We start from the raw sequence: 229,563 nt of genomic DNA, 5'->3' as shown, positions 1-229,563 counted from the left end.
TCCGAACCTGAAAGTCGAAGGCCTGCTGCGGACCATGTATGACCCGCGCCTGAGCCTGATGAATGACGTTTCGGCGCAGCTCAAGGAACACTTCGGCGAGCAGCTCTACGACACGGTGATCCCGCGCAACATCCGTCTGGCCGAAGCGCCGAGCTACGGCATGCCGGCGCTGGCCTACGACAAACAATCGCGTGGCGCCTTGGCTTATCTGGCCCTGGCCGGCGAGATGGTTCGCCGTCAGCGCAAAAATTCACGCATCGCCGCCGCTCAGGCAACTTAAGGAATCCCCATGGCCGTCAAGAAACGAGGTCTCGGACGTGGACTGGATGCACTGCTGAGTGGTCCGACCGTCAGCGCGCTGGAAGAACAAGCCGCGCAGGCTGACACCCGTGAGTTGCAACATCTGCCGCTGGATCTGCTGCAGCGCGGTAAATACCAGCCGCGCCGTGACATGGATCCGCAGGCGCTGGAAGAACTGGCAGCGTCGATCAAGGCGCAAGGCGTAATGCAGCCGATCGTGGTGCGCCCGATTGGCGGTGGCCGCTTCGAGATCATCGCCGGTGAACGTCGCTGGCGCGCAAGTCAGCAAGCCGGCCAGGAAACCATCCCGGCGATGGTCCGCGATGTGCCGGATGAAACCGCAATCGCCATCGCGCTGATCGAGAACATCCAGCGCGAAGACCTCAATCCGATCGAAGAAGCGGTGGCTCTGCAGCGTTTGCAGCAGGAATTCCAGCTCACTCAGCAACAAGTTGCCGAGGCTGTGGGTAAGTCCCGCGTCACTGTGGCTAACCTGTTGCGGCTTATTGCGTTGCCGGAAGTCATCAAGACCATGCTGTCCCACGGCGACCTGGAAATGGGTCACGCCCGTGCATTGCTCGGTCTGCCGGACAATCAACAGGTAGAAGGGGCGCGACATGTTGTCGCACGCGGTCTCACTGTGCGCCAAACTGAGGCACTGGTTCGTCAGTGGTTGAGTGGCAAACCGGAGCCTGTGGAGGCGACCAAACCCGACCCGGATATCGCTCGTCTCGAACAGCGTCTGGCCGAGCGCCTAGGCTCTGCGGTGCAGATTCGCCACGGCAAGAAGGGAAAGGGTCAGTTGGTGATCGGTTACAACTCCCTCGATGAGCTTCAAGGTGTGCTCGCACACATCCGCTGAAACATTTCCTCATGTAGCGCGCAGTCGGAAATCACTACCTGACAGTTGAATAGGGGCAGAACCGCCCCTATACTCTGCGCGCATTTTGTCGGCACAAATTATGCCAAGTTATTGAATTCTGGCAGCCGACCATTGGAGAGCAAACGTGATGGAAACCCGCAAGCCAAACCGCCTGCCGTTCCATCGCCTGGCGGTTTTTCCGGTGTTAATGGCTCAATTTGTCATTTTGCTCATTGCCGCTTTGGCGCTCTGGCAATGGCACGGAGTCGTTGCCGGATACTCGGGACTTTGCGGAGGCCTGATAGCCTTGCTGCCCAATGTTTATTTCGCTCACAAGGCATTTCGGTTTTCCGGCGCCCGAGCAGCCCAGTCCATCGTCCGGTCATTTTATGCCGGCGAGGCAGGCAAACTGATTTTGACGGCAGTGCTCTTTGCACTGGTGTTTGCAGGTGTGAAGCCACTGGCGCCGATAGCTGTATTCGGCGCGTTCGTGCTGACTCAGTCGGTCAGCTGGTTCGCTCCCCTGCTGATGAGAACAAGACTTTCGAGACCTTAGGGCGTTTGAGGCAACCATGGCAGAAACAACCGCTTCGGGCTATATCCAGCACCACTTGCAGAACCTGACCTTCGGTCAGCTACCTAACGGCGGCTGGGGCTTTGCCCATACCGCAGCAGAAGCCAAAGAAATGGGCTTCTGGGCTTTCCACGTCGATACTCTCGGCTGGTCGGTCGCGTTGGGTCTGATCTTCGTACTTCTTTTCCGCATGGCGGCAAAGAAAGCGACTTCGGGTCAGCCGGGTGCTTTGCAGAACTTCGTTGAAGTATTGGTCGAATTCGTCGATGGCAGCGTGAAAGACAGCTTCCATGGCCGTAGCCCGGTGATTGCACCGCTGGCACTGACCATCTTCGTCTGGGTGTTCCTGATGAACGCCGTCGACCTGGTACCGGTCGACTGGATTCCTCAGCTGGCCATCCTGATCTCCGGCGACCACCACATCCCGTTCCGCGCCGTGTCGACTACCGACCCGAACGCGACCCTGGGCATGGCGTTCTCGGTTTTCGCACTGATCATTTTCTATAGCATCAAGGTCAAGGGCTTCGGCGGCTTCATCGGCGAACTGACCCTGCACCCGTTCGGCAGCAAGAACATCTTCGTTCAAGCCCTGCTGATCCCGGTGAACTTCCTGCTGGAATTCGTGACCCTGATCGCCAAACCGATCTCTCTGGCTCTGCGTCTGTTCGGCAACATGTATGCCGGCGAGCTGGTGTTCATTCTGATCGCTGTGATGTTCGGCAGCGGTCTGCTCTGGCTGAGCGGCCTGGGCGTTGTTCTGCAGTGGGCGTGGGCTGTGTTCCACATCCTGATCATCACGCTGCAGGCGTTCATCTTCATGATGCTGACCATCGTCTACCTGTCGATGGCGCACGAAGAAAACCATTAAGACCAGTCTCGACTAGTCTGATGTCCTTCCCGGTCAAACGGGAAGGGGCTCTTCACAGGGCACCTGAAACGATTTGTTTTACCGCTTTAATCTAAAAAACCTAAACCATACGACGTAAAAGTCGGGAGGAAAGATGGAAACTGTAGTTGGTCTAACCGCTATCGCTGTTGCACTGTTGATCGGCCTGGGCGCACTGGGTACCGCAATTGGTTTCGGCCTGCTGGGCGGCAAGTTCCTGGAAGGCGCAGCGCGTCAGCCAGAAATGGTTCCAATGCTGCAAGTTAAAATGTTCATCGTTGCCGGTCTGCTCGACGCCGTAACCATGATCGGTGTTGGTATCGCTCTGTTCTTCACCTTTGCGAACCCGTTCGTTGGTCAGATCGCTGGCTAATTACCCGGATTCTTCCGAGTAATTTGATGTGATGGACAACGTAACTGCGAGGTGTTGGCGTGAACATTAATGCGACCCTGATTGGCCAGTCCGTTGCGTTCCTGATTTTTGTACTGTTCTGCATGAAGTATGTATGGCCTCCGGTCATCGCTGCTCTGCACGAACGTCAAAAGAAGATCGCTGATGGTCTGGACGCTGCCAGCCGTGCAGCTCGCGACCTGGAGTTGGCCCAAGAAAAAGCGGGTCAGCAACTGCGCGAAGCGAAAGCTCAGGCAGCTGAAATCATCGAGCAAGCCAAGAAACGCGGTAACCAGATTGTCGAAGAGGCCGTTGAAAAGGCCCGTGTCGATGCTGACCGTGTGAAGGTTCAGGCTCAAGCCGAGATCGAACAGGAACTGAACAGTGTCAAAGACAAGCTGCGTGCCCAAGTGGGCTTGCTGGCTGTCGGCGGCGCCGAGAAGATCCTGGGTGCCACAATCGATCAAAACGCGCACGCAGAGCTGGTTAACCAACTGGCTGCTGAAATCTAAGCGAGGGCGATCATGGCAGAACTGACCACGTTGGCCCGACCTTACGCTAAGGCGGCCTTCGAGCACGCTCAGGCCCACCAGCAACTGGCCAATTGGTCAGCCATGCTCGGCCTGGCTGCAGCGGTGTCACAAGATGACACCATGCAGCGCGTGCTCAAGGCCCCGCGACTGACGAGCGCAGAAAAGGCCGCCACGTTTATTGACGTGTGCGGCGACAAGTTTGATGCCAAGGCACAGAACTTCATCAATGTCGTTGCCGAAAACGACCGTCTCCCGCTTCTGCCGGAGATTGCCGCTCTTTTCGACCTGTACAAGGCCGAACAAGAGAAGTCGGTAGACGTTGAAGTGACCAGTGCTTTTGCATTGAACCAAGAACAGCAAGACAAACTCGCCAAGGTTCTCAGTGCACGACTCAACCGGGAAGTGCGCCTGCAAGTTGCGGAGGATGCTGCCCTTATAGGTGGTGTCGTTATCCGCGCCGGCGACCTGGTTATCGATGGCTCGATTCGCGGCAAAATCGCGAAACTTGCCGAAGCATTGAAATCTTGAGTTTGAAGGGGCAGCAGAGCAATGCAGCAACTCAATCCTTCCGAAATAAGTGAAATTATCAAGGGCCGCATCGACAAGCTCGATGTGACCTCCCAAGCCCGTAACGAAGGCACTGTCGTCAGCGTATCTGACGGCATCGTGCGGATTCACGGTCTGGCCGATGTTATGTACGGCGAGATGATCGAGTTTCCGGGCGGCGTCTACGGTATGGCTCTCAACCTGGAGCAAGACTCCGTAGGTGCCGTTGTATTGGGCGCTTACCAGTCTCTGGCTGAAGGCATGAGCGCCAAGTGCACCGGCCGCATCCTCGAAGTTCCGGTTGGTAAGGAACTGCTGGGTCGCGTAGTCGACGCACTGGGTAACCCTGTTGACGGCAAAGGTCCACTGGGCAACACCTTGACCGACGCGGTCGAGAAAGTTGCTCCGGGCGTGATCTGGCGTAAGTCGGTAGACCAGCCTGTACAGACTGGCTACAAGGCTGTCGATGCCATGATCCCTGTCGGCCGTGGCCAGCGTGAGCTGATCATCGGTGACCGTCAGATCGGTAAAACCGCTCTGGCGATCGACGCGATCATCAACCAGAAAGACAGCGGCATTTTCTGCGTCTACGTAGCCATCGGTCAGAAACAATCGACCATCGCCAACGTGGTTCGCAAGCTGGAAGAAAACGGCGCCCTGGCTAACACGATCATCGTGGCTGCCAGTGCTTCGGAATCTCCTGCGCTGCAATTCCTGGCACCGTACTCCGGTTGCACCATGGGTGAATTCTTCCGCGACCGCGGTGAAGACGCGCTGATCGTTTATGACGATCTGTCCAAGCAAGCAGTGGCTTACCGCCAGATTTCCCTGCTGCTGCGCCGTCCACCAGGCCGTGAAGCTTACCCAGGCGACGTGTTCTATCTCCACTCCCGTCTGCTGGAGCGCGCATCCCGCGTTTCGGAAGAGTACGTAGAGAAGTTCACCAACGGCGCAGTGACCGGCAAAACCGGTTCCCTGACCGCACTGCCGATCATCGAAACCCAGGCTGGCGACGTTTCCGCGTTCGTTCCGACCAACGTGATTTCCATCACCGACGGTCAGATCTTCCTGGAATCGGCCATGTTCAACTCGGGCATCCGCCCTGCAGTGAACGCCGGTGTTTCGGTATCCCGTGTGGGTGGTGCCGCTCAGACCAAGATCATCAAGAAGCTCTCCGGTGGTATCCGTACCGCTCTGGCTCAGTACCGTGAACTGGCGGCATTCGCCCAGTTCGCTTCTGACCTGGACGAAGCGACCCGTAAGCAACTTGAGCATGGTCAGCGCGTTACCGAGCTGATGAAGCAGAAGCAATACGCACCAATGTCGATCGCTGACATGGCGCTGTCGCTGTATGCCGCTGAGCGTGGGTTCCTGACTGACATTGAAATCGCCAAGATCGGCAGCTTCGAACAAGCGCTGATTGCTTTCTTCAACCGCGATCACGCCGATTTGATGGCCAAGATCAACGTTAAAGGTGACTTCAATGACGAAATCGACGCTGGCATGAAAGCCGGTATCGAGAAGTTCAAGGCCACCCAAACCTGGTAAGCCGCAGCGGGAGCCGCGAGGCTCCCGCTTGCTAACCTGATAGGTGTTACATGGCAGGCGCAAAAGAGATTCGCAGTAAGATTGCGAGCATCAAAAGCACGCAAAAGATTACCAGCGCCATGGAAAAAGTGGCGGTCAGCAAAATGCGCAAGGCACAAATGCGCATGGCTGCTAGCCGTCCTTATGCGGAGCGTATCCGCCAGGTAATTGGGCATCTGGCCAACGCCAACCCGGAATACCGCCACCCGTTCATGATCGACCGCGAAATCAAGCGTGTGGGTTATGTCGTTGTGAGCAGTGACCGTGGTTTGTGCGGCGGCTTGAACACCAACCTGTTCAAGGCCCTGGTCAAGGACATGGCGGTAAACCGCGAAAACGGCGTCGAGATTGATCTGTGTGTCGTTGGTAGCAAAGGTGCGGCCTTTTTCCGCAACTTCGGCGGTAACGTCGTTGCAGCTATCAGCCACCTGGGTGAAGAGCCGTCGATCAATGATCTGATCGGCAGCGTCAAGGTGATGCTGGATGCCTACCTGGACGGCCGTATTGACCGCCTGTCCGTGGTGTCCAACAAGTTCATCAACACCATGACGCAACAGCCTACCGTGGAGCAGTTGATTCCACTGGTGGCCACCCCGGATCAGGATCTCAAGCATCACTGGGACTATCTCTACGAACCGGATGCCAAAGAGCTGCTTGACGGCTTGATGGTCCGCTACGTTGAGTCGCAGGTCTACCAGGCGGTGGTCGAGAACAACGCGGCTGAACAAGCTGCGCGGATGATCGCGATGAAGAACGCTACCGACAACGCCGGTGATTTGATCAGCGATTTGCAGCTGATCTACAACAAGGCGCGTCAGGCTGCGATCACCCAAGAGATCTCGGAAATCGTCGGCGGCGCTGCCGCGGTTTAACGGTTCAAATATTCAGAGGATCCAGCTATGAGTAGCGGACGTATCGTTCAAATCATCGGCGCCGTTATCGACGTGGAATTTCCACGCGACAGCGTACCGAGCATCTACAACGCGCTGAAAGTAGTGAGCGCGGCTGAAACCACTCTGGAAGTTCAGCAACAGCTGGGCGACGGCGTGGTTCGCACCATTGCGATGGGTTCCACCGAGGGCTTGAAGCGCGGTCTGGAAGTCACCGATTCTGGCGCAGCCATCTCCGTACCGGTCGGTAAAGCGACCCTGGGCCGGATCATGGACGTCCTCGGTAACCCGATCGACGAAGCTGGCCCGATCGACACCGAAGAGCGTTGGGGCATTCACCGTCCAGCGCCTTCGTTCGCTGAACAGGCAGGCGGCAACGACCTGCTGGAAACCGGCATCAAGGTTATCGACCTGGTTTGCCCGTTTGCCAAAGGCGGTAAAGTCGGTCTGTTCGGTGGTGCCGGTGTAGGCAAAACCGTAAACATGATGGAACTGATCCGTAACATCGCCATCGAGCACAGCGGTTATTCCGTGTTCGCCGGTGTGGGTGAGCGTACTCGTGAGGGTAACGACTTCTACCACGAGATGAAGGACTCCAACGTTCTGGACAAAGTGGCACTGGTTTACGGTCAGATGAACGAGCCGCCGGGTAACCGTCTGCGCGTAGCACTGACCGGCCTGACTATGGCCGAGAAGTTCCGTGACGAAGGTAACGACGTTCTGCTGTTCGTCGACAACATCTATCGTTACACCCTGGCCGGTACTGAAGTATCCGCACTGCTGGGCCGTATGCCTTCGGCAGTAGGTTACCAGCCGACCCTGGCTGAAGAGATGGGCGTTCTGCAAGAACGTATCACTTCGACCAAGGAAGGTTCGATCACTTCGATCCAAGCGGTATACGTACCTGCGGATGACTTGACCGACCCGTCGCCAGCGACCACCTTCGCCCACTTGGACGCCACCGTCGTTCTGTCCCGTGACATCGCTTCCCTGGGTATCTACCCAGCGGTAGATCCACTGGATTCGACTTCGCGCCAGCTGGACCCGAACGTAATCGGCCAGGACCACTACGACACCGCTCGCGGCGTTCAGTACGTTCTGCAACGTTACAAAGAGCTGAAGGACATCATCGCGATCCTGGGTATGGACGAGCTGTCGGAAGCCGACAAGCAGTTGGTAAACCGTGCTCGTAAGATCCAGCGCTTCTTGTCGCAGCCGTTCTTCGTGGCTGAAGTCTTCACCGGTGCTTCGGGTAAATACGTTTCCCTGAAAGACACCATTGCTGGCTTCAAAGGCATCCTCAACGGTGACTACGACCACCTGCCAGAACAAGCGTTCTACATGGTTGGCGGCATCGAAGAAGCGATCGAGAAAGCCAAGAAACTGTAATCCCGGCGCCCGGCAACGGGCGCTAATTTAGGTTGAGGCAATCAGATGGCTATGACAGTCCATTGCGATATCGTCAGCGCGGAAGGAGAAATCTTTTCCGGCCTGGTCGAGATGGTGATTGCGCACGGTGCACTGGGTGATCTTGGTATCGCTCTGGGTCACGCGCCGCTGATCACTAATCTGAAGCCAGGTCCGATCCGCCTGATCAAGCAAGGCGGGGAACCCGAGGTGTTCTACATCTCTGGTGGTTTCCTCGAGGTTCAGCCGAACATGGTCAAAGTGCTTGCCGACACTGTGCAACGTGCCGCCGACCTGGATGAAGCTCAGGCTCAAGCCGCTCTCAAGGCTGCTGAGCATGCTCTGCATGAAAAAGGCGCTGATTTCGACTACAGCGCTGCGTCAGCACGTCTGGCCGAGGCTGCAGCTCAGCTGCGCACCGTCCAGCAGATCCGCAAGAAGTTTGGCGGTTAATCCGTCAGCCACTTGTTGTGCGATTGATAAAAAAGGGTAGCCTCGGCTACCCTTTTTTCTTTTCCGAATTCCTAAAAACCGGTCGCAGTTGCTGACCACCCAGGATTGGTAGCCAGTCATGTCTCTTGAAATCGTTATCCTCGCGGCCGGTCAAGGCACCCGTATGCGTTCAGCCCTGCCGAAGGTGCTGCATCCGATTGCCGGCAATTCCATGCTGGGTCATGTTATCCACAGCGCCCGGCAACTTGAGCCACAACGCATTCATGTCGTGATCGGCCATGGCGCCGATGTGGTGCGTGAACGCCTGGCCGCTGATGATCTGAATTTCGTCCTGCAAGACAAACAACTCGGTACCGGTCACGCCACTGCGCAAGCGGTGCCGTTCATTACTGCCGACACTGTGCTCATTCTTTACGGTGACGTACCGCTGATCGAAGTCGAAACCCTGCAACGTCTGCTCAAACACGTCGTGCCCGGGCAGATGGGTTTGCTCACTGTCGAACTGGAAGACCCAACCGGTTATGGCCGCATCGTGCGCGATGCTGACGGCAAGGTGGCCGCGATCGTTGAGCATAAAGATGCCAGCGCAGCGCAACGCGCGATCACTGAAGGCAACACCGGTATCCTCGCTGTTCCGGCCAATCGTCTGGCCGACTGGATGAGCCGTCTGTCGAACAACAACGCGCAGGGCGAGTACTACCTGACCGACGTGATCGAGATGGCAGTCAGTGACGGTCTGGTTGTCGCCACCGAGCAGCCGCACGACCCGATGGAAGTGCAGGGCGCCAACGATCGCAAGCAGTTGTCCGAGCTGGAGCGTCATTACCAGTTGCGTGCTGGCCGTCGCTTGATGGCGCAAGGCGTGACCCTGCGTGACCCGGCGCGTTTCGACGTGCGAGGCGAAGTCAGCGTGGGCCGCGATGTGCTGATCGATATCAACGTGATCCTCGAAGGCAACGTTGTCATCGAAGACGACGTGGTCATCGGCCCGAATTGCGTGATCAAGGACAGCACCCTGCGCAAAGGCGTGGTGATCAAGGCCAACAGTCATATCGAAGGCGCTGTTATGGGCGAGGGCAGCGATGCCGGCCCGTTCGCGCGTCTGCGTCCAGGCACCGTGCTTGAAGCACGCGCGCATGTGGGTAACTTCGTTGAGCTGAAAAATGCCCACATGGGCGAAGGCGCCAAGGCGGGACATCTGACTTATCTGGGCGATGCCGAGATCGGAGCGCGTACCAACATCGGCGCGGGCACCATCACCTGCAACTACGACGGTGCCAACAAGTGGAAAACCGTGTTGGGTGCTGATGTGTTCATTGGCTCCAATAATTCGTTGGTCGCGCCTGTGGATATCTCTGCCGGGGCGACCACGGCGGCCGGGTCGACCATTACGCAGAATGTGGATAACGCGCAGTTGGCCGTTGGCCGAGCGCGGCAGAGGAATATCGACGGCTGGAAGCGGCCGGAGAAGATCAAGAAGGACTGAGTTATCCACAGCGGCTTCAAGATCAAAAGATCGCAGCCTTCGGCAGCTCCTACGGGAATTGTCGGTGGTTGCGATTTTTTATGGGCGATGGGTTGACGATTTGAGGGCGATAGGTTTTGATTACTTCCGTTATCTTTCGAAACGAAACTTAAGTCCCTATGTCGAAACGCAACACGCCGCAACGCCGTCACAACATCCTCGCCTTGCTCAACGAGCAGGGCGAAGTCAGTGTGGATGAACTGGCCAAGCGCTTCGAAACCTCGGAAGTTACGATTCGCAAGGATCTGGCCGCGCTGGAAAGCCACGGCTTGTTACTGCGCCGCTACGGCGGGGCGATCACCATGCCGCAGGAACTGGTCGCGGAGACTGCGCAGAGCGTTTCCAAATACAAACAGGCGATTGCCCGCGCGGCGGTGAAACGTATCCGTGAACACGCGCGAATCATCATCGACAGCGGCAGCACCACCGCTGCAATGATTCCGGAGCTTGGCCAACAGCCCGGTCTGGTGGTGATGACCAATTCCTTGCACGTCGCCAACGCCTTGAGCGAACTCGAACACGAACCGGTGCTGTTGATGACCGGCGGTACCTGGGATCCGCATTCGGAATCCTTCCAGGGCCAGGTTGCCGAGCAGGTACTACGCTCTTACGACTTCGACCAGTTGTTCATTGGTGCCGACGGCATCGATCTGGTGCGCGGCACGACCACCTTCAACGAGCTGCTCGGTTTGAGCCGGGTCATGGCCGAGGTCGCGCGGGAAGTCATCGTCATGGTCGAGGCCGACAAGATCGGTCGCAAGATTCCCAATCTGGAACTGCCGTGGAGCAGCGTCCATACCCTAATTACCGATGATCGCCTGCCTATCGAAGCGCGCGATCAGATACAGGCCCGCGGTATCACCGTGATTTGCGCGGCTGTCAGTCAGGAGAAATAAGCATGTGTGGAATTGTCGGCGCAGTTGCTGAACGTAATATCACCGCCATCCTGCTCGAAGGCCTCAAGCGCCTTGAATACCGTGGCTATGACAGCGCCGGTGTCGCTGTCTTCACCAACGACGAAACCCTCGAGCGCATGCGGCGCCCGGGCAAAGTCAGCGAACTCGAAGCCGCGTTGGCCGAGCATCCACTGGTGGGTCGCCTCGGTATTGCCCACACCCGTTGGGCGACTCACGGCGCACCGTGCGAACGCAACGCGCACCCGCATTTCTCCGGCGACATCGCGGTGGTGCACAACGGCATCATCGAAAACCACGAAGCCTTGCGTGAACAACTGAAAGCGCTGGGCTACGTATTTACTTCGGACACTGACACCGAAGTCATCGCCCACCTGCTCAGCCACAAACTCAAGGATCAGCCAGACCTGAGCGTTGCGCTTAAAGCGACGGTCAAGGAACTGCACGGTGCTTACGGTCTTGCCGTGATCAATGCGAAACAACCGGATCGTCTGGTTGCTGCGCGCAGTGGCAGTCCGCTGGTGATTGGTCTGGGTCTGGGCGAGAATTTCCTCGCGTCTGACCAGTTGGCGCTGCGTCAGGTCACCGACCGCTTCATGTATCTGGAAGAAGGCGATATCGCCGAAATTCGCCGCGATAACGTGCAGATCTGGGACATCAACGGCGATGCGGTCGAGCGCCAGACCGTGCAGTACAGCGACGGTGCCGAAGCCGCCGACAAAGGTGAATACCGCCACTACATGCTCAAGGAAATCCACGAGCAGCCTGCGGTTGTTCAACGCACCCTCGAAGGTCGCCTGAGCAACGATCAGGTATTGGTTCAAGCCTTTGGCCCGCAAGCCGCCGAGCTGTTCGCCAAAGTCCGCAATGTACAAATCGTCGCCTGCGGCACCAGTTATCACGCCGGCATGGTCGCGCGTTACTGGCTGGAAGAGCTGGCCGGGATCCCGTGCCAGGTCGAAGTCGCCAGCGAATTCCGCTACCGCAAAGTGGTGGTACAACCGGACACCCTGTTCGTGACCATCTCGCAATCCGGTGAAACCGCCGACACCCTCGCCGCTCTGCGCAACGCCAAAGAGCTGGGCTTCTTGGCCAGTCTGGCGATCTGCAACGTCGGCATCAGCTCGCTGGTGCGCGAATCCGATCTCACTCTGCTGACCCAGGCTGGCCGCGAAATCGGCGTCGCCTCGACCAAAGCCTTCACCACGCAACTGGTCGGTCTGTTGCTGCTGACCCTGTCGCTGGGCCAAGTGCGCGGCACCCTGGCGGACGGCGTCGAAGCACGTCTGGTCGAAGAACTGCGCCGCCTGCCAACCCGTCTCGGCGAAGCCTTGGCGATGGACAGCACTGTGGAAAAGATCGCCGAGCTGTTCGCCGAGAAAAACCACACCCTGTTCCTCGGTCGTGGCGCGCAATTCCCGGTGGCGATGGAAGGTGCGCTGAAACTCAAGGAAATCTCCTACATCCACGCCGAAGCCTACCCAGCCGGCGAGCTGAAACACGGCCCGCTGGCGCTTGTGGATAACGACATGCCAGTGGTTACCGTCGCGCCGAACAACGAACTGTTGGAAAAGCTCAAATCCAACCTGCAGGAAGTTCGCGCCCGTGGCGGCGAATTGATCGTGTTCGCCGACGAGAAAGCCGGGATGACCAACGGCGAAGGCACCCACGTGGTGCAGATGCCGCATATCCACGACATCCTCTCACCGATCCTCTACACGGTTCCGCTGCAGTTGCTGTCGTACTACGTTGCGGTGCTCAAGGGCACGGACGTCGATCAGCCGCGTAACCTGGCGAAGTCGGTGACGGTGGAATAAGTTATCCACAGCTGATACTTGCGCAAAAAATCGCAGCTTCGGCTGCGATTTTTGTATCTGACTCGAGAGGCACCATGGATCGCTTCCAGGAAATGCACATCTTCACCACCGTCGCCCAAGAGCAAGGCTTCTCCTCTGCCGCGCGGCGTCTTGGTTTGTCAGCGGCCAGCGTCACGCGGGCGGTGGCGGCGCTGGAGCAGCGCATCGGCACGCAGTTGCTGATCCGCACCACGCGCAGTGTGCATTTGAGCGAAGCCGGGCAGCGTTATCTGGAGGATTGTCGGCGGATTCTCGCTGAGGTGCAGGAAGCCGAGGATTCGGCGGCGGGCAGTCATGCCGAGCCGCGTGGGCAACTGACGGTGACGGCGCCGGTGTTGTTCGGTGATTTGTTTGTGACGCCGCTGATGGCGCGTTATCTCGCGCAGTATCCGGATGTCACGATCAACGCGGTGTTGGTCGATCGGATCGTCAACATGGTCGAGGAGGGCCTTGATGTGGCGGTGCGCATCGGTGATCTGCCGGACAGCAGTCAGCATGCTGTTCGTGTGGGTGAGGTGCGTCGGGTCATTTGCGGCTCGCCCGACTACTTCGCCAAGTATGGCCGACCGGCTCATCCCCACGCGTTGGCGGGCGCGCCAGTGGTGGCGACTTCAGCGATTGGTCAGCAACGCAGTTGGCCGTTTCTCGACGCGGGTGAACCGCTTAGCGTGCGCCCTGAGCCTCGTCTGATCGTGACTGCCAATCAGGCAGCGATTACTGCAGCCTGCATGGGGCTGGGTTTGACTCGGGTTCTGTCTTACCAAGTCGCCAGCAAAATCGCGACTGGCGAGCTGGAAATCGTCCTTGCTGAATTTGAACTGCCGCCCTTGCCGATCCACGTGGTGTATCAGGGCGGGCGCAAAGCGCCAGCGCGGATTCGCAGTTTTGTCGATTTCACCGCCAAGGCTTTACGTGAGCACCCAGCGCTTAAAGATGCTGCGTTATTGCATGAGATGAAATAATCGATTGCAGTTGCTGGTGATTCTGTTGTTTTCGCGATCAGCGCAAGATGACCTCCATCGGCGCGCTCATCCCCGCAGCGGCGCCCCTGTTCAGCGGAGTCGACCATGCAAGCGATCAAACTCTACAACTTTCCACGTTCCGGCCACGCCCACCGTGTCGAGCTGATGTTGTCCCTGCTGCAATTGCCGACCGAGCTGATCTTCGTCGATCTGGCCAAAGGTGAGCATAAGCAGCCGGCGTATCTGGCGATCAACAGTTTTGGCCAGGTGCCGGCCATTGATGACGACGGTGTGGTGCTCGCCGATTCCAACGCGATTCTGGTGTATCTGGCGCAGAAATACGGCCATGGTCGTTGGCTGCCAACCGATCCGGTCGGCGCCGCGCGGGTACAGCGCTGGTTGTCGGCTGCCGCCGGGCCGATCGCTTTCGGCCCCGCCGCTGCGCGATTGGTCACGGTGTTTGGTGCCCAGTTGAATGCAGAAGAAGCGATTACCCGGGCGCACAACCTGCTCAAGGTGATGGACATCGAGTTGGGCAAAACGCTGTATCTGGCCGGCGACGAACCAAGCATTGCCGACGTTTCGGCCTACAGTTACATCGCCCACGCGCCGGAAGGCAACGTGTCGCTGGACGACTACGGCAACGTCCGCGCCTGGCTGGCCCGGGTTGAAGCATTGCCCGGCTTCGTCGGCATGCCGCGCACTGTTGCGGGTCTGCAAACCACCGCCTGATTTTCGCAATCCACACTGTGCCGACGGTGCAGGGGAGAGGTCGTGATGGAACGTTCACCGTGGCACGCTGGCGAACAGCAATTGCAGGCCCATGTCGGCGTTGCCGAACGCATGGAAGCCTTCGGACGTAAGGTGATTCGCACCTGGATGCCGGATCAGCACAGTGAGTTCTATCAGCAATTGCCTTTCATGCTGTACGGCGCAGTTGATGCAGACGGGCGGCCGTGGGCCAGTGTGCTCGAAGGCGCGCCGGGGTTTGCCCATTCGCCGGATCCAGAGCATCTGCATTTCGCCAGCCAGCCTGCTGCCGATGACCCGGCGCAACTGCGCAATGGCGAGCCGATCGGTTTGCTCGGCATCGAGTTGCACACCCGTCGGCGCAATCGCCTCAATGGCCATGTCGGCAATCTAAGCGCTCACGGTTTTGATGTGAGCGTGGATCAGGCCTTCGGCAATTGCCCGCAATACATCCAACTGCGCCAGTTTCAGCGGGTGCCGCTGACGGATCCGCAGACGCGTCCGGCTGAGCATCTGAACGGTCTCGATGATGCGGCCATTGCGCTGATCGCCGGTGCCGATACGTTTTTTGTCGCCAGTTATGTGGATGTCGACGGCCAGCGTGCGGTGGATGTTTCCCACCGGGGTGGCCAGGCCGGTTTCGTACGGGTGGAAGGCAATCGTCTGACCATCCCCGATTTCGCCGGCAATCTGCACTTCAACACCCTCGGCAATTTGTTGCTGAACCCTAAGGCTGGCTTGCTGTTCATCGACTTTTCCACAGGCGATCTGCTGCAACTCAGCGGGCGTACCGAGATTCTTCTCGAAGACCCGCAGATCGAAGCCTTTCAAGGTGCGGAACGGCTGTGGACATTTGAGGTGGAAAAACTGGTGCGGCGCCCGGCAGCCCTGGCGTTGCGCTGGCGCTTCGACGGCATGTCGCCGACCAGTCTGTTGACCGGCAATTGGGCCGAGGCGGATGCGCGTTTGCAAGCGCAGGCGCTGGGCAATCAATGGCGGCCGCTGCGGGTGGCGAAGATCGAAGCTGAAAGTCGTCATATCCGCTCGATCTATCTGGAGCCAACTGATGGCGCCGGGTTGCCGGTGTTTCTCGCGGGTCAGCATTTGCCGCTGCGTTTCACGATTGATGGCGAGGTGCATATTCGTACTTACAGCCTTTCGAGTGCGCCGTCGGATGGTTTCTACCGGATCAGCGTCAAACGCGAAGGTCTGATTTCATCGCATCTGCATGAGCAGATTCGCGTTGGCGACTTACTTGAAGCGCGGGCACCGCAAGGGCATTTCACCGTGGCGCCGCTGGAACAGCGACCATTGGTGCTGCTGGCTGCCGGTGTCGGCATCACGCCATTGCTGTCGATGCTGCGCGAGGTGGTTTACCAAGGCTTACGCACGCGGGGGATTCGTCCGACGCTGTTGTTGCAGAGTTCGCGCAGTCTGGCGGATCAGCCGTTTCGCAAGGAGCTGGATCGATTGCTCGAAACCGCAGGCGATTCTGTACGAGTCCTGCGTTTGCTCAGCCAGCCGGAAGCCGATCTGCAGGAGGGCGCGGATTTCGATGTGCGTGGGCGGATCGACGGCGCGGTGCTGAGGAACCTGCTGGATGCCGAGGATTTTGATCAGCTCGACTTTGTGCTCTGCGGCCCCGGTGGTTTTACCCAAGGGCTTTACGACACTTTGCGCGAACTGGATGTGCGCGATGCGCAGATTCATGCGGAAACCTTTGGCCCGTCGACCCTGAAACGTCAGGCCGATCCGGACGCGATCGTGATCGAGCAATCGCCTGCGGCAACCACTTCGGTGCCAGTGGTGTTCGAGCGCTCGGCCAAGGAAGCACGCTGGCAACCCGATGGCGGCAGTTTGCTGGAGCTGGCGGAAAGTCGCGGATTGCGCCCCGAGTTCAGTTGCCGCGGTGGTTCGTGCGGTACCTGCAAGACCCGGCTGGTCAGTGGTGCGGTGAATTATCCACAGGTGCCGGCGGATATTCCGGAAGCGGGGCATGTGCTGATTTGCTGCGCGGTTCCGGCGCAAAGCAATCAGCCACTGGTCTTGGACCTGTAACCCGAACCCGTGTAGGAGCTGCCGAAGGCTCGGGCCGCGATCGGACGATCTTTTGATTTTGATTTTTAAAAACAAGATCAAAAGATCGCAGCCTTCGGCAGCGCCTACAGGGGATCGGTGTACAACCCACGCTCAGGCGTAGGACAGGGATTTCTCTTCCAGCAATTCCTGATACAGCTCCGTCCACTTGCGGCCCATGTCATCGGCGGTGAATAACTGCCGGTAACGTGCTTCGGCTTTCACCCCCATGGCAGCGGCGCGGACCGGGTCTTCCCATAGCGTGCGCATCGCCTCGCGAAATGCCTGTGGATGACTGGGCGGGACCACCAGCCCGGTTTCGTTGTGAATATTGATGTAGCTGGTGCCGGTGCCAATCTCGCTGGAAATCATCGGTTTGCCGTACATCGCACCTTCCAGCAGAGAAATGCCGAACGCTTCCGAGCGCAGGTGCGACGGGAAAACAATCGCGTAGCTCAGTTGCAGCAGTGCGACTTTGTCTTCGTCACCCAGGCGCCCGAGGAAATGAATGTTACGCAGGCCCAGCGCCTGCGCCTGTGCGTGCAGTTCCAGTTCCAATGGCCCGGCGCCGACAATGACCACGGGATAGTCCACGTCTTTCAGGGCCTCCAGCAAAATGTGCAGGCCTTTGTAGTAACGCATCACGCCGACAAACAGGAAAAACTTATCCCCAAGCTGCTGGCGCCAGCGATTTATCCGTTCGGCATCAGGCTGTGGATAACCGGCCTTGTTCAAACCGTAGGGAATCACTCGGGTCTTGTCCTGGAATTGCTGCAACACGTCGCTGGTGTGCAGATAGTTCGGCGAAGCGGCAACGATACGGTCGGCGCTGGCGAGGAAGCGGTTCATCAGCGGGCGATAGAGTTTGAGAAGGTGTTTCTGGCGAATGATGTCCGAGTGGTAGGTCACCACACTCGGTTTATTCGTCGCGCTAGCGAAATGCACCAGGTCCATGAACGGCCACGGGAAGTGGTAGTTGATCACATCCGCCTCGGCCGCCAGTTCGCGAAACTGTTTGAACACGCTCCAGGAAAAACCGGTGGAGGCGAACTGGATGTCGAGTTTGGCGCGGTGCACTTCGTGCTGACCGAGTTGCACCACGGGGGGATTCGGGTCGGCGCTGAGTGTCAGCACCTGGCCGTCGATACCGTGCTGAGCGCCGCTCTCGCAGAGTTGGAAGATCACTTGCTCAATGCCGCCGACCGAGTCAGGCAGGTACGTCTTGAAAAAATGAAGAACTCGCATTCAACCTCCCATGGCCTGACGGTAGGCACCGGCCGTGGCCTGTGCACAACGCTCCCAGGAAAAAAGCCGTGACTGCTGCAACCCGGCTTCTTGGCATGCCTGCCAATGCGCTTGATCGTCGATCAGTCGGCTCAGCGCATCGCGCAGGCCTTCTGCATCGTCAGCTTCAATATAGTTGCCCGCCGCACCCGCGACTTCCGGCATCGCCGAAGAACGCGTGAGCAGCACCGGCGTGCCGCTGGCCATGGCCTCCAGTACCGGCAGACCAAAACCTTCATACAGTGACGGAAAAATCAGCGCCCGCGCGCCGGCCAGCAATTGCGCGACCTGTTCATCGGGCAAATAACCGAGCAGGCACACATGCCCGCTGGCCAGCGCCTGACGCAGGGGTTCGCTGAACTGTTCGCGCTCCCAGCCGGCCATGCCGACGATCAACAGTGGAAAGCGCTGGCGCACCGCCTCCGGCAGCAGGGCATGGGCGCGTAGGGCCAGGCCAAGGTTCTTGCGCGGCTCCAGCGTGCCCACGCAAAGAAAATATTCCCGCGCCGCCACCGCATGAGCCTTGAGCACCGCGTCAATGGCGCACGCTTCGCGCGGATGAAAGCGCTTGGCGACCCCCAGTGGTGCCACCACAAAACGCTCGGCAGGCAGGCCGAAATACGCTTGAGCTTCGTCGGCAATGGCTTGCGAGTCGGTGAGAATTACTTGGGCTTGCTGCACACCCACGGCCAATCGACGTTCGATTTCCTTGAGTCGCGCCGCAGGCTGGGTCTCAGGGAAATGCAGGTGCGTCAGGTCATGCAGGGTGATCACGGTCGGGCCGTCGAAGGCCAGTGGCCACAGGCTTGGTTCGTGATAGAGGTCGATGCCTTGCGCGCGGCCCTGATCGAAGCGTTTCTGCTCCAGCCAGCGGCGCGCCTGATAGGCCCCGGGGATCTGCCGCAGCAGCGGTGTCAGGCGCGAGTAACCGGGCATGGCCGCTTCCGGCAATGCCGAGCTCCAGCCCCAGCCGTGGAACAGCGTCACGTCAATGTCGGGCTCACTGCGCAAGGCGTTGACCAGTTCGGCAACGTAATGGCCGATGCCGGTGCGCGGTGCCTGGAGAATGCGCGCGTTAAGAGCAATGCGCATGCTGACTCTCGGGGGCAGGCATCGCTGCATTCAAGTTGCGTTCAATACGTTCGACCAATTGGGCGCTCGCTTCACGCCAGCTCAACCAGCGCCAATGTTCGAGGCTCAGCGTTGACGGAAACTCGCCGGAGCGCTCCATGCCGGTCACCAGATCAGTCAGACTCTGTGGATTCGTCAGGTCGAAATACGCCATGTAGTCGCCGCCGATCTCGCGAAACACCGGGATGTCGCTGGCCATTGCCGGTAACTGGCGTTGCATGGCTTCCACCAGTGGCAAGCCGAAACCTTCGACATGGGACGGAAACACCAGCGCCGTGGCGTGAGAGTAGGCGTGCTCAAGACTTTTGTCCGAGAGCGAGTTGTACATGAACAAGCGTCGGTTCAGCTCGGGATGCTGGCGGATTCGTTCGATCAGTGCGTCGCACTTCCAGCCGATCTTGCCGACGATGCATAACCGCGCTTTCGATCCTGTTGCCCAGGCGAGTTCAAACGCCTCGAGCAGGTACGCGTGGTTTTTGCGCGGCTCGATGGTGCTGACCATGAGAAACACCGGGTCCTTGGTCTGGAACATGTCCAGCAGGCCACGGTCGACCTTGGCATCGGCCTCACTCAAGTCCAGTTCGGAGCCGAGGTGGAAATAATCAAACCAGCGCTGCCCGACCTGTTGCGTGCCGATCCGGCGCAGCATTTCCTTGCGCACCTGATCGCGGATCGTGGTCGAGATCGCGACATAACCATCAGCGGTGCGCGCGATCCAGTCGAACCAGTCGTTGAACACTTTGACCAGTCCGGCATCGCAAAACTGCGGGTGGGTCAGGGGGATCAGGTCATAAATCACCGAAATGATGCCCACGCCCTCACGCTTGAGTTGCTCGGCGAGGGGGAAAAAGTTGGCGTGCCAGGACGAGTCGAGCAGCACCAATTGATCGCCCCCCCGGTGGACCAGCGGGATGCAGCGCTCGGGAATCTGTTGGCCCTTGAGGACGCGCTCTAGCAGGCGCATGGGCAAGCTGAAACAGGCGAATGCCGTGAGTCGGCAGCCGACGTACAGCACCCGACGGGTGAAATGCGACTGGTTGAACGGCCAGCGTCGCTCCACCGCTCGGTGACGTAGCCAGAAGGCGTTGGCCCACTGTTCCAGTTTCACCCGCAGACCCATCAGGTCGAGCTTCGGGGACTTCAGCGGCGCCAGACTTTTAACTTCATACAAACCGCCATCGATCATCACCACCGGGATGCATTCGAGGGTGTCATCGGCCGTCGGCAATTGCTGAATGACGTTGCGTACAACACGTTGAATGCCCGAGTTGGCGGAGGGATGTTCGAAAACGTAAGTGCACTCCACCAGCAATCGTGTCATCGCAAGATCTCCGTATCAGGCGTTTTTAAAAGGTTTTCACTGGAACGGGTGATTTCGGTCCGGGCTTGTAACCAGGAGCAGCCGACAAAGTCTTCCTGGCGATTGTTGATCACGTGGAAGATCAAACCATAATCGCGCCACTCGAAGTTGCGATCCAGGTGCGAATCCAGACGTGACAGGCTCAACGCCACGGAGTAGTTACCCTTGCCCAGACGCATGTCGAAAGCGAAGCGAAAGGTCACGCGTTCGCCGGCACTCAGCTCGGTAATGGCTTTGTCGAGGCGATGGGTGTTGATGCCATAAATGGCCTGGCCCAGACGATCCTTGATCATGAAGCCGAGAATCAGCCGCTCGATGTCTTCACGAATTTCGGTCTGCACTTCCAGCACCACAGGCTGACCGACCTCCGCGACTTCAAGGCTGCGTCCTTGCTCATCGAGCAGGCGCACGCTGAGAATCGCTGCTTCACCGGTGCCGGAAATGGTCTGTACCTGGCCATTGGCGAGCATCTCCTGGCGCACCGTTTGGCCTTCGCGCTGGGCCAGCATGGCGTTGTAGTAGTCCATGACTTCTTCGGGTTTGCCACGCATGGCCAGACGTCCGTTCTCCAGGAGAATCGCGGTGTCGCAGATCGATTGAATGGCCGAGCGGTCATGGGACACGATCAGCAGGGTCGTACCGGCTTTGCGGAAGCTGCGGATGCGCTCGAAACTTTTATGCTGGAAATACGCATCACCGACCGACAGCGCTTCGTCGACGATCAGGATGTCCGGACGCCGCGCGGTCGCGACACTGAACGCCAGGCGCATCTGCATGCCGCTGGAATAGGTACGCACCGGATGATCGATGGCGTCGCCGATTTCGGCAAAGCTTTCGATTTGCGGCATCAACGCTTCGATCTCTTCGACCTGCATGCCCAGCAACTGACCGGCCATGACAGCGTTCTGCCGACCGGTAAAGTCCGGGTGAAAACCCATGCCCAATTCCAGCAACGCGGCCACGCGGCCTTGCAGATGGATCTGTCCACAGGTCGGTTGGGTGGTGCCGGTGATCATTTTCAGCAGGGTACTTTTGCCCGCGCCGTTGACGCCGACGATGCCAACCGCTTCACCGGGTTTGATCTCGAAATCGACGTCTTGCAAGACCCAGTGCAGGTGATGGCGGTTCGGCGAGAACGGCACCAGCCATTCCAGCAAGCGACTCCAGCGATTCGGATATTGTTTATAGGCTTTGGCCAGGCCAGTAACGCGTATGTGTCCCATCAGAGTTCGTCCACCATTTCACCGACTCGTTGACGGAACAGGCGCAACGCCATGGTGCAGAGCAGCAGACCGATGATCAGCAGCGGTGTCAGTGACGACCACTGCGGCCATTGGTTGTAAAGGAACACGTTCTGGTAGCTGGTCATCAGCGCCGTCATCGGGTTCAGGCTGATGACGTGCTGGATGCCTGACGGCAGGATCGAAAGCGGGTAAACGATGGGCGTCAGCCAGAACCAGAACTGCAGGCAGATGCCGAACATCTGCCCGACATCGCGAAAGAACACATTGAGAATCCCGAGCAGCATCCCCAGCCCCGCGGCAAAGATCACTTGCACGATCAACAGCGGTATCAGCGCCAGCAGGGCCATGCCGGGCAGGCGGCCGCTGATCAGCAGAAAGCCGAAGAACAGCCCGAGAATGATCGCAAAATTGATACCGGCGTTGAGCAGGGTAATCACCGGCAGGCAAATGCGCGGGAAGCTGATTTTCTTCAGCAGGTTGGCGTTTTCCAGAAACATGCTCTGGCTGCGCGTGGTGATTTCCGCGAACAGACCCCACGTCAGCAGGCCGGCGCAGAGATAGACGCTGTAGGCCAAGCCATCGTCCACGCCCGGCAGACGGGCGCGCATGATCTGGGAAAAGATCACCGTGTACACAACAATCATCGACAACGGGTTGAGTACAGTCCACAGCGCGCCGAACAACGAGTTGCGATAACGTGATTGAAACTCCCGCTTGACGCTACCGAGGATGAATCCGCGATAACTGCGCATTGAGCGGTAAAGGGAAAGCAGCATTCAAACCGTCCTGCCGTATTGGTCTTCGAAGCGGACGATGTCGTCCTCTCCCAGGTATTCGCCGCTTTGTACTTCGATGATCACCAGATCGATCACCCCGGGGTTTTCCAGGCGATGGCGGTGGCCGGCAGCGATGAACGTCGATTCGTTTTTCGCCACCAAGTGGGTACCGGTACCATTGTTGGTAACCTTGGCCATGCCTTCGACGACCACCCAGTGTTCGTTACGGTGATGGTGCATTTGCAGAGACAGCTTGCCGCCGGGCTTGACCACAATGCGCTTGATCTTGAAGCGCGGGCCCTCCTCGAGCACGGTGTAGGTGCCCCATGGCCGACTCACCGTGCGGTGCAGACGGTAGGCTTCGTGGGATTTGTCCTTGAGCTGCTTGGCCACTCGTCGCACGTCCTGCGCACGATCAGCGTGAGCGACCAGTACGGCGTCGGCGGTGTCGATGACGATCAGGTTGTCCACGCCGACGGCAGCCACCAGCCGACCTTCGCTTTGAACGAAGTTATTGTGGCTGTCGATGAAAATCGCTTCGCCGCTGGCACGATTGTTATCGGCATCGGCCGGTACCAGAGCCGCGACGGCGCCCCAGGAACCGATATCGCTCCAGTCGAACCCGGCGGGTACCACGACGACTTTTTCCGAGCGCTCCATCAACGCGTAGTCGATGGAGATGTCGGTGATCTCGGCGAACAGCGCTGGCGACAGTTCCTGTTGCAGGCAGCCGACAGTTTCCAGCGGGGCGCTAGCCGCCATGCAGGCACGGGTCTGTTCCAGCAACTGCGGCGCATGCAGTTGCAACTCGGCCAGCACACTTGCGGTCGTGAAGCAGAACATCCCTGAGTTCCACAGGAAGTTGCCGCTTTCCAGATAATGCGTGGCGGTTTGCAGGTCGGGTTTCTCGACGAAACGCTGCACTTTCGCAGCGCCTCTGGCGTCGAGTGGCGCGCCAGTCTCGATGTAGCCGAAGCCGGTTTCCGGGGCGGTCGGCGTCACACCGAAGGTCACCAGATAACCGTCCTTCGCCAGATTGACCGCGTGTTCGACGGCACTTTTCAGCGCGTCCTGATTGACGATCAAATGGTCGGCCGGCATCACCACCATGATCGCGTCGTCACCGTGCAGCGCTTGCAGCGACAACGCGGCAGCAGCGATGGCCGGGGCAGTGTTGCGGCCGGTCGGCTCCAGCAGGAAATGCCCGCGATGACGCGAGACATGGGCGGCGCAATAGTGATCCTTGCTCTGGAAGTAGTACTCGCGGTTAGTCACCGTGACAATGTCGCCCCAACCGTCCAGCAACGCGGCGGCACGCTGGTAGGTCTTGCCCAGCAGCGACTGGCCGTCGGGCAGGGTCATGAACGGCTTGGGATGGCCCTCGCGGGACACCGGCCACAAACGAGTGCCGGCACCGCCGGACAGAATCACGGGAATCAGCATGGCCTACTCCTTGGCGACGCGTTTCATGTCCGCATCCATCATCATGCGGATCAAGGTATCCAGGTCGGTTTTCGGCTTCCAGCCCAGCACACGCTGAGCCTTGGCTGGATTGCCGAGCAGCACTTCAACTTCGGCCGGGCGGAAAAACGCCGGGTCGATCTTCACGTAGTCGCGGTAGTTGAGGCCGACGTGATCGAAGGCGATGCGGCACATTTCACGCACCGTGGTGGTGACGCCAGTGGCGACAACAAAATCGTCGGGTTTGTCCTGTTGCAGCATCAGCCACATGGCTTCGACGTAGTCACCGGCAAAGCCCCAATCGCGCTTGGCGTCGATGTTGCCCAGGGCCAGTTCGTGCTGTTTGCCCTGTTTGATGCGCGCCGCGGCATCGGTGACTTTGCGCGTCACGAATTCGATGCCGCGCAGCGGTGATTCGTGGTTGAAGAGGATGCCGCTGCTGGCGTGCAGGTTGAAACTTTCGCGGTAGTTGACGGTGATCCAGTGGCCATACAGTTTGGCCACGCCGTACGGGCTGCGGGGGTAGAACGGCGTGTTTTCATCCTGCTGTTCAGCCTGGATCAGACCGAACATTTCGCTGGTCGATGCCTGATAAAACCGGGTATGCGGGCTGAACTGGCGGATCGCTTCGAGCAGGTGGGTAACGCCCAGACCATCGACGATGCCAGTCGTCACCGGTTGATTCCACGACGCGGCGACAAAGCTCTGCGCGGCGAGGTTATAGACCTCGTCCGGCGCCGATTGAATGACTGCACGCTGTACCGAACAGGCATCGGCCATGTCCCCGTCCAGATAGACGATGTCGGCTTCGACCCCCATCTCGCGCAGACGCCAGCGCGAATCGCTGCTGCGCCGTGCCACGAGGCCGTAAACCTTGTAGCCCTTGCCGAGCAACAACTTGGCCAGATATGCGCCGTCCTGGCCGGTGATGCCTGTGATCAATGCACTTTTTGTCATTCTTGTCGTACTCGCGTCTCCCAGTCGGACAGGATCGCCCGCAGGGATTGTTGTGTTGTGATTTCAGGCGTCCATCCTGTGGTCTGGGTCAGCCGGTTATGGCTGCCACAAACGCGACGCTGATCGGCACGCCGCATGCGCGCAGGGTCTTGAACCAGTTGCATGTCGACTTCGGCGAGATCGCCGAGCTGCTCGATCAGGCTGCGAATGCTTTGCTCGCGGCCCGAGCAGATGTTGTAGACCTGTCCTGACGTGCCTTTTTCCAGCAGCGCGAAGTAGGCCGATATCACATCGCCGACATCGAGGAAATCTCGCGTCACATCGATGTCGCCAACCTCCAGTTGCGGCGCTTGAAGGCCCTGTTTGATGCGACTTATCTGGCGGGCGGCACTGGCGATGACAAAGCTTTCTTTCTGGCCGCTGCCGATGTGGTTGAACGGACGCGCTACCAACACCGGCCAGCCTTCACTCAGGCCCCATTGCAGGCTGAGAAACTCCGCCGAGAGTTTGCTCACCGCGTAAGGATTGCGCGGGCAGGGCGACTGTTGCTCGCTGATCGGCAGATCGCTCTCGCCGACTTGACCGTAGACATCGCCGGAGCTGACGTAGAGGAAGGTGCCGGCAAAGCCCCGCGCCTTGAGCGCCTGCAGCAGATTGAGGGTGCCGAAAAGATTGATGTCGAAGGTACGCGCCGGATCACGGAACGCTTCCGGGACGAAGGTCTGCCCGGCCAGATGAATTACCGCGTCGGGCATCTGCGGCCACAGATCACGGAGGCTGTCAGCATTCGTGAGGTCGTAGGGCGAGGCGGCAGGCAGCAGCTCCCACGGCGAATCAGGCAATGCCAGACGCGATTGAATATGTTGTCCCACGAATCCACTGAGACCCGTGACGAACAGACGCTTTTTCAAACAGCGACCCCTTGGTCTTGAACTTGCGCCACTTTCTCACAGGCTTTAAGGAGAGGTCTGTCAGACCGGAGGAAAAACCGGGTGAGAGACGGGCGAAGTCAGTTGTTGTAGTTGTTTGTTATCAATCTGTGCCAATTGCGCAGCAATTTCAACAGGCCAAACCGTGACCGGTCAGTTCTCGTCAGCGTAGTCCGATTTATTCTCGTCGGGCGGTTCCCGGATCCTTGATGGATGTGTTTAGAATGGCCCTCGTCGCCATTCCCCCAGGTCCACCGTGGGCGTGGCGCGACCAGGGTGAAACTGACCACTAAAACAAGAACGAAGACGTGCCTGAAGATGATGGACTAGCTGCGTTATTGCGGCTTGATCCAACGCCGGGTCGTCATAGCATGAGGTTGCCGGGACGGCTGCTTCATCGTGGGATGCCATGAATTTCATTCTTTACTCGGACGTCAACGACCGCTCCATCAGCCAAAGTCTCGGGCGTCCCGAATACAGCTACTACTTCGTGCTCAAGGCTTATCGCCCGGTGCTGGAAAGCCTTGGTCGCGTGCATGTGGTCACGTCGACTGACGACGTCGATCCGCTGTATCTGCAATTGCGCCAGGCCGATCAGGAATGCCTGTTTCTTTCGTTTGCACCGCCACATAAAACCCCGATCGGCCTGCAGTGCCCGATGGTCTGCGTGATTGCCTGGGAATATGACTCGATCCCCACCGAATACGCTGGCGACGATGTGCGCCAGGACTGGCGCCAGACACTGGCCCGCCATGGCCGGGTGATTACGTTGTCCACCCACACCGCGCAGGCCATCCGTCGCAGTCTGGGTGAAGATTTCCCCGTGCTGGTATTGCCCACGCCACTGTGGGAGCGTTTCGCTCAGGTGCGGCGAGATTGTCCAAGTGTCCCGGTAAACCCCGGCACCACGCTGCAGATTAAGGGCTGCATCATCGACAGCCGTGCTCTGGGGCTGTCGGCCGATGGCTTGATCGCACCGATACTCCGCGAGCCGGAACTGCAAACACCGCAAGTGATCGAGCCCGTGCCGGAGCCGATCGCGGAACCTCCTCCGGCACTGACCCTGCGCCGGCGTGCTTTCATCACCAAGCATTACCTGATCGCGGGCTACAGAGCTGTCACGGTGGCCTCCGAACATCGACCGCTGTTTCTGCTCAAGCACAACCTGTTGCAGTGGTATCGCGAAGCCGTCAGTGATTTGCTGCCGGGCTCGGTCCGTGAGGAACACTGCGAGTTGCCTGATCCCATTGTCGAGGCAATAACGCCGGCTCCAGCTGTGAGTGAAATGCCGGTGTTGGCTGAGCACCCGCAAGCTTCGCTCCCCGACACCAGTCAGCACGTACAGATCGACGTCAGCGGCGTGGTTTACGTCAGCGTGTTCAACCCCGAGGACGGGCGCAAGAACTGGCATCACCTGATCACTGCGTTCTGCTGGGCTATGCGTGATGTCGACGACGCGACGCTGGTGCTGAAAATCACCCAAAACGATCTGTCGAGCTATTACGTTCATCTCATTACGTTGCTCTCGCAGCTGTCGCCATTCGCCTGTCGCGTGGTGGTCATGCATGGCTATCTGGAAGAGGAAGAATTTGCCCGGCTGTATGGCGCTGCGAGTTTCTACGTCAATGCGTCGCGCTGCGAAGGGTTGTGCCTGCCGTTGATGGAGTTCATGTCGTGTGCCCGCCCGGTGATTGCGCCGAACCACACCGCGATGGGTGACTACATCGACGAACGCGTTGCTTTCATCGTCAAGTCCAGCCGCGAACCGACCATCTGGCCGGAGGATCCGCGCATTCTCTATCGCACGCTGCGCCATCGTCCCGACTGGGGATCGTTGAAAACCGCCTACGAGGACAGCTACGCCATGGCCAAGAACCATCCAGAGGCTTACCAGGCGATGGCCGCTGCCGCTGCTGAGCGGATGCGTGAATACTGCGGTTTTACGCCCGTGCAGCAGCGCGCGGAGGCGTTTTTCGGTCTGAGGGCCAATAGCGAAATGACTTCGTTGGCGGTCGAGACCGGAGCGGCCTCATGCTGATCATCATTCATTCGGAAACCAACAAGAGCAATATCCAGCAGAACCTCGGCCGGCCGGAGTACAGCTATTACTTCGTGCTCAAGGAGTTTCGCCCCGTTCTCGAACGAATCGGTCAGGTGATTGAAGTCAGCAACCCTGACGAGTTAGTGGATCGTTTGTATTTCGACTGCTTGAGCCGGGGCGAGGATTGCGTCTTCCTGTCGTTCTCGCCGCCGCATCGCACGCCCATCCATTACGCATGCCCGACCATCCCGGTGTTCGCCTGGGAATTCAGCACCATCCCGACTGAAAGCTGGCAGGGCGAATCCCGTCACGATTGGCGTGTGGTGTTGCAGGCGTGTGGCCGGGCGATTACGCATTCGACATTCACGGTGAACGCGGTGCGCGACGTGATGGGGGCGGATTATCCGATCTGCGCGATCCCGGCTCCGGTGTGGGATCGCTTTGCCGCTCGCGGCGAGCAATTGGCCAAGCGTCCGGTGGTTGACCTTGTGACGCTGAACCTGCGTGGATTGCTGATCGACAGTCGTCGCACGGACTTGCGGCCGTATGGCCCACCGCGATTGCGCGAAGGCACGCCGATGTCCTTCTCAGGACCGCCAGAGGATTGCCAATTGCAGCTCGAAGGCGTGGTCTACACCTCGGTGTTCAACCCTTACGACGGCCGCAAGAATTGGCAGGATATGGTCAGCGCGTTCTGCACGACGTTTCGCGACATCAGCGATGTGACCCTGGTGCTCAAACTGACCCACCATGACATCGCCGATGCGCTGACCGACATGCTGCATCACTTGTACAAGAACCAGTCGTATCAGTGCCGGATCGTGCTGATCCATGGCTATCTGGCGGATGCCGATTACGAAGCACTGGTGCAGGCCACCAGCTACGTGGTCAACAGTTCTTACGGTGAAGGACAGTGCCTGCCGTTGATGGAGTTCATGTCCTGCGGCAAACCGGCGATTGCGCCGTTGAACACCGCGATGGCCGATTATGTGAGCAGCGATAATGCATTTATCGTCGACTTCACCGAAGAGCTCACCGCCTGGCCGCATGACCCGCGTGCGGCCTATCGCACGATGCGTTACATCACCGACTGGGATTCGCTGTGTCTGGCGTATCGCGCCAGTTATGACGTGGCAAAAACCGATGAGCAGCGTTACGCCGGGATGTCCGCCGAGGCGATTCGCAGTCTGCAGCGATTCTGTAGCCAGGCCAGCACCGAGCAGAGATTGCGCGATTTTTTTGCGCAGCCACTGCAAACCCGCGGAACGTTGCCTGCGCCAGTTACGGTCGCATGATCCGGCGTCTGCTCGCACGATGGCGTCCGGCGCGTGCCGCGCAACCGCTGTCGGCACCGTTGGCCAAGGTGTCGCCTCGCGACGTCGGTTTACATGACGCCGTGCTCGACGGTTGGTTCTTGAATGACAGCGGCGAGTTGCTCAAGGGCTTTGCGATCAGCGCTGACGATACGTTGCTGGATGTCGGTTGTGGCGAAGGCGTGGCGACACTGTTTGCCGTGCGTCAGGGCGCTTCGGTGATTTTTACCGACAGCGAACACGCCAAGGTGCGTGAACTCGCACGGCAGGTCGAAGCACAAAGCGACAAAGCCCATCTTGGGCTGGTCAGCAATAGCCTGCCGTTACCACTGGCTGACGGCTGCGCCAGTAAAGTGGTGTGCATGGAGGTGCTGGAGCACATCGATCAGCCCCAACCGTTCATGGCCGAACTGGTGCGCATGGGGCGCCCAGGTGCACAGTATCTGTTCAGCGTGCCGGCACCGGTGGGCGAACACTTGCAAAAAGGCATCGCCCCGGACAGTTACTATCAGTCTCCCAATCATGTGCAGATTTTCACCCCGGAGCGCTTCGCTGCGCTGGTAGAAGAGGCTGGCCTGGTGATCGAACATCGCCAGGCCAGCGGATTCTTCTGGGTGATGGGCATGATTTTTTTCTGGGCCGGCGAACGGGCTGCAGGGCGTGATCCGGGCGGTGCGGTGCGTGACCGGATTCAGGAGCCCTTCATGCCGTTGATGGAGAACTGGGCCGAGACCTGGCAGGACCTGCTCGCTCAGCCGGGCGGGCTGGCGATCAAGCAGACGCTTGACCGCTTCATGCCCAAGAGCCAGGTGATCATCGCCCGCAAGCCATCGGGTGTGGGGGAGGCACCATGAGCAGCAAGCGGATCATGGACATTGAAGTGCTGCGCGCAATTGCCGTATTGGGCGTGTTGTTCCATCACTTGCAGGGCAGTCTGTTTACCGATGTCGTGCCGTCGCTGGAAAAGATCCATGCCTGGGCGCAGCCGTGGTGGGGCGTTGATCTGTTTTTCGCCATCTCCGGTTTTGTTATTGCCCGAAGCCTGATCCCGGCGCTGCAAGGCTGTACAACCCGCCAGGAGTATTGGCAGCAGACGCGCAATTTCTGGCTTCGCCGGGTTTTTCGGTTACTGCCGTCGGCCTGGTTATGGCTGGCGCTGATGTTGCTGGCGTGCGTGTTTCTCAATCGTTCGGGGGCGTTCGGTACGTTGTCGGCCAACCTGCAAGCAACGTTGGCCGGGGTGTTGCAGTACGCCAACTTCCGGTTTGCCGACAGCTTCTTTCGCTACGAGTACGGCAGCAGTTTCGTCTACTGGAGCCTGTCGCTGGAGGAGCAGTTCTACCTGCTGTTCCCGCTGCTGATTATGCTCTGTCGCAAACATCTGGTCTGGGCATTGCTGGCGCTGGTCGCGGTGCAGATTTTCACCCTGCGCACGCCGTTGTTGATGGTGGTGCGTACTGATGCGCTGGCCCTCGGTGTATTGCTGGCAATGTGGAGTGCGCAGCCGAGTTATCAACGTTGGCGGCCGAATTTTCTCGCTCGGCCATGGGTCGGAATTTCGGCATTGATGCTGATCGGCGCGCTGTTGAGTTTCATGGCCACCGATCGCTTCACGTTCGCCTGGTACCGTATCGGTTCAATTGCCGTACTGAGCGCAATACTGGTGTGGATCGCATCGTACAACCGCAATTACCTGATGCCCGCTGGCGCGATGCAGCGGCTGCTGGGGTGGATCGGTAGCCGGTCCTATGGCATCTACCTGATTCACATACCCGCTTATCAATTGGTGCGTGAACTGATCTTTCGCTTGCAGAGCGCCGGTCTGCCCAGCCCTGCCGGCCACCCGGTGCTGACGCTGCTGATCGCTTTCGGCCTGATCGTGTTGCTCAGCGAACTCAATTACCGCTGGGTCGAAATGCCCATGCGCAACCGTGGTGCCGCGCTCGTGCGCCGCCTCGGTACGTCCCGATCCACCGTCCCGTCCTCTGGAGCCACCTCATGCTGAGCCTACTGAAGAAACTCACGGCGGCGACGCCAGCACCGGTCCCCGCGCAGGCAGTGGAGCCGGTCGCCAGCAAGGTCGATCCGTACATGCTCGGCTTGTACGATGCCAAGCTCAGTGGCTGGTTCAACCAGGAAACCAACGAGCTGTTCAAAGGTTTCGTGGTGTCTGCCGAGGACACGCTGCTTGATGTCGGCTGCGGTGATGGCGGCAACGTGCATTTTTGCGGCATGCGCGGGGCGAAGATCATCATCGCCGACATCGACGGGGCCAAGGTCGAAGCGACTCGTCAGCGCCTGAGCGATACGCCGGCACGGGACATCGAATGTCACGTCACCGATTGCAATCCGTTGCCGATCGCCGACGGCACTGCAACGCGCGTGGTCTCCACCGAAGTCATCGAGCATGTCGACGATCCGGCACAGTTCCTCGCCGAACTGGTGCGTGTCGGCAAACCGGGCGCCTTGTACCTGCTGAGCGTGCCGCACCCGAGTTCTGAAGACCTGCAAAAAGACATCGCCGCGCCCCAGTACTTCCAGAAGCCCAATCACATTCGCATCATCAGCGAAGAGCAGTTCAAGGCACTGGTCAGCGAGGCCGGGCTGGAGATCGTCAGCCATAGTCAGTACGGCTTTTACTGGTCGATGTGGATGCTGTTGTTCTGGGAAGCCAAGGTCGATTTCAGCAACCCGGATCATCCGCTGCTCAATCACTGGGCCGAGACTTGGCAAGCGGTGCTGGACTCGCCGCGTGGTGCGCAGATCAAACAGGCGCTGGACGCGGTGGTTGCGAAAAGCCAAGTCATCATTGCCCGCAAACCCGCCGCACCCGTGTAGGAGCTGCGGCACGCTGCGATCTTTTGATTTTGATCCTGAAAAACAAGATCAAAAGATCGCAGCCTCGTTTTACTCGACAGCTCCTACAGGGGTTTTGTGTAACCTTGCAGCCTTGTGGTGTCAGGGGGCTGGAAGGTATGCGGTTTATTGTGGGTCTGTTTTTGGGCATCGTTATCGCGGGTTGCGAGCAACACGACGCGCGCCCTCTCGACCAACAACTCTACATCTGGCAACGCCAATGGACGCCGGCCCACGAGGTAGCGCTGCGTGACAGTCGCCAGGATTTCTCGACGCTGCGCGTGCTGGCGCTGCAAGCCTTTCCAAATGCCGGATGGAGCCGGGCGCGGATCGATGCGCCGTTATTGATAGCCGACGGCCGTCCTTTGATCGCAGTGATTCGTCTCGATGGGCAGTTGAAGGCGCTGGATCAGGATCAGCTCACCACGCAGATTCTGCAGGTGCTTGCCGATTGGCAGGCGCAAGGTCTTGTATTGAGCGGCGTCGAGATTGATCACGATGCCGGTAACGCACGTTTGCTGGCCTACGCTGAATTCCTCGAACATTTGCGCTCGGCATTGCCGACGTCTCTGCCTTTGAGCATCACGGCACTTCCGGCCTGGCTCGACAGTGCGCAATTGCCGACACTCCTGCAAACCGTCGACAGCAGCGTGCTGCAAGTCCACGCCGTCAGCGATCCGCGTCGGGGTCTGTTCGATCCTGATCAGGCGTTGAAGTGGGCCAAGGCCTGGGCGCGGATTACCGACAAACCTTTTTTTCTCGCGCTGCCGGCTTACGGTGTGGCGCTGTTGCCGGACGATGGCGGGGCGCCGGTGGTGGAAAGCGAAGTACAACTTGAGCGGGGCGGTGAGCGCCAGGAATTGCTCGCAGATCCGCAGCAATTGCGCCAACTTGGCAAGGCCTTGCGCGAAGACCCACCGGCGCATCTGGCCGGTCTGATCTGGTTCCGCCTGCCGCTGGCCACTGACCGCCGCGCCTGGAGTCTGACCACCCTTGCGGCGGTCGCACGGGGTGATCAACTGAACAGTCAGCTCGGCGTGACGCTGAGCGAGTTCGACGGCCTCTACGACATCAAACTCGACAATCCCGGCAACCTCGACAGTGCCTGGCCTGCGCGGATCATTCTCAAGGCGAAAAACTGTGAAGGCGCCGATGCGCTCGCCGGTTACTCGTTGCAACAAAGCCCGGATCTGCTTACCTTCACCCGCCTGCGCGACGGCCGCTTGCCGGCGGGTGGGCAGCGCGTCATCGGTTGGGCGCGTTGCGCCAATATTGATCAAGGAGGTTCGCATGTTGACCCGTAACTGGCCCCGCCATCTGCTCTGCCTGAGCCTCTGCCTGCCGCTGGGTTCGGCGTTCGCCTGCGGGCCGGATTTCCCCATGCGCCTGCTCGACAATCGTGGGCAGACCCTGGCGGATCTGCCTGAGGGCAACTTCAACTTCGAACTCAGTCGGCTCGGCAAAGCCATCGCCGGGCTGAAGAACGTCACCGCTGCAACGCACAATCCGAACGATATGTACGGTGAGGAAAACGCGGCCGCCGAGGCACGGGAGAAAGCCGAGCAGGCCGGACTGAGCCCCGAGCAGCAAGCGTTGGTCAAACAACTGCGCGGCCTGACCGATGCGCGTCAGGTCGAGGCGCAGGGCGCCGGCCTGCCGGCGGAAATCCGCTTGTACGTGGCTGGTGCAGTGGCGTTTGCCACGGGCGATCATCAACTCGCGGTCGAGTATTTCAACAAGCTGCTGACGCTGCCGGCAGATCAGCGTCCGTTGCGCAGCACGTGGGCGGCGTATTCGCTGGGCCGTACCTGGTTTGCCATGAGCAGCGAAGGCGGGGATGCGGTCGAGGCGCTGGAGCAATCGCGTGATGCGTTCCGCCAAGCCCGGCAACTGAGCATCGACGGTTTCAGCGATCCGCTGGAGTTGGGTGTTGCCAGCCTCGGTGAAGAGGCGCGAGTGTTACGCTCGGCGGGCGACTGGAACGGCGCCATCGAATTGTATGAAGCACAAAATCTGCACGGTTCTGCCGTGGGTTACACCTCGCTCAAGCAATTGATGAATGAACTGGCGGAGTTGCCCGAGGCCGAACTCGCCGATTTGCTGCAGCACAAAGCCGTGCAGCAACTGGTCACGGCATCGCTGGTGAGCCGTCAAGGCTGGTCGTTTGGCGATGAGCCGCCGAACGAGAAAAAACTGGTGAAACTGCTGCAAACCAGCACCCGCGGCAGCCTCGAAAACGCGGATCGTCTGGCGGCGATGAGTTATCAACAGGGTGATTACGCCGGTGCCAAGGCCTTTCTCGAGAACGCCGGCGACGGCGGCCTGGCGTGGTGGCTGCGGGCCAAACTGGCGGTGCGTGACGGTGACAAAAACGCCGCAGCCGCAGCCTATTCGAAAGCCGCGCAAGCCTTCCCGCAGAGCGAAGACTGGGGTTATCGCCGTACGCCGGACTGGGCGTTTGAAGCGGTTCAGCCGAAATGCCGGGTCGAGGGCGAAAGCGCGATTCTCGCGTTGCAACGTGGCGAGTACCTGCAGGCTTTCGTGCAGTTGTATCGCAGCAACAGTGTCTATTGGTTCGATGCCGCGACCGTGGCCGAGCGCGTACTGACCGTCGATGAGCTGAAAAAGTACGTCGACGATAACGTCCCGGCTCCGCCCGCGCTGACTCAACAGCAGCGTGATAACTACGTGCCGCTGCCGCTCGCCGCCAGCCTGCGCAACCTGCTCGGCCGGCGTTTGCTGCGCGAAGGGCATTACGCCGACGCGGTCGCTTATTTCGACAATCCCGACCTGCAAAACAAGGCTCGCCTCTACGGCGAACAACGGCTGAAGGCCGATGCGTCGTGGTGGCCGACCAAGCGCGCCAGTGCGCTGTATAACGCCGCGTGGACAGCGCGTGAATGGGGCATGGATATTCTCGGTTATGAGATGGCGCCGGACTACGCCACGTTCGGTGGCAACTACAGTCTGGAAAGCACGGAGCTGAAAGTCGGCCCGCTGGTGAGCGAGGCCGAAGTGCAACGTCAGGCCGCCAGCGAAGCAAAACCGGATCAGCGCTACCACTACCGTTTCGTCGCCACCGAACTGGCCGGGCGCGCCGCTGACAACCTGCCGCACACCAGTCAGGCATTCGCCGCCGTGCTGTGCAACGCGGCCGGCTGGAACAGCAGCCTGGAAGATCAGAGCGCGCTGTATCAGCGTTACATCAAGGAAGGTCCGTTCGTCCCGTGGGCGGTCGACTTCGGCAATCAGTGCCCGTACCCGGATTTCGAAAACGCTGACAAGCGTTACGTCACTCAGGTCACGGATGCCGTGCGTTCATCGCTGCGGCCGTACAAGTGGCCGGTGCAGATCGGCGTGGTTGTGCTGGTCAGCGCTGCGGCATTGCTGCTGATCACCCGTCGCCAGCGCAAGGTCCGCAAAAGCTAAGCCTGCTGGACGAACGTCAGGCGTATGGCGAAACCGATCAGCAGGCTGCCGAACAGCCATTGTTGTACGCGTTGGGCGGTTGGACTGTGTTGCAGCCAACGACCCAATGCGGCGCCGGTGAGGGCGTAGGCGCTGTCGAACAGCAGACCGACGCCAACCAGCAACATGCCGAGCACGGCGAACTGGCTCAGTACCGGTGCGCCGTCATTGACGATGAACTGCGGCAGCAGCACCGAGCAGAACAGCAGCGCTTTTGGGTTGAGCAGGTTGGTCAGCAAACCGCGTCGAACGGCTTCGCGCCATTGCCCGTGTACGTCACCAGCCTCACCCGCATTCAGGTTCGGCAGCAGAGTGCTGCGCAGGCATTGAATGCCGATCCACAACAGATACGCCGCCCCCGCCAAACGCACGACCTCGAATGTCCACGGTGCAGCCTTGAACAGCGCGGCCAGCCCCAACGCCGCCAGCGCCACGTGGCAACCGCGAGCAACGCCCAGGCCGATAGCGGTGGCCAGTGCCGCGCCGCGTCCCTGTCGCGCACCGGTTTGCAGAAGCAGGATCATGTCCGGGCCGGGTAACAGATAGATCACCGCCAATGCCAGGAAAAACAGCCAAAGACTCGCCATGTTGCCGCCCTTTCGTTGTCGATTCGGTGCGCCAAGTCTAGAGCTGAAGGGTGGGGCAGGTGCTTGCGAAGTCAGCTTCAAAAACCTTCTTGATTGGCATAATCTGCTGGTTTTCCATTGTATGACTATCGGGATCTGCCAAACATGAAACTCGACGCCTTCGATCGCAAGATTCTCGCGGCGCTGCAACGCAACGGACGCCTGAGCAATGTCGAGCTGGCGGATGAAATAGGCTTGTCGGCCTCACCGTGTCTGCGCCGGGTGCGGATGCTCGAGGAGGCCGGGGTGATTCGCGGTTATCAGGCCAATCTTGATCGCGATGAAGTCGGGCTGGGGCTGACGGTGTTTGTCGGGGTCAAGGTCGAGCGCCACAACGATGAGCAGGCCGAGGCGTTCTACCGCGCGGTGACAGCGTTGCCGGAAGTGATTTCCGCGTTTCTGGTGTCGGGGGAATCGGACTTTTTGCTGCAAGTGGTGGTGCCGGATTTACGCGCGTATGACCGCTTTCTCAGTGGTTGCCTGTTGAAGCTGCCGGGGGTGAGCGACATTCGCAGCAACTTTGCCATTCACACGGTGAAGACGCCGGGGGCGTTGCCGCTGGGGCATCTTCCCGCTTAAGACCGGGTGGGCCCCATTCGCGAGCAGCTCGCTCCCACATTCGACCGCAGTCCTTCAGAAGGTACACGGTCAATTGTGGGAGCGAGCCTGCTCGCGAAAGCGGTGTTTCAGCCACCTGGATTTCAGAACCCTACATCTGCGTCGCCATCCTCTCGACATTCATCGCCGCCTGACGCAACGCCTCTGACCGCGTTGGATGCGGATGGCACGTCAACGCAATGTCTTCCGCCGAGGCACTGAACTCCATCGCCACACAAAACTCGCCAATCATTTCACTGACGCTCGGGCCGACCAGGTGCACGCCGAGGACTTCATCGGTGCGTTCATCCGCGAGGACTTTGGCGAAACCCTCGGTCTCATGGTTGATCTTCGCCCGGCTGTTGGCGGTGAAGGGAAACTTGCCGACCTTATAGGCACGGCCCTCGGCCTTGAGTTGTTCTTCAGTCTTGCCGACGCTGGCCAGTTCCGGTCGGGTGTAGATCACGTTGGGGATCAGGTCGTAATTGACCTCGCCAGCCTTGCCATGGATCTGCTCGACACACGCCATCGCTTCATCTTCAGCCTTGTGCGCGAGCATCGGCCCGGAGGTCACGTCGCCGATCACCCAGACCCCGGCGGCTTCGGTACGTTGCTGTTTGTTGGCGAGCATGCCGCGCTTGTCAGTGCTCAGGCCGACGTTCTCCAGTCCGAGGCCTTGGGTATACGGACGACGACCGATAGCGACCAGCACGTAATCGGCTTCAAGCAACTCGGCCGTACCGCCAGCGGCCGGCTCGACGCTGAGTTGCACGCTGTTGGCGGAAGAGGTGGCGCTGGTGACTTTCGAACTCAGCTTGAACGCGATGCCCTGTTTGCTCAGTGAGCGTTGCAGGGTTTTGCCGGCCTCGCCATCGACGCCGGGGCAGATGCGATCGAGGTATTCGACCACGGTGACCTGCGCACCCAAGCGTCGCCAAACTGAACCCAGTTCCAGGCCGATCACCCCGGCACCAATCACCACCAAATGCTTGGGCACTTCACTCAGAGACAGCGCGCCGGTTGAGTCGAGGATGCGTTTGTTATCGATCTTGACGCCGGGCAGGGGAGTGGGCTCGGAGCCGGTGGCGATGATGATGTCCTTGGCGGTCAGCTCGACTTTATTGCCTTGAGCGTCGGTCACCGTGACTTTGCCCGGGCCGTCGATGTGGCCCCAGCCCTTGATCCACTCGACTTTGTTTTTGCGAAAGAGAAACTCGATGCCTTTGGTCAGGCCCGCCACGCTCTCGTCTTTCTGTTTCATCATCTGCGCGAGATTCAACGTCGGTTTGACCTCGATGCCGAGGTTGGCGAATTCCGCACCTATCGCCGCTTCGTACAGCTCCGAGGCATGCAACAGGGCTTTGGACGGCATGCAACCGACGTTCAGGCAAGTGCCGCCCAGCGTCGCACGACCTTCCACGCAAGCGGCCTTGAGGCCCAACTGGCCGGCGCGGATCGCTGCGTTATAACCCCCGGGGCCGCCGCCCAGAATCACTACGTCATAGTTGCTCATGCGCTTGCTCCTGTTGGATGGATGCGGATCGCTAAAAGTAGTTCTGAATAAAAATTACGAACGTAATATGTGCGTTTCGAGGCTTTTCGGTCAAGGCTTCAGGCAAGCGACAGGTTGGGCGTCTTTGAATACGCGTAATTGTGTACGAATATTTCACGCTTTTCGTTATATCGTAACGATATGAACCGCGAGCCAATGATATTGGGGTGATATGCAAGTTGATCTGGAGGTGGATGGCACGCAAGTGACCGGACTGCCGCGTTTTCAGCAGGCGGCCACGCAGGGCAGGCGACTGCGGCGTTGGGCGTTTGCCCTCGGTGGATTGGCCGGGGCGGGCTGGGTGTTGGCGTTTTTCGTCGGGCTGTTTGCACCGCAGTCATTGTGGCTGCCGCTGCTGGTCAATCAGAGCGCGGCGCTGCTGGTGTTGGTCGCCGGGCTGCAATCTGCGTGGTGGGTGACGCAATGGCGCGCGCGGGTGATCAATCCTGTTGTGCTGACGCCTATTGCCGAAGATGAACGCTCTGCGCCGCAAGGGTGGTACGAGCGCCTGCTGGATCACCTCAGCCAGCGGGGTTTGCATGCACTTGGCCTGATCGGTGCTGCGACGCTGTGGTTGGCTGGCTGGGCGTTGCTGGTGGCGCTGAGTATCGAACAGGTGTGGAACCTGGCGCTGCCCGCCGCAGCCGTTGGATTGTCCGCCACTGTGGGCGCAGCGCTGTCATTACTGCTGGCGTTCGGCTTGTTGGTGCTTGAGCGACAACTGGCTCAGGAGAATCCTGCGCAATGGCCGGAAGCAGGTTCATTGGCGCAACTGACGCGCGTGGCGATCATCACTCTGGTGCTCGGCGCGCTGTGTTTGTTGTTCGCTGGCGAGTATGCCGTGTGGCCAGTTCGCGTGTCTGTACTGATAGGTATCTTGCCAGGATTGGTCGCGATCGAGTGGCTATTGCGCGCCGTTCTTTCAGTTTTTAGCCCTCGTCGCGAACAGCTTGAGCCAAGGTTGCTGGCGCGCAGTTTTGTTACCGACATGCTGCGTTGGCCACCCCAGCCTTTTCTCGCGTTGCAGCACGAATTGCACAACCGTTTTGGCATCGATCTGCGCCAGATCTGGGCGTTCAGTTTCATGCGCCGAGCGTTTCTGCCAGTGCTGGCGCTCGTCGCAGCGGTGGGTTGGCTGCTCACCGGCATTCATGAAATCCCGCTGCAGGGCCGTGGCATCTATGAGCGCTTCGGCAAACCGGTGCAGGTGTTCGGCCCAGGATTGCACACGGGTTTGCCGTGGCCGCTGGGGCGCGTGCTGATCGTCGAGAACGGTGTGGTGCACGAATTGGCCACCAGCGTTGGCGAGAATCAGGCGCCGCTGCAAGCCGATCCTGCCGAAGGCCCTGCGCCGATGACAGCCAACCGCTTGTGGGACGCCAGCCACGTCAATGACAAGTCGCAAGTCATCGCCAGCAGCCGTGGCGCTCAACAGAGCTTTCAGATCGTCAACATGGACGTGCGCTTCGTTTATCGCATAGGCCTGACTGATCAGGCGGCGCTGGCCGCGACCTACAACAGTGCCGATGTGCCGACGCTGATTCGCAGCACGGCCAGCCGGATTCTGGTGCATGACTTTGCCTCGCGCACACTCGACGGTTTGCTCGGTGAAGATCGGGTCGGACTGGGCGAGGAGATCGGTCGCGCGGTGCAAAGTGATCTGCAGCAACTCAACAGCGGCGTGGAGATTCTCGCCACAGTCGTCGAAGCCATTCACCCGCCGGCCGGTGCCGCCAATGCCTACCACAGCGTGCAAGCGGCGCAGATCGGCGCGCAGGCGTTGATCTCCCGCGAGCGTGGCGCTGCGGCCGAAGCGAGCAATCAGGCGCAATTGCAGGCCAGCCTCGCTCGCGATCAGGCCAGCGCCAACGCGCGCGAAACCCGTGCTACGGCGCAGGCGGCGGATCTGAAATTCAGCGCCGAACAAAAAGCCTATGCCAGTGCTGGTCAGGCTTTCGTGCTTGAGCAATATCTCGGTCAGCTCAGCCAAGGCCTGAGTAAAGCCAAATTGCTGGTAATCGACCATCGTCTGGGTGGCAGCAGCAATCCGCCGACCATCGATCTGCGTACTTTCACGCTGCCGGCTGACCCGTCGCCCGCGCGCAACACCGCTCAACCAGGAGTCGCCCATTGAGCCAGTCGCACACTCACGAACCGCATGATCACAGCGGCCACGATCATGGCCACGGTGGACATCACCATCATCACGGACATCATCACCATCATCACGGTGCGCCGGAAGAGGCGGGGCCTTTCCCGTGGCGACGCATGAGCTGGGCGGTGTTGCTGGTTGCGTTCGCCATCGCAGCAGCGAGCCTGGTGCAAGTGCGCTCGGGTGAAGCCACGGTGATTACCCGCTTCGGCAATCCATCGCGGGTGCTGCTTGATCCGGGTTTGAGCTGGCGTTGGCCGGCGCCGTTCGAAGCGGCGATCCCGGTGGATCTGCGTCTGCGCACCACCTCCAGCGGCTTGCAGGATGTTGGTACCCGCGACGGTTTGCGCATCATCGTGCAGGCCTACGTGGCGTGGCAGGTGCAGGGTGATCCGGACAATGTGCAGCGCTTCATGCGCGCGGTACAGAACCAGCCGGATGAGGCGGCGCGGCAGATTCGCACCTTCGTGGGCTCGGCGCTGGAAACCACAGCCAGCAGTTTCGATCTGGCGAACCTGGTGAACACTGATGCCAGTCAGGTGCATATCGCTGAATTCGAAGCGCAATTGCGTCAGCAGATCGATCAGCAATTGCTCGCCACCTATGGCGTGCGCGTTGTGCAAGTCGGCATCGAGCGTTTGACTTTGCCTTCTGTGACCCTTACCGCAACTGTCGATCGCATGCGCGCCGAGCGTGAAACAATCGCTACCGAACGTACCGCGATCGGCAAGCGTGAGGCTGCGCAAATCCGCTCTGCTGCCGAACGCGATGCGCGAATTGTGCAGGCCGACGCCACCGTGAAAGCTGCAGAAATCGAAGCACAATCTCGCGTTGAAGCCGCGCAGATTTACGGCCGTGCGTACGCCAGTTCGCCGCAGCTGTACAACTTGCTGCGCTCGCTGGACACCCTTGGCACCATCGTTACGCCAGACACCAAACTGATCTTGCGCACTGACGCGGCGCCATTTCGCGTGCTGATCGATGGCCCGCCAACACTCGACAGTAAATCCGGATCGCAGCCATGAGCGAAGAAGTTCCACGTGGAACACATTCGCTGAACAGCCCGTGGATTCAGGCTGGTCGTTTGGCATTTCTCGCCCTGTATGCGGTGACGGTGTTGGCCGCATTGGCTTGGGCGTTTTCCAATGTGCGACAGATCGATCCGCAGAATCGTGCGGTGGTTTTGCACTTTGGTGCACTGGATCGCGTGCAGAACGCGGGGCTGTTGTTGGCTTGGCCGCAGCCGTTCGAACAGGTGGTTTTGTTGCCGGCCGCGGATCGGGTGATCGAGCGTCGGGTGGAAAACCTGTTGCGCAGCGATGAGGCACTCAAGGCTGATCGAGTCGCTTCCTTCGCTACACCACTCAGCGATGCTCTGGCCGGCTCTGGTTATTTATTGACCGGTGACGCCGGCGTGGTGCAGCTGGATGTGCGGGTGTTCTACAAAGTCACCGACCCTTACGACTTTGTCTTGCAGGCCGATCATGTGTTGCCGGCGCTGGATCGATTGGTCACTCGCAGTGCCGTGGCACTGACTGCCGCCAGGGATCTGGACACCATTCTGGTCGCGCGTCCGGAATTGATCGGCGCTGACAATCAGGCTGCCGAACGACGTGAGCGATTGCGCGGTGATTTGGTCCAAGGCATCAACAAGCGTCTGGCCGAGTTGAAGGCGAGCGGGCAGGGTATCGGGATCGAAGTGGCGCGGGTCGATGTGCAGTCGAGTCTGCCGGATCCGGCGGTCAGTGCATTCAACGCGGTGCTGACGGCCAGTCAGCAAGCCGACAAAGCTGTGGCCAACGCACGTACCGATGCCGAAAAGCTCACCCAGACCTCCAACGAACAAGCCGATCGGGCGCTACAAGTGGCTCACGCGCAGGCCGGTGAACGCTTGGCCAAAGCCACGGCTGACACTGCCACGGTGTCGAGTCTGGCCAGCAGCACCGACCCGCAAATGCTTCTGCGCCTGTACCGCGAGCGCATGCCGAAGATTCTCGGTCAGGCCGGATCGGTCACCACGGTCGACCCGAAAGACGATTCCCGTCTGATCATTCAGGGAGCCAGTAAATGACTGCGACGACCGCTGCACCGAGCCTGTTGTCCTCGGCCGAACAACGCCGCGCCGCACGCCAACTGACATTGGCGATGCTGGCGTTGGGTCTTCTGGGGCTGGGTTTGATCTGGCGTTGGCTGGTGCCGGAGCAAACCGGCGTCAGTCAGTTGTTGCTTGGTTTTGCTTCTTTATTAGTCGCCGTCCCGGTGATGCGTTCGGCGTGGTACAGCCTGCGCTATCCAAGCTTGCACGGCATCACCGATCAACTGATTGCCCTGGCCATGCTCGGTGCATGGGCCACCGGCGATCTGCTGACAGCGGCGCTGCTGCCGATCATCATGATCTTCGGCCATGTGCTGGAGGAGCGCAGCGTGATCGGTTCGCAGGAAGCGATTCATGCGCTTGGCCAACTGACGCGCAGTCACGCACGCAAGCTTCTGGCCGATGGTTCGATCATCGAAGTGGACAACGGCACGCTGAAATCCGGCGACACCGTTGAGGTGCGCGCCGGTGATCGGGTGCCGGCGGACGGTCGGGTTTTGTCCGGCCAGGCCAGTCTGGATACGGCTTCGATTACCGGCGAATCAGTGCCCGTCGAGGCGGCTGTCGGCATGACGGTGTTCGGCGGCGCGATCAATCTCGATGGCCTGCTGCGCATTGAAGTGACCCGCACTGGCGACGAGTCGACCCTCGGCAAAGTCATCGCGCTGATGCAGAACGCCGAGCGCTCGAAACCACCGATCACCCGTTTGCTCGAACGTTACGCCGGCAGCTATATGGTGCTGGTGTTGTTGCTGGCAGCGGTGACCTGGTTCGTCACCAACGATGCGCAAGCGATGCTCGCAGTGTTGGTGGCAGCGTGTCCGTGCGCGTTGGTGTTGTCCGCTCCGGCGACGGCGATTGCCGGTGTCGCGGTGGCAGCGCGTCACGGGATTTTGATTCGCAGTTCGGCGTTCCTCGAAGAACTGGCTGACCTGACATCGCTGGTCGTCGATAAAACCGGGACACTGACTTACGGCACATTACGCTTGCAGTCGATCAACAGCCCGCAAGCAGAGTCGTCTGTGGTCCTGGCGCTTGCCGCCAGCCTCGGCGCGGCGAGCAGTCACCCGGTCAGCCGTGCGCTCGCCGGGTTGGTCAGTCAGGATCAATGTCTAACGCTGAGTGATATTCACGAGCGTCAGGGCCTTGGTGTAGTCGCCATGACCGGGCAGGGCGAAGCGGCGCTCGGTCGGCCAGAATTGTTCGCGCAACTGGGCATCACCACGACAACGGTCCCCGATCACGATGGCCCCATCGCCGGGCTGGCATTGAACGGGGAATTCCTCGCTTGGCTGTTGCTCGCCGACACGGTTAAACCGGAGGCCCGTTTCGCCCTCGACGAATTGCGTGAATTGGGGCTCGGACGGCAATTGCTGCTGACCGGCGATCGTCAAAGCGTGGCCCAGTCGCTCGCCAAGGAGGTCGGTTTGCATGAGGTCCAAGCCCAGGCCTTGCCCGAGGACAAACTCAATCGCGTGCTCAAGGAAATCGACAATGGTTTCCGGCCGATGGTGGTCGGTGACGGAATTAATGACTCCCTCGCGCTCAAGGCAGGCGTGGTCGGTGTGGCAATGGGCGCGGGTGGCGCCGACATCGCGCTGGCCTCGGCGGATATTGTCTTGATCGGCAGCGACCTGCGCCGACTCGGCACCTGCGTGCGCCTCAGCCGCCAGTGCCGCCGGACGTTGCAGGTCAACGTGATCATCGGTCTGGGTTGGACGCTGGCCATCGTCGTGTTCGCTGCATTCGGCTGGCTGGGTGCCGCCGGGGCGATGATTGCCGCGCTGCTGCACAACCTCAGCACGCTGCTGGTCCTCGGTAATGCCGGGCGTTTGCTGCGCTTTCAGGAGCCGTTGCTCAAGCTCCAGAAAGACCTTTAAAAAATTTTTCGATTCTCTGTAACGCCGTCGGGGGCGCTCTCTCTAGTGCTATGTCGGGACTGAACAACCTTCCAGCCGACACCCCTGACGATTACCGAGGATAAGAAAAATGACCATCAAGACCGCTGCTGCTGGTGCCGCTCTCGCTTTGGCCGCCGCCACAATGTTCGCCGGTGTTGCCTCCAACGCGATGGCCGCCGATGCCAACGTTCACTGCTACGGCGTGAACGGCTGCAAAGGCCAGAACGACTGCAAAACCAAAGACCACGCCTGCAAAGGCATGGGTGCCTGTAAAGGCCAGGGCTTTAAGGCAATGACTCAGGCGGCGTGTGAAAAAGCCGGTGGCAAGGTCGGCGAATAACTGACCGGCAAGTGTTGCCGCAGTGGTTGGCGCCACTGCGGCCACTTTTTATCAGGAGTTCGCCCCATGTCTGTTTCCCTTCCCTTCCTGGGCTACGGCTTGGGTTTACGTAGCACTTACTACCAGCAGATCCTTGAGCAGTCGCCGGATGTCGACTGGTTTGAAGTGGTTTCGGAAAATTTCATGGTGCAGGGCGGTAAGGCCCTGTATTACCTCGACGCTATCGCCGAGCGCTATCCGCTGGTGATGCACGGTGTTTCTCTGTCCATCGGCGGGCCGCATGCCCTCGATCCGGACTATCTCAACCAACTCAAGCAATTGGCCGAACGGGTCAGACCGGCATGGATCTCCGACCATTTGTGCTGGAGCCGTGGCAATGCCCATCAGTTACATGATCTGCTGCCGCTGCCTTACACCGAAGAAAGCTTGGATTACATCGCTGCTCGCGTGATGCAGGTTCAGGACATTCTGCAGCGTCCGTTGGTGCTGGAGAACGTTTCCAGTTATGTCCGTGTTGCCTCGGATGATTTCACCGAGTGGGAGTTTCTCGCAGCGCTGAGCCGCGAAAGCGGCTGCGAATTGCTGCTGGACGTGAACAATGTTTACGTCAGTTCACGTAATCATGGCTTCGATCCGTGGGCCTTCATCCGTAGCCTGCCCATCGACAAAGTCCGCCAACTGCATCTGGCGGGGCACAGTGACTACGGCGATTACGTGATCGACACTCACGACCATCCGGTGAGCGATCCGGTCTGGGCACTCTATCAACGCACACTGGAACACTTCGGCCCTGTGGCCACGTTGCTGGAGCGTGACGATCATTTTCCGCCTTTCGATGAATTGCTCGATGAACTGCAAAAGGCCCGTGAGCTGGGGAACAAGGTTCTGGCCGGGAGGCAGCAATGCGCCTGAAGGAGTGGCAACTGGCGTTCGAGACGTTCCTTCTCGATGAAGACCGCAGTGCAAATCTGTCCTTGGGCAAGAGCCTGATCGGTGGCCCGACACTGGATGTCGGCACGGGACTGGCGATCTATCACAACGCTTACAAAGCGCGGTTGCTGGAAGTCTTGCGCAATGACTTTCCGACGATCCTGCACTGGCTGGGTGATGAAGAGTTCGATGACCTCGCCATGGCGTACATCCGTCGGTATCCATCAGCGCATTACAGCCTGCGCTGGTTGGGCAAAGGCTTTGAAGGTTTTGTCCGCGAGCATCTGGTGCCGGAGCAGAGTGCGCCGCTGGCCGAGCTGATCGCGCTCGAATGGGCTTTCACACTGGCCTTTGATGCACCCGCCGATGAGCCGCTGACGATTGACGCTGTGGCGGCCCTGGCCCCGGAGGAGTGGCCCGAATTGCGCGTCAAAGCGGTGCCATCCTTGCAGTGGCTGGGGTGCCGCTTCAACAGCCTTGCACTGTGGCGCTCGGTGAAGGAAAAAGCAGACTTCCCTGAAAGCATGGCGTTGGATATTCCACAGGCCTGTCTGATTTGGCGCAACCAGCTGATCTGCAGTTACCGCAGCCTCGATTCGGCGCAGGCGACGGCCCTCGATGGTTTGCTCAACCAAGGATGGAGTTTCGCCGAACTGTGCGCCGAGTTAGCAGTCACTTATGGTGAGGGCGCGCCACTTCAAGCCGTGACCTGGTTGAAACAGTGGATTCAGGAAGGTTTGCTGGTGCGTCTGCAGCGATAGATCAGGCTAATCAAATCGATAGCCTGCTATTTTTCCGGGATGGTCTACCCTCAGATCTGACGTCTGAAACAAGGGGGATTTTCCATGCTCGCGCAACTTCCACCGGCCTTACAGAATCTGCAGCTTCCGCTTCGCCTGCGACTCTGGGATGGCCATGAGTTCAATCTGGGGCCGGCGCCCAGCGTCACCATCGTGGTCAAGGACCCGCAGATGGTCACCCAGTTCACCCATCCAAGCCTGGATGCGCTCGGAGCGGCATTCGTTGAAGGCAAACTTGAGCTGGAGGGCTCGATCAGCGAGGTCATCCGGGTCTGCGACGAATTAAGCAACGCTTTGCTCGGCGAAGATGAAGACAGTCAGCCGGTGCGTTCGGTGCACGACAAGGAAACTGACGCCAAAGCCATTTCCTATCACTACGACCTGTCCAATGCGTTCTACCAGCTCTGGCTGGACAGCGACATGGCGTATTCCTGCGCGTATTTCGAAACGGGCAGCGAAACTCTGGAACAGGCGCAACAAGCCAAATTTCGACACTTATGCCGCAAGCTGCGCTTGCAGCCAGGCGAGTACCTGCTGGATGTCGGCTGCGGTTGGGGTGGTCTGGCACGCTTTGCCGCGCGCGAATTCGGTGCGAAAGTCTTCGGTATTACCCTGAGCAAGGAACAGCTGGAACTGGCACGCGAACGGGTCAAGGCCGAAGGCCTGGAAGACCAGATCGAACTGCAGTTGCTCGACTACCGCGATCTGCCTCAGGACGGGCGTTTCGACAAGGTAGTCAGCGTCGGGATGTTCGAGCACGTTGGCCACGCCAATCTCGCCGAGTACTGCAAAACCCTGTTCGGCGCGGTGAAGGAGGGCGGTCTGGTAATGAACCATGGCATCACCGCCAAACACACCGATGGTCGTCCGGTGGGACGCGGTGCCGGGGAATTCATCGAGAAATACGTATTCCCCAACGGTGAGTTGCCGCACCTGGCGATGATCTCGGCCGAGATCAGCGAAGCGGGGTTGGAGATTGTCGACGTCGAAAGCCTGCGCCTGCATTACGCGCGCACGCTGGATCACTGGAGCGAGCGACTGGAGGATAACCTTGAAACCGCAGGCAAACTGGTGCCGGATCAGGCGTTGCGCATCTGGCGTCTGTACCTGGCCGGCTGCGCTTATGCGTTTGCGCGCGGCTGGATCAATCTGCACCAGATCCTTGCGGTGAAAGCGCATCCGGATGGCAGCCATGAACTGCCATGGACGCGCGACGATATCTATAACCCTTAACACTGAATATTCCCCTCTGCCTCTGGGAGAGGGTCAGGGTGAGGGTTTTTAGAGAATCGGTGAAATCAGCCGGGCGATCCGCATGCCGACTTGTTGCAGTCGGTGGATTTCCCGGCTTTCTTCTTTGGCAATTTCGTAGGCTTGCTCGAAATCGGCGATAAGCATGTTTTCCACGCTGGCGGCGAAGTCGCTGTCGACGGTCAGCAGCATCACTTCGAAATTCAATCGGAACGAACGGTTGTCCAGATTGGCGCTGCCGATGGCGCTGATCTCACTGTCGATCAACACCACTTTCTGATGCAGGAAACCGGGCTCATAGCGGAACACTCGCACGCCGGCACGCACAGCTTCAAACGCGTAGAGACTGGAAGCGGCGTAAACGATGCGATGATCGGGACGCGATGGCAGCAGTAGTCGCACATCGACACCGCGTAAGACCGCCAACCTTAATGCGGCAAATACAGCCTCGTCGGGAATGAAGTAAGGGCTGGTGATCCACACGCGTTCGGTGGCCGCATGGATGGCTTCGACAAAGAACAGCGAGCAGGTTTCGTAAGCATCGGCCGGGCCGCTGGCGAGCAGTTGGCAGAGCACGCCGTCGTCCGGATATTCGTCCGGCAGTATCAGCGGAGGCAATGTTCGCGCGGCCCAGAACCAGTCCTCGGCAAAGGATTCCTGCATGCACGCGACCACCGGGCCGCGTACTTTTACATGGGTATCGCGCCACGGCGCCAGCGGTGGTTTTTCGCCCATGTATTCATCGCCGACGTTATGCCCGCCAACAAATCCCACCACGCCGTCGACCACGACGATCTTGCGATGGTTACGAAAGTTGACCTGAAAGCGATTGAGCCAGCCGCTGCGCGTGGCGAAGGCTTTGACCTCAACGCCGCCATCACGTAACGCCTGCACATAACTGTGGGGCAGGGCATGGCTACCAATACGGTCGTAGAGCAGATGAATCGCCACGCCTTCGGCGGCTTTCTTCAGCAGCAGATCACGCAGGCGCTGACCGAGGCGATCATCGTGGATGATGAAAAACTGGATCAGCACCGCTTCCTTCGCCTGATCAATAGCCTGGAAGATCGCCTCAAAGGTGGCTGCACCGTTGATCAACAATTGCACTTCGTTGTTCGCCAGACACGGCATGCGCCCCAATTTTGGCATTGCGCGTAACGAGGCGTAGGCATTCGAGGCGCGCGCGGTCAGCGCTTCTTCCACCCACGGGCGCCAGTTCAGTTCGGAGATGGCCTGACGCATCTGTTCGTTGGCCTGACGTCGCGCGTTGATGTAGCCATCAAAGGTACTGCGGCCAAACACCAGGTACGGAATAAGCGTGAGATAGGGAATGAAGATCAGCGACAATGCCCAGGCGATCGAGCCTTGAGCCGTGCGCACGGTGAGCACCGCGTGAACGGCGGCGATCAAGCCGAGAGTGTGTATCAGGGCGATCAGATAACCGAAAATGTGCGGTCCAAAATAATCCATGGGGCAGCCTTGCTCCGGAAGATTCAATGCTTAACAGACCATGTTCTGTCGCGAATGTCGCTATTTAATTGGTGCATGAACCGAAGCAATCGGCCGACGTCTAACGGCCACTACTGATCAGGAGTTTTTCGATGAACGTTCGTCTGCTGGGTTTGGCGCTGGGCCTGGGTTTGGCATTGCCGGTGGTTGCGCAGGCGCAGATGCTGCAGCCGGGGCTGTGGGAAATGACATCGAGCAACGTCAAGGTCGATGACCAGCCGATGGATGTGCAATCGATCCTCGGCCAACTGCAAGGGCAGATGACCCCGCAGCAGCGTGCGGCACTGGAAAAAAACGGCATCAATATCGGCGGCAAGGGTATTCGCGCCTGTCTGACGCCGGAGCAAGTGGCGACCAACGATATTCCGTTGGCTGACCCGCAATCGGGCTGCAAACAACAGATCACCGAGCGCACTGGCAATCAGTGGAAATTCCGTTTCAGCTGCCCGAAAGCGCAAGGCACCGGGGTGGCGACGTTCCTCAGTGATCGTGAGTTCACCACCGTGGCCAACGGCACGTTCAATGCGATCGGGATCAACCAGAAGGGCAGTCTGGAAACTCGCGCGGTTTGGTTGGGTCAGGATTGCGGCGCTGTGAAACCCCGCGCCTAAATGTATCTCCTGCAGGAGCTGCGGCACGCTGCGATCTTTTGATCTTGATTGTAAAAAACAAGATCAAAAGATCGCAGCCTCGTTTCACTCGTCAGCTCCTACTGGGTTTTTTCAATCAGCGCATAAATCGTAGCGCCAACCCGCGACATCCCTCATTCACCCGACCCTCCCGCCAGGCAATCTGCCCCGACACCATCGTTGCATTCACCCGATGCCGAAAGCTACGCCCGGCAAACGGTGTCCATCCGCACTGCGACAGAATGGGTTGCCGATCAACCTCCAGTGTCTGCGCTTCAACCAACACCAGATCCGCCCAATACCCCTCACGCAAATAACCACGATCCGGAATTGCAAACAGATCCGCGACGCGATGGCTGGTCTTTGCTACCAACGTGGTGATTGGCAGTACATCGTCCGCAACCAACTCCATCAGTGCCGGCAACGCGTGCTGTACCAGCGGTAATCCAGAAGGTGCCTGCGCATAAGCTCGCTGCTTTTCTTCCCAGGTATGCGGTGCATGGTCACTGCCAATCACGTCCAGCAGATTGCTGCTCAGGGCCGCGCGCAACGCATCGCGATCCGCTTGGGTCTTGATCGCCGGATTGCATTTGATCAGGTTGCCGAGGGCAGCATAGTCGCGATCATCAAATAGCAAATGATGCAGACAGACTTCAGCGCTGATGCGTTTTTGCGCCAGCGCTTTGTCCTCGAACAACGTCAGTTCACGCGCCGTTGTCAGGTGCAAGACATGGAGCCGCGTGCAGTGACGTTTGGCTAACTCGACCGCCAGTGAAGAGGAGCGATAACACGCCTCGGCATTGCGGATGAGCGGGTGAGCAGCGGGCGGGATTCGTTCGCCGAACAGCTCACGCAGATTGGCCGCATTCGCGTCGATACTCGGGGTGTGTTCGCAGTGGGCCAACAGGATCGTTGGCACCTCGGCGAACAGTCGCTCAAGGATTTGCGGATCATCCACCAGCATGTTGCCGGTCGAGGCGCCCATGAACACTTTCACGCCGGCCACTTCACACGGATTGAGCGCGGCAACCGTATCTAGATTGTCCCGGCTCACGCCAAAGTGAAAGCCGTAGTTAGCCACCGAGTTGATCGCCGCCCGGCGCTTTTTATCCGCCAAGGCTTCGAGGGTGAGGGTGGCCGGATTTGTGTTGGGCATGTCCATGAAGCTGGTGATGCCACCGGCCACCGCTGCGCGTGACTCGGTGTGGATGCTGCCCTTGGCCGGCGCGCCCGGTTCACCGAAATGCACTTGGTCATCGATCATCCCCGGCAGCAACCATTGGCCGTTCGCGTCGATTTCTAGCGTGGCGTTTTCGCCTTCAATGCTTCGCGCAATCTTGACGATGCGTCCGTTGCTGACCAACAGATCGCCGTCGAACTCGCGCCCTTCATTGACCAGTCTTGCGTTGCGAATCAGCACGCTGCTCATGATTCAGAACTCGTTCTGCAAGGCTTTGTAGCCGCGCACCAGATCGACATTGGTGCGTGCCACGTCTTCGGAAAACTCCGAAGCGCTGACGCTCACCGGTGGGAACAATGAGAGGTCGGTGTTCGGTCCGATGCGAGTGGTGGAGGGCACGTAGAACGCGGCCGGCAAATCCCGACCATCGACCACCGAGTTGTGCCGCACGACACAACCATTGCCGACAACGCAGTTGAACAGCACGCTGTTGAAACCGATGAACACGCGGTCGCCGACGACGCAGGGGCCATGCACGATCGAGCGGTGGGCGATGGAGCTGAATTCGCCAATAGTCACTGCAGCACCGGATTTGGAGTGGATGACCACGCCGTCCTGGATGTTCGAATTGGCGCCGATGGTGATCGGTTCCATCTCGCCCGAGGCGTCCACTTCGTCGGCGCGGATCACCGCGTAGGGGCCGACGAACACGTTCTCGCCGATCACCACTTTGCCGCAAATGATTGCGGTCTTGTCGACGTAGGCTGACTCGGCAATTTGCGGTAAATCACCTGATGGGTTCTTGCGGATCATGGTTGGCTCAGCGCGTTGTAAAGGGTGTTGAGGTTGTATTCGAACAGACCGGTGAAGGTGCTGGCGGGGCCATTGGCGGCGAGGGCGTCGGAGTACAAAGTGCCGCCAATGTGCGCGCCACTTTCGTCAGCAATCTGTTTGAGCAGGCGCGCGTCTTTGATGTTTTCCATGAACACCGCTTTGACGTGAGCTTGGCGAATCTGCGTAATCAGTGCCGCGACTTCGGCAGCCGAGGGTTCGCGTTCAGTGGACAAGCCTTGCGGCGCCATGAAGTCGATGCCGTACGCTTGGCCGAGATAACCGAAAGCATCGTGGCTGGTGACGATTTTGCGGTTGCCCGGAGGTAGTGCACCGAGTTTGGCTTTGGCCTCGGCGAGCAGGGCGTAGATCTGCTTCAGGTAGGTTTTGCTGTTGCGTTCGTAGTCCGCTTTATTCGCGGGATCCGCAGCGATCAGTGCCTTGGTGATATTGGCGACATACAACTCGGCGTTCGCCAGATTGTGCCAGGCGTGCGGGTCGGGAACGGTTTCGCCGTCCTCATCCAGTGATCGCGGAATCACGCCATGACTGGCACTGACCACTGTGGCTTTGGTCTCGGTGCTGGTCACCAGTCGGTCCAGCCAAGGCTCGAAACCGAGACCGTTCTTGATGATCAGTCTGGCGCTGAGCAATGCCTTGGCATCGTCCGGTGTCGGCTCGTAGGTGTGTGCGTCAGTGTCAGGGCCGACCATGTTGGTGATCTGCACATGCTCGCCGCCGACCTGATGGACCATGTCGGCGAGGATGCTGAAGCTGGTGACCACCGGTAATTTTTCCGCCGCCGACAATGACATCGACAGCATCAGGCTGAGCAACACGAGTAGAGCGCGCATCGGGAAACACCTCATTGGGATGTGAGCAAAGGCGGGCGGCGCAACAGACCGTGAACCGGCCCGAACACCACGGACAGCAGATAGCCGAGGCCGGCGACCAGCACGATGGCCGGGCCGCTGGGTAGCGAGTAGTAGAACGACAACAGCAAGCCGAACCACACTGAGAGACATCCAATGACGGCTGCGATGGCAATCAGGGTCGGCAGACGACGGCTCCAGAATCGTGAGGCGGCGGCGGGGAGCATCATCAGCCCGACGACCATCAGGGCGCCGATGGCCTGGAAGCCGATCACCAGATTGAGTACGACCAGCGTCAGAAAGACGCCGTGGGCGAGTGGGCCGAGGCGGCTCACGGTTCTCAAGAACAACGGGTCGAGGGTGTCGAGCAACAGTGGTTTGTAGATCAGCGCCATGGCGATCAGGCTGAATCCCGAGACCCACAACATGCCGGTGAGGGTCGGGCCGTCGACGGCCAATGCCGAGCCAAACAGCAAGTGAAGCAGGTCGAGGCGTTTGCCGGCGATGCCGAGAATCAGCACGCCGCTGGCGAGGGAAATGGGATAAATCGCGGCGAGGCTGGCGTCTTCACGCAGACCTGTGCGACGGGTGATCCAGGCGGCGAGGCCGGCCATACTCAGTCCGGCCCCGAGACCGCCGAGCGTCAATGCCGGCAGGCTGAGTCCGGCGAACCAGAAACCCAACGCAGCGCCGGGAAGGATGCCATGTGCCACTGCATCACCGATCAGGCTCATCCGTCGCAGGATCAAGAACACGCCGAGCGGTGCGGTACTGCAAGCGAGTACCAGGCCGCCGAGCAGGGCCCGGCGCATGAACACGAACTCGTTGAACGGCTGCCAGAAGTGGGCGACGGCGAGCATCAGGCCACCTGCGTGCGAGGTGTTTGCTGGATCAGCTCGACGCTCGCGCCGAACACGCACTGGCGGTTTTTGATCAGCAAGGTTTGCGGTATGTGTTGGCGCACGGCGACGAGGTCGTGGCACACGACGACCAGTGTTCGACCTTCGCCATGCCAGGTATGGATGTGCTGCCAGAGCAATTGTTGGCCGAGTTCATCGAGTGCGGCGTGGGGTTCATCGAGCAGCAGCACCGCAGCGTCAGTCAGACTCAGACGAGCGAGCAGGGCGCGTTGCAGTTCACCGCCGGACAGGGCCATGAGTGGACGCTGTTCGAGTCCGCTGAGGTGCCAGTTTGCCAGTGCATCTTTCAGGCGCTGGTTTCGTAGTTGGGTCGATAGTCTTCGTCCCCAAAAACCAGCGGCGACCAGTTCTTCGAGGCTGATGGGGAATTGGCGATCCAGATGCTGTTGCTGGGGCAGGAAGGACAATCCGCTTTGACGTGGAACACTCAGGCCGACATTGCCTGCCAATGGTTTTTGCAGCCCGGCGATCACCTTCAGCAGGCTGCTTTTGCCACAGCCGTTGGCGCCGATGATCGCCGTCAGGCTGCCGCTGTCGAACTCGAGGCTCAGGGGCGCAGTCAGTGGTTGGCCGGGTGCCCCCCAACTCAGGGATTGGCAGCGGATCATGCTTGTTCACGCTGCCAGTGGCTTTCGGCGACGGCATCGTGGGCGTGCAGACTTTCGGCGTGGATCACTCGCAAATGAAATGCACTGACGCCTGGAGTCCGACGCAGGGCCAGATTCAGACGGCGTGCCGCGTCTTCGCAGAACATCAGGTTCTGGCCGTTGGCGAGGGCGAAGGCTTGTTCGTCTGCGCGTTTCACGGCGGTTTGTACGGCGGTGCCGAGGGCTGCCTCGGCGTCATTGATGATCACGCTCAACGGCAGCTCATCGATGAATTCGTCGAGATGTAGATGCAGTTGCGCGGTGCTGCGTTGGCTGTGAGGCGTGGCGACGATGCCGTGGGTCGAGCCTAGCCAGGCCAGAACGTCGGCGTGCTGAAGGCCTTTGTTGGCGAAGTCGTCGATAAATTGTTGCTGGATCAACTGCCGCGCCAAAGCCGCTGAGCAAGGGCAAGTCGAAGAGTAGGGCAATTCAATTTTGAGTTCCACGTGGAACATGTTGTCTTTCAGGCTTGCCGAAATACTCGCTGGATAGGATTTCCAGCCAGCCAATGGACTGATCAACGCAGGCCTTTTCATCAACAGATCGGTGTGAATATTCAAGTAAGCACGGCTGGATAAACCTTCGTGGCTCTCCAGAAAACGCTTGAGCACCTGCTGCAGAAGAGCGGGTGTCAGGCGCTCCTGTTCGAGCGCTTCCAGAGCCAAATACAGTCGCGACATATGAATGCCGCGTGCCTCGCCATCATCAAGACTCACTCCAGCGTCAGCCTTGGCATTCAGGTGTTGGCCTTCCAACAAGATAGGTAATGCGATGCCCTGCATGCCCACCCATTCAAGTGGCAATGCTTGGCGAGTAACTTGCGCGGCGATATCCGGGAGTGAAAGCGAATTCATGTTCGGGACCATCATGGTGATTCAATTCGATGTTACATTATAACAATACTTATCACGATGTCTTTTTCATGAACAGGTTTTCATATGCACAGACGTCAGGTGCTTAATCTGATTTTGGCCAGCGCCGCTTTTGCTTATCCATTCAGTGTGTCTGCTACACAAATTCGCCAGGCACGACTTTGGCGATCTGAGGACAAAGTGCGGTTGGTGTTCGATTTGAGCGGGCCAGTGCGCTACAAGACCTTCACACTCAATGCGCCTGAACGGCTGATCATTGATGTGAGTGGGGCTAGCTTGAGCGGCGATTTCAGTCGGTTGGCGCTGGATGGCTCGGTTATACGGTCGATTCGATCCGGGCCTTTTGGTCTGGGTGATACGCGGATTGTTCTCGATCTAAGCAATCCCGTGCTGCTGAACAGTTTCCTTTTGGCGCCGCAGGATGGGCAAAGTCATCGCTTGGTATTGGATTTGGTCAGCACAAAACCGATGCCAACAAGCCCAAAGGTTCCACGTGAAACACCGCAGATTGGCGCTCATCCGAAGCGCGACATCATCGTAGTCGTCGATCCTGGACACGGCGGCAAGGATCCCGGCGCGGTCGGCGCCAAGGGCGAACGGGAAAAAGATGTAGTGCTTTCCATTGCGCAGTTACTCGCTAAACGCCTGAAAAAAGAGAAAGGCTTTGACGTAAAACTGGTACGCAATGACGACTTTTTTGTTCCGTTGCGCAAGCGTGTGGAGATTGCCAGGCAGCACAAGGCTGACATTTTTATCTCGGTACATGCTGATGCGGCGCCGCGTCTTACTGCCTCTGGCGCATCTGTTTATTGCCTTTCTGAGGGTGGCGCAACGTCGGCGACTGCTCGCTTCATGGCGCAGCGAGAGAACGGCGCAGACCTGCTCGGTGCGACAAGCCTGCTCAATTTGAAAGATAAGGATCCGATGCTCGCCGGGGTAATTCTCGACATGTCGATGAACGCGACGATTGCCGCGAGTTTGCAGCTCGGCAGCACGGTGCTGGGCAGTCTGGCCGACATTACCACGCTGCACCAGAAACGCGTGGAACAAGCCGGATTCGCAGTGCTGAAATCGCCAGATGTGCCTTCAATTCTGGTGGAAACCGGCTTTATTTCCAATGTGCGGGACAGCCAGCGATTGGTCACCGCTCGGCATCAGCAAGCCGTGGCAGACGGTTTGTTTAAAGGATTGCAGCGTTACTTTGAAAAGAATCCCCCCGTCGACAGTTACCTGGCTTGGCAGCAGGCGCAGCAAGAGGCTCAGGTTTAACAGCCGGTAATCCGGCTGCAAGTGAACTTCGTGCTGCTACCGCCCGAGCTGGAGAACCGATTGATCGTCGTCCAGCCGACACGTCGGGTGTAGCCCACCCAGGCTTCGCCGTCAGAGGCGATGCCGGTGAAGAACGTCAGTTGGCCGAAACGGCTATTGGTTTGCGCCCAATAACGCTGGCCAGCCTTTTCAAACCCACGCAGATAAAGCGTGTTGCCGACGGTGTTGACGCTATAGGCGTTACCGTCGGCATCGACGCAGGCCAACAGATTTGCGCTGCGTGTGCAGGTCGCAAGCGCCGGCACCTGCGCCGATGCATTGCCGATCATCAACAATCCAAGGCTCAACAACGAGCATTTCAGCGCAGTTTTCATTACGAACCCCGGAGTGGTATCGGCTCAGCTTCCTGCGGTTTATTGCTCAGGACAAGAGGAGGGCTGGTTTATTCATGTTGTTATACTATAACATAAAAGATAACCAAGCCTGAGCGGGCCGATTTCAAGCGTTTGCTTTTAGCGAAATCCTTCGCATGAAGCACAGACACGCCAAGCGCAAGCAAAGCGCTAATCGGTTGCCATTTTAAGAGGATTATCCAATGTCAGCCGAATTGCCCGTTACCGTACTTTCAGGATTTCTTGGCGCCGGAAAAAGTACACTTTTGAATTACGTACTACGTAATCGCAAAGGGTTGCGTGTAGCCGTCATCGTCAATGATATGAGCGAGATCAATATCGATGGCAGCGAAGTTCAGCGCGATGTCAGCCTTAACCGCGCTGAAGAGAAAATTGTCGAAATGAGTAACGGCTGTATCTGCTGTACGTTACGCGAAGACCTGCTAGACGAAGTCAGCAAACTCGCCCGTGAGGGCCGCTTCGATTATTTATTGATCGAATCCACTGGAATCTCCGAACCACTGCCCGTGGCCGAAACCTTTACCTTCCGCGATGAACACGGCCAGAGTCTCTCCGACATCGCGCGTCTCGACACCATGGTCACTGTAGTCGACGGCTTGAATTTCCTGCCGGACTACCATGCGGCAGAGAGTCTCGCCTCCCGTGGCGAAATTCTCGGCGAAGAAGACGAACGCTCGATCACCGACCTGTTGATTGAGCAAATCGAATTCGCCGACGTGCTGTTGATCAGCAAGATCGACCTGATCAGCCAAAGCCAGCGCGAGGAACTGATGGCTATCCTCAAGCGCCTCAACGCTCAGGCCGAAATTATCCCGATGGTGATGGGCGAGGTGCCGCTGGAAAAGATCCTCAATACCAATCGTTTTGACTTCGAGAGAGCCGCGCAAGCGCCGGGTTGGCTGCAAGAGTTGCGCGGCGAGCATGTGCCGGAAACAGACGAGTACGGCATCGCTTCAACTGCCTACCGCGCACGCCGCCCGTTTCACCCGCAACGCTTCTTCAGCTTCATTGACCGTCCGTGGTTGAACGGCAAACTGCTGCGCTCCAAAGGCTTCTTCTGGCTCGCAAGCAAACCCACCGACGCCGGTAGCTGGTCGCAGGCCGGTGGATTGATGCGCCACGGTTTTGCCGGGCGCTGGTGGCGCTTCGTGCCGAAGGATCAATGGCCACAAGATCAGGAAAGCACCGCAGCTATCATGGAAAACTGGACGCCAAGCGTTGGCGACTGTCGCCAGGAGTTGGTGTTCATTGGTCAGAACATCGATTTCCTGCAGCTTTCTGCCGAACTCGATGCCTGCCTGCTCACCGATGAAGAAATGGCCCTTGGCGTGGAGGGATGGCGATTGCTGCCAGATCCGTTCGGTCCTTGGCACGAAGAGGCCGCCTGATGCTCGCGCTTAAACTGCTGCAGAACCGTACGCGCCATCAGCATCAAGGCCCGACACCGAAGGCGTTGACGCGAATTCTCGAAGACGACACCAATCTTGCCGTCTGGCAACGCCAACTGCCGTTGCACATCAGCGATTTCGCCCAGTTACTCCTGTCGCTCAACGAACCGCTGGCGGAGTCGTTGTGCCTGGAGTTGCCGAGCGAGGACGCGGAGCCTGATCTCACCGGGCTGGCTTCAGGATTCCGCGATCTGGAAGGGTATGAGGGCTTCATCGCCGACCTGAAATGGTTAGTCAGCGCCTTCGCCTGCTTGCTCGGTGCGCGGCGAATCGGCTTGCGCCTGCGGGTGCTGGATAAAGCCATGTGCCCGCGCTTCCACGTCGATCATGTGCCGGTGCGGCTGATCACCACGTACGCCGGCGTCGGCAGCCAATGGCTCAAGGAAGGCGCGATGGATCGCCAGCAGCTGGGGCAGGCCAACGCCGAACCCCAAGCGCAAATACAGCAACTCAAGAGCGGCGAAGTCGCCTTACTGAAAGGCGAGAAATGGCACGGCAATGAAGGCTTCGGTCTGATTCACCGCTCGCCGCAACCGGCCGCAGGCGAGCGTCGTCTGATACTGACCCTCGACTGGCTCGGCTGACGCCTCAAGGCTTGAGCCACGACCCCTGGCTCTGGCCTTCGCAGTACGGCTTCAAATACGCGGCATCGGTGGCGACGCCGTAATAGTGGATGTCCTGGCGATAAGGCATATTGGCGACTTGCGCGTTGCTGCACACGCCAAACGCGCCGCTCGGGCATTGATCGACGTATTGCACCTCGACTTTCTGCCCGGCCAGCGCTGGCTGGCAGAAACCGTCGTTGAACAGTTTTTCCGGAATATTGCGGTTCTGCTGACAGACTTTGACGTCGAGCCGCTCGCCCTGACTGTGCACTACGCAGGCCTGAGCCCACGCTTCGCTCGACAGCAGCGTCAACAGCAACGACCATCCCATCCAACGCATCTTTTGAATCTCCCAAGAAAGCTCCCGGCCATGTTGCAGAACATTCCTACCCATGTCATTGCTGGCCCTTTGGGCGCCGGCAAGACCAGCCTGATTCGCCAGCTCATGGCGCAGCGGCCAGCCGGCGAGCGCTGGGCGGTGCTGATCAATGAGTTCGGCCAGATCGGCCTCGATGCCGCGCTGCTGACGAGTGATGCCGATGGTATCGCACTGGGCGAAGTGGCCGGAGGCTGCTTGTGCTGTGTCAATGGCGCGCCGTTTCAGATTGGCCTCGGGCGTTTGTTGCGCAAGGCGAAGCCGGACCGGTTGTTCATCGAACCTTCCGGGCTGGGGCATCCGGCGCAGTTGCTCAAGCAATTGAATGAGGCGCCGTGGTTGGGTGTCCTGGCGGTGCAGCCGTGTGTTCTTGTTCTCGACGCTCAATCGCTTCAGGCCGGGAAAGCATTGCCGGTAGCGCAGCAGGAAGCGTTGGCCAGCGCTGGGCTGTTGCTGCTGAACAAGGCGGAAAACCTTGATGAAAATAAACGGCAGAAAATAGCCAGCCAGTTGCCGTCAGTCAGGCTGATATGGACGCAACGGGCGCAACTGCCCCTGAGCGAACTGCCGGGCCTGGCTGCGCAAGCGGTCAATGGTTTGGACAATCTGATCGTGCCCAAGGGGTTAGGGCAAATGCCGGCTGTCTGGAGCGATCCGACGCTGCCGATCTGCTTGAGTCAGGCCCAGGAGGGTGGCTGGAGTGTCGGTTGGCGTTGGCATCCGGGACAAAAGTTCGACAAGGCACGTATCGCCGATTGGCTAAACGGGCTTCATTGGAAAAGAGCGAAACTGGTTATCCACAGTGCAGATGGCTGGATTTCGGCGAACGCGCTAGAGAATGCGCAGTTGGTTTGGCTGGCCAGTGAATGGCGGAAAGATTCGCGCATCGAGCTGATCTTCAGTGATGCGCAGGATGTTGAGGTGCTGCAGAGAGGGTTGTCGGGGTGCCGGGCGGATTAAGATCAAAAGATCGCAGCCTCCGGCAGCTCCTACTTGGTCTTCAGGGCTTCCATTTGGTGTGTTCCTGGCGCCACTGGCTTAGCTCGATGACTTCCGCTCGAGGCTTGTGCACTTCAACCACCGGCGGTGTGTCGTCAAACGGCGCCGGGTAGGGCGCTAGTTCGATCTGCGCACTGTGCGCGCCAAACTGGGTGATGGTGCCGTTATGGCGGCTTTCGCCGGTCACGGTGAACTCAAAGTTATACACCCGCGCCAGTCGTCGGCGACCGTTGGCGTCCTTGATGAAACCGATCTTCTTCAGAGCGACGTTGCCGTCGAGCAACTCGACCCGCACGTTCAGGCAATGCTGTTTGACCCGCTCCAGCGCGCGTTCGCGCAAGCCGTGGTTATGCCACAGCCAGGCGCCGGCAGCGGCGAACAGTATCAGCACGAAGATGTTTTCCAGGGTCAGCATCAACATCGAACTCCAAAAGATAGCGTCAGCTTAACTGCGTCGCCGGTCTGTCGTACAGGCTGCGTTTCGTCGCATACTGCGCGGCTTGAATTTCAATCGTTTTACGGAATGACCCGAATGAAACGTACGCCTCATCTGCTCGCCATTCAGTCCCATGTGGTGTTCGGCCACGCCGGCAACAGCGCCGCGGTTTTTCCGATGCAGCGGGTCGGGGTCAATGTCTGGCCGCTCAACACCGTGCAGTTTTCCAACCACACTCAGTACGGTCAGTGGGCCGGCGAAGTGCTGGCGCCGCAACAGATTCCCGAGCTGGTCGAAGGCATCGCTGCGATTGGCGAGCTGGGTAATTGCGATGCGGTGCTGTCCGGGTACCTCGGTAGCGCGGCGCAAGGCCGGGCGATTCTCAGCGGTGTCGAACGCATCAAGTCGGTCAATCCGAAAGCGCTCTATCTATGTGATCCGGTGATGGGCCATCCGGAGAAGGGTTGCAGCGTGCCGACCGAGGTCAGCGATTTCCTGCTGGAAGAGGCGGCGGCCGTGGCGGACATCATGTGTCCGAACCAGTTGGAGCTCGACAGCTTCTCCGGGCGCAAGCCGCAGTCGCTGTTCGATTGCCTGGCGATGGCGCGGGCACTGTTGGCGCGCGGGCCGAAAGCGGTGCTGGTCAAGCATCTGGATTATCCGGGCAAACCAGCCGATGGCTTTGAAATGTTGCTGGTGACAGCCGAAGGCAGCTGGCATCTGCGCCGTCCGCTGTTGGCGTTTCCGCGTCAGCCAGTGGGCGTGGGTGATCTGACGTCGGGCTTGTTTTTGGCGCGGGTGCTGTTGGGCGATAGCCTGGTGGCAGCGTTCGAATTCACTGCGGCGGCGGTGCATGAGGTGCTGCTGGAGACTCAGGCGTGCGCCAGTTATGAGTTGCAACTGGTGCGGGCGCAGGATCGGATTGCGCATCCACGGGTGAAGTTCGAGGCGACGGCGATCAGTCTGTAATCGCGTAATCGTTCAAAAAGATCGCAGCCTGCGGCAGCTCCTACATGGGAATGCAAAACCCTGTAGGAGCTGCCGAAGGTTGCGATCTTTTGTTTTTGATCTCAGGCGTCGCCCTTGATCTCCTGATAGCGCTTTTCCAGCTCCTGACGAATCTGCCGACGCTGCTGCGCCTGCATATAACGACGCTTGTCTTCACTGTTCTGCGGTTGCAGCGGCGGCACGGCGGCCGGTTTACGCTGGTCATCCACGGCGACCATGGTGAAGAAGCAGCTGTTGGTGTGGCGCACCGAGCGTTCGCGGATGTTTTCGGTCACCACTTTGATGCCGACTTCCATCGACGTGTTGCCGGTGTAGTTGACCGACGCGAGGAAGGTCACCAGTTCGCCGACATGGATCGGCTCGCGGAAAATCACCTGATCCACCGACAGCGTCACCACGTAGCGGCCGGCATAGCGGCTCGCGCAGGCGTAGGCCACTTCGTCGAGGTATTTGAGCAGGGTGCCGCCGTGGACATTGCCAGAGAAGTTGGCCATGTCGGGGGTCATCAGTACCGTCATCGACAGCTGGGCGTTTCCGGGTTCCATAACGTTCTCACGGATCAAGGCTGGTTGCTGGAAGCACCTCTGCGGGTGCCTGGTCGCTTTTCTAAAGCACCGTTATCGGGACGCCGGGCGACTCGCCGCCGTCACGCCGGAATCGATCTGTTTCCATATATTGCACCGCCTTCCAGCCGCAAGTCGCGGTGTTAACCTGCAAAAGCCCCTTACAAAGGCAATTCCCACACGAAAAGCGGATTTTTACTTCGCTCGCCCAGACATTTCTGACGTCTGCTGGCGAGCCTCGTCATTCAAGGAGCCCACGCCATGCATGCCATCAGCTTTATTCAGGATCTGGCAGTGATCATGTTGGTCGCAGGCGTGGTGACCGTGTTGTTCCACCGTTTCAAGCAACCGGTGGTGCTCGGCTATATCGTCGCCGGCTTCATCATCGGCCCGCACACGCCGCCGTTCGGCCTGATCCACGATGAAGAAACCATCAAGACCCTCGCCGAACTCGGGGTGATCTTCCTGATGTTCTGCCTGGGGCTGGAGTTCAGCCTGCGCAAGTTGTTCAAGGTCGGTGCCACGGCGTTTATTGCGGCGTTCCTCGAAATCGTCCTGATGATCTGGATCGGCTACGAAATCGGCCGCTGGTTCGACTGGAACACCATGGACTCGCTGTTCCTCGGCGCGATTCTGGCGATCTCCTCGACCACCATCATCGTCAAAGCGCTCAACGATCTGAAGATGAAAAACGAGCGCTTTGCGCAGTTGATCTTCGGCGTGCTGATCGTCGAAGACATCCTCGGCATCGGCATCATCGCGCTACTGTCGAGCATCGCAGTGAGCGGCACCGTCAGCTCCGGAGAAGTGTTCTCCACAGTCGGCAAGCTGTCGCTGTTCATGATCGTCGCTTTGGTCATCGGCATTCTGCTGGTGCCGCGTTTGCTGGCTTACGTGGCCAAATTCGAAAGCAATGAGATGCTGCTGATTACGGTGCTGGGCCTGTGTTTCGGCTTTTGCCTGCTGGTGGTCAAGCTTGAATACAGCATGGTCCTCGGTGCGTTCCTGATCGGCGCGATCATGGCCGAGTCGCGGCAATTGCTGAAGATCGAGCGGCTGATCGAGCCGGTTCGCGATCTGTTCAGCGCGATCTTCTTCGTTGCCATCGGCCTGATGCTCGACCCGATGATCCTTCTCGAATATGCGTGGCCGATTGCGGTGATCACCGTGGCCGTTGTGCTCGGCAAGATGTTGTCCTGCGGCCTCGGGGCCTTTATCGCCGGCAACGACGGACGCACCTCACTGCGGGTGGGGATGGGGCTGTCACAGATTGGCGAATTTTCCTTCATCATCGCCGCGCTGGGTATGACCTTGCAGGTCACCAGCAACTTCCTTTATCCGGTCGCCGTGGCTGTGTCGGTGATCACTACGCTGCTGACACCGTATCTGATCCGTGCAGCCGATCCGCTGTCGATCAAGCTGTCTGCGGCGGTGCCCAAGCCTCTCGGCCGTGTGCTGGGCATGTACGGCGAATGGCTGCGCAGCATCCAGCCGCAAGGCGAGGGCGCGATGCTGGCGTCGATTATCCGCAAGATTTTGCTCCAGGTCGGGGTCAATCTGGCGCTGGTCATCGCGATCTTCTTCGCCGGCGCGTATTTCGCCGAACGCATCTCGCTGTCGCTGCAAGACTGGATCAGTGATCCGAGCTGGCAGAAGGCGTTGATCTGGGGCGGGGCGTTGCTGGTCTCGCTGCCGTTTTTGATTGCGGCGTATCGCAAGCTCAAGGCGTTGTCGATGCTGCTGGCTGAGATGGGCGTGAAGCCGGAGATGGCCGGGCGGCACACGCAGCGAGTGCGTCGGGTGATCTCCGAAGTGATCCCGATTCTCTCGCTGCTGGTGATTTTCCTGCTGTTGGCAGCCTTGTCGGCCAGTATTCTGCCGACCAACAAGTTACTGGTGCTGATCGCCGTAGTCGCCGCTGCGGTAGCGGCGCTGCTCTGGCGCTGGTTCATCCGCGTGCACACGCGGATGCAGGTGGCGCTGCTGGAAACCCTCGACAACCACAAGGAGTCGTCGGGGCATTGACCACCCGGGGCGGCTGGCCGATCAGCTTTCCAGCCAGACGTCCCGCGCCCAGTGCCACACCGATTCCCAGGATTCTTCGGTGATCAGCTCTTCTTCGCCGGACCACAGCACCACGGTGCCGTCGTCTTCGACGCAGTAGTAGTTGTCGCCGTCTTGGCAGATCGGGATCAGATCACGCGGTACACCGATGTCCCAGGCATTGGCTGCGACGTCCGGCAGATAGGTGTGCGATTGCGGGTCGGTGACGGTCACCGGTTCCAGACTGCCGTACACCACGTCGCTGACGGTCAGCAAAAATTCTTTGAAGACGAACGGAATGTTGATGAACAGTTCTTCTTCGACTTCGACCAGTTGGTCTTCGTCAGGCAATTCCAAAGGAACCGGCACGCGTTCGTTGGCTTCACGCAGTTGTTCGATGATTTCTTCCACGTCCGGGATCCTCTTGCTTGAATGGCGCGGTTTATATGGGCCGGTTTATACAGTAGCTCGCTATAGATGCAACCGCGAAATAGAAAACCCCAGCCGAGGCTGGGGTTTTTATTACAGCAAGTGAAGCGTGCGAGGGATCAGCCGTTCTGGCGGATACCGGCAACCAGCCAAGGCTGGTTCTCGCCCTGCGGACGTTCCATGTTCCAGCTTTCGCTGAACACTTCGCCCTGGTCGAAGCGCGAGGACTTCGACACACCGCTGAAGGTCAGGGTGGCGATGGTCTTGTCGGCACGGTCATCCACGCCGTCCAGTTGCACCTGAAGGTTGTCGATGTAGGTCGACTGGAACGCGTCACCCAGATCTGCACGCTCACGCTTGAGGAACTCAAGCATTTGCGGGGTCACGAACTCGGCGATCTTGTCCATTTCGTTGGCGTCCCAGTGCTGCTGCAGCGACTGGAAGTGGCTGCTTGCAGCTTCAAGGAAGTTCTGCTCGTTAAACCAGGCTGGTGCGTTGATCACCGGACGAGCGGCAACAGGTGCAGCCGAACCACCGAAGATCGAACCCATGGCGGCAGGTCTCTGCTCGAACACTTCACGCTGCATCGGCGCGCCGGCCGGAGCGAATTGCTCCTGCTGCTTGCGGCGACGCGCGGCGATGAAGCGGAAGATCACGAACGCGATCACGGCCATGATCAGGATGTCGAAGATCTGCATGCCCTGGAAGCCACCGCCCATGAACATGGACGCCAGCAGGCCACCGGCGGCGATACCGGCCAGAGGGCCGAGCCATTTCGAAGCACCGCCGGCCTTGGCGGCAGCGCCTGCGGCACCAGCAGCACCTGCGGTCGCAGCAGCGCCGCCGACACCTGGAGAAGAAGGAGCCATCTGGCTGGTCTGGTGCGTCGGCGCAGCGCCGGCGCTTTTGCCACCACCAAAGCGCTTGGCGTTGGCGTCGAGGCTCATCGTCAGGCCGATGCACAACGCCATGGCGATGCTAAGAAAACGTTTCATAAAGGGAATTCCCGTTTGTGGAGACACGCGCGCCATGTTGCACAGCTGAAGTGTTACTGGCTAGCGAGAGAGTGTTTCGGGCTTTTGCCTGACAGGTCGCGTTCAGCTTCGCGAGGCAATCAGCCTATGTACTTTTGTCTGTAGGAAAAGGCGATAGGTTCAGCGGGATTGATGCACTGTGCGCCGTATTACCTGTGGGAGCGAGCCTGCTCGCGAAGGCGCCGTGTCAGACATATGAGTGCTCAATGACACACCGCTTTCGCGAGCAGGCTCGCTCCCACATTTGTTCAGTGCAGGTCGTCAGATCGCTTCCAGCTTGGCGTAACCGAGCATCAGCCACTTGCTGCCTTCGCTGAAGTTGACCTGCACCCGCGCCTGCGCGCCGGCACCTTCGAAGTTGAGGATCACGCCGTCACCAAAGATCGAATGGCGTACCGCCTGACCGAGGCTGAACCCCGTTTCCGGGATTTCGCTGCCACTGAACAGGTTGCTGCCGCTCATCGACTGGTTGCCGCCGAACGGACGGCTGACGCTGTTCGACAAACGCACTTCCTGAATCAGGCCTTTCGGCACTTCGCGGACGAAACGCGAAACCTTGTTATAGGTTTCACTGCCGTACAGGCGTCGGGTTTCCGCATAGGTCATCACCAGATTCTGCATCGCCCGGGTGATACCGACGTAGGCCAGACGCCGTTCCTCTTCAAGACGACCGGGTTCTTCCAGGCTCATCTTGTGCGGGAACAGGCCTTCCTCCATACCGACGAGGAACACGTAAGGGAATTCCAGTCCCTTGGCGCTGTGCAGCGTCATCAACTGAATACTGTCTTCGTGCTCGTCGGCCTGAGTGTCACCCGCCTCCAGCGAAGCGTGGCCGAGGAATGCCGCCAGCGGCGTCAGCTCTTCGTCTTCTTCGGTGTTTTCGAAGTTGCGTGCGGCGCTGACCAGTTCCTCAAGGTTTTCTACCCGGGCCTGGCCTTTCTCACCTTTTTCCGCTTCGTGGTAGGCAATCAGGCCGGACTGTTCGATGACGGTTTGCGTCATCAGGTGCAACGGCATTTCCATGCACTTGGCGGCGAGGTTCTCGATCAACTCGATAAACGCACCCAGCGCACCGGCAGCGCGACCGGTCAGGCCTTTGTTGGCGACCAATTGGCGCATGGCTTCCCACATCGACACATCGCTGTGCCGTGCATGGTCGCGGATCGCTTCGACGGTTTTTTCACCGATACCACGGGCTGGAACGTTGATTACCCGTTCCAGCGCCGCATCGTTGCCGCGACCTTCGAGCAAACGCAGGTACGCCATCGCGTTCTTGATTTCCGCACGCTCGAAGAAGCGCTGACCGCCATAGATGCGATACGGAATGCGTTCACGCAGTAAAGCTTCTTCCAAAACGCGTGATTGGGCGTTGGAGCGATACAGAATCGCAATATCACTACGGGCCAAGCCGGTTTTCAGCGCGCTTTCGATGGTTTCGACAACGTAGCGTGCTTCGTCGTGTTCGTTGAACGCAGCGTACAGATTGATCGCTTCGCCATCGCCGCCGTCGGTCCACAGTTCTTTGCCGAGGCGCCCGGTGTTATTGGCAATCAGGGCGTTGGCAGCCTTGAGGATGCCGGCGGTGGAGCGATAATTCTGCTCCAGACGAATGGTCACCGAATCGGCGAAGTCGGAAGAATACTGATGAATGTTTTCGATCTTCGCGCCACGCCAGCCGTAAATCGACTGGTCGTCGTCGCCCACCACCATCAGGCTGTCGCCGCCCTTGCCGAGCAGGCGCAACCAGGCGTATTGCACGGCGTTGGTGTCCTGGAACTCGTCCACCAGAATATGTCGGAAGCGCTTTTGGTAATGCGCCAGCAGGCCCGGATGATCGCGCCAGAGGTCGAGGGCGCGCAGCAGCAGTTCGGAGAAATCGATAACGCCGGCACGCTGGCACGCCGCCTCGTAGGCTTCGTAAATGCCGCGCATGGTCGCCAGGTACAAATCGCCGCTGGCCTGAATGTGTTGCGGGCGCAGGCCTTCGTCTTTCTGGCCGTTGATGAACCACTGCGCCTGACGTGCCGGCCAGCGTTGCTCATCGAGACCGAGCTCGCGGATCACCCGCTTGACCAGCCGTTGCTGGTCGTCGCTGTCGAGAATCTGGAAGGTCTGGCTCAGGCCCGCTTCCTGCCAGTGCGCCCGCAGCAAGCGGTGCGCCAGGCCGTGGAAGGTGCCGACCCACATGCCGGCCGGGTTGATGCCCAGCAACTGCTCGATGCGGTGACGCATCTCGGCAGCGGCCTTGTTGGTGAAGGTCACCGACAGGATGGAGTGGGGCGAGGCGTTTTCGACCTGGATCAACCAGGCGATACGGTGCACCAGCACTCGGGTTTTACCGGAGCCAGCACCGGCCAGGACCAACTGACGGCCAACGGGGGCTGCTACGGCCTGGCGTTGGGCATCGTTGAGGGAGTTCAGCAGAAGGGAGAGATCATCGCGCATCGGGGCATTCTAGGGTGCGCCGCAGGCCCGGGCAAACCGAGCTTTGCATTAGCCGATGAAAGTCCTGTCGATGACGACCGGTCGGTCACTGCCTGCAGGCATCGGCCCGCCGCGCTTCAAGGGTTTGGCCGGTGGCAAAGGGCGGAACAGTTTCGGTGAAATTATGATCTGGAGCAGTTTGGCAACGGGATCGGCTTGTGTATGCTCGGTCCACGTTTCGGGCGCACGCCCTCCTTATAAGAACAAGAACGTTGCCCATGACCCTCAGCTCCGAACTGTCGGGCCCCTCCGTGGAACCCCGGGTTATCCGCAAGCACTATGCCGTCGAAATGGCGGTCGAGCGCACGCGTCTGCTGTATCAGGGCTCGTTGTTGCCCACGCTGTTCATGTTGATCAATGGTCTGGTCTGCGCCGGCCTGCTCTGGAGCCCGCAGCGCTACTTCGTGGTCAGCGTCTGGCTGGTATGGTTGCTGTCATTGGTCGCGCTGCGGGTGATTCAGGTGGCGGCATTCGATTCGGCGATCCCTGATCGTCAGGCGCAACCGATCTGGCGGCGGATGTTTCTGCTTGGCTCGACCATGACCGGCCTGACCCTGGCCGGTGCCGGCATCGCCTTGGTGCCCGCCGACAACTTCATCCAACAGGCTTGGGTGTTCGGCCTGATTGGCGCAGCAACCCTGTCGGCCAGCGTTGCCTACGCGGTGAGTCTGCCAGCGTTTCTCTCCTTTACCTTGCCCTGTCTGTTGCCGGCGATCGGTTATCTGTTCTGGGGCGGTGACGAGCAGGCGCGCGGTTGGGGCTGGCTCGGCCTGATCCTGCTCGGCTCGCTGAGCGTGGTGGCATGGCAGGTCAATCGGCTGATCGATCGCGGCTTGCTACGGCGCTTCCAGAATCAGCACTTGATCGAACACCTGCAACAGACGCAGGCGCGCAGCGAACAGCTCAATCAAGAGTTGGCCAAAGAAATCGACCAGCGCCGCTGCGCCGAGGGCAAGTTGCGTGAAGCGCAGGTCGAACTCGAAGACCGCGTGGTCCAGCGCAGCCTTGAACTGGACGCCGCCAATCAGGCCCTGAGCAAAAGCGAGGCGCGGCTGGCGCTGGCGTTGAAGGCCAGTGAGTTGGGGTTGTGGGACTGGAACCTGCAAACCGACGAAGTTCACCACACGCAGATTCAGGAGCTGTTCGGCCTCGCTCCGGAATACGTCACGGCGCTGTTGCGCGACCTCAAGCCACGTCTGCATCCAGACGATGTGCCGACGCTGAAATACGCGTTGATCGAGCACTTGAAGGGTCGTACCGAGGACTATCAGATCGAATACCGCGTACGCCACGGCGATGGCCATTGGGTCTGGATCGAAGACCGTGGCCGCGCGGTAGAACGCAGCGACGGCGGTCGGGTGATCCGCATGGTCGGCACCCGCCGCGACATCAGTGCCAGCAAAAGCCTCGAAGAGCAGCAGCGCCTGGCGGCGACCGTATTCGAAGCGGCCAGTGAAGGCATCGTGATTCTGGACCCGAACTATGCGCTGATCGCGATCAATCAGGCGTTCAGCCGCGTCACCGGCTACGACATCGAAGACATGCTCGGGCGCAATGTCGTCGAATTACCGTGCAGCCGCGATGCCCGCCGTCATTACGTGGCGATCCGCCATGCGCTTGAGCAGCATGGCAGTTGGCAGGGCGAACTGGTGGAGACGCGCAAAAACGGCGAGCTGTATCCGCAGTGGCTGCAACTTAATGCGGTACGTGATGGTCGGGGAAATGTCAGTCATATCGTCGGCTTCTTCGCCGATCTGTCGGCGCGACGCGAATCTGAAGAGCGCCTGCGCTATCTGACCCATTACGACGAACTCACCGGGCTGGCCAACCGCTCACTGTTTCGCGAGCGTTTGCATGAAGCGCATCAGCGCTCGCGTCAAGGCCGGCGCAGTCTGGCGTTGCTGCACATCAATCTGGATCGCTTCAAATTGCTCAACGACAGCCTCGGCCATGAGATTGCCGACCAGTTGCTGCAGAAAATGGCGCGCCGTCTGGTCAACGCCTTGCCGGAAGCGGACACCATCGCGCGGTTGTCCGGCGACGAATTCGCCGTGCTGTTCGATGCCTACGGCAACCTGTCGAGTCTGGCCCGGGTTGCCACGCGCCTGTCGAGCAAGTTGCGACTGCCACTGACGGTCGAGGGGCATGAGCTGGTGGTCAGCGCCTCGATGGGCATCAGCATGCTGCCAGACAACGCTCGGGAGATTTCTGCGCTGGTCAGCCAGTCGAACATGGCTATGCAACACGCCAAGCATTTGGGCGGCAACAACTTCCAGTTCTACACCGACAGCCTGCAAGCCAGCACCCTTGAGCGCTTGCAGCTGGAAAATCAGTTGCGCAAAGCCATCGAAGAAAAGCAGCTCAAAGTGTTCTATCAACCGAAGTTGTGCCTTGAAACCGGGCGGTTGAATGCCGCGGAAGCACTGGTGCGTTGGGATCATCCGACCATGGGCCGGGTGCCGCCGGGGGATTTCATCGGACTGGCCGAGGAAACCGGTCTGATCGGGCCAATCGGCGAATTCGTCTTGCGTCAGGCATGCTGGCAGGCTTGCGAATGGCAGCGCCAGGGGCTGGAACCGATCCGCGTTTCGGTGAACCTGTCGGTGCATCAATTGCGCCAGGGCAAACTGGTCAGTCTGGTGCGGCAGGTGCTGGAGGAAACCGGTCTGGCGCCGCACTACCTCGAACTGGAATTGACCGAAAGCCAGTTGCTCGACAGCGTCGAACACATCATCGCGACCTTCCAGCAGCTACGTGATCTGGGCGTGAAACTGGCCATTGACGATTTCGGCACAGGCTATTCGTCGTTGAGTTACCTCAAGCGCATTCCGGTGGATTACGTGAAGATCGATCAGGCGTTCATTCGCGGGTTGGGTGAGGGCAGCGAAGACGCGGCGATCACTCGCGCGATCATCGCCATGGCGCATGGACTATCGCTGAAGGTGGTAGCTGAAGGTGTCGAGCGCCTGGAGCAGCTGGAATTTTTACGCGTTGAGCGCTGCGATGAGGTGCAGGGTTATCTGATCAGTCGGCCTGTGGAGGCTGCCAGTCTGGCCGGGCTTTTGCGCGCGCAGGATAATCCGTTTTAAGGGCTACATGCTCCTCATCGCGCCTGATATGGGGACATGGAGTTACGCATTGAGCAGGCAAAAAGCCAATTCATGTAGTATAACTACAAGCGTGCTACATCCTTGCCCATAAGAAGAGTCCAGCCCCTTGAATCTGCTGCAACACATCGCCCAGTCACGTCACCTGTTACGCAAGTCGGAGCTCAAGGTCGCCGACCACGTGCTGCTTGACCCTGCGGCGGTGATGCACAGTTCCATGGCCGACCTGGCCCACAGCGTCGGCATCAGTGAGCCGACTATCGTGCGCTTCTGTCGCGCCATCGGTTGTTCCGGTTTTCAGGATCTCAAACTCAAACTGGCGCAAAGCCTGGCCGCCGGTGCCAGCTTCGGCCAGTTCGCGATCCATGAAGACGACTCGGTTGCCGATTACAGCCTGAAGATTTTCGACACCACGTTGCACACCTTGATGGAGGTTCGCGAGAAGCTCGATCCGGTCGAGTTGCAGCGCGCAGTGACGTTGATGTCGCAGGCGCAGCGCGTCGAGTTCTATGGCTTCGGTGCCTCGGGTGCAGTGGCGGCGGATGCGCAGCACAAGTTCTTTCGTTTGCTGCTGACGGCGGCGGCGTATTCCGATCCGCACATGCAGGCAATGTCGGCGGTAACGTTGAAGCCGACCGATGTGGCGATCTGCATTTCGCAGTCGGGGCGTTCCAAGGATTTGCTGATCACTGCCAATCTGGTGCGCGAGAGCGGGGCATCGCTGATTACCCTGTGTCCGAGCCAGACGCCGTTGGCCGAATTGTCGACGGTCAATCTGGCGATCGATGTGCATGAAGACACGGAGATTTATACGCCGCTGACGTCGCGTATCGCGCACCTGGTGGTGATCGATGTGCTGGCGATGGGCGTAGCGATGGCGCGCGGGCCAAGCCTGGTCAATCACCTCAAGAGCGTGAAGCGCAGTCTGCGCAGCTTGCGCTTATCGCCCAAGGCCGCCAAAGCCCTGGATGATTAAGATCAAAAGATCGCAGCCTTCGGCAGCTCCTACACGGATCAATGTAGGAGCTGCCGAAGGCTGCGATCTTTTGCTTTTTGGGCGGCAACTTTCATCAAACCGTCATCCCTCCCGCCTATCGTGAAACTCCCGTAATCGCCTTGGGAGACTCGAAATGGCTCAGCCCTACGAAGAACGCAACAGCGCCGCGAAAACCCGTCGTCAGCAGGAAGACCAGCGCCGCATGGAATTTCGCCGCGCTATCGAAGATCGCTTCGAACTCCGTCAGCTTCAGGCCGAAATCGGCGACTTTCCCGAGATCAATCACTGGCAGGCAACGCCCGCAGCTTCCCGTCGAAACGCTCAACCAGCGCGCTGATCTGCACGCGTTCGCTGCGGATAAACGCCAGGAAGGCGTGCGCCACCGGTGACAGGCGTTTGGCTTTGGCTTGCACCAGGCACCAGCTGCGCAGCAGCGGCAATTCCTCGACCGGCAGCTCGACGAGTCCGCCGGTCGCCAGCTCCAGGTTCAGGGCGTGGCGCGTCAACAGCGCCAGGCCCAGACCCGCCTGCACGCATTCACGCTGAGCTTCGGCCGAGGCCACTTCCTGCGTCTGGGTGAAGTGCACGCGCTTCTCTTTGAAATACTCTTCGCAGGCCAGTCGCGTGCCCGAACCCGGTTCACGGATCAGCAATGTATAGGGTTCAAGATCCTGCAAACGCAACGGGCCCATGTGCGCCAACGGATGATCCGGACGCGCCACGGCAACGATCGGATTGTTGAGGAACGGCAAGAACTCCAGGCCCATGTCCTGCGGCACCATCGACATAATCACCAGATCATCGCGGTTGTCCGACAGCCGCCGGATCACTTGACCACGGTTGACTACCGTCAATTGCAGATTCACTTCCGGGTGCTGGCGCTTGAACGCGGCGAACAGGTGCGGGACGAAGTATTTGGCGCTCGATTCGACCGCCAGTTTCAGCTGACCCTGCAACGAGCCCTGCATGTCCGACAGTTGCATATCGAGGTTTTCCAGGCGTCCGAAGATGTCCCGGCTTGCGCGCTGGAGGGCCTCGGCAGCCTCGGTCATGTAGAGCTTTTTACCGACATAATCGAATAATGGCTGGCCGATCAGCTCCTCGAGCTGACGAATCTGTAGGCTGACGGCCGGTTGCGTGAGGGACATTTCCTCGGCTGCGCGGCTGTAAGAGCGTAAATCACACACTTCGTTGAAGATCTGCAATTGGCGTAATGTCATACGCATCAAGGACTTACGCATTTTTTATAGGCTCTGACGGCGGGCTGATGTTTCAACTATAAGTCTTTGCTTATGCCTGACCCAATTTTTATTCATTTTTGTTAATCCCTCATGAGCGCTAGTGTGGACCTGCGACTAAATTGAAACATTTGGTCACGCGTCGACCTGGGTCTAGCAGGTCGTGGTGCCACCGGCTCAAGGGAACCTCCAAGTGATAACAAAGATCCTGATCGCCAACCGTGGTGAGATTGCCGTACGAATCGTGCGAGCCTGCGCCGAAATGGGCATTCGCTCGGTTGCGATTTTTTCCGACGCCGACCGTCATGCGTTGCATGTGAAGCGTGCGGACGAGGCCCATAGCATCGGTGCCGAGCCACTGGCCGGTTACCTGAACCCGCGCAAGCTGGTGAACCTGGCGGTTGAAACCGGCTGCGATGCGTTGCACCCCGGTTACGGTTTCCTCTCGGAAAACGCCGAGCTGGCAGACATATGCGCTGAACGCGGCATCAAATTCATTGGCCCGTCGGCGGAAGTCATTCGCCGCATGGGCGACAAGACCGAAGCGCGGCGCAGCATGATCAAGGCCGGTGTGCCGGTTACGCCGGGTACCGAAGGCAATGTTGCCGACATCGAAGAAGCCTTGGCCGAGGGCGACCGCATCGGTTACCCGGTGATGCTCAAAGCCACTTCCGGTGGTGGCGGGCGCGGTATCCGTCGCTGCAATAGCCGCGAAGAACTCGAACAGAATTTCCCTCGGGTGATTTCCGAAGCGACCAAGGCGTTCGGTTCTGCCGAAGTGTTCCTGGAAAAATGCATCGTCAATCCCAAGCACATCGAAGCGCAGATTCTCGGCGACAGCTTTGGCAACGTCGTGCACCTGTTCGAGCGTGATTGCTCGATCCAGCGTCGCAACCAGAAGCTCATCGAAATCGCCCCGAGCCCGCAACTGACTCCGGAACAGCGCGCCTACATCGGCGACCTGTCGGTGCGTGCAGCCAAGGCTGTAGGTTACGAGAACGCCGGTACTGTGGAGTTCCTGCTCGCCGAGGGCGAGGTGTACTTCATGGAGATGAACACCCGGGTGCAGGTGGAACACACCATCACCGAAGAGATCACCGGGATCGATATCGTTCGCGAGCAGATTCGCATCGCCTCCGGCCTGCCGTTGTCGGTCAAGCAGGAAGACATCCAGCACCGTGGTTTCGCGTTGCAGTTCCGTATCAACGCTGAGGACCCGAAGAACAACTTCCTGCCGAGTTTCGGCAAGATCACCCGTTACTACGCCCCCGGCGGTCCGGGCGTGCGCACCGACACAGCGATCTACACCGGCTACACCATTCCGCCGTTCTACGATTCGATGTGCCTGAAGCTGGTGGTCTGGGCGCTGACCTGGGAAGAGGCGATGGACCGTGGTCTGCGCGCCCTCGACGACATGCGTCTGCAGGGGGTGAAGACCACCGCGGCGTACTATCAGGAAATCCTGCGCAACCCGGAATTCCGTAGCGGCCAGTTCAATACCAGCTTTGTTGAAAGCCACCCGGAACTGACCAACTACTCGATCAAGCGCAAACCCGAAGAGCTGGCCCTGGCCATCGCCGCCGCCATCGCCGCCCACGCAGGCCTGTGAGGAATACAACAATGTCCAAGAAGATCTTTGTCACCGATACCATCCTGCGCGACGCTCACCAATCGCTGCTCGCCACCCGCATGCGCACCGAAGACATGCTGCCGATCTGCGACAAGCTCGACAAAGTCGGCTACTGGTCGCTGGAATGCTGGGGCGGTGCGACGTTCGACGCCTGCGTCCGCTTCCTCAAAGAAGACCCGTGGGAGCGTCTGCGCCAACTGCGTGCGGCGCTGCCTAACACGCGTCTGCAAATGCTTTTGCGCGGCCAGAACCTGCTGGGCTACCGCCATTACAGCGATGACGTGGTCAAAGCGTTCGTCGCCAAGGCTGCGGTAAATGGCATCGACGTGTTCCGCATTTTCGACGCGATGAACGACGTGCGTAACCTGCGCGTGGCCATCGAAGCGGTGAAGGCGGCCGGCAAACATGCGCAAGGCACCATCGCTTACACCACCAGTCCGGTTCACACCATCGATGCGTTCGTGGCCCAAGCCAAGCAGATGGAAGCCATGGGTTGCGACTCGGTGGCGATCAAGGACATGGCTGGCTTGTTGACCCCGTACGCCACCGGTGAACTGGTGCGTGCGTTGAAAGCCGAGCAATCGCTGCCGGTGTTTATCCACTCGCACGACACCGCCGGTCTGGCGACCATGTGCCAACTCAAGGCGATCGAAAACGGCGCCGATCATATCGACACCGCAATCTCCAGCTTCGCCTCGGGCACCAGCCATCCAGGCACTGAGTCGATGGTTGCTGCACTCAAAGGCACCGAGTTCGACACCGGCCTGAACCTCGAGCTGCTGCAAGAGATCGGCCTTTACTTCTACGCCGTGCGTAAGAAGTACCACCAGTTCGAAAGCGAATTCACCGCGGTCGACACTCGCGTGCAAGTCAACCAGGTGCCGGGCGGGATGATCTCCAACCTTGCCAACCAGTTGAAAGAGCAGGGCGCACTCAACCGCATGGCTGAAGTCCTCGCGGAAATCCCGCGTGTACGTGAAGACCTTGGCTTCCCGCCGCTGGTGACGCCGACCTCGCAGATCGTCGGCACCCAGGCGTTCTTCAACGTGCTGGCCGGCGAGCGCTACAAGACTATCACCAACGAAGTGAAGCTTTACCTGCAAGGCGGCTATGGCAAAGCACCGGGCGTAGTGAACGAAAAACTGCGTCGTCAGGCGATCGGCAGTGAAGAAGTCATCGATGTGCGTCCGGCCGATCTGCTCAAGCCGGAAATGACCAAGCTGCGTGCCGACATCGGCGCACTGGCCAAGTCGGAAGAAGACGTGCTGACCTTCGCCATGTTCCCGGACATCGGTCGCAAGTTCCTCGAAGAGCGCGCCGCCGGAACCCTCACGCCGGAAGTGCTGCTGCCGATTCCAGAGGCTGGCGGTGTGACCAAGGCTGGCGGCGAAGGCGTGCCGACCGAGTTCGTTATCGACGTCCACGGCGAAACCTACCGCGTCGACATCACCGGTGTCGGCGTCAAGGCTGAAGGCAAGCGTCACTTCTACCTGTCCATCGACGGCATGCCGGAAGAAGTGGTGTTTGAGCCGCTCAACGAGTTCGTCAGCGGTGGCAGCAGCAAGCGCAAGCAAGCCTCGGCGCCGGGCCACGTCAGCACCACCATGCCGGGCAACATCGTCGATGTGCTGGTCAAGGAGGGTGACACCGTCAAGGCGGGTCAGGCTGTGCTGATCACCGAAGCGATGAAGATGGAAACCGAAGTCCAGGCTGCGGTTGCCGGCAAGGTCACCGCCATTCATGTGGCCAAGGGTGATCGGGTCAATCCGGGTGAAATTCTGATCGAGATCGAAGGCTGAGATAACGGCCGCGATCCAACGCTTTAAACCTCGGGGGGGCATGTGCTCCCCTTTTTTTTGCCTGAATTTTTCACCTGTAGGAGCTGCCGAAGGCTGCGATCTTTTGATGTTGTTTTGGGTTAATAAAAACAAAGATCAAAAGATCGCAGCCTTCGGCAGCTCCTACAGAAAATGTTGTGTCAGTTAAAACGCCATGCGCCATTGGCCCATCACGCCGTGAGTGCGGCTGTCAGTGGCCATTTCACCGGTAAGACCAACGCCGACGGAGTGATTGGCTGACAGCCCAAGATCGAGGCCGGCATCCACCGACAGGCTGTTGCGATCCAGCGCGGCACCGGCAACCTCAAACCGCTTGCCACCCTTGACCAGTTGTTGGCGGGTGTCGCTTTCGATCTCGCCAAAGGTGTGTTTCCAACCGGCACTGAATCGCGGCGTCAGCGTCATGCCGTTATCCAGCCGAGTGATTTTTGCCGTGCGCAGGCCGAAGGTGCTGCTGAGGTTGTCGCGGGTTTGCCCAAAGACTTTCAGCGCTGCATCCCCACCTTTTTCGCTGTAGCTGTCGCGCTGATAGCGCTGATAGCCGAGGCTGGCGAACGGTTCGAGCGTCGCGTTGTGCCGGCCAACATTGACCGCCAGTTCGGCAAAGGCTTGCTGGGTGTTGGCGTCATAGTTGCCCTTGAGACGATCGCTGAAGCCGTTGAAGGCCACTCGCCGCTTGCTGTCGCCGTCATGGCTGGCATAGGTCGCCCCGAGACGCAGTGAGAACGGTCCGTCCTGGCGCACGGCGTAGGCGCCGAGGTGCCAGCTGTCGAGGTCGCCATCGTATTGCCGAGCGTCGAGTCTGGTTTGCGATTTACCACCGACCAGGCCGATATGCCATTGCTCATCGAGCCGCCAGTCGGCGCCCATGACCAGGCCTTGGGTCGCGTGTTTCAGGGTGCTGTCGAACTCGCGGTCAACCTTGCCGCCATGGCCGAGCGCCTGAATCCACACCCGCCCGGAATCGGCGCCGCCGGCGGCCTGACGCGGTGAGTTGCCGGAACCGTAGGCAGAACCGTAACGGCTATTCAGTTGCTGCATGGCCGAGAGCATGCTCGCGCTCACCGGAGTGATACTGCTTAGCGTGGCTTTGGCGAGATTGGCGTTGCTGCCGGCGGCGAGTTGTTCGATGGCGACGGGGGCGGTGGTTTTGTCGCTGGTCAGTAGTGCGGCGACTGCTGCATTTGTGGGTTTTAGTGGCGCAGGGGCGGGCTGTTCGGCGGTCTCGTTAACTTGCGCAGTAAGAGGTTCGTCCTGCATTGGCGATGGGACGGACTCTGCAACGAGCGTCGACGCCGATGGCGGAACTGGAACTGGAACTGGAACTGGAACTGATGCGGAAGCCGTCAATGGCGTTGGCGTTGGCGTCGCGAATGGCGCAGGCGTTTGTGGTTCGACAATGCTGTCGGCAACTGCACGACCGTTGTCTGTCGTGGCAAAGCTCGCAAGCGGCTCACCGTTACGGGCATAAGTCAGCCCGACGGATTTTTTGTTGTACTGAGGTGTGGCGGTCATAAAGGCGAGGTTGTTAAGGACCTTGCCGAATTCGCCTTCTACCTTGCCGGCTTCGATGATTTTGTACTGGCGACTTTGCGGATACTCCCCTGGAACGGCAACGACGTTCAGGGTTGCACCTTCCAGCCTGGCAGTGCCATCGACCTTGATCGTTTGACTGCCACTGGGCGTGACCTCATAAGCCAGCTCGGCGGTTGGGGACAAGCGCAAGTCGCCTTTCACGCGCGGACTGCCGAGTGCCCCATTGACGGAGAGCAGGCCGGCGACCTCCAGGCTGCCCACAGCGCCTTTACCTGCAAAGCTGCCACCTCTTTCGACATAGACATCGCCCTTGATGCCCCCCAGGTTGGTCAAAGCGGTACCGCTGTTGACCAGCACGCCGTCCTTGAAGTCACCCTTGGAACTCAGAGTCCAGTCGCCCCGGCTGAGGAGCAGGCCGTTGAAATTACGCGTGTCTTTCAGCTCGCCGCCTGCCGCTGCATCCAGGAACAGGACGTTATCTCCTGCGCCACCATCCAGCAGGCCGGTAAAGCTTGCGCCGTCCGTGAGTGTGATCAGATCGTTTACAGCGGTACCTTTAAACGTTTCTTCAGGGGTTTTAAAAGCGATGGGTACCGTACTTGGGTCGGTGAGAAATCCCTTGAGTCGTTCAAGCGCCATTTCTTTAGCGCTGGTTTTGGGCAATTCATTGGCATTCACGACTGCGGTTGAATCAGCGACTTCAGAGGATTGCTGAGCGTTGGCAAGCTCTACACAAGCCAGCGCCAGCGAAATGGCCAAAGCCAAGTGTTTTGGTTTGAAAGTGTGTTGACGGGGCATTAGGTTAGGCCTTTTCTGAAAGGAGACCCAACTCTATTGATGCCCCAGAAAATCCGATGTCGGCTGCTTCCCGCACGCTTGCAGGCGACATCGCATCGTTTTGTAGAAAATGACCGTGTGATCTGGAACCCGGAGTTTTGCTCGGCTGCAGCGGCTCTTTTTCCTACAACCAATCAAGACCGCGCCGCCTGTTCAACCTCAAAAACTCATCTGCCACTGCCCGATCAACCCGTGATTGCGGCTGTTGCTGCCGATCTCACCGCTGTATCCCACACCCAGCGTGTGCCGCGCAGAAATCCCCACATCCAGCCCGGCTTCCAGCACCAGGCTGTCGCGATCCAGCGAGCTACCATCGACACTGAACGCCGTGCCGCCAGTCACAAACGCCTGACGCGTCGAGCCGCCGACATCGCCGTAAGTGTGTTTCCAGCCAGCAGCCATGCGCGGGGTCACGCTCATGCCGTTGTCGAGGCTGCTCAAGTGCGCCAGGCGCAGGCCGAAGGTGCTGCTGAAGTTGTCCTGGGTCTGGCTGTCGACTTGCAGCGCGGCGGCGCCGCCTTTTTCCTTATAGCTGTCGCGGTGGTAGCGCTGATAACCGAGGCTGGCGAAGGGCTCGGCGCTGAGGCGGCCGCTGCCCATGGCATAGCCGAGTTCGGCGAAGGCTTGCTGGCTATCGGCGTCGTAATCGCCTTTCGGGCGGTCGCTGAAACCATTGAAGGCGATGGTGCGTTTGCTTTCGCCCTGATGGCCGCTGTACGCCGCGCCGAGGCGCAAAGCGATCGGGCCGTTCTGGTGCAGCGCGTAGACGCCGGCGTGCCAGCTCTCGACGTTGCCGTCGACGCCGGTCGCGTCCAGATCGGTTTTCGAATAACCGCCCAGTACGCCCAGGCGCCACGCTGGATTCAGTGACCAGTCGGCGCCCAGCACGCTGCCCTTGGTGCGTTGTTCCAGACCACTGCTGCCGTGTTCGCCATCGAGCTTGCCGTAGCCGCCGATGCCTTGCAGCCAGAGCCGGCCGCGAGCGTTCGGATCATTCAGGTTGCGCGCCTCGATCGGCACGCCGTTGGCCGCCAGCACGGGCGTGTCGCGTTGATCGAGGCCGACCAGCAGTCCCGGGCTGCCGCCCATTTGCTGCATCGCCGAGAGCATGCTGCTGCCGACCTGACTGCTGGCGCTGAGGGTGGCGTTGGTCAGGTTGGCGTTGCTGGCACCGGCCAGTTGCTCGATTGCTGCGCCGGCGCTGCTTTGGCTGGTATTGAGCAAGGCGTTGTACAGCGCACTGTTTTTGCCGATTGAGGCGAGGCTGTTGGCGGCGTTTGTGCCGTTGCCGGTCGTGGCAAACTCATTGAAAGCCACGTCGTTTCGAGTGTAGGTCAGGTCAACTTGGGTAGGCGTGTAGGCAAGGGTCGGCGTCAGGAATGCATAGTCGCTGCTGACCTTGCCGAAGGTGCCGTTGACCTGCGCCGCTTGCAGCACGGTGTAGTGGCTCTGCCAGGGATACGTGCCGCTACCGGGATTGACCGCGAGCGTTGCGCCATTGAGATTGGCGATGCCGCCGACTTGTACCGGTGCGCTGCTGCCATCGGCGTTGACGCCGTAGGCGAGGGTGGCTGCGCTGCCCATGTTCAAATCGCGAACGATGGTTGCGCGACCGAGTCCGGTGTCGGTGCGCAATGTGCCGTTGACAGTGAGGCTGCCCACCGAACCGCCACCGGCATACACACCGCCGGCATCCACGGTCAGGTTACCGGCGATGCTGCCCTGATTGATCAGTGTTGCGCCGTTGCGCACTGCACCGCCGTCGCTGAAGTCGCCGCTGCCTGTGAGTGTCCACGCACCTTGTTCGACCTCCAGCCATTCGAAGTTACGACTGGCGCCGAAGCTGCCACCGGCCGCATCGTCCATCACCACCCGGTCGTAACCGCTGCCGCCATCCACCACGCCGACAAAGCGACTGCCGTTGCGCAGGGTCAGACTGTCGTTACCGCCGCCCAGATCCAGCGCCAGGCCATTGCTGCCACTGATCGTGCCGCCGTTGATGACGTTGTCGGCGAACTCGCCGACGAGCTTCACGCCGAAACCGTTGAGGCCTTGAATGGTGCCGAAGTTTTCCAGAGTGGTCGCCGCCAGCCCCGAGCCGCCGCTGCCATCGTCGACCAGAATGGCGCTGTCGGCGCCGCTGATCAAAGCGTTGCTGGCGTTGAGAATGTAACCGCCACCCAGCGCGATACCTTCGCTGCCATTGGCGAAACCGCCCTTGTCGACACCGCCGGCACCGACGCCTTGAATGGTCCCGTAGTTTTCGATGTGGGCGATCTTGTCGATGTCCACGCCGTCGCCGTCACCGTTAGCTTGCAAGCCTGAGTAAGCGCCAGTGATGGTGCCGTGGTTAATCACCGTGCCATCGCCGTCGGAACCGAAGCCGGAACCATTGCGGCCGGTGATCTGCCCGTAGTTGATCAGCGTCGCGCCAAGATCGGTGGTGATGCCATGGCGGCCACCGGAAATCACCCCGTAGTTGGTCACACTGACGCCGCTCGCGGAATCGATATCGATGCCGTCGAATTTCCCGTCGGCATTGTGCGAATCGCCGGACGAAATCTCGCCATAGTTGCTGATCGTCGCATTCGCGCCGGTCTTCATGCCGTCGCTGGCGTCGCCGCGAATCAGCCCGCCGACGCGGTTGATAATGGTGGTCTTCACGCCGTCACTGCGCAGCGCATCGAGATCCAGTCCCTGGCCGGTGGTGGAGCGAATCACGCCGCTGTTGTCGATCAACAGGCTGCCGCTGACAAAGTTGCTGTCGATACGCAACGCGTCGTTGGCACCGCGAATCTGCCCGCCGCTGCGGTTGTAAATCGTGTAGTTGCGCGCCTGGGTCAGGTCGCCACTGCTGTCGATGGCCCGGCCACCGCTGGAAACGATTTTGCCGGCGTTGTCGATCACCACACCGGCACCGCTGGTCTTGTCTTTCAGGCTCACGGCCTTGCCGCTGTTGGTGATGCTGCCCGGCGCGGAAATCGTCAACGTGTCGCTGCCACCCAGCGTTTGTGCTGCCGTGGTGGCGGTGTCGATCTGCACGGTTTTGCCGTGGGCTGCCGTGGCAGCGATCAACAGAGCAATGGCAAGGGACAGACGCTGGGGCGGGAACGGCATGGTCGGACGGCCTTTTTGTTATAAGCGGGCCGTCCTGTATAGCGAAGGGTTTTTACAGAATGATGTCGGTGGTTGATTTGCATTGTTTTGCATCTTCAGCGCTGAAATATATTAATTTCTGCATTTTGTTGCAGTTTTTTTGCCTGCTTCTCTCATTAGGTGCGGTAAGTTTTGATTCAAACGCCGAAGCACTCACATCAATGAATCCCCGCGCCATTAATGTTTATTGAGCCTTATGCGGCGCTCGAAGATTGGAGAGGAAAATGGTAATGACAGTTCTCGAACGCATGGCGCTCATCGAAAGCATTCAAGAGGCGCTGGCCGACGGGACATTGGAAATCAGCGAAGCCGTCCGCCGTTTACGAGTTGAGGTGACAGGGCTGCATCAAATCCAATTCGCTAAGATGTGCAAAATTTCGGTCCGCACGTTGATACACATAGAGCACGCTGAGGGTAATCAGACGTTGAGGTCGTTGGACTCAATATTCCGATTGTTTGGCCTGAAAATGGGCGTTGTGCGGGTACGCCGAGAGCCCCATTAAAACCCGACGCAACCCGCAAGGTGCCGATCCCCCTAGCTCCGTCGCACGTAAGCCTTGCCGTAATGCCGCTCCATTCGTGCCTGAATCAACTCCAGTCCAATGGACATCAGCCAGTAGATGATCGCCGCCGTCGTCAGCATTTCGATGTAGCGGTAGCTTGAGCGTCCATAGGACTGGGCGAGAAACATCACTTCCCAGACGCCCATCACCGAGATCAGTGACGAGTCCTTGAGCATCGAGATGAACTGGTTGGTGGTGGGCGGGATGATCGTGCGCATGGCTTGCGGCAGGGTGATGCGCCAGAAAATCACCGTCTCGCGCATACCCAGTGCCAGCGAAGCTTCGCGCTGGCCGTGGTCGACACCGAGGATGCCGGCGCGGAAGATTTCGCTGAGATAGGCGCCGTAGTTCAGCGACAAGGCAATGATGCCCGCGACGATGGCGCCAGGCACGATGCCCAGTTGCGGCAAGCCGAGGTAGATCAGCAGAATCTGGATGAGCAGTGGCGTGCCGCGAAAGAACGAGGTGTAAAAACTGGCGATGCCGAACGCCACGGCACTTTTCGACAGGCGTGCCAATGCCGTGATGAAGCCCAGCAGGGACGAGGCGACAATCGAGCACACGCAGAGGAACAGCGTCAGCGCTGCACCCTGCAAGAAGCCGTTGGGCGCCAGGTGCAGGCCGACCAGATTGGGCAGTTTGTCGAGGATGATCGAGAACTTCAGGTCGAAGCTCAGGAAGAACCCGGCGAACAGGCAGAACAGCGTTGCCCAGGTCAGGTACAGCCGCGTACGAAAACCGAACATCCGTTGCAGGCGTGATTCAGCCACCGGTTGCGGTGGCTGTGGCGGTGTCGGGAAAGAAGTCATTGGCTGATATCAGCGCCGATCCATTTTTGCGACAGCTTGCTCAGGGTGCCGTCCTGCTTCAGTTGCGCGAAGACTTCACGCACCTTGGCGTCCCATTGCGCATCACCCTTTTCGATGGCCACCGAGTTCGGCTCCGAGTACAGCGGTGCGCCGGCCAGTTTGAAGCGTTTGTCCTGGTTCAGGCGTGGCTGTGCGGTGACAAGGTTGGTGAGGATTGCATCCAGGCGCACGCCGGCGCCCAGGCCCAAGTCCTGGAAGGCGACGTTATCGGTATCGTACGGCGCGATCTGCACATCTTCGAACGGGTACTGCAGCTGCGTATCTTCGGCACCTTCGATGACCAGGTTCTTGTTCAGATAGCTTTCGTAACTGGACGCGCTGGTGAGGCCGACTTTTTTGCCGCTCAGATCCTTGGCGTCGTGGATCCGCTCATCCTTGGCATTGACCACGATCACCGCCGGCGAAGCGTAGTACTCGACCGGGAAATCGAATACCTCGGCGCGGGCCTTGCTCGGCGTCATCGAGCAGATGCAGATATCGTAGCGCCCGCTCCAGCGGCCGGCGGCAATGACGTCCCACGACGGCGTTTCCAGTCGTAACTTGACGCCTAACTTGTCCGCCACGGCTTTGGCGACATCAACGTCGAAGCCATCAAGCTGATTCTGGTCGTTGAGAAACGAGAACGGTGGATAGCTTTCCATCAGCACGCCGACCAGCTCTTTCTTTTGCTCGATACGGTCCAGCGTCGTGCCAGCAAAGGCTTGCGTGGAGGCGGCCAGAATCGTCAGGCCCAGGGCCAGTAGCGGTTGAAATTTCACAGTCGATCCCTGGGTAAAAAAGAGGTTGTTTTTAACGGAATGGTGCGTATTAAATAGTTATAAGAACGACTCTGATAGTGAGTTATTTTCATAAGCATATGAGTGAAAAGCATATGGGCGCAGGCAGCACGATTATTCTCGATGGCGGCATGGGCCGTGAGTTGCAGCGCGCCGGTGCGCCATTTCGCCAGCCGGAGTGGTCGGCGCTGGCGTTGAGCGAGGCGCCGCAAGCGGTTGAGGCGGTACATGCTGCTTATATCGCCAGTGGCGCCAATGTGATTACCACCAACAGTTATGCCGTGGTGCCGTTCCATATTGGTGAGGAACGCTTCGCCGCTGAAGGGCAGGCACTGGCGGCGTTGGCCGGTGAACTGGCGCGACGTGCGGTGCAAGCCTCGGGGAAATACGTGCGGGTGGCCGGCTCATTGCCGCCGCTGTTCGGCTCCTATCGTCCGGATCTGTTCGAGGCCGCACGAGTAACCGAGTTGCTGACGCCCTTGGTCAATGGCCTGACACCGCACGTTGATCTGTGGCTGGCGGAAACCCAAAGCTCGATCATCGAGGCGCGAGCCATTCACGCGGGATTGCCGAAGGATGGCAAACCGTTCTGGTTGTCGTTCACCTTGAAGGACGAAGACACTGATGAAGTGCCGCGCCTGCGCTCTGGTGAGCCAGTCGCCGAAGCCGCTGCGGTCGCGGCTGAATTGGGCGTCGAGACGTTGTTGTTCAATTGCAGTCAGCCAGAAGTGATCGGTGCCGCGATTGATGCCGCGCGTGAAACCTTCGAGCGTCTGGGGGTGACGATTCACATTGGTGCTTACGCCAACGCGTTTCCGCCGCAGCCAAAAGAAGCTACGGCCAATGACGGACTTGATCCGCTGCGCGAGGATCTGGATCCGCCGGGGTACTTGCACTGGGCGATTGACTGGCAGCAGCGCGGTGCCAGCCATTTGGGCGGTTGCTGCGGGATCGGGCCAGAACACATCGCGGTGCTGGCGCAGAAACTGGGCTGAAAACAGATCAAAAGATCGCAATCTGGGGCAGCTCCTACATGGGATTGACGTTCACCCTGTAGGAGCTGCCGCAGGCTGCGATCTTTTGCTTTTCAGGTAATCACGATCGGCATTCAACCAAGCCTTTGACCTGCCCGTCGGGCGTCTGATTTTCATCCGACAGCCACCTTTCGAAACCTGCCGCAATCGCCGGCCACTCGCCATCCAGAATCGAGTACCACGCAGTGTCGCGGTTTTGTCCCTTGACCACCATGTGCTGGCGGAACACGCCTTCGAAGCTGAAACCCAAACGCTCGGCGGCGTACTTGGAGCGGGCGTTGCCGTTGTTGCATTTCCATTCGAGGCGGCGGTAGCCGAGGTCGAAGGAATATTTGGCCAGCAGGTATACCGCTTCGGTGCTTCTCGGCGAGCGCTGCATCGGCGCACCAAAGGTGACGTGACCGATTTCAATGCGACCCTGGGCCGGGACGATCGACATCAGGCTGAGGATGCCTTGCACTTGGCCGCTGGCGCGGTCAACGACGCTGAAGAAATACGGGTCGCTGGCGGCCGCATGGTTGTTCAGCCAGGCGTCGAAAGTGCTGCGCTCCGGAAAAGGTCCATAGGGCAAGTAATCCCAGAGTTTCGGGTCGGCGCCGGGGCCCTCGAGGGCGGCGAACAGTTCGTCGCCATGGCGCGCCGGGTCGAGTCTTTCCAGGCGAATGAAACGCCCTTCAAGCAATGTGGCGGTGGGGGCGGGGACGCCTTTCCAGTCTGCGAGTGATGCGGTCATGCGTGCGTCTCCTTAAAGGGCCTTGCGAAACTGGATGAAGCCCGGGCGTTCAGCGATGCGCTCGTAGAGCTGGATCGCAGTGGCGTTGGTTTCGTGGGTCAGCCAGTGCACTTTGCAGCAGCCGTCAGCCTTGGCCGTGGCGTAAACGTGTTCGATCAACAGACGACCGACACCGCTGCCACGGGTTTCCGGCACCACCAGCAGATCCTGCAGGTAGCAGGAGTTTTCGATGCTCCAGTTCGAGCGATGGTAGATGTAATGCACCATGCCCACGGCTTTACCGTCGGCCCACGCCAATGCTGCGTGGGTTGGTTCACTCGGGTCGAGAAAACGCTGCCAGGTACTTTCCGTCACGGCTTGCGGCAGTTCGCTGTTGTAGAAACGCAGGTAGGCCTGCCACAGCGGCAGCCACGCGGCGCGGTCGGCGGCGCTGACCTGGCGAATGTCGATCTGACTCATGGTGATTTCCTTAGCGCATCAATCGGGCGAGGGTTTGATCATTGATTTCCGGGCTGGCCGCCAGGCCTTCGCGCACGCCGGCAATGTCTTCGGCGCTGCGGTTCTGGCTGAGTTTGCGTTTGCCTTCGAGGCGGTCGATGGGAATGGCAAAACCGACGATGGCCTTGAGCATGCCGTCGATGTAATCGGCGGGCGCGTCGGCGACGGACCACGGTTGCGCGCGGCCGGCTTCATGACGGTCGGTGAGGGTGCTGACGATGTCGAGCAGACGTCCGCCATCGCTGAAGGTTTCGGCGTGACCATAGGCGTGCACGGCGATGTAGTTCCAGGTCGGCACGACTTTGCCGTGCTCGGCTTTGCTCGGGTAAAAGCCCGGGCTGACGTAGGCATCGGCGCCGGCGAAGATCAGCATGGCCTCGGCGCCGTCGCGCAGGTCTTTCCACTGCGGGTTGGCGCGGGCCAGGTGTCCGTACAGCGTGCCGTACTCGCCTTGTTCGCAATGCAGCAACACCGGCACATGGCTGGCCTGCAAGCCACTTTCGCCGTGGGTCACCAGAATGGCGAGGCGGGTGGCGAGGATCAGCTCGTGCAGTTGGGACAGGTCTTCGATGGCAAAGGCGCGCGGTGTGTACATGGACAAATTTTCCTTGGCGAATGCCTGCATCGTAGGCAGGCTATTGGTCTGTTGTAAGAGCCATTGATGACCAATTTCATAGGTCCATTGCCATGCCCGATTCGCCAACGTTGTCCATGCCATTCAACCCTGCCGGTATCGAGCTTGATCGGCGCCAGGGCTTGAGTCGCCAGCTCTATCAGGCGTTGCGCCTGCGTGTGCTGGATGGACGGCTGGCGAGTGGTACACGGTTACCGGCCAGTCGCGATCTGGCGGCGGCGTTGGGGATCTCCCGCAACAGCGTGGTGCGCGCCTACGATCAACTGTATGCCGAAGGCTTTATTGAGGGGCGGGTAGGGGATGGCACCTACGTCGCCCAATTGATGCCCGTGACGACCCCAACGAAAAAACTATCCACAAAAGTATCCACAGGGTTTTCAACAGGCTTACCCACAGCCTTATCCACAAATTGGCTGGATTTACCTGTGATTCCATCCAGTAAAGTTATCCACAGTGATAATTTTTCGCGCATTGAAAAGAACCATTTGGCCCGACCCCCGAGTGGTCCGCCGCGAGCATTCAGGGTGGGTGTTCCGGCGTTTGATCTATTCCCCTTTGAGGTGTGGGCCAAGCTGAATGCGGCTTTCTGGCGTAAACCGGATCTGGAGCAACTGTGTTACGGCGATCCGTCCGGCGATGCGCGCCTGCGTGCAATGATCGCTGCCTATCTGCGCAGTTCGCGTGGCATGCAGTGTTCACCTGAGCAAATTGTGATCACCAGCGGCGCACAGCAAGGCATTAGTCTTTGTGCACAGTTGCTGGTGGCGCCGGGCGACGGTGTCGCGATCGAAAATCCTGGCTACCGCGCGGCCGGTCATGCGTTCGCTGTGGCGGGCGCTCGTTTGCACGGTATTGCCGTAGACGAAGAGGGCATGGATTGCTCGGCGCTGTCGGCCACCGGGGATTGTCGCGTGGCGTATGTCACGCCCTCTCATCAGTACCCGACCGGCGTGGTGATGAGCCTGGCGCGACGCCTCGAACTGCTCGCCTGGGCCGAGCGCTGCCAAGGCTGGATCGTCGAGGACGATTACGATGGCGAATACCGTTACACCGGCGCGCCGCTGGCACCGTTGGCGGCACTCGATCGACAGGGCCGCGTGCTGTATGTCGGCACTTTCGGCAAGGTCGCGTTTCCGGCGCTGCGCCTTGGGTATTTGGTTTTGCCGCCGGGGCTGGTGGATGCGTTCTCGCAACGCCGGGCGGTGGATGTCCGGCATTCCGAGGTGAGTACGCAGGCGGTGATGGCTGAGTTCATGGCGGCCGGGCATTTCCAGCGGCATATCCGGCGCATGCGCCGTGCCGCGCTGAGCCGGCGCAACACCTTGCTCGACGGTTGGCCAACCGCCATCGCCGGGGTGGGTGATTTGCCCGCCGTCTCTGCCGGGCTGCACCTGACCGTGGCCGTGGACAGCATCGAGCGCGAGCAGCAGTTGATTGCGCAAGCTGCTGGCGTCGACGTCGAGATCAACGGCTTGAGCAGTTACTGGCTGCCGGACTCGACGACGCCGCTGGACCAGCGTGCCGGGCTGGTCCTGGGCTTTGCCGCCGTCCCTGAGCCGGCAATCAACGCAGCGTTGGTCCGGTTACGGCAGGCGTGGAAGGCGTGAGAAACAGTGCCTTCGCCGATTTGTCGGAAATGCCGCTGCGATGGATGTCGATCAGCGCCTGATTGTTCAGAAAGCGCGGCTCATAGGCACCTCCCATACGCCGCTGCGCCACGGTTTTCATATGGCCGACGGGGAAGGGCGCGACGGGCGCCTCTGCACTGCTGTAATGGAAATGTGCGTAACACAACACCTTGTTGGTGTGGGCGTCGCGTACTTCGTACTCGTCGAGGAAATCCCTGGCCTGACCTTTGAGCCTGCGTCGCGTCACGGTTTGTGCAATCCGGACTTCGCCCTTGTCCTTGAGCCACTGCACTCCTGCGGCAGTCGGTAGCTGTTGCTTGACCATGCCGATACGGGTGCTGGTACCTTTTTCTTCAAGTTTATTGGCAGCGTCGTCAAGCTTGTGGCCGAGTTCTTCGGTCGGCTTCTTGAGGTCGGCTGTCAGGTTGCTCGCAGTCAATGCTTCATCGATTGCCGCGTTGGCTTCCCGCAGGACGGCCGCATGCTTGTGGTATTGCTCCTCGACCTCGACAGGGATCCGCCGTCCACGTTTGAGCTGTGCTTCGATACGTCGGTGAAAGCGGGCCAAACCGTCGATCAGGGCCTGACCTTCACGAACACTGCTGCTCAGGGAGGGGCGGGCCTTGGGCGGCTGGGGTTTCGCCGTGCGCTGTTCGACCCAGACACCAGGCGATTCCTCCTTGAACGTGGCGATGACCCCTGTCAACGTGGTTCGGACTTCGACCAGGTCGGTATCCGGGCCTTCGAGGCTCTTTTTCCGTTCGCCGACCACCGTGCCCCTGGATTTGGTTTTGATGATCCGTCGCGTCGATGAAGAGGCTGATCTCGGTCTGGAAGGCCCCGGCCCCGGTTCCAGCAAGTGCTTGTAGCGCAGCAGTTCGACCAGTTTGCTTTCGGTGCGGGCCTGGAACGCGCTCACCCGGCTGCGTACATGCTCCAGGCGTGCGGTATTGATCTGCTCGGGGTAGTCGATCAGCAGATCGCCAAAGCGTTGATTGATGGCAGAAAATTGTTCGGCCACATTGTTCAGGGCATCCGTGCGTTCGCGCAGATTTTCGAGGCTTTCATCCGCGGTCAGATTCAACGTGCTCTGGATACTCAGCGCGGCGTCTTCGATGAGACTGCCCAGCGTTTTATAGGCATTGGCGGTGTCCGCCGTGGCAGCGGCCTTGATGCAGATTTCCTGGCCGAGACTGATCTGCAACAGTTTGAGGTCGTTCAGTTCATATTTCGGTAACGCCTCGCGATAGGTTTGCAGCACCTCGACAGCTTTTTTCCCCAACAACTTCAGTTCGTCAAAACGGCTCTGGGCCATCTCCATTTTTTCAATGATCGCCTGGGTCTGATCGGTCATCTTTTCGAAGGTCTGAACAAACGCCTGTACGGCGAAATCACCTTCATTGGCCAGCATTGTCTGCATTGTCTTGAGGTTGGCCTGGAACTCTGTGGAGTGCAGTTCGAGCCATTCCTGGCCGAGAAAAAGCTGCATCTCCAGGCGCTGGATCATGACGATGCGGTAGTTGGGAATGGGCTCCTTCAGATGCAACGCCTTGATTTGTTCAATGTTCGCGCCGTACGCCTTGTGCTGTGCGTCGAGTGTCGCCAGATACTGCTCGCGCGCCGGTGCCCGGGCTTCCCCGAGCGCATTGCTCAAGGCGTTATGGTCGGCGTCACGCTGAACCTGCTTGGTTTGCATCGTTGCATCGAATGCGCTGATTTCGGCGGTCAGTTGCCCGGAATCCATTTTGTTGACGTCTTGAACAGCCTCAAGGGCGCTGTCGAGTCCGCCGCCGCGCAGGCGCAATCGAAGGTCTACCACCCATTGACCGTTGGCGGTGCGAGTCAGCTGCGGCCCGTTACGCGGCGGTTGCTGACGTGAGTCGATGATCTGCACCTCGGCGTGCTCATTGAACATGACTTCGAACCAGCGCTTGCCGACGGGGGCGAACCATTGTTTCTGGCGGGGATAAAGGTGCCTGTGCGTACCCTCCCTGGCGGCGTCGCCGATGCCTCTGGGTTTGGCGATCTGTAAACTGTCGAGCAGCGCTGCCAGTGCGACCGGGGATCGTTTCAGAGCAGTGAAGGGGTTCACCACCATCTCATGCGCGATGGGCAGTGCAGTGCTGGAAACGTCCGGCAGCTGCAAAGGTTTGCTGACGACGAGGTCGGTGGTGACGGTGGGGGGCGGTTCTTCCTGCGGGATCGACTCGCTGATTGGCTTGTCGCCCATTGCTGCGCGATGGGCGAGGACCATGCCCAAGGCCAGAAGAATGTCGGTGAGGGCCGTCCAGGCAATCTTGCCGGATTGCTCATTGGCCACATCGCTGATTTCTTGCAGGTCGTCCATGATCTGCCAGATCCACGCCGCCGTGCCGACGCTGCGCCCGAGGAACGGCAAGGCGGCGTTGAACAGCATCCAGCCGCCGTGTTTAAGCGTGACCCAGCGTGCTTCTGCGTCAGAGACCGATTGGCGGTCGGCCTGGGTGATGACTGCCTGCACGTTGCTGTTATGCAGGGTCGCGAGTACATCGTGGTTAATCGTTGTTGTCGCCAGTGCAACGGGGCCGGACATGTCGAGGGCGGTCAAAGGGTTCACCAGCAATTGCGGGATCGTCCAGGCAGAAGGCAATCGGGCGGTGAAGACGAACTGGCTGTAGTCGAAGCGCACGTCGTCCGGCAACCAGGCCAGGACCGACTCGCGCAGATCCCGTGAATGCTGGATTTCGTACAGCAGGTTGGCGTGCGAGGGAAATTGCATCAGTGCCTTTTCGAACAGCGGTCGATAGAGCAGACACGGCCCCTTGTCCGTCTCGCGCGGGCCGATGACGAACATGTTATTGACGGTGTCCGCCTGTGAGCGGCTGCGATGGGCAACGAACCCCAGCGGGCGAATGACGATTTCATCGCGATCGACATAACGCTCATCGCTGGTGTTTGCCAGCGCGGCAACCACATAGCGATAACCCTGCTCAGTGATGCCGGCCTTGCCTTGTATTTTGTGCTGCAACGCCAGCAGCGGCAGTTCGATGGGCAACTGGCTGGTGTAGAGCGCTTGCAGTGCCGACGCCTGCTCTGTGTCGTCAATCAGCAGGTTTTGCAGGTACGCCGGGTAGGTCTGGCCGATATCGACGCTGCTGACCAGTTGTTCCAGGTAGCTTGCAGTCATCCACTCAGGCGCCGCGCCGCCATCCTTGTAACCAACGGTCTTATTGCCTGCTGGCTGCCCTGCGAGGTTTTGCAGGGCCAGCTCGATGAGCGACAGCGTCTGGGTCTGCGTGTTACCCGGCAAGACGAATGTGCCCCAGACCACCAGGCTGGTGATGCTGATTTCGATGTCATCGATCCTCACCTCGCCGGCCTGCGGATGATCCTTGGCGATCTGTTGTTTCAAGGCATCACGGGTGAACGCTTGCAGGCTGATGACTTCGCTCTGAAATGATTTTCCCTTGTTCGTGTGCTGCACCATGGTCAGATCCAGCAGGTGCCGGCTGTAACGGGTTTGATCGGCGGGAGAGGCGTTGTCGAGCCAGGCTGGCAGCATCGGACGCAAGAGATCGATGTGAGGCTTAAGGCGCGGTGTCGGCTCGCGGGGATTGCCGACAGTCCCGGCGTGCGGATAAAGCTCGCTGGAACTCGAGCCCTGGAAATAATTGATCGCACCCAGCGCTTCTGCTTCCAGGGCAACCAGTGTGCAGGCCTGATAGTCGAAGAAATCGCCCTGCGGTTCGACCAGTCGCCATTTCAACCCGGTCCCGGAGGCACCTTTCCAGTAACGACGCGGCAGGGCTTCTCCGAGCTTTGCCAACGATTCAAAACACTCGAATCCTTTAAGCACCGAGTGGGTCATGATCAACGTACGTTTGTCGTGGGTGCCGATCAGTACAGCCGTATCGAGCAGGCTCACGTGGTTCTGCTCGTCGCCCTCGCCGCGGTCAAGATCAATCAGGCAGGCGCGGGTCTTGTATCGGTCGGTGGGCTGTCGTTGGTGTTTATCCGGGAACGTGTAAAGCGCTTCGGCCATGGCGCGCTGGTCGGCGTCCCAGTCCGGGTTCGCGTCGATCTTCCACAAATTGCGCAAGGCTTGTGACAACTGCTGCCAGCGCGGCTGCCCCGGATAGGTGAAATCGTCCCAGTAATTGACCTGCTGTTCCTTGTAGGCGATGAACAGCAACGGTGCCAGTTCATTGAGCAGCTTGCCGATTGCGCTGATTTTTACCGGCAGCTGGATGGCGGACGGCAGGTCCGGTTGCAAGGTCAGATAATGCTCACCGTCGAGATACGCCACCGTGGTGCCGGAGAGGCCCAGACGTACCAGAGTGTCGGTCAGCGATTCGATCAGATGGCGACCGGGGACCACTTGATCATTCTCAATGACCCAGGTCGGTCTTACGACCATGGCCAGTTGCGGGTCGAGATCGAGGTCGGGATACAACGTCCTGAGCGCCGGGCGCAGCGTTTTCGACGCGACTTCTCGCAGCGAAGGGCCGGTCACCAGTTGGGTCACGACATCGACGGCGCTGGGCGAAGGGATTTCGGGCATGGGCAACTCCTGCTCTGATGGCCGCGCCGAAAGGGCGACGGTTCCGGGCAAGGTAGAAGCGGGCTGCGGCGCGCGTGCGGTACATACATATTGCGGGCGAAAAAAGACCCGCCTGGGCGGGTCTGGTTTTTACGGTTGCGACGGGACTGTGGTTATTGTTCGAAGCCTTCCAGCACGTTCACTGCGTTGATGCCGATTTCCTCTACAGCGTAACCGCCCTCCATGACGAACAATGTCGGTTTGCCGAGTGCAGCGATGCGTTTGCCCATTGCCAGATAATCCGGGCTGTCGAGTTTGAACTGCGAGATCGGGTCATCTTTGAAAGTGTCGACACCCAGCGACACGACAATCACGTCGGCGCCATACCGCTCGATCTCGTTGCAGGCCTGATCCAGCGCCGCACTCCATACCTCCCAGCCAGAGCCGGCGGGCAGCGGATAGTTGAAGTTGAAGCCTTCACCGGCGCCTTCGCCACGTTCATCGTCGTAGCCGAGGAAGAACGGGAATTCCGCCTCCGGATGGCCGTGGATCGAGGTGAACAGCACGTCGCTGCGCGTATAGAAAATCGACTGCGTGCCGTTGCCGTGGTGATAGTCGACATCGAGGATCGCGACTTTTTTGTGGCCTTGATCGAGGAAAGCCTGCGCGGCGATGGCGGCATTGTTGAGGTAGCAATAACCGCCCATCAAATCGCTGGCGGCGTGGTGTCCCGGTGGGCGGCACAGGGCGAAGGCACTGCGCGCGCCACGCTGGATTTGCGCTTGTGCAGTCAGGGCAACCTGCGCCGCGCTGTAGGCCGCTTGCCATGTACCGGCGGTGATCGGTGCGCCGCCGTCGAAGCTGTAATAACCGAGCTGACCATGCAGGCTGGTCGGTTTGATTGCACGCAGGGTGCGCGCCGGCCAGGTGTAGGGCAGCAGATCACCGTCGGTGTTGAATTCAGTCCAGCGATCCCACGCGCCTTTGAAGAAGTCGAGGTAGTCGCGACTGTGGATACGGGCGAGGGGTTCCAGGCCGAAATCTTTCGGTGCCTCGACCGGGCCGAGATTCTGGTTTTTAACGCGCTGCAGCACATGGTCGGCGCGCGACGGCATCTCGAAGCACGGCTTGAGCTGGCCATCGATGAGCTCGCAGCGGCCATGGTGCAGGTGGTGATCGTCCGAGTAGATCGTCAGCATTTGTTGTTCTCCGCAGGGCTGATTCGGTTGCCACCAGTGTTGCGGCGTGAGGCGAATCGGAAAACGGCAGGAAAGGCCAAAAGGGGATGGATATGGCCAAAAACACTGACCGAAATTGCCCCTTTAGGATCAAAAGATCGCAGCCTTCGGCAGCTCCTACGCCGATCCCTTGTAGGAGTTGCCGAAGGCTGCGATCTTTTGATCTTCAGGCCCGGAATTGGCTCGGCGCCACGCCGCTCCAGCGCACAAAGGCATGGCGGAAACTGGCGGTCTCGCTGAACCCGAGCGTTTCGGCAATGCGATAGATCGGCAACTGATCCTCACACAACATCTGCTTGGCCCGCTCGAAACGCAGCTCATCGAGCAGTTCCTGATAGCTGCTGCCCATATCTTTCAAATGCCGGCGCAAGGTGCGTGGCGAACACTTCATCTGCTGCGCCAGACCTTCCAGTCCCGGTGCTGCATTCAGTTGCGCGCTGAGTAACTGTCGAATCCGCCCCAGCCACGCCTGACGCCCGGTGAACTCAAGATTCTGCTTTCGGCAACGTTCGGCCATGGCTTGGTGGGTGATGGCATCCGCCAACGGCAGCGGCTGGTCGAGCCAGTGCCGATCGAAGGCAAAGGCGTTGTCCTTCGCCGCGAAGTGCAACGGTGAGTTGAAGTGTTCGGCATAGCTGTCGCGATAGTCCGGCGCGGCGTGTTCGAAGCGCGTGGCGAGCAAAGGCAGCGGATGCCCGAGCAGGTCATCGCAAATGACTTTCAGCGACACCAGGCAGAACTCGGCGTTGAACACCGCCATCGCCGGGCTCTCGCGATAATCGGCAGCGACGAACCAGACGCGCTCGCCGTCGTCTTCCAGACTCAGTTCGAAAAGTGTTCCCAGCAGCGCCGGATAACGGATCGCCAGGCGCAAAGCGTCACCGAAGGTGGCACAGGTCAGCAGCGCGTAACCGAGGATTCCATAGCAGGACACGTGCATGCGCCGGCCCAGTTCTAGGCCGATATCGCGCTTGAGCGCGACGGCGTTGGCGCAGACCTGCATCTCCTGATTGGTGGTGATGCGCGTGTCGGTACGGCTGAGATCCGCCGCACTGATGCCGCTGCCGGCCAGCAATGCCTCGCTCGACAGGCCTTCGGCCTTGAAGGTGTTGAGGATCAGCGACACGGCGTTGAGGGTGGTGAGGTGGGAGTGGAGCATGGGATCTTCCAGCCTTGAGATGGCTGGATCGCAGCAAGTTGCATGCCGCAGCAGCCCCTCACCCCAGCCCTCTCCCAAAGGTAGAGGGGGCCGATTGGGGGATATTGACCAGATACGCCGACCTGAAAAAACGCTGCCGAATCCATAATCGACTGTTTTTTTCAGGTCGGCGTATAGCGCAAGACACTAAGGTTAGTTCCCTCTCCCTCCGGGAGAGGGCTAGGGTGAGGGCCGATCCAGAGCCATGCTCAGAGTAGCTCACCACACAGATCCAGTTCGATCAGCCGACGCACTTCTTGAGTTTCAAGGCCTGCACCGAGCAGGCCGTGCAACTTGCCGAACGCGGCCTCGCGAGTCATGCCACCACCGGACAATACGCCGACACCGCGCAAGCGACTGCCAGCCTCGTAAACATCCAGCTCGACGCCACCCTCATGGCACTGCGTCACTGCAACCACCACCACACCGTTATCCCGTGCGCGGCCAAGGCTTGCCAGAAACTCAGGGTTGTCGCTCGGCCCGGTACCGCTGCCGTAGCACTCCAGCACCAGGCCTTGAATGCCGCTGTCGAGGAGGCCGTCGAGCACTTCGGCGCTGATGCCCGGGAACAGCGGCAGCACGGCAACTTTGGCCAGCTGTTTCGGCTGGTTGTAATTCAACGACGCTGGAATCGAAGAGGCTTTGACACCGCCGCCCTGACGCTCAAGTCGTTTGAAAGGATGACGGCCGAAGCTGCGCACCTTCGCGCAACGGGTTGGCGCCAGCAGTTCACCGTGGAAGTACAGATGCACACCGGGCGCCAGGCCTTGGCCGAGGGCAACCAGTGCGCCACTGAGATTCTCCCAGGCATCGCTGTCAGTAACGCCAGCCGGCAACATTGAACCGGTGAAGCACACACGGGCATTCAGCCCCAGCAGCTGGAAGCTCATCGCTGCCGCGCTGTAGGCCAGCGTGTCGGTGCCGTGCAGGATCAGCACGCTGTCGCAGCCTTGCACGTCAACGGCATCGACCACCGCTTCACGCAGTTGCTGCCAGTAGGCCGGGGTCATGTTGGCGCTGTCGATCAGCGGCGACATCTCGCGAAAGCGCCACTGCGGTACGACGAGTTCAGGCTGGCTGTGCAGATAGTCGCGCATCCGCGCTTCGAAACCGGACGCCGGGGCCAGGCCATTGGCGCTGGCCTGCATGCCGATGGTGCCACCGGTGTAGAGCACCATGACGTGTTGGGCGGCGGGGTAGGTCGACGAATTCATGGGGATTCTCCGAAAGGATGAGGTCCTTGTGGGAGCGAGCCTGCTGGCGATGGCGGTACATCATTCAGCGTTGATGTTGGCTGAAAGACAGCTATCGCGAGCAGGCAAACTCCGACAAGTTATTGCACCACAATAACTGACGGGCGCAGGGGATGCGCCCGTCATTCACCTGTCAGCGTTGCGCTGCAGGCACGCCTTGCGGCTCGGCTTCAGTCTTGCCGACAGCGGCAGACGGATTGGTCGGCCAGGCTTTCAGGTCGAGGTCCAGATCAGCAAATTTGCTCGAGTCGAACACCGGCTGTTTGACGCCGGCGCGGCGTTGCGCATCGTAGTCGCGCATCACACGCATGCCGACCTTGAACAGCATGGCCAGGGCCACGAGGTTGACGAAGGCCAGGCAGGTCATGGTGATGTCGGCGAAGGCGAACACGGTCGACAGGTCCTGCATCGAACCCCATACCACCAGCGCCAGCACCAGGCCACGGAAAATCATCAGCGCGGCGCGGTTGCGGGTGAGGAACTGCAGGCTGTTTTCGCCCAGGTAGTAGTTGTAGAGGATGCAGGTGAAGACGAACAGCGACAGCGCGACGCTGACGAACATGCGACCCCAGTCACCGACCACGGCGGCCAGCGAGTTCTGGGTCAGGACGATACCGTCACCTTCGAAGCCCGGGGTGTAGAAGCCCGACAGCAGGATCAGCAGCGCAGTACAGGTGCAGATCACGAAAGTGTCGAGGAACACACTGAAGGCCTGAACCACGCCCTGCGCGCCCGGGTGTTTCACCGCAGCCACGGCAGCGACGTTAGGCGCACTGCCCAGGCCCGCTTCGTTGGCGAACACGCCACGCTTCACGCCCATGACGATGGCGCTGCCGAGCAGACCACCAAAGGCCGGATCGAGGCCGAAGGCGCTCTTGAAGATGGTTTCCAGCATGGCTGGTACGTGTTCGATCTGAGTACCGATCACGTACAGGGTCACGCCGATATAGGCGAGGGTCTTGATCGGTACCAGCAGGTCGGACACCGAAGCGATACGCTTGATGCCGCCGATGAAGGTAATGGCCAGCAGCACTGCCAGGACGATACCGGTGTGTTGTGGGTTGAATTCGAAGGCGTTCTGCAGCGAGTGGGTCACGGTGTAGGACTGCAGGCCAATGAAGGCGAAGCCGTAGGTGACCAGCAGCAGGACCGAGAACACTACCGCCATGCCTTTGAGCTTCAAGCCGTGCTGGATGTAGTAGGCCGGGCCACCACGGTACAGACCGTCGCCATCGGCGCGCTTGTAGACCTGGGCCAGGGTGCACTCGAAGAAGCTGCTGGACATGCCGACCAGTGCGGTCACCCACATCCAGAACACCGCACCTGGACCACCGAGTGTCACGGCGATGCCGACACCGGCGATGTTGCCCGCACCAACGCGGCCGGCAAGGCTGAGCATCAGGGCCTGGAACGAGCTGAGTTGCCCGGCGCTGCCCTTGAGGCTGTCGCGGAACACCGCGAACATGTGGAAGAAGTGACGCAATTGAACGAAACGCGAGCGAATCGTGAAGTAGCTACCGAGCCCGACAATGAGCACGATCAGTACTTTCCCTGAGAGGAAGTCGTTAATGACTTCGAGCATGGATTTTTCCTCGCTGTTTTTTGTGTGAGCAAATGCTGGAAGGTCGGAAACATCGCGTTACACCGGTTTGCGCGCGGCACAACAGGTGAGGCGAGGGTTTCGTCCCGGATCCATTTCGCGGGTTTGTTATTAGTTCGGGTTTCACATGGGTTATGGCCTCGTTACCGACGACCGCTCATGCGAAGAGGGGCGGCACTATACCGATCAGTGGCGCGCCCGTCTGCACAGTCGTGGTGCAAGCGACGAAACGAGGCTTTGAAACACCCGGCGTTACCGGCGCCGGGCTTGTGCAGGAATTGCTCTTCTGTCAGAGCGAGCAATCCCCAGACATACGGGTCTCAGGGTCAGAAAGTTAAAAAAAAGGGCTTGGGGACTAAATCCCCAAGCCCTCAAAAGGTGAGAGGTGTCTAGTCCCTCGACCTGGTGAGCGGTGCTACAAGTAACGTGTCGGCTCAGGCTTTCAGCGGAACCAGACGCGGAGCAATCATGTTTTCCGGGCGCAGGATGTCGGCGAGCATGGCTTCGTCGAGCAGGCCTTCTTCGCGCACCAGTTCCAGCACGCCGCGGCCGCTTTCAAGAGCAAGACCGGCGATACGGGTGGCGTTTTTGTAGCCGATGTACGGGTTCAGAGCGGTAACCAGACCGATCGAGTGCTCGACCAGTTCACGGCAGCGCGCTTCGTTGGCGGTGATGCCGACGATGCAGTGCTCGCGCAGCATGTCCATGGCGCGTTGCAGCAGGCGGATCGAGTCGAAGATCTTGAAAGCGATCAGCGGCTCCATCACGTTAAGTTGCAGTTGGCCGCCTTCGGCTGCCATGGTCAGCGCCAGATCGTTACCAATTACTTGGAACGCCACCTGGTTAACCGCTTCCGGAATAACCGGGTTGACCTTGCCAGGCATGATCGAGCTGCCTGGCTGACGCGCTGGCAGGTTGATTTCGTTGATGCCGGTGCGTGGGCCGCTGGACAGCAGGCGCAGGTCGTTGCAGATCTTCGACAGCTTCACCGCGGTGCGCTTGAGCATGCCGGAGAACAGCACGAAGGCGCCCATGTCGGAAGTCGCTTCGATCAGGTCGGCCGCCGGAACCAGCGGTTGACCGCTGATCAGGGCCAGACGCTGTACCGCCAGCGCTTGATAACGCGGGTCGGCGTTGATGCCGGTACCGATCGCGGTGCCGCCCAGGTTTACTTCAGTCAGCAGTTCCGGGGCCAGCGTCTTCAGACGGGCCAGGTCTTCGCCCATGGTGGTGGCGAAGGCACGGAATTCTTGACCCAAGGTCATCGGCACGGCGTCTTGCAGCTGGGTACGGCCCATTTTCAGGACGTGATCGAATTCCTTGCCCTTGGCCGCGAATGCCTGAATCAGGCTGTCGAGGCTGGCCAGCAAGGTGTCGTGACCGAGCAGTAAGCCCAGGCGGATCGCCGTCGGGTAAGCGTCGTTGGTCGACTGCGCCATGTTCACGTCGTCGTTCGGGTGCAGGTACTGGTACTCGCCTTTCTGGTGACCCATTGCTTCCAGCGCAATGTTGGCGATCACTTCGTTGGCGTTCATGTTGGTGGAGGTACCGGCGCCACCTTGAATCATGTCGACCACGAACTCTTCGTGGTAATCACCGCGGATCAATCGGGCACAGGCTTCGCTGATGGCAGCGTGCTTGGCTTCGCTCAGATGACCCAACTCGCGGTTGGCGTCAGCAGCGGCCTGTTTGACCATTGCCAGGCCGACAACCAGTTTCGGGTAATGCGAAATCGGAACGCCGGAGAGACGGAAGTTATTCACCGCTCGCAGGGTCTGGATGCCGTAATACGCTTGAGCCGGTACTTCGAGGGCGCCAAGCAGGTCGTTTTCTGTGCGGAAAGATGCAGCGGAGGACATGATAGAAATCATCTCGATATGGACCCGGTCTGTGCCGGAACGCTGCGAATGCTAGGCTTGTAGGAAATTTTGGGCCAATGCTGTTCAGCACTGCCCTATGCACATTCGGCATAATGCCCGTGTGACGCCGCGTGCGCGGCAGACGTGTGACCTGTTTTGGTGCGTGTCCGGGAGGACGTGATGAATCTGGAAAGCAAATGGCTCGAGGACTTCAGTGCTCTGGCCGCCACCCGTAGCTTTTCGCAGGCGGCCGAGCGACGCTTCGTGACCCAGCCGGCCTTCAGTCGGCGGATCCGCAGTCTGGAGGCTGCGCTGGGGCTGACCCTGGTCAATCGCTCGCGCACGCCGGTTGAACTGACGGCGGCGGGGCAGTTGTTTCTAGTGACCGCACGCACCGTGGTCGAACAGCTCGGTGAAGTGCTGCGTCATCTGCATCATCTGGAAGGCGGGCAGGGCGAAGTGATGCAGGTCGCGGCGGCGCACTCGCTGGCGCTGGGTTTCTTTCCGCGCTGGATCGCACAACTACGTAATGAAGGTTTGAACATCGCCACGCGCTTGGTCGCCACCAACGTCGGTGATGCGGTGCATGCGTTGCGTGAAGGTGGTTGCGATCTGATGCTGGCGTTCTACGACCCGGACGCGGCGATGCAGATGGACCCGGAGATTTTCCCTTCATTGCATTTGGGCCAGACGGAAATGCTCCCTGTGTGTGCGGCGGATGCCGAGGGCAAGCCCCTGTTCGATCTCGAAGGTGATGCGAGCGTGCCGTTGCTGGCGTATAGCGCCGGTGCGTTTCTCGGACGTTCGGTGAATGGTTTGCTGCGTCAGCGTCAGCTGCGTTTCACCACTATTTACGAAACGGCGATGGCGGACAGCCTGAAAAGCATGGCGCTGGAAGGCCTGGGTATCGCCTGGGTACCGCAATTGAGCGTGCGTGCTGAGCTGGCTCGTGGCGAGCTGGTGGTCTGCGGCGGCCCGCAATGGCATGTGCCGCTGGAAATTCGCCTGTATCGCTGCGCACTGGTGCGCAAAGCCAACGTGCGCCTGCTGTGGCGCAAGCTCGAAGGCGGCGCCGCACAAGGTACGACCGTAACCTGAGGTTGATGAAAAACCCTGTGGGAGCTGGCTTGCCAGCGATGGCGGTGGGTCAGACACCGACTCTGTTTGCTGATGCGACGCCATCGCTGGCAAGCCAGCTCCCACAGGGATCGTGTGATGTCTATGCTCTGACCTTCAGGTCAATAAAACCGGGCCTTTCGCTCATTTGACAGATGGTCGTTTCGGGGGCTGTTTATTGCTTTCTTTGCGGTATACTGCGCGGCCTTCGGCCGGCACGTCCGGCCATTTTTCGTACAATCAAGCCACGCAACCTGCGTGGCTTGTTGTTTTATGACGCGCCTGCGGGCGCTCCAGAGAGAAGAGGCGCGACGATGAGTGCACTGGTTGGCGTGATCATGGGCTCCAAGTCCGATTGGTCCACCCTTAGCCACACCGCCGATATGCTGGAAAAGCTCGGCATCCCGTACGAGGTCAAAGTGGTCTCTGCCCACCGCACCCCGGATCTGCTGTTCCAGTACGCCGAAGAGGCTGAAAGCCGCGGCATCGAGGTGATTATCGCCGGTGCCGGTGGCGCAGCCCACTTGCCAGGCATGTGTGCGGCCAAGACCCACCTGCCGGTGCTGGGGGTGCCAGTGCAGTCGGCCATGCTCTCGGGCGTCGACTCGCTGCTGTCGATCGTGCAGATGCCAGCGGGCATTCCGGTCGCCACCCTGGCCATCGGAAAGGCCGGCGCGATCAACGCAGCCCTGCTCTCGGCGAGCATCCTCGGCGCCAAGCATCCGCAGTTCCACGCGGTACTGAAAACCTTCCGTGCCGAGCAGACAGACAGCGTCCTGGACAATCCAGACCCACGTATTGCCTGAGGTTGTTGAGATGAAGATCGGTGTAATCGGTGGCGGCCAGTTGGGTCGCATGTTGGCCTTGGCGGGCACTCCGCTGGGCATGAACTTCGCTTTCCTCGACCCTGCGCCGGACGCTTGTGCGGCCGCTTTGGGCGAACACCTGCGGGCCGATTACGGCGATCAGGATCATCTGCGCCAACTGGCCGATGAAGTCGATCTGGTGACCTTCGAGTTCGAAAGTGTCCCGGCCGAAACCGTGGCATTTCTGTCGCAATTCGTCCCGGTCTACCCGAGCGCCGAAGCCCTGCGCATCGCTCGCGATCGCTGGTTCGAAAAGAGCATGTTCAAGGACCTGGGCATCCCGACTCCGGCCTTCGCTGACATTCAGTCGCAAGCCGATCTGGACGCTGCGGTGGCTTCGATCGGCCTGCCGGCCGTACTGAAAACCCGCACCCTGGGTTACGACGGCAAGGGCCAGAAAGTCCTGCGCAAACCGGAAGACGTGGTCGGCACCTTTGCCGAGTTGGGCAGCGTGTCCTGCCTGCTGGAAGGCTTCGTGCCGTTCACCGGTGAAGTCTCGCTGATCGCCGTACGTGCTCGCGATGGTGAAACCAAGTTCTATCCGCTGGTGCACAACACCCACGACAGCGGCATCCTCAAGTTGTCGGTTGCCAGTACCGATCACCCGTTGCAGGCGCTGGCCGAAGACTACTCGAGCCGTGTGCTCAAGCAACTCGACTACGTCGGCGTCATGGCGTTCGAGTTCTTTGAAGTCGACGGTGGCCTGAAAGCCAACGAAATCGCCCCGCGCGTGCACAACTCCGGGCACTGGACCACCGAAGGCGCCGAGTGCAGCCAGTTCGAAAACCACCTGCGCGCCGTTGCCGGCCTGCCGCTGGGTTCGACCGCCAAGGTTGGCGAGAGCGCGATGCTCAACTTCATCGGTGTGGTTCCGCCGGTTGAGAAAGTCATCGCCATCGAAGACTGCCATCTGCATCACTACGGCAAGGCCTTCAAGGCCGGGCGCAAGGTCGGCCACGCCAACCTGCGCTGCGCCGACATGGCCACGCTGCAAGCGCAGATCGTCAAGGTCGAAGCGCTGATCGCCGAGTAACGACAGTTTCATGTGGCAGCGGCGGAACCATTCAGGGGCCGCTGTTCTCTCATGGCAGGATGCCAAAGTCTGACTAGGCTTCGCATATCTATCTTTGAGAGGGAATTGCCATGGGAATTATCGGAACCATCTTTATCGGCTTGATCGTCGGCCTGCTGGCGCGGTTCCTGAAACCGGGCGATGACAGCATGGGCTGGATCATGACCATCCTGCTCGGTATCGGCGGTTCGCTGGCAGCCACTTACGGCGGCCAGGCTCTGGGCATCTATCACGCGGGCGAGGGCGCAGGTTTCATTGGTGCACTGGTCGGCGCAATCGTGTTGCTGGTGATCTACGGCCTGATCAAAAAGAACTGATCCAAAGCGACAAAGCCCTCTCGGCCAAAGTGGCCGGGAGGGCTAGAATGCTCGGCGATTCACTGTTCCTTCCTTTCTATACCGAGCACTTTCATGCGCCGTCTTCTGTTGACTCTCCTCTTCCTGGGCAGCGGTTTGGCCCACGCCGGCGAACTGCCGGAAACCGACTGGCTCGAACTGATGCCCAAGTCGGACCAAAAGGCCCTCGAGGCCATGCCTGAAATCGACCACAACTCCCCGGAAGCCACCGGCACCTTCACCGAGAAGGGCGGGATGAAGCAGGCCAAAGGTCTGCCGGCGGTGATGTATTCGACCAAAACCGTGGCGTCGATGAACGACAAGCACATTCGCATCGGTGGTTATCCGGTGCCGCTGGAGTCCGACGCCAAGGGTCGCAGCACGCTGTTCTTCCTCGTGCCGTATCCGGGCGCTTGCATCCACGTGCCGCCACCGCCACCGAATCAACTGGTGCTGGTGCGTTATCCGAAAGGTTTGAAGCTGGACGATATCTACACGCCGTTGTGGGTGACCGGCACGCTGAAGGTTGAAAAGGTCAGCAATGACCTGGCTGACGCAGCGTATGCGTTGGAAGCGGACAAAGTGCGGGTGGTGCAGGAGTCTGATCTCTGAAGCAAAAGATCGCAGCCTGCGGCAGCTCCTCCAGGGATATGCATTCCAATGTAGGAGCTGCCGAAGGCTGCGATCTTTTGATCTTAAAGCGGTTTGCTGGCGACACTGACGCCCATGGTATGGCTCGCACCCGGTGCCAGATCCACAACGTCATCCATCACATTAGCCGTCTCGATGCACAGCATGCGCTGCCAGCCATCGTTATCCATGTCAGCAAGCGCCGCCGCGCGATCGATCCACGGGTTCCAGATCACTGCTGTGCGCGAGCCGGTGGCGGTCAGCACAATGCGCCGCTCCCAGGTCGGGTCGACGATGCTCAGCTGTGGCGGCGCATTGAGATAGATACGGTCGGTCTCACCGGCAAACTGCAGGTCACCTTGCTGGCTGTTGGTTTTCCAGTCATCCAGCGTCTCGATGTAATTCAAGCCATCGACACCGTTGACATGCACATTGCGCACGTCACTCACTGCGAAATACGTGTGCAGCGCCTGACTCAGGCTGACGGTGTCACTGCCACGGTTATGGCTGGTCAGGCTGAAGCTCAATTGGTCGGACAAATGCAGGGTCAGGCTCAGATCAACCTGATGCGGCCAGCCCGGCAGGCCACCTTCGGGGTAAGGCAGCTTGAATTCGACCTTGACGCCGTCAGCCTCTGATTCGATGCCGCCCAGCTCCCAATCCATCGCCCGCACCAGACCGTGCGCGGGTGCCGGTTGCTCACCGGTGTACATGGCCTGCACGCTCTGCGGGTTGCGTTCGAACTTGCCGAACCACGGCCAGCACACCGGCACGCCGGCGCGAATGCTTTTACCTGTCTTGAACTCGGCCTTGTCGTTGAGCCAGATGATCGGCGGCTGGCCATCGATCTGATAACTGAGGATGTGCGCGCCTTGCTGGGTCACCAGCACTTCGGCCTGACCGTGGCGGATGCGCCAGCAGTTCAGTTCATCCAGTTTCACCGCTTCAACGTTGGGCGTGTTCATGGGACAGCTCTCGATCAGACACTTGGGACGGTTATCGACCGCAAAACGGCCGCGAGGTTTAACGCGCGCGCGGTGGAACCGAGCGGGTGCGACCGCTGCCGTCGATAGCGACGAAGACGAATACGGCTTCGGTGACTTTACGCCACTCGCTGGACAGCGGGTCGTCGCTCCACACTTCGACCATCATCTGGATCGAGCTGCGGCCGATCTCCAGGGTCTGGGTATAAAAGGACAATTGCGCACCCACTGCCACTGGCACGAGAAACGCCATGCGATCAATGGCTACGGTCGCTACACGACCACCAGCCACGCGGCTGGCCATTGCGGTGCCGGCCAAATCCATCTGCGCTACCAGCCAACCGCCGAAAATATCGCCAAAGCCGTTGGTTTCGCGTGGAAGTGCGGTGATTTGCAGGGCCAGGTCGCCTTGCGGGATCGGATCTTCTTGTTCGAGCTCTATCATGCCGTGGGGCCTCTGACCCGTGACTCTTCGTGGGTATTGCTGGTGGTAGCCGTCTTCAAGAAAAACGATTCAACACCGAACACACTGCGTTCGTCACGTTTTCCATCAGGCGCCTAAAGGGAAACTCTGCGAAAAAGGCTAAATCCCGAGCAAAGGACGGGCCAACAACGTTTTCGCACAGTAACCTCTTACAAATCCTGCGCAGGTGGCGAGTATATCGGTCGGTAGACTCCGCGACGACCATCCGGTTCTGATTTTGACCGTCAATTACGCGCCTCTATGTGCTTTTTCGAACAATTTGCTATGGTGCCGAACCTGCCCGAGCCACTGCCAGCGTTGTTGTGGCGGCAGATCCGACTATAAGAGAAGCCCTTGCCATGACCACAGCGCCTTCGAGCCTCGCGCAGCCCGAGCAACCCGCACGACCATTGACCCGCAATGACTACAAGACTCTGTCGCTGTCCGCTCTCGGCGGCGCGCTGGAATTCTACGACTTCATCATCTTCGTCTTCTTCGCCACCGTGGTCGGCAAGCTGTTCTTCCCGGCCGATATGCCCGAGTGGCTGCGCCTGATGCAGACCTTCGGCATCTTCGCCGCCGGCTACCTCGCGCGGCCGCTGGGCGGCATCGTCATGGCGCACTTCGGCGACCTGCTGGGGCGCAAGAAGATGTTCACCCTGAGCATTTTCATGATGGCCGTGCCGACCTTGATCATGGGTCTACTGCCAACGTATGCGCAGATCGGCATGTGGGCGCCGATCCTGCTTCTATTGATGCGGGTGATTCAGGGCGCGGCGATTGGCGGTGAAGTGCCGGGGGCATGGGTCTTCGTTTCCGAACACGTACCGCAAAAGCACATGGGTTACGCCTGCGGCACGCTCACCAGCGGCCTGACCGCCGGTATTCTGCTCGGTTCGCTGGTCGCCACCGCGATCAACAGCATCTATACGCCTGCCGAGGTGTCCGATTACGCCTGGCGAATCCCCTTCCTGCTCGGCGGTGTGTTCGGCCTTTTCTCGGTCTACCTGCGCCGCTGGCTGCACGAGACCCCAGTGTTCGCCGAGCTGCAACTGCGCAAAGCCTTGGCTGAAGAAGTGCCGCTGCGCGCGGTGCTGCGTGACCATCGCGGCGCGATTGCAATCTCGATGCTGCTGACCTGGTTGCTCTCCGCTGGCATCGTCGTGGTCATTCTGATGACGCCGACCGTGCTGCAAACGGTCTATCACTTCACGCCGACCGAGTCGCTGCAGTCGAACAGTCTGGCGATCGTGTTCCTGAGCATCGGCTGCATCATTTCCGGCGCACTGGCGGATCGCTTTGGCGCAGGCCGGGTGTTCGTATTTGGTTGCCTGGGTCTGCTGATCAGCTCCTGGACCTTCTATCACAGCCTCGCCGATCACCCGAACTGGCTGTTCCCGCTCTATGCGCTGACCGGTTTTCTGGTCGGCACCATTGGTGCGGTGCCGTACGTGATGGTCAAAGCGTTCCCGCCGGTGGTGCGCTTCAGCGGGTTGTCGTTCTCGTACAACGTGGCTTACGCGATCTTTGGTGGCCTGACGCCGATGGTGGTGAGTCTGCTGCTGAAAGAAAGCGCGATGGGGCCTGCCTACTATGTGGCGGTGCTGTGTGCGATGGGGATTCTGGTCGGGGCGTGGCTGTGGAAGAAAGGGCGCTGATTTTCTCTCCCGCCTGATCGTTCCCACGCTCCGCGTGGGAATGCATCCTGTGACGCTCCGCGTCACCTCTCAAATGCGGACGCAGAGCGTCCATGGCGGCGTTCCCACGCAGAGCGTGGGAACGATCTGTCGCGACATGCTGGCCTTTCATCCAATTGTCATATTTCAGCCATAGAGTGTTCACACGGCCTGCTGATACTTGGCCCCGACTTAACACACCCTATCTGCTAGGAGTAAGGCATGAAACTGAAGCGTTTGATGGCGGCAATGACTTTTGTCGCTGCTGGCGTTGCGACTGCCAACGCGGTTGCCGCTGTTGACCCTGCTATCCCGAGCTACACCAAGACCACTGGTGTGTCGGGCAACCTGTCCAGCGTCGGCTCCGATACCCTGGCCAACCTCATGACCCTGTGGGCTGAGAACTACAAAAAAGAATACCCGAACGTCAACATCCAGATTCAGGCCGCTGGCTCCGCCACTGCGCCACCTGCACTGACTGAAGGCACCTCCAACCTGGGCCCGATGAGCCGAAAGATGAAGGACACCGAACTGGCGGCCTTCGAGCAGAAGTACGGCTACAAGCCAACCGCTATCCCGGTGGCCGTTGATGCCCTGGCTGTGTTCGTGCACAAGGACAACCCGATCCAGCACCTGACCATGGAACAGGTTGATGCGATCTTCTCGTCGACCCGTCTGTGTGGCGCCAAAGCCGACGTGAAAACCTGGGGCGAACTGGGTGTGACCGGCGACCTGGCCAACAAGCCAGTGCAGCTGTTCGGCCGTAACTCGGTATCCGGCACCTACGGCTACTTCAAGGAAGAAGCCCTGTGCAAAGGCGACTACAAGCCAAACGTCAACGAACAACCAGGCTCGGCTTCGGTCGTGCAGTCGATCAGCTCCTCGCTGAACGGCATCGGTTACTCGGGTATCGGTTACAAGACCGCCAGCGTGAAAACCGTGCCATTGGCCAAGAAAGGCAGCACCGACTTCATCGAAGACACCGAAGAAAACGCCCTGAACGGCAAATACCCGCTGTCGCGTTTCCTCTACGTTTACGTCAACAAAGCCCCGAACAAGCCTCTGGCTCCGCTGGAAGCCGAGTTCGTGAAACTGGTGCTGTCGAAACAGGGCCAGGAAGTGGTAGTGAAAGACGGTTACATCCCGTTGCCAGCCAAGGTCGCTGCTAAAGCACTGGCTGACCTGGGTCTGCAGGAAGGCGGCGCTGTCGCAAAGAAGTAACAAATTGAGTCCAGGGTGAACCCCACCGGACTCAGGTAAAAGGCCGGATCTGCGCGCAGGCCGGCCTTTTCCACACCTCAAATTTTTGATCCTCTGCCAGTCCCGCTGGCGGCGGATTTGCTGCGTCACTGCATTGTCATCTTTCTGTCATACAGGATCGCTAGGGTGAGCGCATGAATGATCTGGCCAATTCCCACATGACTACTAATCCTCCCAAGCGCATTGATTTCAATACGCCTGAGCTGCAACGCAAGCGCCGCATTCGCGCGCTCAAGGATCGCTTCACCCGCTGGTACGTCCTCGTTGGCGGTCTCGCGGTGCTGGCAGCCATCACCCTGATCTTCTTCTTCCTCGCCTACGTGGTTGCGCCGCTGTTCCAGGGTGCCGACCTGACCGCGAAAGACTCGATCACTCCAGCCTGGATGCAGGACGCCGGCAAGCCGCTGATGATTTCGCTCGAAGAGCAGAATCAGGTGGCCATGCGCGTTTCCGATAAGGGTCAGGCATTGTTCTTTGATATCGACAGTGGCGCTGAACTGAAGCGCGTCGATCTGCCGGTGCCTGCTGGCGCCACCGTGACCTCGATTGGTGAAGATCAGCCGGGCCACCCGCTGGTAGCCGTGGGCTTGTCCAACGGCCAGGCGCTGGTGTTCCGTCACACCTATAAAGTCAGCTACCCCGATGGCAAGAAAACCATCACCCCGGCGATTGAATATCCGTACGGCGAGACGCCGATCGCGTTGAACGAAGCCGGCGGTGCGCTTGAACATGTCAGCCTGAACGCCACCGACACGACGCTGATGCTGGTTGGTTCGACCGGTTCTCAACTCAATGTGTTGTCGCTGACCAGCGAAGAAAACATGATGACCGGCGAAGTCACCAACGAGCAGAAGCGTATCGATCTGCCGCAGATGACTGAACCGGTGAAAAACATCTTCGTCGACCCGCGCCAGCAGTGGCTGTACGTGGTCAACGGTCGTGCTCAGGCCGATGTGTTCAGCCTGCGCGACAAGAGCCTCAACGGTCGCTACAAACTGCTGGAAAACGCTGACGCCGAAGTCACCGCGACCACGCAGTTGGTTGGTGGTATCTCGCTGATCATCGGTGACTCCAAGGGTGGTCTGGCCCAATGGTTCATGGCCCGCGACACCGATGGCGAGCTGCGCCTGAAGCAGATCCGCACCTTCCAGATGGGCACCACGCCGATCGTTGAAATCAGCGCTGAAGAACGTCGCAAAGGCTTCCTCGCGCTGGATGCCAGCGGCAAGCTCGGCGTGTTCCACAGCACCGCGCACCGCACTTTGCTGGTCGATCAAGTGGTGGAAGGCCAAGGCCTGTTCGGTCTGTCGCCGCGTGCCAACCGTGTGATCGTCGAAGCCGGCGGCAAGCTGCAACCGCTGCTGCTCGATAACCCGCACCCGGAAGTCTCCTGGAGCGCGTTGTGGAGCAAGGTCTGGTACGAGAACTACGACGAGCCTAAATACGTCTGGCAATCGACCGCGGCCAACACCGATTTTGAACCGAAACTGAGCCTCTCACCGCTGACCTTCGGCACCCTGAAAGCTGCGTTCTACGCGATGCTGCTGGCCGCGCCGCTGGCTGTGGCTGCGGCGATCTACACCGCGTACTTCATGGCCCCGGGCATGCGCCGCAAGGTCAAACCGGTGATCGAGTTGATGGAAGCGATGCCGACGGTGATCCTCGGTTTCTTCGCCGGCCTGTTCCTCGCGCCGTATGTCGAAGGGCATCTGCCAGGCATCTTCAGCCTGTTGATGTTGCTGCCGATCGGCATTCTGGTCGCCGGTTTCACCTTCAGCCGCTTGCCTGAATCGATCCGCCTGAAAGTCCCGGACGGTTGGGAAAGTGCGCTGCTGATTCCAGTAATTCTGTTTGTGGGCTGGCTGTCGCTGTACATGAGCCCGTTCATGGAGAACTGGTTCTTCGGCGGTGACATGCGCATGTGGATCTCCCACGACCTCGGCATCACCTACGACCAGCGCAACGCCCTGGTGGTCGGTCTGGCCATGGGCTTTGCGGTGATCCCGAACATCTACTCGATCGCTGAAGACGCCGTGTTCAGCGTGCCGCGCGGCCTGACCCTCGGCTCGCTGGCTCTGGGTGCCACGCCTTGGCAGACCATGACTCGCGTGGTGATCCTGACTGCCAGTCCGGGGATCTTCTCGGCGCTGATGATCGGCATGGGCCGTGCAGTCGGTGAAACCATGATCGTGCTGATGGCCACCGGTAACACCCCGGTCATGGAAATGAACCTGTTCGAAGGCCTGCGCACCCTGGCCGCCAACGTCGCGGTGGAAATGCCCGAGTCGGAAGTCGGCGGCAGCCACTACCGCGTGCTGTTCCTCTCGGCGCTGGTGCTGCTGTTGTTCACCTTCGTCATGAACACCCTGGCAGAACTGATTCGTCAGCGTCTGCGCAAGAAATACTCGTCGCTTTAAGCAAAGGTAGAAGTCTGTGAAACAGAACTCCCTGAAAGGATGGTTCAAGAGCGGCGCCCCGGGCGTCTGGATCAGCGGTGGCGCGGTGTCCATCGCGGTCATCATGACCATTGGCCTGCTGGCGGTAATTGCCGTGCGTGGTCTGGGTCACTTCTGGCCGGCGGACCTGGTCCACGCCCATTACGACGTACCGGGCCAGGCCAATCACCTGGTCATCGGTGAAGTGGTACAGAAAGAAGAAGTGCCCCGTGCCCGTCTGAAGAGCGCCGGTTTGCCGGTGCCTGATGAGGGTCCGGAATTCATGACCCGCGAGCTGATCAAGGTCGGCAACCGTGACCTGAACGGCAACGACTTCACCTGGATCGTCGGCGAGTGGCTGACCAACCAGACTACGCCGCCAGAACTGATGGCGATCGAGCGTCGCGAGTGGGGCAACTTCTACGGCTACCTGGTCAACGTCAAACAGGACGGCAAGGTCATCGCCGAGGGCGAGGCTGCATGGCCAGAGCTGCAGGCGCGGATCAACCGTGTCAACGGTTTGGCTGCACAGCTGAAGTCGCTGGAAAAGACTGACATCGGTGCAATCAACGCAGGTCTGGAGCGCATCCGTCTGCACGGTCGCAAACTGGAACTGGAAGGCAAGCTCGACGCCACCGCACAAGCGGACATGGAGTCCGAGCGCGCCGAACTGAATGCGCGTTATCAGGACATCGAAGCACGCCTGGCCGATCTGCATGCGCAGTTCAACCGCGATGCCCTGACCGCTCGCGATGCCAACGGCAAAGAGATCGAAATCGGTCTGGGCAAAGTGGTTCACGCCTACCAGCCGAACGCGATGAGCACCTTTACCAAGGTCGGTTTCTACTTCAGCAAGATCTGGGAATTCCTTTCGGATGACCCGCGTGAAGCCAACACCGAAGGCGGGATCTTCCCGGCGATCTTCGGCACCGTGATGATGACCCTGATCATGGCGATGATCGTTACCCCGTTCGGCGTACTGGCGGCGGTGTACCTGCGTGAATACGCCAAGCAGAACACTCTGACGCGGATTATCCGCATCGCGGTGAACAACCTCGCTGGCGTTCCGGCGATCGTTTATGGCGTGTTCGGTCTGGGCTTCTTCGTTTACGTACTCGGTGGTTCGGTTGACCGCTTGTTCTTCCCCGAAGCATTGCCGGCACCGACCTTTGGTACCCCGGGTCTGCTCTGGGCCTCGCTGACTTTGGCGCTGCTGGCGGTGCCGGTGGTGATCGTCGCGACCGAGGAAGGTCTGGCGCGTATCCCGCGTACTGTGCGTGAAGGCTCGTTGGCCCTCGGCGCGACCAAGGCTGAAACGTTGTGGAAGATTGTGATCCCGATGGCCAGCCCGGCGATGATGACCGGCATGATTCTCGCCGTGGCTCGCGCCGCCGGTGAAGTGGCGCCGCTGATGCTGGTGGGTGTGGTGAAACTGGCGCCGTCGCTGCCGGTGGACGGCAACTACCCGTACCTGCACCTGGATCAGAAGATCATGCACTTGGGCTTCCACATCTATGACGTCGGCTTCCAGAGCCCGAACGTCGAAGCGGCCCGCCCGCTGGTGTACGCCACGGCGCTGCTGCTGGTACTGGTGATCGCGACGTTGAACCTGTCGGCGGTGTATATCCGCAACCACCTGCGTGAAAAATACAAAGCTTTGGACAGTTAACACAAATCCTGTGGGAGCTGGCTTGCCAGCGATGCAGGCGACTCGGTCAGCCAGTAACACCGCGCTGATGCCATCGCTGGCAAGCCAGCTCCCACAAGGATCGGCGCAAGCCACAGATTTTCAGTAACCCATTGGCAAGGCCAGTGGTTCAACGAACCGAATTTGTTAGCACAGGGAGCCTCCCATGCAGCACGAAACACATAGCCACGGCATCAACATGTCTGCCCTGGGTCGCGACAAGCAAAGCCTGAATCTGGCGCAGGAAACCGTGGCCATCGAAGTGCCGGGCCTGAGCCTGTACTACGGCGAGAAGCAGGCATTGTTCGACGTCAGCATGAACATCCCGAAGCAGCGCGTGACCGCGTTCATCGGCCCGTCCGGCTGCGGTAAATCGACGTTGCTGCGCACCTTCAACCGCATGAACGATCTGGTTGACGGCTGCCGCGTCGAAGGCGCGATCAACCTCTACGGCAACAACATCTATCGCAAAGGCGAAGACGTTGCCGAGCTGCGTCGTCGCGTCGGCATGGTGTTCCAGAAGCCCAACCCGTTCCCGAAGACCATCTACGAAAACGTGGTCTACGGCTTGCGCATCCAGGGCATCAACAAGAAGCGCGTCCTCGACGAAGCGGTCGAATGGGCGTTGAAAGGCGCGGCACTGTGGGACGAAGTCAAAGACCGTCTGCACGAATCGGCACTCGGCCTGTCTGGCGGTCAGCAACAACGTCTGGTGATCGCCCGCACTATCGCGGTTGAGCCGGAAGTGCTGCTGCTCGACGAACCGTGCTCGGCCCTCGACCCGATCTCGACCCTGAAGGTTGAAGAGCTGATCTACGAGCTGAAATCCAAGTTCACCATCGTCATCGTGACCCACAACATGCAGCAGGCTGCGCGGGTTTCGGACTACACCGCGTTCATGTACATGGGCAAACTGGTCGAATTCGGCGACACCGACACCCTGTTCACCAATCCGGCGAAGAAGCAGACCGAAGACTACATCACCGGTCGTTATGGCTGACAGTTGCGGGTTATTCACAGAATTGACGCTGCGGCCCACCGCACCTTACCGGACGCTCCAAGGACGCCAACATGATTAGTAAAGAAGGCCTTACCCACCACATCTCCGCGCAGTTCAACGCTGAGCTTGAGGAAGTGCGCAGCCACCTCCTGGCCATGGGCGGGCTGGTCGAGAAGCAGGTCAACGACGCGGTGACCGCGCTGATCGAGGCCGATTCCGGCCTGGCTCAGCAGGTGCGCGAGATTGATGACCAGATCAACCAGATGGAACGCAACATCGACGAAGAATGCCTGCGCATTCTTGCCCGTCGTCAACCGGCGGCGTCCGACCTGCGTTTGATCATCAGTATTTCCAAGTCGGTGATCGACCTTGAGCGCATCGGTGACGAAGCGACCAAGATCGCTCGCCGCGCGATTCAGCTGTGCGAAGAAGGTGAAGCGCCGCGCGGTTACGTCGAGGTTCGCCATATCGGCGACCAAGTGCGCAACATGGTCCGCGATGCGCTGGATGCGTTTGCCCGTTTCGACGCTGATCTGGCGTTGTCGGTGGCGCAGTACGACAAGATCATCGACCGCGAATACAAAACCGCCCTGCGTGAGTTGGCGACCTACATGATGGAAGATCCGCGCTCTATCTCGCGGGTCTTGAGCATCATCTGGGTGCTGCGTTCGCTGGAGCGCATCGGCGATCACGCACGTAACATCTCTGAATTGGTCATCTACCTGGTGCGCGGTACCGACGTACGCCACATGGGCCTCAAGCGCATGAAAGAAGAAGTTGAAGGGACAAGCGGCGAAACCGCTAATGTTCCGGGCGATGTTGACGATAAGTAAGATTGCCTGAGAAAAGCGCCCGGCCCTTTGGCCGGGCGTTTTTGTTTGTGCTTTTCACAAGGCAGATCGAATTAAAAAGCAGCACCCGCGAACGAAAAGTCCCGGCGTGACTGAAGAGTTTTGGCAATGTGCCATCAGCCAGCGTTATGCTTGCCGGGATTTTAATAGGGGTGTTGGATGAGCAAGATCAGTGTGTTGGTCGTGGACGATGCTTCGTTCATTCGTGACCTGGTGAAAAAGTGCCTGCGTAATTATTTCCCGGGGATCCGTACCGAGGACGCCGTCAACGGTAAGAAGGCTCAGGCCATGCTGGCCAAGGAAGCGTTCGACCTGGTGCTCTGCGACTGGGAAATGCCGGAAATGTCCGGTCTCGAACTGCTGACCTGGTGCCGCGAACAAGACAACCTCAAGACCATGCCATTCGTCATGGTCACCAGCCGTGGCGACAAGGAAAACGTCGTGCAGGCGATTCAGGCCGGTGTTTCCGGTTACGTCAGCAAGCCGTTCACCAACGAGCAACTGCTGACCAAGGTCAAACAGGCGCTGAACAAGGTCGGCAAGCTCGATACCCTGATGAACAGCGCGCCGACCAAGATGAACTCGGCGTTCGGTAACGATTCTCTGAGCGCCTTGACCGGTGGCAAGCCTGCCGTGGTCGGCGGTGCCCCGGCAGCGGCTGCGGTCAACCCGTTCGCCAAACCGGCAGCTGCCGCGCCAGCGCCCGCCGCCGCGCCATCGCGTGGTTTGCTTAACAGCCCACCGGTCAAGGCGCCAGTCGCCGCGTCGGCTCCGGCCAGCGGTCGTGGCCAGGGCCAATTGCGCCTGCCAAGCGGCACTCAGCAATGCGTGATCAAGGCTTTGAGCATCAAAGAAGCATTGTTGGTGGTGAAACGCACCGACACCCTGCCGCAGATCCTCGACAGCGCCGTGCTCGATCTGGAGCAGGGCGACAACGCCGAAATCGCCCGCCTCAACGGCTACCTGCACGCCGTCGTTGCGTTTGAGCCGAAACCGGACAGCGACTGGCTGCAACTGACGTTCCGCTTTGTCGACCAGGATGCGCAGAAGCTCGACTACATCTCTCGCCTGATCGCTCGCGGCACGGCGCAGAAGCACTTCGTTCCAGGCGCTTGATCACAGCTTTACACTGATCGTTCCCACGCTCTGCGTGGGAATGCCTCAACCGGACGCTCCGCGTCCTCTCGCATGGGACGCAGAGCGTCCCGGGCTGCATCCCCACGCAGAGCGTGGGGACGATCATTTGAAACATCTGTCGACTAGCCTGGTCTGCTTCACCTGCTAGGCTCTTTTCCAGGCCTTACTTCGACAGACTCTTGCCCATGCTCGCGCGCCTGCTGTTTTTCTGTGGTCTCTTCATGGCCTCCACCTCGGCTGTGGCCATGACCATTTACAAATCCACCGATGCCAACGGCGTGGTCTCGTACAGCGACCGGCCGAGCAAAGGCTCGCAGGTGTTCGTCTTTCAGGACCGCATGGTCGAGCGCCTGGAGCGGCAGGTCTATCTCGATATCAAGAAGCAGAAGGGCGTTGACGTGGTGTTCGTACGCAACGATCTGTATGCACCGGTCGAGGTGGCACTGGCGTTTACCGGCATGAGCAATGTACGCGGCGCGCCAGCCAAAGCCATCCGCCGGGTGCTGCCGGCGCGCAGCAACACGCGTCTGGCGCTGCTGACGGCGATTACCAGCGGCAAGCCGCTGGTCTATTCGCCGCAGTTCCAATATTCACTGGGTGACCCTTCTGGTGCTGCGCAGAGCTATCGCTACCCGTTGCCGTGGCGCGGTGGGCCGTTTCGTCTGAGTCAGGGCGCCAACGGTCAGTACAGCCACTATGGGCCGAAGAATCGCTATGCGATGGACATCGCCATGCCGGTGGGTACGCCGATCATTGCCGCGCGGGCCGGGGTGGTGGTGAAGACTGAAAACTCGCAGAGTGGGCGCGGCAATGATGCGTCGGGCAATTTCGTGCGGGTGCTGCACGACGACGGCACCATGGGCGTGTACCTGCACCTCAAGCAAGGTTCGGTGAGCGTGCGCGAAGGGCAGCGGGTGACGGTGGGCAGTCCGTTGGCGCTGTCAGGCAATACCGGCAACAGCAGCGGCCCGCATTTGCACTTTGTCGTACAGCGCAATACCGGCGAGGGGCTGGTGTCGATTCCGTATCAGTTCAACCAACCGCTGGGGGCGTTGCCCAACTTTGCGTTGGGCAAGCAGTAAGCTTCTAAAAGCAAAAGATCGCAGCCTGCGGCAGCTCCTGCATGGGAATGCGATCCCTGTAGGAGCTGCCGCAGGCTGCGATCTTTTAGCAGGCAACGCGGTTTCCCGCATTGCACTCAATCCAGCATCAACACCTTGGCCAGCACAATCTTCGGCCCTTTCATCTTCTTGATGATGATCCGCAGGCCTTCGACCTCCAGCACTTCTTCCTCTTCAGGTACGCGCTTCAAAGTCTCGTAGACCAGCCCGGCAAGGGTTTCCGCTTCGATGTGATCAAGGTCGATGCCCAATAGGCGTTCCACCTTGAACAGCGGCGTGTCACCCCGCACCAAGAGTTTGCCCGGCTGATAGGCGAGGATCCCGCGCTCAGCCTTGCGATGTTCGTCCTGAATGTCGCCGACCAGCACTTCCAGCACGTCTTCCATGGTCAGGTAGCCGATGATGTTGCCGTCAGCCTCCTCGACCACGGCGAAGTGCGAGCCGCCCTTGCGGAACTGCTCCAGCAACTGCGACAGCGGCATGTGCCGTGATACGCGTTCCAGCGGGCGGGTCAGTTCGGCGAGGTTGAACGACTCGGGAATGTGATCCAGTGCTGCCAGTTCCAGCAGCAGATCCTTGATGTGCAGCAGGCCGACGAACTCCTGGCGCTCGCTGTCGTACACCGGATAACGGCTGAACTTGTGGCGACGGAACATCGCCAGGATTTCTTTCAGCGGCGCGTTGAATTCGAGGGTGATCAGGTCTTCGCGGGAGTTGGCCCAGTCGACCACTTCCAGTTCGCCCATTTCCACCGCAGACGCCAGAACACGCATGCCCTGATCGCTCGGATCCTGGCCACGGCTGGAGTGCAGGATCAGTTTCAGTTCTTCACGGCTGTAATGGTGTTCGTGGTGCGGGCCGGGTTCGCCTTGGCCGGCGATACGCAGGATCGCGTTGGCGCTGGCGTTGAGCAGGTAGATCGCCGGGTACATCGCCCAGTAGAACAGGTACAGCGGCACGGCCGTCCACAGCGACAGCAGCTCGGGTTTGCGGATCGCCCAGGATTTCGGGGCCAGTTCACCGACGACGATGTGCAGGTACGAAATGATGAAGAACGCGGTGAAGAACGACACGCCTTTGACGATTTCCGGCGACTGCACGCCGACCGCGCTCAGCAGCGGTTCGAGAATGTGCGCAAAGGCCGGCTCACCGACCCAGCCGAGGCCGAGGGAGGCGAGGGTGATACCCAGCTGACACGCCGAGAGGTACGCATCGAGCTGACTGTGCACGGTGCGCAGGATGTGTCCGCGCCAGCCGTTCTGATCAGCGATGGCCTCGACCCGGGTCGAGCGCAGTTTGACCATGGCGAATTCCGCCGCAACGAAAAAGCCGTTGAGCAAAACCAGGATCAGAGCAAAAAGGATCATGCCGAAATCGGCGAATATTGTTGCGAGGGACAAGCCAGGGGAAGGGTCCATGATGGAGTTTTGCGGGTTCCGTGTGATTCAAGAGGGAGAAAAATCGCGCCTGAAAGGCAGGCACAAGTCAGCCAATGTAGCGGCTGACATGGCGATTGCCTAGTGGCGAGTGCCGGTCGGTCTTACTCGGCGGCGCTGATGGCCCGCACATGGGCCACCTGAGCCGGGGCAAAATGGCAGGTGAACGTGCTGCCGTGACCGGGCACGCTGCTGATCTCCATGCGTGCGCGGTGGCGCAGCAATACGTGCTTGACGATGGCCAGACCCAGACCGGTGCCGCCGGTGTTGGAGTTGCGACTGGAATCGACGCGATAGAAGCGTTCGGTCAGGCGCGGCAGGTGTTTGCTGTCGATCCCGATCCCGGAATCCTGCACGCTCAGGTGCGCGCCCTGATCGTCGCCCCACCAGCGAATGCGGATGTTGCCCTCGGCCGGGGTGTACTTCACCGCGTTGAACACCAGATTGGAGAACGCGCTGCGCAATTCCGCCTCGCTGCCCTTGAGCAACAGGCCGGCGTCGGCTTCGAGGCTGATGCGCTGGTTCTTCGCGCCGGACAATTGCTGCGCATCGCTCTTGATCGATTGCAGCAGGCTGTCGATCTGCACCGGCTGGTTGTCCGACGGGTAATCGGTGGCTTCGAGTTTCGCCAGCAGCAACAAATCGTTGAGCAGCGTCTGCATGCGTCCGCCCTGTTGCTGCATCTGCTGCAGAGCGCGGCTCCAGCGCGGATTCACTTCTTCGACGTTGTCGAGCAGGGTTTCCAGATAGCCGCAGATCACTGTCAGCGGTGTGCGCAACTCGTGAGAGACGTTGGCGATGAAGTCTTTGCGCATCTGTTCCAGCTGATGGATGCGCGTGACATCGCGCACCAGCATCAAGTGTTCGTTGTTGCCGTAGCGGGTCAGGTACAACTGAATGCGCACGCGATCGTTGGTTGGCGAGGGGATTTCCAGCGGCTCGGCGTAGCTGTCCTGCTCGAAGTACTCCTTGAAGCGCGGATGGCGCACCAGGTTGGTCACCGGTTGGCCGCTGTCCTGCGGGGTCTTGAGGCCGAGCAAGGTTTCGGCAGCGCGGTTCCACCATTCCAGGTTGCCGTCGCTGTCGAGCATGATCACCGCGTCTTTCAGCGCGGCGGTGGATTCCTGCACCCGGTCAATCACCGCTTGCAGGCGCCCGCGCACACGTTGGTCGCGGCGTTGCAGGTGGTAGATGCTGTCGAACACTTCGCCCCACAGACCATAGCCATCGGGCGGTGCTTCGTCGGGTTGATGCTGGCGCAGCCATTCGTGCAGACGCAGCAATTGCTTCAGCGTCCAGGCCAGATAGATCCCCAGGCCCGCCGCGAGGCTCCAGCCGTAATAGCCGGTGATCAGGCCGATCACCAGGCAGACGGTGACCAGCAGCAGCATGTGGCGAATCAGGGTGCCATGCCAGTTTTGATTCACGGGAAATACGGTCCTTGTCTGCGAGTCTGGCGGTCGGCTCAGGCCTTGGTGGAAAACCGGTAGCCGGTGCCGCGCACGGTTTGTACCAGATTTTCGTAAGCGTCACCGAGGGCCTTGCGCAGGCGGCGGATGTGCACGTCGACGGTGCGCTCTTCAACATAGACGTTGCCGCCCCAGACCTGATCCAGCAACTGGCCACGGGTGTAGGCGCGTTCCTGGTGGGTCATGAAGAATTGCAGCAGACGGTATTCGGTCGGGCCCATCTCGGCCGGTTTGCCGTCGATGGTTACGCGGTGGCTGATCGGGTCGAGCAGCAGGCCACCGACTTCGATCGGCGCTTCGCCGTCGGTCGGACCGGCGCGGCGCAGCACGGCTTTGAGGCGTGCGACCAGTTCGCGCGGGGAAAACGGTTTGGTGATGTAGTCGTCGGCGCCGACTTCCAGACCCTGGATCTTGTTGTCCTCTTCACCCTTGGCGGTGAGCATGATGATCGGGATGTCCCCGGTCAGTTCATCACGTTTCAGACGACGGGCCAGCTCGATGCCGGAGGTGCCGGGCAGCATCCAGTCGAGCAGGATCAGGTCCGGCTTGCGGTCGACGATGATGGCGTGCGCCTGCTGCGAGTTCTCTGCCTCAAGGCAGTCATAGCCGGCCATTTCCAACGCAACGGCGATCATTTCGCGAATGGGCGCTTCGTCGTCGACGATCAGAATGCTCCTGCCAACCATGCCTTAATCCTCTTGTCATTTAACTGTCTTGCGCCGCATTAGATAACGGAATTATTGCAGTCGTGTGACAGTATTTTAGTCCGGCAGCGATTGTGCAAATCCTCAACTAAGCTCTAAGTCCGAATCCTGACAACCACAAAAGAAGGTTTCCATGACTCAAATGACTGTTTCTTTCAAAGCCCTGCTGATGGCTGCGGCCCTGACATTGCCTGGATTTGCACTGGCTGCGGATCCGGCGATGGAGAAGGACGGCATGTACACCGACCACAAGGGCATGACCCTGTATACCTTCGCCAAGGACTCGGGCGGCAAGTCGATGTGCAACGACAAATGCGCAACGAACTGGCCGCCGTTGATGGCGACCGCGGGTGACAAGTCGATGGGTGACTGGACTGTCATCAAACGCGACGACGGCACGATGCAATGGGCCTACCAAGGCATGCCGCTGTACACCTTCGTGATGGACAAGAAAGCCGGTGACATGACCGGTGACGGCAAAATGGACGGCGCGTGGAAAGTCGCCAAAGCCAAGTAAACGCGGTCCCTTGTAGGAGTGAGCCTGCTCGCGATAGCGGTGTATCAGTCGGCACTTTCGTTAACTGACACACCGCTTTCGCGAGCAGGCTCACTCCTACATTGATTTGCGTTTAGCGCAACGCGTAATCCAGCACAATCCCGACGAAAATCGCCAACCCGGCCCAATGATTGTGCAAAAACGCCTTGAAGCAGCGCATGCGGTCACGATCGCGGGTGTACCAGAATTCCCACGCATAACACCCGGCAGCCACCAGCAAGCCGAGATGGAACCAGATCCCCAACTCGAACTTCGACCCCGCCAGCAGCAGGCAGCCCAGCGACAACGCCTGCAGGCTCAGGATGATCACCCGGTCCGCCTCGCCGAACAGAATTGCCGTGGATTTCACGCCAATCTTCAAATCGTCATCGCGATCGGTCATCGCGTAATAGGTGTCGTAACCCACCGTCCACAGCAGATTGGCGATCCACAGCAGCCACGCCGCCGCCGGCAACTCACCGGTCTCGGCAGTAAACGCCATCGGCATCCCCCACGAAAACGCCGCGCCCAGTACCACTTGCGGGTAATAGGTGTAGCGCTTCATGAACGGATAAGTGAACGCCAGTGCCAGACCGCCCAGCGACAGCCAGATGGTCGGCGCATTGGTGCACAGCACCAGCAGGAAACTCACGCCCATCAGCAGCGCGAAGAACACCAGCGCCTCTTTCGAACTGATCTTGCCGCTGGCCAGCGGCCGTTGCGCGGTGCGTTTGACGTGGCCGTCGACCTTGCGATCGGCCCAGTCGTTGATCACGCAGCCGCCGGCGCGGGTCAGTACCACGCCGAGAACAAAAATCACCACGTTGGCCAGCGATGGCGAGCCTTTGCCGGCAATCCATAACGCCCACAGCGTCGGCCAGAGCAGCAGGTAAATGCCGATCGGCTTGTCCATCCGGGTCAACTGAATGAAATCCCAGGCGCGCGGGTTCAAGCGGTTCAGGGACTTGAGCAGACTCTGATACATCAGCAGTTCTCCGGATGGGCGCGGGCGGCGCTCCACAGACTCGGCAGAAAGATTTCCGCGACCAGCACGCTCAACGCGCCACGGTCGAAGCGCGACCGCCGGCCCCACAACTCTGGCGCTTTGGCGGCTGGCGGCAACCATTGTTCAGGGTAGTGGCAGACTTCGATGGCGCGGCGCTGGAACGCCTGATCGCAAAACAGCAATTCGCCCAGCGAGCGGCTGCCCAGTTCGTCCATGTGCAAGCCGTCACCCTGTAAGGCGGCGCGCGAAGCGACGCTGCGGGCAAACACCCAGGCCTCGCCGTGACCGCGCAAATACACCTCGCGCACCCAGCCTTCGCTGCCCTCGGCCAGATCCAGTGCGGCGCATTCATCGGCACGCAAGGTGTCCCAGCCTTCAAACAGTGGCGTGACGCTGAAGCCGTCATTGGACAGCCGGGTCAGTCGGCGGGTGAGGGAGCCTTCGTCGAACAGCCAGTCGAGGGTCAACGAATCGGGGAGGGGCGTCAGTCGGCTTTGAGTCAGCCAGAGCGGGGCCGGGCAGGCATTTGAATGTTGCACAATGAGTCATTATTGGCCGCAAATGAGGCGGCGAGCTTAACATGGTGGCCGCCGATATTGATTGATCCGGGTCGCCGTTGCGCCGAACAGGCTTGCATCTGCCCGGCTCCATCAGTACAAAACGCCCTGAGCCGGATGGCAGCGCAACACCCATCGACCGTCCGCGCCGGCAATAAGCCTGAACCCTGAGGAAGTACTTGAATGAAAAAGTGGCAATGTGTGGTCTGCGGCCTGATCTACAACGAAGCCGAGGGTTGGCCGGATGACGGCATTGCGCCGGGCACTCTGTGGCAGGACGTGCCGGAAGACTGGCTGTGCCCCGACTGCGGCGTCGGCAAGCTGGACTTCGAAATGATCGAAATCAACTAAGCAAAACAAAGGAGTAAGGCATGAGCGCACCTGTCGTCATCGTTGGCACTGGGCTGGCGGGCTATAACCTGGCCCGCGAGTTTCGCAAGCTCGACAGCGAAACCCCGCTGCTGCTGATCACCGCCGATGACGGGCGCTCTTACTCCAAGCCGATGCTCTCCACCGGTTTCGGCAAGAACAAAGACGCCGATGGCCTGAGCATGGCTGAACCGGGGGCCATGGCTGAGCAGTTGAAAGCCGAAGTGCGCACTCATACGCGCATCAGCGGCATCGACGCCGGCCATAAACGCCTGTGGATCGGCGAAGAAGCGGTTTATTACCGTGACCTGATCCTCGCCTGGGGCGCAGAAACCGTGCGCGTACCGGTCGAGGGCGATGGCGCCGATCTGGTGTTCCCGATCAATGATCTCGAAGACTACGCGCGCTTTCGCGCAGCGGCGGCCGGCAAGCGCCGGGTGCTGTTGCTCGGCGCCGGCCTGATTGGCTGCGAATTCGCCAACGACCTGATTCTCGGTGGCTACGAAGTGCAACTGGTGGCGCCGTGCGAACAGGTCATGCCGATGTTGTTGCACCCGGCCGCAGCGGCAGCCGTGCAGGCCGGGCTGGAAAGCCTCGGTGCGAAATTTCATCTCGGCCCGGTACTGACCCGATTGCAGAAAGTCGCCGACGGCCTGGAAGCGCATCTGTCCGACGGCCAGGTCATTCCTTGCGACGTGGTGGTCTCGGCCATTGGCCTGCGTCCGCGCATCGATCTGGCGGCGGCCGCTGGCGTACAGGTCAATCGCGGTGTCGTAGTGGATCGCCATCTGAAAACCTCCCACGCCAATATTTACGCCTTGGGCGACTGCGCTGAGGTCGACGGGCTGAATCTGCTGTACGTGATGCCCCTGATGAGTTGTGCGCGAGCACTGGCACAAACCCTCGCCGGAAACCCGACCGCCGTGAGCTACGGCCCGATGCCGATCACCGTGAAAACCCCGGTGTGTCCGCTGGTCGTATCGCCGCCGCCACGGGGCAGCGAAGGCGTCTGGACTGTCGAAGGGCAGGGCGCCGACATCAAAGCCCTGTGCCACAGCGCCGACGGCCAATTGCTCGGCTACGCGCTAACCGGCGCCGCGGTGATGGAAAAACTTGCCCTGAACAAACAGCTTCCAGCCCTGCTGGCGTAAATACCGGTCGTTCTGTCGGAATCACCCCGCTTTTGCCCCTACAAAGGTCGCGGGGAGACTGGCGCCGCCGGTATCCGCGTGCCATTCTCACTCCCGTCTGCCGCAGAGTAGAGCCTGCGGCGCCTTGGGCGCTGTTCCAACGAGAACAGCACGGACATAACAACAAAAAACCGTCAAAGGGGCTTCACTAATGCGTAAACCAGAACTCGCCGCTGCAATCGCTGAAAAAGCAGATCTGACCAAAGAACAGGCCAACCGCGTACTCAACGCCGTTCTCGAAGAAATCACCGGCGCTCTGCACCGCAAGGACAGCGTCACGCTGGTAGGCTTCGGCACCTTCCTGCAACGCCACCGCGGCGCCCGTACCGGCAAAAACCCGCAGACCGGTGAGCCGGTGAAGATCAAGGCCAGCAACACCGTTGCGTTCAAGCCAGGTAAATCGTTGAAAGACAGCGTCAATCCTTAATTGCGGCGAACTCCTCGAATAACGGGGAGAACCGTGTAGAAAAATGGGCACACCGATTGCGGTCGGGTGCCCATTTTTTATGCCTGCCGATTTATTCTGGCCTGCAGCCTTAATAAAGGCCGAGTAACTGATTGCATTTGTTGGCTATCGATCAGCCTCACAGTTAAATAAATCCTCTATATATAAAAGCCATCATATTGATGGCACTTTCTGAGTTGTCGGTTGTCTCGCGGTGACTTGTTGAAACAACACCGAAGTCTTTCGGAATCATCCTACATCCGAATTTTTCAAAACCCGTCATGCTCCGCGCCACTCTCGCCAGCCCCGGCTTCCGGTGATCGACGGCAGTTGGAACGATCGCTCTAAATCAAGCTTTCCCGGTGTTTTGTAAGGGTATGCGAATATAAACAGAGCATCGGGGATTCCCTGACTGAATATAGGGAAACCTCCTACAACAAACAAAGAACAGTTCGTCTTGTTGTTTAATCAGATGCTTGCTAGTGGCCATCATAGTGATTACGATGCGCCCACTTGAAAGAGCACATCTCAATTGGATGAGTCGCGTCACCGCTCTTCGATACTGTCCCGCGCCGCGGTAACTCCAATAGGCGCCTGACTGTAATCCTTAATAAAGGCCATGGATGTCCTACTCAAGCAAACTTTCCGCCCATTACCTCGAACTCGCAAAAGTCTCTGTTTCCAAAGAGAATTTCGCGGGCGAAGACGTTCGTTTTTCGAGCGAATTCGAGGCCCTGGAAAGTGAGCTGGCCAAAGCCTCGTCGATGCACGAAAGCGGGCAGATCGACTGGCTGAAAATTCGCGAAAACAGCGAAAATCTGCTGCGTACCCAATCCAAGGATTTGCGTGTCGGCGCCTGGCTGACCTGGTCGCTGTACCAGCGCGAATCCTTCCCCGGTCTGCTGGCCGGCCTCGGTCTGCTGCACCATCTGTCGGAAAACAACTGGGCCGACGTTCACCCGCTCAAACCCCGTACCCGTGCCGCCGCCATCGGCTGGCTGGTGCCGCGTCTCGAGCAGGTCATTACCGAAAACATTGCGATCAAAGAGCAGTTGCCGATGTTCCGGCAGCTCTCCGAGCACCTGTCCGGCCTTGAAGCGGCGTGTGCTGAGCATCTGGGCGATGACTCGCCGCTGTTGCTGCCGATCTCCCGTCGCCTGAAAACCATGATCCAGCGCGCGGCCGACAACCAGCCGGCTCCCGGTGTGGTCGGTGCGGCGGTGGCGCAGGTCAAACAGGCCGCGAGCCAGTTGCTTACTCCCGGCGCACCGATCGACAACGAACGAGATGCGCACAAAGCCCTGCGCGCCCAGCAGGAAAGCGCCCGTCCGCTGTGCGCCTGGTGGCTCAAGCAGAAAGCCACCGACCTGCGCGCCCTGCGCCTCAATCGCACACTGCTGTGGATGACCATCGACGCAGTGCCGGAGCGCAACGCCGAGCAGATCACCGTGTTGCGCGGTCTGCCACTGGAAAAGCTCAAGCTCTATCAGGACCGTTTCGATCAGGGCAAATACGCCGATCTGCTGGTGGAACTGGAGGCGAGCCTGGCGAAGGCGCCGTTCTGGTTCGATGGCCAGAGGATGGTCTGGGAATGTCTCCAGAACCTCAACGCCGAGTTGGCAATGCGCGAAGTGGAAATCCACTTCGCGCTTTTGGTTCAACGGCTGCCCGGGATTGTCGAGTTGCGTTTCCATGACGGTGCGCCGTTTGCCGATCCGTCCACCCGGGCGTGGATCGCCGCCAACGTCATGCCGCACCTGCAAAGCGCCAGTGCGCCGCGCAAGGTTGAAAGCGAAAACGTCGAAACCCAGCCAGCCTGGGAAAAAGCCCTCGAAGAAGTCCTGCCGCTGCTGCGCAAGGAAGGCCTGAAGCCTGCCGTGCAGACGCTCAAGCAGGGTTTGCAATCGGCCCACGGTGGCCGCGAGCGCTTCTTCTGGCAGTTCGCCCTCGCGCGCCTGTGCTTCATGGCCAAGAAATACGAACTGGCCAAGAACCAGCTGGAAACCCTCGATCAGACATTACAGGACTCAGGCCTGCACGCCTGGGAGCCCGATCTTGCATTGGAAGTGCTGCATCTACTGCATAGCTGCTGCGAGTTGTTGCCGCAGAACCATGCCGTACGTGAACGCAAGGAAGAGATTTATCGCAGGCTGTGCCACCTCGACCTCGAAGTGGTACTCGAATAGGCCCCAGGGCCACAACCGCAAGGAGAAAAGCCATGGCCAAAGAAGGCTCGGTAGCCCCCAAGGAACGCATCAACGTCACCTTCAAACCCGCCACCGGCGGTGCTCAGGAAGAGATTGAACTGCCGCTGAAGCTGCTGGCAATCGGTGACTACACCCACCGCAAGGACGATCGCAAAATCGAAGATCGCAAGCCGATCAGCATCGACAAGATGACCTTCGACGAAGTGTTGGCCAAGCAAGAACTGGGTCTGACGCTGAGCGTGCCGAACCGTCTGCAGGAAGATGGCGAGGCCGACGAGCTGGCTGTGCAACTGCGCGTCAATTCGATGAAGGACTTCAACCCGGCCAGCCTGGTCGAGCAAGTGCCTGAGCTGAAAAAACTGATGGAACTGCGCGATGCGCTGGTGGCCCTCAAAGGCCCGCTGGGTAACGCACCTGCGTTCCGTAAAGCGATCGAAGGCGTGCTCGCCGACGACGAATCCCGCGGTCGCGTACTCGGTGAGCTGGGCCTGAACGCCGCAGCCCCGGACGCCTGAGACTCCAGCCAAGGAAGCCAACACAATGAGCACTAGCGCAGCACAAGAGAAGAGCGCCGGCAACGGCGAGTACAGCATTCTCGACAGCATCATCGCCGAAACCCGTCTGACTCCGGACGACGAAGCCTACGACATCGCCAAGCGCGGTGTGTCGGCGTTCATCGAAGAACTGCTCAAGCCGCAGAACAACGGTGAGCCGGTCAAGAAGGCCATGGTTGACCGCATGATCGCCGAGATCGATGCCAAGCTCAGCCGTCAGATGGACGAAATCCTGCACCACCCGGACTTCCAGGCGCTGGAATCGTCGTGGCGTGGTCTGCAGTTGCTGGTCGATCGCACCAACTTCCGCGAAAACATCAAGATCGAAATCCTCAACGTCTCCAAAGAAGACCTGCTGGACGATTTCGAAGATTCGCCGGAAGTCATGCAGTCGGGCCTGTACAAGCACATCTACACCGCTGAATACGGCCAGTTCGGTGGTCAGCCTGTGGGCGCGATCATCGCCAACTACTACATGTCGCCAAGCTCGCCAGACGTCAAGCTGATGCAGTACGTGGCGAGCGTTTCGTGCATGTCGCACGCGCCGTTCATCGCTGCGGCCGGCCCGAAATTCTTCGGTCTGGAAAGCTTCACCGGCCTGCCGGATCTGAAAGATCTGAAAGACCACTTCGAAGGCCCGCAATTCGCCAAATGGCAGAGCTTCCGTACTTCGGAAGACTCCCGTTATGTTGGCCTGACCGTGCCGCGTTTCCTGCTGCGTAACCCGTACGATCCGGAAGAAAACCCGGTGAAATCGTTCGTGTACAAGGAAACCGTTGCCAACAGCCACGAGCACTACCTGTGGGGCAACACCGCTTACGCGTTCGGCACCAAGCTGACCGACAGCTTCGCCAAATTCCGCTGGTGCCCGAACATCATCGGCCCGCAGAGCGGTGGCGCGGTTGAAGACCTGCCGTTGCACCATTTCGAAAGCATGGGCGAAATCGAAACCAAGATTCCTACCGAGGTTCTGGTTTCCGATCGTCGTGAATACGAACTGGCCGAGGAAGGCTTCATCTCCCTGACCATGCGTAAAGGCTCCGACAACGCGGCGTTCTTCTCCGCCAGCTCGGTGCAGAAGCCGAAGTTCTTCGGCATCAGCGCAGAAGGCAAGGCGGCAGAGCTGAACTACAAGCTCGGCACCCAACTGCCGTACATGATGATCGTCAACCGCCTGGCTCACTACTTGAAAGTGCTGCAGCGCGAGCAACTCGGTTCGTGGAAAGAGCGCACCGACCTCGAGCTGGAACTGAACAAGTGGATCCGTCAGTACGTTGCCGACCAGGAAAACCCGAGCGCCGAAGTGCGTGGCCGTCGTCCGCTGCGCGCTGCGCAAGTGATCGTCAGCGACGTTGAAGGCGAGCCGGGCTGGTACCGCGTGAGCTTGAACGTGCGTCCGCACTTCAAGTACATGGGTGCCGATTTCACCCTGTCGCTGGTTGGCAAGCTGGACAAAGAGTAAGAGCGACTCATGGACGGATACGGCAGCCTGTTCGAACGCCTCAACGGCGACGCGCAACTACGCAAGGGCAACAGCCTTGAGGCTTGTGCCATGGCGTCAGTGGCTGCCCATCTGGCCAAAATGCTCAGCACCCGGGCCGGCAGCGTGCAAACGCTGGCCGACTACGGGTTGCCCGATCTCAATGACATGCGTCTGAGCCTGCACGACTCCCTGAGTCAGGCCCGTCTGGCCATCGAAAACTTCATCGAAGCCTACGAGCCGCGCCTGAGCAATGTGCGTGTCATTTCCCTGCCGCGTGACCACGATCAACTGCGCCTGGCCTTCAGCATCGAAGGCCTGCTGGAAGTTGAAGGGTTCAAGCGTCAGGTCAGTTTTTCCGCGCGCCTGGATGGCAGCGGTCAAGTGAAGGTCACCTAAGGAGATCCCCGATGTCTGGCAAACCAGCAGCACGCGTATCCGACCCCACCGCTTGCCCACTCCCAGGCCACGGTACCAACCCGATCGCCGCCGGTTCCGGCGACGTGTTCTTCGACGGCCTCGCGGCCGCCCGCCAAGGCGATGCCTCGGCGTGTGGTGGTGCGATGGCCGGCGATCTGGCGACCACGGTTTTGATCAATGGCAAACCGGCCGCCACGGTCGGCTCCGTTGGATCTCACGGCAACAAGGTTACGGCAGGTTCCGGGACGGTGATCATCGGGAATTCGCATTCGCCAGTGCCATTTTCGGGGCTTGCCGCCATAGCGGTTATCGCGGCGCTGGATTACCGACTGGGTTTAAAGTCCGGTGGCAACTCGGTACTGACGCCACTGGAAATTCCAGACTTCGACGAGCTGAAATCAGGAACATCGAAAAACCGTGAGTTGGTCGATTTCGTCGTCGAGAACCGCATGGACGCTGCTGACAGTGTGAAGTTGGAGGTGCTGGACGGCGAGAAGCTGGTATACGCCGAAGCCAATACCGCGCCGTTCCTCCCGCCAGGCAAGCATCCATGGCAATGGGACGGCTACGACACAGCCGGCGTCCTCGATACCAAAGTCCTGAAAAGCCCGAACCTGAAAGTGCGCCTCACTGCGACCGGGGCGGGAAAACAGCAAGTGACTGAAGTGAAGCTTGATTGCTCGGCTAAAAAGGTGAAATGGGTCGATGTGCGTGTTGACCGCAACGCCAAGACCGTTGAAGTCACGTTACGCCCGAGCTTTTCGGATGGCGGTAGCAGTGGTTCCACACCCGGACTGGTACCCACGCCTTTCAGCACGTTGCTTGGCTGGGCCAAGGAAGGTATCGAGTTGTACTGGTCGCGTAATGGCGCGCGCGGCGGCGGTATCGCCGAGGGCATCACGACCAGCAAAGGCCTTTACAAAGTCACGGTCAAAACCGAGATCAACGTCGAGCCCAAAGCCGGGAATTTCCCTCTGATTGATTCGCTGTCGGCGGACTTCGGTCGTTCCACCAGTCTTGCGATTGCAAGAAAGGTTTATCACAACGCCGGTTATGCCTATGAAAGCTACGTTGTTCAACGACGTCGAACTCCAGAGTTCGCTAGAGACATTGCCAGAGAAGAGTTCAAAGAAACGTCGGCTCATGAGTTTGGTCATTTGATTCTCAATGAGTACGGCGGGGGAATCATCCCCGGTTACTCCTGGACTCACAAAGAAACATCGACATTGATGCAAAACCCTAAGGACAACCACCCGACGCCGAACGCCGGCGAGGTGGATGTCATGCATTACTTCAGCAGTTACACGCAGTCCTCCGCTGATCTGCAAAAGAGAATGGCGGCGTCTGAACAGGACGTCAAAAGCCTGCTTTGGCTGGCAAGGGTCGAGTTCGATGACTAGGTTGACCGGTCTCATCTTGCCGTTCGTTTCCCTTTATGGCTGTGCTGCTCAGCAGGTGTACCAGCGCGAGTGGACAATCAGCGAGGCATCGGTTTGTCCATGAAACGGCCAAGGACGATTTTGATGATGAGATGGGTAAGCTTCTTCGCGTGCTTCGTTTCGCTGATTGCATGCGCTGCGCAGCAGGTCTATCGCAATGATGTTTACCTGCTGAATACTTGTGGAGTACCGCTGGAACTGACGCTGGCAAACGACTCCAACTATGACGATCAGCCACGCAGTTTCACGTTAAACCCGAACCAGCGCAGTTCCATCGGCAACTACCAGTCATTCGGTGAAGACGTATCGGGTCAGATCAGCGACCAGTACAGCCTGTCGATCAAAAGCCAGAACGCGACTAAGTCCATCGACGCGCAGACCTTGCGAAAGGCAGTAGCGAGCATCAAAAAAACTGAAGAAAAAGCTGTCCGTTCGTGGACGGTCGATACCGGGGCTTTCTGCCCATGAAGCACTTGTTCGGGTTGGCTCGATGAAACTCAGAGCCTGGCAATGTCTCATCGCTTTTCTCAGCTCGGTCGGTTTGCTGGCGATTCTGGTCGGCTTGACGCTGCTGGTGCGAATGGAAAGCTCGACCGAACCAAAGCTGTTCGCGCATCCCAACGCGTTGTGGGTTGGCGCCGAGGATGGCGGGGTATTCGTCGAGATTACCAAGCACGAAGCGCCGGACTATTACGTGGAAATTCGTCACGAAAATGGTGGGATGTGGACTGAAGGCTGGGTTCGATATGGCACCAGGGACAGCCATCCACTCAACGCTGCGGCAATTGGTGGCTACGGCGGTGAAGAGCTCTATGTCTATACGGGTGTCGCGATCACGCCGCAAAAACAGGGAGTTGCGCAGCGATGAATCAATACGTGCCAGCGACCCCGGGGCAGGAGACGGACGCATGACCGACTCAGGTCGCTTCGCAATGATTTGGCTGCAGCGCTTGCTACTCGTGGTGGGAGCGTTCGCTTGCATGCTCTATTTTGCTGCGCACGCGCTTTCCAACGCTTTTATGTTGCTGATGGACCGCGAAAATTTTATCCCTGCGCAGTCGTCCATCTGGACATTCGAACCTTACGAAATCAATCAAGGTTCTTCGTCTTACTGGCTCTACGGTGAGGACAGGGACAACTATTACTTTTTTGCGTACGTCCCTGAACATTCATATCGCGTGATCGCGAAAGACAATGGGTGCGCAGGCTTCGACAAGCGCGATGTCCGCACATGGTGCATGGATCACGCTGTGGAGGTTCGCCGATGACCGACTCATCAAGCGAGATGCTCATGCTCAGTCGCGCGCAACTCAGCTTCTTCATGGCTGCATTGTGGTGGCCATTGCTGGCGGTGTTGGCGATCAGTTCCTATGACCTGTGGAGTGGCGAGTATTCAACACCCGAGTCGTCCGGGATTTATTGGCAGTACCTGTTGTGGTGGGGAATTCCCGGGCTTCTGGGCTTTTCGCTGTGGATGTCCCGATCGGCGCAGAGCCGCAACGAGCAACAGGCACTGCGGATGGTTTGGTGGGCGCCGGTGAAGTTCATCCCGTTCTACGCCGTGCCATGGATGCTGTATGGCCTGCTCAGTCTGGTCGTCGGTCAGCTCAGTGATGCCTACATGGCGTACGGCTGGATCTCGATTGTGCCGTTCCTGCTAATTGGCGGTTATGTCTGTGCCGGCGTGACGGTCGCGCTCTACAGGATATTTTTTTGATGCGTTTCACTACCAGGCAGGTAACCCGTGTCGTTTAACCACTACTACCAAAGCGAACTCACCGCACTGCGCCAACTCGGTCGCCGTTTCGCCGAGCGTAGTCCGGCGTTGGCGCCGTATCTGGGCCAGGCCGGGCGGGATCCGGATGTGGAGCGGTTGCTCGAAGGCTTTGCGTTTCTGACCGGGCGGCTGCGCCAGAAGCTCGATGACGAGCTGCCGGAGCTCAGCCATTCGTTGATGCAATTGCTGTGGCCGAACTACATGCGTCCGCTGCCGGCGTTCAGCATTTTGCAGTTCGATCCGCTCAAGCGTTCCGGGCCGGCATTACGCGTCGAGCGCGATACGCCGATCGAAAGCAAGCCGATCGAAGACGTGCGTTGCCGCTTCCGTACTTGCTACCCGACTGACGTGCTGCCGCTGGATCTGGCCGCGTTGAATTACTCGGTGAAGGGCGACGGCTCGCTGCTCAGCCTGCGTCTGGAAATGAGCGCCGACGGTCACCTCGGTGAACTGGAACTGAGCAAGCTGCGTCTGCACTTTGCCGGCGAGCGCTATATCAGCCAGATGCTCTACCTGAGCCTGCTGCGCAACCTTGAAGGCATCGAACTGATCCCGCTCGACGGCGCCGGCAAACCGATTGATGGCGTCAGCGGTAAGCCGATGGCGTTCAAGATTCCCGGTGATCGGGTCAAACCGGTGGGCTTTGCCGAAGAAGAAGCGTTGATCCCGTATCCGCTAAACACCTTCCGCGGCTATCGCTACCTGCAGGAATACTTCGCCTTCCAGGACAAATTCCTGTTCGTCGACGTCAACGGTCTGGACATCATCAACGCGCTGCCGGAAGACACCCTCAAGCAGATGCGTGGCCTCGAATTGCGCTTCGATATTCGCAAGAGCGGCATCATGCGCATGCGGCCGACGCTGGATAACGTGAAGCTGTTCTGCACGCCAATTGCCAACCTGTTCGCCCACGACGCGCTGCCGATCCGCCTCGACGGCAAGCAGGACGAATACCTGCTGCTGCCAGCGGAATACGATCTGGAAAACTGCGGCGTGTTCTCGGTGGAAACCGTGACCGGCTGGAAGCCCGGCGGTCTTGGTTATCAGGAATATGTGCCGTTCGAATCCTTCGAGCACGACCCGAGTTTCGACGTGCCCAACAGCCGTCCGCACTACAGCATTCGCCAGCGTTCTTCGCTGTTGCACGATGGCCTCGACACCTACCTGAGCTTCGGCATCCGCCATACCGAAGCCCACGAAACCCTGTCGATCGAGCTGATCTGCACCAACCAGAACCTGCCGCGCAAGCTCAAGCTTGGCGACATCTGCATGGCCTGCGAAGAGACGCCCGAGTTCTTGAGTTTCCGCAACATCACCCCGGCCACTTCCAGCTTCGCGCCACCGCTGAACCGAGACTTCCTGTGGAAGCTGATCAGCAACATGTCGCTTAACTATCTGTCGCTGGCCGACGTCAATGCGTTGAAGGTGATTCTCGAAACCTACGACTTGCCGCGCTACTACGACCAGCACGCGGAGAAGGTCAGCAAACGTCTGCTCGGCGGCCTCAAGCACATCAAGCATCACCACGTTGATCGCTTGCACCGTGGGTTGCCGGTGCGCGGTTTGCGCACCGAACTGACCATCGACCCGGAAGGGTACATCGGCGAAGGCGACCTGTTCGTTTTCGCTTCGGTTCTTAACGAGTTTTTCGCGCTTTACGCCAGTCTCAATTCATTCCATGAGCTGCGCGTAAAAAGCACACAGGGAGAGGTGTACCAATGGACACCACGTATGGGCCTGCAGCCCCTGCTTTAAGCGGGCTGACCAAGGTAATACGCGAGTACTCGCTGTTTCAGGCCGTGCTGCTGGTGATCGACCGGCTGCGCGAGGCACACCCGCACCTGAGCGAAGACGATCTGTACGACCACGTGGAGTTCCAGGCCAACCCGAGCCTGGGCTTTCCGCGCAGCGACGTCGATCGCGTGGAGTTTTTCGAAGAACACGGGCAGATGCGCGCGCGCATGCGTTTCAACCTGATCGGCCTGGTCGGTTCCGGTTCGCCGCTGCCGGCGTTCTATGGCGAACAAGCCCTGGGCGACAGCGAAGACGGCAACCCGACACGCAACTTCCTCGACCTGTTCCACCATCGCCTGCAACGGCTGATGCTGCCGATCTGGCGCAAGTACCGCTATCGCGCGAGCTTCCAGAGCGGCGCGATCGACCCGTTCTCGTCGCAGTTGTTCGCCCTGATCGGTCTGGGCGGCGACGAGATCCGCAAGGCCAAGGAGCTCAACTGGAAACGCCTGCTGCCGTACCTCGGTCTGCTCAGCTTGCGGGCGCACTCGGCGGCGTTGATCGAAGCCGTGCTGCGTTACTACTTCAAGCACGAAGATCTGGTCATCGAGCAGTGCATCGAGCGCCGCGTGGAAATTCTCGAAGAGCAGCGCAATCGTTTGGGCCGCGCCAACAGCCTGCTCGGTGAAGACCTGGTGCTCGGCGAACACGTGCGCGACCGCAGCGGCAAATTCCGCATTCACATCACCGAACTCGACTGGCAGCGATTCCATGAATTCCTGCCGATCGGTTTCGGTTACCAGCCGCTCTGCGCGCTGGTGCGGTTCACTTTGCGTGACCCGCTCGATTACGACATCCGCCTGGTCTTGCGCCAGGAAGAAATCCGCGAACTGCGCATCGGTGAGCAGAACGCCTGTCGCCTCGGTTGGACCAGTTGGCTGGGCCGCGAAAAAGCGGACGGCGTGGTGACCCTGGGCAGCAAAATTCATTAAGGACGTGAGCCATGATCAACGTAGACCTGCAACAACTCATCCAGGCGCTGGACGCCGAAACCCGTCGTGATCTGGAACGTTCCGCCGAGCGTTGCGTGGCCCGTGGCGGTAGCAAGATCCTCGTCGAAGATTTGATGCTCGGCCTGCTCGAGCGTCCGAACGGCTTGCTGTCGCGCGCACTGCAGGATGCAGACGTCGACGCCGGTGAACTCAGCGCCGCGCTGCAATCGCGCGTCGAACACAGCGCTTCGCGCAATCCGGTGTTCGCCCCGGAACTGGTGCAGTGGCTGCAAGATGCGCTGCTGGTGGCCAACCTCGAACTGGGCCAGACCCAAGTCGAAGACGCCGCGCTGATCCTTGCGCTGCTGCGCAACCCGATGCGCTACGCCGGCAGCCGTTATCAGCCGCTGCTCGCCAAGCTGAACATCGATCGCCTGAAGGAATTTGCCCTGTCGCAGCAGGAGCAACCGGCAGCCAATGGCAAACCGGCCGCGCAGGGCGAATCGCTGTTGCAGCGCTTCACCCACAACCTGACCCAACAGGCCCGCGACGGCAAACTCGACCCGGTGCTGTGCCGTGACGGCGCGATCCGCCAGATGGTCGACATCCTCGCCCGTCGCCGCAAAAACAACCCGATCGTCGTCGGTGAAGCTGGCGTGGGTAAGACGGCTATCGTCGAAGGCCTGGCGTCGCGCATCGCCGCCGGTGAAGTGCCGCAAGTGCTCAAAGGCGTTGAACTGCTGTCGCTGGACATGGGCTTGCTGCAGGCCGGCGCCAGCGTCAAAGGTGAATTCGAACGTCGTCTCAAAGGCGTGATCGACGAAGTCAAAGCCTCGCCGAAACCGATCATTCTGTTCATCGACGAAGCCCACACCTTGATCGGCGCGGGCGGCAACGCGGGCGGTTCCGACGCGGCCAACCTGCTGAAGCCGGCACTGGCCCGTGGCGAACTGCGCACCATCGCTGCGACCACTTGGGCCGAGTACAAGAAATACTTCGAGAAAGACCCGGCGCTGGCCCGTCGTTTCCAACCGGTGCAACTGCACGAACCGACCGTCAGCGAAGCGGTGACCATCCTCCGTGGTCTGGCCCAAGTTTACGAGAAGAGCCACGGCATCTACCTGCGTGATGACGCGGTGGTCTCGGCGGCTGAACTGTCCGCACGTTATCTGGCCGGTCGGCAACTGCCGGACAAAGCCGTCGACGTCCTCGATACCGCTTGCGCCCGCGTACGCATCAGCCTCGCCGCAGCCCCGGAAAGCCTTGAACGCCTGCGTGGCGAACTGGCTGAAGGTGGCCGTCAGCGTCAGGCGCTGCGCCGCGATGCCGAAGCCGGTCTGCTGATCGACCACGAAGCGCTCGATGCTCTGGAAGCGCGTCTCGACGATGCCGAAGACGAAATGGTCGCGCTGGAAACCCTGTGGACTGAGCAGAAGCAACTGGCCGAGCGCCTGTTGGAATTGCGTCAGCAACTGGCCAAGGCTCGTGAAGCCGCCGCTGTCGAGCCGACCGTCACCGTTGAAGAAGACGCCGAAGGCACCGTGATCGAAACCGTCGCTGCCGAAGTCGAAGAAGGCCAAAGCGTCGAAACGCTGGAAGCCCAACTCAACGAAACCCACAGCGCCTTGACCGCCGCTCAAGTCAAAGAGCGTCTGGTCAGCTTCGAAGTGTGCCCGCGTCTGGTCGCCGAAGTGATCAGCGCCTGGACCGGCGTGCCATTGGCGCAACTGGCCCGCGAACACAACGCCAAAGTCGCCAGTTTCGCCACCGACCTGCGCACGCGCATCCGTGGTCAGGAACAAGCCGTGCACGCACTGGATCGCTCGATGCGTGCGACCGCTGCCGGCCTGAACAAGCCTGACGCTCCGGTCGGCGTATTCCTGCTGGTCGGCCCGAGCGGCGTCGGTAAAACCGAAACCGCGCTGGCCCTGGCTGACTTGCTGTACGGCGGTGATCGTTTCATCACCACCATCAACATGTCCGAGTTCCAGGAGAAGCACACCGTTTCCCGCCTGATCGGCGCGCCACCGGGCTACGTCGGTTACGGCGAGGGCGGCATGCTCACCGAAGCCGTACGCCAGAAACCGTACTCGGTGGTGTTGCTCGATGAAGTCGAAAAGGCTGACCCGGACGTGCTCAACCTGTTCTATCAAATCTTCGACAAAGGCGTGGCCAACGACGGCGAAGGTCGCGAGATCGACTTCCGCAACACGTTGATCCTGATGACCTCGAACCTCGGCAGCGACAAGATCAGCGACCTCTGCGAAAACGGCGCACGGCCGACCGCTGAAGTCCTCGAAGAAACCATTCGCCCAGTGCTGAGCAAACACTTCAAACCGGCGCTGCTGGCGCGGATGAAAGTGGTGCCGTACTACCCGGTCGGCGGCCCAGTATTGCGCGAGCTGATCGAGATCAAACTCGGTCGTCTCGGCGAGCGCCTCAACCGTCGTCAGCTGGATTTCAGCTGGTGCCAGAACCTCGTCGATCACTTGTCCGAGCGTTGCACGCAAAGCGACAGCGGCGCGCGCCTGATCGACCATCTGCTCGATCAGCATGTGCTGCCACTGGTGGCGGATCGTCTGCTCGACGCCATGGCCACCGGTGAAAGCCTCAAGCGTGTGCATGCCACGCTCGACGGTGAAGCCAGCGTGACGTGCGAGTTCGCCTGAGGTGGGCGTGATGTTCACTCAGGTGCCGCAGCCACTGGTCTATGCCGAAGCGTTGCTGGCGCAGTTCGCCAGTCTGTCGCGGGCGGCGGACGGTGCTGCGTTGCTGGGTGACTTCGTGCGCGGGTTGGCCGAGCTGAGCGGTTGCGAATTGACGCAGCTGTATCTGCTCGACGCCACCCACACGTGCCTGGGGATGAACGCCGAATGCCTCGACGGCGCTCTGCAACCGCGTGAAGCGGCGAGCCTGCCGGCGGATTACAACGGTGAGCAACTGCTGCAATTCGCCCTGTGCCAGAACCGCGTGGTGTGCCTCGACGACTTGAGCGGCAGCCTGCACGAAACCAGTTTCCTGCCAGCGGCGACCTCGCCGTGGCAGTCGCTGTTGTGCGTGCCACTGGTCAATCAGCACAAAGCTGTTGAAGGTTTGCTGTTGTGCGCCAGCCGTCGTCGTACCAACCTGCAAGGCTTCGCCGATTCCCTCGGCCAGCTCGGCTCGTTCGTGCTTGGCCAGTTGCATTTGCTGCAACGCCTGCGCCAGCCACTGGCGGAGTCGGCCACGGTAGCGCGCAGCGTGCCGAGCATCAGTGGCTATGGCTTGATCGGCAAAAGCGCGGCGATGCGCCAGACCCATTCGCTGATCAGCAAAGTCCTGCACAGTCCGTACACCGTGTTGTTGCGCGGCGAAACCGGCACCGGCAAGGAAGTTGTCGCCCGGGCGATTCACGATTGCGGCCCGCGTCGGTCGCAGGCGTTTATCGTGCAGAACTGCGCGGCGGTTCCGGAAAATCTGCTGGAAAGCGAGCTGTTCGGCTATCGCAAAGGCGCGTTCACCGGTGCCGATCGCGACCGCGCCGGGCTGTTCGATGCGGCCAATGGCGGCACGTTGTTGCTCGACGAGATCGGCGACATGCCGTTGTCGTTGCAGGCGAAGATCTTGCGCGTGTTGCAGGAAGGTGAGATCCGTCCGCTGGGCTCCAACGACACGCACAAAATCGATGTACGCATCATCGCCGCAACGCACCGCGATCTATCGACGCTGGTCAGCGAAGGCAAATTCCGCGAGGACTTGTACTACCGCCTCGCGCAATTCCCGATCGAGCTGCCGGCGCTGCGTCAGCGTGAAGGCGACATCCTCGAACTGGCCCAGCACTTCGCCGAGAAGACCTGCACGTATTTGCAACGCGATCCGGTGCGCTGGTCGAGCGCGGCGCTGGAACACCTGTCCGGCTACAACTTCCCCGGCAACGTGCGTGAACTCAAGGCCTTGGTCGAGCGTGCGGTGCTGTTGTGCGAGGGTGGCGAGTTGCTCGCCGAGCATTTCTCCCTGCGCATGGAGGCAATGCCGGAAGACAACAGCCACCTGAATTTGCGCGAACGTCTGGAGCAGGTCGAACGCACGTTATTGCTCGACTGCCTGCGCAAGAACGACGGCAACCAGACCCTCGCCGCCCGCGAGCTCGGCCTTCCGAGGCGCACGCTGCTGTATCGGCTCGGCCGTCTGAACATCAATCTGGGAGATTTCGATGGGTAGGCAAAAAGTCATCGAAATCCTCGCAAAAACCAATTTCAGCGCCGCCCGCAAGGGTCGGCGCTTTGTGCTTTGTCTACCCCTGGAGACCCTCTGATGTCTGTTCGTCACTGGCAAGCTGTCCTGCTGACCCTCGTCGTTCTATGCGGCCTGGGCGGCTGTAGCGGCAATTACAAATTCAACGACAACGACTATCGCCCGTTGGGTGATCCGCAAGCGGTCAATCGCGGCAAGTGACCGCAAGGAGCATCAAACATGGAATTGGTTTTCGAAATGCTGAACACCAAGCAGTTCGTGCCCACCGAGTTGTGCCAGAAGACCTTTAAACAGGCCGGCGGCGTGATCGGGCGGGGCGAGGACTGCGACTGGATCATCCCTGACCGCAAGCGTCACCTGTCCAATCACCACGCGATTGTCAGCTACCGCGAAGGCACGTTCTTCCTCACCGACACCAGCAGCAACGGTGTCCAGGACGGCGAGAGCGGCGCGCGTCTGCACAAAGGCGAACCGGTGCGCATCGAGCACGGCAGCACCTACGTGCTGGGTGACTTCGAAATTCGCGCGCGACTGGTGCGCGACCCGGCGACCTTCGACGGTGAAGTCGGCCGTCCACGCGCCGCTGGCAGCATCATTCCCGACGACGCGTTCCTCGATCTCGACCCGCTCAATGCTCTCGAGCAGCAAGAGCGTGTGTACTCGGAAATCGACGAGTTGCTGGCGCCGAACACCAAACCTGAGGATTCCCGTCAACGCGCCGACTACGCGCGCATCGACATGGAAAGCCTGATGGTGCCGGAGCTGATCGCCGCCCCGGTCGAACCTGAGCCCGCTCCGGCACCGAAAGCCGTTGAGCGTCAAAGCGAAGGTTTCTGGGATCATTTCGGTGCGGCGCTGGGTGTCGACGTCAAAGGCCTCAGCCACGACGAACGCGAAGCCCTGGCGCTGAACGCTGCGCGCTTGTTGCGCCAAAGCATCGGCGGTCTGCAGCAAAGCCTGCGCACCCGTTCGGAGCTGAAAAACGAGCTGCGTCTGGCCCAGACCACCGTGCAAGGCACCAACAAGAACCCGCTGAAATTCGCCGTCGATCCGAGCGAAGCCCTGCAGATTCTGTTGCAGCCAAGCAAGCCCGGCCATCTGCCGGCCGAGCAAGCCATTTCCCGCGCGTTCCGCGACCTGCAGGCGCATCAAGTGGCACTGCTGACCGCCAGCCGCGCCGCCGTACGCGGCACGCTGGAGCATTTCTCGCCGGAGCAACTGACCCTGCGTTTCGAGCGCGACAACAAGCCGTTGATCGCCACCTCGGGCGGGCGCTGGAGAGCGTTCGGCCGATATCACCAGGCGCTGCGTCAGGACGATGACTGGAGCGAGCGTCTGCTGGCCCGCGACTTTGCCCAGGCTTACGAAGAACAGATCCGCCTGATCTCCACCCTCCACACCGACCACCAAGGATGATGCGCATGTCTCGCCGCTCGACCGCTTTTTTCAAGACGCTGACTGCGCTCACCGTGCTGGTGCTGCTCGCCGGTTGCTCGTCGCTGTCGCCGTACTCGAAAGTGACCAAGATCAACCTCAAGCTGACCGGCAGCGATCAGCTCAACCCGGACCTCAACGGTCGGCCGTCGCCGATCGTCGTGCGCCTGTTCGAACTCAAGCACCCGGTGACCTTCGAAAACGCTGATTTCTTCAGCCTCTACGAGCGCGCCAAGGAATCCCTCAATCCGGATCTGGTGGCCAGCGAAGAGCTTGAGCTGCGCCCGGGTGAAACCGTGGAGATGAAGCTCAAGGTGGAGGAGGGCAGCCTTTATGTTGGCGTTCTCGCCGCTTACCGCGACTTGCCGGACACCCAATGGCGCCACACCGTTCAGATCACTCCGCTGGAGGTCACTGAAGTCGATCTGACTCTGGACCAGACCGGCATCCGCAACACCAATCAAGTGCTCGCCAAGGCGGATGACTGATCATGAATACCCATAAAGTCATTTGGCAGGAAGGCATGCTGCTGCGTCCGCAGCACTTCCAGCACAACGATCGTTATTACGATCACCAGATGAAAACCCGCACCCAATTGCTGGGTGGCTACACCTGGGGTTTCCTCAATCTGGAGATCGACTTGCAGTTCCTCAACATGGGCAAACTGGTGATCAGTGAAGCCTCGGGGATTCTGCCGGACGGCAGCCTGTTCGAACTCGGTGGCAACACTGAGCCGCTGGCGCTGGACGTGCCGCCGAATACCGGCAATACGCCGATCTACCTGGCGCTGCCGCTGGTCACCGGTAACCACATCGAATCGCGCCGTCCGGAGCAGTCCGACGTGCTTGCGCGTTACACCGCGTACGACGCCGAAGTGGCCGACTCCAACGCCGGCGACGATTCCGCCAGCCAGGTCAGCTGCGGTCGCCCGGACTTCAAACTGTTGCTCGGCGAGCAGCAGAGCGATCAGGCTTACGTGAAGCTGAAGATCTGCGACGTGCTCGACACCACGCCGGACGGCGTGATCAGCCTCGACCCGGATTTCGTGCCGACCTACATTCAGGCCCACGCCTCCAGTTATCTGCTGTCGTGCCTGAAAGAAGTCATCAGCATGCTCAACCACCGTGGCGACACGATTGCCGAGCGGATTCGCTCCAACGGCAAGGTCGGCGGCGCGGAGGTCGGCGACTTCATGATGCTGCAACTGATCAACCGCACCGAGCTGCTGCTGCGCCACTACCTCGGCCTGGAGCAAGTGCACCCGGAAGAGTTGTACCGCACGCTGCTGACCATGCTCGGCGATCTGGCGACCTTCTCCGGCGAAAGCAAACGCCCACGTCTGGACAGTCGCTACTCCCACGCTGACCAGGGTGGGAGCTTCCGCAAACTGATGGAAGCGATTCGTCAGGTGCTGTCGATGGTGCTCGAACAGCACGCCATCGAACTGATCCTGCAAGCGCGTCAGTACGGCATCATCGTCTCGCCGTTGCACGACCACAAACTGCTTGGCTCGGCGTCGTTCGTGCTGGCGGCCAGTGCCAACTGCGACTCCGAAGAACTGCGCCACCGCTTGCCGGCGCACCTCAAGGTCGGACCGGTGGAGCGTATCCGCCAACTGGTCAACCTGCACTTGCCGGGGATCAAGGTCAAACCGTTGCCGGTGGCCCCACGGCAGATCGCGTTCCATTCGAACAAAACCTATTTCATCCTCGAACTCAGTTCCGAAGACCTGGCACAACTCGAGCGCTCCGGCGGTTTCGCGTTCCATGTGTCCGGCGAATTCGCCGAGCTTGAACTGAAATTCTGGGCCATCAGGAACTGACCGACATGATCAAGGAAACGGATTACAACCAGGACGACAAAACCGTCCTGCTCGATCGTCAAGGCCACGGACCGGCATCGAGTCCGCTGACCGACTTCGCCGCGCCGCCGCGTTTCGAGCAACTGGAAGAACGCATGATCTACGCCGCGCGCCTGCGCCCGGCAGAAGCGTTCAACATCAGTCTCAATTCGCTGGTGGCGGCGTCGTCCGAGCTGCTTTCGGAAGTGGTGCGCCTCAAGCACAGCGAAACCCGCGAAGACTTGTACGCACTCAACGAGCTTCTGACTGCCGGGCTGAAATTGTTTGAAGTACGCGCCCTGCACAACGGCGCCGAAAGCAGCCAGGTGATGGCCGCGCGTTACGTGCTCTGCACCGTGGTCGACGAAGCTGTCGTGACCACACCGTGGGGCAACGAAAGCGAGTGGTCGCAGATGAGTCTGCTGAGTAGCTTCCACAACGAAACCTTCGGTGGCGAGAAGTTCTTCCAGTTGCTCGATCGCCTGTCGAAAAACCCGGTCAAGCACTTGCCGATGCTCGAGCTGATGTACCTGTGCCTGTCCCTCGGTTTCGAGGGCAAGTACCGCGTACAGGCACGCGGCATGCTCGAGCTTGAAGGCATCCGTGACGCCTTGTACCGGCAGATCCGTCAGTTGCGTGGCGACGTGCCGCGCGAGTTGTCGCCGCACTGGGAAGGTCTCAACGATCAGCGTCGCAACCTGGTGCGCATCGTGCCGGCGTGGATGGTGGTGTTGTTCACTTTGGTCTGTCTGGTGGTGATGTATTCGGGCTTCGCCTGGGTCTTGGGCGAGCAGCGCGACACCGTTCTGCAACCTTATCAGCCGCTTGATCCGGCCGCGGTGCAACCGCAGTCGCAGCCGTAAACAGGGACGTGTGATGAAAAAGTTTTTCAAGAAAGTCGGCGCCTTCCTGCGCCAGACCTGGGTCTGGACTTTGCTGTTGGTGCTGTTCGTGGCGCTGCTGGTGTGGTTCGTCGGCCCGTTGTTGGCGGTTGATGATTACAAGTTCTGGGAAAGCGCGACCGCGCGCCTGCTGACCATCGCTGTGCTGTTCCTGATCTGGGGCCTGACCATGGTCTTCGTCAGCTGGCGCGCGGGTATCCGCAAGAAAGCCGAGGAAGAAAGCGAAGACGGCCAGGACCGCATTCGCCGCGAAGAGCTGATCGACGAAGAACAGAAGGAGTTGAAGGCGCGCTTCAAAGACGCGCTGAAAACCCTGAAGACGTCGAGCCTGTATCGCGGCCGCAGCGAGCGCTGGCGCAGTGACTTGCCGTGGTACCTGTTGATCGGCCCGCAGGCCTCGGGTAAGACCAGTCTGCTGGACTTTTCCGGTCTGGAATTCCCGATCAACAAGATCGACCGCAAGCTGACCCGCGACACCCTCGGCACCCGTCATTGCGACTGGTACTTCGCCGACCACGGGGTGTTGATCGACACCGCCGGGCGTTACACCACGCAACCGGATGTGGAAGTCGACGGCGGCGCCTGGACGACATTGCTGGAGCTACTGCGCAAGCGTCGTCGCGGGCGTCCGTTGAACGGCGTGCTGGTGACCATTCCGGTGGAAACCCTGCTCGGTGGCAGTGAGCAGGACATCGATACCCTCGCGCGCCAGATTCGCGGCCGTCTGCAAGACGTGCATCAGAAACTGCATGTCGACGTGCCGGTCTATCTGGTCCTGAGCAAGGCTGACAAGCTGCTCGGCTTCGACGAGTTCTTCGATCAACTGACCCGCGAAGAAAGCGATCAGGTGCTCGGCACCAGTTTCCGCAAGGATCAGATCGGCACTGACGTTGCTGTGCTGCGCAACGAATTCGAAGAACTGCTGCGTCGCCTCAACAGCCAAGTGATCATGCGCATGCACTCCGAGCGCGATACCCAGCGCCGTGGCCGCATCCTCGACTTCCCGCATCAACTAGGGCAGATCGGCGAGCGCCTGTGCCTGTTCGTCGACATGGCGTTCACCGGCAACCGTTATCAGCGTGCCACGCAACTGCGTGGTTTCTACCTGACCAGCGCGCCGCACCTGACCCAAGAGATGGATGCGACCACTGCCGGCATCGGCGCCAGCCTCGGCATGAGCGCCGGTGTGCTGCCGACCCTGCGCAGCGGTCGTTCGCGGTTCATTCATCACTTGTTCAGCCAGGTGATTTTCCCGGAATCCGACCTAGCCGGTCTGGACAAGCGCGAACGCAGCCGTATTCATTGGGGCCAACGTGCGTTGTACGTCGGCGCACTGGCTGCGCTGGCACTGTTCGGCATGCTCTGGGCGGGCGGTTTCTCGGCCAACTACGAGCGTCTGGAAAACTTGCGCAATCTGGCGCAGAACTGGACGCAACAACGCACGGCATTGTCGCCGCGTGATGACGCCATGGGCGTACTGAAAACCCTCGACAGCAGCTACGCCGCGACGCAGGTGTTCCCGAAGAAGGGCGACGTTTCGTATCACGAACGTGGCGGTCTGTATCAGGGCGAAGACGTCAATCCAGTGGTCAAAGAGGCTTACGAGCGCGAGCTTGAAAAGCAACTGCTGCCACGGGTAGCGACGATGCTCGAAGGGCAGATCCGCGCCAACATGAAGGACCGCGACCGCCTGCTCAACAGCCTGCGCGCGTACCTGATGTTGAACATGAAGGATCGTCGCGATGCCGCGTGGCTCAAGGACTGGGTCGCCACTGACTGGTCGACGCGCTACACCGGCAACACCGCGGTGCAGAACGGTTTGAGCGCGCATCTAGAGCGTTTGCTGAAGCAGCCGTTTATCTACCCGCTGAACGATCAGTTGGTCACTCAGGCGCGTCAGGTCTTGCGCAGCGAATCGCTGGCCACGGTGGTTTACCGCATGCTTCGTGAGCAGGCGCGCAACCTGCCGGACTACCGCTTCAGTCAACACCTCGGTCCACAAGGCTCGCTGTTTATCGGTACCGAATACGTGATCCCGGGCTTCTACACGCAAACCGGTTATCAGCAGTACTTCTCGGTACAGGGTTCGGCGCTGGTGACCGACATCCTGCGTGACAACTGGGTGCTGGGCGAAGGTGCGGGCATCAGCGACATGGACTTGCGTCGTCTGATGGTCGAGCTGGAGCAACTGTACTTCCGCGACTACGCCAACTATTGGAGCGAAGCGGTTGGCCAGGTTGCCCTGCCGCCGATCAGCGACGCCGGTGAAGGCGCCGAACAACTGGCGGGCCTGACCTCGGCCAACTCGCCGGTGCTGGCATTGCTCACTGAAGTGCGTGAGAACACCCGCTTCCAGGCCGCTGCAGATCCTGTCGAAGAAGCTGGCGACGCTGCTGATGCGATGGCTGGGCAGAAAGGCAAACTGGGTAAGGTTGGCAAACTTGCCGCCGCCGCAGCAGACAAGGCTTCGGCCCTGAACGTGGCGAAGACCCTGCCGGACACCGCGAAGAAGTCGCTGCAACGCCGCTTCGAACCGCTGCATCGTTTGCTCGATGACAACAACGGCCCGGCGGCGGACCTGACGCCAGCGCTGAACGCGCTCAACGACCTGCAACTGCAACTGGCCGGCCTGGCCCGTTCCAGCACGCCGGAACAAGCCGCGTTCGAAATGGCGAAAACCCGCATGAGCGGCCAGCGTGATGCGCTGACCAACCTGCGCAATGCCTCCGGCCGTCTGCCGCGTCCACTGAGCGTGTGGTTCAACGTGCTGGCCGAAGACTCGTGGCGTCTGGTGCTTAACGATGCTTACCAATACCTGAACGGCCGTTATCAGAACGAGCTGTACAGCGTGTATGGCAAAACCATCAGCAAGCGTTATCCGTTCAGCGCCAGCAGCACCAGCGACGTAGCGATCAGCGATTTCCGCGAGTTCTTCCGCGCTCAAGGTACCGTCGACCGTTTCTTCGACAGCTACATGCGTCCGTTTGTCAGCGGCGATCCGGGCAACTACCGCATGCGCAGCGTCGACGGTCACAGCCTGCCGGTATCGAAAATGTATCTGGACCAGATGGCGGCGGCGCTGACGATTCGTCAGAGCTTCTTCTCGATCAACCCGGCCGAGCCGACCGTGCAGTTCAAACTGGAGCCGTACACCCTCGATCCGGCGGTCAGCCGTTCCGAGTTCAAGTTCGGCGACAAGACCATGGAATACCGCCACGGTCCGATCCTGCCAATGTCGTTCAAATGGCCGACCGATGCTGAAGACGGTCGCACCAGTCTGGTCATGGACAAAATGGCCGGGCGCCCGATCGGCATCGAGAAGAACTCCGGCCCATGGTCGCTGTTCCGTCTGTTCGACCTGATGCAGACCGAGTACCTGAGCGGTCGCGACGTGCTGGTGCTGAAAGCCGACGTAGGTGGCCTGCGCGCCAACTACCTGCTGACCAGCCAGCGCACGCCGAACCCGTTCGACATGGGCGTGCTGCGCACCTTCCGTATGCCGGTGCAGCTCTGATGCTGGTGGCCAGTGCCTGGCGCAGCGCGGCGCGTACCGACCCGGGCAAGGTGCGGGCGCGCAACGAAGATGCCTTCCTCGACTCGCCACAGCAGGGGCTGTGGGTGGTCGCGGACGGCATGGGCGGTCATCAGGGTGGCGACATCGCCAGCCAGTTGATCGTCGCCAGCCTGGCTGAACTGCCGCAACACGAGGACTTCGACGAACGCCTCAAAGCCATCCGCCAGTGCCTGCACTGGCTGAACCGGCGTTTGGGGCAGGAGTTGACGGTCACCGCCGGACGCCACGACAGCATCATGGGCAGCACCGTCGTCGCGCTGCTGGTGGAAGGCAATCGCGCGGCCTGCATTTGGGCCGGCGACAGCCGTTGCTACATGTGGCGCGGGCAGCGTTTGTATCAGCTGTCCAAGGACCATTCGCTGCAACAGCAATTGATCGACGAGCAACAAATGAGCGTCGAACAAGCGGCAGCACACCCGGCGGCTCAGGCCTTGACCCGAGCCGTCGGCGCGGCCGAAACACTGACCCTGGATGTACTGGAACTCGAGGTCTATCCGGGCGATGCGTTTTTGCTCTGCAGCGATGGTTTGTATCAGGGCCTGAGCAGCGATGCCCTCGGCAACGCCCTCAGCCTCAGCGCGCCGCACGTGGCGCTGGAACGTTTGTTCGACGGCGCCCTGCGTGGCGCCGCGCGCGACAACCTGACAGCCGTGGTGATCCGCCAATGACTGAAATCGAATCCTCAGTCGATGACTTGCTGATGAGCGAAGAACAGGCCAACAACCTGACCTACTTCGCCTTCGCCAAGGAAAACAAAGCAGCACCTTTGCTGGCGCCAACCAAGGCCAGCATCGGTGTTCTGCCGGACGTACTCGCCGGTCGCTACCACATCGAGCGCCTGCTCGGGGCCGGTGGCATGGGCGCCGTTTACCGGGCGCGGGATCTGCTGCACGAACAGTTCGGTGATCCCGATCCTTACATCGCGCTGAAAATCCTCAGCGAAGAATTTGCCGAATCGCCGGACGCCAGTGCCTTGCTCTACAGCGAGTTCGCCCTGACCCGGCGCCTGCGCCACGACAACGTCGTGCGTGCACACACTTTTGAAGTCGACACCGATTGCCAGCGGGCCTTCATCACCATGGAATACATGCGTGGCCTGACCCTGGACAAATTGCTCTGCGAGCGGCCCCTCGGCCTGCCGTGGCAAGAGCTGCGCGACATCGTCCTGCCGCTGCTCGACACGCTGGCCTACGCCCACGGTCGCGGCGTGCTGCACGGTGACATGAAACCGAGCAACGTCATGCTCAGCGAAGACGGCTTGCGCCTCTTTGACTTCGGCCTCGGTCAGGCAGAGGAGGGCGTGATGCCCGGCCTGCCGCACCTGAGCCGCGAGCGTTTCAACGCCTGGACCCCGGGCTACGCCGCCCCCGAACTGCTTGAGGGCCAACCGTTGTCGGCCAGCGCGGACGTGTACGGCGTGGCCTGTGTGATCTATGAACTGGCGGGCGGCAAACACCCGTTCTGCCGCTTGCCCTCGACCCAGGCCCGCGACGAGCACCTGGAGCGCGAACTGCAAGCACCGGCGAATTTACCGAAACACGGCTGGCCAGCGCTGCGAACCGCGCTGAGCTTCGACCCGGCAGAACGCACCATCACTGCCCAACAATTGCGTGACGCCTTGGGCGCCACTTCGTCCTGGCTGCAACGGTTGCGACTTCGGGCCTAACGGATGACATTCGAACAGGGAGCACTTTATGTTCAACCCAGCTAACGAAACCCACTTCAGCCTCAAGGTCGAAGACTACGTCGGCGACCTGCAAGTGCTGTCGTTCACCGGCACCGAAGGCATCAGCCAGCCGTATCGTTTCGACTTGGAATTGGTCAGCGAAAACCCGGATCTGGACCTCGAACAGCTCCTGCATAAGCAGGCGTTCCTGGCGTTCGATCCACAAGGCTCGGGCATCCACGGCCAGATCTACCGCGTCGCTCAGGGCGATGCCGGCAAGCGCCTGACCCGCTACAAAGTGTCGATGGTGCCGCAACTGCAATACCTGCATCACCGCACCAACCAGCGCATCTACCAGCAGATGTCGGCGCCGAAAATCATCGCGCTGATCCTCGAAGAACACGGCATCAAGGGCAACGCCTACAGCTTCCAACTCAGCCAGCCGTGCCCGGATCGCGACTACTGCGTGCAGTACGACGAAACCGACCTGCACTTCGTCCAGCGCCTGTGCGAAGAGGAAGGCATTCACTACCACTTCCAGCACAGCGACAAAGGCCACCTGCTGGTGTTCGGCGACGACCAGACCGTGTTCCCCGATCTCGGCCAGCCGACCGCGTACGTGCAGGGCAGCGGCATGGTCGCCGAAGAACCGGTGATCAAAGGCTTCAAGCTGCGCCTGGAAACCCGCACCAGCCGCACCACGCGCCGCGACTACGACTTCGAAAAACCGCGCCTGCAAATGGAAGCCGCCTACAAACCCGAAGGCGAGAGCACTGAGCCGGATCTGGAAGACTACGACTACCCAGGCCGCTTCATCGACCGCGCGCGCGGCAAGTTCCTCAGCCAACGCGCCCTCGAACGCCATCGCGCCGACTACCGCCAGGCCGAAGGTCGCGGCGACCAGACCAAACTGGTCAGCGGCCACTTCATGGCCATGTCCGACCACCCGCGCAGCGAGTGGAACGACCTGTGGCTGCTCACCGAAATCGTCCACGAAGGCAAGCAGCCGCAAGTCCTCGAAGAAGGCGTGACCAGCGACACCACCGACAACAAGGACGACTTCCACCAGGGCTACCGCAACACCTTCCTCGCCACCCCGTGGGACGTGTTCTACCGCCCGGCCCTCGAACACCCGAAACCACGCGTCCTCGGCAGCCAGACCGCCATGGTCACCGGCCCCAAAGGCGAAGAAATCCACTGCGACCAATACGGCCGCATCAAAGTCCAGTTCCACTGGGACCGCGAAGGCCTCGCCGACGACAAAACCAGCTGCTGGCTGCGCGTCTCCAGCTCCTGGGCCGGCGACCGCTACGGTGCAATCAGCATCCCGCGCATCGGAATGGAAGTCCTCGTCACCTTCCTTGAAGGCGACCCCGACCAACCGCTGGTGACCGGCTGCCTGTATCACAAGGAAAACCCGGTGCCGTACGCACTGCCGGCGAACAAGACTCGCAGCGTGTTCAAAACGCTCAGCTCACCGGGTGGCGGTGGGTACAACGAACTGCGCATCGAAGACAAGAAAGGTGCGGAGCAGATCTACATCCACGCCCAGCGCGATTGGGATGAGAACGTTGAGCATGACCAGAAGATTCGGGTCGGGAATGAACGCCATGACACGGTGGTGAAGAACACCTACACCGAGCTGAAGGCTGAAGAGCACCGCACCACGATCTCTGACCGCAAGATTGAAGCGAAGCTGGATGATCACCTCACGATTGGGCAGAACCAGCATGTGAAGCTGGGGACTGCGCAACTGACCAGCGTGGGGAAAGAAATTCACCTCAAGGCTGGGGACAAGATTGTTATTGAGGCGGGGACAGAGCTGACCATTCTTGGGGGTGGGAGCTTTATCAAGCTCGATGGCGGTGGGGTGACGGTGGTTGGGCCGGTGATCAAGATCAATGCGGGTGGTTCGGCTGGTTCCGGCACGGGCATTGGGATTAAGCCGCCGGTGCTGCCGGGGGCGGCGGATAAGGATAAGGCGGGGAGTTTGATGGATCAGGCGTTGGGGAATGCGGTGCCTGAGAAGGTTAAGCCGAAGGCCTTTTTTGTGTTTTCTGAGTAAAAGACATGAATCGTGCTTTTAAGAAAAAATTGATTATGGGAATGCCAACTGCATCTGTCCCGGTTAGCATGTTTTTTGGTCGAGCTAAAGTGCTATTGAAAATGACAACTTTAACTGCGAAGTCATCAAGTCCGATGGTCGCCAAACAGGAATGGGTTGAGTCAAAGAGCTCGACTGTAAGCTTGCAGGAAGCAAAGAATGACTGACTCCTCGACCCAAAGCACAACTCCGGAAATAATCGTTCCGACGATTAAGTTTGAGTTTCCCATAAGAAAGTCCGATGGGAAGCAGTTTAAAGATGCCGAAGAGATTTATCAGGCTATCGGAACTGAGACGTCAGGGCACTATTTACTGGGAAATAACAGATTCTGGCATGGTGGAATCCATATTAGTGACCTAAGTGCGCCTCAATGTGTACTACAGGAACCTGTGCGTTGTATTGCTGATGGTGAAGTTGTCGCTTATCGCTTGAGCAAGGATTACTTGACATCAACCTTCGGTGAGGGCGAGGGCTCTAAGTCTCTGAAGTATACTAATTCTTTCTGTTTGGTGCGTCACGAATATCATTCACCACCAAATACCGAAGAAGGCGCGAATAAAGGTAAACAGAACAAGCTGACATTTTACAGCTTGTACATGCATTTATTACCGTTTGATCGGTATCCATTGTCACCAGAAGAAGCGCCTAATCAAAGAATCAAAATGATCGCCGGTGGTTTTACTGCGCGTAGCGACGCTAAGGGTGAACCTGGTTGCCATACTTATGGAGCAATCGCTGCAGGCACAGAGTTTGAGATTCTCGAAAAAAAGGGAACAGTTGAGGTTTATGCCAAGGGCAAAATTCTTAAGGGAAGTGTGGCAGGCCGCTCTGTGGGTCAGGAGGCTTGGTTTGCCTACAAAAAAAATGGTGAGGTATATCCTCGAACAACAACTGGTGGCGCCATTGCAGGACCAAGTTGGTTCGAAGTTTTACCTCCGCAGCGAGAAAAACCGAATTATTGGCACGGCAAAGTAAAGGCGACAGTAGGGCCACAACCTTTACCGATATACAGCGCTCCGGCAATACAAGCCAACGGGCAAAATGCGGGGCCACCAGTTGGCTCTATAGCATTGGTAGCTACAAGTGTTGTTACTTTCGACAGCGAAAAAGTTGTCAACCTGAATATCGCTGGAGAGACTAGGCGCATGGCCGAATGCACGCTAATTAGCGGCGGCCCCGGAGGGGGCGGAGCGGTGCCGCCAACGTTTTGGGCTTGCGTCGAAAATGAGCTTCCATCGCCAGCGATGCGGTGGGATACAGTGACTCCCGTTGATGAGGCTTTTGAGAAAGTCGTCATTACCAGTATCGGTATCAAGGCAGGAAATCCTATTGGTTACTTAGGCCTGATGGAAAATCTTCTTGATGAGAGCGGTGAGGCAACTCGCAAGCACCAGGTTCATATCGAGGTCTTTACAACAGATCAAAAATTGGAAGAGTTTTTACAAAATCCAGCTGGGTTGGCCACTGGGAAGAAATTTTTGCGATTGTCCGCAAATAAAACTTTGTTAAAAAAGCCTCCCCAGACGGGAGTTGTGGAGTTGGTTTCGGACCATGCCATTGAACTGAGTAAAGTTCCAATATTCAAAAATCCAGATGAATGGTATGAGCCAAAGGTTGAAGAGGATGGCCAAAGTAAAACAGGCCTAATCGCAAAAGGCGAAGCGGAGATAATCTCTCAGCACGATTGGGAAAAGCTTGGCTTTCGGATTGTAAAGGAGTCGAGTGCTGTCGCAGATGGCTTCCTTGATCCAGATGATATGCCAGAATTTTTTAAAGGCCTATACAGTGACCTAGATAGGCTTGGAAACGCAGACGGGAAAGTTACACCAGAGGATTTTCCTAAGGCATTGCAAAATGCTGAGCTTAGGTCTCATTGGTCAAAGCTTATTGCCTATCATCCAACTGAGTGGAAGGACACGTCCAGCGAAGCGAAGTGGGGTAGATTGCCGCAGATTTTGGAAGGCTCACCAAAGACGCTCGCCCATGAGAAGACACGTATCGATAAATTGGTGTTCTGGAGTGAACTGTCTGGTAAGGCAGAGGTTCCTGCTGATGGACTTGTTTGGCATTTTCATCCGATAGAGTTTATTGAATATATCAAGGTGAAGCCAAAGTTTGAGTTTACTTTGGATATGATGAAAAAGATCTACCCCGGACTTGGCCCGTCGAAATATGTAGACCTTCAGGCGATAGCTGACGAACTCAACGCTAATATTGATTTCTTTAAGCTTGATACACCACTGCGCAGGAGTCATTTTTTTGCACAGGTAATGCAAGAGACAGGACCCACACTAAGTGTGGAAGAAAGCTTCTTGTGGAAGGCTACTTCTCTAATAGCTACGTTCTCGTACTTTTCGAATAACCCTAGTGCGGCACATGCCCTCGGTTATCAGACTGTTAAACCGATAAAGGCCGATGGGACTTCGGTGACGCAAGCGGATTATGTAGAAGTCGCTAATCGAGCATATGGCGGCCGAGCGCAGTTAGGGAATGGAGATTATGCAACTGGTGATGGTTGGAAATTTCGCGGGCGGGGACTGAAGCAGTTAACGGGAAGAGTAAACTATAGAGACTTTACAACATGGTATCGAAGTAATTTAAGCAGGTGGCCAAATGAGGATCACGATTTTATAGAGACCCCAGATTTGTTAGTTCAAATGAAGTATGCGGTTCGTTCGGCAGGCTATTTTTGGGTAGACCATAACTTGCACATAAGGGCAGATGCAGGGCCAACGGAAGCGGCGGTGGATTCAATTACAGATATTGTAAACTATAATACAAATAGTCGCGTAGCAAGAAAGGAGAATTTTAAAAAAATATGGGAAGGAGAATATTTCAAATGAACAAATTCTTGCATGTTGATGTGCAGATAAGAAAGTTTTTAAGAGTTTTTCTTGTGGTTTATGTGTTTGGTTGTTTTGTATCTGCAGCATTTGCAGAAGAAGAGCAGGACGCGGAGGATGTTACTCTTTGTAGTGCTCAGGAAGATATCTATTTCAGCTGCCCGCTTCCGGCTGGGAAAATTGTTTCCGTATGTGCATCAGGTAATGTTAATCCGAACTCCGGTTATGTGCAGTATAGGTATGGTGTACCTGGAAAAATAGAGCTTCTATATCCACAAAGTAAAGTTCCTCCCAAAGGCCGTTTTTATGTAGTTAATGCCTCTGAAGGTAGCGTGAGTTTGAATATAATAAAATTTTATAATGGAAGGTATACATATCTTGTTTCGCAGGCATATAGAAGTTTTTTAACTGTTCTAAAAGATGGAGAGCTTATTTCTAGAAAGTCTTGTGAGAGAGGAAGCTACTCATTCATAAATCGAAAGGCGTTAAAGGGTGTTGAGTCGCTCCCGAAAAGTGCTGAAGATTTTAAGTGAGATTTCGTGACGGGATAAAGTGAGAGAAACGAATAAAAGGGACGGATCTATTTATTAAGGAAAAGGGACGCAAGGAAAAGGGACGCAAGGAAAAGGGACGGATTTATTTTTTAGTCCGTCCCACAGGTACCTCTTACGTATTCACTGTCTGCCTCACCGCTATCAATTCTTCCAAATGGTCCAAAGCGCGTTCCACCATAATTTGTGCACCATCGGCAATTCGGACAAGGGCCACCGCTACGGAGCGGTTCGAGCCTTCGATGTCGTCCGCTAGTTTTGCGGCGATGGCGCTGATGGACAGCATGTCTTGACTGTGAGAGGGGACGGATTTATTTGTTGCGCCAAAATTCTTTGATTTTGAGGCGGAGCGTAAACGTATCCGTTTCGATGGTGGGAAAATTTCTTCGATGGCTGATTCAATGAAAAATATATATTTGCTCCCTTGCTTTTTATCGTTAACCTTTTTGCTATTCAGTTCGGTCGCATTTTCTGCGAGTTTCGACTGTGGCAAAGCTTCGACGGAAGTAGAGAGGAAAATTTGTAGTTCTCCTTCTTTGTCCGCAATGGACGAAAAGCTCAGTGAGGTCTTCAAACCGATAAAAAATCGGCGAGCTTTACAAATAATCGAAAGTGAATGGCTTGAGTCAGAGCGTAACTCTTGTGAGTCAGTGGAGTGTTTAGAGGACTCTTATGTTCGGCAGATACGCTTTCTGTTGCCGGTTCCTATTGCGCCTAGGCCAAATCAGAAAGATATTAAGTTAATGTTGGGTGATAAGCCGTACACACAGTTTGAGCGCTCATGGAAGGTCATTGATTTAGCATGGCTTCCCAATGAAAAAGGGGCTGTCGAACGATTTGTGATCTCCGCAGAAACAATTTCAGGCATGTTGCATGTCATCGTGTTTGAAGGGCATTTTGATGCGGCGATGATTGCGTACCGGGGTAATTTATATGAGTACGTTGATCGCAACGACAGGCCGGTATTGCACACGATTGCGAAAGATATCGGTTTTGACGGTGCTTTGAGTTTGGGTTCAAACGACGAAGGGAAAAGATTCGCGGGAATCTTGGATGGGGCGTTTTACTATCGACAGCAGCTCTCCAAGAATCAGCTGCGGGGGATGGTCTATAAGCTCGGTTCAAAATCTCCGCCGTTGGAAAGCAGTTTGCTGTTCCAGCAGTGGCCAAATACTGATGAAAATGCTGTTAGTGGTTTGACATTCGGTTGGGGTGGTGAGTATGGAAAATTGCAAGCGTACTACTCGCACACCTCAGGGTATGAAACGATAGCGCAGGCTGGTCGGCCCGAGGCTGGTTGGAATATATATGCTCCGATTTGGAGCAAGTCACGGCCGACGTTTTATTTCAAGAATGGTGATGAAACTATTTGGCGTGCCAATGTTGCGGATAAGACGTTAACAAAAATTGCGAAGGCTAGTGATGAAGGAATAATCCAAAATCCTACCCCTGTCGATATTAATGGGCGCGAAGCAGTCGTTTATCTGAATGGATCTACTCTGAAAATGGCTATCTCCCTTGAAGAATAAGCACGACTTAAAAATACACTTTCGCAAGATATTGTTGGAATTTACCTTGAGTAAATATCTTATTCCGGTGCTGCCCGCCGTGCTGATTGGTGGTTTATCTGTGTTGGGGGGACATGCATTTGCTGACGATGCATGTGTCGATATCACTACGAACTCTCAGAGGGAAAGATGTTCTGTGAGTGCCAAGGTTGCTGCAGATAAGCAGTTGAATACCAGTTATCAAGAACTGATGGTTCGGCTCGAAGGTGGATATCAGACCGATCCAGTTCTTGCGGCGAGCCAAAAGGCAACGGTTCAGGAGGCTCAGCGCGCCTGGATCAAACTGCGCGATACCGATTGCCAGGTCGATGCGTTGGAGACGGAACCGGACTCTTCGGCGCATGTGGCAGCGGTGAACAATTGCATCGCCAGTATGAGTCGTGACCGTTCAGTGTTTTTGGACAATATCGCGTCCGATACCGGGAGTGGCCCGACATTTGGACGTGGCTCGTGCCCTACGCAAGACTTTGGACAGTTTCTTCCAGCATTCTCCGCTAATGCCGAATCGCAGAAGCGACTAACTGCGCAGGCCGTGAAGCTGCTGGTATTAAAGGGGACGTCGGATATAGGGCGGATTGTGACCTACGTTACTGCGGAGGTGGGACGCGATATGGCGTTTCCCTTAATGGTGGCCGTGCCCGATGGGAAAGTGGAAGGAATAGAGATCGAGAAGGTGGATGACCGCCACGTTAACGTTGTGGATAAACGCGCCGGCAACAGCAATATCAAGATTTTCAACTTTTCGCGGAAGTCATGCTGGACGCTTGATGGGGTTGAGGACTGGTCGATTCCTGATAAAGAGCTTTCTGTAGCCAGTACGCGGAAAATGAGTCGTGCGGAGAATTTCTGTTGGCAGCGCGGACAAGGATTTGCTGGCTTGGGCGGCCTTGAGCAATACCGACTGACAGGAGAACTTTTTGAGGCGACTTTGGAAAATTACCTGTGCGCGGCCGCTTCAGGCGATCCTATATCTAGTTCGGCTGCGGCCGGGCTAAGTCTGTCGGGTATGGCCCCGCAATTGGAATACGGCAAAGTTGAGGCTCTTTTCAAGGCAGCAGCCGTTGATTCGCCGAGCGGTGCTGAGTCGTTGGCTGGCTTCTATTGTTTTGGCAATGAATTGGCCGGTTCAGGACCCTGCCAGCGCCCGCTGGACGTTGAAAAAGAGTTGATTCGTGCTACCACCATGGGATCAACGCATGCATTCGTTTCGTTAGGCGATTATTGGAAAAGCGGCGATCTAGGAAAGAAAGATACTCCTCGCGCCTTGGCCTGTTATCAGCTTGCTGCCGACAAAGGTAACGACTCGGGCATCAATGCGATTAAGCGACTTCAGTCCGAAGTGGCCGAACCGATAGTGGCCAGCAGCTGCTTTTAGTGCGGTTAAGTGAAGACGGGCGTTTACAGCGCCCGGCGCCTTTTCACCTCGATGTGATCAAACGCGTTCCGCCATCATGGCTAACGCGTTTTCATATGCGCTGAGCCAGAATCCGCAGCGCTTAAACGTTTAATACTTGAGCATCTGACGACCGCGATTTTCCTTTAAACTCCCCACCCCCAAGGAATGCGCTCAGGACACGGAATGCCAGCCCCCTCGAACTCCCTTCGCCCAGCGTTAGTGCTCTGGCTATACGCCGCCGCAGTCGTGCACATACTCGCCGGCCTCACCCTGACCTGGGCCGGTCACTCCGGATTACTCGACGGCTACCTGCACAATCTCGAACTCGCATTCTGGGGCGCTGATGCGGTTCCCACCGCCGGCCACGAACAACAAGTCTGGTGGCTCGCGCTGTTCGGCGCGACGCTGCAAAGTTATTCGCTGTACATGCTCGCGCTGGTGCACTTGGGTAATCGCTTGAAAACCCCGGCAGTCTGGGGCTGGTTGAGCGCCGGCATCCTGTTATGGGCGCCGCAGGACATGTGGCTTTCAGCGCAACAACAGGTCTGGTCGCACCTGTGGCTCGACGGTTTTGCGTTGCTGGTGTTGGTGCCGCCGTTATTCTGGCTGTATCGGCATGACCGCCGCAAATCCCCTTCAGAAAAGACTCCGAGCCAATCCAACCCGTTTGCCGGCGGCACTTTCAAGCGTGTGCTAATCACCGGCGGCACCGGGTTCATCGGTGAAACCTTGGTCAATCAATTACTCGACGCGGGCCACTCGGTCAGCGTACTGACGCGCGATCCATTGAGCGCAGCCAATCTATTCAACGGCCGCGTCCGCTGCGTGCATTCGCTCAGCGAACTCAGCCACGACGAAGCCTTCGACGTAGTGATCAATCTCGCCGGTGCCCCCGTCGCCGGCCCGCGCTGGACTCCCAAACGTCAGGCGCAATTGCTCGCCAGCCGAGTCGGCACCACCGAAGCGCTGATGACCTGGCTGAAGAACACCAAGCACAAACCCGCGCTATGGATTCAAGCCTCGGCCATCGGTTTCTACGGCGTGCGCGATGCCAGCGAAAGCCTCGACGAACACGCCAGCAAAGGCGATGGGTTCATGGCCGAACTCTGCGGACGTTGGGAAGCCGCCGCGCAACCGGCTACGGAATTTGGCGTGCGTCAGGTGGTGCTGCGCCTCGGCGTGGTCTTCGGCCCGGGCGGTGCGTTGACACCGTTGCTGCTGCCGTTCCGCCTGGGTTTCGGCGGGCGCATGGGCGATGGTCGGCAGATCATGAGTTGGGTGCATCGTGACGATGTGCTTCAGGTGATCGCGCGGGCGTTCAACGACGACACTCTGCGTGGCACCTACAACATGGTCGCGCCCGAGACGGTCAGTCAGGCAGCGTTCGCCGAGCAGGCCGGCAAGGTCCTCAAGCGTCCGGTGTGGTTGCACATTCCCGCCGCGCCAGTGCGTGCAATGGCGGGGGAGATGGCGCAGTTGTTCTTCGATGGTCAGCGCGTGGTGCCGCAGCGTTTGACCGAGGCCGGCTACACATTCCGCTACCCAACCCTCGACGCCGCTCTGCGCGATCTGACCTGAGGATCGCTCATGAGCAAGCCGTTGATGTACCTGCTGGCCGGCAACGGCAGCGCTGCCGATTGGTGGGATGACGCGCTGCCGCACTTTCAGCGCTACGACGTGGTGCCGCTGGAGTTGCCGGGCTTCGGCACGAATCCACAACCGCCCTGCGAGGATCTGGCGGACTACGCGCAGACCTTGTTGGCGATGACGCAGAAGGGCAGCGCGATCATGGCAGTCGGGGTTAATGCCTTGCTTGTATTGCATGCGTTGCAGCGTCGGCCCGGGCACTTTTCCCGCAGCGTTTTGTTGGCGCCGGTCGGTGCGTTTTTGTGGCAGCGTCGCTTGCCGGCGCTGATGTCACCGCTGCCGATCCGCAAGACCATCCACTGGCTGCTGTCGAACAAACCCACGCTGTTCGCCCGCAAGTTTTCCAACCAGACTTGGACGCCCGCGCAGTACCAGCGCATGGGCGCCGGCTATGCGCGCTGCCGTGCGTTTGTGCCGCACTGGGATTTGATTCGTGCCGACACTGCGCTGCCGCTGCTGGAGTGGATCACCGATCCGGTCGAGCTGGTTTGGGGCGATCAGGACGCGGTGCTCGGCATCGAGCAAGCGGCGGCGTGGTCGGCGATTCTCGCCCGCGCTGATCTGACCATCAGCCTCAAATCTGGTTGGGGTCATTACCCGTGGATCGACTCGCCCGCCGAATTCGCCGAGTGGCTGGAGTCGGGCGAGCGCGGGTTTGTCGCCCACACCAAGGGCGGGCGTTTGCGCCTGGCTGAACTGGCGCGGCAACCGGTGCCGGCGGCACTGACGCTCAACGATTGCAGCGATCCGCGTCTGCCGACGTTCCTCGCCGCCCAACCCCACGTGACCTGGGCGGTGCGCTCCTCCAGTTATGGCGAGGATCAGGCCGATTCGGCGAATGCCGGTTTGAGCACCACCTATCTGCGCGAGCCGTCCGCCAATGTGCCGAAACGCATTGCCGAACTGACGGCCGAAGGTGTCGAGGAAGTGGTGGTGCAGCGCTTCATCACCCCGGTCGTTTCCGGCATCGCTTTCGTGCGCCATCTCTCGGTAGAACTTGAGTGGGTGGAAGGCCATCTCGAATCGCTCGCCGACGGTCATGTCAGCCCCTCTCGGGCAACGCTTTCGCAGCTCGGCGATGCCTGGCGCAGCGGCACGTTCACGCCGTCCCACGGTTTGACCGAAGACCTGCTCTGGCGCTTTCTGCAAGACGTGCTGCGCGTGTTCCACTACGTGCCCGGCGACGTCGAATGGGCCTGGGACGGCTCACAACTGTGGCTGCTGCAATACCGGCCGATCAGCGATTACGGCTGGCGCCGCCACCTGACCGCCGCCAACATCGCCGAGATCCTGCCGCCGCAACCGAGCGTGTTGGTGGAATACGCCCAGCGCCGAGCCGCCGCGAGTATCCCGGCGATCATGGCGCGTTGGGATGCGCGGGTGCTGCAGGACAACGAGCCGTTCACCGCGGTGTTCGGCGGCGCGTCCTACATCAACAATGATCTGTTTCTCGCCCGGCTGGCCGACTGGGGCATCAGCGCGAGTAACTACGCTGGTGAAGTCGGTGGCGCGACTCCGCATCTGCCGTGGCAACCGCTGAAGATGCTGCGTTCGTTGCTGCTGTTTTTGCGTATGCAACGCAAGGCTCGCGGGCATTTGCTGAATCTTGAAAACGGCTTGCAGCGCTTCGATCGGGAACTGGCCGAACTCGTCGCCCAAGCTGCCGATGGCCAACAACTAGCGGACTGGTTCACCCGGTTTTACGTGTTCGTGGTGCAAGGCAATCTGTGCATCGCTACAGCGCTGGCCAGCAGCGGCGGTGACTGGCTGGGCCGCCCGCCAACCGCTTACGACAACCTTGAAAACAGTCCGCATCGATTGCCGTGGGAAACCGATCCCGCTACGCCTAGACCCGCGTCGAGTGAGCTGCCATTACAGCCATTCCCGCAATGGCCAGGGCTGATCCGTCTCGCGCATTCGAGCGGCCTGCCGGGCTTGCGCGGCTACTACCTGCAAGTACGCGAGTGGTATCGCGACAACCTGATGCGCATCTTCTTCCGTCTGCACCACGCCATGCCGCTGGCGGATCGCGAACACTGGTTTGCGCCGCATCCCGAGGTGCGCACCCGAGACGGCAGCTTCTGGCAGGACGGTCGCGAAGGTGCGGAGCAGGCGACCGGGTTCATGATTTATCCGGGACAGGTGCAAGGCATCCTCGGCGCCGACATCCTGCTCGAAGACACCCTCGATCCGGGGCGGCACGCGCATTACCAAACCGCGCGGGCGGTGATTGCGCGGATGGGTGGGCGCTTGTCGCATGGCTCGACTCTGTTGCGTGAGTTGCGCAAGCCGTCGGCGGTGATACCGCAGGTGGATCCGGCGTGGGTGGGGTGTGAGGTGGTGTATCGGGATGGGGATTTGGAATTGATCAATTCGAAGGATGCGAAGTGAAACTACGATGCCTCCGCGAATTGATCTTTGGTCTGTTCGCGTTTTTACAGGTGGATTATGTGACTGCCGCAGGTCCTGTATTGGTCGGTAACGAGCCCGGCCAGTCGCCGGTTGCGCAAGGCCCGACCGAGACAGTTGTAGACATGGGGTCGTGTCGGTTCTCCATGCCGCTGCTGCAGAACCAATGGCTGAAGTTCGACGATTTCTATTCGGTATTTATCGCAGCCAAACAACTGCCCAAACCTTCCAGCGCCCCCAGCTTGTGGCAAGCGCAGACGTCGAGTGGTGCCGACTGGCACTTCGAGAAACATGGCGACCTGAGCCAGCCGTGGTTTGGTTTGATGTGTGAAAACTCGGAGTACTTTTCGCTTCTCACCGACTGGAAACCCCCAGCAGACGATGCGTTTGCGGTGCAAATCCTGCGTGACGACAACGACCGCAGGTGCCCGGCGACGCTTACCTATCAGGGCTGGGTGCCCAATTCGCTCGCGGGTCGTGCGAACACCTACACCTTCGAGCAATGGGGCGGGGAGAGTTCTTCGGGTTTCATCTTCGGTTTCCACGACAAGTCACGACGGCACATTACCCGCATCGCTTTTTGCCTGCTGAGGGGCAAAGACGTGCTGATCGGCTCGGCGGAATCAGGTTCATCCGCCCCGCTGGCGATCAGCAACGAAGGGTTCGAGCAAATCAGGAAAGCGGTGCGCGGCATTGCCTTCGAATGAACACACCCAAAATGAATTGCGTCGATGGAGTTACAGCGTGAAAGGATTTTCGGTTCTTCTCGGCAGCTTGATATTGGCTGCCGCGTCCATGGCATTCGCTGCTGATCCAACCTTCAAGGATTACACCGTCACGCCAGTTTTCACCGGCCCCAACCATAAGCTGGTGCCGCAAGAAAACAGCAGCCCAATGATGGATCAGGCACGGGTGCAAGCCCTGAAAGGCAAGGTCAACTTCGCCGGCCATTACATCCTGCACAGGCTCGGCTGTGGCGGCAGCGCCATTTGCGGCGAAGTGCTGGACGCTCAGACTGGGGAAGTCGTTGGCGGTCTGCCGAATGCTTACGACGGCAGCAACTTCGGCATGGTTTACCAGCCCGACAGCCGCTTGATCATCGTCTCCGGCATCACGCTCGACGGCGAAGAAGATGCGCAGGGGAATGCTTTGGAAAGTGGTAATCGGGATCGTTACTACGAGTTTGTGAACAATGAATTTCGACTGCTGAGCATGACCGACGTGGAATCGTCGCCGATGGATGAGGAGTGAGTGGATGCATCGTCTTCTCGCGGGCAGCCTTTCGCTGCTGCTCTCTCTGCCAGCCTTCGCCGCGCCTTCGGACGCCTTTACCCAGCGCGATGTCATGCAGTGCGGCGGTGTTGAAGTGGTGTTGGTGTCGTCCTGCCGATCGGTGACGGTGGATGGTGCGCAAACCCACGTCATCCCGGTTTGCTCCGACCAGACCATCAACATCGGTAGTAAGGTGCTTCGACGCGATATCAGCAAAGTTTCACAACTCACTTCCGACGGTGCGAAGACGAAAATGTTGAGCAATGTTGTTGTGGCGATGGATTGCGTGGAAGGCACCAAGGGCAGTCTTGTTTCGATAGGCGGATATGGCGGTTGTGGTGCCTGCGCGGAGTGGCATGGGTATTACTCGACAGCAGGGCGATTGGAGCAATACAGCTTCGATAATAACCAACGCTCTTTTGGCTCGAAGGGATCTCGGGAAGAGTTGATCAAGGCCTATGGTGTTACGAAGAGACAGTTAATGTCAGAAAGCCCGGCGGTGAAGAGGATCGTCTATGGTCAGCCTTAAGTGGGTAGTGATGATCAGCTGCCTTTTTGCCGCCACAAGCGCTCTTGCCGAGGACCCGCCCATAGTCGGTATCGACGGACACACCGTGACGTTTCGAGCGACCAAATGGACGATGCCCGGTGTGGAATCACTGACCGCATGGTTCACCGCCAACGGCAAAACCTTCCCGGTCTTCAGCGCCGACGTTGGCGCCGATGGACACTCCGATTGGCTCAGCCCTGACAAGAAAACCTTGTTACTCGACCCAGTGATCTTCGGCATGTTGTCGCTCGAAAATGGCGAAGAAAAACTTGAATCGCAACAGCATTGCGTTGTGATCTCCATGGAGACCGGTTGCGTGCTGGCTGATCGTTGGGCGACTTTTTGTGTCGGTCAGTGGAAGGGCAATCAATGGGTTTCCGAAGACGGCGATGTGCTCACTCCCACCCTAGAGACGACGTCCCCAAAGGACTTGCTGAAATATGCCTCAAGTATCGGGCCGGCACAGTCCCGCGCAGAGTCCATCGAATCGAGCCTGAACTTTCTAAGTCCAGAGTCCTACATGGCGTGCCATCCCCCAGCGCAGAATATTCGGGTCTACAACGACCTCGGTTTGTATCTGGCCGAGGGCGGTAGAGATGAGCTGGCGCTGAAGTTTTATCGCGGCGTTGAGGCCGTTGGTAAACGCACGGTACTGATGTTGAACATCGCCGATTCACTCTGGCGTCTCGATCGCAAAGACGAAGCGCAGCGCTATTACAGCCAGTACCGCGACGCGATGAGCGCCGACGGCAAGACGCAGAAAATACCTCAACGTGTCGTTGAGCGATCCGCCATTCAGGGAATGAAAAATTGAACATGTTTGCGCGTTTTATCGCGTTGTCCTTTGGATGCCTGTTTGCCTCCTGCGCGATGGCCGAGGACAACTGCAAAGAAATCACCGTGAGCGCCCAGGTCGATCGGTGTGTGGAGGCAACTCGCAAAGAAGCCGACACGCAACTCAATGCCAGCTACAAGAAACTGCTGGGACGGTTTGAGACTCAACAACGGCGTGACCCTGAGCAGGGTAAGGCGCTGGTCGCCATGGCCAGAGAATCCCAGCGCGCCTGGATCAAGCTACGCGACACCACATGCCCGCTTGAAGCCACGGAAATCGAGCCTGGGGTGTCAGCGCATGTCACGACGATCAACAACTGCATGGCAAGACTGAGTCTGGAGCGTGCGGCTTACCTGGACACAATCGTCGCTGATGAGCCGGGTAATGTAGTTGATTTTAACAAGGTGTACCTCTCCGGCTCCCAACGCTTCGGCGATGTCGTGGCACGTTATGTCAGCACCTTTGGCAGCCCATGTCTGACGTTGCAGATTCTGGCGCCCAACGGCGGTTGGAGAGTGCTGTCCTCCAAGCGGTTTTGCAGTTTTGACGGCAAATCGTTTTGGAATGGTTATGCCAGTGCATTGTTTGAGGATCATGCATTTGCTGCCGATGGTTTACACCTGACGCTCAGCTTGTTCGAGCTTCGTGGGGAAGGAGAGAAGCGGCTCGCTTGTGTGATACCGATCCAGAATGAGCGAATTAAAGAACTGAAGTGCGGCGCGCCTGAACCCGGTGCCTAATCGGACGAGCTCTATTGGGGTGTATTCGGACATCATTTGATTGAATCAAGGATTGAAGAAAGTGAAACGCGTATTGCAGGGCGTTCTCTGCGCTCTAACTTGTTGTGTCACTGTACCGGGTTCTCCCGCGCTCGCTGCGCCCCAAGTCCTGAAGGAAATTCCGGCTAGCTTGCTGGGTGATGCATCACGGCAAAAGGTGTTTGTGCTGGCGGGTGATGCGGACGAAGTTTCTAACCGATTGTTGATTGCGCCGGAACAAGCGCGTGACGAGGACATCTTGCTCGATACGTCGAAGGCGCTGCCTCTGATCAAGAGTCAGTACTCGTCTGCGCTTCAGGGGGTCTTCAGCGTCCATGTACTCAAAGGTCGCCCTGGCGTCATGACTGTCATTGATCCGCAGGCTGAGGAAGCTGTGGTCAAGCAGCCGTTCGTTGAGGCAGGGGATTACATCGCGCTGGTAACCAGCGAAGAAGATAACGCGGTTTACAACTTCAACCTGTTGTTCGCCTTCAATAGAAGTTCAAGGCAGTTTGAGCTAAAGCAAATATTGCAGTTGGTTAACAACGAGTATTGCGATCGCTCGCTCATCAGCGTGGCGGAGTTGCCGGTGCGGACATTGGGCTCTATCACTCTGGCGTCCTTCGATGGGTTCGAGGCTCTTCAAAAGCTGCGGGCTGCGAACATTAGCGGACCTCAGGGCGGTTATAAAAAACTCATGACTGTCTATTCGGCGGACCTGCTGGATACGGCGCTGGCGGCGTATCGGAAGGGTGACAGCAGCTCTTTCAAAAGAGTGATGAGTGAGGCACTGATGGGCGATGATTCACATGGCGCGTGTTCTCCTGAGAGTTATATCACCGGAAAATACTACTTCCGACAGCATCCTGGCTGGTCCAACGACCTCGGTTTTCTGCTCGGCGAAGCGGGTTACTACGTAGAGTCCATTGAACTGTTGAATGCGGTAATTGCACACAACCCAGAGCGGGCGGTGGCTTACCTGAATCTTGCAGATAGCTATTGGGCTATGAACGATAAAGAGCGAGCAGTGCCGGCGTACAAGCAATACGCATCGCGTATGTCGGAAGCGGGAAAGGCTTCGAAGATCCCGGCGAGGGTGGTTGAGCGCAGCGCTGTGGCGCCCGAGGCGTGACCAGCGCTCGGTGAGTTGCTGAAAGCATGTTTTTTATTACCCATGAACCGCTAAAGGAATGTTCGGTTTGAAATTTTCGTCTGCATTGTTTTCCGCGGTGCTCGTTTTTGTTCCTCTGTCGGCTTATAGCGAGGTCACGACCGAGGTTTTTTGCTTCCGCTCCTACGAAGGCAAACCCATAAATTTTGAATTCCGAACCTATTACGACTCTGTCGCCAAATGGAGCGGTGCTGGCGTCAAGTACAGCAAGTCAAAAAAGGCTATTGGGCTGGTTCATCGCAGTACTGAACAAGAAGAACTCGTGTATGGCCGGCCCTACCAGTACACGACCACTTGGGTTGAAGTAGTTGATGGCGCACTGACAGGTGAGTATCAGATGGTCACTCAGGGTGGCCGGGTTGATGCGATGTCGTATACGAATTACAAATCCGCAAAGAAGTATTCGTTTGAAAACGATTACAACGTGGATTCGAAACCTGAAACAGGTTGCCAGTGGTGAAGCAGGGAATATTCAGAAAGGGGACTTAACGTCCCCTTTTTTCATCCACAAACTTCGCTACGGCTTGGCCGCCACGCTTCGCACTTCGATCTGGTCGAGCGTCCCTTCCACCATCAGTCGCACACCGTCCGCCATTCTGCTCAGGGCCAGCGCCACCGAGCGGCGGGAGCCGTGGAGATCGTCGGCGAGGTCACAGGCGATGACGCTGATGGACAGCAGGTCTTCGGAGGCGTTGGCCATGAGGGCTTCGGCGTCGGTGCCGGGGGAGAGTTTGAAGAGGCCGTTTTCACGTTTGGGATGTGGTTCGACGGATGGTTTGAAATGGTGGTCGAGGGCGCGCTCGGCGGCTTCGTGGAATTTCTTTGATTCCAGGGTTTCGTAGGGCGAAACGTCTGGGTTTTCGGGGGGATTGGGTGTTGGTTTGATCATAGGTATTTTCCGAGTTATGGAGCCAACACCGTTTCGCTTGCTTCGAAAGGGTGGCAGCTGTGTATAGGTGTGCAAGACCGGACTCGGAAACCGGCAGACCCGAAGGCCTCCCATACACAGCCGCCATAACAGTTCGCGAGCATAGGAAAACACTCGGCGAATAGCCATAACTGAATGCATGACGAGTCTGGACTTGCACGTCCGTATCACCGATTTTGCGGCGACCCACAAAGCCTATCCCCACCGCACCAACTCGCCTAGTTCACGCACAGCCCCGCACTTTGCAGGAAATTTCCCATAAATTCGCGGGCCGGAAGATCAAAAGATCGCAGGCTTCGCCGGCTCCTACAGGGATGTGTTTCAACAGGTGTAGGAAAGGTGAGTGGTGAGACGCCGAGCGTCTCGGGATGCATTCCCACGCGGAGCGGGGGAACGATCAGTGGGCGAGCGCTGAATCGTGACTTGGCAGTCATCGTGCGGGGAATAGTCAGCATCCTCTTCCAACAGCGTCAGATACTGGCGTTATCGTCCGAATCCCTTACACTGCCCCGGCCGTTCATTTTCCTTTTGAGGCTGTGCGCATGAAATTTCGTTTTCTTCTGTGGATGATGGGTTTGTTGATGGGTAAGGCCAGCCGGACAAATCCTGCGTTCCAGCAGCAGTTGGGTGACAAGGATTTGGTGTTTCAGTTGCAGACGCTGGACGGGAAAGTGGCGCGGCATTTCGTGGTCAAGGATCAGCGCATCACCAGCAAGTCTGGCGTGGTGGCAGAGCCGGCGTTTGCGATTGCGTTTAAAGATGCCGGTTATGGCTTCGCGACGATGCAGGCGAAGAACAAGCAGTTGGCGTTTATGCAGGGGATTCAGGACAAGTCGATCCAGCTCAAGGGCAACCCGGCGCTGGTGATGTGGTTTCAGGGGTTGATGAAGTATTTGAAGCCAAGAAAGGCTAAGGCTTAAGAAGGTGCTGGCTTGAACAGATCCATGCGCGCGCACTGAATAACGGTGCGCTTGTCTTGTAAGGCCATCATTGCGGCTCGTAAAGACAGCCGGACTGTCATTTCTATCAGGTGTTTTGTGCGTCATGGCGATGCTCTACTCAAGTTCCAGTTCCAGCGTTAAGGGACTCACCAACTTGATGGAACAAGCTCATGACGCAGACACACAGTATTTCGACCCCTAGGTCACTCGATCCGACATTTGCTCGCAATGGCGTGTTGACGTTACCGATACCCGGCATCGCGGGCGACGAAGCGGCGGCGGTCTTGGCGCTCCCCGATTCAAAATTTCTCGTGGCGATACCCTTAACGGGAGCGAATGCCCCGGTTGCCATTGCAAGGCTGAATGACGACGGTTCGCTGGACGAGACCTTCGGTCCGGCGCGCAGAGGTTTCGTTGAAATAGCGCTGGAAGGGGCTCGGATCAGCTATGTCTCCGGTCTCGATGCGCTCGAGGACGATGGTTGGCTGATACGCCTTCAGTATTTCTCGACTACCTCCGATGACGTTGGCCTCGCACTGGTCCGCCTGAAAAAGACCGGTGAACTGAACGAAACGTTCGGCACCAACGGCGTGCGGTTCATCTCCCATTATGGCAACCCCGACCCCGCTAGCGTGCCGCGCAAGACCAGTCGCCCGACCGGCAGATCTTCTCAGATTGCGCACGCTTCATTACGGTCAACGGCCTTGAAGGTGGGCGGCAAAATCGTCCTGCTCCATTTCGTGTTTTTTGCTGATGCGCCATTGCCAGTGGGTGTTGTGATACGTCTGCAAGCGGATGGCTCCCTCGATCGATCATTCAACGGTTCGGGCTATGTGGTTGTGAATGTCGCCACATCGAATAACGTCTCCGGTATCGCCGTTCAAGCCGATGGCAAGGTGCTGGTCTGCGGTGCATACCAGGACGAATCGGGAGGCCGTGGAGTTTTTCTGGCGCGTCTGGACACAAATGGCGCACTGGACAGTCAGTTCAACGGCGGCGTGGCCGTGTTGATTCCCGACGACGAAGGCGAGAGTTTTCTGCAATCGATTTCGGTACGTGAAGGCGATGGCAGGATTATCGTCGCGGGCCGAGCCTTGCGTAGTGGCCTCGAAGGTGGGTTGATCGCTGCCTTCACGACCAGCGGCGTGCCCAACCTTGTGTTCAATGGCGGCAAGCCGCTGTTTTCGCCGTTACTGAAAGGGTTGGCGTGGACGCATGCCTCGCAGGTGGGTGGTTCGATCGTTGTTGTCGGTCACGGTGAATCAGCCATGGTGACGGCGCGTTTTCTTGCTAATGGAAAACCGGATACGGCTTTCAACGGTACGGGGCATGCGTTGTTTGAAGACAGCGCAGGGGCAGCCTTTGCGCGAGGTGTGACCGTCATGGGGGACAGCCGGATCGTGGTGTGCATCGAACTATCCGTCCATTCTGATCTTCCCAAAGTCCCAGGGCGTTTCGTGCGCTATCTGGCGGGCACGTCACTTTTGAATAACGATCCGACTTTTGGCGACGCCGGCATCCTCAGATTTCCATTCCCGGGATTCTCGGGATATGACGTCAGGGCGCTGCTGGCGCTGCCGCAAAACAAATTGCTGGTCGCCGTTCGCCTTTCAACGCTCGGTGCGCCTACGCGGATCGTTCGCCTGCTTGAAAACGGTGCTCTCGACTCGGCTTTCGGTGGAGAAGACTCCGGCTATGTCGAGATCAGGCTGAAAGAAATTTTTTACATGAGCCGGATCCTCGGGTTTACACCGCTGAGCGATGGCGGTTGGCTGGTTGGTGCTCAGTACTCGGAAGAGGGCGCGACTAACTCGACGGGCCTGGTGCTGGTCAGGCAGCGCGAGGACGGGCAACTGCAAACGTCTTTCGGGGAACAAGGTGTGCTTTATCTTCCCTACGATAAGATGGGAGGAGGCGCATATTCCGAGGTGGTGCACGAGTCTGCCAGCGATGCCGCAAGGGCTGGCGCAGCAGGGATGGCTGCTCAGCAACTGGACGAAAAAATCGTCGTAGTCAGTACCATTGCAGATGCTGCCGGAAGGGCAAAAGGTATCGTTCTGAGGTTCGAGCCGGATGGCTCGCCCGATAAGACCTTCAACGGCACAGGCATTGCGTTCATAGAACTTGCAGAGATTTCGCCTTCGGACATCGTTGCGCAAGCGGTCGCGACCCAGGCTGACGGCGCCGTGGTGATCTGCGGCAATTATTTCGCGGTGAGTAAGCCTGGCGCCTACGTGACTCGTTTCGATGCCACGGGCAAGGTTGACACGGGATTTGGAAGCAAAGGAGCGGTGTATGTGCCCCACGATGAATGGATCAGTCTGGACGTTGCGGCAGTAGTCGATGACAAAATCGTTGTGGCCGGCGGTGCGGCGGTGGAGGGCGTTTCTCATGGCTTGATTGCGGTGCTCAATCTCAGCGGCTCCTACAATCGGGTGTTCAATGGTGGTCAACCGCTAATATCTTCGCCTGTCTCTCAAGGCGTCAGATGGTTGCATTGCGTGCCGCGTGCGGACGGTTCAGTCATCGTTTGTGGTAGCAGTGGCACTGGCGCGCTTGATGAGAGTCTCAGCGCGGTCACCGCACGCTTTCTGGCCGATGGTTCTCCGGATCCTTCTTTCTTTGGTACGGGATTTACCGTTTTCAATGAAAGCGCGGGTTTCGAATATCCACACGGCATGGCCGTAATGGATGATGGCCGCATCGTGGTGGGCGGAGTGTATTTCACCGACTTCGGGTACGAAAAAGGCTGGGTGATCCGTTACCTTAACAAGTCGGATTAAGCCGGGGCGTTGGGTACATCGCGGGCAAGCGTCGCTCCAACTGGAGGTCGCTTGCCCGTTTTGCTTTCAGCCCTGACTGAACTGCGAAGCCAGTTCGCGCAGCAGGACTTCGGCCTCAAGCACTTTGCTGACCACGTCGTTGGCTTTGTCGCGAGTCAACCCCACGCGCTCCAGCAACGCATCCGGAATGTCTTCATCCGGCCCGGAGCCAATCCCGCGGCTGCGCAGCAGGCGCACGGCCAGGCAGACGAGGTTCGGGTATTCGGCGTAGGCGCCGTCGTAGCTTGGGTCGTGCTGGAAGCGCAGGGCGGTGGCCAGTTCGTCCGGCATGTCCCAGTAGCGCATCAGCCACGAGCCGATCTGTTCGCGGCTGATACCGAGCAGGTGTTGCTCGATGTAGCTGTGGCACAGGTGCGGGTTGACCTCCAGGTGGCGGCAGATCAGCGAGAAGTGCGGCGGGAACACGTGGGCCAGCAACAGGTAACCGAAGTTGTGCAGCAGACCGGCCAGATACGTCAGGCCAGCTTCCGGACGCTGGGCGCGCGGCATGGCGCGGGTCAGGCCTTCGATGACGGCGGCGGTGTAGATCGACTGCTGCCAGTACGGCGTGGTGTGTTGCGGGTGGTCTTTGGGCAGGCTCAGGGTCTTGCCGAGGGCCAGGCCCAGCGCGAGGTTGATCACCAGATCGAAACCGAGCACGCGAACGATCGCGTCTTCCACCGAACGAATCTTGCCTGGCGAGGCGTAGTACGGCGACGCTGCCCAGCTCACCACTTGCGCGGCCAGCGCCGGGTCGGTTTCAACCACGCCGGTGATGTCATCGATGGTGGCGTTGGGGTCAACACGCAACTTGATGATTTTTTGCGCGGTTTCGGCCAGCGGCGGAATCTCGATGGTCGCTTCCAGACGCTGCTGAATGCGCCGCGCGGTGAACGCCTGCACGGCCTGGGTGATTTCCTCGCGGTCATCGTCCGGGCGATCAAGGTTCGGGCGGATGCTGCTCAGGGCTTCGCCGAAATTGGCGGCGCTGGCCTTGGTCAGCATGGTTTTGAAGTCTTCGCTGGCGATTTCCAGCAGCAGGCCCGGCTCGCCGGAGTTGATCAGCAACTTCGGTTCACGCAGCAGGCTTTCTTCGTAGAGGCACGGCGAGCTGGTCAGCGCTGGCAGGCCCGGCAGCAGGCTCAGGCTGTGTTTGCCGAGCATCTTTTCCAGGCGCTCGGTGGACACGGCGGTCAGGCGCCGGCCCGTGAGTTCGGCGAGGCGATTGAGATCCAGCAGCTGGCTCTGTGGAAACAGCACCATCAACGCGCCGACGGCGTCGTCGAGCAACACGGCTTGTACCTTGCGCGAGGCATTGAGGCCGTGGTGATCGAGCACTTCTTCGTAGGCAACGCCCAGCTTGTTGAGCAGCAGCCGAATAACAGACGGAGCGTGCGGAGATTCGGGGGCGAGAGCAGCTTCGGTCATGGTCTGTATCCGTTTTTGAAACAATGGCAGGAGTATAACCAGCTCTGTCGGAACGATCCTTCAGAAACTGCGACGGTGCTCACACTTGGCCGTATTGCTGCCCATGGCGCAGCCAGCGGTCGAGCAATGGGCTGACGTGGGTCGGCCAGCGTTCCAGCAGAGCTTGCGCGGCGTCGCGGACGGCGGGCAGCAGGTCGGCGTCGCGCATCAGGTCGGCGACCTTGAATTGCAGCAGGCCGGTCTGGCGAGTGCCGAGCATTTCCCCGGGGCCGCGCAGTTCGAGGTCTTTTTCGGCGATGACGAAGCCGTCGTTGGTCTCGCGCATGATGCCCAGGCGCTGGCGACCGATCTGCGACAGCGGCGGATGGTAGAGCAGCACGCAATGGCTGGCGGCGCTGCCCCGGCCAACGCGGCCGCGCAATTGGTGCAGTTGTGCGAGGCCAAGACGCTCGGGGTTTTCGATGATCATCAGACTGGCGTTGGGCACGTCGACGCCGACTTCGATCACCGTGGTCGCGACCAGCAGTTGCAGGTTGCCAGCCTTGAATTCGGCCATGACGGCGGCCTTCTCGACGGGTTTCATGCGCCCGTGAATCAGCCCGACTTTCAGCTCGCCGAGGGCCAGAGTGAGGTCTTCAAACGTGGTTTCGGCGGCCTGACAGGTCAGCTCTTCCGATTCTTCAATCAGCGTGCACACCCAATAGGCCTGACGGCCCTCGGCGCAGGCGCTGCGCACCCGTTCGATGACTTCGACGCGGCGGGTGTCGGTGACCAGCACAGTGTTGACCGGGGTGCGGCCGGGCGGCAGTTCGTCGAGGATCGAGGTGTCGAGGTCGGCGTAGGCACTCATCGCCAATGTCCTAGGAATCGGTGTGGCGGTCATGATCAGTTGATGCGGGCACATGCGCCCGCCGACGCCTTTCTGCCGCAACGCCAGACGCTGCTGCACGCCAAAGCGGTGCTGTTCGTCGATGATCACCAGGGCCAGATTCTTGAACTGCACTTCGTCCTGAAACAGCGCGTGAGTGCCGACCACCATTGGCGTGCCGCTGGCAATCTGCTCCAGCGCGGCGACGCGGTTCTTGCCCTTGAGCTTGCCGGCCAGCCACGCGACTTCGATGCCCAGCGGTTCGAGCCAGCGCTTGAAGGTGATGAAATGCTGTTCGGCGAGAATCTCGGTCGGCGCCATCAGTGCGACTTGGTAACCGGCCTCCAGCGCCTGTAATGCAGCGAGAGCCGCGACCACGGTTTTACCCGCGCCGACGTCCCCCTGAATCAGTCGCAGCATCGGTTCGTGCTGGCTGAGGTCGTAGGCGATTTCGTTGCCGACACGCTGTTGTGCGCCGGTCGGGTTGAAGCCGAGGTTGGCCAGATACTTCGGCGGCAGTTTTTTCGCTTTCGGCATCGCTGGCGCGCGCAGCGAACGCATGCTTTCGCGCAGACGCTGTTGCGACAGTTGATGGGTCAGCAGTTCTTCGAAGGCGAGGCGATGCTGGGCCCAGTGATGACCGAGGGCGAGTTCGTCGACGTCGGCATCGGCGGGCGGGTTGTGCAGGTAGCGGATCGCATCGGCCAGCGGCGCGAGTTGATAGTCGCGGGCCAGTTCGGTGGGCAGCCAGTCGGGCAGGGTGTCTGGCTTAAGCATTGTCAGCGTCTGCAGACACAACTGGCGCAGACGCGCTTGGGTCAGGCCTTCGGTGAGCGGGTAGACCGGGGTCAGGGTTTCATCCACGGGCGGCGGTTCGTCGCCGGTAATGGCGCGGTATTCCGGGTGGTAGATTTCCAGTCCTGACGCACCGGGCCGGGCTTCGCCGTAGCAGCGAACGCGGGTGCCGCGCTTGAGGCCTTCTTTCTGCGCGTTGCTGAAATGGTAGAAGCGCAGACTGAGGCCGCCGGTGCCGTCCTGCAAACGCACAACGAGGCTGCGCCGGCGGCCCATGACCACGTCGGCGCCGCTGACGGTGCCTTCGACCACGGCGTCTTGCCCCGGCCGCAGCGCGCCGATTGGCACCACGCGGGTGCGATCCTGATAACGCAGCGGCAGGTGAAACAGCACGTCTTGCAGATTCTCCAGGCCGACCTTGGCCAATTTCTCGGCCATGGCTTCGCCGACACCCTTGAGTGCCGTCACCGACACTTGCGACAGCTCCGTCATGACGCTCGCTTAACCGGCTGTAACCGGTGCCGCTGGCTTGGCCACCGAACACAGGCGAATGGAGTCGGCGAGGATCTCGATGGCTTTCGGCCGTGGGAAGCTCGCGCGCCAGGCAATGGCCACGGTGCGGAACGGCACCGGCGGCGACAGCGGACGCACTTCGATCACGCCGGGGGCGTAGTGATGGCTGTCGACGGCCGACAACGGCAGGATCGAGATGCCCAGACCGGACGCAACCATGTGCCGAATGGTTTCCAGCGAGCTGGATTCGACCGTAGTGTGCTTGGCGCCGTCGTTGCCCTTGGTCAGGGTCGGGCAGGCTTCCAGCACTTGATCGCGGAAGCAGTGGCCTTCACCGAGCAGCAGCAGGCTCTTGTCGTTGAGCAGGCCGGCGTCGATGGTTTCTTTCTGTGTCCACGGGTGTTGGGCCGGCATCAAGACGTAGAACGGCTCGTCGTAGAGCGGTAGGGTCAGCACGTCGGCTTCGTTGAACGGCAGGGCGATGATGATCGCGTCGAGCTCGCCGTTGCGCAGTTTGTCGCGCAGCACGTGGGTGAAGTTTTCTTCGATGTACAACGGCATCTGCGGGGCGACCCGGTGCAGTTGCGGAATCAGGTGCGGGAACAGGTATGGGCCGACGGTGTAGATCGCGCCGACTTTCAGCGGCGCGGTCAGCTGGTTCTTGCCGGCCTGGGCCAGTTCGCGAATGCCTTGAGCCTGCTCGAGGACTTTCTGCGCCTGGGCGACGATGCCTTCGCCGACCGGGGTCAGGCGCACGGCGCTTTTGCTGCGCTCGAAAATCAGCACACCGAGTTCGTCTTCAAGTTTCTTCACGCCCACCGACAGGGTCGGCTGGCTGACGTGGCAACGTTCGGCGGCGTGGCCGAAATGCTGCTCTTGGGCGAGGGTAACGATGTAGCGTAATTCTGTGAGGGTCATAGCAAGCGTCCATGAAGATGCGGGCCAAGCATACCGGCTGCAATCGATAGACGCACGTTATCAGACTGAGCGCTCAATGCGACTACGGCATAAAGCAAAAGATCGCAGCCTTCGGCAGCTCCTACATTGGAATGCATTTCCCTGTAGGAGCTGCCGAAGGCTGCGATCTTTTGATCTTGCTACTTAACGGCGGCGTTCGAGGGAGTAAACAAACGGCGCAACAATTTCGATCGAGCCGTTGTTGAGCATGTCGGCCGGTGGCTTGGGCAGCGGCTGCGCACGACGGATCATTTCCAGGGTAGCCCGGTCCAGATCAGCGTTGCCCGAGCGGCCCACCAGTTCGAACGACAGCACATTACCTTCGGCATCGACCACGAAGCGCAGACGGTTCAAGCCTTCCTTGCCCCGCGCCTGTGCACTTTGCGGGTACTTCTTGTACTTGGCCAAATGCGCAAGCAGAGTGCCTTGCCAACTGGCCTTGGCTGCCAACTGTGCCGGCGACGGGCCGGGCGCCGGTGCAGCGGATTTCTCCGTCGGTGCCGGGGTCGGCGGTGTATCGGCCGGCTTCTCCTCGGAAGGTTTTTCCTTCGGTGGATCAGGCAGCTTCTTCTCGACCGGCTTCGGCGGTTTAGGCTTGGGCTTCGGCTTGGGTTTCTGCACCGCGATTTCCGCTTTCGGTGCTTCGGCCAGCTTCGGAATCGGCAACTCTTCAACCGGAGCCGGTGGCTGCGGCGGTGTGACGACTTTCGGCGGAGCAGGCGGTGGCGGGGCCGGAACCGGCGCCAGCTCGACCATCATTGCCTGCGGTGGCAACTCGATGGGCGGGCGGGCGGTCCAGTTCAGCGCCAGCGCGATGGCCAGCGCATGAACGCCCAGCACCACGGCCAGGCTACCGCTGTAACGCGTCAGCTTATGGCGCGTCGTGATCATTTCTTGGCTGCCGTCTCAAGTCCGACCAGACCGACCTTCAGGTAACCGGCAGAGCGCAGTTTGTCCATCACGCTCATCAGGTCGCCGTAATCCACGCCTTTATCGGCCTGGAAGAAGATGGTGGTGTCTTTCTTGCCCTGGGTCTTGGCGTCGAGAACGGCGCCAAGGGTTTCGGCTTTGACTTCATCGTCGCCGATGTACAGGCGCTGGTCAGCCTTGACGCTGAGGAACACCGGTTTCTCTGGCCGCGGTGCCGGTTTGGCGGTCGAGGCAGGCAGGTCGACTTTGATGTCCACGGTAGCCAATGGAGCGGCCACCATGAAGATGATCAACAGCACCAGCATCACGTCGATGAACGGCGTGACGTTGATTTCGTGGTTCTCGGCCAGATCGTCGTCTGCGCCTTCTTTCAAATGCAGGCCCATGGCCGATTACCCCACTTTGACCATGTGCGGCTGCGAGCTGCGCTCAGGCTGGTGATCAAGGTCACGGCTGACCAGCAGCAGCACTTCTGCCGAGGCGTCGGAAACCTGCGCCTTGTAACCGGCGATGGAGCGGGCGAAGACGTTGTAGATCACTACGGCCGGGATCGCGGCAACCAGACCCAGTGCGGTGGCCAGCAGCGCTTCAGCGATACCTGGCGCCACGACGGCAAGGTTGGTGGTCTGGGTTTTGGCGATGCCGATGAAGGAGTTCATGATGCCCCAAACGGTACCGAACAGGCCGACAAACGGTGCGGTGGAACCGATGGTGGCGAGGACGCCGGTGCCGCTGCTCATGTTGCGACCGCAGGCGGCAACCAGGCGCTCGAGACGGAAACTGACGCGCTCCTTGATGCCTTCTTTCTCGCGGCTGTTGACCGACAGGCGCATTTCTTCGAGCGCGTCGTGCACCAGCAGGTTGGCGAGGGTGCCTTCCTTGCCGGCGGTGGCGCTGGCTTCTTTGAGGGTGGTGGCTTTCTTCAGGGCGGCAATTTCGCCACGCAGACGACGCTTGGCGCCCATCAGCTCGAAGCCTTTGGCGATCCAGATGGTCCAGGTGATGATGGAAGCGATGGCCAGACCGATCATCACGATTTTCACGATGATGTCGGCGTTCTGGTACATGCCCCACGGCGACAGGTCGTGGGCCATGCCCAGGCTGTTGTCGGCTTCGAGAACTTCAGGAACGTCGGCAGCGTCAACCGTTTGCACCGGATCGGTAGCGGCCGGGGCAGCCGGAGCGGCGGCTGGTGCGCTTTGCTCGGTGGCGGCTGGCGTTGCAGGTGCCTGGGCGTCGGCGAAAGCGGCGGTCGGTGCCAGCATCAGGCTGAGCAGCAGCGCTGCCACCGCGCTCCAGGCGCGAGGTCGATTGGTTGGCGAAGCGGAGGTTTGATTACGTGTCATGCTGGCCGGACCTGAGATAGAAAAACGGTGATGCTCTACCAGGCCTCGTAAGGCCGAGAACAAAAGTGGCGTGCATTATTGCAAGTAATTCTTGTTAACAAAAGTAATAGAGTATCTTTTTTTCCTGCATTGCTAGCCGTTCGTCCTTTGCCAGCGCTAGTCTGTGCCTTTGCGATAGGAGTTTTTTGATGTCCGCGCCTTCTGTTTTGATTGCCGGTTGTGGTGATGTCGGCAGTCGTCTGGCCAAGCAATTGCTGGCGGCTGGCTGGGAAGTTCATGGCCTGCGCCGGGATGTTTCGAAGCTGCCTGCTGGGGTGATCGGCGTTGCCGGCGACCTGTTCAACGAAGACTGCCCGGCCACCTGGCCGGTGGGGGCAGTGGACTATCTGGTGTATTGCGCCGCGGCTACTGATCACGATGAGGCCGGTTATCGTGCGGCTTATGTGCAGGGTTTGCAGAATGTGCTGAGCTGGCTGGATGACTATGGTCAGGTGCCTGAGCAACTGATCTTCGTGTCCAGTAGCAGTGTTTATGGCCAGCAGGAGGGTGAGTGGGTTGACGAAGCATCCGAGACGATCGCTGCCGGTTATTCCGGGCGGCTGATGCTCGAAGCGGAGCAGGTTGCGCTGAACAGTGGCATTCCTGCGAGCATCCTGCGCCTGACCGGGATCTATGGCCCGGGTCGGGAATGGCTGCTGACTCAGGTGCGTCGCGGTTATCGCGTAGCCGTCGAGCCGCCGCTGTATGGCAATCGCATTCACGCCGATGACGCGGCGGGACTGTTGGCGTTTCTGCTGGAAAAGTCACGGCAGGGCGTGCAATTGGAGAAGATCTACATCGGTGTCGACGATGCACCGGCACCTTTAGCTGAGGTCGTGGGCTGGTTGCGCGAGTATCTGGGCGTTACCGAATGGGCCGACGACGCCAGCGTTCGCCGTACCGGCAGCAAACGCTGCAGCAATGCGCGGGTGAAGGCGCTGGGCTGGACGCCTGAGTACCCAAGCTATCGCGAAGGTTACGCTGCGATCCTCGAAGGTAAATGCTGACTTCCTGACACCCCAAAAACAAATGTAGGAGTGAGCCTGCTCGCGATAGCGGTCTAACATTCAACACTTATGCTGGCTGTTACACCGCTATCGCGAGCAGGCTCACTCCTACAGGGGATCTCAGCGGATTGTGGTCCGGGTTACTGCTTCTCCAGCAACCACTTGCGCTCGCCCGGCGTGTATTGCGGCATTTCGTCTGCCAGTGCCGTGTTCACAGCCTGGAATATTTCCAGTTCCTTGCCCTTGCGCGCAAAGATGTAGGCATTGCCCTGACCGTTGAGCTGCAACCACATGTTGTCGTTGGTGCTGCTCATCGACGCGCAGTCACCCGCCAGACACAGGGCATAACGATCAGCCCCCGGCAGCCCGGAGACCTGGCCATCAGCCTGGAACTGCACAGTGCCGCCTTCGCCCTGACCGCTGGCGATTGTCCAGTTGCCGCCCATGTAGGCGGAATACAGTGCGCGTTCGAAACTGGCACCGATCGGTGCACCTTCCGGCACCGGAATCTGTGCACGGTCGAAAACCTGCTCCGGTTCGTTATCGCTGGCGGCTTGCTGCAGCTGCCCGCCGTCGCGTTTCAACTCACTGGCGGAGCTGCCATAGAAGTCGACTTTCCAGGCGCCGGATTTTTCACCCAGCAGCCGTCCTTCGACGTTCTCAAAACCGTTGGTGTAGCGGGCCTGACCGGCCTTGGTGTTGACGTCCCACTCAAGGTTCGGGCCGTAAGCCTGAAGCGCTTCGCGCAGGGGTCCGCCCTTGGCTGCAGCATCAATCGCCACCTGGTTGATCCAGGTGCCGCTGATATCACGGTCGGCAGGGTTGCTGGCGCAGCCGCCGAGGAAAATGGCGAGCAGCGGGAGAGCTAGCGCTTTGCGCATGGTGGAATCCTTTCAAAACCTTTTCTTGCAGCAGTCGGCGCGGCGGTTGAAGGCCGCGCCGTGCGCATCACTCGATGACCAGAATGGCATCCATTTCAACCTGCGAACCCTTTGGCAGGGCGGCAACGCCAATGGCGGCGCGGGCCGGGTATGGCTGGTCGAAGTACTTGCCCATGATCTCGTTGACCTTGGCGAAGTGACTCAGGTCGGTGAGGAAGATGTTCAGTTTGACGATGTCCTTGAACGAACCGCCGGCCGCTTCGGCCACGGCTTTGAGGTTCTCGAACACCTGGACGGTCTGGGCTTCGAAGCCTTCAACCAGTTCCATGGTTTTTGGGTCCAGCGGAATCTGACCCGACATGTAAACGGTGTTGCCGGCCTTGATCGCCTGGGAGTAAGTGCCGATGGCGGCCGGGGCCTTGTCGCTGGTGATAACGGTCTTGGTCATGTATGACTCCTTGTAATGGTTGAGTTATGCACGCATGCGGGTGATGCGGATCACCCCGGTCAAGGCGCGCAGCTTCTTGATCACGCGGGCCAGGTGCACACGGTCGTGGACGCTGACCACCAACTGGACAACGCTGATGCGACCATCGCGTTCGTCCATGCTGATTTTCTCGATATTGCCGTCGGCCGCGTTGACGCTGCTGGCCAGCAGGGCGATCAGGCCGCGCTGGTGTTCCAGCTCGACGCGCAGTTCGACGTTGAATTCGCCGGTGACATCCTTGGCCCACGAGAGCTGGATGCATTTTTCCGGGTTGTGCCGGATTTCGCTGATGTTGCGGCAGTTGTCCAGGTGCACGACCATGCCTTTGCCCGCCGACAGGTGCCCGACAATCGGGTCGCCCGGGATCGGCGTGCAGCATTTGGCGTAGCTCAGCACCAAGCCTTCGGTGCCGCGAATCGCCAGCGGGCCTTCCGGGCTTGGCAACTGTTCGCCTTCGCCGAGCAGGCGGCGGGCGACTACATAGGCCATGCGGTTGCCCAGGCCGATGTCTTCGAGCAGGTCTTCGATCAGTTCGAGGCGGTACTCGGTGAGCATGGCTTTGACGCGTTCGGCCGGGATCTTCTCCAGCGAACTGTCGAAACCGTTAAGCACCTTGTTCAGCAGGCGTTCGCCGAGGCTGATGGACTCGGAGCGACGTTGCAATTTCAGCGCATGGCGGATGTGCGTGCGGGCCTTGCCGGTGACGACGAAATTGAGCCACGCCGGATTCGGCCGGGCGCCGGGGGCGCTGACGATCTCGACCGTGGAGCCGCTTTGCAGCGGTTCGGACAGCGGTGCGAGACGACGGTTGATGCGGCAGGCAATGCAGCTGTTGCCGACGTCGGTGTGGACCGCGTAGGCAAAGTCGACCGCCGTGGAGCCTTTGGGCAGCTCCATGATCCGGCCTTTGGGCGTGAACACGTAGACCTCGTCCGGGAACAGGTCGATCTTCACGCTTTCGATGAATTCCAGCGAGTTGCCGGCACGTTGCTGCATTTCCAGCACGCCTTTGACCCACTGGCGGGCGCGGGCGTGAGTGCCTTTCGGCTGCTCGTCGCCGCTGGATTTGTACAGCCAATGCGCGGCGATGCCGTTGTTGGCCATCTCTTCCATTTCACGGGTACGGATCTGGATCTCGATCGGTACACCGTGCATGCCGAACAGCGTGGTGTGCAGCGACTGATAGCCGTTGGCCTTGGGGATCGCGATGTAATCCTTGAAGCGCCCCGGCAACGGTTTGTACAAATTATGTACAGCGCCGAGTACGCGGTAGCAGGTATCGACCTTGTCGACGATGATCCGGAACGCGTAGACGTCCATGATCTCGTTGAAGGCCCGACGCTTGCCGCGCATTTTCTTGTAGATGCCGTAGAGGTGTTTCTGGCGACCGCTGACTTCGCCCTGGATACCGTCGATGGCGAGGCAATGGCCAAGGGATTCTTCGATCTTGTTGACGATTTCCTTGCGGTTGCCCCGGGCGCGTTTGACCGCCTGGTAGATCCGCGCGGAACGCATCGGGTGCATGGCCTTGAAACCAAGGTCTTCGAATTCGATGCGGATCGCGTGCATGCCCAGCCGGTTGGCGATGGGCGCGTAGATTTCGAGGGTTTCCTTGGCGATCCGGCGGCGTTTTTCGCCGGACAGCACTTCCAACGTGCGCATGTTATGCAGGCGGTCGGCGAGCTTGACCAGGATCACGCGAATGTCGCGTGCCATGGCCATGGCCATTTTCTGGAAGTTTTCGGCTTGGGCTTCGGCCTTGGTCTCGAAATTCATCTGAGTCAGTTTGCTGACCCCGTCGACCAGTTCGGCCACGGTTTCACCGAACTGCGCTTGCAGCGCTTCTTTGGCAATACCGGTGTCTTCGATCACGTCATGCAGCATCGCGGCCATCAGGCTCTGATGGTCCATGTGCATGTCGGCAAGAATATTCGCCACGGCAAGAGGATGCGTGACGTACGCCTCGCCGCTGCGACGGCGTTGGCCGTCATGGGCTTGTTCGGCGTAGAAATACGCTCGGCGGACCAGGTTGACCTGGTCGTTGCCGAGGTAGGTCGATAAGCGATCGGCGAGGGCGTCTATGCTCGGCATGATAATTCCTGCCGTAGGCTGTGACCCCGCGCCGTGCTACGTCGACCAGGCATAGGCTTAGACGGCCTCGTTGGACTCGTCCTCGAACGCTGCAAACAGCGGTTCGTCTTCGACGATCTCAGCGTTGGCGATGAACTCGTAGCTCATCAGGCCTTCAGCGATTTCACGCAGGGCAACAACGGTAGGCTTGTCGTTTTCCCACTGAACCAGTGGCTCTTTGCCGCCGGTGGCCAGTTGACGGGCACGTTTGGTAGAGAGCATGACCAGCTCAAAACGGTTTTCCACGTGGTTCAGGCAGTCTTCAACGGTTACGCGGGCCATGGTATTCCTCGGAGCGAATGCAATATGCGCGCTGCCCGGTTGGGCGAGCGGACTCAACAGTTTAAAAAATCACCAGCGATTAGGGAAGCGCTGATTTTTTGACCAAGCCCTTCAACGCGCTGCAAGCACCAATGTAAAGCGCTTGCAGGCGTTTTGGGAAGTGCTGATTAACCGAGCAATTCGGCAAGCAATTTGCCGAAACGCACCTGCTGGCGTTTCTGTTGGAGTTGATTGGCGCGGAAAATCGCCTTCAGATCGTCCAGTGCGTGAGCAAAATCGTCGTTGATGATCAGGTAGTCGTACTCGACATAGTGACTCATCTCGTTGACCGCTTCGCGCATCCGGCCGTCAATGATTTCGTCGCTGTCCTGACCACGATTGGTCAGGCGCTGGTGCAGGGCTTGAAGCGACGGCGGCAAGATAAAGATCGAGCGTGCTTGCGGCATCAGCTTGCGCACTTGCTCGGCGCCTTGCCAGTCGATTTCCAGAATCAGGTCGTGACCTTCGTCCAGCGTCTGCTGCAGGCGGCTTTGCGAGGTGCCGTAGAAGTTGCCGAAGACTTCGGCGCGTTCGAGGAAGTCGCCATGCTCGCCCATCTTCACAAACTCTTCGCGGGTCACGAAGTGATAGTTCACACCGTCCACTTCACCCGGACGCATGGCGCGGGTGGTGTGCGAAACCGAAACGCGAATTTCCGGTATGGCGTCGGTCAAAGCCTTGACCAGGCTGCTTTTGCCCGCGCCCGATGGCGCGGAAATGATGTACAGGGTGCCGGTGCTGTGGGTCATGTCGGGGTTGCCTTACTCAATATTCTGCACTTGTTCACGCATCTGCTCGATCAACACCTTGAGGTTGACGGCGGCCTGGGTGCTGCGCGGGTCGAAGGCCTTGGAGCCCAATGTGTTGGCTTCGCGGTTGAGTTCCTGCATCAGGAAATCAAGGCGGCGTCCGGCCGCACCGCCGGACTTCAGTACCCGGCGCACTTCGATGATATGGGTGCTCAGGCGATCCAGTTCTTCGGCCACATCGCTCTTTTGCGCGAGCATGACCATTTCCTGTTCGAGGCGTTGCGGATCAAGCTCGGCCTTCATGTCGGTGAAGCGGTCGAGGACTTTCTGGCGTTGGGTGGCGAGCATCTGCGGTACCAGTTCGCGCAGGGTCACGACGTCTTCTTCGATAGAGGTCAGGCGCTCGTTGATCAAGCGTGCCAGCTCGGCGCCTTCGCGCTCGCGGCCGGCCTTCAACTCTTTCAGGCCTTGATTGAACAGGGCCAGCGCGTCGGCGTTCAATGCCTGCGGGTCAGTCGCATCGCCCACCAATACGCCGGGCCAGGCGAGCACTTCCAGCGGATTGAGTGCGGCGGGATTGTTGATCAGGCCGGCAATGGTTTCGGCCGCAGCGACCAGCTGCGCGGCGCGCTCGCGATCGATTTGCAGGGTTTTGCCGGTACTTTCTTCGGTGAAACGCAGGGTGCATTCGAGTTTGCCCCGCGACAGGCCCTGGCGCAGCGCTTCACGCACCGCGCCTTCGAGGTCGCGAAACGTCTCCGGCAAACGCAGGTGGGGTTCCAGATAGCGGCTGTTGACCGAGCGCAGTTCCCAGCTCAGGGTGCCCTGGGCGCCGGCTTTTTCGACGCGGGCGAAGGCGGTCATGCTGTGCACCATGGCGGTGACCTCGCAATGCAGATCGGCGCAGCAGATGTTCCGCAGGCTCGATATCAATGAATTTAAGCCGACTGGCAGCAAAGGCGCAGGATTGTAGCGCAGTGCGGCGAATGCGCCCAAACACACGGTGTGACAAAGGGCTGCAGCCCGTCGGTAATGGGTGTTTCAGGGCCTTCGATCGTCGCCCGGATTTTTTAACGAGTGCCCAGGCGCGGTGCAGCGCTCTATAATGCTCGGCAGTTTTCCGTCCCCAGTACAGGTATTCCCTATGAAACGTCCAAGTGGTCGCGCTGCCGATCAGCTCCGCTCGATCCGCATTACCCGCAACTACACCAAACACGCCGAGGGATCTGTACTGGTCGAATTCGGTGATACCAAAGTCATCTGCACCGTCAGCGTCGAAAACGGCGTGCCGCGCTTCCTCAAAGGTCAGGGCCAGGGTTGGTTGACTGCCGAGTACGGCATGCTGCCGCGCGCCACTGGCGAGCGTAACCAGCGTGAAGCGAGCCGTGGCAAGCAGGGCGGCCGCACTCTGGAAATCCAGCGTCTGATCGGTCGTTCCCTGCGCGCTGCGCTGGACATGTCCAAGCTGGGCGACGTGACCCTGTACGTCGACTGCGACGTGATCCAGGCTGACGGTGGCACGCGCACCGCTTCCATCACTGGCGCCATGGTTGCCCTGGTTGATGCGCTGAAAGTGATCAAGAAGCGCGGCGGCCTGAAGGGCGGCGATCCGCTCAAGCAAATGATCGGTGCGGTATCGGTCGGCATGTATCAGGGCGAGGCCGTGCTGGATCTGGACTATCTTGAAGATTCCGCCGCCGAGACTGACCTCAACGTGGTGATGACCAGCACCGGTGGTTTCATCGAAGTGCAGGGCACTGCCGAAGGCGCGCCGTTCCAGCCTGAAGATCTCAATGCCATGCTGGAACTGGCCAAGCAAGGCATGAACGAAATCTTCGAACTGCAAAAGGCTGCACTGGCCGACTGAGCAGATTGATAACTGCAAGGAGGACGCGATGAGTGACGAGCAAGAGCTGCTGCCCAAGCCGAGCCAGGAGGTTCGCCAGTGGGCGATGTTTTGTCACTTGTCCGCCTTGTTGGGGATCTGGATACCGTTCGGCAATTTGATCGGGCCGTTGATCCTGTGGCAAATGAAGCGCGAGACAGACCCGTTCATTGATGCTCAAGGCAAGGAGGCGCTGAATTTTCAGATCACCGTCGCCATTGCTTCATTGATCTGCTTCTTGCTGATGGTGCTGATCATCGGGTTCTTCCTGTTGGGGATACTGGCGATTGGCGCACTGGTTTTGACGATCATCGCCGGTGTGAAAGCCAATGAAGGTTTTCCTTACCGATATCCGTTTACCTGGCGGCTGATCAAATAAGAAGCTCGCAAAGTTCTAATACCAATGCCCTGACCCGTCAGGGCATTTTTATTTATGCAGCATAATTAATCGCTATTGTATGTAGGAATAATCTGGTTGCGATGACGGGTCCTATTGTTTGCGCATATACACTTTTAGTCACAACTGCATCGGCTTAGTTAGGATTCATGTCCTTGGAATCAAGTCCGACGATTGTTAAAGTTGCTCGGCTAATATTTCTTCTGAAATATTAAGATATGTTCAAGCCAACGAAGGCTCTTGAATTTCCGAGTAATCAGTGTTGAGACAATCAGCCTGTTCAGGGGCGGACGAAGGTAAAAAATTCGCCTCTGAATAAATAGCCAAGAATAATCCCAATGATTCAGCTCGATTTTTACGGAACGCTTGTGGCCGCTTCCTTAGTACTTCTACTGGGCCGCGGGCTCGTTATGCGTGTTGGCTTCATGCGCAGTTACAATATTCCTGAACCTGTCGCAGGTGGCTTGGTAGTTGCCTTGGTTTTGTTATTGCTGCGAACGTTCGATATTGAAATTCGTTTTGATACTTCCCTGCAAACACCTTTAATGCTGGCCTTTTTTGCCACTATCGGTCTGAGCGCCGATTTCGCCAGCCTGAAGAAGGGCGGGCGCATCGTGGGGATCTTCCTGCTGGCCGTTACCGGGTTGTTGGTGGTGCAGAACGCGATGGGAATCGGGCTGGCAAAAATGCTCGGGCTCGACCCATTGATGGGGTTGCTGACCGGCTCGATCACCCTGGCGGGCGGTCACGGTACCGGTGCTGCGTGGGGCACGGTATTCAGTGAGAAGTATGGTCTGGCCTCTGCCTCCGAACTGGCGATGGCCTCTGCGACGTTTGGTCTGGTACTGGGTGGTTTGATTGGTGGACCGGTCGCGCGTTTGCTCATCAAGCGTGTGGAAGTGCCCGGTTGCAATCAACAGGAAGCACCACGATTGCCAAAGGGTTTTGAGCAGCCGAACAAAGAGCGCTCGATCACGCCATTTTCGTTTGTCGAAACCCTGGCTCTGATTGCCGTGAGCTTGCTGGCGGGCAATCTGTTGAATGGCCTGTTGCACGGGACTGCGTTCGAGTTACCGACGTTTGTTTGTGTGTTGTTTGTCGGCGTGGTGCTGCGCAACGGTCTTTCAGCACTGGGCTTGTATCAGGTGTTTGAGCGTGAAGTCTCGGTACTGGGCAATGTCAGCCTGTCGTTGTTTCTGGCGATCGCCCTGATGTCGCTCAAGTTGTGGGATCTGGCCGCGCTTGCGCTGCCGATCTTCATCATTCTGGCGATGCAGGCCATGGTCATGGCGCTGTTCGCGATTTTCGTGACATTCCGGGTGATGGGTCGCAACTATGATGCTGCCGTGCTGGCGGCGGGGCATTGCGGTTTTGGCCTGGGCGCCACGCCGACTGCCATTGCCAACATGCAGGCCGTAACGCAGCGCTACGGCCCCTCACAGATCGCGTTTCTGGTGGTGCCGATGGTCGGAGCGTTCTTCATCGACATTATCAATGTCATCGTGATCAAGCTGTATTTGGCCTTACCGTTCTTCGCGGCAGTCTGAATTCGATCCTGTCTGGAAGTGACGCATAAAAAATGCCCGTATCTTGCGATATGGGCATTTTTTGTACTGCGAAACGACGCTTAGATGGTCAGCGTCCAGTCGTAGTCGACGATCAGCGGCGCATGCTGCGAGAACCGCGGTTGACGTGGCAGGCGTGCGCTGCGTACGAAGCGTCGCAGGCCTGGAGTCAGGATCTGGTAATCGAAGCGCCAGCCCAGATTGAGCATCTCGGCCTGTTCGTTGTCCGGCCACCAGCTGTACTGGTCGCCTTCACGGCTGACTTCGCGCAGGGCATCGACATAGCCCATGTTGCCGACAATCTCGTCCATCCAGGCGCGTTCTGGCGCCAGGAAGCCCGGGGATTGCTGGCTGTCGCGCCAGTTCTTGATGTCGAGCTTCTGCTGCGCCACGTACAGCGAGCCACAATAAATGTACTCGCGACGTTTGCGTCGCTGTTTGTCCAGGTACTTGCCGAAGTCGTCCATGAGCTTGAACTTCTGGTTCAAGTCCTCATCGCCGTTCATCCCCGAAGGGAGCAGCAAGGTGGCAATACTGACTTTGTCGAAATCTGCTTGCAGGTAGCGCCCGTAGCGGTCGGCCGTCTCGAAACCGAGACCGCTGATGACAGCCTTCGGTTGCAACCGCGAGTACAAAGCCACGCCACCTTGGGCAGGGACTTCAGCATCGCAGGCATAAAGGAAGTAGCCATCCAGTTGGAAGGCTGGGTCATCCAGTTCAAAGGCGGAGGCACGGGTGTCCTGCAGGCAGATGACGTCGGCATTCTGTGCTTGCAGCCAACTGAGCAAACCACGCTCGACTGCAGCCTGAATACCATTGACGTTCACACTGATGATCCGCATAAATGGCCCCAAAAATCGCGTGCGTGTATGATACACGGCGTCAAGCTAATTAGCTAAATCCGTGGTATTTGGGGTTTTTTTCATGCAAGCGTATCAGCGCGATTTCATTCGTTTTGCCATCGATCGCGGCGTTTTGCGCTTCGGTGAGTTCACCCTGAAGTCCGGGCGCACCAGTCCTTACTTCTTCAACGCCGGCCTGTTCAACTCGGGTTCGGCCCTGGCCCAGCTGGGGCGTTTCTACGCTGCAGCCATTGCCGAAAGCGGCATTCCTTTCGACGTCCTGTTCGGCCCGGCCTACAAAGGCATCCCGTTGGCGGCGACCACTGCCGTCGCGCTGGCCGAGCATCACGACCGTGACCTGCCATGGTGCTTCAACCGCAAGGAAGCCAAGGCTCACGGCGAAGGCGGCAGTCTGGTCGGCGCGCCGTTGACCGGTGACGTGCTGATCATCGATGACGTGATTACCGCCGGTACGGCAATCCGCGAAGTGATGCAGATCATCGCTTCCCAGGAGGGTGCCAAGGCCGCTGGCGTGCTGATCGCCTTGAACCGTCAGGAGCGTGGCAACGGTGAGTTGTCGGCGATTCAGGAAGTCGAGCGCGACTTCGGCATCCCGGTGATCAGCATTGTTTCGCTGAATCAGGTGCTGGAATTCCTCGCTGACGATCCGCAACTCAAACAGCACCTGCCAGCCGTAGAAGCCTACCGCGCCCAATTCGGTGTCTGACGACGAGAAGCCCTGTGAAGACAGGGCTTTTTTGTCACTGTCAAAAGCATTAATCACGCAGGCGCAGTGCGCGCAGTAACGCATCAACCTGGCCAAAAGCATCTTGCTGCCACTGTTCCGGTGTTCGGTCTTCCAGGATCTGGCTATCTTCTACGAATCGTCTTACTGACACGGGTCCGTAACCACCAACGACATCAAATTTGTCGATATTTCACTAAAATATAGTATTTCAGCGTTTGTTGAAAAAGCCTGAAACAGTGAAGCCGCCGCTGTTTCAGCGGAGGCTGCTCCATTTAAGAGCGATTTTTGCCGCAATCAGCCCGTTGAACAGTGCCAAAACCAGGAGCGCCCACACGACCATCACGTAAAGGGCACTGCTCACGTCGAAGTTCCAAAGATCCAGTGTGCTAGTACTCAAGATGCGAATGGCCGAGGGTAGGTGGACGTAAAACAGCCCAACAAACGCGCACGTCAACGGCAGCGCCCGCGAATAAAACGCCTTCCCTACTTTCTCTCGACTTCGCCTTCGGCTCTGTGGGCCAGACTGGTATTCATCCAGCGCCAACGCTTCACTGAGCGCCGGCCACGCCAGATTGAACATGAACGTGGTCAGGGTCAGCAGCAAGCCACTGACCGCGACGATGTCACTGAACGGCATTGAGCCCCAACGTCGCGCAGAGCAAGGCGTGAGAATCCTCGCTGATCTCGAACTGCCCGGCGCTGCCCTTGCGCTTGGTAATGGGTTTGAAGGTCGGCTCGTTCTGGGTGATCAGCATGTTCAGCTCATCGCGTATCACGTCCGAACTGATCACCACCAGAAACACGGTTTGCGCGTGCTCTGCGGTCTCGATCACGGCACGCATGCTGTGCTGGAGGATGTCATCGAGCTGATTGCGAAAGCGCGATACCGTGTTCTTCAGCAAGGTTTTGCTTTGGCTTTGGGTCAGCTGAAAGATCGTCGAGATCTGCGATTCCGTCGGCAGCGTTTGTCCGAAGTAGCTTTGAATCAGGTAGAGCAGGCGATCCTGTTTGGCCTCGTCGGCCCGGCTGGGCATGCCGCCCTCGACCAGCATTTTCAGGTATTCGGTCAGGCTGGCCTTGGCGATACGCTGCAGGGCGTGGGCGATTTCCGCGTCGCCAATGCGCAAGGTCTTTTTGACCGGTTCCTTTTGTTCCAGCTCGAAAGCGTCGGCGTCGATCGTGAACGAGATCTGCATGGCTCAGGCGCTCCGGAGTTATTTTTTGTCCGAGGGCGTGATGACCTCGGCGCTTTTGATGTTGGCAGGCTGTTCTGGATAAGGGTCTTTGATCGCATCACCTTGCCCGGTGAGGATTTTCCAGCCATTCAACGCGTGCGCCGTTTTGCGAAACTGTGGGCACGGTGGCATCGAGGTTTTGGCTTGATTGGAATACTGATGGCCGCAATCAACGCACTCGTAAGTGCCTGGGGAAACATCGCTGCCGTAAGGGACGTAGTCTTTTTGCATGAGTCAATCTCCGGTGGGTGAAGGGAAGATCCTAGGGAGATTTGTTCGGAGGGAGTGTCGGACGTTTCGCTGAGTTGTATCGGATGTTTCTTGCGCGCATAAAAAAGATCGCAGACTTCGTCAGCTCCTACAGAGACTTCGTACAAAACGACGTTTCTGTAGGAGCTGACGAATGCTGCGATCTTTTGCTGTTCAGCGATTACCGATCAAGGACGCTTGCGATTGCTGATCAGCGTACCCACACCGGTGTCGGTGAAGATTTCCAGCAGGATCGCATTCGGTACCCGGCCGTCGATGATCAGCGAGCTGCCAACGCCGCCCTGAACCGCTTCCAGCGCGCAACGGATCTTCGGCAGCATGCCGCCGTAGATGGTGCCATCGGCAATCAGATCGTCGACCTGCTGAGTGCTCAGGCCGGTCAATACGGTGCCCGACTTGTCCATCAGGCCGGCGATGTTGGTGAGCAGCATCAGCTTCTCGGCTTTCAGGGCCTCGGCGACTTTACCGGCGACCAGGTCAGCGTTGATGTTGTACGACTCGCCATTCTCACCGACGCCGATCGGCGCAATCACCGGGATGAAGTTGCCTTTGACCAGCAGGTTCAGCAGTTCGGTGTTGATCCCGACCACTTCACCTACCTGACCGATGTCGATGATTTCCGGCTGGGTCATCTCCGGTGTCTGGCGGGTCACGGTGAGCTTCTTCGCGCGAATCAGCCCGGCGTCTTTACCGGTCAGGCCGATGGCGCTGCCGCCGTGACGGTTGATCAGGTTGACGATGCTTTTGTTGACCTGCCCGCCCAAGACCATTTCGACCACGTCCATGGTCGCGGCGTCGGTGACGCGCATGCCGTCGACGAAGTGGCTTTCGATCGACAGGCGCTTGAGCAGATCACCGATCTGCGGGCCGCCACCGTGCACGACCACCGGGTTGATGCCCACGGCTTTCATCAAGACGATGTCGCGGGCGAAGCCGGTTTTCAGCTCCTCGCTTTCCATCGCGTTGCCGCCGTATTTGATCACCAGAGTCTTGCCGACATAGCGTCGGATGTAAGGCAACGCTTCGGACAGGACCTGGGCGGTATGGGCGGCGGCTTCGCGTTCGAGGGTCATTCAGGGCTCCGGGTGGATCAGAACGGTAGTTGGAGATCAGGTGCAACGCGCTTCAATTGGGCGTGGAACACGTCCTTGATGCGCTGTAATTCAGCCTCGTCATCGGCCTCGAAGCGCAGCACCAGCACCGGTGTGGTGTTGGACGCGCGCACCAGGCCCCAGCCTTTGGCGTAGTCGACTCGCACGCCGTCAATGGTGGTCAGGTCAGCGCCTGGGCCCCACTGTGCGTCGTGCAGTGCATCAATGATGCTGAATTTGCTCTCTTCGGTCACATGGATATTGATTTCCGGCGTAGAAATATCGTTCGGGAAGGTCGCAAACAGCTCCTCCGCGGTGGATTTTTCCTTGCTGAGGATCTCCAGCAGCCGTGCGGCGCTGTAGATGCCGTCGTCGAAACCGAACCAGCGCTCCTTGAAGAAGATGTGCCCGCTCATTTCACCGGCCAATAGCGCACCGGACTGTTTCATTTTCTTTTTGATCAACGAATGACCAGTCTTCCACATTAGCGGACGACCACCGTACTCCTTGATCAGCGGCACCAGGCGACGGGTGCATTTGACGTCGAAAATGATCTCGGCGTCCGGGTTGCGTGCGACTACGTCGCGGGCGAACAGCATCAGCAGGCGATCCGGGTAGACGATGCTCCCGGTGTTGGTCACCACGCCGACACGGTCACCGTCGCCGTCGAAGGCCAGGCCGATGTCGGCGTTGCTTTCCTTGACCTTGGCGATCAGGTCGACGAGGTTTTCCGGCTTGCCCGGATCCGGGTGATGGTTCGGGAAGTTGCCGTCGACTTCGCAGAACAGCGGGATGACTTCGCAGTTCAGCGCCTCGATCAGTTGCGGGGCGATCACGCCTGCCGCGCCGTTGCCGCAGTCGACCACGACCTTCATGCGCCGCGCCAGTTTGATGTCCTGGACGATTTCGGTGTTGTAGCGATCGAGGATTTCGACCTGAGTAACGCTGCCGGTGCCGCTGCTCAGATTGTTGGTTTTGATGCGCTCATGCAGCACCTGAATCTGTTCGTTGGCGAGGGTGTCGCCGGCGATGACGATCTTGAAACCGTTGTAGTTCGACGGGTTGTGGCTGCCGGTGAGCATCACGCCCGACTTGCCGGCCAGCACATTGGCGGCGTAATACAGCGCCGGCGTCGGCACCAGGCCAACGTCGCTGACGTGGCAGCCGCTTTCGGCGATACCGCGGATCAGCTCGGCAACCAGTTCGGGGCCGGACAGGCGGCCATCGCGACCGACGGAAACGTTCGGCTCACCCTGGGCCAGGCTCTGCGAGCCGATGGCGCGACCGATCCAGTAAGCGGTTTCGGCATTGAGGAATTCCGGCACGGTGCCGCGAATGTCATAGGCGCGGAAAATGCTGTCGGGCAGCTTCGGGGCAATCTTGGCTGGGGTGCTCATCTACGGAAATGCTCCATCTCGAAAGTGGCGGGACAGACCGACGAATCGTTCGACGGCAGGCTCAAACTGAAGGGTATGACGGCGTTTTCCACAGAGAGTTCGTGGTATGAAAGGGCCATGACGCCTCGGCTAGCGTGGCTTTCGGCCGGCAAAACCTTGATTTTCGGTGTTAAACCTTTCAGTTGATCTGCCTGAAACTTCCCCCTGTAGGAGCTGCCGCAGGCTGCGATCTATTGATCTTGATCTTAAAAATCAAAAGATCGCAGCCTGCGGCAGCTCCTACAGAAGATGACTCCGGTTATTTAGTGCCGGTGTGGCCAAACCCGCCGGTGCCGCGTTCGGTTTCGACGAACTCTTCAACCATTTCAAAGTGCGCCTGTACCACCGGTACCAGCACCAATTGCGCCAGGCGTTCGCCGACGGTCATGGTGAAATCGGTCTGGCCACGGTTCCAGCACGACACCATCAACGGGCCCTGGTAATCGGAGTCGATCAGGCCGACGAGGTTGCCCAGCACAATGCCGTGCTTATGGCCCATGCCCGAGCGCGGCAGGATCAGCGCGGCGAGGTTCGGGTCGCCGATGTAAACCGACAGACCGGTGGGGATCAGCACGGTTTCACCCGGCTTGATCACGATGTCCTGATCCAGCATGGCGCGCAGGTCGAGGCCAGCGGAGCCTGGTGTGGCGTATTGCGGCAGCGGGAATTCGCTGCCGATGCGTGGGTCGAGGATCTTGGCTTGCAAAGCGTGCATGTAAATTAAACCTGGTTCAGACGTTCGGCGATAAAAGTGACCAGCTGGCGAGCGATCTTGCTTTTGCTGGTCTGGGAGAAAACCGTGGCGTGCAGCGCACGGTCAATCACGCTGCAGGCGTTTTCTTCACTGTTGAAACCGATGCTCGGGTTGGCAACGTCGTTGGCGACGATTAAATCGAGATTCTTGTCCTTCAGCTTGCGTGCAGCGTAGTCGAGCAGGTGTTCGGTCTCGGCGGCAAAGCCGACACTGAACGGACGGTCGGGACGGGTCGCAATGGTGGCCAGGATGTCCGGGTTACGCACCATTTGCAGGACGAAGCCGTCACCGCTCGTAGGATCTTTCTTGAGTTTTTGCGGGGCGACGACTTCCGGGCGGTAGTCCGCAACGGCTGCCGAGGCGATGAACACGTCGCACGGGATCGCCGATTCGCAGGCCGCGAGCATGTCGCGAGCGCTGACCACATCGATGCGCGTGACGCGATCCGGGGTCGGCAGGTGCACCGGGCCGCTGATCAAGGTGACGCGGGCGCCGGCTTCAACTGCTGCTTCGGCGAGGGCAAAGCCCATTTTGCCGGAGCTGTGGTTGGTGATGTAGCGCACCGGGTCGATGTTTTCCTGGGTCGGGCCGGCGGTAATCACCACGTGCTTGCCGGTCAGAGCCTGACGCTGGAAGCAGTCCGCCGCGCATTGCGCCAGATCGGTGGCTTCCATCATGCGGCCCATGCCGACATCGCCGCAGGCCTGACTGCCCGAGGCTGGGCCGAAGGTCTTCAGGCCACGGCTTTCCAGGAGTTGCAGGTTGGCCTGGGTCGCCGGGTCGCGCCACATCGCCTGATTCATGGCCGGAGCAACGGCGACGACGGCGTCGGTGGCCAGTACCAGAGTGGTCAGCAAATCATTGGCGATGCCTTGGGCAAGGCGGGCGATCAGGTCGGCGGTGGCCGGGGCGATCAGCACCAGATCGGCCCACTTGGCCAACTCGATGTGGCCCATCGCGGCTTCGGCAGCCGGGTCGAGCAAGTCGAGGTGCACCGGGTGGCCGGACAGCGCTTGCATGGTCAGCGGGGTGATGAACTCGGCGCCGCCATGGGTCATCACCACGCGCACTTCAGCGCCCTGATCGATCAGGCGACGAACCAGATCGGCGCTCTTGTAGGCCGCAATGCCGCCGCCGACGCCCAGAACGATGCGTTTCCGATACAGCCGCTGCATAGGTCTGCCTTTCATTTCGTGGGTGACATACGTGGCGAACCCCCCTCCCCAGGGTGAATTCGCCCGCAAAAAAGATGGGCTAAGATATCACAGCGACCGCTACGGAACAGCGGCGCCCACAGACAGGGAATGTGTATGAGTATTCGCGATTGGCCTGCGGCGGAACGGCCGCGGGAAAGGTTATTGGAGCACGGGGCAGCGAGCCTTTCGGACGCTGAGTTATTGGCGATTTTTCTGCGCACCGGATTGCCCGGAATAAGCGCTGTGGACCTGGCGCGCAATCTGTTGACTCAATTCGGCAGCCTGCGTTTGCTGCTTGAGGCCGACCAGCACGCCTTCAGCAAACAATTGGGACTCGGGCCGGCGAAGTTTGCGCAACTGCAAGCTGCTCAGGAAATGAACAGGCGGCATCTGGCTGAGAAATCACGGCAGAAACCAGCCCTGGAAAACCCTCAGGTCGTTCGCGATTATCTGAAATCGATGCTGCGTCACGAACCGCATGAGGTGTTTGGTTGCCTGTTTCTCGACTCCAAACATCAAGTACTGAATTTCGAGATCCTCTTTCGCGGCTCGATCGACAACACCAGCGTGCATCCACGCGAAGTTGTGAAGCGATGTTTGGCCAATAACGCGGCGGCGTTGATCCTGTGCCACAACCATCCATCGGGGAACACTGACCCCAGTCAGGCTGATCGATTGCTGACCAAGCGCCTGCAGAAGACGCTGGAGCTGATTGATGTGCGAGTGCTGGATCACTTCATCGTCGGCGATGGTGAGCCGCTGTCGATGGCGGAGTGTGGCTGGATGTAGTTCTAGGGACAAAACGCAAGTCCATGTAGGAGTGAGCCTGCTCGCGATGGCTTCATTTCAGTCAACATGTTTGGTGGCTGGAAGATTGCTATCGCGAGCAGGCTCACTCCTACAGGTTATGTGTAAGGCAGGTTATTTGAGGTTGACCTTGGAATAGTCCTGCCGGCCGAACGGGCTTACCGAGTAACCCTGCACGTCTTTACGCGTCAGTGCGTAGGCCGTCGGGTGCGCCAGCGGCAGCCACAACGCCTGCTGCTGAATCTGCGTCTGCGCCTGTTCGTACAGCTTGGTACGCACGCCTTGTTCGCTGGTGGTCTTGCCGGCGCTGATCAACCTGTCCAGATCGGCATTGCAGTACCGCGCGAAATTGGTGCCCGATTTGACCGCGGCGCAGGAAAACTGCGGCGTAAGGAAGTTGTCCGGGTCGCCATTGTCACCGGCCCAGCCCATGAACAGCAGGTCATGCTCGCCGGCCTTCGCGCGACGAATCAATTCGCCCCATTCGATCACGCGGATTTCTGCCTGAATGCCGATTTCCGCCAGATCCGATTGCAGCAATTGCGCACCGAGGCTTGGATTCGGGTTTAGCAGGCTGCCTGACGGGCGTGTCCAGATGGTGGTCTGAAACCCGTCCTTCAATCCTGCCTTGGCCATCAGTGCCTTGGCTTTGGCAACATCGTGCGGGTAACCCGGCAGACTCTTCGCGTAACTCCAGGTGTTCGGCGGATAAGGGCCATTGGCCGCTTCTGCGGTGTCTTCAAACACAGCCTTGATGTAGTTGGCCTTGTCGAAGGCAAGGTTGATTGCCTGACGCACCTCCGGCTTGTCCAGTGGCGGATGCTGACTGTTGATGCCGACGAATGCGGTCATGAACGCGTCAGTCTTTTCGACTTTCAGTGTCGGCTCTTTCAGCGCGGCCTGTACGTCCAACGGTTTTGGCGACAGGGCGATCTGGCATTCATTGCGCCGCAGTTTCTGCAGGCGCACGTTGGCGTCCGGGGTAATGGCGAAGATCAACGGATCCACCGCAGGCTTGCCGCCGAAGTAATCCGGGTTGGCCTTGTAGCGGATCGCCGCGTCTTTCTGGAAACGGTTGAAGACGAACGGGCCGGTGCCAATCGGCTGGCTGTTGAGCTTGTCGGTCGCGCCGGCCTTCATCAGCTTGTCGGCGTATTCGGCGGAGTAGATCGAAGCGAAGCCCATGCTCAGAGTCGCCAGGAGCGTCGAATCCGGGTGATCAAGGGTGAAGCGCACGGTGAGCGGGTCAAGTGCGTCGATTTTCTTGATCAGTGCCGGCAACTGCATCGACTGCGCATGCGGGAAGCCGCTCTGGGCGACCTTGTGCCACGGATTGGCCGGGTCGAGCATGCGGTCGAAGCTGAATTTGACGTCTTCGGCGGTCAGTTCACGGCTTGGCTTGAAGTAGTCAGTCGTATGAAACTTCACCTGCGGGTGCAGTTTGAACACGTAAGTCAGGCCATCGGTGCTGACTTCCCAGCTGTCGGCCAGGCTCGGCACGACTTTGCCGCTGGCGGTGTCGAAATCCACCAGACGGTTCATCAGCACGTCGGCCGAGGCGTTGGTGGTGGTCAGCGAGTTGTATTGCACCACATCGAACCCTTCAGGGCTGGCCTCGGTGCAGACGCTCAGCGCGGCGGCCTGGGCCAGGGGGCTCAGCAGGAGCGGGGCGAGCAACAGGGGTAGGGCAGCGAGGCGCATGGTCGGTTTCCTTTTACAGATCGAAGGCCCATCTGCAAGTGCAGTCTGGAAAAGGCCTACCCTAGAGGTCTGGATTACAAATGACTATCCCCTTTTTGCATTTTCGGGGCACAGTGATGGCGGTTTTTCAGACTGCGGCGCGCGGTAAAAAGTCTGGATCGGCCGTGAGGACGATTTTCTGCGACGAGTGGTAAAAATCGATGCCAGCCTTTATCCAAGGCGTTCGCAGGCTGAAAAAGCGTCTTTTTATGGATTGATTGCACACCGAATGTTGTTGCACCCGGGTCTTTCTGGTATAAAGCAGCGCTCTTTTCTAGGGGCCCGGTTCCTTCACTGTAGGTGTAGCCGGTAAGACCTCTAAAGAAACGCGGCGCCTGGCGCCAAATGACTGAGAGATTAAGCGGCCAACCCATGCCGGGTTGGGCATGTGGTTTTAGAGGGCTGAGGCATGTCGAGAGTATGTCAAGTTACCGGTAAGGGTCCGGTGACTGGGAATAACATTTCCCACGCAAACAACAAAACCCGTCGTCGTTTCCTGCCGAACCTGCAGCATCACCGCTTCTGGGTTGAAGAAGAGAAACGTTTTGTGCGTCTGCGCGTATCTGCCAAAGGCATGCGTATCATCGACAAGCGTGGCATCACTGTCGTGCTCGCCGAACTTCGCCGCGATGGCAAGATTTAAGGGAGCTAATCATGCGTGAATTGATTCGTTTGATCTCGAGCGCCGGTACTGGTCACTTCTACACTACCGACAAGAACAAGCGTACTACCCCGGACAAAATCGAGATCAAGAAATATGATCCGGTTGTTCGCAAGCACGTGATCTACAAGGAAGGCAAAATCAAGTAATTGATTTTTCCGGACTTACGAAAAAGGCCCGTATCTCACGATACGGGCCTTTTTTGTTGCCTTGAAGCCTGATCGATCAACCACAGATCAGTTCAATGATCTGGTTTTTCTCGTTGACCAGGACTCTGATGCGGTCCGCATCAGTGCGCAGGTTGTACATGCCATCCGGCACTTCGAGGCGATGCTTTGTTACTCCGGCTGCGTTGCGCACAGCGAGCAGGTTGTCAGTAGTAGCAACATCGCCGAGGAAAAATTGCGCGTTGTAGAGATTGCATTGGCTGGACATTGTGCCTCCTTGCTTTGGTTTGAGTTGAGGCCCCTATTCATCGAATCAGACTAACCTCTTGGTTTGACTGATCTTTTCTCGATTCCTAAGCGGCCAGCCGAAGTTTCACTCAAACCTGCTGGACATGCCTTACCCTGCTCGTCACCGTGTGTGTCGGATCAGCTTTTCTGTTCAAAGATCACATAGACCTTGCGGCAAGCCTCCAGCACTTCCCAAGTGCCACGAAACCCCGCTGGAATCACAAACCGGTCACCAACACGCAAGGTCTTGGCATTGCCATCGCCATCACGCAGCACCGAAACGCCCTGCAAGATCTCGCAGTATTCATGCTCGGTGTAGTTCACTGTCCACTGACCCACCGCGCCTTCCCACACACCAACGCCCATCTGCCCACAAGGGCTTTCGTATTGGTGGAACACCGCTTGCTCAGGATCACCCTTGAGCACTTTCGCCGGGTCCGGACGATAGCGTTCGGCTTCGCTGCTGGTCAGGCTGATGTCGACGACGTTCTGGATGTTCATTGTTGTTTTCTCCCGTAATGACGACGTGATGGTTGGAATGGGCGAAAGTCTATGTTTATTAAAATGAACACCGCAAGGCCGTATAGCCGGCTTATGTCAAATATATTGAAACAACCCCGGCCGCTGGTTTAGGGTGGCGGGTGCCTTGGGCCGAAATGCAGGCTGGCCGGGCAGAATTTTTGAGGACGCTGGCGACGATCGCGCGGCGCTCGTATTGAACAAGAGGAGGACACTTAAATGACCACCCTGACTCGTGCCGACTGGGAACAACGCGCCCACGACCTGAAGATTGAAGGCCGCGCCTACCTCAATGGCGAATACACCGACGCCGTCTCCGGCGAGACCTTCGAGTGCATCAGCCCGGTCGATGGCCGTCTGCTCGGCAAGATTGCCAGCTGTGACGCCGCCGACGCTCAGCGCGCCGTGGAAAACGCCCGCGCCACCTTCAATTCCGGCGTCTGGTCGCGCTTGGCGCCGACCAAACGCAAAGCCACCATGATCCGTTTTGCCGGCCTGCTCAAGCAGCATGCCGAGGAACTGGCCCTGCTCGAAACCCTCGACATGGGCAAGCCGATCAGTGATTCGCTGTACATCGACGTTCCGGGCGCGGCGCAAGCGCTGAGCTGGAGCGGTGAAGCGATCGACAAGATTTACGACGAAGTCGCCGCTACGCCGCACGATCAACTGGGTCTGGTGACTCGCGAGCCAGTGGGGGTGGTCGGCGCCATCGTACCGTGGAACTTCCCATTGATGATGGCCTGCTGGAAACTCGGCCCGGCATTGTCGACCGGTAACTCGGTGATCCTCAAGCCGTCGGAAAAATCCCCGCTGACCGCCATCCGCATCGCTGCGCTGGCTGTTGAAGCCGGTATTCCGAAAGGCGTGCTCAACGTGCTGCCGGGCTACGGCCACACCGTCGGCAAGGCGCTGGCCCTGCACAACGACGTCGATACGCTGGTATTTACCGGTTCGACCAAGATCGCCAAGCAATTGATGATCTACTCCGGCGAATCAAACATGAAACGCGTCTGGCTGGAAGCCGGCGGCAAGAGCCCGAACATCGTCTTTGCCGATGCGCCGGATCTGCAAGCCGCCGCTGAATCCGCCGCCAGCGCCATCGCCTTCAACCAGGGTGAAGTCTGCACCGCCGGTTCGCGTCTGCTGGTCGAGCGTTCGATCAAGGACACATTCCTGCCGATGGTGATTGAGGCGCTGAAGGCCTGGAAGCCGGGCAATCCGCTGGACCCGGCGACCAATGTCGGTGCACTGGTGGATACGCAGCAGATGAATACCGTGCTGTCGTACATCGAATCCGGCCACAGCGATGGCGCCAAACTGGTCGCTGGCGGCAAGCGCATCCTGCAGGAAACCGGTGGCACCTACGTCGAGCCAACGATTTTCGACGGCGTGAGCAACGCGATGAAAATCGCTCAGGAAGAGATTTTCGGGCCGGTACTGTCGGTTATCGCCTTCGATACTGCCGAGGAAGCTATCCAGATCGCCAACGACACGCCTTACGGCTTGGCCGCTGCGGTCTGGACCCAGGACATCTCCAAGGCACACCTGACCGCCAAGGCTCTGCGTGCCGGCAGTGTGTGGGTCAACCAGTACGACGGCGGCGACATGACCGCACCGTTTGGCGGCTTCAAGCAGTCGGGCAACGGCCGCGACAAGTCGCTGCACGCGTTCGACAAATACACTGAGCTGAAAGCGACGTGGATCAAGCTGTAAGCCGTTAGGAGGGGCTGTTCGCGAGAGCAGATCCTCCAGACGAGGCAGATCCCTGTGGGAGCGAGCCTGCTCGCGAAAGCGGTGTATCAGTCAGCCCTTGTGCTGAATGTGAAACCGCTTTCGCGAGCAGGCTCGCTCCCACATTTGCTTGATGTGGCCTCTAAAAATAATTATCCACAGGAGCGTGGAACATGCGGTGGGCGACGTATTTCGCCGTGTTGGCGTCTGTCTTGAGTGTCGGCCTGGCCCTGGGGGTCAGCATGCCGTTGGTGTCGTTGCGCCTGGAGGGTTGGGGTTACGGCTCTTTCGCCATCGGTGTGATGGCGGCGATGCCGGCGATTGGCGTGTTGTTGGGCGCGAAAATTTCCAGCCATCTGGCGGCACGCTTCGGTACGGCCAACCTGATGCGCCTGTGTCTGTGGGCTGGAGCGCTGTCCATCGGCCTGCTGGCGCTGTTGCCGAGCTACCCGATCTGGCTGGTATTGCGCCTGATGATCGGCGTGATCCTGACCATCGTGTTCATCCTCGGCGAGAGCTGGATCAATCAACTGGTGGTCGAGAACTGGCGCGGACGATTGGTGGCGCTGTATGGCAGCAGCTATGCGTTGAGCCAGCTCTCCGGCCCGTTACTGCTGGGCGCGCTGGGTACCGAGCATGATTACGGTTTCTGGGTCGGCGTCGGCCTGCTGCTGGTTTCGCCCTTGTTGCTGCTGGGCCGCAGCGGTGCACCCAGCAGCGAAGCGAGCAGCGTAACGTTCCGTGACCTGTGGGGATTCGCTCGTGAGCTGCCAGCGATTGCCTGGGCGGTTTCATTGTTCGCCGCGTTCGAGGCGATGATCTTGACGCTGCTGCCGGTGTATTGCCTGCAGCAGGGTTTTACCGCCGAGATTGCACTGGCGATGGTCAGCACGGTGGTGGTGGGCGATGCGCTGCTGCAATTGCCGATTGGCGCGTTGGCCGACTACCTGTCGCGGCGCACGTTGTTCGCCGGTTGTGCGCTGGTGTTGATGCTGTCGAGTCTGGCGATCCCGCTGTTGCTCGATACGCTGCTCATCTGGCCGCTGTGGGTATTGTTCGGGGCGAGTGCCGGCGGGTTGTTCACCCTGTCGTTGATTTTGATTGGCGAGCGTTATCGCGACGATGCACTGGTGCGGGCGAATGCGCATATTGCACAGCTGTGGGGCGTGGGATGTCTGGTCGGGCCGCTCGCGGCCGGGGCGGGCAGTCAGTGGATCAGTGGGCATGCGTTGCCGTTGTTGATGGCGATTGGGGCGTTTGGGTTGGTGATTCTGCTCTTGCGCCAAGGGGCATTCGGACCCATAACCGAGCCTGCCTAAGATCAAAAGATCGCAGCCTTCGGCAGCTCCTACAGTTGCAATGCATTCGTTCTGTAGGAGCTGCCGAAGGCTGCGATCTTTTGCTTTTTAAAGCATTCGCTCAAGGCCGACAGTGGTGCTGAACCACGCGTTGAATCGTCGCCACCAACTCCCCGGCTCTTTGCTCAGTGTATGCATTTGGCCGTTGTCCTCAGTCACCCAGACGATCTGCCCGTTCTCAAGCTTCGCCTCATAGCTCAACGCTGGCGCCATGCCTTGCAAGGCCAGTTCGCGAACATGTTCGGCCAGCTCGGGGCTGTCGACCAAGACCCCGACTTCGGTGTTCCACAGCACCGAGCGCGGGTCGAAGTTGAACGAGCCGATAAACGACTTTTGCCGATCAAAAATCATCGCTTTGCTGTGCAGGCTTGAATCCGAGCCACGAAACGACTTGCTGTAAAACACATGCGGACCGCTGCCGTAGTTATCCCCAGGCTGGCGCCGTAGTTCATACAACTTCACGCCATGCTCCAGCAGAGCTTTGCGATACGGCGCATACCCGCCGTGCACCGCCGGCACGTCGGTGGCCTCCAGCGAGTTGGTCAACAGGCTCACGGAAACCCCAGCGTCGGCGCGACCGGTCAGGTAAACCAGCCCCGGCTGTCCCGGCACAAAGTACGCCGAAATCATGATCAGCTCTTTGCTCACGCCTCTGAGCTCGGGTGCCAGTTGCGTGGTCAGCAGCAATTGCGGATCCGGCTCGCCCTTGGCCAAGACCTTGCTCGGCGCGTCCCACAGCGCCTGATTCCATGCCCAGATCAGCTCTTTGCGCCAGATGTCCATGCGCGGCTCAGTCTTGAAGGTCATCAATTGCTGATACAGCGCGTGATTCTGTTTGCGGGTTTCTTCCAGCGACTCTTCCAGGCGCGTGCGGGTGTTCTGCAGATCCTTGGCGGTTGGTTGGCTGGTGAGGAACTCGTCGATCGGTTTGCTCAGGGCGCTGTTCCAGTACTGGTCGAAACTGTGCCCGAGTTGCTCGGCGACCGGCCCGACACTGAGCATGTCGATGTCGGTGAAATTCAGGTTCGGCTCGGCGTCGAAGTACTCGTCGCCCAGATTGCGCCCGCCGACGATGGCCACGCTGTTGTCCGCCAGCCACAGCTTGTTGTGCATGCGCCGATGTTGCAGCGACAGATTGAACAAGCGCCCCGCCGCGCGGGTGACACCGGTGCTGCGGCCCAGATGCAGCGGGTTGAACAGGCGAATCTGAATCTGTGGATGCGCCGCCAGTGTCGCGATGATCTGGTCGAGGCCATCGCTGGTGGTGTCGTCGAGGAGAATGCGCACACGTACACCACGATCGGCAGCCTTGAGCAGTTCCTCCACCAGCATCCGCGTGCTGATGCCGTCGTGGACGATGTAGTACTGCAGATCCAGACTGCTCTGGGCGTTGCGGATCAGTTCGGCGCGCGCGGTGAACGCCTCGCTGCTGTTGGACAGCAGGCGAAAACCCGAGCGGCCTTGATAGGGCGCCGCTTGTGCCTGAATCGAACGACCGAAGCTGGAATCGGAAGCCGGCAACGCCTGACTGGATTCGCGCGGAACATCGAGACTGGCACAGCCGCTCAGGAACGAGGCGAGTAACAGCAAAGCGAGAAGGGGCTGTCTGAAGCTCACGTAGGGTCATTCCGGTTGGCGGCTAGGGTCGGCATATGGACGCGGTTCTCTGGAAAAAAGTCAGTCGGCTTCTGCCAGCAATCTGACAGCGGTCTCGCCGACCTTGCGCACCGCTTCTTCGATCTGCGCTGTCGGTTTGGCAGCGTAGTTCATCCGCAGGCAATTGCGGTATTTGCCCGAGGCGGAAAAGATGCTGCCGACGGCAATCTGTACGCCTTGGTCGTGCAACTCACGATTCAGTTTCAAGGTGTCGAAACCTTCCGGCAATTCGACCCACAACATGAAGCTGCCTTGCGGCCGACTGGCGCGGGTGCCTGCCGGGAAATAGCGGGTCACCCAGTCGATCATCAGGTCGCGGCTGCGCTGGTATTGCGTGCGCATCCGCCGCAAGTGCGGTTCGAAATGACCGGCCTTGAGGAATTCGGCGATGGCGATCTGCGGCTGCGGTGCGGTCGATCCGGTGCTGATGTATTTCATGTGCAGCACGCGTTCGAGGTATCGGCCCGGCGCGACCCAGCCAATACGCAGCCCTGGCGCCAGGGTCTTGGAAAACGAGCTGCACAGCAATACGCGGCCGTCTTCGTCGAAAGATTTGATCGTGCGTGGGCGCGGGTAGGTGTAGGCCAGTTCGCCATACACATCGTCTTCGATGATCGCCACGTCGAAGCGCTGCGCGAGGTTGAGCAGAGCGCGTTTGCGCGACTCCGGCATGATGTAGCCGAGCGGGTTGTTACAGTTCGGGGTGAGCTGGATGACCTTGATCGGCCATTGTTCCAGCGCCAGTTCCAGGGCTTCGAGGCTGATGCCGGTGAGGGGATCGGTGGGGATTTCCAAGGCTTTCATGCCCAGGCCCTTGAGGGTCTGCATAGCGCCGTGAAAGCTTGGCGAGTCCACCGCGACAATGTCGCCCGGCTCGCAGATCGCGTGGATGCTGGTGGACAGCGCTTCATGGCAACCGGTGGTGACGACCAGGTCGCTGGCGCTCAACTGGCAGCCGGAATCAAGCATCAGTCTGGCGATCTGCTCGCGCAATTCGAGGGTGCCGTGGATGTTGTCGTAATACAGACCGGGCATGTCCTGGCGGCGGCTGATCCGCGCCAGCCCGCGCAGCAGCGGTTTCATCGTTGGCGAGCTGATGTCGGGCATGCCGCGACCCAGTTGCACGACATCCTTGCGCGGCACTGCGCGAATCAACTCCAGCACCTGATCCCATTGCGAAATCTCCACTGGCCGTTGCGCCGGGCGGCCAACGGCGGGCAGCTCCGGCAGTTCGCGGCCAACCGGCACAAAGTAGCCGGACTTGGGCTTTGGCGTAGCCAGACCGCTGTCTTCCAGCATGCGATAAGCCTGTTGCACCGTGCTCAGGCTGACCCCGTGTTCGACGCTCAAGGCACGTACAGACGGCAACCGATCGCCGGGTCGATAGAAGCCGTTTTCGATGCGCGTGCCGAGCAATTCGGCAAGGTTTACATAAAGGGTCATGGCTCTGCCTCGGTGCGGTGATTCGATAAACCAGTACAGATGCGGCAGAAATCGACAATTCAGTCTTCAGGGCGGCAAATCTGTATGGAGTTAATACAGTTGCTTTGAATCTGTAACGGTTTTGCTCGCCCGCGCATCATGGAATCTCTGGCTACCCAAGTAAACAGGAGCAACGAAAATGAACGGCTTGAGCGATGTGCGGCTGACGTTACACAGTCAGGAACTGGCGGCAGGGCAGAAGGACAACGCGCGCAATCTCATGCGTAACGCGCCATCCGGCCTGAGTCGCTGGAATCTGTTCTGGCATCGTCTGCACACGCGAAAGGCGTTGCTGGCGCTGACGGCGGATCAGCTCAAGGACATCGGGCTGACGCGTGAACAGGCGCAGGAGGAGGGGTTGAAGCCGTTCTGGCGGATCTGATAACCACTGATCGTTCCCACGCTCTGCGTGGGAACGCCGCCCCGGACGCTCCGCGTCCGCTGTGACGCAGAGCGTCACTGGATGCATTCCCACGCAGAGCGTGGGAACGATCAATCAGACCAACTCTTTCATCCGATGCCACAACATCCCCAACGCCAACAGCGGCGAGCGCAAATGCTTGCCGCCCGGGAAAGTGATGTGCGGCACCTTGGCAAACAGATCAAAGCCACCGCTGTGCTGGCCGCTGATCGCCTCGGCGAGCAACTTGCCCGCCAGGTGCGTGGCATTCACCCCGTGCCCGGAGTACGCCTGGGCGTAATACACATTTGGCTGATCCGCGAGCCGGCCAATCTGCGGCAAACGGTTTGCGCCGATACCGATCATCCCGCCCCACTGATAATCGATCTTCACCCCGGCCAATTGCGGGAATACTTCGAGCATCTTCGGCTGCATGTAGGCGCCGATATCCTTCGGATCCCGCCCCGAATAATGACAGGCACCGCCGAACAGCAAACGATGATCGGCCGAGAGCCGGTAGTAATCCAGCGCGACACGTTGGTCGCAGACCGCCATGTTCTGCGGCAGCAGGCTGTGCGCCTGTTCTTCGCTCAACGGTTCGGTGGCGATGATGTAGCTGCCGGCGGGCAGGACTTTGCCGCTGAGTTGCGGGTTCAGATCATTGAGATAGGCATTGCAGCCGAGCACCAGCGTTTTCGCGCGTACCAAACCGTGGGCTGTATGGACTTTGACTTCGGGGCCGTAATCGATACGCGTCACTGCGGAGTGTTCAAACAGTTTGACGCCCAATTGCTGCGCCGCTGCCGCTTCACCCAGCGCCAGATTCAGCGGATGCAGATGTCCTGAACCCATGTCGATCAATCCGCCGACATAGCGCTTGGAGCCGACCACCGTGTGCATATCGTTGGCTTGCAGCAAGCGGGTTTCGTAGCGATAGCCAAGGCCACGCAATTCTTCGGCGTCTTCGGCAAAGCCTTCGAGGTCGGACGGTTTGTTGGCGAGGTCGCAGTAGCCCCAGGTCAGGTCACAGGCAATCTGAAAACGCTCGACGCGCTGACGAACGATTTCCACCGCTTCCAGGCCCATGAGTTTCATCTCGCGCACGCCGTCGGCGCCGATGACGTTGGTGAACTGATCGAGGCCGTGGCCGACGCCGCGAATCAACTGCCCGCCGTTGCGGCCACTGGCGCCCCAGCCGATCTTGTGTGCTTCCAGTAGCACCACGCTGAGGCCGCGTTCAGCCAGTTCCAGTGCCGTGTTCAACCCGGAAAAACCGCCACCAACCACGCAGACATCAGCCACCATTTCACCTTGCAGCGCAGGATGATCCGGCTGCGGCAAGCTGCTGGCGGCGTAATAAGAGGCAACGTGGGGTTGGCTCGCGGGGGATTGGGCGCGGGCAGTCATGGGCGTCATCCAACGGCTAAGGTGTCGAGAAAATTTGACGGAGCATAAGCCGCACGCCCGAACGTGGGCAACACTGGTCGGCCGGCGGTGTCTGGATCAGGGCTTTTGCGGCACAATTGGCGCCTATTCCACCTTGGTTACCGTTTCGATGAGCTGCAACAGCCAGACAGTCCGCACCTTGCGTCAGCAGATCCCCTCGTTCGAGTGCGTGCCCGGCTGCCACGACTGCTGCGGGCCAGTGACCACTTCGCCGGAAGAAATGTCCCGCCTGCCGCGCAAGACCCGCGCCGAGCAGGATGCGGCGATGGAGGAGTTGAACTGTGTGCATCTGGGGCCGAATGGCTGCACGGTGTATGAGGAGCGGCCGTTGATTTGCCGCTTGTTTGGCACGACCAAAACCTTGCCATGCCCGAATGAGCGGCGGCCGGTGGAGCTGATTCATCCGCGCGTGGAGAAGCAGATATTCGAGTACATGGCGGCGAATCGGCAGGTGCTGGTTTAACGCGTTCACTCGGGACCGAGTCGACGCTTTCGCGAGCAGGCTCGCTCCCACATTTGGAATGCATTTCCCTGTGGGAGCGAGCCTGCTCGCGAATGGAGCGCCACCGATCTTCAATCCGGAATAGGTAAGCTCAAGCTCTCTTTAACCTCTTCCATCACGATATAACTCTTCGACTCCCGCACATGCGGCAGCTTCAGCAGAATGTCGCCCAGCAGTTTGCGGTACGAAGCCATCTCGGAAATCCGCGCCTTCACCAGATAGTCGAAATCCCCTGACACCAAATGACATTCCAGCACGTGCGGCAATTTCAGCACCGCGCGGCGGAACTCTTCGAAAGTGTCGCCGGATTTGTAGTCGAGGCTGATCTCGACAAACACCAGCAAGCTACCCTTCAAGTGCTGCGGATTCAGCCGGGCGTTGTAGCCCATGATGATTCCTTCGCGCTCCAGACGTCGCACCCGCTCGGTGCACGGCGTGGTGGAGAGGCCGACCTTTTCCCCGAGTTCGGTAAAGGAAATCCGCCCGTCCGCCTGCAGGATCCGCAAGATGTTGCGGTCGATCTTGTCCAGCTCACGTTTGGTCTGAGTGTTGGTACGCATAGGGGATGCGCCTCCGTGAAAAGGGTTTTTGCCGAGAATTGTCGCCAAATATAGGCGCTTATATAGTGAAAAGCACTGGCATTTCTTTTTTACACTGCGCGCATCATTGCTCTAACAACACAGCTCGGCGAAAAGCCGCGATGAGGGATACAAAATGCGCGTTATGGTCTTGGGTAGCGGCGTCATCGGTACCGCCAGTGCTTACTATCTGGCCCGTGCCGGGTTTGAAGTGGTGGTGGTCGACCGGCAGCCCGCTGCGGCCATGGAGACCAGTTTCGCCAACGCCGGCCAGGTCTCGCCGGGCTACGCCTCGCCGTGGGCCGCGCCGGGCGTGCCGCTGAAGGCGATCAAGTGGCTGCTGCAACGCCACGCCCCTCTCGCGATCAAGGCCACTGCCGACATCGACCAGTACCTGTGGATGGCGCAGATGCTGCGCAACTGCACCGCCAGCCGTTACGCGGTGAACAAGGAGCGCATGGTGCGTCTGTCCGAGTACAGCCGCGACTGCCTCGATGAATTGCGCGCCGAAACCGGCATCGCCTACGAAGGCCGCAGCCTCGGCACCACTCAATTGTTCCGCACCCAGGCGCAACTGGATAACGCCGCCAAAGACATCGCCGTGCTGAAAGAATCCGGCGTGCCGTTTGAAGTCCTTGATCGCGCCGGCATTGCCCGCGTCGAGCCAGCGCTGGCAGGTGTCACTGACATCCTCGCCGGCGCCCTGCGCCTGCCGAATGACCAGACTGGCGACTGCCAGATCTTCACCACGCGTCTCGCCGAAATGGCAGTGAAACTCGGTGTCGAATTCCGCTTCGGCCAGGACATCCAGAAACTCGACTACGCCGGTGATCGCATCAACGGCGTGTGGATCGACGGCAAACTGGAAACCGCCGACCGCTACGTGCTGGCCCTCGGCAGCTATTCGCCGCAATTGCTCAAGCCGCTGGGCATCAAGGCCCCGGTGTATCCGCTCAAGGGTTACTCGCTGACCGTGCCGATCACCAACCCGGCGATGGCTCCGACCTCGACTATTCTCGACGAGACCTACAAAGTCGCGATCACCCGTTTCGACAACCGCATCCGCGTTGGCGGCATGGCCGAGATCGCCGGTTTTGACCTGTCGCTGAACCCGCGCCGCCGCGAAACCCTGGAGATGATCGTCAACGACCTTTATCCTCAGGGCGGTAATCTGGCCGAGGCGAGTTTCTGGACCGGTCTGCGTCCGACCACCCCGGACGGCACGCCGATCGTTGGCGCCACGCCGTTCAAGAACCTGTTCCTCAATACCGGTCACGGCACGCTCGGTTGGACCATGGCGTGCGGTTCCGGCCGTTTGCTGGCCGACCTGATGGCGAAGAAAAAACCACAGATCAGCGCCGAAGGCCTCGATATTTCCCGTTACGGCAACAAAATTCAGGAGTCCGCAAAACATGGCAATCCAGCGCCAGCTCACCAATGAGCGCATGAGTCAGATCGTCAGCCACAACGGCACCGTGTATCTGGCCGGGCAGGTCGGCGACGACTTCGACGCCGGGATTGAACAGCAGACTCGCGAAGTCCTTGCCAATATCGAGCGTTTGCTTGATCTGGCCGGCACTGACAAACAACACCTGCTGTCGGCGACGATTTACCTGAACGACATCGAGGCGCACTTTGCCGGGATGAACTCGGTGTGGGACCAGTGGCTGCCAAAAGGTGCTGCCCCGGCCCGTGCCACCGTCGAAGCGAAAATGGCCAAGCCGAGCATCCTGGTAGAAATCTCTATCGTCGCCGCGCTGCCGTAAGCCGTTGTAAAGATCCCTCTCCCGGCGCTGTTGGCGGTTCACGTCGTCAGTCGGCGCCGGTTTTTCTTCCCATGACCGCCTAGAAGTCTGCCGCCATGCGTCCTGCCCGTGCCCTGATCGACCTAGAAGCCCTGCGCCACAACTACCGAATTGCCCGCGAAGTCACCGGCGCCAAGGCGCTTGCGGTGATCAAGGCCGATGCCTATGGCCATGGCGCGGTGCGTTGCGCGCAGGCGCTGGAAGCCGAGGCCGACGGTTTTGCCGTCGCTTGCATCGAAGAAGCGCTGGAGTTGCGCGCGGCCGGCATCAAGGCCCCGGTGTTGTTGCTCGAAGGCATCTTCGAAGCCGATGAGCTGGCGTTGATCGTCGAGCATGATTTCTGGACCGTGGTGCATTCGCTGTGGCAGCTCGAAGCAATTGAGCAGGCGACGCTGAGCAAGCCGATTACCGTGTGGCTGAAGCTTGATTCGGGCATGCACCGCGTCGGTCTGCATCCCAAGGATTACCCGGCAGCCTATCAACGGCTGCTGGCCAGCGGCAAAGTGGCGAAAATCGTCTTGATGAGCCACTTCGCCCGCGCCGATGAACTGCACGCGCAGAGCAGCACCGAGCAGGTTGCGGTGTTTGAAGCGGCGCGTCAGGGCCTGGCGGCGGAAGTCAGCTTGCGCAACTCGCCGGCTGTGCTCGGTTGGCCGCAGATTCACAGCGATTGGGTGCGCCCGGGCATCATGCTTTATGGTGCGACACCGTTTGAAGAAGCCAACGCTGTGGCCGAGCGCCTGCAACCGGTGATGACCCTGGAGTCGAAAGTCATCTGTGTGCGTGAACTGCCCGCCGGCGAGCCGATCGGCTATGGCGCCAAATTCATCACCGACAAGCCGATGCGCATCGGCGTGGTCGCCATGGGTTACGCCGATGGCTACCCGCGTCAGGCGCCGACCGGCACGCCGGTTTTGGTGGCTGGCAAGCGCAGCCGCATTCTCGGTCGCGTGTCGATGGACATGCTCTGCATCGATCTGACCGATGTGCCGCAAGCCGACCTCGGTTCGAGCGTCGAATTGTGGGGCAAAAATATCCTCGCCAGTGAAGTGGCGCAGTGGGCCGACACCATTCCGTACCAGATCTTTTGCAATCTGCGCCGAGTGCCAAGGCTCTATTCCGAGGGTTAACGCCGCTGCGGGGGCCAAGTGTTGTAAATACTGAACGCTGTCGCCATGATAACGCTCAATATTCTTACAACATCAGGAGGCTCCCGCCTTGGACGTCGGTGAACGACTGCAATCGATCCGCAAGCTCAAAGGGCTTTCCCAGCGTGAACTCGCCAAACGCGCGGGCGTCACCAACAGCACCATTTCGATGATCGAAAAGAACAGCGTCAGTCCTTCGATCAGTTCGCTGAGGAAGGTACTGGGCGGCATCCCCATGTCCATGGTCGAGTTCTTTTCCGAAGAAATCCTGCAGGAAGTCCCGACCCAGATCGTCTACAAGGCCAACGAGCTGATCGACATTTCCGACGGCGCCGTGACCATGAAACTGGTCGGCCGCGCGCACCCCAGCCGCGCCATCGCCTTCCTCAATGAAATCTACCCGCCGGGCGCCGATACCGGCGAAGAAATGCTCACCCATGAAGGCGAGGAAACCGGGATTCTGGTGGAAGGTCGTCTGGAACTGGTGGTGGGTCTGGAAACTTTTATTCTCGAAGCCGGCGACAGCTACTACTTTGAAAGTACCAAGCCGCATCGTTTCCGTAATCCGTTCGACGCGCCTGCGCGACTAATCAGCGCAGCCACGCCGGCGAATTTTTAACAAAGAGGTGCCAAGCCATGATGGCAAAGGCATCCGGACCGTTTTTCTACCGTGCGGTATAACCCCTTCGACTATGGGGTTGTTTCAGTGTGACGGGCTACCCGCTATACTTCCGCCCGCCTGCGAACCGTGGCCGCAGGCGTGAATAGCCACCATTGAGGGTGAACGCGTGAACCTAATTATGAAAATGCTGGCTGCACCAGCAACCGTACTGGCCCTCTGGGCTGTCAGCGCTCAAGCTGCGACGAATGACGACATTGCCAAACGCCTCGAGCCTGTCGGCCAGGTGTGTGTTCAAGGGCAGGAATGCAAAGGGATGGAAGTTGCCGCTTCCGCAGGTGGTGGTGGCGGGGCGAAGTCCCCTGATGATGTGATTGCCAAGCACTGCAATGCTTGCCACGGCACAGGCCTGCTGGGCGCACCAAAAATCGGTGACAAGGCGGCTTGGCAAGAGCGCGCTGATCATCAAGGCGGCCTCGACGGCATCCTGGCCAAGGCCATCACCGGTATTAACTCGATGCCACCGAAAGGCACCTGCGCCGATTGCTCGGATGAAGAGTTGAAAGGTGCAATCCAGAAGATGTCCGGCCTGAAATAAGCCGCGCTTCTGACGAAAAAAACCGTCTTCGGACGGTTTTTTTGTGCCTGCGATTTAGTAGCCCTCACCCCAGCCCTCTCCCGGAGGGAGAGGGAGCCGACCGAGGTGTCTTTCGCTATCCATCGACCTGAAAGACCTTAGCGATTATGGATTCGGTACAGCTCTTTCAGGTCGATGTAGATGCCGAGCATCCCCGAATCAGTCCCCTCTCCCTCCGGGAGAGGGCTAGGGTGAGGGCAACAATTTCAAGTCGGAAAAACATTTCAAGAACAGCGCACGTTCACTCTGAAGCTGTTCATTGCAGCAAACTCAAGGCAATCTCGGTCTACCCCTATTCACGGAACGGGCAGGAGGCTTCAGATGGTGCAGTTGTGTTCGATCGAACAGGCAGTGGACGACGTGCTGGCGCGCTTGCCGGCGCACATCCACATGGGCATGCCGCTAGGCCTGGGCAAACCCAATCACTTCGTCAACGCGCTGTACCGGCGAATCAAAGAGCTGCCCGAGCGGCAGCTGACGATTTACACCGCGCTGTGCCTCGGCCGCCCGGCGCTGGGTGATGGATTGCAGAAGCGCTTCATCGAACCCTTCGTCGAGCGCGTCTTCGGTGATTACCCGGAATTCGATTTCCTCGCCGACCTGCATCGCGACAGCCTGCCGGCCAACATCCGTATCGAACAGTTCTTCATGCAGCCCGGCAGCCTGCTCAACAGCGCGCCGGCCCAGCAGGATTACGTCAGCAGCAACTACAGCCACGCCGCTCGCGACATCAACGCCGCCGGGCTGAATCTGGTAGCGCAGTTATTAGCCAGCAGCAGCGAACACCCCGACCGTCTGAGCCTGAGCTGCAACCCCGATATCACCCTCGACCTGTTGCCGATGATCGCCAAGCGTCGCGAAGCTGGGGAGACGATCCTGCTGGTCGGCCAGGTGCACACCGATCTGCCGTACATGCCCGGCGATGCCGAAGTCGACATCGATACGTTCGACCTGCTGATCGACGCCAAGGACAACAGCACGCTGTTTTCCACGCCGAACATGCCGGTGGGGTTTCAAGATCATTTCATTGGCTTGCACGCCAGTACGCTAGTGCGCGACGGCGGTACGTTGCAGATCGGCATCGGCTCAATGGGTGATGCGCTGACTGCTGCGCTGCTTGCACGTCAGGCGGATAACGCCGGTTACAAGGCGTTGCTCGACGACATCAACCTCAGCCAATGGGCGCAGTTGATCGACCGCGAGGGCGGCACCGGGCCATTCGCCAAAGGTTTGTACGGTTGCAGCGAAATGTTCGTCAACGGCTTGCTGGTGCTGGCAGATGCCGGGATCATCCGGCGCAAGGTCTATCCCGATGTGCAGACTCAGGAACAGGCCAACGCCGGCACCCTCGACGAGGCGGCGCAGACTGACGGCATCTCGGTGCACGGCGGCTTCTTCCTCGGCCCGCGCAGTTTCTACGAGCGCTTGCGCGAGTTACCGCAGAGCAAACGCCTCGAATTCAACATGACCCGCATCAGCTACATCAACGAGCTCTATGGGCAGGAAGAACTCAAGCGTTTGCAGCGCCTGGATGCGCGATTCATCAACACCGTGTTCACCATGACCCTGCTTGGGGCTGGCGTGGCAGATCAACTGGAGGATGGACGAGTGCTCAGCGGTGTTGGCGGGCAATACAACTTTGTGGCGCAGGGCCACGCGCTGCACGATGCGCGCTCGATTCTGATCCTGCGCAGCTGGCGTGAATCCGGTGGCGACGTCAGTTCGAATATCGTCTGGGAATACGGCCACTGCACGATTCCACGGCATCTGCGCGATATCGTCGTCACCGAGTACGGCATTGCCGATCTGCGTGGTAAATCCGACGCGGTCGTCATTGAATCGCTGTTGAACATCAGCGACTCGCGCTTCCAGCAGGGCTTGATCGAGCAAGCGCAAAAAGTCGGCAAGCTGCCAAAGGATTTCCGCCTCGACCCACGCTTTGCCGACAACACGCCACAGCGTTTGCAGGCAATCGCCGCGCAGCATCCGAACCTGTTTCCAGAATATCCACTGGGCTGTGATTTCACCGCGATCGAGCGGGATTTGCTGCGTGCGCTGAACTGGCTGAAGAGCAAATTCAAACTCACCGAAATCCTCGAACTCGGCAAAGCCGCCCTCGACGCCCCCGAGGCATCGCTATACCCAGAACACCTCGAACGCATGCAGCTCACCAACCCGGAAGGCCTGAAAGAAGACCTCTTCCAACGCCTGCTGCTCACCGGCCTCAAAGCCACCGCACAATAACTGCCGGACCCAAAACAACTGTAGGAGTGAGCCTGCTCGCGATGGCGGTGCATCAGTCAACCAAGATGTCGACTGACCCTAGGCATTCGCAATCAGGCTTACTCCTACATATTAAGCGCACTCTAACGAGTGAATCGGATGGACGCTCACGGATGGGCTAAGAAAGTCTATGTGGTAGCCAGAGGAACCATCACCAATAGCTAAATGAACACCGCTGACTCCCTCATTCATTTGAGAGTTGATTTTGTAATCAATTTTGGTCGAGATGGATTCGTTAACACCGATGGCAAATTCCGTAAGTTTAAGTCCGCGTTTGCCCGCAGCCAGATCCAGAAGCTTAATATGTTCTTCGTTATTTATTCTTAATGAGGTTATGTTGTTTTCTTCTATTGTGAGCAAGGTCTCTTCGTTTGATATCCGATCGCTTAGCCATTTTAGAGATGTTCTTACACCGGCAGGTAACTCGGGGTTAGGCTTTCTGAGTACAGTCAGTATTCCGGAAACATTCAATGTGCCTGAGAATATAAAAGGGCAGGGCTCTAATGGGTTCATATGTGCGTAATGAACCTCAAAAAATTCTGCGACGGACTGCACGAAGTTTTCGGTCACATCTTCGCCAAGCAATGCATAAGGCTGTGCATGGGGAAGAATAGATACGGTTGCATTGGATTCGTTGCCAGATAACGAAAAGGTCTGGTGGGAGTTAAGCATATTCAACACAGCTCGCTGCGAGCAGAGCGATTGCTGAAAATCGCTGCCCATCAGAAGCTTTAGGCTGTAAAGCGCGGCGGCCAAGGATGGTTCAAATACTTGGGTCGCGCAAAAGATGATTTTTTTTCGCTCCGTCTTTTTTGCGATCTCAAATGTCATTTTTGCAGCTTCGTTGCTGAATGAAAAAACGATGCTGTTTTTTGGAAACGTCTCTAACTGAGCAATATTGACCGTCGCGAATCCCCAAAGCTCGCATTCTCTAAGGAATTCATTCGAGTCGGCGATAATCGAAAATTCTTCATGATTGAAGAGCGCCGACGCTATATTTGGCGGTGACATAAAACCCTCCTTATTCTGAAGTGCGCGGCAAGGGCGGTTGCCGCGCGGTGCTTTCAATTAATCTTCAGTATGCGCCCAGGCTAACGGTGCCCACCCGAAATTGCCCGGGCCAGAAGTGATTCGATTGAGATTTTCTTTTATAGTTTTTTCAGTTTGCATTTTATTTTCCTTTTTCTGATTTTGTTGTGATCCCCCAAGTTGCATGGGGGTGAGCGGATTAATGCATAAGTTTGTGGTCGTGTTAAATAAATATTCTTGCTTTTTAAGAATGATTTCATCTGTCTTGTTTTGTGAGGTGGGTGGTTCGGTTATTTAAGTGGACTGCGTCTGTAGGCCTAATCTGAAAGTTGTAAATTCAAGGTTTTTAAATTGTGGTGGGAGGTCTTGTCTGGTTAGGTTTTATTTATGGGTCTTGTTTTCTGGGGCTCATGCCAATCATAAATACAGGGGCACAAAGTGCATATATCAAAGAAATACCTGACAGATGTTTCTGTCCATCAAGCCTTACTTCTGACTGACTTGACCGAAAAGAACCACCCCGATCACGCTGTCCGACTAATACTGAATGAAGTCCTTCAGGGACTCGAAGAAAAGGGCTGGCCCCGAGCCCAGTTGCAGGTTGGACCAAGGATCGTATCCGCCGAAGAAAACTACGGTTTGCTGGGTTACGACCCGGCAGAAATCACCCTCGGCAGTGAGCACACCCGTTGGGTCGATGAGCATTCGCTTTTGCGAACACAGACCACTAGCCAGATTCCTGCGGCGCTTCAGCAGGTCGCGGAGGTTCGTCAGCCGGGACAAACCATTTTGCTGGCAGCACCGGGCATTACCTTCAGGCGTGATAGCCGAGATCGTTGGCATTGCGCCGAGCCGCACCAAATGGACATTTGGGTATTGGGCGATCCAGAGCTGGCATCCCATGAGCATTTGCTGCGTCTTGTCGGCGATATTTTGCAGTTGGCCGTTCCTGAAAAATCATGGGTTTATAGCGATAGTCCACATCACTACACCGAGGGTGGGATTGAAGTGAATGTGTTGAATGGTGGCGTGCCGGTCGAGGTTCTTGAGTGCGGGCGTATTGCGGAGTCGCTATTGCAGCGTTTGCAGATTGATCCTCTGCGCCATGGCGGGCTCGCTCTTGGGATGGGGCTGGATCGCCTGACGATGTTGCGCAAAGGCATTCCTGATATTCGTTTGTTGCGTGATCAGAACGTGCGCGTGCAGGCGCAGATGCATGATCTGGATCCTTGGACTGCGGTATCTCGTTTGCCGTCGATTGCCCGCGATATCTCGTTGGCGGTAACGCCGGGATTGAGTGAAGAGGTATTGACCGAGAGGATGTTGCAGGCGGCAGGGGATTGTTCTGGATGGATTGAGGAGATGCGAATCAAGGGGCGTTGGCAACATTCGGATTTACCTGCGCAAGCCATTGAGCGACTCGGAATGCTGCCGGGTCAGGAGAACGTGCTTTTGCATGTGGTGCTGCGTGATTGTTCGCGTTCGATTACCACCGGCGAGGCGAATGCCTTGTACGCGGATATTCAAGCTGCGATGCATGAAGGGGTGCCGGGGGCGGGGTACAGAATGGATTTGTCGAAGGCTTGAGAGTTGCCTGTTGGAGTGAGCCTGCTCGCGATGGCGGTGTTTCAGCCGACGAATATATCGACTGACACTACGCTATCGCGAGCAGGCTCACTCCTACAGGGGGCTGCGGTGTGGCTTTATTCGATGAAAGTGACGACGCCATCCTTCAGCGATTTCACGCGGGCCAGCGATTCAACGCGGTAGCCCTGCGAGTCCAGCTCGGCGCGGCCGCCCTGGAACGACTTTTCGATGACGATGCCCAGGCCAGCAACGGTCGCGCCGGCCTGTTTGATGATCGAGATCAGCGCTTGCGACGCCTTACCGTTGGCCAGGAAGTCGTCGATGATCAGCACGCGGTCGCTGCTGGTCAGGTGACGCGGGGAGATGGCCACGGTGCTTTCGGTCTTTTTGGTGAACGAGTAAACGGTCGCCGACAGCAGGTTTTCCGTCAGGGTCAGGGACTGTTGCTTGCGGGCGAAGATCACCGGCACGCCGAGGTTCAGACCGGTCATGATCGCCGGGGCTATCCCTGAGGCTTCGATGGTGACGATCTTGGTGATGCCCGAATCCTTGAACAGCGAGGCGAATTCGTCGCCGATCAGCTTCATCAAGGCCGGGTCGATCTGGTGGTTCAGGAAGGCGTCGACCTTCAGGACCTGGTCGGAAAGCACAATGCCTTGTTCGCGGATTTTCTGGTGCAATGCTTCCATGAAGCTGTCCTCTTTTGGCGCTTTGTGCGCCGAAGGTCTAGTAAAAAAGTGGTCAATTCTAGCGCTTTAACATCGCGCGTATATCAGCCAATGCGCTGTTGCCACGCACGACTTTGACTTCGGTCGGTGTGTCGTCGTTGCCTTCCCACGCCAGATCGTCCGGCGGCAGCTCATCGAGAAAGCGGCTCGGCGCGCAGTCGATGATCTCGCCGTACTGCTTGCGCTTGGCGGCAAAGGTGAAGGCCAGGGTCTGGCGCGCGCGGGTGATGCCCACGTAGGCCAGGCGACGTTCTTCTTCGATGGTGTCGGCTTCGATGCTGGAACGGTGCGGGAGGATTTCCTCTTCCATGCCCATGATGAACACGTAAGGGAATTCCAGACCCTTGGACGCATGCAGGGTCATCATCTGCACGCCTTCGGCGCCGTCTTCCTCTTCCTGCTGACGTTCGAGCATGTCGCGCAGGACCAGTTTGCCGATGGCGTCCTCGACGGTCATTTCGCCTTCTTCGTCCTTTTCGAGGGTGTTTTTCAACGCCTCGATCAGGAACCAGACGTTGCTCATCCGGTAATCGGCCGCCTTGTCGCTGGAGCTGTTGGTGCGTAGCCAGTTCTCATAGTCGATGTCCATGACCATGCTGCGCAGCGCCGAGATCGGGTCTTCGCCGGCGCACTGCTCGCGCACTTTGTCCATGAAGCGCTTGAAGCGCGACAGGCGATCGGTGAAACGGCTGTCCAGATGCTCGCCCAGACCGATTTCGTCGGTGGCGGCGTACATCGATATCTTGCGTTCGGTGGCGTAGTTGCCGAGTTTTTCCAGAGTGGTCGAGCCGATTTCCCGGCGCGGTACGTTGATCACGCGCAGGAAGGCGTTGTCGTCATCCGGGTTGACGATCAGGCGGAAGTAGGCCATCAGGTCTTTCACTTCCTGACGGCCGAAGAAGCTGTTGCCGCCGCTCAGGCGATACGGCACCTGGTGGTGCTGCAACTTCAGCTCGATCAGCTTGGCCTGATAGTTACCGCGATAAAGGATCGCGAAGTCGCTGTACGGACGGTCGGTGCGCAAGTGCAGGCTGAGGATTTCCATGGCCACGCGCTCGGCTTCGGCGTCCTCGTTGCGGCAGCGGATTACGCGGATCTCGTCGCCGTGGCCCATCTCACTCCACAGCTGCTTTTCGAATTCGTGCGGGTTGTTCGAGATCAGCACGTTGGCGCAGCGCAGGATGCGACTCGTCGAGCGATAGTTCTGCTCGAGCATCACCACTTTCAAGGACGGATAGTCGTCCTTGAGCAGCATCAGGTTTTCCGGCCGCGCGCCGCGCCAGGCATAGATCGACTGGTCGTCGTCGCCTACCACGGTGAACTGGTTGCGCTTGCCGATGAGCATTTTTACCAGCAGGTATTGGCTGGCGTTGGTGTCCTGATATTCGTCGACCAGCAGGTAGCGCACCTTGTTCTGCCACTTTTCGAGAATGTCGGCGTGTTCTTCGAAAAGCTTTACCGGCAACAGGATCAGGTCGTCGAAGTCCACCGCGTTGAACGCTTTCAGCGTGCGCTGATAGTGGGTGTAGACGATCGCGGCAGTCTGTTCCTTGGGATTACGCGCGTTCTCCAGCGCCTGAGGCGGCAGGATCAGGTCGTTTTTCCAGGCGCCGATCATGTTCTTGATCTCGTCGACGCCGTCGTCGCCCGCGTATTCCTTCTGCATGATGTCGGTCATCAGGGCTTTCACATCGGTCTCGTCGAAAATCGAGAAACCGGGTTTATAGCCCAGCCGCGCGTGTTCCTTGCGGATGATGTTGAGACCGAGGTTGTGGAAGGTGCAGACGGTCAGGCCACGCCCTTCGCCGGCCCGCAGCAAGGTGCCGACCCGCTCTTTCATCTCGCGCGCGGCCTTGTTGGTAAAGGTCATGGCGACGATGTACTGGGCGCGGATGCCGCAGTTCTGGATCAGGTGCGCGATTTTGCGCGTGATCACGCTGGTCTTGCCGGAGCCAGCACCGGCGAGCACCAATAGAGGGCCGCCGACGTAGTTCACGGCTTCTTGCTGCCGGGGATTGAGTCGGGACATACGAAAATTCGGGAGTCGTTGACGAAATGGGCCGGCATTTTAACAGGCTCAGAGAATTGTGCTGCTCTCTCCGACTTGTGACGTACCACGCGATTCAAATTTGCCGGTTTTGTTACTTTCGCGGAGGATGCGCGGTGATTTTGCGGCTAATGTACTCATTCGTGACACAAAATAACGTTTTGATAACCGTTGTCATTTGGTCATTGAACATCGCAACGGCATAATGCCCCGCCCACATCTTTGCAGAGTCTAGGGAGCTAGCTTGTCTACGCCTGTCGAACCCTTGCGTTTGCTGCTACTGGCCGAAGAGCCAGCGTGGACAGCGTTATTGCGTGAGTGTCTGGCTCCGATGGGGAGCGCGGCGGTGCTGATCAGCGCGCCGAGCTGGGACTCGGTCAGCAGTCTGTTCGAAGACAACCGCAATGCGGTGTTGTTGACCCTTCCGGCATTACAACCGGCACCGGGCCGTTGCAGCCTGCCGACGGTATTGCTGCTGGAACACGAACCGGACACCGCACCGGTTGGCGTCAGCGACTGGCTGGTGTTCGACGCCCTCGACGCCGGCATGCTGCGCCGTTGCCTGCGCCATGTGCGCGAACGCGGCGTTCTCGAAAACACCCTGCAACGCCTGGCCGAACAGGATCCGCTGACCGGTATCGCCAACCGTCAGGGTTTCCAGACCTTGCTCGCCGCGCGCCTCGCGGAAAACGACGGTCGCGGCCTGGCCCTCGGGCATCTCGATCTCGACAACTTCCGCCACGCCAACGACGCGCTGGGTCATCAGGCGGGCGATCGCTTGATCCTGCAGGTTGTCGCACGGCTGAAAAGTCAGCTGGAGGCGGGTGATCAACTGGCGCGATTGGGCAGCGACGAATTCGCTCTGCTGATCGACACCCGTCGTGCGCCACAACGCGCCGAATGGATGGCTGAACGCATCACCGAAGCGCTCGCCGAACCGTATTGGGTCGATGGCGAAAGCCTGCTGATCGGCTCCAGTCTTGGCATCGCCCATGCCCGTGCGCAGGGCGGTGCCGATCCGCTGATGTGGCACGCGCACATCGCCATGCAGCAGGCCAAAAGCACGCAGGGCTGCACTTTTCATATCTTCAACGAACGCATCAACCGCAACGCGCGGAGCATGGCCGACCTCGAAAGCGAGCTGCGCCGGGCCTTGCGTCGCGATGAACTGGAGCTGCATTACCAGCCAAGGCTGAATCTTGAAGACGGCCAGATTGTCGGCCTCGAAGCCTTGGTGCGCTGGCGCCATGGCGAACGTGGTTTGCTGCCGCCGAGCGAATTCGTGCCGCTGGCTGAGCAAAGCGGGTTGATCGTGCCGTTGGGTTATTGGGTGATTTCCCGGGCTCTGCGCGATATGCAGGCGTTGCGCGAACGTGGTCTGCCGGCGCTGCACATGGCCATCAACTTGTCGTTCCGCCAGTTTCAGGACAGTCAGTTGTTGCCGACGCTCAGCCGCTTGATCGCTGAGCGCGGTGTTGAAGCGCAGTGGCTGGAATTCGAACTGACGGAGACGGCGGTGATGCGCCGCAGCGATCTGGTCAAGCAGACCATGGACGCCCTTGGCCGCCTCGGTGTGCGCTTCTCACTGGACGACTTCGGCACCGGGTTTTCCTCGTTCGTGCACCTCAACAGCCTGCCGATCACTTTGCTGAAGATCGACAAGAGCTTTGTCGGTGGCATGGAGCAGCGCGAAGAGAACCGCAAACTGGTGCACGCGATGATCAATCTTGCGCACAACCTGCATCTGGAAGTGGTCGCGGAGGGGGTGGAAACTCCGGAGCAACTGGAATTGCTGCGCGGCTTTGGCTGCGATCAGGTGCAGGGGTATCTGATCAGCCGGCCGTTGCCGTTAGCGGAACTGGTTGAATATCTCACCTACGGCTCAAGCCAACAGCCAGCCCTCGAAATCGTCAGTTAAACGCATAAGTAGGCCTTCGCCTGCTCGCGATAGCGGAGTGTCAGACAACTCATCATTATCTGACACACCGCTATCGCGAGCAGGCTCACTCCTACAAGGGATCTCAGTCAGTCTGAGGAATTGTGAATGGCCTGGATGACGCAGGCTCCAGCCGAATCATCCGCTTCATCTTCCATTCAAACGCCAGCGTCAGACTCACCGCCGCGCAGGCCAGGCCCAACGCCAAGCCCCACCAGACGCCCGTCGGCCCCCAGTTCAAGTGGAACGCCATCCACCACGCCGCCGGCGCGCCGATCAGCCAATAGCAGCCGAGCCCGACCAGAAACGTGGTCTTCGCATCCTTGAGCCCGCGAATGCAGCCCATGGCAATCGTCTGCGTGCCGTCGAACAGTTCAAACCACGCCGCCACTGCCAGCAGGCTCACCGCCAAGCGAATCACCTCGGCAAACGCCGGATCATTGTGATCGAGGAACAGCCCCACCAACTGGTTCGGCAACAGCCAGAACACCATGGCGAAACCCAGCATCACCACGGCGCCAAAGACGATCCCGACCCGTCCGGACATCCGCGCATCGCTCAATTGCCCGGCACCGTAATGCTGACCGACGCGCATGGTGATCGCGTACGACATGCCCGCCGGCACCATGAACGCCACCGAGACGATTTGCAGAGCAATCTGGTGCGCACCCAACTGCGTGCTGCCCATCGTGCCCATGCACAGTGCGGCGAAGGCAAATAATCCAACTTCCACCGCATACGTGCCGCCGATTGGCAGGCCAAGGCGCCACAACTCTTTCAGGTACTGTCGATTCGGCCGCGACAGACCCGCGCGCAGCGGATAAGCGTCATACGCTGGATGCCGACGGATGTGCCAGGCCAGCGCCAGCGCCATGCAGTTGGCGACAATCGCCGTGACCAGGCCGATGCCCGTCAGGCCCATTTTCGGCAGGCCGAACATGCCGGTGATCAGCGCGTAATTGAGCAGGAAATTCGCCACCGTGCCGGCCAGGCTGATGACCATCACCGGTGTCGCCCGGCCGATGGCACTGGTGAAACCGCGCAGGGCCATGAAGCTCAGGTAGCCGGGCAGAGCGAAGGGCAGGGCGATCAGGAATTGTCCGGCGGCATTGACGTTGGTTTCGGTCTGGCCGAACAGCAGCAACACCGGTTTCAGGTTCCACAGCAGCAACCCGGCGCCCAGCGCCATCAGCCACGCCAGCCACAACCCGGCCTGAGTCAGCCGTGCTGCACCAATGATGTCGCCGGCGCCCTTGCGGATCGCCACCAGCGTGCCGACTGCCGCAATCACGCCGATGCAGAAAATCGACACGAACGAGTAAGTCGCTGCACCGAGACCGCCGCCCGCGAGCGCTTCCGGACTCAGGCGCGCCATCATCAATGTGTCAGTCAGCACCATCAACATGTGCGCCAACTGTGAAGCAATCAACGGCCCTGCCAGCCGCAGAATGGCCCAGAGTTCGGTACGCACAGGATGCTGCATGGTCATCACCACTCGATTTTCAGAGGGAACAGGAGAGCGTCGATTCTCGGCGCTTGGCAGGCGTTGCACAAAGGGATAAAAAGGATGGGTGGCATGAGTAAAACTCATCCTGATGTGATTCTGTCCGTTTTACTGCATCCCGCTGCTGGAGCCTTGTGTATGTCCCGTCGACTTCCTCCGTTGTATGCCCTGCGCGCATTCGAAGCTGCAGCACGGCACAGCTCGTTCACGCGTGCGGCCGAGGAGTTGTCGATCACCCAGAGTGCGGTGAGCCGGCACATTCGCACGCTCGAAGATCACTTTGCCTGCAAGTTGTTTCACCGCAGCGGTCGCCATCTGCAGCTGACCGAGTCGGCGCGTTTGCTGTTGCCTGGCATCCGTGAAGGTTTCGCGGCATTGGAACGTGCCTGTAATACCTTGCGCGCCGAAGACGACATCCTGCGTATGAAAGCCCCGTCGACCCTGACCATGCGCTGGTTGCTCGCGCGCCTGAGTCGCTTCCGCCATTTGCAGCCTGGCAACGAAGTGCAACTGACCAGTGCGTGGATGGACGTCGATTCGGTTGATTTCAACGATGAGCCGTTCGACTGCGCGGTGCTGTTGAGTGACGGGCATTTTCCGCCGGATTGGGAGGCGAGTTTATTGTTTCCCGAAGAGCTGATTCCGGTGGGGGCGCCAAACCTGCTGAATGATCAGCCGTGGGATCTGGCTCGACTGGCTTGCACCGAATTACTTCACCCGACACCGGACCGTCGCGATTGGCGCAGTTGGCTGGAACACATGGGGCTGTCCGATCAGGTGTCACTCAAGGGTGGGCAAGTGTTCGATACCCTCGAATTGGGCATGATCGCGGCGGCGCGCGGGTACGGTGTGTCGATGGGCGACCTGTTAATGGTCGCCGAAGATGTGGCGCAGGGAAGGCTGAGCCTGCCGTGGCCAACCGCGGTCGCCAGCGGCTTGAATTACTACCTTGTGTGGCCAAAGACCCGCCCGGGAGGTGAACGTTTGCGCCGTCTCAGCGACTTTCTGCAAAGCGAAGTCCGCGCCATGGAGTTGCCGGCGGTCGCGCGCTTGAGCTGAAACGTTAGAGCCGCCACAATGCCGGCCTTGTGCCATAACCTTGTTTTCCGCTCAAGTATTTGGATCCACCGCCGAATACGTGCTTGTGGAACCGTCGTGCCGGTATCCACGATTCACCCCCACAACCAGAAAAATTTCCGAGTCGAGATCAAGGAGGATCCCGTGGCTCGGCCAGGAGCTGTCCATGTCTCAACCTCGCGCTCGGATCGCCTCGCAGCTGGGCCTCGCGCTCGCTGTAATACTGGCGATAGTTATCAGTGGCAGTACGGTGTTCGCCTTGCGTTCGCTGGACTCCGCCAACCTCGCCACTCGTGAAGAGCATCTGGCCAGTGAGGCGCGGCTGCTGGCCGACCAACTGAGCACCTTCCACGGCACGCTGCGTGAAAGCACCCAGCGCCTGAGCGGGCTGTTCGAGAAGCGTTTCAGCGCAGGTCTGAGCATTCACCCGAGTGAGCCGGTGAATGTTGCCGGCACCCAGACCCCGGGTCTGCATCTGGGCAGCGAAGTGTTGAACAACAACTTCAAGGAAGTCGACGAGTTCAAGCAGATGACCGCCGGCGTCGCCACCCTGTTCGTGCGCAGCGGCGAAGACTTCATCCGCGTCAGCACTTCGCTGACCAAACAGGATGGCACCCGTGCCATCGGCACCTTGCTTGATCACGCGCACCCGGCCTACGCGAAGTTGATGGCGGGGCAGGGTTACGTCGGTCGCGCCTTGCTGTTCGATCGCTCCTACATGACCCAATACACCCCGGTGCGTGATGGCAGCGGCAAGGTGATTGCGGTGCTGTTCGTCGGCTTCGATTACACCGACGCGCAGAACATCCAGTTCGATAACCTCAAGCGCTTCCGCATTGGCCAGAGCGGTTCGCTGGCGTTGCTCGACGAGCAAAACAAATGGCTGGTCGCGCCAGCGGGGGTGCAGGCGCTGGATCAAGCCGTTCCGGTGATCAAAGGTTTGGCTGCAAAGCCGGGCAAGGGTGAGTTCTGGAGCGACACCTCGGAAGATTTCTACAGCATTGCCGTGCCGTTCGATGGCGGACCATGGTCGGTCGTGGCGAGCATGCCGAAAGCTGAGATCCGCGCGGTGACCTGGAGCGTGGGTACGCAACTGGCCATTGGCAGTCTGTTGGCGATGCTGCTGGCGGTCGGATCTGTGGTCTGGCTGCTGCGCAGCAAACTGGCGCCTCTGGGGGATCTGGTGCGTCAGGCCGAGGCCTTGGGCGCCGGTGATCTGAGCGTGCGCCTGAACGTATCGAGCAACGACGAAATCGGTCAGCTGTCCCGCGCGTTCAACCAGATGAGCCAGGCGCTGTCGACCATGGTCGAGCACATCCGCCGCTCTTCGGAAGAGGTCAACAGCCGTGCCCAGGCCCTGTCCGGTTTGTCCGGCGGTGCCTATGAAGGCATGGAGCAACAATCTGGCGAAATCACCAGCATGGCCGGCGCGGTGGAAGAGTTCAGTGCGACGTCGTTGAACATCGCCGACAACATGGGCGCGACCCAGCGTCTGGCGCAGGAAAATGCCCAGCAAACGCAGATTGGCCGCAGCTCGATGGAAGAAGCGTCGTCCTCGCTGGAGCAAATCGCTGGCGCCCTGAACAGCACCGCCACCGTGATCAACACCCTCGGTCAGCGTTCGCAGGAAATTGGCGGCATTGTAGGTGTGATCACCTCGATCGCTGAGCAGACCAACCTTCTGGCACTTAACGCAGCAATCGAAGCTGCCCGTGCTGGTGAGCAGGGTCGTGGCTTTGCTGTGGTGGCCGATGAGGTGCGCAGCCTGGCCTCGCGCACCCGTCAGGCGACGGATGAAATTTCCAGCATGATCCACAGCATCCAGCAGGAAACCGGTAACGCGATCAGCACCATGGAGCAGGGCAATGTGCTGATGCAGGAAGGCTTGTCGCGCAACGCCAACGTGGCGTCGGCGCTGGCGCGAATCGATGAACAGAGCCGTTCGGCGGGGCAACAGTTTGCCGCGATTACCACGGCGACTCAGGAGCAGAGCAGCACAGCGACGTTGTTGAGCAGCAATTTGCAGAGCATTGCGCTGGCCAACAGTGAGCAGCGTGAGGTTGTGTCGAACCTGGCTGTTACCGCCAAAGAGCTTGAGAAGCTGGCGGCGGATTTGCGTTCCGAGGTTGATCGCTTCCGTTGATGGGTGGCTGAAATCGCTATCGCGAGCAGGCTCACTCCTACAGGTATATCGGTTGGTCGCAATTTTTGTGGTCACTGAAGATCCCTGTAGGAGTGAGCCTGCTCGCGATCGCCTCACTGCCAATCCTGGGTAAAACACTCGAGCTCTTTCTCTTTCATACTTGCTGAAACGTTTCCGCAGCGCTATAAAAATGGCACAACTCCAATAAAGGCTGCTGCCATGACCCCGCTCAAACTCGCCGTCGCTCTCGGCGCATTCTCTGCTGCTTCCCACGCCATGGCTTGGGATTACGTCCTTCTCGATGTCAACAAGCCCGCACAAAACTGGACCATCACCAGTGCGCAGCTCGGCGTGAAAACCGACAAACCCTTCTCCGTAAGCCTGCGTACCTTGCACGGTGGCCGGCAGGAAGGTGTCAGCATCGTCGATATCGATAACGGCACAATGAAACTCTCGGTGGTGCCGACCCGCGGCATGAATGTCTTGCAGGCCTCTGTCGGCAACGTGCGCATGGGTTGGGATTCGCCGGTCAAGGAAGTGGTCAACCCGGCCTTCATCGAACTTAACGGACGCGGTGGGCTTGGCTGGCTGGAAGGTTTCAACGAGCTGGTGACCCGCTGCGGTTACGAGTGGGTTGGCCATCCCGGTATGGACAATGGTGAATTGCTGACCTTGCACGGACGCGCCGCCAACATCCCGGCCAGTACCGTCACGCTGCACATTGAAGAAAAGCCACCCTATGCCATCAGCCTGCGTGGCGAGCTGAAAGAACAGGCCTTCAAGAAAGTCGACTTCTCGGTGGTCACGGAACTGGTCACCGAGCCCGGCAGCGTGCGCTTCGCACTCAACGATACGCTGACCAACAACGGCGATTATCCGAAGGAATACCAGGCGCTGTATCACAGCAATTTCAGTACGCCGTTCCTCGAGCAAGGCGCCCGTTTTGCTGCGCCGGTAAAACAGGTTTCGCCGTTCAACGAAAAGGCCAAGGGCGACCTGGCCGACTGGCAGACCTATCGCGCGCCGACCAGGGACTACGACGAAACCGTCTACAACGTCGTGCCCTATGCTGATGCCAAAGGCGAAACCCTGACGGTTTTGCACAATAAGGTCGGCAGCCTCGGTGTTTCTGTTGGCTTCAATACCCAGCAGTTGCCGGTGTTTTCCCTGTGGAAAAACACTGATACCCAAGGGCAGGGCTATGTCACCGGGCTGGAGCCGGGCACCAGTTTTTCCTACAACCGTCGCTATCAGCGTCCGCTGAATCTGGTGCCGACCATTGCACCCAAGGAACACAAACAGTTCCAGATCAGCTACAGCCTGCTCGCGGACAAAGGTGCTGTGGATAACGCCTTGAAGCGCGTGACCGAGATTCAGGCCGGGCGCGAAACCGAAGTGCGGCAGACGCCGCTGGTTGATCTGACCGAGCATTAAGGTGTCGCCGGCCGGTATTGCAGTGCCTCGGCCAAGTGTTCACGTTTGATTGCATCGACTTGCTCGAGGTCTGCCAGAGTGCGGGCGACCTTGAGCAGGCGATGGGCCGAGCGCAGCGAAAGCGTCAGCCGTTCACAGGCTGATTCCAGCCACTTCTCATCGGCTGTGGATAACTTGCAGTGCCGCTTCAATCCCGGCAGATCGAGAAACGCATTGGCACAGCCCTGACGCTTCTGCTGTCGTTCGCGAGCCTCGGCCACCAACGCCGCAGCGCTGGCGCTGTCTTCTCCCGGCTTTACCTGCGGGTTCAACGCCGTCGCTTCCCGCGCCACCGTCAGGTGCAGATCAATCCGATCGAGCAACGGCCCCGATAGCTTGTTGCGATAGCGCTGGACCATGTCCGGTGTACACGAGCACTTGCCGCTGGGCTCGCCAAGATATCCACAGGGGCAGGGATTCATCGCCGCCACCAACTGGAAGCGTGCCGGAAAACGTACGCGATCCTTGGCTCGGGAAATCACGATATGACCCGACTCCAAAGGCTCGCGTAAAACCTCCAACACCTTGCGATCAAATTCCGGCAACTCATCGAGAAACAGCACGCCATGGTGGGCGAGCGTAATCTCGCCGGGTTGCGGTTTCGAACTGCCGCCGACCAGAGCCGGCCCGGACGCCGAGTGGTGCGGTTGACGGAAGGGGCGCTGCGGCCAATGGGTCAGCGGCGCGCCACTGGCGACTGACTGAATCGCCGCGACCTCCAGTGCTTCACTCTCGGCCAGCGGCGGCAACAGCCCCGGTAATCGGCTGGCCAGCAACGTCTTACCCGTCCCCGGCGGCCCGCTGAACAGCAAGTTATGGGCACCCGCAGCAGCAATCAGCAACGCTCGTTTCGCCGCCACTTGCCCCTGCACTTCATTCAAGTCGGGATAAGGCTTGCTGGCGTGCATCAATCCATCGGAGACATAGGGCTCAACCGGCGTATGCCCATTGAAATGCGCCACCGCCTCCAGCAAATGATCCACCGCAAACACCTTCAACCCCGAGGCCAGACACGCCTCCTCGGCATTCGCCCGCGGCACCACCAACGCACGACCCGCCTTGCGCGC

202 protein-coding genes and 2 pseudogenes (2 of these 204 only partly in view) are annotated in these 229,563 nt (G+C 59.2%); 125 read left to right on the top strand and 79 right to left on the bottom strand.

The genetic code is table 11. From position 1 onward, the window contains the following. The 17 genes from AC3IUF_RS29925 to AC3IUF_RS29845 form a co-directional block, all read left to right on the top strand. Positions 1-280, top strand: the 3' end of a protein-coding gene (locus AC3IUF_RS29925; RefSeq protein WP_007911909.1) for a ParA family protein. It extends 518 nt beyond the left edge of the window; 280 of the gene's 798 nt are visible here — the last part of the coding sequence; its start codon lies beyond the left edge, outside the window; the stop codon is at positions 278-280. Between the two features lie 9 nt (positions 281-289). Beyond that, entirely contained in the window at positions 290-1,162 is an 873-nt protein-coding gene (locus AC3IUF_RS29920) for a ParB/RepB/Spo0J family partition protein (protein ID WP_034152184.1), read from the top strand. 148 nt (positions 1,163-1,310) lie between these two features. After that, positions 1,311-1,718: a F0F1 ATP synthase subunit I gene (locus tag AC3IUF_RS29915; RefSeq protein ID WP_003229783.1), complete on the top strand. Its 408-nt coding sequence runs from the start codon at positions 1,311-1,313 to the stop codon at positions 1,716-1,718. Between the two features lie 16 nt (positions 1,719-1,734). Then, a complete protein-coding gene (gene atpB / locus AC3IUF_RS29910) occupies positions 1,735-2,604 on the top strand; it encodes a F0F1 ATP synthase subunit A (RefSeq protein ID WP_007911917.1) in 870 nt (289 codons plus the stop codon). Positions 2,605-2,737: 133 nt separating this feature from the next. Beyond that, positions 2,738-2,995, top strand: a complete 258-nt coding sequence (atpE, locus tag AC3IUF_RS29905) for a F0F1 ATP synthase subunit C (RefSeq protein WP_003097235.1) — start codon at positions 2,738-2,740, stop codon at positions 2,993-2,995. Positions 2,996-3,054: 59 nt separating this feature from the next. Continuing rightward, the gene (locus AC3IUF_RS29900; protein WP_003229781.1) at positions 3,055-3,525 is read left to right on the top strand and encodes a F0F1 ATP synthase subunit B; all 471 of its coding nucleotides are present in this window, start codon (positions 3,055-3,057) and stop codon (positions 3,523-3,525) included. A 12-nt stretch (positions 3,526-3,537) separates the two neighbouring features. Then, positions 3,538-4,074 carry a F0F1 ATP synthase subunit delta gene (locus AC3IUF_RS29895; protein ID WP_007911956.1) on the top strand — a complete coding sequence of 179 codons (537 nt, stop codon included), beginning with the start codon at positions 3,538-3,540 and terminating at the stop codon, positions 4,072-4,074. A gap of 21 nt (positions 4,075-4,095) precedes the next feature. After that, positions 4,096-5,640, top strand: a complete 1,545-nt coding sequence (atpA, locus tag AC3IUF_RS29890) for a F0F1 ATP synthase subunit alpha (RefSeq protein ID WP_007911958.1) — start codon at positions 4,096-4,098, stop codon at positions 5,638-5,640. A gap of 50 nt (positions 5,641-5,690) precedes the next feature. Continuing rightward, positions 5,691-6,551 carry a F0F1 ATP synthase subunit gamma gene (gene atpG / locus AC3IUF_RS29885; RefSeq protein ID WP_007911960.1) on the top strand — a complete coding sequence of 287 codons (861 nt, stop codon included), beginning with the start codon at positions 5,691-5,693 and terminating at the stop codon, positions 6,549-6,551. Positions 6,552-6,578: 27 nt separating this feature from the next. Next, on the top strand, positions 6,579-7,958 hold the full coding sequence (atpD, locus tag AC3IUF_RS29880) for a F0F1 ATP synthase subunit beta (RefSeq protein ID WP_007911961.1): 1,380 nt from the start codon (positions 6,579-6,581) through the stop codon (positions 7,956-7,958). A 45-nt stretch (positions 7,959-8,003) separates the two neighbouring features. Continuing rightward, positions 8,004-8,429, top strand: a complete 426-nt coding sequence (locus AC3IUF_RS29875) for a F0F1 ATP synthase subunit epsilon (protein ID WP_007911962.1) — start codon at positions 8,004-8,006, stop codon at positions 8,427-8,429. A 118-nt stretch (positions 8,430-8,547) separates the two neighbouring features. Beyond that, positions 8,548-9,915 carry a bifunctional UDP-N-acetylglucosamine diphosphorylase/glucosamine-1-phosphate N-acetyltransferase GlmU gene (gene glmU / locus AC3IUF_RS29870; RefSeq protein ID WP_489280023.1) on the top strand — a complete coding sequence of 456 codons (1,368 nt, stop codon included), beginning with the start codon at positions 8,548-8,550 and terminating at the stop codon, positions 9,913-9,915. 158 nt (positions 9,916-10,073) lie between these two features. Further along, positions 10,074-10,850, top strand: a complete 777-nt coding sequence (locus tag AC3IUF_RS29865; RefSeq protein ID WP_007911964.1) for a DeoR/GlpR family DNA-binding transcription regulator — start codon at positions 10,074-10,076, stop codon at positions 10,848-10,850. Between the two features lie 2 nt (positions 10,851-10,852). After that, complete coding sequence (gene glmS, locus AC3IUF_RS29860) at positions 10,853-12,685, top strand: glutamine--fructose-6-phosphate transaminase (isomerizing) (RefSeq protein WP_007911965.1); 1,833 nt, start codon at positions 10,853-10,855, stop codon at positions 12,683-12,685. Positions 12,686-12,759: 74 nt separating this feature from the next. Then, entirely contained in the window at positions 12,760-13,686 is a 927-nt protein-coding gene (locus tag AC3IUF_RS29855; protein ID WP_489280020.1) for a LysR family transcriptional regulator, read from the top strand. A gap of 105 nt (positions 13,687-13,791) precedes the next feature. After that, positions 13,792-14,418, top strand: coding sequence for a glutathione S-transferase family protein (locus tag AC3IUF_RS29850; protein ID WP_095113147.1), 627 nt, complete (start codon positions 13,792-13,794; stop codon positions 14,416-14,418). A gap of 45 nt (positions 14,419-14,463) precedes the next feature. Next, positions 14,464-16,494 (top strand): pyridoxamine 5'-phosphate oxidase family protein, encoded by a 2,031-nt coding sequence (locus AC3IUF_RS29845; protein WP_489280018.1) that lies wholly within the window; start codon positions 14,464-14,466, stop codon positions 16,492-16,494. Positions 16,495-16,626: 132 nt separating this feature from the next. Here the strand turns inward: AC3IUF_RS29845 and AC3IUF_RS29840 are convergent, their stop codons facing one another. The 8 genes from AC3IUF_RS29840 to AC3IUF_RS29805 are packed head-to-tail and all read right to left on the bottom strand — an operon-like array spanning position 16,627 to position 25,636. Next, the gene (locus tag AC3IUF_RS29840; RefSeq protein ID WP_123376043.1) at positions 16,627-17,757 is read right to left on the bottom strand and encodes a glycosyltransferase family 4 protein; all 1,131 of its coding nucleotides are present in this window, start codon (positions 17,755-17,757) and stop codon (positions 16,627-16,629) included. Continuing rightward, positions 17,758-18,888 (bottom strand): glycosyltransferase family 4 protein, encoded by a 1,131-nt coding sequence (locus AC3IUF_RS29835; protein ID WP_007911970.1) that lies wholly within the window; start codon positions 18,886-18,888, stop codon positions 17,758-17,760. It abuts the gene before it with no gap. Then, on the bottom strand, positions 18,872-20,248 hold the full coding sequence (locus AC3IUF_RS29830; RefSeq protein WP_489280016.1) for a glycosyltransferase family 4 protein: 1,377 nt from the start codon (positions 20,246-20,248) through the stop codon (positions 18,872-18,874). Before AC3IUF_RS29830 ends, AC3IUF_RS29835 begins: the two co-directional genes overlap by 17 nt. Beyond that, positions 20,245-21,510 carry an ABC transporter ATP-binding protein gene (locus tag AC3IUF_RS29825; RefSeq protein ID WP_007911975.1) on the bottom strand — a complete coding sequence of 422 codons (1,266 nt, stop codon included), beginning with the start codon at positions 21,508-21,510 and terminating at the stop codon, positions 20,245-20,247. Before AC3IUF_RS29825 ends, AC3IUF_RS29830 begins: the two co-directional genes overlap by 4 nt. Then, the gene (locus AC3IUF_RS29820) at positions 21,510-22,307 is read right to left on the bottom strand and encodes an ABC transporter permease (protein WP_007911978.1); all 798 of its coding nucleotides are present in this window, start codon (positions 22,305-22,307) and stop codon (positions 21,510-21,512) included. Before AC3IUF_RS29820 ends, AC3IUF_RS29825 begins: the two co-directional genes overlap by 1 nt. Continuing rightward, on the bottom strand, positions 22,308-23,750 hold the full coding sequence (locus AC3IUF_RS29815) for a mannose-1-phosphate guanylyltransferase/mannose-6-phosphate isomerase (RefSeq protein WP_007911980.1): 1,443 nt from the start codon (positions 23,748-23,750) through the stop codon (positions 22,308-22,310). It lies immediately after the preceding gene. A 3-nt stretch (positions 23,751-23,753) separates the two neighbouring features. Next, positions 23,754-24,725: a GDP-mannose 4,6-dehydratase gene (gene gmd, locus AC3IUF_RS29810; protein ID WP_095113151.1), complete on the bottom strand. Its 972-nt coding sequence runs from the start codon at positions 24,723-24,725 to the stop codon at positions 23,754-23,756. Further along, the gene (locus AC3IUF_RS29805) at positions 24,722-25,636 is read right to left on the bottom strand and encodes a GDP-mannose 4,6-dehydratase (protein ID WP_007911984.1); all 915 of its coding nucleotides are present in this window, start codon (positions 25,634-25,636) and stop codon (positions 24,722-24,724) included. The genes gmd and AC3IUF_RS29805 overlap by 4 nt, the downstream gene beginning before the upstream one ends. 427 nt (positions 25,637-26,063) lie before the next feature. On the opposite strand from AC3IUF_RS29805, the gene AC3IUF_RS29800 reads away from it, so the two are divergent. The 7 genes from AC3IUF_RS29800 to AC3IUF_RS29770 all read left to right on the top strand — a co-directional run bounded on the left by AC3IUF_RS29800 (position 26,064) and on the right by AC3IUF_RS29770 (position 35,293). Then, a complete protein-coding gene (locus tag AC3IUF_RS29800; protein WP_489280014.1) occupies positions 26,064-27,692 on the top strand; it encodes a glycosyltransferase in 1,629 nt (542 codons plus the stop codon). Further along, entirely contained in the window at positions 27,686-28,990 is a 1,305-nt protein-coding gene (locus AC3IUF_RS29795; protein ID WP_489280013.1) for a glycosyltransferase, read from the top strand. Before AC3IUF_RS29800 ends, AC3IUF_RS29795 begins: the two co-directional genes overlap by 7 nt. Next, positions 28,987-29,862 (top strand): class I SAM-dependent methyltransferase, encoded by an 876-nt coding sequence (locus AC3IUF_RS29790; protein ID WP_489280011.1) that lies wholly within the window; start codon positions 28,987-28,989, stop codon positions 29,860-29,862. The genes AC3IUF_RS29795 and AC3IUF_RS29790 overlap by 4 nt, the downstream gene beginning before the upstream one ends. Continuing rightward, positions 29,859-31,013, top strand: a complete 1,155-nt coding sequence (locus AC3IUF_RS29785) for an acyltransferase family protein (RefSeq protein WP_007912006.1) — start codon at positions 29,859-29,861, stop codon at positions 31,011-31,013. Before AC3IUF_RS29790 ends, AC3IUF_RS29785 begins: the two co-directional genes overlap by 4 nt. Continuing rightward, positions 31,007-31,846, top strand: coding sequence for a class I SAM-dependent methyltransferase (locus AC3IUF_RS29780; RefSeq protein ID WP_007912007.1), 840 nt, complete (start codon positions 31,007-31,009; stop codon positions 31,844-31,846). Before AC3IUF_RS29785 ends, AC3IUF_RS29780 begins: the two co-directional genes overlap by 7 nt. A gap of 137 nt (positions 31,847-31,983) precedes the next feature. Continuing rightward, positions 31,984-33,168, top strand: a complete 1,185-nt coding sequence (locus AC3IUF_RS29775) for a DUF3142 domain-containing protein (protein ID WP_489280010.1) — start codon at positions 31,984-31,986, stop codon at positions 33,166-33,168. Next, the gene (locus AC3IUF_RS29770; protein ID WP_489280009.1) at positions 33,155-35,293 is read left to right on the top strand and encodes a hypothetical protein; all 2,139 of its coding nucleotides are present in this window, start codon (positions 33,155-33,157) and stop codon (positions 35,291-35,293) included. The genes AC3IUF_RS29775 and AC3IUF_RS29770 overlap by 14 nt, the downstream gene beginning before the upstream one ends. Here AC3IUF_RS29770 and AC3IUF_RS29765 read toward each other — a convergent pair. Beyond that, complete coding sequence (locus tag AC3IUF_RS29765) at positions 35,290-35,919, bottom strand: LysE family translocator (protein ID WP_007912011.1); 630 nt, start codon at positions 35,917-35,919, stop codon at positions 35,290-35,292. The genes AC3IUF_RS29770 and AC3IUF_RS29765 overlap by 4 nt on opposite strands. A gap of 144 nt (positions 35,920-36,063) precedes the next feature. Here AC3IUF_RS29765 and AC3IUF_RS29760 point away from each other — a divergent pair, with 144 nt between their 5' ends. After that, positions 36,064-36,537, top strand: a complete 474-nt coding sequence (locus AC3IUF_RS29760) for an Lrp/AsnC family transcriptional regulator (RefSeq protein WP_007912013.1) — start codon at positions 36,064-36,066, stop codon at positions 36,535-36,537. 130 nt (positions 36,538-36,667) lie between these two features. Here the strand turns inward: AC3IUF_RS29760 and lpdA are convergent, their stop codons facing one another. Next, complete coding sequence (gene lpdA, locus AC3IUF_RS29755; RefSeq protein ID WP_489280007.1) at positions 36,668-38,068, bottom strand: dihydrolipoyl dehydrogenase; 1,401 nt, start codon at positions 38,066-38,068, stop codon at positions 36,668-36,670. 211 nt (positions 38,069-38,279) lie between these two features. Between lpdA and hflK (AC3IUF_RS29750) the strand changes: the two genes are divergently transcribed. The 8 genes from hflK (AC3IUF_RS29750) to cfaB all read left to right on the top strand — a co-directional run bounded on the left by hflK (AC3IUF_RS29750) (position 38,280) and on the right by cfaB (position 47,558). Continuing rightward, positions 38,280-40,241 (top strand): protease modulator HflK, encoded by a 1,962-nt coding sequence (gene hflK / locus AC3IUF_RS29750; RefSeq protein ID WP_489280006.1) that lies wholly within the window; start codon positions 38,280-38,282, stop codon positions 40,239-40,241. Further along, positions 40,238-41,284, top strand: coding sequence for a protease modulator HflC (hflC, locus tag AC3IUF_RS29745; RefSeq protein ID WP_489280005.1), 1,047 nt, complete (start codon positions 40,238-40,240; stop codon positions 41,282-41,284). The genes hflK (AC3IUF_RS29750) and hflC overlap by 4 nt, the downstream gene beginning before the upstream one ends. Continuing rightward, positions 41,281-42,330, top strand: coding sequence for a protease modulator HflK (gene hflK, locus AC3IUF_RS29740; protein WP_007912025.1), 1,050 nt, complete (start codon positions 41,281-41,283; stop codon positions 42,328-42,330). Before hflC ends, hflK (AC3IUF_RS29740) begins: the two co-directional genes overlap by 4 nt. Continuing rightward, positions 42,327-44,234, top strand: coding sequence for a heavy metal translocating P-type ATPase (locus AC3IUF_RS29735; RefSeq protein WP_447787489.1), 1,908 nt, complete (start codon positions 42,327-42,329; stop codon positions 44,232-44,234). The genes hflK (AC3IUF_RS29740) and AC3IUF_RS29735 overlap by 4 nt, the downstream gene beginning before the upstream one ends. A gap of 109 nt (positions 44,235-44,343) precedes the next feature. After that, the gene (bufA2, locus tag AC3IUF_RS29730) at positions 44,344-44,595 is read left to right on the top strand and encodes a BufA2 family periplasmic bufferin-type metallophore (protein WP_007912027.1); all 252 of its coding nucleotides are present in this window, start codon (positions 44,344-44,346) and stop codon (positions 44,593-44,595) included. A 66-nt stretch (positions 44,596-44,661) separates the two neighbouring features. Beyond that, positions 44,662-45,507 carry an MNIO family bufferin maturase gene (bufB, locus tag AC3IUF_RS29725; RefSeq protein WP_489280002.1) on the top strand — a complete coding sequence of 282 codons (846 nt, stop codon included), beginning with the start codon at positions 44,662-44,664 and terminating at the stop codon, positions 45,505-45,507. Continuing rightward, the gene (locus AC3IUF_RS29720; RefSeq protein ID WP_007912030.1) at positions 45,498-46,286 is read left to right on the top strand and encodes an HvfC/BufC N-terminal domain-containing protein; all 789 of its coding nucleotides are present in this window, start codon (positions 45,498-45,500) and stop codon (positions 46,284-46,286) included. Before bufB ends, AC3IUF_RS29720 begins: the two co-directional genes overlap by 10 nt. Positions 46,287-46,370: 84 nt before the next feature. Beyond that, positions 46,371-47,558, top strand: a complete 1,188-nt coding sequence (cfaB, locus tag AC3IUF_RS29715) for a C17 cyclopropane fatty acid synthase CfaB (protein ID WP_095113165.1) — start codon at positions 46,371-46,373, stop codon at positions 47,556-47,558. A gap of 48 nt (positions 47,559-47,606) precedes the next feature. Here cfaB and cls read toward each other — a convergent pair whose 3' ends face one another. Further along, on the bottom strand, positions 47,607-49,046 hold the full coding sequence (gene cls / locus AC3IUF_RS29710; protein ID WP_007912032.1) for a cardiolipin synthase: 1,440 nt from the start codon (positions 49,044-49,046) through the stop codon (positions 47,607-47,609). Between the two features lie 131 nt (positions 49,047-49,177). Here cls and AC3IUF_RS29705 point away from each other — a divergent pair, with 131 nt between their 5' ends. Next, a complete protein-coding gene (locus AC3IUF_RS29705) occupies positions 49,178-49,696 on the top strand; it encodes a DUF3617 domain-containing protein (RefSeq protein ID WP_007912033.1) in 519 nt (172 codons plus the stop codon). A gap of 115 nt (positions 49,697-49,811) precedes the next feature. Here AC3IUF_RS29705 and AC3IUF_RS29700 read toward each other — a convergent pair whose 3' ends face one another. From AC3IUF_RS29700 to folE2, 6 genes are read right to left on the bottom strand one after another with little or no spacing between them, the layout of a single operon-like run. Next, positions 49,812-51,143: a dihydroorotase gene (locus AC3IUF_RS29700; RefSeq protein WP_489280000.1), complete on the bottom strand. Its 1,332-nt coding sequence runs from the start codon at positions 51,141-51,143 to the stop codon at positions 49,812-49,814. Positions 51,144-51,146: 3 nt separating this feature from the next. Further along, positions 51,147-51,707, bottom strand: coding sequence for a gamma carbonic anhydrase family protein (locus tag AC3IUF_RS29695; RefSeq protein WP_414916361.1), 561 nt, complete (start codon positions 51,705-51,707; stop codon positions 51,147-51,149). Beyond that, complete coding sequence (locus AC3IUF_RS29690) at positions 51,704-52,579, bottom strand: metal ABC transporter substrate-binding protein (RefSeq protein ID WP_489279999.1); 876 nt, start codon at positions 52,577-52,579, stop codon at positions 51,704-51,706. Before AC3IUF_RS29690 ends, AC3IUF_RS29695 begins: the two co-directional genes overlap by 4 nt. An 11-nt stretch (positions 52,580-52,590) precedes the next feature. Next, positions 52,591-53,457 (bottom strand): metal ABC transporter permease, encoded by an 867-nt coding sequence (locus AC3IUF_RS29685; protein WP_095113169.1) that lies wholly within the window; start codon positions 53,455-53,457, stop codon positions 52,591-52,593. Further along, complete coding sequence (locus tag AC3IUF_RS29680; RefSeq protein WP_489279997.1) at positions 53,457-54,125, bottom strand: metal ABC transporter ATP-binding protein; 669 nt, start codon at positions 54,123-54,125, stop codon at positions 53,457-53,459. The genes AC3IUF_RS29685 and AC3IUF_RS29680 overlap by 1 nt, the downstream gene beginning before the upstream one ends. Beyond that, positions 54,122-55,018 carry a GTP cyclohydrolase FolE2 gene (folE2, locus tag AC3IUF_RS29675; RefSeq protein WP_042704911.1) on the bottom strand — a complete coding sequence of 299 codons (897 nt, stop codon included), beginning with the start codon at positions 55,016-55,018 and terminating at the stop codon, positions 54,122-54,124. The genes AC3IUF_RS29680 and folE2 overlap by 4 nt, the downstream gene beginning before the upstream one ends. 84 nt (positions 55,019-55,102) lie before the next feature. Between folE2 and AC3IUF_RS29670 the strand changes: the two genes are divergently transcribed. Then, entirely contained in the window at positions 55,103-56,305 is a 1,203-nt protein-coding gene (locus tag AC3IUF_RS29670) for an N-acetylmuramoyl-L-alanine amidase (RefSeq protein ID WP_489279996.1), read from the top strand. Here AC3IUF_RS29670 and AC3IUF_RS29665 read toward each other — a convergent pair. Then, a complete protein-coding gene (locus tag AC3IUF_RS29665) occupies positions 56,302-56,679 on the bottom strand; it encodes a glutamine synthetase (RefSeq protein ID WP_123376063.1) in 378 nt (125 codons plus the stop codon). The genes AC3IUF_RS29670 and AC3IUF_RS29665 overlap by 4 nt on opposite strands. Before the next feature lie 221 nt (positions 56,680-56,900). Here AC3IUF_RS29665 and zigA point away from each other — a divergent pair, with 221 nt between their 5' ends. Continuing rightward, positions 56,901-58,106: a zinc metallochaperone GTPase ZigA gene (zigA, locus tag AC3IUF_RS29660; RefSeq protein ID WP_095113172.1), complete on the top strand. Its 1,206-nt coding sequence runs from the start codon at positions 56,901-56,903 to the stop codon at positions 58,104-58,106. Then, positions 58,106-58,750, top strand: a complete 645-nt coding sequence (locus AC3IUF_RS29655) for a DUF1826 domain-containing protein (RefSeq protein WP_007912053.1) — start codon at positions 58,106-58,108, stop codon at positions 58,748-58,750. The genes zigA and AC3IUF_RS29655 overlap by 1 nt, the downstream gene beginning before the upstream one ends. Positions 58,751-58,754: 4 nt before the next feature. Here the strand turns inward: AC3IUF_RS29655 and AC3IUF_RS29650 are convergent, their stop codons facing one another. After that, entirely contained in the window at positions 58,755-59,111 is a 357-nt protein-coding gene (locus AC3IUF_RS29650; RefSeq protein WP_489279994.1) for an NADH:ubiquinone oxidoreductase, read from the bottom strand. Between the two features lie 30 nt (positions 59,112-59,141). On the opposite strand from AC3IUF_RS29650, the gene AC3IUF_RS29645 reads away from it, so the two are divergent. After that, positions 59,142-60,107 carry a CobW family GTP-binding protein gene (locus tag AC3IUF_RS29645; protein ID WP_007912058.1) on the top strand — a complete coding sequence of 322 codons (966 nt, stop codon included), beginning with the start codon at positions 59,142-59,144 and terminating at the stop codon, positions 60,105-60,107. Positions 60,108-60,147: 40 nt separating this feature from the next. On the opposite strand, the gene AC3IUF_RS29640 is transcribed toward AC3IUF_RS29645, so the two are convergent. Then, positions 60,148-60,561 carry a DUF3301 domain-containing protein gene (locus tag AC3IUF_RS29640; RefSeq protein WP_007912059.1) on the bottom strand — a complete coding sequence of 138 codons (414 nt, stop codon included), beginning with the start codon at positions 60,559-60,561 and terminating at the stop codon, positions 60,148-60,150. Positions 60,562-60,678: 117 nt separating this feature from the next. Between AC3IUF_RS29640 and pdxY the strand changes: the two genes are divergently transcribed. Beyond that, positions 60,679-61,551 carry a pyridoxal kinase PdxY gene (pdxY, locus tag AC3IUF_RS29635; protein WP_007912061.1) on the top strand — a complete coding sequence of 291 codons (873 nt, stop codon included), beginning with the start codon at positions 60,679-60,681 and terminating at the stop codon, positions 61,549-61,551. A 101-nt stretch (positions 61,552-61,652) separates the two neighbouring features. Here pdxY and AC3IUF_RS29630 read toward each other — a convergent pair whose 3' ends face one another. Next, entirely contained in the window at positions 61,653-62,135 is a 483-nt protein-coding gene (locus tag AC3IUF_RS29630; RefSeq protein WP_003229693.1) for an acyl-CoA thioesterase, read from the bottom strand. Positions 62,136-62,414: 279 nt separating this feature from the next. Here AC3IUF_RS29630 and AC3IUF_RS29625 point away from each other — a divergent pair, with 279 nt between their 5' ends. After that, positions 62,415-64,178, top strand: a complete 1,764-nt coding sequence (locus tag AC3IUF_RS29625; protein WP_038359446.1) for a cation:proton antiporter — start codon at positions 62,415-62,417, stop codon at positions 64,176-64,178. Between the two features lie 21 nt (positions 64,179-64,199). Here AC3IUF_RS29625 and AC3IUF_RS29620 read toward each other — a convergent pair whose 3' ends face one another. The 3 genes from AC3IUF_RS29620 to uvrD form a co-directional block, all read right to left on the bottom strand. Then, positions 64,200-64,607, bottom strand: a complete 408-nt coding sequence (locus AC3IUF_RS29620; protein ID WP_489279992.1) for an SMI1/KNR4 family protein — start codon at positions 64,605-64,607, stop codon at positions 64,200-64,202. A 137-nt stretch (positions 64,608-64,744) separates the two neighbouring features. Continuing rightward, positions 64,745-65,620, bottom strand: a complete 876-nt coding sequence (locus AC3IUF_RS29615; protein ID WP_489279990.1) for a Tim44 domain-containing protein — start codon at positions 65,618-65,620, stop codon at positions 64,745-64,747. A gap of 300 nt (positions 65,621-65,920) precedes the next feature. Further along, a complete protein-coding gene (gene uvrD, locus AC3IUF_RS29610) occupies positions 65,921-68,104 on the bottom strand; it encodes a DNA helicase II (protein WP_007912069.1) in 2,184 nt (727 codons plus the stop codon). Positions 68,105-68,361: 257 nt separating this feature from the next. Here uvrD and AC3IUF_RS29605 point away from each other — a divergent pair, with 257 nt between their 5' ends. The 3 genes from AC3IUF_RS29605 to AC3IUF_RS29595 all read left to right on the top strand — a co-directional run bounded on the left by AC3IUF_RS29605 (position 68,362) and on the right by AC3IUF_RS29595 (position 72,584). Beyond that, complete coding sequence (locus AC3IUF_RS29605; RefSeq protein ID WP_489279988.1) at positions 68,362-71,232, top strand: putative bifunctional diguanylate cyclase/phosphodiesterase; 2,871 nt, start codon at positions 68,362-68,364, stop codon at positions 71,230-71,232. A 127-nt stretch (positions 71,233-71,359) separates the two neighbouring features. Next, positions 71,360-72,226, top strand: a complete 867-nt coding sequence (gene hexR, locus AC3IUF_RS29600) for a transcriptional regulator HexR (protein WP_007912071.1) — start codon at positions 71,360-71,362, stop codon at positions 72,224-72,226. A gap of 154 nt (positions 72,227-72,380) precedes the next feature. Next, complete coding sequence (locus AC3IUF_RS29595) at positions 72,381-72,584, top strand: PA3496 family putative envelope integrity protein (protein WP_007912072.1); 204 nt, start codon at positions 72,381-72,383, stop codon at positions 72,582-72,584. On the opposite strand, the gene AC3IUF_RS29590 is transcribed toward AC3IUF_RS29595, so the two are convergent. Further along, positions 72,526-73,488, bottom strand: coding sequence for a LysR family transcriptional regulator (locus tag AC3IUF_RS29590; RefSeq protein ID WP_007912073.1), 963 nt, complete (start codon positions 73,486-73,488; stop codon positions 72,526-72,528). The genes AC3IUF_RS29595 and AC3IUF_RS29590 overlap by 59 nt on opposite strands. 190 nt (positions 73,489-73,678) lie before the next feature. On the opposite strand from AC3IUF_RS29590, the gene AC3IUF_RS29585 reads away from it, so the two are divergent. Together AC3IUF_RS29585 and oadA are read left to right on the top strand one after the other, a co-directional pair. Continuing rightward, positions 73,679-75,094 (top strand): acetyl-CoA carboxylase biotin carboxylase subunit, encoded by a 1,416-nt coding sequence (locus tag AC3IUF_RS29585; RefSeq protein WP_025112637.1) that lies wholly within the window; start codon positions 73,679-73,681, stop codon positions 75,092-75,094. Positions 75,095-75,105: 11 nt separating this feature from the next. Further along, positions 75,106-76,914, top strand: coding sequence for a sodium-extruding oxaloacetate decarboxylase subunit alpha (oadA, locus tag AC3IUF_RS29580; RefSeq protein WP_007912076.1), 1,809 nt, complete (start codon positions 75,106-75,108; stop codon positions 76,912-76,914). Positions 76,915-77,097: 183 nt separating this feature from the next. Here the strand turns inward: oadA and AC3IUF_RS29575 are convergent, their stop codons facing one another. Together AC3IUF_RS29575 and AC3IUF_RS29570 are read right to left on the bottom strand one after the other, a co-directional pair. After that, positions 77,098-79,287, bottom strand: coding sequence for an autotransporter outer membrane beta-barrel domain-containing protein (locus AC3IUF_RS29575; protein WP_489279985.1), 2,190 nt, complete (start codon positions 79,285-79,287; stop codon positions 77,098-77,100). Between the two features lie 198 nt (positions 79,288-79,485). After that, positions 79,486-82,443: an autotransporter outer membrane beta-barrel domain-containing protein gene (locus tag AC3IUF_RS29570; protein WP_489279983.1), complete on the bottom strand. Its 2,958-nt coding sequence runs from the start codon at positions 82,441-82,443 to the stop codon at positions 79,486-79,488. Positions 82,444-82,706: 263 nt separating this feature from the next. Here AC3IUF_RS29570 and AC3IUF_RS29565 point away from each other — a divergent pair, with 263 nt between their 5' ends. Continuing rightward, positions 82,707-82,985 carry a helix-turn-helix domain-containing protein gene (locus AC3IUF_RS29565; protein ID WP_007912084.1) on the top strand — a complete coding sequence of 93 codons (279 nt, stop codon included), beginning with the start codon at positions 82,707-82,709 and terminating at the stop codon, positions 82,983-82,985. Between the two features lie 32 nt (positions 82,986-83,017). On the opposite strand, the gene AC3IUF_RS29560 is transcribed toward AC3IUF_RS29565, so the two are convergent. Together AC3IUF_RS29560 and AC3IUF_RS29555 are read right to left on the bottom strand one after the other, a co-directional pair. Then, entirely contained in the window at positions 83,018-83,854 is an 837-nt protein-coding gene (locus AC3IUF_RS29560; protein WP_007912085.1) for an amino acid ABC transporter permease, read from the bottom strand. Then, on the bottom strand, positions 83,851-84,672 hold the full coding sequence (locus AC3IUF_RS29555; protein WP_414894532.1) for an ABC transporter substrate-binding protein: 822 nt from the start codon (positions 84,670-84,672) through the stop codon (positions 83,851-83,853). Before AC3IUF_RS29555 ends, AC3IUF_RS29560 begins: the two co-directional genes overlap by 4 nt. A 113-nt stretch (positions 84,673-84,785) precedes the next feature. Here AC3IUF_RS29555 and AC3IUF_RS29550 point away from each other — a divergent pair, with 113 nt between their 5' ends. After that, positions 84,786-85,685: a homocysteine S-methyltransferase family protein gene (locus tag AC3IUF_RS29550; RefSeq protein WP_489279981.1), complete on the top strand. Its 900-nt coding sequence runs from the start codon at positions 84,786-84,788 to the stop codon at positions 85,683-85,685. A 100-nt stretch (positions 85,686-85,785) separates the two neighbouring features. Here AC3IUF_RS29550 and AC3IUF_RS29545 read toward each other — a convergent pair whose 3' ends face one another. The 3 genes from AC3IUF_RS29545 to AC3IUF_RS29535 are packed head-to-tail and all read right to left on the bottom strand — an operon-like array spanning position 85,786 to position 87,550. Next, entirely contained in the window at positions 85,786-86,457 is a 672-nt protein-coding gene (locus AC3IUF_RS29545) for a GNAT family N-acetyltransferase (RefSeq protein WP_489279979.1), read from the bottom strand. Positions 86,458-86,469: 12 nt separating this feature from the next. Next, the gene (locus AC3IUF_RS29540) at positions 86,470-86,916 is read right to left on the bottom strand and encodes a GNAT family N-acetyltransferase (RefSeq protein WP_489279978.1); all 447 of its coding nucleotides are present in this window, start codon (positions 86,914-86,916) and stop codon (positions 86,470-86,472) included. 10 nt (positions 86,917-86,926) lie between these two features. Then, entirely contained in the window at positions 86,927-87,550 is a 624-nt protein-coding gene (locus tag AC3IUF_RS29535) for an FMN-binding negative transcriptional regulator (protein WP_026000519.1), read from the bottom strand. Between the two features lie 92 nt (positions 87,551-87,642). On the opposite strand from AC3IUF_RS29535, the gene pdxR reads away from it, so the two are divergent. Beyond that, complete coding sequence (gene pdxR / locus AC3IUF_RS29530; protein WP_463543864.1) at positions 87,643-89,196, top strand: MocR-like pyridoxine biosynthesis transcription factor PdxR; 1,554 nt, start codon at positions 87,643-87,645, stop codon at positions 89,194-89,196. Here pdxR and AC3IUF_RS29525 read toward each other — a convergent pair. The 6 genes from AC3IUF_RS29525 to aspA all read right to left on the bottom strand — a co-directional run bounded on the left by AC3IUF_RS29525 (position 89,153) and on the right by aspA (position 100,884). Next, on the bottom strand, positions 89,153-93,757 hold the full coding sequence (locus AC3IUF_RS29525; protein ID WP_489279976.1) for a dermonecrotic toxin domain-containing protein: 4,605 nt from the start codon (positions 93,755-93,757) through the stop codon (positions 89,153-89,155). The genes pdxR and AC3IUF_RS29525 overlap by 44 nt on opposite strands. Before the next feature lie 152 nt (positions 93,758-93,909). After that, positions 93,910-94,935 (bottom strand): histone deacetylase family protein, encoded by a 1,026-nt coding sequence (locus AC3IUF_RS29520; protein WP_095113186.1) that lies wholly within the window; start codon positions 94,933-94,935, stop codon positions 93,910-93,912. Between the two features lie 205 nt (positions 94,936-95,140). Beyond that, positions 95,141-96,133, bottom strand: coding sequence for an AraC family transcriptional regulator (locus tag AC3IUF_RS29515; RefSeq protein WP_489279974.1), 993 nt, complete (start codon positions 96,131-96,133; stop codon positions 95,141-95,143). Positions 96,134-96,381: 248 nt separating this feature from the next. Beyond that, entirely contained in the window at positions 96,382-97,386 is a 1,005-nt protein-coding gene (locus AC3IUF_RS29510; RefSeq protein WP_414916376.1) for an asparaginase, read from the bottom strand. A gap of 172 nt (positions 97,387-97,558) precedes the next feature. After that, positions 97,559-99,007, bottom strand: a complete 1,449-nt coding sequence (locus AC3IUF_RS29505; RefSeq protein WP_007912101.1) for an alanine/glycine:cation symporter family protein — start codon at positions 99,005-99,007, stop codon at positions 97,559-97,561. Between the two features lie 452 nt (positions 99,008-99,459). Next, complete coding sequence (gene aspA / locus AC3IUF_RS29500; protein ID WP_007912102.1) at positions 99,460-100,884, bottom strand: aspartate ammonia-lyase; 1,425 nt, start codon at positions 100,882-100,884, stop codon at positions 99,460-99,462. Positions 100,885-101,064: 180 nt separating this feature from the next. Between aspA and AC3IUF_RS29495 the strand changes: the two genes are divergently transcribed. From AC3IUF_RS29495 to AC3IUF_RS29475, 5 genes are all read left to right on the top strand, one after another. Next, positions 101,065-101,982 (top strand): LysR substrate-binding domain-containing protein, encoded by a 918-nt coding sequence (locus tag AC3IUF_RS29495; protein ID WP_095049639.1) that lies wholly within the window; start codon positions 101,065-101,067, stop codon positions 101,980-101,982. A 332-nt stretch (positions 101,983-102,314) separates the two neighbouring features. Beyond that, positions 102,315-102,806, top strand: coding sequence for a 5-(carboxyamino)imidazole ribonucleotide mutase (purE, locus tag AC3IUF_RS29490; protein WP_007920220.1), 492 nt, complete (start codon positions 102,315-102,317; stop codon positions 102,804-102,806). Between the two features lie 10 nt (positions 102,807-102,816). Next, a complete protein-coding gene (locus tag AC3IUF_RS29485; protein ID WP_007920221.1) occupies positions 102,817-103,899 on the top strand; it encodes a 5-(carboxyamino)imidazole ribonucleotide synthase in 1,083 nt (360 codons plus the stop codon). Positions 103,900-104,009: 110 nt separating this feature from the next. After that, entirely contained in the window at positions 104,010-104,255 is a 246-nt protein-coding gene (locus AC3IUF_RS29480) for a GlsB/YeaQ/YmgE family stress response membrane protein (RefSeq protein WP_007920223.1), read from the top strand. A 93-nt stretch (positions 104,256-104,348) separates the two neighbouring features. Then, positions 104,349-104,885 carry a DUF3299 domain-containing protein gene (locus AC3IUF_RS29475; protein WP_007920225.1) on the top strand — a complete coding sequence of 179 codons (537 nt, stop codon included), beginning with the start codon at positions 104,349-104,351 and terminating at the stop codon, positions 104,883-104,885. An 83-nt stretch (positions 104,886-104,968) separates the two neighbouring features. Here the strand turns inward: AC3IUF_RS29475 and AC3IUF_RS29470 are convergent, their stop codons facing one another. After that, positions 104,969-105,868, bottom strand: a complete 900-nt coding sequence (locus AC3IUF_RS29470) for a D-hexose-6-phosphate mutarotase (protein ID WP_007920233.1) — start codon at positions 105,866-105,868, stop codon at positions 104,969-104,971. Between the two features lie 58 nt (positions 105,869-105,926). After that, positions 105,927-106,331, bottom strand: a complete 405-nt coding sequence (locus AC3IUF_RS29465) for an acyl-CoA thioesterase (protein ID WP_003229628.1) — start codon at positions 106,329-106,331, stop codon at positions 105,927-105,929. Between the two features lie 377 nt (positions 106,332-106,708). Between AC3IUF_RS29465 and AC3IUF_RS29460 the strand changes: the two genes are divergently transcribed. From AC3IUF_RS29460 to AC3IUF_RS29425, 8 genes are all read left to right on the top strand, one after another. After that, complete coding sequence (locus tag AC3IUF_RS29460) at positions 106,709-108,007, top strand: MFS transporter (RefSeq protein ID WP_007920239.1); 1,299 nt, start codon at positions 106,709-106,711, stop codon at positions 108,005-108,007. Between the two features lie 240 nt (positions 108,008-108,247). Beyond that, on the top strand, positions 108,248-109,246 hold the full coding sequence (locus tag AC3IUF_RS29455) for a phosphate ABC transporter substrate-binding protein PstS (protein WP_007920246.1): 999 nt from the start codon (positions 108,248-108,250) through the stop codon (positions 109,244-109,246). A gap of 422 nt (positions 109,247-109,668) precedes the next feature. Further along, positions 109,669-111,702: an ABC transporter permease subunit gene (locus tag AC3IUF_RS29450; protein ID WP_176472336.1), complete on the top strand. Its 2,034-nt coding sequence runs from the start codon at positions 109,669-109,671 to the stop codon at positions 111,700-111,702. A gap of 16 nt (positions 111,703-111,718) precedes the next feature. Next, the gene (gene pstA / locus AC3IUF_RS29445; RefSeq protein WP_007920248.1) at positions 111,719-113,389 is read left to right on the top strand and encodes a phosphate ABC transporter permease PstA; all 1,671 of its coding nucleotides are present in this window, start codon (positions 111,719-111,721) and stop codon (positions 113,387-113,389) included. Between the two features lie 184 nt (positions 113,390-113,573). Further along, positions 113,574-114,407 (top strand): phosphate ABC transporter ATP-binding protein PstB, encoded by an 834-nt coding sequence (pstB, locus tag AC3IUF_RS29440; RefSeq protein ID WP_007920249.1) that lies wholly within the window; start codon positions 113,574-113,576, stop codon positions 114,405-114,407. A 71-nt stretch (positions 114,408-114,478) separates the two neighbouring features. After that, a complete protein-coding gene (gene phoU, locus AC3IUF_RS29435) occupies positions 114,479-115,240 on the top strand; it encodes a phosphate signaling complex protein PhoU (protein WP_007920250.1) in 762 nt (253 codons plus the stop codon). 177 nt (positions 115,241-115,417) lie between these two features. Further along, positions 115,418-116,374, top strand: coding sequence for a response regulator (locus AC3IUF_RS29430; RefSeq protein WP_007920252.1), 957 nt, complete (start codon positions 115,418-115,420; stop codon positions 116,372-116,374). A 206-nt stretch (positions 116,375-116,580) separates the two neighbouring features. Continuing rightward, positions 116,581-117,477: a peptidoglycan DD-metalloendopeptidase family protein gene (locus AC3IUF_RS29425; RefSeq protein ID WP_007920254.1), complete on the top strand. Its 897-nt coding sequence runs from the start codon at positions 116,581-116,583 to the stop codon at positions 117,475-117,477. Between the two features lie 116 nt (positions 117,478-117,593). Here AC3IUF_RS29425 and AC3IUF_RS29420 read toward each other — a convergent pair whose 3' ends face one another. The 3 genes from AC3IUF_RS29420 to phoB all read right to left on the bottom strand — a co-directional run bounded on the left by AC3IUF_RS29420 (position 117,594) and on the right by phoB (position 121,107). After that, positions 117,594-118,934 carry a hemolysin family protein gene (locus tag AC3IUF_RS29420; RefSeq protein ID WP_007920256.1) on the bottom strand — a complete coding sequence of 447 codons (1,341 nt, stop codon included), beginning with the start codon at positions 118,932-118,934 and terminating at the stop codon, positions 117,594-117,596. Positions 118,935-119,056: 122 nt separating this feature from the next. Further along, positions 119,057-120,343 carry a phosphate regulon sensor histidine kinase PhoR gene (gene phoR, locus AC3IUF_RS29415; RefSeq protein WP_238539543.1) on the bottom strand — a complete coding sequence of 429 codons (1,287 nt, stop codon included), beginning with the start codon at positions 120,341-120,343 and terminating at the stop codon, positions 119,057-119,059. A 74-nt stretch (positions 120,344-120,417) separates the two neighbouring features. Then, complete coding sequence (gene phoB, locus AC3IUF_RS29410) at positions 120,418-121,107, bottom strand: phosphate regulon transcriptional regulator PhoB (RefSeq protein WP_007896474.1); 690 nt, start codon at positions 121,105-121,107, stop codon at positions 120,418-120,420. A gap of 151 nt (positions 121,108-121,258) precedes the next feature. Here phoB and AC3IUF_RS29405 point away from each other — a divergent pair, with 151 nt between their 5' ends. Continuing rightward, the gene (locus AC3IUF_RS29405) at positions 121,259-121,642 is read left to right on the top strand and encodes a COG4315 family predicted lipoprotein (RefSeq protein ID WP_095113194.1); all 384 of its coding nucleotides are present in this window, start codon (positions 121,259-121,261) and stop codon (positions 121,640-121,642) included. 112 nt (positions 121,643-121,754) lie between these two features. Here AC3IUF_RS29405 and ubiA read toward each other — a convergent pair whose 3' ends face one another. Continuing rightward, positions 121,755-122,645: a 4-hydroxybenzoate octaprenyltransferase gene (gene ubiA / locus AC3IUF_RS29400; RefSeq protein WP_123376079.1), complete on the bottom strand. Its 891-nt coding sequence runs from the start codon at positions 122,643-122,645 to the stop codon at positions 121,755-121,757. Continuing rightward, the gene (locus AC3IUF_RS29395; RefSeq protein WP_007920265.1) at positions 122,645-123,205 is read right to left on the bottom strand and encodes a chorismate--pyruvate lyase family protein; all 561 of its coding nucleotides are present in this window, start codon (positions 123,203-123,205) and stop codon (positions 122,645-122,647) included. The genes ubiA and AC3IUF_RS29395 overlap by 1 nt, the downstream gene beginning before the upstream one ends. A 201-nt stretch (positions 123,206-123,406) precedes the next feature. On the opposite strand from AC3IUF_RS29395, the gene AC3IUF_RS29390 reads away from it, so the two are divergent. The 27 genes and pseudogenes from AC3IUF_RS29390 (at position 123,407) to AC3IUF_RS29260 (ending at position 154,960) form a co-directional block, all read left to right on the top strand. Continuing rightward, positions 123,407-123,574 (top strand): rubredoxin, encoded by a 168-nt coding sequence (locus tag AC3IUF_RS29390; protein WP_007920267.1) that lies wholly within the window; start codon positions 123,407-123,409, stop codon positions 123,572-123,574. Between the two features lie 20 nt (positions 123,575-123,594). Continuing rightward, positions 123,595-124,743 (top strand): NAD(P)/FAD-dependent oxidoreductase, encoded by a 1,149-nt coding sequence (locus AC3IUF_RS29385; RefSeq protein ID WP_095113195.1) that lies wholly within the window; start codon positions 123,595-123,597, stop codon positions 124,741-124,743. A gap of 190 nt (positions 124,744-124,933) precedes the next feature. After that, positions 124,934-125,209 carry an HU family DNA-binding protein gene (locus AC3IUF_RS29380; protein WP_003213368.1) on the top strand — a complete coding sequence of 92 codons (276 nt, stop codon included), beginning with the start codon at positions 124,934-124,936 and terminating at the stop codon, positions 125,207-125,209. Positions 125,210-125,850: 641 nt separating this feature from the next. After that, the gene (gene tssA, locus AC3IUF_RS29375) at positions 125,851-127,413 is read left to right on the top strand and encodes a type VI secretion system protein TssA (protein WP_007920270.1); all 1,563 of its coding nucleotides are present in this window, start codon (positions 125,851-125,853) and stop codon (positions 127,411-127,413) included. A gap of 32 nt (positions 127,414-127,445) precedes the next feature. Next, positions 127,446-127,949, top strand: coding sequence for a type VI secretion system contractile sheath small subunit (gene tssB, locus AC3IUF_RS29370; protein WP_003229587.1), 504 nt, complete (start codon positions 127,446-127,448; stop codon positions 127,947-127,949). A 25-nt stretch (positions 127,950-127,974) separates the two neighbouring features. Then, complete coding sequence (tssC, locus tag AC3IUF_RS29365) at positions 127,975-129,450, top strand: type VI secretion system contractile sheath large subunit (RefSeq protein ID WP_007920272.1); 1,476 nt, start codon at positions 127,975-127,977, stop codon at positions 129,448-129,450. Between the two features lie 9 nt (positions 129,451-129,459). Continuing rightward, positions 129,460-129,867 carry a type VI secretion system baseplate subunit TssE gene (gene tssE, locus AC3IUF_RS29360; protein ID WP_007920274.1) on the top strand — a complete coding sequence of 136 codons (408 nt, stop codon included), beginning with the start codon at positions 129,460-129,462 and terminating at the stop codon, positions 129,865-129,867. 11 nt (positions 129,868-129,878) lie between these two features. Beyond that, a pseudogene (locus AC3IUF_RS29355) lies at positions 129,879-130,172 on the top strand (PAAR domain-containing protein); the annotation flags it as partial. Positions 130,173-131,411: 1,239 nt separating this feature from the next. After that, positions 131,412-131,795 carry a hypothetical protein gene (locus tag AC3IUF_RS29350; RefSeq protein WP_489279968.1) on the top strand — a complete coding sequence of 128 codons (384 nt, stop codon included), beginning with the start codon at positions 131,412-131,414 and terminating at the stop codon, positions 131,793-131,795. 22 nt (positions 131,796-131,817) lie between these two features. Continuing rightward, on the top strand, positions 131,818-132,195 hold the full coding sequence (locus AC3IUF_RS29345) for a hypothetical protein (RefSeq protein ID WP_489279966.1): 378 nt from the start codon (positions 131,818-131,820) through the stop codon (positions 132,193-132,195). 40 nt (positions 132,196-132,235) lie between these two features. Next, the gene (locus tag AC3IUF_RS29340; RefSeq protein ID WP_007920282.1) at positions 132,236-132,595 is read left to right on the top strand and encodes a hypothetical protein; all 360 of its coding nucleotides are present in this window, start codon (positions 132,236-132,238) and stop codon (positions 132,593-132,595) included. Next, positions 132,592-133,044 (top strand): hypothetical protein, encoded by a 453-nt coding sequence (locus tag AC3IUF_RS29335; protein WP_007920284.1) that lies wholly within the window; start codon positions 132,592-132,594, stop codon positions 133,042-133,044. Before AC3IUF_RS29340 ends, AC3IUF_RS29335 begins: the two co-directional genes overlap by 4 nt. Positions 133,045-133,071: 27 nt before the next feature. Then, the gene (gene tssF / locus AC3IUF_RS29330) at positions 133,072-134,859 is read left to right on the top strand and encodes a type VI secretion system baseplate subunit TssF (protein WP_007920286.1); all 1,788 of its coding nucleotides are present in this window, start codon (positions 133,072-133,074) and stop codon (positions 134,857-134,859) included. Continuing rightward, entirely contained in the window at positions 134,823-135,830 is a 1,008-nt protein-coding gene (gene tssG, locus AC3IUF_RS29325) for a type VI secretion system baseplate subunit TssG (RefSeq protein ID WP_007920288.1), read from the top strand. Before tssF ends, tssG begins: the two co-directional genes overlap by 37 nt. A gap of 11 nt (positions 135,831-135,841) precedes the next feature. Then, positions 135,842-138,499 carry a type VI secretion system ATPase TssH gene (gene tssH / locus AC3IUF_RS29320; protein WP_123376085.1) on the top strand — a complete coding sequence of 886 codons (2,658 nt, stop codon included), beginning with the start codon at positions 135,842-135,844 and terminating at the stop codon, positions 138,497-138,499. Between the two features lie 10 nt (positions 138,500-138,509). After that, on the top strand, positions 138,510-140,030 hold the full coding sequence (locus AC3IUF_RS29315) for a sigma-54 interaction domain-containing protein (RefSeq protein WP_116254221.1): 1,521 nt from the start codon (positions 138,510-138,512) through the stop codon (positions 140,028-140,030). A 93-nt stretch (positions 140,031-140,123) separates the two neighbouring features. Next, positions 140,124-140,264: a hypothetical protein gene (locus AC3IUF_RS29310; protein WP_007920296.1), complete on the top strand. Its 141-nt coding sequence runs from the start codon at positions 140,124-140,126 to the stop codon at positions 140,262-140,264. 18 nt (positions 140,265-140,282) lie between these two features. Continuing rightward, positions 140,283-141,479, top strand: coding sequence for a type VI secretion system-associated FHA domain protein TagH (gene tagH, locus AC3IUF_RS29305; protein WP_034152083.1), 1,197 nt, complete (start codon positions 140,283-140,285; stop codon positions 141,477-141,479). Positions 141,480-141,484: 5 nt separating this feature from the next. Further along, a complete protein-coding gene (tssJ, locus tag AC3IUF_RS29300; protein WP_007920299.1) occupies positions 141,485-141,985 on the top strand; it encodes a type VI secretion system lipoprotein TssJ in 501 nt (166 codons plus the stop codon). 2 nt (positions 141,986-141,987) lie between these two features. Then, on the top strand, positions 141,988-143,319 hold the full coding sequence (gene tssK / locus AC3IUF_RS29295; RefSeq protein ID WP_007920300.1) for a type VI secretion system baseplate subunit TssK: 1,332 nt from the start codon (positions 141,988-141,990) through the stop codon (positions 143,317-143,319). 5 nt (positions 143,320-143,324) lie between these two features. Then, on the top strand, positions 143,325-144,200 hold the full coding sequence (gene icmH / locus AC3IUF_RS29290; RefSeq protein ID WP_489279963.1) for a type IVB secretion system protein IcmH/DotU: 876 nt from the start codon (positions 143,325-143,327) through the stop codon (positions 144,198-144,200). A gap of 13 nt (positions 144,201-144,213) precedes the next feature. Then, positions 144,214-147,753, top strand: a complete 3,540-nt coding sequence (tssM, locus tag AC3IUF_RS29285) for a type VI secretion system membrane subunit TssM (protein ID WP_489279962.1) — start codon at positions 144,214-144,216, stop codon at positions 147,751-147,753. After that, on the top strand, positions 147,753-148,481 hold the full coding sequence (locus AC3IUF_RS29280; protein ID WP_007920303.1) for a PP2C family protein-serine/threonine phosphatase: 729 nt from the start codon (positions 147,753-147,755) through the stop codon (positions 148,479-148,481). Before tssM ends, AC3IUF_RS29280 begins: the two co-directional genes overlap by 1 nt. Further along, entirely contained in the window at positions 148,478-149,479 is a 1,002-nt protein-coding gene (locus AC3IUF_RS29275) for a serine/threonine-protein kinase (RefSeq protein ID WP_489279960.1), read from the top strand. The genes AC3IUF_RS29280 and AC3IUF_RS29275 overlap by 4 nt, the downstream gene beginning before the upstream one ends. A gap of 28 nt (positions 149,480-149,507) precedes the next feature. Beyond that, the gene (locus AC3IUF_RS29270) at positions 149,508-151,544 is read left to right on the top strand and encodes a type VI secretion system Vgr family protein (RefSeq protein ID WP_489279958.1); all 2,037 of its coding nucleotides are present in this window, start codon (positions 149,508-149,510) and stop codon (positions 151,542-151,544) included. 198 nt (positions 151,545-151,742) lie between these two features. After that, the gene (locus AC3IUF_RS29265; RefSeq protein WP_007920306.1) at positions 151,743-154,427 is read left to right on the top strand and encodes a glycoside hydrolase family 19 protein; all 2,685 of its coding nucleotides are present in this window, start codon (positions 151,743-151,745) and stop codon (positions 154,425-154,427) included. After that, positions 154,424-154,960, top strand: a complete 537-nt coding sequence (locus AC3IUF_RS29260; RefSeq protein WP_080750725.1) for a hypothetical protein — start codon at positions 154,424-154,426, stop codon at positions 154,958-154,960. Before AC3IUF_RS29265 ends, AC3IUF_RS29260 begins: the two co-directional genes overlap by 4 nt. Positions 154,961-155,093: 133 nt before the next feature. Here AC3IUF_RS29260 and AC3IUF_RS29255 read toward each other — a convergent pair whose 3' ends face one another. Then, the gene (locus AC3IUF_RS29255) at positions 155,094-155,552 is read right to left on the bottom strand and encodes a DUF6124 family protein (protein ID WP_253756613.1); all 459 of its coding nucleotides are present in this window, start codon (positions 155,550-155,552) and stop codon (positions 155,094-155,096) included. Between the two features lie 169 nt (positions 155,553-155,721). On the opposite strand from AC3IUF_RS29255, the gene AC3IUF_RS29250 reads away from it, so the two are divergent. The 11 genes from AC3IUF_RS29250 (at position 155,722) to AC3IUF_RS29200 (ending at position 167,044) form a co-directional block, all read left to right on the top strand. Beyond that, positions 155,722-156,507 carry a hypothetical protein gene (locus AC3IUF_RS29250; RefSeq protein WP_489279955.1) on the top strand — a complete coding sequence of 262 codons (786 nt, stop codon included), beginning with the start codon at positions 155,722-155,724 and terminating at the stop codon, positions 156,505-156,507. Positions 156,508-156,553: 46 nt separating this feature from the next. Beyond that, positions 156,554-157,921, top strand: coding sequence for a lysozyme inhibitor LprI family protein (locus tag AC3IUF_RS29245; protein WP_489281717.1), 1,368 nt, complete (start codon positions 156,554-156,556; stop codon positions 157,919-157,921). Positions 157,922-158,125: 204 nt separating this feature from the next. Next, positions 158,126-159,520: a TIGR01777 family oxidoreductase gene (locus AC3IUF_RS29240; protein WP_489279953.1), complete on the top strand. Its 1,395-nt coding sequence runs from the start codon at positions 158,126-158,128 to the stop codon at positions 159,518-159,520. A gap of 9 nt (positions 159,521-159,529) precedes the next feature. After that, positions 159,530-161,980 carry an alpha/beta hydrolase gene (locus AC3IUF_RS29235; RefSeq protein WP_489279951.1) on the top strand — a complete coding sequence of 817 codons (2,451 nt, stop codon included), beginning with the start codon at positions 159,530-159,532 and terminating at the stop codon, positions 161,978-161,980. Further along, entirely contained in the window at positions 161,977-162,705 is a 729-nt protein-coding gene (locus AC3IUF_RS29230; protein ID WP_322845270.1) for a hypothetical protein, read from the top strand. The genes AC3IUF_RS29235 and AC3IUF_RS29230 overlap by 4 nt, the downstream gene beginning before the upstream one ends. A gap of 88 nt (positions 162,706-162,793) precedes the next feature. Further along, positions 162,794-163,249 (top strand): hypothetical protein, encoded by a 456-nt coding sequence (locus AC3IUF_RS29225; protein WP_122596935.1) that lies wholly within the window; start codon positions 162,794-162,796, stop codon positions 163,247-163,249. A gap of 4 nt (positions 163,250-163,253) precedes the next feature. Then, the gene (locus tag AC3IUF_RS29220) at positions 163,254-163,799 is read left to right on the top strand and encodes a hypothetical protein (protein ID WP_489279950.1); all 546 of its coding nucleotides are present in this window, start codon (positions 163,254-163,256) and stop codon (positions 163,797-163,799) included. Beyond that, positions 163,786-164,634 (top strand): tetratricopeptide repeat protein, encoded by an 849-nt coding sequence (locus tag AC3IUF_RS29215; RefSeq protein ID WP_489279948.1) that lies wholly within the window; start codon positions 163,786-163,788, stop codon positions 164,632-164,634. The genes AC3IUF_RS29220 and AC3IUF_RS29215 overlap by 14 nt, the downstream gene beginning before the upstream one ends. A 2-nt stretch (positions 164,635-164,636) precedes the next feature. Beyond that, positions 164,637-165,395, top strand: a complete 759-nt coding sequence (locus tag AC3IUF_RS29210; RefSeq protein WP_489279946.1) for a lysozyme inhibitor LprI family protein — start codon at positions 164,637-164,639, stop codon at positions 165,393-165,395. Positions 165,396-165,456: 61 nt separating this feature from the next. Beyond that, the gene (locus tag AC3IUF_RS29205; RefSeq protein ID WP_489279944.1) at positions 165,457-166,545 is read left to right on the top strand and encodes a tetratricopeptide repeat protein; all 1,089 of its coding nucleotides are present in this window, start codon (positions 165,457-165,459) and stop codon (positions 166,543-166,545) included. A 67-nt stretch (positions 166,546-166,612) separates the two neighbouring features. Next, a complete protein-coding gene (locus AC3IUF_RS29200) occupies positions 166,613-167,044 on the top strand; it encodes a hypothetical protein (protein WP_489279942.1) in 432 nt (143 codons plus the stop codon). A 57-nt stretch (positions 167,045-167,101) separates the two neighbouring features. Here AC3IUF_RS29200 and AC3IUF_RS29195 read toward each other — a convergent pair whose 3' ends face one another. Then, a complete protein-coding gene (locus AC3IUF_RS29195; protein WP_007920326.1) occupies positions 167,102-167,473 on the bottom strand; it encodes a DUF6124 family protein in 372 nt (123 codons plus the stop codon). Positions 167,474-168,054: 581 nt separating this feature from the next. Between AC3IUF_RS29195 and AC3IUF_RS29190 the strand changes: the two genes are divergently transcribed. Both AC3IUF_RS29190 and AC3IUF_RS29185 read left to right on the top strand, forming a co-directional pair. Further along, on the top strand, positions 168,055-168,432 hold the full coding sequence (locus tag AC3IUF_RS29190) for a helicase (protein ID WP_414894559.1): 378 nt from the start codon (positions 168,055-168,057) through the stop codon (positions 168,430-168,432). A 191-nt stretch (positions 168,433-168,623) separates the two neighbouring features. Further along, positions 168,624-171,236, top strand: a complete 2,613-nt coding sequence (locus tag AC3IUF_RS29185; protein WP_489279940.1) for a hypothetical protein — start codon at positions 168,624-168,626, stop codon at positions 171,234-171,236. A 66-nt stretch (positions 171,237-171,302) separates the two neighbouring features. Here the strand turns inward: AC3IUF_RS29185 and AC3IUF_RS29180 are convergent, their stop codons facing one another. From AC3IUF_RS29180 to exbB, 6 genes are all read right to left on the bottom strand, one after another. Continuing rightward, on the bottom strand, positions 171,303-172,703 hold the full coding sequence (locus AC3IUF_RS29180) for an aminoacyl-tRNA deacylase and HDOD domain-containing protein (protein ID WP_007920329.1): 1,401 nt from the start codon (positions 172,701-172,703) through the stop codon (positions 171,303-171,305). A gap of 79 nt (positions 172,704-172,782) precedes the next feature. Continuing rightward, positions 172,783-174,858 carry an ATP-dependent DNA helicase RecG gene (gene recG / locus AC3IUF_RS29175; protein ID WP_099757519.1) on the bottom strand — a complete coding sequence of 692 codons (2,076 nt, stop codon included), beginning with the start codon at positions 174,856-174,858 and terminating at the stop codon, positions 172,783-172,785. 9 nt (positions 174,859-174,867) lie between these two features. Next, positions 174,868-175,797, bottom strand: coding sequence for a hydrogen peroxide-inducible genes activator (locus tag AC3IUF_RS29170; RefSeq protein ID WP_007920331.1), 930 nt, complete (start codon positions 175,795-175,797; stop codon positions 174,868-174,870). Between the two features lie 183 nt (positions 175,798-175,980). Beyond that, positions 175,981-176,727, bottom strand: a complete 747-nt coding sequence (locus tag AC3IUF_RS29165) for an energy transducer TonB family protein (RefSeq protein WP_007920332.1) — start codon at positions 176,725-176,727, stop codon at positions 175,981-175,983. Continuing rightward, positions 176,724-177,152 carry a TonB system transport protein ExbD gene (gene exbD / locus AC3IUF_RS29160; RefSeq protein ID WP_007920333.1) on the bottom strand — a complete coding sequence of 143 codons (429 nt, stop codon included), beginning with the start codon at positions 177,150-177,152 and terminating at the stop codon, positions 176,724-176,726. The genes AC3IUF_RS29165 and exbD overlap by 4 nt, the downstream gene beginning before the upstream one ends. A 6-nt stretch (positions 177,153-177,158) precedes the next feature. Beyond that, a complete protein-coding gene (gene exbB, locus AC3IUF_RS29155; RefSeq protein WP_007920335.1) occupies positions 177,159-178,112 on the bottom strand; it encodes a tonB-system energizer ExbB in 954 nt (317 codons plus the stop codon). Positions 178,113-178,300: 188 nt separating this feature from the next. Here exbB and AC3IUF_RS29150 point away from each other — a divergent pair, with 188 nt between their 5' ends. Beyond that, complete coding sequence (locus tag AC3IUF_RS29150) at positions 178,301-179,158, top strand: SDR family oxidoreductase (RefSeq protein WP_007920336.1); 858 nt, start codon at positions 178,301-178,303, stop codon at positions 179,156-179,158. A 140-nt stretch (positions 179,159-179,298) separates the two neighbouring features. Here the strand turns inward: AC3IUF_RS29150 and AC3IUF_RS29145 are convergent, their stop codons facing one another. The 6 genes from AC3IUF_RS29145 to AC3IUF_RS29120 form a co-directional block, all read right to left on the bottom strand. Beyond that, positions 179,299-180,039, bottom strand: a complete 741-nt coding sequence (locus AC3IUF_RS29145) for a putative periplasmic lipoprotein (protein WP_007920337.1) — start codon at positions 180,037-180,039, stop codon at positions 179,299-179,301. A gap of 67 nt (positions 180,040-180,106) precedes the next feature. Continuing rightward, the gene (locus tag AC3IUF_RS29140) at positions 180,107-180,487 is read right to left on the bottom strand and encodes a RidA family protein (RefSeq protein WP_003229509.1); all 381 of its coding nucleotides are present in this window, start codon (positions 180,485-180,487) and stop codon (positions 180,107-180,109) included. A 24-nt stretch (positions 180,488-180,511) separates the two neighbouring features. Beyond that, positions 180,512-182,617 carry a bifunctional GTP diphosphokinase/guanosine-3',5'-bis pyrophosphate 3'-pyrophosphohydrolase gene (gene spoT, locus AC3IUF_RS29135; RefSeq protein ID WP_007920338.1) on the bottom strand — a complete coding sequence of 702 codons (2,106 nt, stop codon included), beginning with the start codon at positions 182,615-182,617 and terminating at the stop codon, positions 180,512-180,514. A 57-nt stretch (positions 182,618-182,674) separates the two neighbouring features. Continuing rightward, positions 182,675-182,938 carry a DNA-directed RNA polymerase subunit omega gene (rpoZ, locus tag AC3IUF_RS29130; protein WP_007894670.1) on the bottom strand — a complete coding sequence of 88 codons (264 nt, stop codon included), beginning with the start codon at positions 182,936-182,938 and terminating at the stop codon, positions 182,675-182,677. 167 nt (positions 182,939-183,105) lie between these two features. After that, the gene (gene gmk, locus AC3IUF_RS29125; RefSeq protein ID WP_007920339.1) at positions 183,106-183,726 is read right to left on the bottom strand and encodes a guanylate kinase; all 621 of its coding nucleotides are present in this window, start codon (positions 183,724-183,726) and stop codon (positions 183,106-183,108) included. Between the two features lie 12 nt (positions 183,727-183,738). Next, positions 183,739-184,602, bottom strand: coding sequence for a YicC/YloC family endoribonuclease (locus tag AC3IUF_RS29120; protein WP_007920340.1), 864 nt, complete (start codon positions 184,600-184,602; stop codon positions 183,739-183,741). A 268-nt stretch (positions 184,603-184,870) separates the two neighbouring features. Between AC3IUF_RS29120 and rph the strand changes: the two genes are divergently transcribed. From rph to gltS, 3 genes are all read left to right on the top strand, one after another. Next, a complete protein-coding gene (rph, locus tag AC3IUF_RS29115; protein ID WP_016985814.1) occupies positions 184,871-185,593 on the top strand; it encodes a ribonuclease PH in 723 nt (240 codons plus the stop codon). Between the two features lie 28 nt (positions 185,594-185,621). Continuing rightward, positions 185,622-185,990 (top strand): DUF4870 domain-containing protein, encoded by a 369-nt coding sequence (locus tag AC3IUF_RS29110; RefSeq protein ID WP_007920344.1) that lies wholly within the window; start codon positions 185,622-185,624, stop codon positions 185,988-185,990. A 356-nt stretch (positions 185,991-186,346) separates the two neighbouring features. Then, positions 186,347-187,555 carry a sodium/glutamate symporter gene (gene gltS / locus AC3IUF_RS29105; RefSeq protein ID WP_007920346.1) on the top strand — a complete coding sequence of 403 codons (1,209 nt, stop codon included), beginning with the start codon at positions 186,347-186,349 and terminating at the stop codon, positions 187,553-187,555. Between the two features lie 80 nt (positions 187,556-187,635). Here gltS and crc read toward each other — a convergent pair whose 3' ends face one another. Continuing rightward, positions 187,636-188,415 carry a catabolite repression control protein Crc gene (gene crc, locus AC3IUF_RS29100; RefSeq protein WP_007920349.1) on the bottom strand — a complete coding sequence of 260 codons (780 nt, stop codon included), beginning with the start codon at positions 188,413-188,415 and terminating at the stop codon, positions 187,636-187,638. Between the two features lie 82 nt (positions 188,416-188,497). Between crc and pyrE the strand changes: the two genes are divergently transcribed. Beyond that, a complete protein-coding gene (gene pyrE, locus AC3IUF_RS29095) occupies positions 188,498-189,142 on the top strand; it encodes an orotate phosphoribosyltransferase (protein WP_090287521.1) in 645 nt (214 codons plus the stop codon). 274 nt (positions 189,143-189,416) lie between these two features. Here pyrE and AC3IUF_RS29090 read toward each other — a convergent pair whose 3' ends face one another. The 7 genes and pseudogenes from AC3IUF_RS29090 to coaBC form a co-directional block, all read right to left on the bottom strand. Next, positions 189,417-189,800 carry a hypothetical protein gene (locus AC3IUF_RS29090; RefSeq protein WP_414894562.1) on the bottom strand — a complete coding sequence of 128 codons (384 nt, stop codon included), beginning with the start codon at positions 189,798-189,800 and terminating at the stop codon, positions 189,417-189,419. Next, entirely contained in the window at positions 189,787-190,359 is a 573-nt protein-coding gene (locus tag AC3IUF_RS29085) for a hypothetical protein (RefSeq protein WP_007920355.1), read from the bottom strand. The genes AC3IUF_RS29090 and AC3IUF_RS29085 overlap by 14 nt, the downstream gene beginning before the upstream one ends. A gap of 18 nt (positions 190,360-190,377) precedes the next feature. Further along, complete coding sequence (locus AC3IUF_RS29080; RefSeq protein WP_007920357.1) at positions 190,378-190,629, bottom strand: hypothetical protein; 252 nt, start codon at positions 190,627-190,629, stop codon at positions 190,378-190,380. A 206-nt stretch (positions 190,630-190,835) separates the two neighbouring features. Then, positions 190,836-191,741 carry an acetylglutamate kinase gene (gene argB, locus AC3IUF_RS29075; protein WP_003229488.1) on the bottom strand — a complete coding sequence of 302 codons (906 nt, stop codon included), beginning with the start codon at positions 191,739-191,741 and terminating at the stop codon, positions 190,836-190,838. Positions 191,742-191,758: 17 nt separating this feature from the next. Beyond that, positions 191,759-193,135, bottom strand: a pseudogene (locus AC3IUF_RS29070) (phosphomannomutase/phosphoglucomutase); the annotation flags it as partial. A gap of 319 nt (positions 193,136-193,454) precedes the next feature. Further along, on the bottom strand, positions 193,455-193,910 hold the full coding sequence (dut, locus tag AC3IUF_RS29065) for a dUTP diphosphatase (protein WP_007920363.1): 456 nt from the start codon (positions 193,908-193,910) through the stop codon (positions 193,455-193,457). 5 nt (positions 193,911-193,915) lie between these two features. Continuing rightward, the gene (coaBC, locus tag AC3IUF_RS29060; protein WP_489281715.1) at positions 193,916-195,124 is read right to left on the bottom strand and encodes a bifunctional phosphopantothenoylcysteine decarboxylase/phosphopantothenate--cysteine ligase CoaBC; all 1,209 of its coding nucleotides are present in this window, start codon (positions 195,122-195,124) and stop codon (positions 193,916-193,918) included. A gap of 135 nt (positions 195,125-195,259) precedes the next feature. Here coaBC and radC point away from each other — a divergent pair, with 135 nt between their 5' ends. Continuing rightward, on the top strand, positions 195,260-195,934 hold the full coding sequence (gene radC / locus AC3IUF_RS29055) for a RadC family protein (protein WP_007920367.1): 675 nt from the start codon (positions 195,260-195,262) through the stop codon (positions 195,932-195,934). Between the two features lie 132 nt (positions 195,935-196,066). Here the strand turns inward: radC and AC3IUF_RS29050 are convergent, their stop codons facing one another. Then, positions 196,067-197,653 (bottom strand): ABC transporter substrate-binding protein, encoded by a 1,587-nt coding sequence (locus tag AC3IUF_RS29050; RefSeq protein WP_489279934.1) that lies wholly within the window; start codon positions 197,651-197,653, stop codon positions 196,067-196,069. 448 nt (positions 197,654-198,101) lie between these two features. Here AC3IUF_RS29050 and rpmB point away from each other — a divergent pair, with 448 nt between their 5' ends. Continuing rightward, complete coding sequence (gene rpmB / locus AC3IUF_RS29045; RefSeq protein WP_007920377.1) at positions 198,102-198,335, top strand: 50S ribosomal protein L28; 234 nt, start codon at positions 198,102-198,104, stop codon at positions 198,333-198,335. A gap of 11 nt (positions 198,336-198,346) precedes the next feature. Beyond that, positions 198,347-198,502 (top strand): 50S ribosomal protein L33, encoded by a 156-nt coding sequence (gene rpmG / locus AC3IUF_RS29040; RefSeq protein ID WP_003177274.1) that lies wholly within the window; start codon positions 198,347-198,349, stop codon positions 198,500-198,502. Positions 198,503-198,578: 76 nt separating this feature from the next. Here rpmG and AC3IUF_RS29035 read toward each other — a convergent pair whose 3' ends face one another. Next, the gene (locus AC3IUF_RS29035; protein WP_123376109.1) at positions 198,579-198,788 is read right to left on the bottom strand and encodes a peptidase inhibitor; all 210 of its coding nucleotides are present in this window, start codon (positions 198,786-198,788) and stop codon (positions 198,579-198,581) included. Positions 198,789-198,946: 158 nt separating this feature from the next. Next, positions 198,947-199,309, bottom strand: a complete 363-nt coding sequence (locus tag AC3IUF_RS29030) for a cupin domain-containing protein (RefSeq protein ID WP_007920379.1) — start codon at positions 199,307-199,309, stop codon at positions 198,947-198,949. A 237-nt stretch (positions 199,310-199,546) separates the two neighbouring features. Here AC3IUF_RS29030 and AC3IUF_RS29025 point away from each other — a divergent pair, with 237 nt between their 5' ends. Then, on the top strand, positions 199,547-201,040 hold the full coding sequence (locus tag AC3IUF_RS29025) for an aldehyde dehydrogenase (protein ID WP_463543843.1): 1,494 nt from the start codon (positions 199,547-199,549) through the stop codon (positions 201,038-201,040). 191 nt (positions 201,041-201,231) lie between these two features. Further along, on the top strand, positions 201,232-202,377 hold the full coding sequence (locus AC3IUF_RS29020) for an MFS transporter (RefSeq protein ID WP_489279932.1): 1,146 nt from the start codon (positions 201,232-201,234) through the stop codon (positions 202,375-202,377). Between the two features lie 87 nt (positions 202,378-202,464). Here AC3IUF_RS29020 and AC3IUF_RS29015 read toward each other — a convergent pair whose 3' ends face one another. Together AC3IUF_RS29015 and AC3IUF_RS29010 are read right to left on the bottom strand one after the other, a co-directional pair. Then, positions 202,465-204,033: a phospholipase D family protein gene (locus AC3IUF_RS29015; RefSeq protein ID WP_463543842.1), complete on the bottom strand. Its 1,569-nt coding sequence runs from the start codon at positions 204,031-204,033 to the stop codon at positions 202,465-202,467. 60 nt (positions 204,034-204,093) lie between these two features. Continuing rightward, on the bottom strand, positions 204,094-205,515 hold the full coding sequence (locus AC3IUF_RS29010; RefSeq protein WP_007920385.1) for an aminotransferase-like domain-containing protein: 1,422 nt from the start codon (positions 205,513-205,515) through the stop codon (positions 204,094-204,096). A 178-nt stretch (positions 205,516-205,693) separates the two neighbouring features. Between AC3IUF_RS29010 and AC3IUF_RS29005 the strand changes: the two genes are divergently transcribed. Then, positions 205,694-205,936: a DUF1127 domain-containing protein gene (locus AC3IUF_RS29005; protein WP_007920387.1), complete on the top strand. Its 243-nt coding sequence runs from the start codon at positions 205,694-205,696 to the stop codon at positions 205,934-205,936. A gap of 114 nt (positions 205,937-206,050) precedes the next feature. Here AC3IUF_RS29005 and AC3IUF_RS29000 read toward each other — a convergent pair whose 3' ends face one another. Further along, positions 206,051-207,361 (bottom strand): NAD(P)/FAD-dependent oxidoreductase, encoded by a 1,311-nt coding sequence (locus AC3IUF_RS29000; RefSeq protein ID WP_463543841.1) that lies wholly within the window; start codon positions 207,359-207,361, stop codon positions 206,051-206,053. 148 nt (positions 207,362-207,509) lie between these two features. Here AC3IUF_RS29000 and AC3IUF_RS28995 point away from each other — a divergent pair, with 148 nt between their 5' ends. After that, entirely contained in the window at positions 207,510-207,863 is a 354-nt protein-coding gene (locus AC3IUF_RS28995; RefSeq protein WP_016985827.1) for a YkgJ family cysteine cluster protein, read from the top strand. Positions 207,864-207,973: 110 nt separating this feature from the next. Here the strand turns inward: AC3IUF_RS28995 and AC3IUF_RS28990 are convergent, their stop codons facing one another. After that, positions 207,974-208,462, bottom strand: coding sequence for an Lrp/AsnC ligand binding domain-containing protein (locus AC3IUF_RS28990; protein WP_003177284.1), 489 nt, complete (start codon positions 208,460-208,462; stop codon positions 207,974-207,976). A gap of 154 nt (positions 208,463-208,616) precedes the next feature. On the opposite strand from AC3IUF_RS28990, the gene dadA reads away from it, so the two are divergent. The 6 genes from dadA to AC3IUF_RS28960 all read left to right on the top strand — a co-directional run bounded on the left by dadA (position 208,617) and on the right by AC3IUF_RS28960 (position 214,933). Beyond that, positions 208,617-209,921, top strand: a complete 1,305-nt coding sequence (dadA, locus tag AC3IUF_RS28985) for a D-amino acid dehydrogenase (RefSeq protein ID WP_095113224.1) — start codon at positions 208,617-208,619, stop codon at positions 209,919-209,921. Next, positions 209,893-210,246, top strand: a complete 354-nt coding sequence (locus tag AC3IUF_RS28980) for a RidA family protein (RefSeq protein WP_042561737.1) — start codon at positions 209,893-209,895, stop codon at positions 210,244-210,246. The genes dadA and AC3IUF_RS28980 overlap by 29 nt, the downstream gene beginning before the upstream one ends. Positions 210,247-210,341: 95 nt before the next feature. Beyond that, positions 210,342-211,415 (top strand): alanine racemase, encoded by a 1,074-nt coding sequence (alr, locus tag AC3IUF_RS28975; protein WP_007920392.1) that lies wholly within the window; start codon positions 210,342-210,344, stop codon positions 211,413-211,415. A gap of 88 nt (positions 211,416-211,503) precedes the next feature. Then, positions 211,504-212,052, top strand: coding sequence for a cupin domain-containing protein (locus AC3IUF_RS28970; RefSeq protein ID WP_007920393.1), 549 nt, complete (start codon positions 211,504-211,506; stop codon positions 212,050-212,052). A gap of 181 nt (positions 212,053-212,233) precedes the next feature. Next, entirely contained in the window at positions 212,234-212,650 is a 417-nt protein-coding gene (locus AC3IUF_RS28965) for a c-type cytochrome (protein WP_042705063.1), read from the top strand. Between the two features lie 360 nt (positions 212,651-213,010). Continuing rightward, entirely contained in the window at positions 213,011-214,933 is a 1,923-nt protein-coding gene (locus AC3IUF_RS28960; RefSeq protein ID WP_414916396.1) for an acetyl-CoA hydrolase/transferase C-terminal domain-containing protein, read from the top strand. 111 nt (positions 214,934-215,044) lie between these two features. Here AC3IUF_RS28960 and AC3IUF_RS28955 read toward each other — a convergent pair whose 3' ends face one another. Continuing rightward, complete coding sequence (locus AC3IUF_RS28955; protein ID WP_095113226.1) at positions 215,045-215,983, bottom strand: CgnE/CgnB domain-containing protein; 939 nt, start codon at positions 215,981-215,983, stop codon at positions 215,045-215,047. Between the two features lie 456 nt (positions 215,984-216,439). Between AC3IUF_RS28955 and srmL the strand changes: the two genes are divergently transcribed. Beyond that, complete coding sequence (gene srmL / locus AC3IUF_RS28950; RefSeq protein WP_489279929.1) at positions 216,440-217,588, top strand: PheS-related mystery ligase SrmL; 1,149 nt, start codon at positions 216,440-216,442, stop codon at positions 217,586-217,588. A gap of 116 nt (positions 217,589-217,704) precedes the next feature. Here the strand turns inward: srmL and AC3IUF_RS28945 are convergent, their stop codons facing one another. Together AC3IUF_RS28945 and rep are read right to left on the bottom strand one after the other, a co-directional pair. Beyond that, on the bottom strand, positions 217,705-218,277 hold the full coding sequence (locus tag AC3IUF_RS28945) for a xanthine phosphoribosyltransferase (RefSeq protein WP_007920398.1): 573 nt from the start codon (positions 218,275-218,277) through the stop codon (positions 217,705-217,707). A gap of 58 nt (positions 218,278-218,335) precedes the next feature. Next, positions 218,336-220,345 carry a DNA helicase Rep gene (rep, locus tag AC3IUF_RS28940; protein ID WP_007920400.1) on the bottom strand — a complete coding sequence of 670 codons (2,010 nt, stop codon included), beginning with the start codon at positions 220,343-220,345 and terminating at the stop codon, positions 218,336-218,338. 262 nt (positions 220,346-220,607) lie between these two features. Here rep and AC3IUF_RS28935 point away from each other — a divergent pair, with 262 nt between their 5' ends. Further along, positions 220,608-222,281 carry a putative bifunctional diguanylate cyclase/phosphodiesterase gene (locus tag AC3IUF_RS28935; RefSeq protein ID WP_007920401.1) on the top strand — a complete coding sequence of 558 codons (1,674 nt, stop codon included), beginning with the start codon at positions 220,608-220,610 and terminating at the stop codon, positions 222,279-222,281. 103 nt (positions 222,282-222,384) lie between these two features. Here the strand turns inward: AC3IUF_RS28935 and AC3IUF_RS28930 are convergent, their stop codons facing one another. Further along, positions 222,385-223,782 (bottom strand): NorM family multidrug efflux MATE transporter, encoded by a 1,398-nt coding sequence (locus AC3IUF_RS28930; RefSeq protein WP_095113247.1) that lies wholly within the window; start codon positions 223,780-223,782, stop codon positions 222,385-222,387. A 159-nt stretch (positions 223,783-223,941) separates the two neighbouring features. On the opposite strand from AC3IUF_RS28930, the gene AC3IUF_RS28925 reads away from it, so the two are divergent. From AC3IUF_RS28925 to AC3IUF_RS28915, 3 genes are all read left to right on the top strand, one after another. After that, positions 223,942-224,862, top strand: coding sequence for a LysR substrate-binding domain-containing protein (locus tag AC3IUF_RS28925; RefSeq protein ID WP_095113229.1), 921 nt, complete (start codon positions 223,942-223,944; stop codon positions 224,860-224,862). 184 nt (positions 224,863-225,046) lie between these two features. After that, the gene (locus tag AC3IUF_RS28920; protein WP_007920409.1) at positions 225,047-227,023 is read left to right on the top strand and encodes a methyl-accepting chemotaxis protein; all 1,977 of its coding nucleotides are present in this window, start codon (positions 225,047-225,049) and stop codon (positions 227,021-227,023) included. A gap of 219 nt (positions 227,024-227,242) precedes the next feature. Then, positions 227,243-228,457 (top strand): aldose 1-epimerase family protein, encoded by a 1,215-nt coding sequence (locus AC3IUF_RS28915; RefSeq protein WP_489279927.1) that lies wholly within the window; start codon positions 227,243-227,245, stop codon positions 228,455-228,457. Here the strand turns inward: AC3IUF_RS28915 and AC3IUF_RS28910 are convergent. Further along, positions 228,454-229,563, bottom strand: the 3' portion of a protein-coding gene (locus AC3IUF_RS28910) for a YifB family Mg chelatase-like AAA ATPase (protein ID WP_477782282.1). Its footprint extends 384 nt past the window's final position; 1,110 of the gene's 1,494 nt are visible here — the last part of the coding sequence; its start codon lies beyond the right edge, outside the window — the gene reads right to left on this strand; its stop codon occupies positions 228,454-228,456. The two genes, AC3IUF_RS28915 and AC3IUF_RS28910, sit on opposite strands and share 4 nt — an antisense overlap.

The sequence above is a fragment of the Pseudomonas sp. KH_040 genome, assembly GCF_057839305.1.
The sequence above is the reverse complement of the archived record's forward strand: the minus strand, read 5'-3'. Positions and strand labels throughout refer to the sequence as shown.

Excerpts from the sequence above, each read along its gene's own strand:
- AC3IUF_RS29920 (WP_034152184.1), top strand. The coding sequence starts at position 290 with ATGGCCGTCAAGAAACGAGGTCTCGGACGTGGACTGGATGCACTGCTG.
- AC3IUF_RS29915 (WP_003229783.1), top strand. The coding sequence starts at position 1,311 with ATGGAAACCCGCAAGCCAAACCGCCTGCCGTTCCATCGCCTGGCGGTT.
- atpB (WP_007911917.1), top strand. The coding sequence starts at position 1,735 with ATGGCAGAAACAACCGCTTCGGGCTATATCCAGCACCACTTGCAGAAC.
- atpE (WP_003097235.1), top strand. The coding sequence starts at position 2,738 with ATGGAAACTGTAGTTGGTCTAACCGCTATCGCTGTTGCACTGTTGATC.
- AC3IUF_RS29895 (WP_007911956.1), top strand. The coding sequence starts at position 3,538 with ATGGCAGAACTGACCACGTTGGCCCGACCTTACGCTAAGGCGGCCTTC.
- atpA (WP_007911958.1), top strand. The coding sequence starts at position 4,096 with ATGCAGCAACTCAATCCTTCCGAAATAAGTGAAATTATCAAGGGCCGC.
- atpG (WP_007911960.1), top strand. The coding sequence starts at position 5,691 with ATGGCAGGCGCAAAAGAGATTCGCAGTAAGATTGCGAGCATCAAAAGC.
- atpD (WP_007911961.1), top strand. The coding sequence starts at position 6,579 with ATGAGTAGCGGACGTATCGTTCAAATCATCGGCGCCGTTATCGACGTG.
- AC3IUF_RS29875 (WP_007911962.1), top strand. The coding sequence starts at position 8,004 with ATGGCTATGACAGTCCATTGCGATATCGTCAGCGCGGAAGGAGAAATC.
- glmU (WP_489280023.1), top strand. The coding sequence starts at position 8,548 with ATGTCTCTTGAAATCGTTATCCTCGCGGCCGGTCAAGGCACCCGTATG.
- AC3IUF_RS29865 (WP_007911964.1), top strand. The coding sequence starts at position 10,074 with ATGTCGAAACGCAACACGCCGCAACGCCGTCACAACATCCTCGCCTTG.
- glmS (WP_007911965.1), top strand. The coding sequence starts at position 10,853 with ATGTGTGGAATTGTCGGCGCAGTTGCTGAACGTAATATCACCGCCATC.
- AC3IUF_RS29855 (WP_489280020.1), top strand. The coding sequence starts at position 12,760 with ATGGATCGCTTCCAGGAAATGCACATCTTCACCACCGTCGCCCAAGAG.
- AC3IUF_RS29850 (WP_095113147.1), top strand. The coding sequence starts at position 13,792 with ATGCAAGCGATCAAACTCTACAACTTTCCACGTTCCGGCCACGCCCAC.
- AC3IUF_RS29845 (WP_489280018.1), top strand. The coding sequence starts at position 14,464 with ATGGAACGTTCACCGTGGCACGCTGGCGAACAGCAATTGCAGGCCCAT.
- AC3IUF_RS29840 (WP_123376043.1), bottom strand. The coding sequence starts at position 17,757 with ATGCGAGTTCTTCATTTTTTCAAGACGTACCTGCCTGACTCGGTCGGC.
- AC3IUF_RS29835 (WP_007911970.1), bottom strand. The coding sequence starts at position 18,888 with ATGCGCATTGCTCTTAACGCGCGCATTCTCCAGGCACCGCGCACCGGC.
- AC3IUF_RS29830 (WP_489280016.1), bottom strand. The coding sequence starts at position 20,248 with ATGACACGATTGCTGGTGGAGTGCACTTACGTTTTCGAACATCCCTCC.
- AC3IUF_RS29825 (WP_007911975.1), bottom strand. The coding sequence starts at position 21,510 with ATGGGACACATACGCGTTACTGGCCTGGCCAAAGCCTATAAACAATAT.
- AC3IUF_RS29820 (WP_007911978.1), bottom strand. The coding sequence starts at position 22,307 with ATGCTGCTTTCCCTTTACCGCTCAATGCGCAGTTATCGCGGATTCATC.
- AC3IUF_RS29815 (WP_007911980.1), bottom strand. The coding sequence starts at position 23,750 with ATGCTGATTCCCGTGATTCTGTCCGGCGGTGCCGGCACTCGTTTGTGG.
- gmd (WP_095113151.1), bottom strand. The coding sequence starts at position 24,725 with ATGACAAAAAGTGCATTGATCACAGGCATCACCGGCCAGGACGGCGCA.
- AC3IUF_RS29800 (WP_489280014.1), top strand. The coding sequence starts at position 26,064 with ATGAATTTCATTCTTTACTCGGACGTCAACGACCGCTCCATCAGCCAA.
- AC3IUF_RS29795 (WP_489280013.1), top strand. The coding sequence starts at position 27,686 with ATGCTGATCATCATTCATTCGGAAACCAACAAGAGCAATATCCAGCAG.
- AC3IUF_RS29790 (WP_489280011.1), top strand. The coding sequence starts at position 28,987 with ATGATCCGGCGTCTGCTCGCACGATGGCGTCCGGCGCGTGCCGCGCAA.
- AC3IUF_RS29785 (WP_007912006.1), top strand. The coding sequence starts at position 29,859 with ATGAGCAGCAAGCGGATCATGGACATTGAAGTGCTGCGCGCAATTGCC.
- AC3IUF_RS29780 (WP_007912007.1), top strand. The coding sequence starts at position 31,007 with ATGCTGAGCCTACTGAAGAAACTCACGGCGGCGACGCCAGCACCGGTC.
- AC3IUF_RS29775 (WP_489280010.1), top strand. The coding sequence starts at position 31,984 with ATGCGGTTTATTGTGGGTCTGTTTTTGGGCATCGTTATCGCGGGTTGC.
- AC3IUF_RS29770 (WP_489280009.1), top strand. The coding sequence starts at position 33,155 with ATGTTGACCCGTAACTGGCCCCGCCATCTGCTCTGCCTGAGCCTCTGC.
- AC3IUF_RS29765 (WP_007912011.1), bottom strand. The coding sequence starts at position 35,919 with ATGGCGAGTCTTTGGCTGTTTTTCCTGGCATTGGCGGTGATCTATCTG.
- AC3IUF_RS29760 (WP_007912013.1), top strand. The coding sequence starts at position 36,064 with ATGAAACTCGACGCCTTCGATCGCAAGATTCTCGCGGCGCTGCAACGC.
- lpdA (WP_489280007.1), bottom strand. The coding sequence starts at position 38,068 with ATGAGCAACTATGACGTAGTGATTCTGGGCGGCGGCCCCGGGGGTTAT.
- hflK (WP_489280006.1), top strand. The coding sequence starts at position 38,280 with ATGCAAGTTGATCTGGAGGTGGATGGCACGCAAGTGACCGGACTGCCG.
- hflK (WP_007912025.1), top strand. The coding sequence starts at position 41,281 with ATGAGCGAAGAAGTTCCACGTGGAACACATTCGCTGAACAGCCCGTGG.
- AC3IUF_RS29735 (WP_447787489.1), top strand. The coding sequence starts at position 42,327 with ATGACTGCGACGACCGCTGCACCGAGCCTGTTGTCCTCGGCCGAACAA.
- bufA2 (WP_007912027.1), top strand. The coding sequence starts at position 44,344 with ATGACCATCAAGACCGCTGCTGCTGGTGCCGCTCTCGCTTTGGCCGCC.
- bufB (WP_489280002.1), top strand. The coding sequence starts at position 44,662 with ATGTCTGTTTCCCTTCCCTTCCTGGGCTACGGCTTGGGTTTACGTAGC.
- AC3IUF_RS29720 (WP_007912030.1), top strand. The coding sequence starts at position 45,498 with ATGCGCCTGAAGGAGTGGCAACTGGCGTTCGAGACGTTCCTTCTCGAT.
- cfaB (WP_095113165.1), top strand. The coding sequence starts at position 46,371 with ATGCTCGCGCAACTTCCACCGGCCTTACAGAATCTGCAGCTTCCGCTT.
- cls (WP_007912032.1), bottom strand. The coding sequence starts at position 49,046 with ATGGATTATTTTGGACCGCACATTTTCGGTTATCTGATCGCCCTGATA.
- AC3IUF_RS29705 (WP_007912033.1), top strand. The coding sequence starts at position 49,178 with ATGAACGTTCGTCTGCTGGGTTTGGCGCTGGGCCTGGGTTTGGCATTG.
- AC3IUF_RS29700 (WP_489280000.1), bottom strand. The coding sequence starts at position 51,143 with ATGAGCAGCGTGCTGATTCGCAACGCAAGACTGGTCAATGAAGGGCGC.
- AC3IUF_RS29695 (WP_414916361.1), bottom strand. The coding sequence starts at position 51,707 with ATGATCCGCAAGAACCCATCAGGTGATTTACCGCAAATTGCCGAGTCA.
- AC3IUF_RS29690 (WP_489279999.1), bottom strand. The coding sequence starts at position 52,579 with ATGCGCGCTCTACTCGTGTTGCTCAGCCTGATGCTGTCGATGTCATTG.
- AC3IUF_RS29685 (WP_095113169.1), bottom strand. The coding sequence starts at position 53,457 with ATGCTCGCCGTCGCCCACTTCTGGCAGCCGTTCAACGAGTTCGTGTTC.
- AC3IUF_RS29680 (WP_489279997.1), bottom strand. The coding sequence starts at position 54,125 with ATGATCCGCTGCCAATCCCTGAGTTGGGGGGCACCCGGCCAACCACTG.
- folE2 (WP_042704911.1), bottom strand. The coding sequence starts at position 55,018 with ATGAATTCGCTTTCACTCCCGGATATCGCCGCGCAAGTTACTCGCCAA.
- AC3IUF_RS29670 (WP_489279996.1), top strand. The coding sequence starts at position 55,103 with ATGCACAGACGTCAGGTGCTTAATCTGATTTTGGCCAGCGCCGCTTTT.
- AC3IUF_RS29665 (WP_123376063.1), bottom strand. The coding sequence starts at position 56,679 with ATGAAAACTGCGCTGAAATGCTCGTTGTTGAGCCTTGGATTGTTGATG.
- zigA (WP_095113172.1), top strand. The coding sequence starts at position 56,901 with ATGTCAGCCGAATTGCCCGTTACCGTACTTTCAGGATTTCTTGGCGCC.
- AC3IUF_RS29655 (WP_007912053.1), top strand. The coding sequence starts at position 58,106 with ATGCTCGCGCTTAAACTGCTGCAGAACCGTACGCGCCATCAGCATCAA.
- AC3IUF_RS29650 (WP_489279994.1), bottom strand. The coding sequence starts at position 59,111 with ATGCGTTGGATGGGATGGTCGTTGCTGTTGACGCTGCTGTCGAGCGAA.
- AC3IUF_RS29645 (WP_007912058.1), top strand. The coding sequence starts at position 59,142 with ATGTTGCAGAACATTCCTACCCATGTCATTGCTGGCCCTTTGGGCGCC.
- AC3IUF_RS29640 (WP_007912059.1), bottom strand. The coding sequence starts at position 60,561 with ATGCTGACCCTGGAAAACATCTTCGTGCTGATACTGTTCGCCGCTGCC.
- pdxY (WP_007912061.1), top strand. The coding sequence starts at position 60,679 with ATGAAACGTACGCCTCATCTGCTCGCCATTCAGTCCCATGTGGTGTTC.
- AC3IUF_RS29630 (WP_003229693.1), bottom strand. The coding sequence starts at position 62,135 with ATGGAACCCGGAAACGCCCAGCTGTCGATGACGGTACTGATGACCCCC.
- AC3IUF_RS29625 (WP_038359446.1), top strand. The coding sequence starts at position 62,415 with ATGCATGCCATCAGCTTTATTCAGGATCTGGCAGTGATCATGTTGGTC.
- AC3IUF_RS29615 (WP_489279990.1), bottom strand. The coding sequence starts at position 65,620 with ATGAAACGTTTTCTTAGCATCGCCATGGCGTTGTGCATCGGCCTGACG.
- uvrD (WP_007912069.1), bottom strand. The coding sequence starts at position 68,104 with ATGCGCGATGATCTCTCCCTTCTGCTGAACTCCCTCAACGATGCCCAA.
- AC3IUF_RS29605 (WP_489279988.1), top strand. The coding sequence starts at position 68,362 with ATGACCCTCAGCTCCGAACTGTCGGGCCCCTCCGTGGAACCCCGGGTT.
- AC3IUF_RS29595 (WP_007912072.1), top strand. The coding sequence starts at position 72,381 with ATGGCTCAGCCCTACGAAGAACGCAACAGCGCCGCGAAAACCCGTCGT.
- AC3IUF_RS29590 (WP_007912073.1), bottom strand. The coding sequence starts at position 73,488 with ATGCGTAAGTCCTTGATGCGTATGACATTACGCCAATTGCAGATCTTC.
- oadA (WP_007912076.1), top strand. The coding sequence starts at position 75,106 with ATGTCCAAGAAGATCTTTGTCACCGATACCATCCTGCGCGACGCTCAC.
- AC3IUF_RS29575 (WP_489279985.1), bottom strand. The coding sequence starts at position 79,287 with ATGCCCCGTCAACACACTTTCAAACCAAAACACTTGGCTTTGGCCATT.
- AC3IUF_RS29570 (WP_489279983.1), bottom strand. The coding sequence starts at position 82,443 with ATGCCGTTCCCGCCCCAGCGTCTGTCCCTTGCCATTGCTCTGTTGATC.
- AC3IUF_RS29565 (WP_007912084.1), top strand. The coding sequence starts at position 82,707 with ATGGTAATGACAGTTCTCGAACGCATGGCGCTCATCGAAAGCATTCAA.
- AC3IUF_RS29560 (WP_007912085.1), bottom strand. The coding sequence starts at position 83,854 with ATGACTTCTTTCCCGACACCGCCACAGCCACCGCAACCGGTGGCTGAA.
- AC3IUF_RS29550 (WP_489279981.1), top strand. The coding sequence starts at position 84,786 with ATGGGCGCAGGCAGCACGATTATTCTCGATGGCGGCATGGGCCGTGAG.
- AC3IUF_RS29545 (WP_489279979.1), bottom strand. The coding sequence starts at position 86,457 with ATGACCGCATCACTCGCAGACTGGAAAGGCGTCCCCGCCCCCACCGCC.
- AC3IUF_RS29540 (WP_489279978.1), bottom strand. The coding sequence starts at position 86,916 with ATGAGTCAGATCGACATTCGCCAGGTCAGCGCCGCCGACCGCGCCGCG.
- AC3IUF_RS29535 (WP_026000519.1), bottom strand. The coding sequence starts at position 87,550 with ATGTACACACCGCGCGCCTTTGCCATCGAAGACCTGTCCCAACTGCAC.
- pdxR (WP_463543864.1), top strand. The coding sequence starts at position 87,643 with ATGCCCGATTCGCCAACGTTGTCCATGCCATTCAACCCTGCCGGTATC.
- AC3IUF_RS29525 (WP_489279976.1), bottom strand. The coding sequence starts at position 93,757 with ATGCCCGAAATCCCTTCGCCCAGCGCCGTCGATGTCGTGACCCAACTG.
- AC3IUF_RS29520 (WP_095113186.1), bottom strand. The coding sequence starts at position 94,935 with ATGCTGACGATCTACTCGGACGATCACCACCTGCACCATGGCCGCTGC.
- AC3IUF_RS29515 (WP_489279974.1), bottom strand. The coding sequence starts at position 96,133 with ATGCTCCACTCCCACCTCACCACCCTCAACGCCGTGTCGCTGATCCTC.
- AC3IUF_RS29510 (WP_414916376.1), bottom strand. The coding sequence starts at position 97,386 with ATGAATTCGTCGACCTACCCCGCCGCCCAACACGTCATGGTGCTCTAC.
- AC3IUF_RS29505 (WP_007912101.1), bottom strand. The coding sequence starts at position 99,007 with ATGCTCGAAGTCATTAACGACTTCCTCTCAGGGAAAGTACTGATCGTG.
- aspA (WP_007912102.1), bottom strand. The coding sequence starts at position 100,884 with ATGTCCTCCGCTGCATCTTTCCGCACAGAAAACGACCTGCTTGGCGCC.
- AC3IUF_RS29495 (WP_095049639.1), top strand. The coding sequence starts at position 101,065 with ATGAATCTGGAAAGCAAATGGCTCGAGGACTTCAGTGCTCTGGCCGCC.
- purE (WP_007920220.1), top strand. The coding sequence starts at position 102,315 with ATGAGTGCACTGGTTGGCGTGATCATGGGCTCCAAGTCCGATTGGTCC.
- AC3IUF_RS29485 (WP_007920221.1), top strand. The coding sequence starts at position 102,817 with ATGAAGATCGGTGTAATCGGTGGCGGCCAGTTGGGTCGCATGTTGGCC.
- AC3IUF_RS29480 (WP_007920223.1), top strand. The coding sequence starts at position 104,010 with ATGGGAATTATCGGAACCATCTTTATCGGCTTGATCGTCGGCCTGCTG.
- AC3IUF_RS29475 (WP_007920225.1), top strand. The coding sequence starts at position 104,349 with ATGCGCCGTCTTCTGTTGACTCTCCTCTTCCTGGGCAGCGGTTTGGCC.
- AC3IUF_RS29470 (WP_007920233.1), bottom strand. The coding sequence starts at position 105,868 with ATGAACACGCCCAACGTTGAAGCGGTGAAACTGGATGAACTGAACTGC.
- AC3IUF_RS29465 (WP_003229628.1), bottom strand. The coding sequence starts at position 106,331 with ATGATAGAGCTCGAACAAGAAGATCCGATCCCGCAAGGCGACCTGGCC.
- AC3IUF_RS29460 (WP_007920239.1), top strand. The coding sequence starts at position 106,709 with ATGACCACAGCGCCTTCGAGCCTCGCGCAGCCCGAGCAACCCGCACGA.
- AC3IUF_RS29455 (WP_007920246.1), top strand. The coding sequence starts at position 108,248 with ATGAAACTGAAGCGTTTGATGGCGGCAATGACTTTTGTCGCTGCTGGC.
- AC3IUF_RS29450 (WP_176472336.1), top strand. The coding sequence starts at position 109,669 with ATGCAGGACGCCGGCAAGCCGCTGATGATTTCGCTCGAAGAGCAGAAT.
- pstB (WP_007920249.1), top strand. The coding sequence starts at position 113,574 with ATGCAGCACGAAACACATAGCCACGGCATCAACATGTCTGCCCTGGGT.
- phoU (WP_007920250.1), top strand. The coding sequence starts at position 114,479 with ATGATTAGTAAAGAAGGCCTTACCCACCACATCTCCGCGCAGTTCAAC.
- AC3IUF_RS29430 (WP_007920252.1), top strand. The coding sequence starts at position 115,418 with ATGAGCAAGATCAGTGTGTTGGTCGTGGACGATGCTTCGTTCATTCGT.
- AC3IUF_RS29425 (WP_007920254.1), top strand. The coding sequence starts at position 116,581 with ATGCTCGCGCGCCTGCTGTTTTTCTGTGGTCTCTTCATGGCCTCCACC.
- AC3IUF_RS29420 (WP_007920256.1), bottom strand. The coding sequence starts at position 118,934 with ATGGACCCTTCCCCTGGCTTGTCCCTCGCAACAATATTCGCCGATTTC.
- phoR (WP_238539543.1), bottom strand. The coding sequence starts at position 120,343 with ATGCTGCTGCTGGTCACCGTCTGCCTGGTGATCGGCCTGATCACCGGC.
- phoB (WP_007896474.1), bottom strand. The coding sequence starts at position 121,107 with ATGGTTGGCAGGAGCATTCTGATCGTCGACGACGAAGCGCCCATTCGC.
- AC3IUF_RS29405 (WP_095113194.1), top strand. The coding sequence starts at position 121,259 with ATGACTCAAATGACTGTTTCTTTCAAAGCCCTGCTGATGGCTGCGGCC.
- ubiA (WP_123376079.1), bottom strand. The coding sequence starts at position 122,645 with ATGTATCAGAGTCTGCTCAAGTCCCTGAACCGCTTGAACCCGCGCGCC.
- AC3IUF_RS29390 (WP_007920267.1), top strand. The coding sequence starts at position 123,407 with ATGAAAAAGTGGCAATGTGTGGTCTGCGGCCTGATCTACAACGAAGCC.
- AC3IUF_RS29385 (WP_095113195.1), top strand. The coding sequence starts at position 123,595 with ATGAGCGCACCTGTCGTCATCGTTGGCACTGGGCTGGCGGGCTATAAC.
- AC3IUF_RS29380 (WP_003213368.1), top strand. The coding sequence starts at position 124,934 with ATGCGTAAACCAGAACTCGCCGCTGCAATCGCTGAAAAAGCAGATCTG.
- tssA (WP_007920270.1), top strand. The coding sequence starts at position 125,851 with ATGTCCTACTCAAGCAAACTTTCCGCCCATTACCTCGAACTCGCAAAA.
- tssB (WP_003229587.1), top strand. The coding sequence starts at position 127,446 with ATGGCCAAAGAAGGCTCGGTAGCCCCCAAGGAACGCATCAACGTCACC.
- tssC (WP_007920272.1), top strand. The coding sequence starts at position 127,975 with ATGAGCACTAGCGCAGCACAAGAGAAGAGCGCCGGCAACGGCGAGTAC.
- tssE (WP_007920274.1), top strand. The coding sequence starts at position 129,460 with ATGGACGGATACGGCAGCCTGTTCGAACGCCTCAACGGCGACGCGCAA.
- AC3IUF_RS29350 (WP_489279968.1), top strand. The coding sequence starts at position 131,412 with ATGATGAGATGGGTAAGCTTCTTCGCGTGCTTCGTTTCGCTGATTGCA.
- AC3IUF_RS29345 (WP_489279966.1), top strand. The coding sequence starts at position 131,818 with ATGAAACTCAGAGCCTGGCAATGTCTCATCGCTTTTCTCAGCTCGGTC.
- AC3IUF_RS29340 (WP_007920282.1), top strand. The coding sequence starts at position 132,236 with ATGACCGACTCAGGTCGCTTCGCAATGATTTGGCTGCAGCGCTTGCTA.
- AC3IUF_RS29335 (WP_007920284.1), top strand. The coding sequence starts at position 132,592 with ATGACCGACTCATCAAGCGAGATGCTCATGCTCAGTCGCGCGCAACTC.
- tssG (WP_007920288.1), top strand. The coding sequence starts at position 134,823 with ATGGACACCACGTATGGGCCTGCAGCCCCTGCTTTAAGCGGGCTGACC.
- tssH (WP_123376085.1), top strand. The coding sequence starts at position 135,842 with ATGATCAACGTAGACCTGCAACAACTCATCCAGGCGCTGGACGCCGAA.
- AC3IUF_RS29315 (WP_116254221.1), top strand. The coding sequence starts at position 138,510 with ATGTTCACTCAGGTGCCGCAGCCACTGGTCTATGCCGAAGCGTTGCTG.
- AC3IUF_RS29310 (WP_007920296.1), top strand. The coding sequence starts at position 140,124 with ATGTCTGTTCGTCACTGGCAAGCTGTCCTGCTGACCCTCGTCGTTCTA.
- tagH (WP_034152083.1), top strand. The coding sequence starts at position 140,283 with ATGGAATTGGTTTTCGAAATGCTGAACACCAAGCAGTTCGTGCCCACC.
- tssJ (WP_007920299.1), top strand. The coding sequence starts at position 141,485 with ATGTCTCGCCGCTCGACCGCTTTTTTCAAGACGCTGACTGCGCTCACC.
- tssK (WP_007920300.1), top strand. The coding sequence starts at position 141,988 with ATGAATACCCATAAAGTCATTTGGCAGGAAGGCATGCTGCTGCGTCCG.
- icmH (WP_489279963.1), top strand. The coding sequence starts at position 143,325 with ATGATCAAGGAAACGGATTACAACCAGGACGACAAAACCGTCCTGCTC.
- tssM (WP_489279962.1), top strand. The coding sequence starts at position 144,214 with ATGAAAAAGTTTTTCAAGAAAGTCGGCGCCTTCCTGCGCCAGACCTGG.
- AC3IUF_RS29280 (WP_007920303.1), top strand. The coding sequence starts at position 147,753 with ATGCTGGTGGCCAGTGCCTGGCGCAGCGCGGCGCGTACCGACCCGGGC.
- AC3IUF_RS29275 (WP_489279960.1), top strand. The coding sequence starts at position 148,478 with ATGACTGAAATCGAATCCTCAGTCGATGACTTGCTGATGAGCGAAGAA.
- AC3IUF_RS29270 (WP_489279958.1), top strand. The coding sequence starts at position 149,508 with ATGTTCAACCCAGCTAACGAAACCCACTTCAGCCTCAAGGTCGAAGAC.
- AC3IUF_RS29265 (WP_007920306.1), top strand. The coding sequence starts at position 151,743 with ATGACTGACTCCTCGACCCAAAGCACAACTCCGGAAATAATCGTTCCG.
- AC3IUF_RS29260 (WP_080750725.1), top strand. The coding sequence starts at position 154,424 with ATGAACAAATTCTTGCATGTTGATGTGCAGATAAGAAAGTTTTTAAGA.
- AC3IUF_RS29250 (WP_489279955.1), top strand. The coding sequence starts at position 155,722 with ATGTTGGGTGATAAGCCGTACACACAGTTTGAGCGCTCATGGAAGGTC.
- AC3IUF_RS29240 (WP_489279953.1), top strand. The coding sequence starts at position 158,126 with ATGCCAGCCCCCTCGAACTCCCTTCGCCCAGCGTTAGTGCTCTGGCTA.
- AC3IUF_RS29235 (WP_489279951.1), top strand. The coding sequence starts at position 159,530 with ATGAGCAAGCCGTTGATGTACCTGCTGGCCGGCAACGGCAGCGCTGCC.
- AC3IUF_RS29225 (WP_122596935.1), top strand. The coding sequence starts at position 162,794 with ATGGCATTCGCTGCTGATCCAACCTTCAAGGATTACACCGTCACGCCA.
- AC3IUF_RS29220 (WP_489279950.1), top strand. The coding sequence starts at position 163,254 with ATGCATCGTCTTCTCGCGGGCAGCCTTTCGCTGCTGCTCTCTCTGCCA.
- AC3IUF_RS29215 (WP_489279948.1), top strand. The coding sequence starts at position 163,786 with ATGGTCAGCCTTAAGTGGGTAGTGATGATCAGCTGCCTTTTTGCCGCC.
- AC3IUF_RS29210 (WP_489279946.1), top strand. The coding sequence starts at position 164,637 with ATGTTTGCGCGTTTTATCGCGTTGTCCTTTGGATGCCTGTTTGCCTCC.
- AC3IUF_RS29195 (WP_007920326.1), bottom strand. The coding sequence starts at position 167,473 with ATGATCAAACCAACACCCAATCCCCCCGAAAACCCAGACGTTTCGCCC.
- AC3IUF_RS29190 (WP_414894559.1), top strand. The coding sequence starts at position 168,055 with ATGAAATTTCGTTTTCTTCTGTGGATGATGGGTTTGTTGATGGGTAAG.
- AC3IUF_RS29185 (WP_489279940.1), top strand. The coding sequence starts at position 168,624 with ATGACGCAGACACACAGTATTTCGACCCCTAGGTCACTCGATCCGACA.
- AC3IUF_RS29180 (WP_007920329.1), bottom strand. The coding sequence starts at position 172,703 with ATGACCGAAGCTGCTCTCGCCCCCGAATCTCCGCACGCTCCGTCTGTT.
- recG (WP_099757519.1), bottom strand. The coding sequence starts at position 174,858 with ATGACGGAGCTGTCGCAAGTGTCGGTGACGGCACTCAAGGGTGTCGGC.
- AC3IUF_RS29170 (WP_007920331.1), bottom strand. The coding sequence starts at position 175,797 with ATGACCCTCACAGAATTACGCTACATCGTTACCCTCGCCCAAGAGCAG.
- AC3IUF_RS29165 (WP_007920332.1), bottom strand. The coding sequence starts at position 176,727 with ATGATCACGACGCGCCATAAGCTGACGCGTTACAGCGGTAGCCTGGCC.
- exbD (WP_007920333.1), bottom strand. The coding sequence starts at position 177,152 with ATGGGCCTGCATTTGAAAGAAGGCGCAGACGACGATCTGGCCGAGAAC.
- exbB (WP_007920335.1), bottom strand. The coding sequence starts at position 178,112 with ATGACACGTAATCAAACCTCCGCTTCGCCAACCAATCGACCTCGCGCC.
- AC3IUF_RS29150 (WP_007920336.1), top strand. The coding sequence starts at position 178,301 with ATGTCCGCGCCTTCTGTTTTGATTGCCGGTTGTGGTGATGTCGGCAGT.
- AC3IUF_RS29145 (WP_007920337.1), bottom strand. The coding sequence starts at position 180,039 with ATGCGCAAAGCGCTAGCTCTCCCGCTGCTCGCCATTTTCCTCGGCGGC.
- AC3IUF_RS29140 (WP_003229509.1), bottom strand. The coding sequence starts at position 180,487 with ATGACCAAGACCGTTATCACCAGCGACAAGGCCCCGGCCGCCATCGGC.
- spoT (WP_007920338.1), bottom strand. The coding sequence starts at position 182,617 with ATGCCGAGCATAGACGCCCTCGCCGATCGCTTATCGACCTACCTCGGC.
- rpoZ (WP_007894670.1), bottom strand. The coding sequence starts at position 182,938 with ATGGCCCGCGTAACCGTTGAAGACTGCCTGAACCACGTGGAAAACCGT.
- gmk (WP_007920339.1), bottom strand. The coding sequence starts at position 183,726 with ATGACCCACAGCACCGGCACCCTGTACATCATTTCCGCGCCATCGGGC.
- AC3IUF_RS29120 (WP_007920340.1), bottom strand. The coding sequence starts at position 184,602 with ATGGTGCACAGCATGACCGCCTTCGCCCGCGTCGAAAAAGCCGGCGCC.
- rph (WP_016985814.1), top strand. The coding sequence starts at position 184,871 with ATGAAACGTCCAAGTGGTCGCGCTGCCGATCAGCTCCGCTCGATCCGC.
- AC3IUF_RS29110 (WP_007920344.1), top strand. The coding sequence starts at position 185,622 with ATGAGTGACGAGCAAGAGCTGCTGCCCAAGCCGAGCCAGGAGGTTCGC.
- gltS (WP_007920346.1), top strand. The coding sequence starts at position 186,347 with ATGATTCAGCTCGATTTTTACGGAACGCTTGTGGCCGCTTCCTTAGTA.
- crc (WP_007920349.1), bottom strand. The coding sequence starts at position 188,415 with ATGCGGATCATCAGTGTGAACGTCAATGGTATTCAGGCTGCAGTCGAG.
- pyrE (WP_090287521.1), top strand. The coding sequence starts at position 188,498 with ATGCAAGCGTATCAGCGCGATTTCATTCGTTTTGCCATCGATCGCGGC.
- AC3IUF_RS29090 (WP_414894562.1), bottom strand. The coding sequence starts at position 189,800 with ATGCCGTTCAGTGACATCGTCGCGGTCAGTGGCTTGCTGCTGACCCTG.
- AC3IUF_RS29085 (WP_007920355.1), bottom strand. The coding sequence starts at position 190,359 with ATGCAGATCTCGTTCACGATCGACGCCGACGCTTTCGAGCTGGAACAA.
- AC3IUF_RS29080 (WP_007920357.1), bottom strand. The coding sequence starts at position 190,629 with ATGCAAAAAGACTACGTCCCTTACGGCAGCGATGTTTCCCCAGGCACT.
- argB (WP_003229488.1), bottom strand. The coding sequence starts at position 191,741 with ATGACCCTCGAACGCGAAGCCGCCGCCCATACCGCCCAGGTCCTGTCC.
- dut (WP_007920363.1), bottom strand. The coding sequence starts at position 193,910 with ATGCACGCTTTGCAAGCCAAGATCCTCGACCCACGCATCGGCAGCGAA.
- coaBC (WP_489281715.1), bottom strand. The coding sequence starts at position 195,124 with ATGCAGCGGCTGTATCGGAAACGCATCGTTCTGGGCGTCGGCGGCGGC.
- radC (WP_007920367.1), top strand. The coding sequence starts at position 195,260 with ATGAGTATTCGCGATTGGCCTGCGGCGGAACGGCCGCGGGAAAGGTTA.
- AC3IUF_RS29050 (WP_489279934.1), bottom strand. The coding sequence starts at position 197,653 with ATGCGCCTCGCTGCCCTACCCCTGTTGCTCGCCCCGCTCCTGCTGAGC.
- rpmB (WP_007920377.1), top strand. The coding sequence starts at position 198,102 with ATGTCGAGAGTATGTCAAGTTACCGGTAAGGGTCCGGTGACTGGGAAT.
- rpmG (WP_003177274.1), top strand. The coding sequence starts at position 198,347 with ATGCGTGAATTGATTCGTTTGATCTCGAGCGCCGGTACTGGTCACTTC.
- AC3IUF_RS29035 (WP_123376109.1), bottom strand. The coding sequence starts at position 198,788 with ATGTCCAGCCAATGCAATCTCTACAACGCGCAATTTTTCCTCGGCGAT.
- AC3IUF_RS29030 (WP_007920379.1), bottom strand. The coding sequence starts at position 199,309 with ATGAACATCCAGAACGTCGTCGACATCAGCCTGACCAGCAGCGAAGCC.
- AC3IUF_RS29025 (WP_463543843.1), top strand. The coding sequence starts at position 199,547 with ATGACCACCCTGACTCGTGCCGACTGGGAACAACGCGCCCACGACCTG.
- AC3IUF_RS29020 (WP_489279932.1), top strand. The coding sequence starts at position 201,232 with ATGCGGTGGGCGACGTATTTCGCCGTGTTGGCGTCTGTCTTGAGTGTC.
- AC3IUF_RS29010 (WP_007920385.1), bottom strand. The coding sequence starts at position 205,515 with ATGACCCTTTATGTAAACCTTGCCGAATTGCTCGGCACGCGCATCGAA.
- AC3IUF_RS29005 (WP_007920387.1), top strand. The coding sequence starts at position 205,694 with ATGAACGGCTTGAGCGATGTGCGGCTGACGTTACACAGTCAGGAACTG.
- AC3IUF_RS29000 (WP_463543841.1), bottom strand. The coding sequence starts at position 207,361 with ATGACTGCCCGCGCCCAATCCCCCGCGAGCCAACCCCACGTTGCCTCT.
- AC3IUF_RS28995 (WP_016985827.1), top strand. The coding sequence starts at position 207,510 with ATGAGCTGCAACAGCCAGACAGTCCGCACCTTGCGTCAGCAGATCCCC.
- AC3IUF_RS28990 (WP_003177284.1), bottom strand. The coding sequence starts at position 208,462 with ATGCGTACCAACACTCAGACCAAACGTGAGCTGGACAAGATCGACCGC.
- dadA (WP_095113224.1), top strand. The coding sequence starts at position 208,617 with ATGCGCGTTATGGTCTTGGGTAGCGGCGTCATCGGTACCGCCAGTGCT.
- AC3IUF_RS28980 (WP_042561737.1), top strand. The coding sequence starts at position 209,893 with ATGGCAATCCAGCGCCAGCTCACCAATGAGCGCATGAGTCAGATCGTC.
- alr (WP_007920392.1), top strand. The coding sequence starts at position 210,342 with ATGCGTCCTGCCCGTGCCCTGATCGACCTAGAAGCCCTGCGCCACAAC.
- AC3IUF_RS28965 (WP_042705063.1), top strand. The coding sequence starts at position 212,234 with ATGAAAATGCTGGCTGCACCAGCAACCGTACTGGCCCTCTGGGCTGTC.
- AC3IUF_RS28960 (WP_414916396.1), top strand. The coding sequence starts at position 213,011 with ATGGTGCAGTTGTGTTCGATCGAACAGGCAGTGGACGACGTGCTGGCG.
- AC3IUF_RS28955 (WP_095113226.1), bottom strand. The coding sequence starts at position 215,983 with ATGTCACCGCCAAATATAGCGTCGGCGCTCTTCAATCATGAAGAATTT.
- AC3IUF_RS28945 (WP_007920398.1), bottom strand. The coding sequence starts at position 218,277 with ATGGAAGCATTGCACCAGAAAATCCGCGAACAAGGCATTGTGCTTTCC.
- rep (WP_007920400.1), bottom strand. The coding sequence starts at position 220,345 with ATGTCCCGACTCAATCCCCGGCAGCAAGAAGCCGTGAACTACGTCGGC.
- AC3IUF_RS28930 (WP_095113247.1), bottom strand. The coding sequence starts at position 223,782 with ATGCAGCATCCTGTGCGTACCGAACTCTGGGCCATTCTGCGGCTGGCA.
- AC3IUF_RS28925 (WP_095113229.1), top strand. The coding sequence starts at position 223,942 with ATGTCCCGTCGACTTCCTCCGTTGTATGCCCTGCGCGCATTCGAAGCT.
- AC3IUF_RS28920 (WP_007920409.1), top strand. The coding sequence starts at position 225,047 with ATGTCTCAACCTCGCGCTCGGATCGCCTCGCAGCTGGGCCTCGCGCTC.
- AC3IUF_RS28915 (WP_489279927.1), top strand. The coding sequence starts at position 227,243 with ATGACCCCGCTCAAACTCGCCGTCGCTCTCGGCGCATTCTCTGCTGCT.